The 223,617-nt window shown below is 62.9% G+C and carries 214 protein-coding genes, 3 tRNA genes, 1 pseudogene and 1 riboswitch (2 of these 219 only partly in view); of the genes and pseudogenes, 130 read left to right on the top strand and 88 right to left on the bottom strand.

Translation table 11 applies throughout. The features are described 5' to 3' along the window. From ugpA to NN662_RS17165, 6 genes are all read left to right on the top strand, one after another. Positions 1-737: the 3' portion of a sn-glycerol-3-phosphate ABC transporter permease UgpA gene (gene ugpA, locus NN662_RS17190; protein WP_261931441.1), read on the top strand. It extends 148 nt beyond the left edge of the window; the window shows 737 of its 885 coding nt (coding positions 149-885); the start codon falls outside the window, past its left edge; the stop codon is at positions 735-737. 11 nt (positions 738-748) lie between these two features. Continuing rightward, positions 749-1,597 (top strand): sn-glycerol-3-phosphate ABC transporter permease UgpE, encoded by an 849-nt coding sequence (ugpE, locus tag NN662_RS17185; protein WP_261931440.1) that lies wholly within the window; start codon positions 749-751, stop codon positions 1,595-1,597. A 2-nt stretch (positions 1,598-1,599) separates the two neighbouring features. Further along, positions 1,600-2,658, top strand: coding sequence for a sn-glycerol-3-phosphate import ATP-binding protein UgpC (locus NN662_RS17180; protein ID WP_261931439.1), 1,059 nt, complete (start codon positions 1,600-1,602; stop codon positions 2,656-2,658). Positions 2,659-2,786: 128 nt separating this feature from the next. Continuing rightward, positions 2,787-3,284 carry a cupin domain-containing protein gene (locus NN662_RS17175; RefSeq protein WP_261931438.1) on the top strand — a complete coding sequence of 166 codons (498 nt, stop codon included), beginning with the start codon at positions 2,787-2,789 and terminating at the stop codon, positions 3,282-3,284. Between the two features lie 97 nt (positions 3,285-3,381). Continuing rightward, positions 3,382-4,329, top strand: coding sequence for a glutathione synthase (gene gshB, locus NN662_RS17170; RefSeq protein ID WP_261931437.1), 948 nt, complete (start codon positions 3,382-3,384; stop codon positions 4,327-4,329). Between the two features lie 201 nt (positions 4,330-4,530). Further along, on the top strand, positions 4,531-6,063 hold the full coding sequence (locus NN662_RS17165) for a YifB family Mg chelatase-like AAA ATPase (protein WP_261932009.1): 1,533 nt from the start codon (positions 4,531-4,533) through the stop codon (positions 6,061-6,063). A gap of 82 nt (positions 6,064-6,145) precedes the next feature. Here the strand turns inward: NN662_RS17165 and cysK are convergent, their stop codons facing one another. Beyond that, on the bottom strand, positions 6,146-7,114 hold the full coding sequence (cysK, locus tag NN662_RS17160; RefSeq protein WP_261931436.1) for a cysteine synthase A: 969 nt from the start codon (positions 7,112-7,114) through the stop codon (positions 6,146-6,148). Positions 7,115-7,342: 228 nt separating this feature from the next. On the opposite strand from cysK, the gene NN662_RS17155 reads away from it, so the two are divergent. Then, positions 7,343-7,975: a LysE family translocator gene (locus NN662_RS17155; RefSeq protein ID WP_261931435.1), complete on the top strand. Its 633-nt coding sequence runs from the start codon at positions 7,343-7,345 to the stop codon at positions 7,973-7,975. Positions 7,976-7,979: 4 nt separating this feature from the next. Here the strand turns inward: NN662_RS17155 and NN662_RS17150 are convergent, their stop codons facing one another. The 5 genes from NN662_RS17150 to dut all read right to left on the bottom strand — a co-directional run bounded on the left by NN662_RS17150 (position 7,980) and on the right by dut (position 10,987). Continuing rightward, positions 7,980-8,597 carry a LysE family translocator gene (locus NN662_RS17150; RefSeq protein ID WP_261931434.1) on the bottom strand — a complete coding sequence of 206 codons (618 nt, stop codon included), beginning with the start codon at positions 8,595-8,597 and terminating at the stop codon, positions 7,980-7,982. An 84-nt stretch (positions 8,598-8,681) separates the two neighbouring features. After that, positions 8,682-9,182 carry an SRPBCC domain-containing protein gene (locus tag NN662_RS17145; RefSeq protein ID WP_261931433.1) on the bottom strand — a complete coding sequence of 167 codons (501 nt, stop codon included), beginning with the start codon at positions 9,180-9,182 and terminating at the stop codon, positions 8,682-8,684. Positions 9,183-9,196: 14 nt separating this feature from the next. Then, a complete protein-coding gene (locus NN662_RS17140) occupies positions 9,197-9,526 on the bottom strand; it encodes an ArsR/SmtB family transcription factor (RefSeq protein WP_261931432.1) in 330 nt (109 codons plus the stop codon). A 94-nt stretch (positions 9,527-9,620) separates the two neighbouring features. Further along, positions 9,621-10,367, bottom strand: coding sequence for a GNAT family N-acetyltransferase (locus NN662_RS17135; RefSeq protein WP_261931431.1), 747 nt, complete (start codon positions 10,365-10,367; stop codon positions 9,621-9,623). 146 nt (positions 10,368-10,513) lie between these two features. Beyond that, a complete protein-coding gene (dut, locus tag NN662_RS17130; protein WP_261931430.1) occupies positions 10,514-10,987 on the bottom strand; it encodes a dUTP diphosphatase in 474 nt (157 codons plus the stop codon). 125 nt (positions 10,988-11,112) lie between these two features. Between dut and NN662_RS17125 the strand changes: the two genes are divergently transcribed. Continuing rightward, positions 11,113-12,696 carry a peptide chain release factor 3 gene (locus tag NN662_RS17125; RefSeq protein ID WP_261931429.1) on the top strand — a complete coding sequence of 528 codons (1,584 nt, stop codon included), beginning with the start codon at positions 11,113-11,115 and terminating at the stop codon, positions 12,694-12,696. A gap of 15 nt (positions 12,697-12,711) precedes the next feature. Here NN662_RS17125 and NN662_RS17120 read toward each other — a convergent pair whose 3' ends face one another. Then, on the bottom strand, positions 12,712-14,070 hold the full coding sequence (locus tag NN662_RS17120) for an Nramp family divalent metal transporter (protein WP_261931428.1): 1,359 nt from the start codon (positions 14,068-14,070) through the stop codon (positions 12,712-12,714). Between the two features lie 231 nt (positions 14,071-14,301). Between NN662_RS17120 and mntR the strand changes: the two genes are divergently transcribed. The 3 genes from mntR to NN662_RS17105 all read left to right on the top strand — a co-directional run bounded on the left by mntR (position 14,302) and on the right by NN662_RS17105 (position 18,010). Then, positions 14,302-14,751 carry a manganese-binding transcriptional regulator MntR gene (mntR, locus tag NN662_RS17115; RefSeq protein WP_261931427.1) on the top strand — a complete coding sequence of 150 codons (450 nt, stop codon included), beginning with the start codon at positions 14,302-14,304 and terminating at the stop codon, positions 14,749-14,751. Positions 14,752-16,146: 1,395 nt separating this feature from the next. Then, complete coding sequence (locus NN662_RS17110) at positions 16,147-17,196, top strand: type I restriction endonuclease (protein WP_261931426.1); 1,050 nt, start codon at positions 16,147-16,149, stop codon at positions 17,194-17,196. Positions 17,197-17,527: 331 nt separating this feature from the next. Beyond that, the gene (locus NN662_RS17105; RefSeq protein WP_261931425.1) at positions 17,528-18,010 is read left to right on the top strand and encodes a VOC family protein; all 483 of its coding nucleotides are present in this window, start codon (positions 17,528-17,530) and stop codon (positions 18,008-18,010) included. A 28-nt stretch (positions 18,011-18,038) separates the two neighbouring features. On the opposite strand, the gene ubiB is transcribed toward NN662_RS17105, so the two are convergent. Both ubiB and ubiE read right to left on the bottom strand, forming a co-directional pair. Continuing rightward, entirely contained in the window at positions 18,039-19,613 is a 1,575-nt protein-coding gene (gene ubiB / locus NN662_RS17100) for a 2-polyprenylphenol 6-hydroxylase (protein ID WP_261931424.1), read from the bottom strand. A gap of 6 nt (positions 19,614-19,619) precedes the next feature. Then, complete coding sequence (gene ubiE / locus NN662_RS17095; protein ID WP_261931423.1) at positions 19,620-20,396, bottom strand: bifunctional demethylmenaquinone methyltransferase/2-methoxy-6-polyprenyl-1,4-benzoquinol methylase UbiE; 777 nt, start codon at positions 20,394-20,396, stop codon at positions 19,620-19,622. A gap of 162 nt (positions 20,397-20,558) precedes the next feature. Here ubiE and mutM point away from each other — a divergent pair, with 162 nt between their 5' ends. From mutM to dnaA, 4 genes are all read left to right on the top strand, one after another. Beyond that, a complete protein-coding gene (mutM, locus tag NN662_RS17090; RefSeq protein WP_261931422.1) occupies positions 20,559-21,437 on the top strand; it encodes a bifunctional DNA-formamidopyrimidine glycosylase/DNA-(apurinic or apyrimidinic site) lyase in 879 nt (292 codons plus the stop codon). A gap of 30 nt (positions 21,438-21,467) precedes the next feature. Then, a complete protein-coding gene (locus NN662_RS17085) occupies positions 21,468-22,241 on the top strand; it encodes an enoyl-CoA hydratase (RefSeq protein ID WP_261931421.1) in 774 nt (257 codons plus the stop codon). Between the two features lie 200 nt (positions 22,242-22,441). After that, a complete protein-coding gene (gene rpsT, locus NN662_RS17080) occupies positions 22,442-22,708 on the top strand; it encodes a 30S ribosomal protein S20 (protein WP_261931420.1) in 267 nt (88 codons plus the stop codon). 829 nt (positions 22,709-23,537) lie between these two features. After that, on the top strand, positions 23,538-24,977 hold the full coding sequence (dnaA, locus tag NN662_RS17075; protein WP_261931419.1) for a chromosomal replication initiator protein DnaA: 1,440 nt from the start codon (positions 23,538-23,540) through the stop codon (positions 24,975-24,977). 96 nt (positions 24,978-25,073) lie between these two features. On the opposite strand, the gene NN662_RS17070 is transcribed toward dnaA, so the two are convergent. Then, positions 25,074-25,409 carry a hypothetical protein gene (locus tag NN662_RS17070; RefSeq protein WP_261931418.1) on the bottom strand — a complete coding sequence of 112 codons (336 nt, stop codon included), beginning with the start codon at positions 25,407-25,409 and terminating at the stop codon, positions 25,074-25,076. Positions 25,410-25,553: 144 nt separating this feature from the next. Between NN662_RS17070 and NN662_RS17065 the strand changes: the two genes are divergently transcribed. Then, a complete protein-coding gene (locus NN662_RS17065) occupies positions 25,554-26,147 on the top strand; it encodes a class I SAM-dependent methyltransferase (RefSeq protein ID WP_261931417.1) in 594 nt (197 codons plus the stop codon). A 59-nt stretch (positions 26,148-26,206) separates the two neighbouring features. On the opposite strand, the gene NN662_RS17060 is transcribed toward NN662_RS17065, so the two are convergent. The 5 genes from NN662_RS17060 to rph are packed head-to-tail and all read right to left on the bottom strand — an operon-like array spanning position 26,207 to position 30,673. Continuing rightward, a complete protein-coding gene (locus NN662_RS17060; protein WP_261931416.1) occupies positions 26,207-27,658 on the bottom strand; it encodes a coniferyl aldehyde dehydrogenase in 1,452 nt (483 codons plus the stop codon). Between the two features lie 18 nt (positions 27,659-27,676). Continuing rightward, a complete protein-coding gene (hemW, locus tag NN662_RS17055; protein WP_261931415.1) occupies positions 27,677-28,864 on the bottom strand; it encodes a radical SAM family heme chaperone HemW in 1,188 nt (395 codons plus the stop codon). Continuing rightward, positions 28,864-29,508 (bottom strand): RdgB/HAM1 family non-canonical purine NTP pyrophosphatase, encoded by a 645-nt coding sequence (gene rdgB / locus NN662_RS17050; RefSeq protein WP_261931414.1) that lies wholly within the window; start codon positions 29,506-29,508, stop codon positions 28,864-28,866. Before rdgB ends, hemW begins: the two co-directional genes overlap by 1 nt. After that, entirely contained in the window at positions 29,508-29,930 is a 423-nt protein-coding gene (locus NN662_RS17045) for a VOC family protein (protein WP_261931413.1), read from the bottom strand. The genes rdgB and NN662_RS17045 overlap by 1 nt, the downstream gene beginning before the upstream one ends. A 20-nt stretch (positions 29,931-29,950) precedes the next feature. Continuing rightward, a complete protein-coding gene (gene rph / locus NN662_RS17040) occupies positions 29,951-30,673 on the bottom strand; it encodes a ribonuclease PH (protein WP_261931412.1) in 723 nt (240 codons plus the stop codon). Between the two features lie 175 nt (positions 30,674-30,848). Here rph and hrcA point away from each other — a divergent pair, with 175 nt between their 5' ends. Then, positions 30,849-31,937 (top strand): heat-inducible transcriptional repressor HrcA, encoded by a 1,089-nt coding sequence (gene hrcA / locus NN662_RS17035; protein ID WP_261931411.1) that lies wholly within the window; start codon positions 30,849-30,851, stop codon positions 31,935-31,937. A gap of 111 nt (positions 31,938-32,048) precedes the next feature. Next, the gene (gene grpE, locus NN662_RS17030) at positions 32,049-32,696 is read left to right on the top strand and encodes a nucleotide exchange factor GrpE (RefSeq protein ID WP_261931410.1); all 648 of its coding nucleotides are present in this window, start codon (positions 32,049-32,051) and stop codon (positions 32,694-32,696) included. 96 nt (positions 32,697-32,792) lie between these two features. Here the strand turns inward: grpE and ptsN are convergent, their stop codons facing one another. The 7 genes from ptsN to lptC all read right to left on the bottom strand — a co-directional run bounded on the left by ptsN (position 32,793) and on the right by lptC (position 38,158). Beyond that, positions 32,793-33,257 carry a PTS IIA-like nitrogen regulatory protein PtsN gene (gene ptsN / locus NN662_RS17025; RefSeq protein WP_261931409.1) on the bottom strand — a complete coding sequence of 155 codons (465 nt, stop codon included), beginning with the start codon at positions 33,255-33,257 and terminating at the stop codon, positions 32,793-32,795. Positions 33,258-33,342: 85 nt separating this feature from the next. Further along, positions 33,343-33,918, bottom strand: a complete 576-nt coding sequence (gene hpf, locus NN662_RS17020; protein WP_261931408.1) for a ribosome hibernation-promoting factor, HPF/YfiA family — start codon at positions 33,916-33,918, stop codon at positions 33,343-33,345. A 69-nt stretch (positions 33,919-33,987) separates the two neighbouring features. Beyond that, positions 33,988-34,143 carry a hypothetical protein gene (locus NN662_RS17015; protein ID WP_261931407.1) on the bottom strand — a complete coding sequence of 52 codons (156 nt, stop codon included), beginning with the start codon at positions 34,141-34,143 and terminating at the stop codon, positions 33,988-33,990. A 203-nt stretch (positions 34,144-34,346) separates the two neighbouring features. Next, positions 34,347-35,903, bottom strand: coding sequence for an RNA polymerase factor sigma-54 (gene rpoN, locus NN662_RS17010; RefSeq protein ID WP_261931406.1), 1,557 nt, complete (start codon positions 35,901-35,903; stop codon positions 34,347-34,349). Positions 35,904-36,094: 191 nt separating this feature from the next. Further along, on the bottom strand, positions 36,095-36,868 hold the full coding sequence (lptB, locus tag NN662_RS17005; protein WP_261932008.1) for an LPS export ABC transporter ATP-binding protein: 774 nt from the start codon (positions 36,866-36,868) through the stop codon (positions 36,095-36,097). 46 nt (positions 36,869-36,914) lie between these two features. Further along, entirely contained in the window at positions 36,915-37,478 is a 564-nt protein-coding gene (locus NN662_RS17000) for an LptA/OstA family protein (protein ID WP_261931405.1), read from the bottom strand. Positions 37,479-37,492: 14 nt separating this feature from the next. Further along, the gene (gene lptC / locus NN662_RS16995; RefSeq protein WP_261931404.1) at positions 37,493-38,158 is read right to left on the bottom strand and encodes an LPS export ABC transporter periplasmic protein LptC; all 666 of its coding nucleotides are present in this window, start codon (positions 38,156-38,158) and stop codon (positions 37,493-37,495) included. 285 nt (positions 38,159-38,443) lie between these two features. Here lptC and sppA point away from each other — a divergent pair, with 285 nt between their 5' ends. The 10 genes from sppA (at position 38,444) to NN662_RS16945 (ending at position 50,122) form a co-directional block, all read left to right on the top strand. Further along, entirely contained in the window at positions 38,444-39,388 is a 945-nt protein-coding gene (gene sppA, locus NN662_RS16990; RefSeq protein ID WP_261931403.1) for a signal peptide peptidase SppA, read from the top strand. Positions 39,389-39,422: 34 nt separating this feature from the next. Next, positions 39,423-39,743 carry an integration host factor subunit beta gene (locus NN662_RS16985; protein WP_261932007.1) on the top strand — a complete coding sequence of 107 codons (321 nt, stop codon included), beginning with the start codon at positions 39,423-39,425 and terminating at the stop codon, positions 39,741-39,743. A gap of 118 nt (positions 39,744-39,861) precedes the next feature. After that, positions 39,862-40,203, top strand: coding sequence for a lipopolysaccharide assembly protein LapA domain-containing protein (locus NN662_RS16980; protein ID WP_261931402.1), 342 nt, complete (start codon positions 39,862-39,864; stop codon positions 40,201-40,203). 96 nt (positions 40,204-40,299) lie between these two features. Beyond that, entirely contained in the window at positions 40,300-42,207 is a 1,908-nt protein-coding gene (locus NN662_RS16975; RefSeq protein WP_261931401.1) for a glycosyl transferase, read from the top strand. Positions 42,208-42,266: 59 nt separating this feature from the next. Further along, positions 42,267-44,195, top strand: a complete 1,929-nt coding sequence (locus tag NN662_RS16970) for a hypothetical protein (protein ID WP_261931400.1) — start codon at positions 42,267-42,269, stop codon at positions 44,193-44,195. 112 nt (positions 44,196-44,307) lie between these two features. Beyond that, positions 44,308-45,441, top strand: a complete 1,134-nt coding sequence (locus NN662_RS16965; protein WP_261931399.1) for a class I SAM-dependent rRNA methyltransferase — start codon at positions 44,308-44,310, stop codon at positions 45,439-45,441. Beyond that, positions 45,438-46,295, top strand: coding sequence for a TrmH family RNA methyltransferase (locus NN662_RS16960; protein ID WP_261931398.1), 858 nt, complete (start codon positions 45,438-45,440; stop codon positions 46,293-46,295). The genes NN662_RS16965 and NN662_RS16960 overlap by 4 nt, the downstream gene beginning before the upstream one ends. Next, entirely contained in the window at positions 46,292-46,783 is a 492-nt protein-coding gene (gene lspA / locus NN662_RS16955) for a signal peptidase II (RefSeq protein WP_261931397.1), read from the top strand. Before NN662_RS16960 ends, lspA begins: the two co-directional genes overlap by 4 nt. A gap of 54 nt (positions 46,784-46,837) precedes the next feature. Beyond that, positions 46,838-49,153 (top strand): ATP-binding protein, encoded by a 2,316-nt coding sequence (locus tag NN662_RS16950; RefSeq protein ID WP_261931396.1) that lies wholly within the window; start codon positions 46,838-46,840, stop codon positions 49,151-49,153. 90 nt (positions 49,154-49,243) lie between these two features. Further along, positions 49,244-50,122 carry a GNAT family N-acetyltransferase gene (locus NN662_RS16945; protein ID WP_261931395.1) on the top strand — a complete coding sequence of 293 codons (879 nt, stop codon included), beginning with the start codon at positions 49,244-49,246 and terminating at the stop codon, positions 50,120-50,122. Between the two features lie 9 nt (positions 50,123-50,131). On the opposite strand, the gene NN662_RS16940 is transcribed toward NN662_RS16945, so the two are convergent. Both NN662_RS16940 and NN662_RS16935 read right to left on the bottom strand, forming a co-directional pair. Further along, complete coding sequence (locus NN662_RS16940) at positions 50,132-51,145, bottom strand: glutathione S-transferase family protein (protein WP_261931394.1); 1,014 nt, start codon at positions 51,143-51,145, stop codon at positions 50,132-50,134. 184 nt (positions 51,146-51,329) lie between these two features. Then, a complete protein-coding gene (locus tag NN662_RS16935) occupies positions 51,330-53,615 on the bottom strand; it encodes an NADP-dependent malic enzyme (RefSeq protein WP_261931393.1) in 2,286 nt (761 codons plus the stop codon). 212 nt (positions 53,616-53,827) lie between these two features. Between NN662_RS16935 and mutS the strand changes: the two genes are divergently transcribed. The 18 genes from mutS (at position 53,828) to trmB (ending at position 74,699) form a co-directional block, all read left to right on the top strand. Beyond that, positions 53,828-56,479 (top strand): DNA mismatch repair protein MutS, encoded by a 2,652-nt coding sequence (gene mutS / locus NN662_RS16930; RefSeq protein WP_261932006.1) that lies wholly within the window; start codon positions 53,828-53,830, stop codon positions 56,477-56,479. A gap of 112 nt (positions 56,480-56,591) precedes the next feature. Further along, positions 56,592-59,429: a [protein-PII] uridylyltransferase gene (locus NN662_RS16925; RefSeq protein WP_261932005.1), complete on the top strand. Its 2,838-nt coding sequence runs from the start codon at positions 56,592-56,594 to the stop codon at positions 59,427-59,429. 13 nt (positions 59,430-59,442) lie between these two features. Next, positions 59,443-61,044, top strand: coding sequence for a murein biosynthesis integral membrane protein MurJ (gene murJ, locus NN662_RS16920; RefSeq protein ID WP_261931392.1), 1,602 nt, complete (start codon positions 59,443-59,445; stop codon positions 61,042-61,044). Further along, on the top strand, positions 61,041-61,433 hold the full coding sequence (locus NN662_RS16915) for a VOC family protein (RefSeq protein ID WP_261931391.1): 393 nt from the start codon (positions 61,041-61,043) through the stop codon (positions 61,431-61,433). Before murJ ends, NN662_RS16915 begins: the two co-directional genes overlap by 4 nt. Before the next feature lie 164 nt (positions 61,434-61,597). Beyond that, positions 61,598-62,659: a tryptophan--tRNA ligase gene (gene trpS / locus NN662_RS16910; protein WP_261931390.1), complete on the top strand. Its 1,062-nt coding sequence runs from the start codon at positions 61,598-61,600 to the stop codon at positions 62,657-62,659. A gap of 93 nt (positions 62,660-62,752) precedes the next feature. Continuing rightward, on the top strand, positions 62,753-63,244 hold the full coding sequence (locus tag NN662_RS16905; RefSeq protein ID WP_261931389.1) for a universal stress protein: 492 nt from the start codon (positions 62,753-62,755) through the stop codon (positions 63,242-63,244). A gap of 174 nt (positions 63,245-63,418) precedes the next feature. After that, the gene (locus tag NN662_RS16900) at positions 63,419-63,979 is read left to right on the top strand and encodes a NifU family protein (RefSeq protein ID WP_261931388.1); all 561 of its coding nucleotides are present in this window, start codon (positions 63,419-63,421) and stop codon (positions 63,977-63,979) included. A gap of 25 nt (positions 63,980-64,004) precedes the next feature. After that, positions 64,005-64,664, top strand: coding sequence for a tRNA (adenosine(37)-N6)-threonylcarbamoyltransferase complex dimerization subunit type 1 TsaB (gene tsaB / locus NN662_RS16895; RefSeq protein ID WP_261931387.1), 660 nt, complete (start codon positions 64,005-64,007; stop codon positions 64,662-64,664). Positions 64,665-64,669: 5 nt separating this feature from the next. Further along, positions 64,670-65,164 carry a ribosomal protein S18-alanine N-acetyltransferase gene (gene rimI / locus NN662_RS16890; protein WP_261931386.1) on the top strand — a complete coding sequence of 165 codons (495 nt, stop codon included), beginning with the start codon at positions 64,670-64,672 and terminating at the stop codon, positions 65,162-65,164. Positions 65,165-65,213: 49 nt separating this feature from the next. Beyond that, positions 65,214-66,008 carry a lysophospholipid acyltransferase family protein gene (locus tag NN662_RS16885; protein ID WP_261931385.1) on the top strand — a complete coding sequence of 265 codons (795 nt, stop codon included), beginning with the start codon at positions 65,214-65,216 and terminating at the stop codon, positions 66,006-66,008. 58 nt (positions 66,009-66,066) lie between these two features. Then, complete coding sequence (miaB, locus tag NN662_RS16880) at positions 66,067-67,470, top strand: tRNA (N6-isopentenyl adenosine(37)-C2)-methylthiotransferase MiaB (protein WP_261931384.1); 1,404 nt, start codon at positions 66,067-66,069, stop codon at positions 67,468-67,470. Between the two features lie 27 nt (positions 67,471-67,497). Continuing rightward, complete coding sequence (locus NN662_RS16875) at positions 67,498-68,553, top strand: PhoH family protein (RefSeq protein ID WP_261931383.1); 1,056 nt, start codon at positions 67,498-67,500, stop codon at positions 68,551-68,553. Then, the gene (gene ybeY, locus NN662_RS16870; RefSeq protein WP_261931382.1) at positions 68,553-69,077 is read left to right on the top strand and encodes an rRNA maturation RNase YbeY; all 525 of its coding nucleotides are present in this window, start codon (positions 68,553-68,555) and stop codon (positions 69,075-69,077) included. Before NN662_RS16875 ends, ybeY begins: the two co-directional genes overlap by 1 nt. Positions 69,078-69,089: 12 nt before the next feature. Beyond that, on the top strand, positions 69,090-70,259 hold the full coding sequence (locus NN662_RS16865; protein ID WP_261931381.1) for a transporter associated domain-containing protein: 1,170 nt from the start codon (positions 69,090-69,092) through the stop codon (positions 70,257-70,259). Between the two features lie 170 nt (positions 70,260-70,429). Beyond that, positions 70,430-72,019, top strand: coding sequence for an apolipoprotein N-acyltransferase (lnt, locus tag NN662_RS16860; protein ID WP_261931380.1), 1,590 nt, complete (start codon positions 70,430-70,432; stop codon positions 72,017-72,019). 139 nt (positions 72,020-72,158) lie between these two features. Then, on the top strand, positions 72,159-72,578 hold the full coding sequence (locus NN662_RS16855; RefSeq protein ID WP_261931379.1) for a helix-turn-helix domain-containing protein: 420 nt from the start codon (positions 72,159-72,161) through the stop codon (positions 72,576-72,578). A 172-nt stretch (positions 72,579-72,750) separates the two neighbouring features. Next, the gene (metK, locus tag NN662_RS16850; protein WP_261931378.1) at positions 72,751-73,992 is read left to right on the top strand and encodes a methionine adenosyltransferase; all 1,242 of its coding nucleotides are present in this window, start codon (positions 72,751-72,753) and stop codon (positions 73,990-73,992) included. 5 nt (positions 73,993-73,997) lie between these two features. Next, positions 73,998-74,699 (top strand): tRNA (guanosine(46)-N7)-methyltransferase TrmB, encoded by a 702-nt coding sequence (gene trmB / locus NN662_RS16845; RefSeq protein ID WP_261932004.1) that lies wholly within the window; start codon positions 73,998-74,000, stop codon positions 74,697-74,699. A gap of 45 nt (positions 74,700-74,744) precedes the next feature. On the opposite strand, the gene NN662_RS16840 is transcribed toward trmB, so the two are convergent. Both NN662_RS16840 and NN662_RS16835 read right to left on the bottom strand, forming a co-directional pair. Further along, on the bottom strand, positions 74,745-75,002 hold the full coding sequence (locus NN662_RS16840) for a DUF1150 family protein (protein WP_261931377.1): 258 nt from the start codon (positions 75,000-75,002) through the stop codon (positions 74,745-74,747). Positions 75,003-75,045: 43 nt separating this feature from the next. Beyond that, positions 75,046-75,477, bottom strand: a complete 432-nt coding sequence (locus tag NN662_RS16835) for an Hsp20 family protein (protein WP_261931376.1) — start codon at positions 75,475-75,477, stop codon at positions 75,046-75,048. Between the two features lie 260 nt (positions 75,478-75,737). Between NN662_RS16835 and NN662_RS16830 the strand changes: the two genes are divergently transcribed. After that, positions 75,738-76,682, top strand: a complete 945-nt coding sequence (locus NN662_RS16830) for a nucleoside hydrolase (protein ID WP_261931375.1) — start codon at positions 75,738-75,740, stop codon at positions 76,680-76,682. 90 nt (positions 76,683-76,772) lie between these two features. Here NN662_RS16830 and NN662_RS16825 read toward each other — a convergent pair whose 3' ends face one another. After that, the gene (locus tag NN662_RS16825; RefSeq protein WP_261931374.1) at positions 76,773-77,672 is read right to left on the bottom strand and encodes a ribokinase; all 900 of its coding nucleotides are present in this window, start codon (positions 77,670-77,672) and stop codon (positions 76,773-76,775) included. Positions 77,673-77,717: 45 nt separating this feature from the next. Then, positions 77,718-78,911, bottom strand: coding sequence for a DNA recombination protein RmuC (locus NN662_RS16820; protein WP_261932003.1), 1,194 nt, complete (start codon positions 78,909-78,911; stop codon positions 77,718-77,720). A gap of 292 nt (positions 78,912-79,203) precedes the next feature. Between NN662_RS16820 and NN662_RS16815 the strand changes: the two genes are divergently transcribed. The 5 genes from NN662_RS16815 (at position 79,204) to NN662_RS16795 (ending at position 83,660) form a co-directional block, all read left to right on the top strand. After that, a complete protein-coding gene (locus NN662_RS16815) occupies positions 79,204-80,718 on the top strand; it encodes a methyl-accepting chemotaxis protein (RefSeq protein WP_261931373.1) in 1,515 nt (504 codons plus the stop codon). A 90-nt stretch (positions 80,719-80,808) separates the two neighbouring features. Then, positions 80,809-81,327: a peptide deformylase gene (gene def / locus NN662_RS16810; protein ID WP_261931372.1), complete on the top strand. Its 519-nt coding sequence runs from the start codon at positions 80,809-80,811 to the stop codon at positions 81,325-81,327. Between the two features lie 66 nt (positions 81,328-81,393). Then, positions 81,394-82,329 (top strand): methionyl-tRNA formyltransferase, encoded by a 936-nt coding sequence (gene fmt, locus NN662_RS16805; RefSeq protein WP_261931371.1) that lies wholly within the window; start codon positions 81,394-81,396, stop codon positions 82,327-82,329. Further along, the gene (gene truA, locus NN662_RS16800; protein WP_261931370.1) at positions 82,329-83,078 is read left to right on the top strand and encodes a tRNA pseudouridine(38-40) synthase TruA; all 750 of its coding nucleotides are present in this window, start codon (positions 82,329-82,331) and stop codon (positions 83,076-83,078) included. The genes fmt and truA overlap by 1 nt, the downstream gene beginning before the upstream one ends. 390 nt (positions 83,079-83,468) lie before the next feature. Beyond that, positions 83,469-83,660 (top strand): CsbD family protein, encoded by a 192-nt coding sequence (locus NN662_RS16795; protein WP_261931369.1) that lies wholly within the window; start codon positions 83,469-83,471, stop codon positions 83,658-83,660. A 172-nt stretch (positions 83,661-83,832) separates the two neighbouring features. Here the strand turns inward: NN662_RS16795 and NN662_RS16790 are convergent, their stop codons facing one another. Both NN662_RS16790 and NN662_RS16785 read right to left on the bottom strand, forming a co-directional pair. Further along, a complete protein-coding gene (locus NN662_RS16790; protein WP_261931368.1) occupies positions 83,833-84,111 on the bottom strand; it encodes a DUF4242 domain-containing protein in 279 nt (92 codons plus the stop codon). Between the two features lie 98 nt (positions 84,112-84,209). Beyond that, positions 84,210-84,689 (bottom strand): hypothetical protein, encoded by a 480-nt coding sequence (locus NN662_RS16785; RefSeq protein WP_261931367.1) that lies wholly within the window; start codon positions 84,687-84,689, stop codon positions 84,210-84,212. A gap of 342 nt (positions 84,690-85,031) precedes the next feature. On the opposite strand from NN662_RS16785, the gene NN662_RS16780 reads away from it, so the two are divergent. Then, a complete protein-coding gene (locus NN662_RS16780) occupies positions 85,032-85,952 on the top strand; it encodes a LysR family transcriptional regulator (protein ID WP_261931366.1) in 921 nt (306 codons plus the stop codon). Between the two features lie 87 nt (positions 85,953-86,039). Here the strand turns inward: NN662_RS16780 and NN662_RS16775 are convergent, their stop codons facing one another. The 4 genes from NN662_RS16775 to dapD form a co-directional block, all read right to left on the bottom strand. Beyond that, complete coding sequence (locus NN662_RS16775) at positions 86,040-86,639, bottom strand: hypothetical protein (RefSeq protein WP_261931365.1); 600 nt, start codon at positions 86,637-86,639, stop codon at positions 86,040-86,042. A gap of 26 nt (positions 86,640-86,665) precedes the next feature. Further along, positions 86,666-87,856, bottom strand: coding sequence for a succinyl-diaminopimelate desuccinylase (dapE, locus tag NN662_RS16770; RefSeq protein ID WP_261931364.1), 1,191 nt, complete (start codon positions 87,854-87,856; stop codon positions 86,666-86,668). Between the two features lie 108 nt (positions 87,857-87,964). Then, complete coding sequence (gene mddA / locus NN662_RS16765; protein WP_261931363.1) at positions 87,965-88,696, bottom strand: methanethiol S-methyltransferase; 732 nt, start codon at positions 88,694-88,696, stop codon at positions 87,965-87,967. A gap of 200 nt (positions 88,697-88,896) precedes the next feature. Then, positions 88,897-89,751 (bottom strand): 2,3,4,5-tetrahydropyridine-2,6-dicarboxylate N-succinyltransferase, encoded by an 855-nt coding sequence (gene dapD, locus NN662_RS16760; RefSeq protein WP_261931362.1) that lies wholly within the window; start codon positions 89,749-89,751, stop codon positions 88,897-88,899. A gap of 159 nt (positions 89,752-89,910) precedes the next feature. On the opposite strand from dapD, the gene NN662_RS16755 reads away from it, so the two are divergent. Beyond that, positions 89,911-90,774, top strand: a complete 864-nt coding sequence (locus tag NN662_RS16755) for an LOG family protein (protein ID WP_261932002.1) — start codon at positions 89,911-89,913, stop codon at positions 90,772-90,774. 77 nt (positions 90,775-90,851) lie between these two features. On the opposite strand, the gene NN662_RS16750 is transcribed toward NN662_RS16755, so the two are convergent. Both NN662_RS16750 and NN662_RS16745 read right to left on the bottom strand, forming a co-directional pair. Beyond that, complete coding sequence (locus NN662_RS16750) at positions 90,852-91,613, bottom strand: calcium-binding protein (RefSeq protein ID WP_261931361.1); 762 nt, start codon at positions 91,611-91,613, stop codon at positions 90,852-90,854. A gap of 138 nt (positions 91,614-91,751) precedes the next feature. Further along, entirely contained in the window at positions 91,752-92,474 is a 723-nt protein-coding gene (locus NN662_RS16745; RefSeq protein WP_261931360.1) for a pyrimidine 5'-nucleotidase, read from the bottom strand. Positions 92,475-92,509: 35 nt separating this feature from the next. Here NN662_RS16745 and NN662_RS16740 point away from each other — a divergent pair, with 35 nt between their 5' ends. The 4 genes from NN662_RS16740 (at position 92,510) to NN662_RS16725 (ending at position 95,894) form a co-directional block, all read left to right on the top strand. Continuing rightward, on the top strand, positions 92,510-92,725 hold the full coding sequence (locus tag NN662_RS16740) for a hypothetical protein (protein WP_261931359.1): 216 nt from the start codon (positions 92,510-92,512) through the stop codon (positions 92,723-92,725). 86 nt (positions 92,726-92,811) lie between these two features. Beyond that, positions 92,812-93,726, top strand: a complete 915-nt coding sequence (locus NN662_RS16735; protein WP_261931358.1) for a DMT family transporter — start codon at positions 92,812-92,814, stop codon at positions 93,724-93,726. A 78-nt stretch (positions 93,727-93,804) separates the two neighbouring features. Next, positions 93,805-94,419, top strand: a complete 615-nt coding sequence (locus tag NN662_RS16730; protein ID WP_261931357.1) for a TetR/AcrR family transcriptional regulator — start codon at positions 93,805-93,807, stop codon at positions 94,417-94,419. Next, on the top strand, positions 94,395-95,894 hold the full coding sequence (locus NN662_RS16725; RefSeq protein ID WP_261931356.1) for an MFS transporter: 1,500 nt from the start codon (positions 94,395-94,397) through the stop codon (positions 95,892-95,894). The genes NN662_RS16730 and NN662_RS16725 overlap by 25 nt, the downstream gene beginning before the upstream one ends. Before the next feature lie 25 nt (positions 95,895-95,919). On the opposite strand, the gene argB is transcribed toward NN662_RS16725, so the two are convergent. Continuing rightward, positions 95,920-96,807, bottom strand: a complete 888-nt coding sequence (argB, locus tag NN662_RS16720; protein WP_261931355.1) for an acetylglutamate kinase — start codon at positions 96,805-96,807, stop codon at positions 95,920-95,922. A 143-nt stretch (positions 96,808-96,950) separates the two neighbouring features. On the opposite strand from argB, the gene NN662_RS16715 reads away from it, so the two are divergent. Both NN662_RS16715 and NN662_RS16710 read left to right on the top strand, forming a co-directional pair. Continuing rightward, positions 96,951-97,490 carry a sigma-70 family RNA polymerase sigma factor gene (locus NN662_RS16715; protein WP_261931354.1) on the top strand — a complete coding sequence of 180 codons (540 nt, stop codon included), beginning with the start codon at positions 96,951-96,953 and terminating at the stop codon, positions 97,488-97,490. After that, the gene (locus tag NN662_RS16710; RefSeq protein ID WP_261931353.1) at positions 97,487-98,209 is read left to right on the top strand and encodes an anti-sigma factor domain-containing protein; all 723 of its coding nucleotides are present in this window, start codon (positions 97,487-97,489) and stop codon (positions 98,207-98,209) included. The genes NN662_RS16715 and NN662_RS16710 overlap by 4 nt, the downstream gene beginning before the upstream one ends. 37 nt (positions 98,210-98,246) lie before the next feature. Here NN662_RS16710 and NN662_RS16705 read toward each other — a convergent pair whose 3' ends face one another. Beyond that, complete coding sequence (locus tag NN662_RS16705; protein WP_261931352.1) at positions 98,247-98,486, bottom strand: hypothetical protein; 240 nt, start codon at positions 98,484-98,486, stop codon at positions 98,247-98,249. A 289-nt stretch (positions 98,487-98,775) separates the two neighbouring features. Between NN662_RS16705 and NN662_RS16700 the strand changes: the two genes are divergently transcribed. Then, the gene (locus NN662_RS16700; protein WP_261931351.1) at positions 98,776-99,333 is read left to right on the top strand and encodes a fasciclin domain-containing protein; all 558 of its coding nucleotides are present in this window, start codon (positions 98,776-98,778) and stop codon (positions 99,331-99,333) included. A 67-nt stretch (positions 99,334-99,400) separates the two neighbouring features. Here NN662_RS16700 and yihA read toward each other — a convergent pair whose 3' ends face one another. From yihA to rpmH, 5 genes are all read right to left on the bottom strand, one after another. Next, entirely contained in the window at positions 99,401-100,054 is a 654-nt protein-coding gene (gene yihA / locus NN662_RS16695) for a ribosome biogenesis GTP-binding protein YihA/YsxC (RefSeq protein WP_261931350.1), read from the bottom strand. Between the two features lie 84 nt (positions 100,055-100,138). Then, the gene (locus NN662_RS16690; protein ID WP_261931349.1) at positions 100,139-101,089 is read right to left on the bottom strand and encodes a DMT family transporter; all 951 of its coding nucleotides are present in this window, start codon (positions 101,087-101,089) and stop codon (positions 100,139-100,141) included. 133 nt (positions 101,090-101,222) lie between these two features. After that, positions 101,223-103,037: a membrane protein insertase YidC gene (yidC, locus tag NN662_RS16685; protein WP_261931348.1), complete on the bottom strand. Its 1,815-nt coding sequence runs from the start codon at positions 103,035-103,037 to the stop codon at positions 101,223-101,225. Continuing rightward, the gene (rnpA, locus tag NN662_RS16680) at positions 103,037-103,423 is read right to left on the bottom strand and encodes a ribonuclease P protein component (protein ID WP_261931347.1); all 387 of its coding nucleotides are present in this window, start codon (positions 103,421-103,423) and stop codon (positions 103,037-103,039) included. Before rnpA ends, yidC begins: the two co-directional genes overlap by 1 nt. Positions 103,424-103,451: 28 nt before the next feature. After that, positions 103,452-103,586 (bottom strand): 50S ribosomal protein L34, encoded by a 135-nt coding sequence (gene rpmH / locus NN662_RS16675; RefSeq protein ID WP_261932001.1) that lies wholly within the window; start codon positions 103,584-103,586, stop codon positions 103,452-103,454. A 329-nt stretch (positions 103,587-103,915) separates the two neighbouring features. Between rpmH and NN662_RS16670 the strand changes: the two genes are divergently transcribed. The 4 genes from NN662_RS16670 to NN662_RS16655 all read left to right on the top strand — a co-directional run bounded on the left by NN662_RS16670 (position 103,916) and on the right by NN662_RS16655 (position 107,843). Then, complete coding sequence (locus NN662_RS16670) at positions 103,916-104,695, top strand: TVP38/TMEM64 family protein (RefSeq protein ID WP_261931346.1); 780 nt, start codon at positions 103,916-103,918, stop codon at positions 104,693-104,695. A 35-nt stretch (positions 104,696-104,730) separates the two neighbouring features. Next, a complete protein-coding gene (locus NN662_RS16665; protein WP_261931345.1) occupies positions 104,731-106,152 on the top strand; it encodes a dihydrolipoyl dehydrogenase family protein in 1,422 nt (473 codons plus the stop codon). Positions 106,153-106,159: 7 nt separating this feature from the next. Next, positions 106,160-107,680, top strand: coding sequence for a sensor histidine kinase (locus NN662_RS16660; RefSeq protein ID WP_261931344.1), 1,521 nt, complete (start codon positions 106,160-106,162; stop codon positions 107,678-107,680). An 86-nt stretch (positions 107,681-107,766) separates the two neighbouring features. After that, positions 107,767-107,843: transfer RNA gene (locus NN662_RS16655), tRNA-Arg, on the top strand. Positions 107,844-107,907: 64 nt separating this feature from the next. On the opposite strand, the gene phnN is transcribed toward NN662_RS16655, so the two are convergent. The 4 genes from phnN to efp all read right to left on the bottom strand — a co-directional run bounded on the left by phnN (position 107,908) and on the right by efp (position 111,082). Continuing rightward, complete coding sequence (gene phnN / locus NN662_RS16650) at positions 107,908-108,477, bottom strand: phosphonate metabolism protein/1,5-bisphosphokinase (PRPP-forming) PhnN (protein ID WP_261931343.1); 570 nt, start codon at positions 108,475-108,477, stop codon at positions 107,908-107,910. Beyond that, positions 108,477-109,616 carry an alpha-D-ribose 1-methylphosphonate 5-triphosphate diphosphatase gene (locus NN662_RS16645; protein WP_261931342.1) on the bottom strand — a complete coding sequence of 380 codons (1,140 nt, stop codon included), beginning with the start codon at positions 109,614-109,616 and terminating at the stop codon, positions 108,477-108,479. The genes phnN and NN662_RS16645 overlap by 1 nt, the downstream gene beginning before the upstream one ends. A gap of 1 nt (position 109,617) precedes the next feature. Next, the gene (locus tag NN662_RS16640) at positions 109,618-110,319 is read right to left on the bottom strand and encodes a DUF1045 domain-containing protein (RefSeq protein WP_261931341.1); all 702 of its coding nucleotides are present in this window, start codon (positions 110,317-110,319) and stop codon (positions 109,618-109,620) included. Positions 110,320-110,512: 193 nt separating this feature from the next. Continuing rightward, on the bottom strand, positions 110,513-111,082 hold the full coding sequence (gene efp / locus NN662_RS16635) for an elongation factor P (protein ID WP_261931340.1): 570 nt from the start codon (positions 111,080-111,082) through the stop codon (positions 110,513-110,515). Between the two features lie 154 nt (positions 111,083-111,236). Between efp and epmA the strand changes: the two are divergent. The 4 genes and pseudogenes from epmA to NN662_RS16615 all read left to right on the top strand — a co-directional run. Further along, a pseudogene (gene epmA, locus NN662_RS16630) lies at positions 111,237-112,286 on the top strand (EF-P lysine aminoacylase EpmA); the annotation flags it as partial. A gap of 751 nt (positions 112,287-113,037) precedes the next feature. Further along, positions 113,038-114,099 carry a lysine-2,3-aminomutase-like protein gene (locus NN662_RS16625; RefSeq protein WP_261931339.1) on the top strand — a complete coding sequence of 354 codons (1,062 nt, stop codon included), beginning with the start codon at positions 113,038-113,040 and terminating at the stop codon, positions 114,097-114,099. 495 nt (positions 114,100-114,594) lie between these two features. Beyond that, positions 114,595-114,792 carry a hypothetical protein gene (locus NN662_RS16620; RefSeq protein WP_261931338.1) on the top strand — a complete coding sequence of 66 codons (198 nt, stop codon included), beginning with the start codon at positions 114,595-114,597 and terminating at the stop codon, positions 114,790-114,792. A gap of 149 nt (positions 114,793-114,941) precedes the next feature. After that, on the top strand, positions 114,942-116,471 hold the full coding sequence (locus NN662_RS16615; protein WP_261931337.1) for an acetyl-CoA hydrolase/transferase family protein: 1,530 nt from the start codon (positions 114,942-114,944) through the stop codon (positions 116,469-116,471). Positions 116,472-116,475: 4 nt separating this feature from the next. Here the strand turns inward: NN662_RS16615 and NN662_RS16610 are convergent, their stop codons facing one another. Next, on the bottom strand, positions 116,476-116,907 hold the full coding sequence (locus NN662_RS16610) for an RbsD/FucU family protein (protein ID WP_261931336.1): 432 nt from the start codon (positions 116,905-116,907) through the stop codon (positions 116,476-116,478). Beyond that, positions 116,891-118,138 carry an ROK family transcriptional regulator gene (locus NN662_RS16605; RefSeq protein ID WP_261931335.1) on the bottom strand — a complete coding sequence of 416 codons (1,248 nt, stop codon included), beginning with the start codon at positions 118,136-118,138 and terminating at the stop codon, positions 116,891-116,893. The genes NN662_RS16610 and NN662_RS16605 overlap by 17 nt, the downstream gene beginning before the upstream one ends. A gap of 333 nt (positions 118,139-118,471) precedes the next feature. On the opposite strand from NN662_RS16605, the gene NN662_RS16600 reads away from it, so the two are divergent. The 9 genes from NN662_RS16600 to NN662_RS16560 all read left to right on the top strand — a co-directional run bounded on the left by NN662_RS16600 (position 118,472) and on the right by NN662_RS16560 (position 129,206). Continuing rightward, positions 118,472-119,497, top strand: a complete 1,026-nt coding sequence (locus tag NN662_RS16600) for a sugar ABC transporter substrate-binding protein (protein WP_261931334.1) — start codon at positions 118,472-118,474, stop codon at positions 119,495-119,497. 101 nt (positions 119,498-119,598) lie between these two features. Next, positions 119,599-120,657, top strand: a complete 1,059-nt coding sequence (locus NN662_RS16595; RefSeq protein ID WP_261931333.1) for an ABC transporter permease — start codon at positions 119,599-119,601, stop codon at positions 120,655-120,657. Further along, on the top strand, positions 120,657-121,439 hold the full coding sequence (locus tag NN662_RS16590) for an ATP-binding cassette domain-containing protein (protein WP_261931332.1): 783 nt from the start codon (positions 120,657-120,659) through the stop codon (positions 121,437-121,439). The genes NN662_RS16595 and NN662_RS16590 overlap by 1 nt, the downstream gene beginning before the upstream one ends. A gap of 391 nt (positions 121,440-121,830) precedes the next feature. Beyond that, positions 121,831-122,229 carry a response regulator gene (locus NN662_RS16585; protein ID WP_261931331.1) on the top strand — a complete coding sequence of 133 codons (399 nt, stop codon included), beginning with the start codon at positions 121,831-121,833 and terminating at the stop codon, positions 122,227-122,229. Between the two features lie 31 nt (positions 122,230-122,260). Continuing rightward, complete coding sequence (locus tag NN662_RS16580; RefSeq protein WP_261931330.1) at positions 122,261-122,755, top strand: molybdopterin-dependent oxidoreductase; 495 nt, start codon at positions 122,261-122,263, stop codon at positions 122,753-122,755. After that, a complete protein-coding gene (locus NN662_RS16575; RefSeq protein WP_261931329.1) occupies positions 122,752-125,013 on the top strand; it encodes an ATP-binding protein in 2,262 nt (753 codons plus the stop codon). The genes NN662_RS16580 and NN662_RS16575 overlap by 4 nt, the downstream gene beginning before the upstream one ends. Positions 125,014-125,044: 31 nt before the next feature. After that, positions 125,045-126,124 carry an HD-GYP domain-containing protein gene (locus tag NN662_RS16570; protein ID WP_261931328.1) on the top strand — a complete coding sequence of 360 codons (1,080 nt, stop codon included), beginning with the start codon at positions 125,045-125,047 and terminating at the stop codon, positions 126,122-126,124. An 80-nt stretch (positions 126,125-126,204) separates the two neighbouring features. Then, positions 126,205-127,245, top strand: coding sequence for a dihydroorotase (pyrC, locus tag NN662_RS16565; protein ID WP_261931327.1), 1,041 nt, complete (start codon positions 126,205-126,207; stop codon positions 127,243-127,245). 665 nt (positions 127,246-127,910) lie between these two features. Next, positions 127,911-129,206: a hypothetical protein gene (locus NN662_RS16560; RefSeq protein ID WP_261931326.1), complete on the top strand. Its 1,296-nt coding sequence runs from the start codon at positions 127,911-127,913 to the stop codon at positions 129,204-129,206. A gap of 78 nt (positions 129,207-129,284) precedes the next feature. Here NN662_RS16560 and NN662_RS16555 read toward each other — a convergent pair whose 3' ends face one another. Together NN662_RS16555 and NN662_RS16550 are read right to left on the bottom strand one after the other, a co-directional pair. Continuing rightward, entirely contained in the window at positions 129,285-129,431 is a 147-nt protein-coding gene (locus NN662_RS16555) for a DUF3096 domain-containing protein (RefSeq protein ID WP_410010986.1), read from the bottom strand. A 42-nt stretch (positions 129,432-129,473) separates the two neighbouring features. Continuing rightward, positions 129,474-129,989, bottom strand: a complete 516-nt coding sequence (locus NN662_RS16550; RefSeq protein WP_261931324.1) for a DUF1269 domain-containing protein — start codon at positions 129,987-129,989, stop codon at positions 129,474-129,476. A gap of 178 nt (positions 129,990-130,167) precedes the next feature. Between NN662_RS16550 and NN662_RS16545 the strand changes: the two genes are divergently transcribed. Further along, positions 130,168-130,866: an orotate phosphoribosyltransferase gene (locus NN662_RS16545; RefSeq protein ID WP_261931323.1), complete on the top strand. Its 699-nt coding sequence runs from the start codon at positions 130,168-130,170 to the stop codon at positions 130,864-130,866. Between the two features lie 86 nt (positions 130,867-130,952). Next, positions 130,953-131,879 (top strand): carbohydrate kinase family protein, encoded by a 927-nt coding sequence (locus NN662_RS16540; RefSeq protein WP_261931322.1) that lies wholly within the window; start codon positions 130,953-130,955, stop codon positions 131,877-131,879. A 9-nt stretch (positions 131,880-131,888) separates the two neighbouring features. Here the strand turns inward: NN662_RS16540 and NN662_RS16535 are convergent, their stop codons facing one another. Together NN662_RS16535 and NN662_RS16530 are read right to left on the bottom strand one after the other, a co-directional pair. Continuing rightward, positions 131,889-132,107: a helix-turn-helix domain-containing protein gene (locus tag NN662_RS16535; RefSeq protein ID WP_261931321.1), complete on the bottom strand. Its 219-nt coding sequence runs from the start codon at positions 132,105-132,107 to the stop codon at positions 131,889-131,891. A 2-nt stretch (positions 132,108-132,109) separates the two neighbouring features. Continuing rightward, the gene (locus NN662_RS16530; RefSeq protein WP_261931320.1) at positions 132,110-132,667 is read right to left on the bottom strand and encodes a DUF2975 domain-containing protein; all 558 of its coding nucleotides are present in this window, start codon (positions 132,665-132,667) and stop codon (positions 132,110-132,112) included. Between the two features lie 76 nt (positions 132,668-132,743). Between NN662_RS16530 and NN662_RS16525 the strand changes: the two genes are divergently transcribed. After that, positions 132,744-133,343, top strand: a complete 600-nt coding sequence (locus NN662_RS16525) for a hypothetical protein (RefSeq protein WP_261931319.1) — start codon at positions 132,744-132,746, stop codon at positions 133,341-133,343. 228 nt (positions 133,344-133,571) lie between these two features. Here NN662_RS16525 and NN662_RS16520 read toward each other — a convergent pair whose 3' ends face one another. Further along, entirely contained in the window at positions 133,572-134,225 is a 654-nt protein-coding gene (locus NN662_RS16520) for a glutathione S-transferase (RefSeq protein ID WP_261931318.1), read from the bottom strand. A 108-nt stretch (positions 134,226-134,333) separates the two neighbouring features. On the opposite strand from NN662_RS16520, the gene NN662_RS16515 reads away from it, so the two are divergent. Then, complete coding sequence (locus NN662_RS16515) at positions 134,334-135,548, top strand: polyhydroxyalkanoate depolymerase (protein ID WP_261931317.1); 1,215 nt, start codon at positions 134,334-134,336, stop codon at positions 135,546-135,548. Between the two features lie 177 nt (positions 135,549-135,725). Here NN662_RS16515 and pgi read toward each other — a convergent pair whose 3' ends face one another. The 8 genes from pgi to NN662_RS16475 form a co-directional block, all read right to left on the bottom strand. Next, complete coding sequence (gene pgi, locus NN662_RS16510; protein WP_261931316.1) at positions 135,726-137,351, bottom strand: glucose-6-phosphate isomerase; 1,626 nt, start codon at positions 137,349-137,351, stop codon at positions 135,726-135,728. Positions 137,352-137,457: 106 nt separating this feature from the next. Next, on the bottom strand, positions 137,458-139,599 hold the full coding sequence (gene scpA, locus NN662_RS16505; protein WP_261931315.1) for a methylmalonyl-CoA mutase: 2,142 nt from the start codon (positions 139,597-139,599) through the stop codon (positions 137,458-137,460). A 157-nt stretch (positions 139,600-139,756) separates the two neighbouring features. Further along, positions 139,757-141,760, bottom strand: coding sequence for an acetyl/propionyl/methylcrotonyl-CoA carboxylase subunit alpha (locus tag NN662_RS16500; RefSeq protein WP_261931314.1), 2,004 nt, complete (start codon positions 141,758-141,760; stop codon positions 139,757-139,759). 5 nt (positions 141,761-141,765) lie between these two features. Beyond that, the gene (locus tag NN662_RS16495) at positions 141,766-142,143 is read right to left on the bottom strand and encodes a hypothetical protein (protein ID WP_261931313.1); all 378 of its coding nucleotides are present in this window, start codon (positions 142,141-142,143) and stop codon (positions 141,766-141,768) included. Positions 142,144-142,154: 11 nt separating this feature from the next. After that, positions 142,155-143,051 (bottom strand): glutathione-dependent disulfide-bond oxidoreductase, encoded by an 897-nt coding sequence (gene yghU / locus NN662_RS16490; protein WP_261931312.1) that lies wholly within the window; start codon positions 143,049-143,051, stop codon positions 142,155-142,157. Between the two features lie 85 nt (positions 143,052-143,136). Further along, positions 143,137-143,415 carry a DUF2442 domain-containing protein gene (locus NN662_RS16485; RefSeq protein ID WP_261931311.1) on the bottom strand — a complete coding sequence of 93 codons (279 nt, stop codon included), beginning with the start codon at positions 143,413-143,415 and terminating at the stop codon, positions 143,137-143,139. Beyond that, a complete protein-coding gene (locus NN662_RS16480) occupies positions 143,393-143,632 on the bottom strand; it encodes a DUF4160 domain-containing protein (RefSeq protein ID WP_261931310.1) in 240 nt (79 codons plus the stop codon). The genes NN662_RS16485 and NN662_RS16480 overlap by 23 nt, the downstream gene beginning before the upstream one ends. Before the next feature lie 16 nt (positions 143,633-143,648). Continuing rightward, entirely contained in the window at positions 143,649-145,181 is a 1,533-nt protein-coding gene (locus tag NN662_RS16475) for an acyl-CoA carboxylase subunit beta (protein ID WP_261931309.1), read from the bottom strand. A 121-nt stretch (positions 145,182-145,302) separates the two neighbouring features. Here NN662_RS16475 and NN662_RS16470 point away from each other — a divergent pair, with 121 nt between their 5' ends. Then, positions 145,303-146,715 carry a short-chain fatty acyl-CoA regulator family protein gene (locus tag NN662_RS16470; RefSeq protein ID WP_261931308.1) on the top strand — a complete coding sequence of 471 codons (1,413 nt, stop codon included), beginning with the start codon at positions 145,303-145,305 and terminating at the stop codon, positions 146,713-146,715. Here the strand turns inward: NN662_RS16470 and NN662_RS16465 are convergent. After that, positions 146,712-148,427 carry a long-chain-fatty-acid--CoA ligase gene (locus NN662_RS16465; RefSeq protein WP_261931307.1) on the bottom strand — a complete coding sequence of 572 codons (1,716 nt, stop codon included), beginning with the start codon at positions 148,425-148,427 and terminating at the stop codon, positions 146,712-146,714. The genes NN662_RS16470 and NN662_RS16465 overlap by 4 nt on opposite strands. Positions 148,428-148,802: 375 nt before the next feature. Here NN662_RS16465 and NN662_RS16460 point away from each other — a divergent pair, with 375 nt between their 5' ends. The 3 genes from NN662_RS16460 to NN662_RS16450 all read left to right on the top strand — a co-directional run bounded on the left by NN662_RS16460 (position 148,803) and on the right by NN662_RS16450 (position 153,097). After that, positions 148,803-149,939 (top strand): aromatic ring-hydroxylating oxygenase subunit alpha, encoded by a 1,137-nt coding sequence (locus tag NN662_RS16460; RefSeq protein ID WP_261931306.1) that lies wholly within the window; start codon positions 148,803-148,805, stop codon positions 149,937-149,939. Positions 149,940-150,324: 385 nt separating this feature from the next. Then, a complete protein-coding gene (locus NN662_RS16455) occupies positions 150,325-151,536 on the top strand; it encodes a vWA domain-containing protein (RefSeq protein WP_261931305.1) in 1,212 nt (403 codons plus the stop codon). Positions 151,537-151,666: 130 nt separating this feature from the next. Then, positions 151,667-153,097, top strand: a complete 1,431-nt coding sequence (locus NN662_RS16450; RefSeq protein ID WP_261931304.1) for a M20 family metallopeptidase — start codon at positions 151,667-151,669, stop codon at positions 153,095-153,097. A gap of 47 nt (positions 153,098-153,144) precedes the next feature. Here NN662_RS16450 and NN662_RS16445 read toward each other — a convergent pair whose 3' ends face one another. Continuing rightward, on the bottom strand, positions 153,145-153,951 hold the full coding sequence (locus NN662_RS16445; protein WP_261931303.1) for a hypothetical protein: 807 nt from the start codon (positions 153,949-153,951) through the stop codon (positions 153,145-153,147). A gap of 562 nt (positions 153,952-154,513) precedes the next feature. Here NN662_RS16445 and NN662_RS16440 point away from each other — a divergent pair. Next, the gene (locus NN662_RS16440; protein ID WP_261931302.1) at positions 154,514-154,858 is read left to right on the top strand and encodes a hypothetical protein; all 345 of its coding nucleotides are present in this window, start codon (positions 154,514-154,516) and stop codon (positions 154,856-154,858) included. A 100-nt stretch (positions 154,859-154,958) separates the two neighbouring features. On the opposite strand, the gene NN662_RS16435 is transcribed toward NN662_RS16440, so the two are convergent. Both NN662_RS16435 and NN662_RS16430 read right to left on the bottom strand, forming a co-directional pair. Beyond that, a tRNA-Thr gene (locus NN662_RS16435) sits at positions 154,959-155,034 on the bottom strand. Positions 155,035-155,167: 133 nt separating this feature from the next. Continuing rightward, positions 155,168-156,127 (bottom strand): NAD(P)H-dependent flavin oxidoreductase, encoded by a 960-nt coding sequence (locus NN662_RS16430; protein WP_261931301.1) that lies wholly within the window; start codon positions 156,125-156,127, stop codon positions 155,168-155,170. Between the two features lie 247 nt (positions 156,128-156,374). Here NN662_RS16430 and NN662_RS16425 point away from each other — a divergent pair, with 247 nt between their 5' ends. Further along, positions 156,375-157,610 carry a hypothetical protein gene (locus tag NN662_RS16425; protein ID WP_261931300.1) on the top strand — a complete coding sequence of 412 codons (1,236 nt, stop codon included), beginning with the start codon at positions 156,375-156,377 and terminating at the stop codon, positions 157,608-157,610. Between the two features lie 6 nt (positions 157,611-157,616). Here NN662_RS16425 and ppk2 read toward each other — a convergent pair whose 3' ends face one another. After that, positions 157,617-158,498: a polyphosphate kinase 2 gene (gene ppk2 / locus NN662_RS16420; RefSeq protein WP_261931299.1), complete on the bottom strand. Its 882-nt coding sequence runs from the start codon at positions 158,496-158,498 to the stop codon at positions 157,617-157,619. 271 nt (positions 158,499-158,769) lie between these two features. Here ppk2 and phoR point away from each other — a divergent pair, with 271 nt between their 5' ends. The 7 genes from phoR to phoB all read left to right on the top strand — a co-directional run bounded on the left by phoR (position 158,770) and on the right by phoB (position 165,490). After that, the gene (phoR, locus tag NN662_RS16415) at positions 158,770-159,963 is read left to right on the top strand and encodes a phosphate regulon sensor histidine kinase PhoR (protein ID WP_410010985.1); all 1,194 of its coding nucleotides are present in this window, start codon (positions 158,770-158,772) and stop codon (positions 159,961-159,963) included. A 287-nt stretch (positions 159,964-160,250) separates the two neighbouring features. Then, the gene (pstS, locus tag NN662_RS16410; RefSeq protein WP_410010944.1) at positions 160,251-161,309 is read left to right on the top strand and encodes a phosphate ABC transporter substrate-binding protein PstS; all 1,059 of its coding nucleotides are present in this window, start codon (positions 160,251-160,253) and stop codon (positions 161,307-161,309) included. A gap of 80 nt (positions 161,310-161,389) precedes the next feature. After that, positions 161,390-162,367, top strand: coding sequence for a phosphate ABC transporter permease subunit PstC (pstC, locus tag NN662_RS16405; RefSeq protein WP_261931999.1), 978 nt, complete (start codon positions 161,390-161,392; stop codon positions 162,365-162,367). Positions 162,368-162,370: 3 nt separating this feature from the next. After that, complete coding sequence (gene pstA / locus NN662_RS16400; RefSeq protein ID WP_261931297.1) at positions 162,371-163,213, top strand: phosphate ABC transporter permease PstA; 843 nt, start codon at positions 162,371-162,373, stop codon at positions 163,211-163,213. Continuing rightward, positions 163,210-164,013, top strand: a complete 804-nt coding sequence (pstB, locus tag NN662_RS16395) for a phosphate ABC transporter ATP-binding protein PstB (RefSeq protein ID WP_261931296.1) — start codon at positions 163,210-163,212, stop codon at positions 164,011-164,013. The genes pstA and pstB overlap by 4 nt, the downstream gene beginning before the upstream one ends. Positions 164,014-164,060: 47 nt before the next feature. Further along, positions 164,061-164,780 (top strand): phosphate signaling complex protein PhoU, encoded by a 720-nt coding sequence (phoU, locus tag NN662_RS16390; protein WP_261931295.1) that lies wholly within the window; start codon positions 164,061-164,063, stop codon positions 164,778-164,780. Between the two features lie 26 nt (positions 164,781-164,806). After that, on the top strand, positions 164,807-165,490 hold the full coding sequence (gene phoB, locus NN662_RS16385) for a phosphate regulon transcriptional regulator PhoB (protein WP_261931294.1): 684 nt from the start codon (positions 164,807-164,809) through the stop codon (positions 165,488-165,490). A 139-nt stretch (positions 165,491-165,629) separates the two neighbouring features. Here phoB and NN662_RS16380 read toward each other — a convergent pair whose 3' ends face one another. After that, entirely contained in the window at positions 165,630-166,163 is a 534-nt protein-coding gene (locus NN662_RS16380; RefSeq protein ID WP_261931293.1) for a GcrA family cell cycle regulator, read from the bottom strand. A gap of 401 nt (positions 166,164-166,564) precedes the next feature. On the opposite strand from NN662_RS16380, the gene NN662_RS16375 reads away from it, so the two are divergent. The 5 genes from NN662_RS16375 to NN662_RS16355 all read left to right on the top strand — a co-directional run bounded on the left by NN662_RS16375 (position 166,565) and on the right by NN662_RS16355 (position 171,121). Beyond that, on the top strand, positions 166,565-167,764 hold the full coding sequence (locus NN662_RS16375) for an aspartate aminotransferase family protein (RefSeq protein ID WP_261931292.1): 1,200 nt from the start codon (positions 166,565-166,567) through the stop codon (positions 167,762-167,764). 31 nt (positions 167,765-167,795) lie between these two features. Then, positions 167,796-168,713: an ornithine carbamoyltransferase gene (gene argF, locus NN662_RS16370; protein ID WP_261931291.1), complete on the top strand. Its 918-nt coding sequence runs from the start codon at positions 167,796-167,798 to the stop codon at positions 168,711-168,713. A gap of 47 nt (positions 168,714-168,760) precedes the next feature. Further along, positions 168,761-169,747, top strand: coding sequence for an Hsp33 family molecular chaperone (locus NN662_RS16365; RefSeq protein WP_261931290.1), 987 nt, complete (start codon positions 168,761-168,763; stop codon positions 169,745-169,747). A gap of 174 nt (positions 169,748-169,921) precedes the next feature. Next, on the top strand, positions 169,922-170,266 hold the full coding sequence (locus tag NN662_RS16360; RefSeq protein WP_261931289.1) for a cupredoxin domain-containing protein: 345 nt from the start codon (positions 169,922-169,924) through the stop codon (positions 170,264-170,266). Positions 170,267-170,284: 18 nt separating this feature from the next. Next, complete coding sequence (locus NN662_RS16355; protein ID WP_261931288.1) at positions 170,285-171,121, top strand: FTR1 family protein; 837 nt, start codon at positions 170,285-170,287, stop codon at positions 171,119-171,121. A 33-nt stretch (positions 171,122-171,154) separates the two neighbouring features. On the opposite strand, the gene apaG is transcribed toward NN662_RS16355, so the two are convergent. Further along, positions 171,155-171,547 (bottom strand): Co2+/Mg2+ efflux protein ApaG, encoded by a 393-nt coding sequence (gene apaG / locus NN662_RS16350; RefSeq protein ID WP_261931287.1) that lies wholly within the window; start codon positions 171,545-171,547, stop codon positions 171,155-171,157. Between the two features lie 189 nt (positions 171,548-171,736). Between apaG and NN662_RS16345 the strand changes: the two genes are divergently transcribed. Beyond that, positions 171,737-172,363 carry a CDP-alcohol phosphatidyltransferase family protein gene (locus NN662_RS16345; RefSeq protein ID WP_261931286.1) on the top strand — a complete coding sequence of 209 codons (627 nt, stop codon included), beginning with the start codon at positions 171,737-171,739 and terminating at the stop codon, positions 172,361-172,363. 24 nt (positions 172,364-172,387) lie between these two features. Here the strand turns inward: NN662_RS16345 and NN662_RS16340 are convergent, their stop codons facing one another. Then, complete coding sequence (locus NN662_RS16340; RefSeq protein WP_261931285.1) at positions 172,388-173,572, bottom strand: O-succinylhomoserine sulfhydrylase; 1,185 nt, start codon at positions 173,570-173,572, stop codon at positions 172,388-172,390. Between the two features lie 44 nt (positions 173,573-173,616). Beyond that, a riboswitch (SAM riboswitch) is annotated at positions 173,617-173,695 on the bottom strand. Positions 173,696-173,771: 76 nt separating this feature from the next. Between NN662_RS16340 and NN662_RS16335 the strand changes: the two genes are divergently transcribed. The 3 genes from NN662_RS16335 to NN662_RS16325 all read left to right on the top strand — a co-directional run bounded on the left by NN662_RS16335 (position 173,772) and on the right by NN662_RS16325 (position 176,119). Next, entirely contained in the window at positions 173,772-174,866 is a 1,095-nt protein-coding gene (locus NN662_RS16335) for a 2'-deoxycytidine 5'-triphosphate deaminase (protein WP_261931284.1), read from the top strand. Between the two features lie 86 nt (positions 174,867-174,952). Continuing rightward, a tRNA-Gly gene (locus tag NN662_RS16330) sits at positions 174,953-175,026 on the top strand. Positions 175,027-175,153: 127 nt separating this feature from the next. Then, positions 175,154-176,119, top strand: coding sequence for a UDP-glucuronic acid decarboxylase family protein (locus NN662_RS16325; protein WP_261931283.1), 966 nt, complete (start codon positions 175,154-175,156; stop codon positions 176,117-176,119). On the opposite strand, the gene NN662_RS16320 is transcribed toward NN662_RS16325, so the two are convergent. Then, positions 176,068-177,894: a glycosyltransferase family 2 protein gene (locus NN662_RS16320; RefSeq protein ID WP_261931282.1), complete on the bottom strand. Its 1,827-nt coding sequence runs from the start codon at positions 177,892-177,894 to the stop codon at positions 176,068-176,070. The genes NN662_RS16325 and NN662_RS16320 overlap by 52 nt on opposite strands. A 276-nt stretch (positions 177,895-178,170) precedes the next feature. Between NN662_RS16320 and NN662_RS16315 the strand changes: the two genes are divergently transcribed. Further along, a complete protein-coding gene (locus NN662_RS16315) occupies positions 178,171-178,998 on the top strand; it encodes a transporter substrate-binding domain-containing protein (RefSeq protein WP_261931281.1) in 828 nt (275 codons plus the stop codon). A gap of 22 nt (positions 178,999-179,020) precedes the next feature. Here NN662_RS16315 and NN662_RS16310 read toward each other — a convergent pair whose 3' ends face one another. From NN662_RS16310 to NN662_RS16295, 4 genes are all read right to left on the bottom strand, one after another. Next, positions 179,021-179,434: a tellurite resistance TerB family protein gene (locus NN662_RS16310; protein WP_261931280.1), complete on the bottom strand. Its 414-nt coding sequence runs from the start codon at positions 179,432-179,434 to the stop codon at positions 179,021-179,023. Between the two features lie 87 nt (positions 179,435-179,521). Then, entirely contained in the window at positions 179,522-180,235 is a 714-nt protein-coding gene (locus NN662_RS16305) for a thermonuclease family protein (RefSeq protein ID WP_261931279.1), read from the bottom strand. Positions 180,236-180,237: 2 nt separating this feature from the next. Beyond that, positions 180,238-180,903: a helix-turn-helix transcriptional regulator gene (locus NN662_RS16300; RefSeq protein WP_261931278.1), complete on the bottom strand. Its 666-nt coding sequence runs from the start codon at positions 180,901-180,903 to the stop codon at positions 180,238-180,240. A gap of 176 nt (positions 180,904-181,079) precedes the next feature. Further along, positions 181,080-181,502 carry a hypothetical protein gene (locus tag NN662_RS16295; RefSeq protein WP_261931277.1) on the bottom strand — a complete coding sequence of 141 codons (423 nt, stop codon included), beginning with the start codon at positions 181,500-181,502 and terminating at the stop codon, positions 181,080-181,082. A gap of 85 nt (positions 181,503-181,587) precedes the next feature. Between NN662_RS16295 and NN662_RS16290 the strand changes: the two genes are divergently transcribed. Both NN662_RS16290 and NN662_RS16285 read left to right on the top strand, forming a co-directional pair. After that, a complete protein-coding gene (locus tag NN662_RS16290; protein WP_261931276.1) occupies positions 181,588-181,932 on the top strand; it encodes a DUF952 domain-containing protein in 345 nt (114 codons plus the stop codon). Beyond that, positions 181,929-183,017: a quinone-dependent dihydroorotate dehydrogenase gene (locus NN662_RS16285; protein WP_261931275.1), complete on the top strand. Its 1,089-nt coding sequence runs from the start codon at positions 181,929-181,931 to the stop codon at positions 183,015-183,017. Before NN662_RS16290 ends, NN662_RS16285 begins: the two co-directional genes overlap by 4 nt. Here NN662_RS16285 and NN662_RS16280 read toward each other — a convergent pair. The 3 genes from NN662_RS16280 to NN662_RS16270 are packed head-to-tail and all read right to left on the bottom strand — an operon-like array spanning position 182,993 to position 185,170. Further along, positions 182,993-184,369, bottom strand: a complete 1,377-nt coding sequence (locus NN662_RS16280) for an MATE family efflux transporter (protein WP_410010984.1) — start codon at positions 184,367-184,369, stop codon at positions 182,993-182,995. The two genes, NN662_RS16285 and NN662_RS16280, sit on opposite strands and share 25 nt — an antisense overlap. Before the next feature lie 23 nt (positions 184,370-184,392). Beyond that, on the bottom strand, positions 184,393-184,863 hold the full coding sequence (locus NN662_RS16275) for a CAP domain-containing protein (protein ID WP_261931274.1): 471 nt from the start codon (positions 184,861-184,863) through the stop codon (positions 184,393-184,395). Positions 184,864-184,903: 40 nt separating this feature from the next. Beyond that, a complete protein-coding gene (locus tag NN662_RS16270; protein WP_261931273.1) occupies positions 184,904-185,170 on the bottom strand; it encodes a DUF6460 domain-containing protein in 267 nt (88 codons plus the stop codon). A 153-nt stretch (positions 185,171-185,323) separates the two neighbouring features. On the opposite strand from NN662_RS16270, the gene NN662_RS16265 reads away from it, so the two are divergent. From NN662_RS16265 to pdeM, 5 genes are all read left to right on the top strand, one after another. Further along, positions 185,324-186,268, top strand: a complete 945-nt coding sequence (locus NN662_RS16265; protein ID WP_261931272.1) for a class I SAM-dependent DNA methyltransferase — start codon at positions 185,324-185,326, stop codon at positions 186,266-186,268. A gap of 109 nt (positions 186,269-186,377) precedes the next feature. Continuing rightward, on the top strand, positions 186,378-187,016 hold the full coding sequence (locus NN662_RS16260) for a YitT family protein (RefSeq protein WP_261931271.1): 639 nt from the start codon (positions 186,378-186,380) through the stop codon (positions 187,014-187,016). 49 nt (positions 187,017-187,065) lie between these two features. Then, positions 187,066-187,701, top strand: a complete 636-nt coding sequence (locus tag NN662_RS16255) for a YitT family protein (protein WP_261931270.1) — start codon at positions 187,066-187,068, stop codon at positions 187,699-187,701. A gap of 42 nt (positions 187,702-187,743) precedes the next feature. Further along, complete coding sequence (locus NN662_RS16250; RefSeq protein ID WP_410010943.1) at positions 187,744-190,263, top strand: ligase-associated DNA damage response DEXH box helicase; 2,520 nt, start codon at positions 187,744-187,746, stop codon at positions 190,261-190,263. A 19-nt stretch (positions 190,264-190,282) separates the two neighbouring features. Further along, a complete protein-coding gene (gene pdeM, locus NN662_RS16245; protein ID WP_261931269.1) occupies positions 190,283-191,008 on the top strand; it encodes a ligase-associated DNA damage response endonuclease PdeM in 726 nt (241 codons plus the stop codon). 6 nt (positions 191,009-191,014) lie between these two features. Here pdeM and NN662_RS16240 read toward each other — a convergent pair whose 3' ends face one another. The 3 genes from NN662_RS16240 to NN662_RS16230 form a co-directional block, all read right to left on the bottom strand. Beyond that, positions 191,015-191,785 carry a TIGR02186 family protein gene (locus NN662_RS16240; protein WP_261931996.1) on the bottom strand — a complete coding sequence of 257 codons (771 nt, stop codon included), beginning with the start codon at positions 191,783-191,785 and terminating at the stop codon, positions 191,015-191,017. A 29-nt stretch (positions 191,786-191,814) separates the two neighbouring features. After that, positions 191,815-192,735, bottom strand: coding sequence for a sulfite exporter TauE/SafE family protein (locus NN662_RS16235; protein ID WP_261931268.1), 921 nt, complete (start codon positions 192,733-192,735; stop codon positions 191,815-191,817). 238 nt (positions 192,736-192,973) lie between these two features. After that, entirely contained in the window at positions 192,974-196,696 is a 3,723-nt protein-coding gene (locus NN662_RS16230; RefSeq protein WP_315972601.1) for a peptidoglycan-binding protein, read from the bottom strand. Between the two features lie 420 nt (positions 196,697-197,116). On the opposite strand from NN662_RS16230, the gene NN662_RS16225 reads away from it, so the two are divergent. The 5 genes from NN662_RS16225 to coaBC all read left to right on the top strand — a co-directional run bounded on the left by NN662_RS16225 (position 197,117) and on the right by coaBC (position 204,092). Continuing rightward, entirely contained in the window at positions 197,117-198,913 is a 1,797-nt protein-coding gene (locus tag NN662_RS16225) for an acyl-CoA dehydrogenase C-terminal domain-containing protein (protein ID WP_261931266.1), read from the top strand. Positions 198,914-198,929: 16 nt separating this feature from the next. After that, positions 198,930-199,172, top strand: a complete 243-nt coding sequence (locus tag NN662_RS16220; protein WP_261931265.1) for a hypothetical protein — start codon at positions 198,930-198,932, stop codon at positions 199,170-199,172. A 52-nt stretch (positions 199,173-199,224) separates the two neighbouring features. Further along, a complete protein-coding gene (locus tag NN662_RS16215) occupies positions 199,225-200,433 on the top strand; it encodes an acetyl-CoA C-acetyltransferase (RefSeq protein WP_261931264.1) in 1,209 nt (402 codons plus the stop codon). 102 nt (positions 200,434-200,535) lie between these two features. Continuing rightward, complete coding sequence (locus tag NN662_RS16210) at positions 200,536-202,752, top strand: FAD-dependent oxidoreductase (protein ID WP_261931263.1); 2,217 nt, start codon at positions 200,536-200,538, stop codon at positions 202,750-202,752. A 134-nt stretch (positions 202,753-202,886) separates the two neighbouring features. After that, positions 202,887-204,092 (top strand): bifunctional phosphopantothenoylcysteine decarboxylase/phosphopantothenate--cysteine ligase CoaBC, encoded by a 1,206-nt coding sequence (gene coaBC / locus NN662_RS16205; protein ID WP_261931262.1) that lies wholly within the window; start codon positions 202,887-202,889, stop codon positions 204,090-204,092. 3 nt (positions 204,093-204,095) lie between these two features. On the opposite strand, the gene NN662_RS16200 is transcribed toward coaBC, so the two are convergent. Then, positions 204,096-204,914 carry a class II glutamine amidotransferase gene (locus NN662_RS16200; RefSeq protein ID WP_261931261.1) on the bottom strand — a complete coding sequence of 273 codons (819 nt, stop codon included), beginning with the start codon at positions 204,912-204,914 and terminating at the stop codon, positions 204,096-204,098. Positions 204,915-205,160: 246 nt separating this feature from the next. On the opposite strand from NN662_RS16200, the gene NN662_RS16195 reads away from it, so the two are divergent. Beyond that, the gene (locus NN662_RS16195; protein ID WP_261931260.1) at positions 205,161-206,072 is read left to right on the top strand and encodes a pirin family protein; all 912 of its coding nucleotides are present in this window, start codon (positions 205,161-205,163) and stop codon (positions 206,070-206,072) included. A gap of 62 nt (positions 206,073-206,134) precedes the next feature. Here NN662_RS16195 and NN662_RS16190 read toward each other — a convergent pair whose 3' ends face one another. Then, a complete protein-coding gene (locus NN662_RS16190; protein WP_261931259.1) occupies positions 206,135-207,112 on the bottom strand; it encodes a zinc-binding dehydrogenase in 978 nt (325 codons plus the stop codon). 254 nt (positions 207,113-207,366) lie between these two features. On the opposite strand from NN662_RS16190, the gene mscL reads away from it, so the two are divergent. The 6 genes from mscL to NN662_RS16160 all read left to right on the top strand — a co-directional run bounded on the left by mscL (position 207,367) and on the right by NN662_RS16160 (position 213,154). Then, the gene (gene mscL / locus NN662_RS16185) at positions 207,367-207,786 is read left to right on the top strand and encodes a large conductance mechanosensitive channel protein MscL (protein ID WP_261931258.1); all 420 of its coding nucleotides are present in this window, start codon (positions 207,367-207,369) and stop codon (positions 207,784-207,786) included. A 117-nt stretch (positions 207,787-207,903) separates the two neighbouring features. Next, positions 207,904-209,070: a pyridoxal phosphate-dependent aminotransferase gene (locus tag NN662_RS16180; protein ID WP_261931257.1), complete on the top strand. Its 1,167-nt coding sequence runs from the start codon at positions 207,904-207,906 to the stop codon at positions 209,068-209,070. Positions 209,071-209,231: 161 nt separating this feature from the next. Beyond that, the gene (rfbF, locus tag NN662_RS16175; RefSeq protein ID WP_261931256.1) at positions 209,232-210,002 is read left to right on the top strand and encodes a glucose-1-phosphate cytidylyltransferase; all 771 of its coding nucleotides are present in this window, start codon (positions 209,232-209,234) and stop codon (positions 210,000-210,002) included. A 3-nt stretch (positions 210,003-210,005) separates the two neighbouring features. After that, the gene (locus NN662_RS16170) at positions 210,006-210,569 is read left to right on the top strand and encodes a dTDP-4-dehydrorhamnose 3,5-epimerase family protein (RefSeq protein WP_261931255.1); all 564 of its coding nucleotides are present in this window, start codon (positions 210,006-210,008) and stop codon (positions 210,567-210,569) included. Further along, positions 210,566-211,795, top strand: coding sequence for a class I SAM-dependent methyltransferase (locus NN662_RS16165; RefSeq protein WP_261931254.1), 1,230 nt, complete (start codon positions 210,566-210,568; stop codon positions 211,793-211,795). Before NN662_RS16170 ends, NN662_RS16165 begins: the two co-directional genes overlap by 4 nt. A gap of 108 nt (positions 211,796-211,903) precedes the next feature. Further along, positions 211,904-213,154: a glycosyltransferase family A protein gene (locus NN662_RS16160; protein WP_261931253.1), complete on the top strand. Its 1,251-nt coding sequence runs from the start codon at positions 211,904-211,906 to the stop codon at positions 213,152-213,154. A 26-nt stretch (positions 213,155-213,180) separates the two neighbouring features. Here the strand turns inward: NN662_RS16160 and NN662_RS16155 are convergent, their stop codons facing one another. Further along, a complete protein-coding gene (locus NN662_RS16155) occupies positions 213,181-213,993 on the bottom strand; it encodes a cephalosporin hydroxylase family protein (RefSeq protein ID WP_261931252.1) in 813 nt (270 codons plus the stop codon). Between the two features lie 107 nt (positions 213,994-214,100). On the opposite strand from NN662_RS16155, the gene NN662_RS16150 reads away from it, so the two are divergent. Next, positions 214,101-214,937 (top strand): NAD-dependent epimerase/dehydratase family protein, encoded by an 837-nt coding sequence (locus NN662_RS16150; RefSeq protein ID WP_261931251.1) that lies wholly within the window; start codon positions 214,101-214,103, stop codon positions 214,935-214,937. 11 nt (positions 214,938-214,948) lie between these two features. Here NN662_RS16150 and NN662_RS16145 read toward each other — a convergent pair whose 3' ends face one another. The 4 genes from NN662_RS16145 to NN662_RS16130 all read right to left on the bottom strand — a co-directional run bounded on the left by NN662_RS16145 (position 214,949) and on the right by NN662_RS16130 (position 219,694). Then, on the bottom strand, positions 214,949-216,097 hold the full coding sequence (locus NN662_RS16145) for a hypothetical protein (protein ID WP_261931250.1): 1,149 nt from the start codon (positions 216,095-216,097) through the stop codon (positions 214,949-214,951). Between the two features lie 98 nt (positions 216,098-216,195). Further along, positions 216,196-216,534 (bottom strand): TIGR01244 family sulfur transferase, encoded by a 339-nt coding sequence (locus tag NN662_RS16140; protein WP_261931249.1) that lies wholly within the window; start codon positions 216,532-216,534, stop codon positions 216,196-216,198. A gap of 131 nt (positions 216,535-216,665) precedes the next feature. After that, positions 216,666-218,102, bottom strand: coding sequence for an NAD(P)(+) transhydrogenase (Re/Si-specific) subunit beta (locus tag NN662_RS16135; protein WP_261931248.1), 1,437 nt, complete (start codon positions 218,100-218,102; stop codon positions 216,666-216,668). A gap of 17 nt (positions 218,103-218,119) precedes the next feature. Next, a complete protein-coding gene (locus tag NN662_RS16130) occupies positions 218,120-219,694 on the bottom strand; it encodes a Re/Si-specific NAD(P)(+) transhydrogenase subunit alpha (protein WP_261931247.1) in 1,575 nt (524 codons plus the stop codon). Between the two features lie 626 nt (positions 219,695-220,320). Here NN662_RS16130 and NN662_RS16125 point away from each other — a divergent pair. The 5 genes in view from NN662_RS16125 to NN662_RS16105 are tightly spaced (at most 2 nt apart) and all read left to right on the top strand, a layout consistent with a single transcriptional unit that may run on beyond the window. Then, positions 220,321-220,755, top strand: a complete 435-nt coding sequence (locus NN662_RS16125; protein ID WP_261931246.1) for a PqqD family protein — start codon at positions 220,321-220,323, stop codon at positions 220,753-220,755. A gap of 2 nt (positions 220,756-220,757) precedes the next feature. After that, a complete protein-coding gene (locus NN662_RS16120; protein ID WP_261931245.1) occupies positions 220,758-221,834 on the top strand; it encodes a serine kinase in 1,077 nt (358 codons plus the stop codon). Further along, positions 221,835-222,587 (top strand): glycosyltransferase family 2 protein, encoded by a 753-nt coding sequence (locus NN662_RS16115; protein ID WP_261931244.1) that lies wholly within the window; start codon positions 221,835-221,837, stop codon positions 222,585-222,587. Next, complete coding sequence (locus NN662_RS16110; RefSeq protein ID WP_261931243.1) at positions 222,587-223,273, top strand: glycosyltransferase family 2 protein; 687 nt, start codon at positions 222,587-222,589, stop codon at positions 223,271-223,273. The genes NN662_RS16115 and NN662_RS16110 overlap by 1 nt, the downstream gene beginning before the upstream one ends. Beyond that, on the top strand, positions 223,270-223,617 hold the 5' portion of the coding sequence (locus NN662_RS16105; RefSeq protein ID WP_261931242.1) for a nucleotidyltransferase family protein. It continues 1,137 nt past the right edge of the window; 348 of the gene's 1,485 nt are visible here — the first part of the coding sequence; the start codon lies at positions 223,270-223,272; its stop codon lies beyond the right edge, outside the window. The genes NN662_RS16110 and NN662_RS16105 overlap by 4 nt, the downstream gene beginning before the upstream one ends.

The raw sequence follows: 223,617 nt of genomic DNA, 5'->3' as shown, positions 1-223,617 counted from the left end.
GCACGGCCTTTGTGGGCCTGCAGAACTACAAGGCCCTCTTTGCCGATCCGAATTACCTGAACTCGCTGAAGGTGACGCTCGTCTTTTCCGTCAGCGTGGCCGCCTCGTCGATCATCCTTGCGTTGATCCTGGCGCTGGCCGCCGACGGGCGGCTGCGCAGCCGCAACGCCTACACGACGCTGCTCGTCTGGCCGTACGCGGTCGCACCGGCGGTAGGCGGCATCCTGTGGTGGTTCATGTTCAACCCGACGATCGGCATCGCCCCCTATCTGCTGCAGGGCATCGGCTACAACTGGAACCATCGCCTCTCGGGCGTCGACGGCATGATCCTCGTGGTTCTGGCCGCGAGCTGGAAGCAGATTTCCTACAATTTCCTGTTCTTCCTGGCCGGCCTGCAATCCATTCCGCAATCGCTGAAGGAAGCCGCCGCCATCGACGGCGCCGGCCCGGTCAAGCGCTTCTTCACCGTGGTCTTTCCGCTGCTGTCGCCGACGACCTTCTTCCTGATCGTCGTCAACATCGTCTACACCATGTTCGATACCTTCGCCGTCATTCATGCCACCACCAAGGGCGGTCCGGCGCAGGCAACCAACATCCTCGTCTACAAGGTGTTCAATGACGGCTTCATCGGCCTCAACATGGGCTCTTCTGCTGCCCAGTCCGTGGTGCTGATGGGCATCGTCATCCTTCTGACCTTCATCCAGTTCCGCTTCGTCGAGCGGCGCGTGCAGTACTGAGGAGAGAACGGATGGTAGAAAACAGACCCGGTCTCAAGATCCTGTCGCACATCGTGCTTCTGATCGGCGTGGCGACCGTCGCCCTGCCGGTCTACATCGCCTTCATCGCATCGACCCACGGCCCGACCGACTTCCTGTCGGGGCTGATCCCGCTGACGCCGGGCGGCCATGGCTGGGAAAACTACAAGACCATGCTGACGCAGGGAATGGCCTCTTCCGGCGCGCCGCCGGTCGGGCCCATGATGGTCAACAGCCTGATCATGGCGCTGTCGATTGCCATCGGCAAGATCGCCATATCCATCCTGTCGGCCTTCGCGATCGTCTACTTCCGCTTTCCCTTCCGGCAGTTCTGCTTCTGGATCATCTTCGTGACGCTGATGCTGCCGGTCGAGGTTCGCATTGTGCCGACCTTCCAGGTCATCGCCAGCCTGCACATGCTCGACAGCTATGCCGGCCTGTCGATTCCGCTGATCGCCTCGGCGACCGCGACCTTCCTGTTCCGCCAGTTCTTCCTGACGGTGCCGGACGAACTGCTCGAGGCCGCCCGCATCGATGGCGCCGGCCCGATGAAGTTCTTCAGGGATATCCTCGTGCCGCTGTCGCGCACGAACATGGCGGCGCTTTTCGTCATCCTCTTCATTTACGGCTGGAACCAGTATCTCTGGCCGCTGATGGTGACGACCGACCCCGGCTATTACACCATCGTCATGGGCATCAAGCGAATGGCCGACGTGGCCGATGCGGAGCCGCAGTGGAACCTCGTGATGACAACGGCGATGCTGGCCATGCTGCCGCCGGTCCTCGTGGTCGTCTTTATGCAGAGGCTGTTCGTCAAGGGCCTCGTGGAAACGGAGAAATAACAATGGCGTCTATCGAAATCGACAAGGTCGGGAAGGTTTATACCGGCGGCGTTCAGGCCGTGGATAACGTTTCGATCTCGATCGCCGATGGCGAATTCATCGTGCTGGTCGGCCCGTCGGGCTGCGGCAAGTCCACGCTTCTGCGCATGGTCGCTGGGCTCGAAACGATTTCCAGCGGCACCGTCAGCATCGGCGGCAAGGTCGTCAACCGCATGGAGCCGGCCGAACGCGACATCGCCATGGTGTTCCAGAACTACGCGCTCTATCCGCATATGAGCGTCTACCAGAACCTGGCCTATGGCCTGAAGAACCGCGGCACGCCGAAGGCGGAGATCGATGCGCGCGTCGCCGAGGCTGCCCGCATGTTGCAGCTCGAGCAATATCTGGAACGCAAGCCAAGGGCGCTCTCCGGCGGCCAGCGTCAGCGCGTTGCCATGGGCCGCGCCATCGTCCGCAAGCCGGCTGCCTTCCTGTTCGACGAGCCGCTTTCGAACCTCGACGCCAAGCTGCGCGTCTCCATGCGCGGCGAGATCAAGCAGCTGCAGCGCCGGCTCGGCACGACCTCGATCTACGTCACCCACGACCAGCTGGAAGCCATGACGCTGGCCGATCGCCTGGTGGTGCTGAACGGCGGCCGGATCGAGCAGATCGGCACCCCGCTCGACGTCTACCACAATCCGGCGTCGACTTTCGTGGCAAGCTTCATCGGCTCGCCGGCGATGAACCTCGCCAAGGCATCGATCGACGGCCACCAGCTGACGATCGGCACGGCCGTGATCGGCCTTGAGGGCCGCACCCTTCCGTCCGGTCCGGTGACCGTCGGCATGCGCGCCGAGGACATGAAGGTCTCCGAAGACGGCGTGATCCGCATGAAGGTCTCCTATGTCGAGGAGCTCGGCTCGCAACGCCTCGTCCACGGCATGGTCGGCGACGAACTGCTGAGCGCCGCCGTGCCGGCCGAAACGCGGATCGGCGACGACGTCGCCTTCTCGATTGTCCCCGAGCGGCTGCACTTCTTCGAACCCTCTTCGGGCAGGCGGATCGTTGACGCGGGGGCCTGAGCGAATGCGTTGGGCTGCAGAATTCTGCAACACAACCGCTTCGCTCAAATTTTAACGAGCGGGTGAACCGGGCCGAAAGCCCCTGCATGCTACGCCTTTCCCGGCACAATCAGCATGTGGGGGATACCATGCCTTTGAAGTTCATCGCCGCCGCCGTGGTTCTGGCGCTGAAGGCGCGCAACCGTGATCAGGAGCAGGCGCCGAGCGCGTTCGTTGCCGGCCGGCTCGACGCGTTCGAATTGAAGCCGGCTCCGATCAACCCCGACTGGATCATCGAGGGCAATCCGCAAGCCCGTTGCGGCTTTCCGCCGGAGTCGGAAAACCGTGCCGTCGCCGCCGCCGTCTGGGATTGTACCGCCGGAACCTTCCGCTGGAGATTCGGCTGGGAGGAGACCGTCGTCATCCTCGAAGGCGAGGTCGAAGTGACCGCGGCAGACGGATCCGTCACCGTTCTGCGCAAGGGCGATATGGGCTACTTTGCTGCCGATAGCTGGGCGACATGGCGGGTGGAGACCTATGTCCGCAAGGTCGCTCTGCTCCCGAGGCCGCGCTCCATGATGCTGGCGATCGCCGGCCGGCTGGCCAACTACAAGAGGTCCGACGCCGCCGCAAAGTGGGCAGCCTGACGAAGCCATTCTCTCCGTCCGCAATCCGGACTGCGGCCCGTTGCCATTCGGGCCGCCTCACCCTAAATGAGGATGGCCTTTCAAACGGGGAGTTCTCATGGCGGCGATCAAGAATGTAGCGGTCCAGATGGACCATGTGTCCGGCATCAACATTGCCGGCGATTCCACCTTCGCCATGAGCCTCGAAGCGCAATCGCGCGGCTACCGGCTGTTCCATTACACGCCGAACAGGCTGAGTCTCCGCGACGGCAAGGTCTACGCCACCGTCGAGCCGATGGAACTGCGCGACGTCAAGGGCGACCATTTCACGCTCGGCGAGCCCGAGCGCATCGACCTGTCGACCATGGACGTCGTGCTTCTGCGTCAGGACCCGCCCTTCGACATGGCCTACATCACCTCGACGCACCTGCTCGAACGCATCCACCCGAAGACGCTGGTCGTCAACGATCCGGCCTGGGTGCGCAATTCGCCGGAAAAGATCTTCGTCACCGAATTCGCCGACCTGATGCCAAAGACGCTGATCACCCGCGATTTCGCCGAGATCGCCCGTTTCCGCGACGAGATGGGCGACATCATCCTGAAGCCGCTCTACGGTAATGGCGGCGCCGGCGTCTTCCATTCCTCGCGCGACGACCGCAACTTCACCTCGCTTCTCGAAATGTTCGACCAGATGTTCCGCGAGCCCTTCATCGCCCAGCAATACCTGCCGGCGGTGCGCAAGGGCGACAAGCGCATCATCCTCGTCGACGGCGAATTCGCCGGCGCCATCAATCGCGTTCCGGCCGAAACCGACAGCCGCTCCAACATGCATGTCGGCGGCCGCGCCGAAGCGACCGAACTGACGGCGCGCGAGAAGGAAATCTGCGAGCGCATCGGCCCATCGCTGAAGGAACGCGGCTTCCTGCTCGTCGGCATCGACGTCATCGGCGACTACATGACCGAGATCAACGTGACGTCCCCGACCGGCATCCGCGAGGTGAAGAAGTTCGGCGGAGCCGACATCGCCTCGCTTCTCTGGGATGCGATCGAGCGCAAGAGGGCCTGACCAAGGGCTTTTCAGAGGCTCGCAGCCCGCACCTGTTCCACGCTTGCAACCCGATGCAACCGAAGATCAATTATCGCGTGCATTTGTTCTATTAATGTTCTTGTCTTGTCCGGAGGGATGTGCAACACTCCCTCCGGTGGCTCATGAGGAGCCCGGCAGGCCATGGTTGTGCCTGCTGCTTCCATGATGGAGGGGACAGGCATGGTCGCTCGCGTCAGTACGGTTGCATTCCAGGGCATCGAGGGCGTGCCTGTCGATGTTCAGGTCATGGTCGCCCCCGGCAAGGTGGGCATCCAGATCGTCGGCCTGCCGGACAAGGCCGTGGCCGAAAGCCGGGAACGGGTGCAAGCCGCCCTGCATGCTTCCGGCCTGTCGCTGCCGGGAAAGCGCGTCACCGTCAATCTGGCGCCCGCCGACCTGCCGAAGGAAGGCTCCCATTTCGACCTGCCGATCGCGCTCGGACTGATGGCGGCGCTCGGCGCGATCCCGGCCGATGCGCTCGGCGGCTATGTGGTTCTCGGCGAACTCAATCTCGATGGCACGATCGCGGCGGTTGCCGGCGCCTTGCCGGCCGCGATCGGTGCCAATGCGCTCGGCAAGGGCCTCATTTGCCCGGCTGAAAGCGGCCCGGAAGCCGCATGGGCCGGCGCCGACATCGACATTCTCGCCCCCCGCAGCCTGATCGCGCTCGCCAATCACTTTCGCGGCACGCAGGTTCTGTCCAGGCCGAAGGCGGCGATCCGTGCCAATCCGGCCAACCTGCCCGATCTGGTCGAGATCAAGGGTCAGGAAAGCGCTAAGCGGGCGCTCGAAGTCGCCGCCGCCGGCGGGCACAATCTCTTGATGGTTGGGCCTCCAGGCTCCGGCAAGTCCATGCTGGCGTCGCGACTGCCGTCCATCCTGCCGCCCCTTTCGGCCGGCGAACTGCTCGACGTCTCCATGGTCCATTCGATTGCCGGACAGCTCTCCGGCGGCAAGCTCTCCGACCGCCGGCCGTATCGCACGCCACACCACTCGGCGACCATGGCCGCCCTCGTCGGCGGCGGATTGCGGGCGAAGCCGGGGGAGGCGTCGCTTGCCCATCACGGCGTTCTCTTTCTCGACGAACTGCCGGAATTTTCGCCCCAGGCGCTCGACGCGCTCCGCCAGCCGCTGGAAACCGGCGAATGCATCATCGCCCGCGCCAATCACCGGGTCTCCTATCCCGCCGAGTTTCAGCTCGTCGCCGCCATGAACCCCTGCCGCTGCGGCATGGCCGGCGAGCCGGGTCATTCCTGCGCGCGCGGCCCGCGCTGCGCCGCCGACTATCAGGCCCGCATTTCCGGCCCGCTCCTCGACCGCATCGATATCCGCATCGACGTGCCTGCCGTCTCCGCCATCGATCTCATCCAACCGGTCGCGGCGGAAGCCAGCGCCGATGTCGCCAGGCGCGTCGCCCGTGCCCGCGCTTTGCAGCGTGACCGGTTTGCAGAACTCGGGGAGGGCCGGTTGCGCATCAATGCCCGCGCCTCGACCGCGCTCGTCGAAAAGATTGCCAATCCCGATCCCGGTGGCCTGCAGCTCCTGCGCGACGCCGCCGAGAAGATGAAGTTTTCGGCGCGCGGTTACCATCGTGTGCTGAAGGTGGCGCGCACGCTTGCCGATCTCGACGGCGTGGAAACCGTCGGCCGCATTCATCTCGCCGAGGCGATCTCCTATCGCATAGCCGGAGAGAGGCTCACGGCGGCGGCTTGATGGTCTTGCGCATGCGGGAAAAGCAAACGCGGGAGGATTGCTCCTCCCGCGTCCTGAATGGCGAAGAACGTATCGTCTCGGCTCAGCCGCCGAGCCCGTCGAACAGAGCCGTCGACAGATAGCGTTCCGCAAAGGACGGGATGATCACGACGATGGTCTTGCCGGCGTTTTCCTCGCGGCTTCCGACCTTGATCGCCGCCGTCAGCGCAGCACCTGACGAAATGCCGACCGGCAGGCCTTCGAGGCGGGCCACTTCGCGGGCAAGCGAGAACGCTTCGTCATTGGTGACCGTGACGACTTCATCATAGACATGCGTGTCGAGGATCGGCGGCGCGAAGCCGGCGCCGATGCCCTGAATCTTGTGCGGGCCGGGATTGCCGCCGGAAAGCACCGGGCTGTCGGCCGGCTCGACGGCGACCACCTTGACGTCCGGCTTCTTCGACTTCAGCACCTGGCCGACGCCGGTGATCGTGCCGCCCGTGCCGATGCCGGCAACGAAGATGTCGACCGAGCCGTCGGTGTCGTTCCAGATTTCCTCGGCCGTCGTCTTGCGGTGGATTTCCGGGTTGGCCGGGTTCTCGAACTGCTGGGGGATCACGGCGCCCTCGATCGAGGCGGCCAGTTCCTCGGCCTTGGCGATCGCGCCCTTCATGCCCTTCGGGCCTTCGGTCAGCACCAGTTCGGCGCCGAGCAGCGCCAGCATCTTGCGGCGCTCCACCGACATGGTTTCCGGCATGGTGAGGATCAGCTTGTAGCCCTTGGCGGCGGCGGCAAAGGCAAGTGCAATGCCGGTGTTGCCGGAGGTCGGCTCGACCAGCGTCGTCGTGCCGGGGGCGATCTTGCCCTGCGCTTCCATGCTCTCGATCATGGCGACGCCGATGCGGTCCTTGACCGACGAGATCGGGTTGAAGAATTCGAGCTTGGCGAGAAGATTGGCCTTCACGCCCTTGGCCTTTGCCAGCTTGTCGAGGCGCACGATGGGCGTGTCGCCGATCGTGTCGATGATCGAATTGTAGATCCGGCCGCGGCCGGGCTTGCGTGCATCTGCCATGGTGCTCTCCCTTGATTGGTTGTGAGCCAAGATAGGGTGCCGCGCCGGGAAATGCCAGCGACCGCCAAGCCGCATCGTTGGCCGATAGAGAATGCAATTTCGATTTTCGATCCGCTACGGGAATGTCGTTTCACGTTTGGGCAAATGCCACGGTGACAAGAAAGTCCTTGCCGGCAAAACGGCAATTGCGCTTATTCGGCTCGTCAAAGCGCCGCAGGACCATAAGCCATGCCAGACCTCACCCATATCGCAGCCTTCGCCCTGGTTGCGCTCGGCATGGTGCTGACGCCGGGCCCGAACATGATCTACCTGATCTCGCGGTCGATCTGCCAGGGGCCGGTTGCCGGGCTCATTTCGCTTGGCGGCGTGGCGCTCGGCTTCGTCTTCTACATGCTTTCCGCCGCCTCCGGCATCACGGTCCTGGTCATGGCCGTGCCGCTCGCCTATGACGTCCTGCGTCTGGCGGGCGCCCTCTACCTTCTCTATCTCGCGTGGAATGCGGTCCGGCCCGGCGGGCATTCGCCCTTCGCCGTCCGGCAGCTTCCGAAGGACGGGCCGAAGAAGCTGTTTCTGATGGGGCTATTCACCAGTCTCCTGAACCCGAAGGTGGCTGTGCTTTACCTGTCGCTCCTGCCGCAGTTCATCGATCCGGCAAGGGGCGAGGTTCTGCTGCAGTCCCTGGTCTTCGGCGCCACGCAGATCGCCATCAGCGTCACGGGAAACGCCGTCATTGCGATGAGCGCCGGTGCGATCGCGCTTTTCCTCGCGCGTCGTCCCTTCTGGGCCACCGTGCAGCGCTGGCTGATGGGGACCGTCCTGGCGGGCCTTGCCGCCCGCATGGTGCTCGAGGGCCGGCGCTAGACGGTCAGTTCGCGCGAACGGCGATCATGGCAGCGGCGCCGGCAATGAAGCTCGCCGCCACCCGGTTCAAGATCTTCAGCTGCCGCGGCTTCTGCAGGAGGCCGCGGGCGCGGGCGGCCAAAAGCACATAGCCGCCGAGCACCAGCGTCAGCACCGTCGCGGTCGCGCCGACCAGCTCGATGAACCCCGTGGCATTGACGCTCGAAACATCGATCAGAGTCGGCACCAGCGCGACATAGAAGAGCATCGGCTTCGGATTGCCGAGCGTGGTGAAGAGACCGGAGAAAAGCGGTGTCCAGATACCCGTCTTCTTCTCGGCCTTCACGTCCTGTGGCAGGATTCCGGCGGTCCAGATCTTCCAGGCGACATAGGCCAAGTACACGGCACCGAGATACTTGATCACCATGAAGGCGGTCGAGAAGCTCTCGGCAATATAGGCGAGCCCGGCAATCACGGCGCTCAGGAACACCAGGTCGCCAAGCATCATGCCGATCGCCATAGGAAAGGTCGCACGAAAGCCCGAGCCGAGCGCGCGGGCGATCAGCGCGGTCACGCCGGGACCGGGAATGAGCGCGGCCACGAAAAGCGCGCCCGTATAGGTGAGCAAAGCTGCGAACGTCATCAAACACCTTCCATCTGCAGCGCGCTACATACGCCTCTGGAGCATGCGCGGCAAGCCGCAGCAGACCTTTGCAAGTTGTCGCCCTCAGTGGCAATCGTCGATCGTCCGAGTCACTGTCTCGCCGGAAAGATGCATGGCCAGCATGTCCATCTGGGCACCCGTTCCATGCAGCCGCGAGGCCGTCACCTCGCCAAGATCCTGATCCGAAAAATAGGAGGTCGTTTCCGCAAACCGCATCGCCGTCCCGCCATCGCGCCCCTCGAACACGATGTCGGCAAGCGAGACCGAATAGAGCGCGCCGTCGATGTAGAGGTCGTAGCTGTAGACGAGACGGCTCTCCGCTTCGACATGATGGTATTTCGCCTCGAAGCGGGTCACCGTGTCGCTCGGCCAGCGTACCTCCAGCACTTCGCGACCGCCGGTGCGGCAGTCGAGCACGCGTTCCACTTCCGATCCGTCGGTCGGGCCGGCAAACCATTGCGCCTTTTGCTCCTTTTTTGCGAAGGCGGCGAACACCGTCGCCGGCAGCTGGCTGAATGTCCTGTCGATGGTGATCGCGCTCATCCTGTCGGAAATCTTGGTCATGGTGTCGGGCCTCCTCAGTCCTGTTTCTTGTCCAGAAATGCTTCGAGATTGTCGAATTGTGCCTGCCAGAAGCGCTCGCGGTCGCTGATCCAGGTCTTCAGGAGTGCCATGCCGGCGGGGTCTATGGCGCAGCGCCGGGTGCGGCCCTCCTTGCTGGTCTTGATCGCGCCCGCCTTTTCCAGCACCTGCACATGCTGGACGATCGCCGCCAGCGACAGGCCGAACGGCTCCGCCAGTTCGCTGACGGAGCGCGGCGAAACGCTCAGCCGCTCCATCATCGCAAGCCGCGTCGGGTCCGCAAGGGCGGCCATCAGCGTCGCCAGTCTGGGGTCATAGTTAAGCATGGGCTTTACTATAGCGCCATCAGTCAGAAAGTAAAGTGATGACTTTAGTATTCTGCCGGAGCGAAATCCGTTCGGTCTGCCGTCAGCCCGGTACTCAGAATTCAGCCAAGGGCGAAAGCATGAAGAATTCGGGCAGTGTCGCTGCCGGCAGGCCGGATATCATCAGGTCGCAATAGCCCTTGTGCGGCACCGCAACCCCATCCCAGTCCAGCCGGTCGATCGGGAAGAACACCTCCAGCCGCGTGGCATCGGGATTGAGCGCGCCGACGATCCGCTCGACCGGCGGAATGTTTTGGCACACGAGATCCAGCAGTTGCAGCGCTCCATCGTCGGCCACCTTCCAGGCCGCGACGCAGTCCAGTTCCTCGATAAGGGTCAGCCGGATGCCGGCATCGAAGTGGCAGTTGAGGAGAAACATTTCCTTTTGCCGCGCCGGGGCGAATTGCTGGGAGACAGGCTGCCGATTGTCCAGCAGCTTTGAAAGCAGCGCGATGTCCTTGCCATTGTTGATGTCCAGTGGTCGCGCCGCCCGGCGCCCGAAGGCGGTCTCCGGCATCGGCCCGGAAAAGCGGTGCTGCGGGACGCTTTGAAAGCCATAGGGTTCATAAAGCGGCGGTTTGTCCGTCAGCAGGATACCGATTTCGTGACCGCTTTCCGCAGCCCAATCGAATGCCCTTCGCATCAAGTCCCGGTAAAGCCCTGCGCCACGAAACTCCGGCCGGACCGCGCCGGACTGATAGCCGGCGGCCTTCACCACCCGGCCATTGATCATCAGCGGAATCGTGAAGGCGGAAAAGTTCGCCACGCATCGGCCGGCTTCATCGAAATAGCCGAAGGGCATGGACGTCGGGTCAGGGCCGCCAAAGGCATTCTGCCGCGAGATGTCGATCCCGAACGTGTCCTGAAGCAGGTCGGTTAGCGCTGCAAAGGCCGCCGGGTCGGAGAAGTAGTCCTGGCGAAGGACGAGCCCCGTCGGACCGTTACCGCTCACGCGGTGCCCGTCGAGCCGAAACCGCCGGCTCCGCGGGTGGTTTCTTCCACCGCATGCGTCTCGACGACCGATACCTGCGTCACGGGTGCGATCACCATCTGGGCGATGCGCATGCCGCGCTCGATCAGGAATTCTTCGTCGCCGAGATTGACGAGCAGCACCTTCACCTCGCCGCGATAGTCGCTGTCGATCGTGCCGGGCGTGTTGAGGCAGGTGATGCCGTGCTTGAAGGCAAGGCCGGAGCGGGGGCGGATCTGGCCCTCGTAGCCCTCCGGGATTTCGAAGATGAAGCCGGTCGGGACCAGCGCCCGCTTGCCGGGCATCAGCATCATCGGCCGGTCGTCCGGCACGGCTGCGCGCAGATCCATTCCGGCGGCGCCGGCGGTCTCGTAGGACGGCAGGTCGAGCCCTTCGCCGTGCGGCAGGCGAAGGAGCGCGAGGCATGGTCTGGCATGCGGGCGAATGTTCATGGCAGAACCCATTTTCCATTGTGTGCAGGATCGGGGGACCTTCGGGCGAGTCCGCGACCCAGGTCAATTGCATCGCCGGCCATTAGCTTGTATGAGGGCCGCCAATTCACAGGATTCTCGAAGACATGGCCGAAAGTTTGAACGAGGCGGTTTCGCGCCGCCGCACCTTTGCGATCATCGCCCACCCGGACGCCGGCAAGACCACGCTCACCGAAAAGCTGCTGCTGTTCGGCGGCGCGATCCAGCTCGCCGGTGAAGTGAAGGCGAAGAAGGACCGCATCCAGACGCGCTCCGACTGGATGAAGATCGAACGCGAACGCGGCATCTCGGTCGTCACCTCGGTGATGACTTTCGAGTATAACGACCGCATCTTCAACATCCTCGATACGCCCGGCCACGAAGACTTCGCCGACGACACCTATCGTACGCTGACGGCGGTGGATGCGGCCATCATGGTCATCGATGCCGCCAAGGGTATCGAGCCGCGGACGCTGAAGCTCTTCGAAGTCTGCCGCATGCGCGACATTCCGATCATCACCTTCATCAACAAGATGGACCGCGAAAGCCGCGATCCGTTCGAGATCCTGGATGAGGTCGAGGAGAAGCTGGCGCTCGACACCGCCCCGATCACCTGGCCGGTCGGCCGCTCGAAGACCTTCTGCGGCGCCTATCACCTGGCCGATAATGCCTTCCGCGGTTCCGATACCCAGGTTGTCGCCATTCCGGTCAACGGCCCGCAGAGCGTTGCCGAGCGTCTGCCGGAAAACGAGCGCGAGACCTTCATCGAGGAGCTCGAACTCGCCCGCGAGGCCTGCCGCCCCTTCGACCGGGCGGCCTTTCTCGAAGGTCACATGACGCCGGTCTTCTTCGGCTCCGCGCTCCGCAACTTCGGTGTTCGTGACCTCATCAATGCGCTCGGCGATATCGCACCGCCACCGCGCGACCAGGTGGCCGATATCCGCACTGTACACGCGGCCGAGGACAAGATGACGGCCTTCGTCTTCAAGATCCAGGCGAACATGGACCCCAATCACCGCGACCGCATCGCCTTTGCCCGCATCTGCTCCGGCAAGCTGGAGCGCGGGATGAAGGCGCGCCTTTCGCGCACCGGCAAGCAGATGGGCCTGACGGCCCCGCAATTCTTCTTCGCCTCGCAGCGCCAGCTAGCCGACACCGCCTATGCCGGCGACGTCGTCGGCATCCCGAACCATGGCAGTTTGCGTATCGGCGACACGCTGACCGAAGGCGAGCCGCTGGTCTTCCAGGGCGTGCCGAACTTCGCGCCTGAAATCCTGCGCCGCGTGCGGCTGGAGGATGCGATGAAGGCGAAGAAGCTGAAGGAGGCGCTGCAGCAGATGGCGGAAGAGGGCGTCGTGCAGCTCTTCTCGCCGGAAGACGGCTCGCCCGCCATCGTCGGCGTCGTCGGCGCGCTGCAGCTCGACGTTCTGAAGGAACGCCTGTCGGCAGAGTATGGCCTGCCGGTCTCCTTCGAAATGCCGCGCTTTTCCGTCTGCCGCTGGATTTCGGCGGAGAAGACGCTGGAGCTCGAAAAGTTCATCTCCACCCATCGCGGCGATATCGCCCGCGACCTCGACGGCGATCCGGTGTTCCTCGCACAGGACGGTTTTTCGCTTCGGTACGAGAGCGAGCGCTATCCGGACATCCGCATGGTGGCCATCAAGGAATATCACGCCGCAAAGGCGGCGTGATCCAAGCCAGCGGCCTCAGCCGGCAAAGGTGTCGTAGAGCAGCTTGAAGTTCAGCACGAGGATGAGGCCGGCGACGAGCCATGCCAGCAGCGCGACGGGCCGCGGTATGGCGAAGACACCCATCTTCTTGCGGTCGGTGACGAAGCGCACCAGCGGGATCACCGCAAACGGTAGCTGCATCGACAGGATGACTTGCGACAGGATCAGCAGTTCGGCCGTGCCGCGCTCGCCGTAGATTGCGGTGACCGCGATGACCGGGATGATCGCCAGTCCGCGCGTGATCAGCCGCCGCATCCAGCCCGGCAACCGCAGCCTGAGGAACCCTTCCATGACGATCTGGCCGGCGAGTGTCGCGGTGACCGTCGAGTTGAGGCCGGAGGCAAGCAGGGCCACGGCAAACAGGGTCGAGGCGATGCCGAGCCCGAGGATCGGCGACAGCAGCTTGTAGGCGTCCTCGATTTCGGCGACTTCCGTGTGGCCGGTCGTGTGGAAGGCCGCCGCCGCGATGATCAGAATCGCCGCATTGATGAACAGCGCCATCATGAGGGCGACGGTACTGTCGATCGTCGCCCACTTGATCGCCTCGCGCTTTCCCTTCTCGGTGCGCTCATAGGCGCGGGTCTGCACGATCGAGGAGTGCAGGTAGAGATTGTGCGGCATGACGGTGGCGCCGATGATGCCGATGGCGATGTAGAGCATGGCCGGGTTGGTGACGATCTCGCCCTTCGGCATGAAGCCGCCAAGCACGGCAGCGACCGGCGGCGAGGCAGCGGCGATCTGCACGGCGAAACACACGAAGATCACGGTCAGCAGCGTGATGACGAAGGCCTCAAGGAAGCGGAAGCCCTTCTTCATCAGGAGCAGGAGCAGGAACACGTCGAGCGCCGTGATCAGCGCGCCGGCGATCAGCGGAATGCCGAACAAGAGGTTCAGCGCGATCGCCGTGCCGATGACCTCGGCGAGATCGCAGGCGATGATGGCGAGCTCGCAGGCAAACCACAGGGCATAATTGACCCGCGGCGAATAGTGATCGCGACAGGCCTGGGCGAGATCGCGTCCGGTGGCGATGCCGAGCCGCGCCGTCAGCGCCTGCAGGAGGATCGCCATCAGGTTCGACAGCATGATGACAGAGAGGAGTGTGTAGCCGAACTGCGATCCGCCAGCGAGATCCGTCGCCCAGTTGCCGGGGTCCATGTAGCCGACCGACACCATGTAGCCCGGCCCGGCAAAGGCCAGAAGCTTGCGGACCCACGACCCGGTCTGCGGGACCGCGACCGAGCTGTGGACTTCCGGCAGGCTGGGGCGCTCCTTGTCTTCGGGAAGCGAGAATTGCCAGCCGGTCCTCTGTTCGGCGGTCGTCGGGGCATCGGACATCAAGGGGCCTTTCGCGGATGCAGCATTACCAGTTTCGTACAATCTGCCCCACAGCTTATAATTATGCAATAGGCTATATTTCATATATGAGGGTTCTTGAAATGGCCGGGCGACTCCGGCAAAGGGCATCGGGCGAGATGCTTCGGGGATAACGGCAGGGCCTGCTGTTAAAAATCCAAGCATTTGCTATAACTCTTCAAGAGCAATTGAGGTTGGGGGCGAAAGCGGACCTTGGCGGCGACACGCAAACATATCGAGCGCAGCGAGCCGTTGCCCGACGCGGAAGTGCATTCCGAAGGCTTTCGCCAGACCCGCGAGGCGCGCCGCAACGCACTGATCGAGGATTACGTCGAGCTGATCGCCGACCTCATCGAGGACGGCAACGAGGCGCGCCAGGTGGATATCGCCGCCCGCCTCGGCGTCGCCCAGCCGACGGTCGCCAAGATGCTCGCCCGCCTGACGGCCGAAGGCCTCGTCACCCGCAAGCGCTATCGCGGCGTCTTCCTGACCGAGGCCGGCCTGAAGGTCGCCCAGGAAAGCCGCGAACGCCACCAGACCGTCGTCGCCTTCCTGATTTCGCTCGGCGTCTGCGAGGAAACCGCCCGCATCGACGCCGAGGGCATCGAGCACCATGTCAGCGTCGAAACGCTGGAGGCCTTCCGCAAGGCGATGCGGGGGTAGCGGGCGAGGCGCTCCATGTTTTCCCTCATCCTCGGGCTTGTCCCGGGGATCCAGCCGTCGCGCGTCGGCGCGGCGAGAAGACCGTCTGGAAGACTTTCTGGTGACGCGCAAAAGTAAGTCTCCCGCGCGATAGACATCGCGCTGCTGGATCCCGGATCAAGTCCGGGATGACGGGTGTGGTGGCCTGTTGCCGTCACGGTCGTCGTTCGCATCGTCATCACCTTTCCTAACTCCGGACACACCTTCCCCTTCACGCGCCGTTTCCGGCCGTGGCATGAAGGGGATGAAGGACGAAGCGCCCGGGGTGCCTCATCTTTTGTATAATACATGGCCCTTCCGGGCGCCTCGTTCGGCGGTTTATGCCCGCGGATCCCTCTGCGGCCTCACCTCGCGGTAGGGCCTTGCGTGCCTCGAAGGCACATCGTTCAAGGGCGCGCCGGCGGGGCGTTTTTGACGCCCGACCGGTCTGCCCACCCGCCAGCACGCAACGGCTTGCGTCCTGTATGGCCCCCGCATCGCGGGAACCGCACGGGCCGAGGGGGACCGTTCGCGAACCCTGACGGATATGAGCCCGCGATCGCCCGCACCCGTCAGCGCCGGTTTCGCTCGCCAGGTTCGCTCCCCCGGCCTATCCACACGGAACAGGACGAGTATGGCACGGGTTCTGGGGAGGGGGATGTGCGTGGAAGATTTGTGGCTTGTGGGGCGCCTCTCCCCTTGCGGGAGAGGATACAAAATCACGGTCTTGGCGCAGCCAAGTCGTAGATTTTGTTGGTGAGGGGGTTGGTTTGCTAGGCGTGGCCCTGATCCCCTCTCTTGGAATTTCTAACACTTAGCTAAAGCTAAGCTGTTGACCAGCCTTCGCGCGGCGTCGCGCTCAGGCCTCCGTTCGCTGAAATCGACTTCATCGATTTCCGGCCTTTGGCCGCCGCTCCGAAGTCTCCCCCGCCAAGGGGGAGATGACGCGCCGCCGGCGTCGCGCTCCATGTCTCCCCTCATCCTCGGGCTTGTCCCGGGGATCCAGCGGCGCGATGTCCATCGCGCGCGAAACTCCTTCCTTTGGGGTACGATACCCAAGGGCTGCATCTCTCACCGCGCCGACGCGCGGTAGCTGGATCCCCGGCACAAGGCCGAGGATGAGGGCGGAGGGGTGGCGGCCTCGGTGTCTGCCGTTGCCGGTGTCATTGCCGTGCTCCTCTTCGCCACCACCGCCGCTCGCCCACATTTCCGTCATGCCGGACCTGATCCGGCATCCAGCCACCGCGCGTCGGCGCGGCGAGGAGAGGAATTGCCACAAGGCAAATTTGAATACGGAACATTGCCGTGAATTTAAATAAACATTGACTGGCAGATGCAAGTCGGCAAGTTTTCTACTTTCGATGGTGGGAGGGGAACATGTCGATCGAAGATAATTTGCGTGCTCTATCCGAGAAAGTGAAAGTCCATTCTGCATCAATGCTTACGGAGGAAGCGGTCAAGACGGCGATTGTTCTGCCTTTCCTGCGTGCTCTTGGATATGACGTGTTTGATCCGTTTGAGGTCATCCCTGAGTTCACGGCAGATGCCGTCGGGAAAAAGGGGGAAAAGGTCGACTATGCCATCAAACTCGACGGCGAGATCAGAATACTCATTGAGTGCAAGCCGCTGACGACGGTGCTGGACAAGCGGCACCTCGATCAACTTTTCCGGTATTTCACCGTCACGAATGCCAAGTTTGCCATTCTGACAAATGGGAAGACCTTCAACTTCTACACGGACTTGGAGGAAACAAACAAACTCGACACGAGACCATTCCTTATCTTCGATATCGGCGACTTGCAGAGCGGCACCATTGCCGAGCTCAAGAAATTCGAGAAGGCAGCCTTTGATGTTTCCGCCATACTCGCGACCGCGGAGCGGCTGAAATACACGTCAGGCGTCAAGAGGGAGATTGCCAAGCTCGTCGATGAGCCGACGGAGGAATTTGTCAAACTGGTTGCCCGCAATGTCTATGAAGGCCAGATGCGTGCGCCGGTGAAAGAAATGCTGACCGGTGTTGTTAAGGCTGCCTTCAGGGAGGTCATCATGGATGCCGTGAAGAGCCGGCTATCCACCGCATTGGCAGACGCAGAAGATGTGAGCGACGTGGCGGAGGAGGCGCCGCAGGTCGAAGAGGAGATTGTCACGACCGATGAAGAACGAGAAGGCTTCATGATCGTCAAGGCCATCGCTAGGGAAGCCATTTCATCAAAGCGGGTCTTCATGCGGGACGCAAAGAGCTACTGCGCTGTGCTGATCGACAACAACAATCGCCGCCCACTTGCCCGACTGCATTTCAACAGGTCGACAAAATACCTCGGCCTTTTCGACAAGGATGACGAGGAGCGGGTCGCCTTGGACAGCCTGGATCAGATTTACGATCACGCGGAGCGAATCCGAGCGACGGCCAAGAAGTATCTCGATTAATCGCACGCCCTCACTTCCGTCATGCCGGACTTGATCCGGCATCCAGCCACCGCGCGTCGGCGCGGTGAGGGGACCGTCCTTGCGGCGAACCGGCAGGCCGCCCGAGAGAGTCTCCCGCGCGATGGACATCGCGCTGCTGGATCCCGGATCGGGTCCGGGATGACGGGGAGGGGGAGGCGCTGCGACTTCGGTTCGGCGCGAACGAGGAGGCGCGCAAGAAAGCTCTCCAGGAATTTGACAAGGATCATCTTTTGCACGCAACTTCGTGCCATGACGGAAGGGGCTTGCGGTCAGAGGTATCGGGATCGCGAGGCCTTGGGAGGAGGAGAGAATGGCAGATCTTGTCACATGTGTGTGGTTCGACCACGGTGAGGCCAGAAAGGCTGCGGAGTTCTACGCGGCCACATTTCCCGACAGCCATGTGGATCGGGTCAACAAGGCCCCTTCGGATTTTCCCGGCGGCAGCGGCGGCAGTGAACTGACGGTGGAGTTCGCCGTGCTCGGCCGGCGGTTTGTCGGTCTCAATGGAGGCCCGAATTTCAAGCCCAATGAAGCGGTGAGCTTCATGGTTGTCGTCGACAGTCAGGACGAAATCGATCGCTACTGGGATGCGATCGTCGGCAATGGCGGCGCGGAAAATGCCTGCGGCTGGTGCAGGGACCGCTGGGGCTTCTCCTGGCAGATCACGCCAAGGCGACTGCTGGAATTCGTCGGAAGCGACGACCCGGTCGTGGCGAAACGGGCCTTCGAGGAAATGATGACCATGATGAAGATCGACATCGCCCGGATCGAAGCCGCAGTCGCATCCGGCTGACGGCCGGGAGGGACGGGGCAAAGCCCTCCTACGCCAGCACCCAGCCGATCCAGATCAGTGCCGCGGCGATCACCCAGAGCGCCAGCCGGCCGGAGCGGTTGTGGCGGGCTTCGGCCTTGCCGATGGCGTCTGCCGTGGCCGGGTCGAACCTCAGGCCGTTTTCGCTCATCACCATCAGTTCGTGATGGAATTTTTCCGTGCGGGCGGCGATTTCCGGGACGGCTTCGGCGAGCTTCAGGGCGGCCGACAGGCCGTCCTTCAGGTCGGTGACGATGCGCTTCGGGCCGAGATTGTCGCGGATCCACCCCGACACGACCGGTTCCGAGGCCTTCCACATGTTGAACTTCGGGTCGAGCGTGCGCGCCACGCCCTCGACGACGACCATGGTCTTCTGCAGCATGACGAGCTCGGGCCGCGTCTCCATGTCGAAGAGTTCGGTCACTTCGAAGAGGAGCGTCAGGAGCTTGGCCATCGAGATGGTCTCGGCCGGCTGGCCGTGGATCGGCTCGCCGATCGCGCGGATCGCCTGGGCGAAGCTCGCATGGTCGTGGTGGCCGGGCACGTAGCCGGCCTCGAAATGGGTTTCGGCGACGCGCATGTAGTCGCGGGAGATGAAGCCGTAGAGGATTTCGGCGAGGAAGCGGCGCTCCTTCTTGCCGAGCCGGCCGACGATGCCCATGTCGACGGCCACCACGGTGCCGTCGGCTTCCACGAAGAGATTGCCCTGGTGCATGTCGGCATGGAAGAAGCCGTCGCGCAGCGTGTGGCGCAGGAAGGCCTGCATCATGGTGACGGCAAGCGCGTTGAGATCATGGCCGGCGGCTTTCAGCGCCTCGACATCCGACATCTTGATGCCGTCGATCCATTCCATGGTGACGACGTCGCGGCCGGTGCGCTCCCAGTCGACCTTCGGCACGCGGAAGCCCGGATCGTCCTTGGAATTCTCGCCGAGCTCGGAGAGCGCTGCAGCCTCGAGGCGCAGGTCCATCTCGACCTTGGTCGTCTGTTCGAGCGTCTTCGTCACCTCGACCGGACGCAGCCGCCGGGTCTTGGGGATGAAGCGTTCCTGCAGCCGGGCAAAGGCATATTGTGCCTCGATGTCATGGGCGAAACGCTCGCGCACGCCGGGGCGGATGACCTTGACGGCGACCTTGCGGGTGACACCGTTCGCCTCGACCTCGGCCGGATGCACCTGCGCGATCGATGCGGCGGCGACCGGTTCGCCGAACGAGGCGTAGAGCGCCTCGATGCTGCGGCCGAGCGAGGCCTCGATCTGCGCCCTGGCGGCGGCCGTCGGGAAGGTCTGCATGCGGTCCTGCAGCATGGAGAGGTCGGCGGCAAATTCGACGCCGACGACGTCCGGGCGGGTCGCCAGGAACTGACCGATCTTGACGTAGGACGGGCCGAGCCGTTCGACCGCGCGGGCGAGATTGTCGCGCCGGTCGCGGCGAAGCGCGCGGTTGCGGGCAAAGATCCCGGCAAGCGTCTGGCCGAAGCGGGCGAGCGGCGGCAGGTCTTCCGAAGGCAGCGCCGAGACGACGCCTTCGCGGACGAGAACCCAGCCGACCCGGGCGAGCCGGTAATATGCGCCGATCGTGCTCATCCGGGCTTAGAGCTTCCAGCCGGAATGGAGCGCCGCGATGCCGCCGGTGTAATTGGTGAAGGTGACGCGGGAGAAGCCGGCGGTCTCGATCATGGCCGCAAAATCCTTCTGGCTCGGGAACTTGCGGATCGATTCGACCAGATACTGGTAGGGCTCGTCGTCGCCGGTGATCGCCTTGCCGAATTTCGGGATCGCCTTGAACGACCATTCGTCATAGACGCGGTCGAGGAGCGGCAGCTCGACTTCGGAAAATTCGAGCACCAGCAGCCGGCCGCCGCGCTTCAGCACCCGGTAGGCTTCCGACAGCGCCACGTCGATGCGCGGCACGTTGCGGATGCCGAAGGCGATCGTGTAGGCGTCGAAGGAATTGGCTTCGAAGGGAAGCTCTTCGGCGTTCGCCTCGACGAAGGTGAGATTGTCGGAAAGACCCTTCTTGGCGGCGCGCTCCTCGCCGACGGCCAGCATCGAGCCGTTGATGTCGAGGACGGTCGCGTGCGCCTGGCGCTTCGAGGCCTCGATGATGCGGAACGCAATGTCGCCGGTGCCGCCGGCAACGTCGAGCACGCGGTAGGACGGATCGGGCCGCGGCGTGAGGGCGGCGACCATGGCGTTCTTCCACACCCGGTGGAGGCCCGCCGACATCACGTCGTTCATGATGTCGTAGCGCTTGGCGACCTTGTGGAAGACGTCGTTGACGAGGCCCTGCTTTTCGCCTTCCGCAACGTCGCGGAAACCGTAGGATGTCGCCATGCCGCCATCGGCGGACGTGCGGCCTTCAGCCATGAGCCTTACTCCATTTCAAACACGGGATGCGGAAATCTCTTTGCCGCACCTTATATAGGGCGTGTCGGCGAAGGCGAGAACACCCTTTGCCGCAGCCTGTCCGCGCTGCTATAGCCGGAAACGGAAAATCTTGAAACAGGAAGTTCGACGAAGGGTTACCGGATGCCGGAATTGCCGGAAGTGGAGACCGTCAGGCGCGGGCTCGCCCCCGTGATGGAGGGCACCGTGCTGGGCCGGCTGGAACTGCGCCGCAGCGACCTGCGCTTTCCCTTTCCCGAGGCCTTTGCCGAACAGGTGGCCGGAAAACGCATCGTCTCGCTGTCGCGCCGCGCCAAATACCTTCTGATCGATCTCGAGGACGACCTGACGGTGGTCGCCCATCTCGGCATGTCCGGCTCGTTTCGCGTCGCCGATGCAACACTCGGCGAGTTCCACCATCCGCGCGGCAAGGACGAAAAGCACGACCACGTCGTCTTCCATCTCGAAGGCGAGGGCGCAGGCCGGCATGTTATCTATAATGACCCGCGCCGCTTCGGCTTCATGGACCTGATGCGCCGATCCGATCAGGCGGCCTATCCCGCGTTTCGCGACCTCGGGCCGGAGCCGACCGGCAACGCGCTCGACCCCGACTATCTCGCCGCCCGCTTCCGCGGCAAGGCGCAGCCACTGAAATCGGCGCTCCTCGACCAGAAGGTGATCGCCGGGCTTGGCAATATCTATGTCTGCGAGGCGCTCTGGCGCGCCGGCCTGTCGCCGCTCAAGCCCGCCGGCAGCCTGGTGACGAAGACCGGTCGGCCGGGAGCGAAGCTCCTGGAGCTGGAAGCCGCAATCCGCGCCGTCATCGCCGACGCGATTGTCGCCGGCGGCTCGACCTTGCGCGACCATATCCGCACCGACGGCTCGCTCGGCTATTTCCAGCACTCCTTCTCCGTCTACGACCGGGAAGGCGAGCCCTGCCGCCGCGAGGGCTGTGGCGGCACCATACAGAGGCTCGTGCAGGCGGGCCGCTCGACATTCTATTGCCCGCGCTGCCAGAAATAGCGCGCAGACCAAGATGAAAGGGAGATGAGCATGGCCTATGAGACGCTGATCGTGGAGACGAAGGGCAGGGTGGGCGTCGTCACGCTCAACCGGCCGCAGGCGCTGAATGCGCTGAATTCGACGGTGCTTTCCGAGATGATCGAGGCGCTGGCCGCCTTCGACGCCGACGACGCGGTCGGCGCGATCGTGATCACCGGCTCGGAAAAGGCCTTTGCCGCCGGCGCCGACATCAAGGAAATGCTGCCGCTCGAATACCCCGACATCTACAAGTCCGGCTTCATCGCCGGCTGGGACAAGGTGGCGGCGACCCGCAAGCCGATGATCGCTGCTGTTTCCGGCTATGCGCTTGGCGGCGGCTGCGAGCTCGTGATGATGTGCGACATCGTCATGGCCTCCGAGACGGCGAAGTTCGGCCAGCCGGAGATCACGCTCGGCGTCATCCCCGGCATGGGCGGCACGCAGCGCCTGGTACGCTCGGTCGGCAAGGCGAAGGCGATGGATCTCGTGCTCACGGGGCGGATGATGGACGCGAAGGAGGCGGAAAGCTGCGGCCTCGTCGCCCGCGTCGTCGCGCCGGAAAAGCTGATCGAGGAGGCCATGGCCGCCGCCGAAAAGATCGCCTCCTTCTCGCTGCCCTCGGTGATGATGGCCAAGGAAGCGGTCGCTAATGCCTTCGAGCTGACGCTCGCCGAAGGCATGCGCTACGAGCGAAACCTGTTCTATGCGCTGTTTGCGACCGAGGACCAGAAGGAGGGCATGGGCGCCTTTGCCGAGAAGCGCAAGCCGGACTTCAAGAACCGGTGAACAGCGGTGGCGGCATGCAGATTCTTTTCCGCCGGACCCCGTTTGCGCGTTGACGTCCGGCGCGATTGCAGCTATATGCCCGCCACGGTTTGGGAAGCCCGTCAGGCTTTCCCTTAAATTTGCTCCCGCATTGTTGCACGGAATGGCCGCAGACTGGCCGCGGCGATGACGGGATTGTTTGATTTCGAAGAGAGGCATACATGGCCAATACCAAGTCGGCAAAGAAGGCGACCCGCAAGATCGCTGGCCGTACCGCAGTCAACAAGAACCGCGTTTCTCGCGTCCGCACCTTCATCCGCAAGGTTGAAGAAGCAATCGCTTCCGGCAACGCTGCCGACGCTCTCGCAGCCCTTCAGTCCGCCCAGCCGGAACTGCAGCGCGCCGCATCGAAGGGCGTCATGCACCGCAACACCGCATCCCGCAAGGTGTCGCGTCTTGCCCAGCGCGTGAAGGCCCTTTCGGCCTAATTTCGACGCTTCATTTCGTCTCTCGACAAAGCCTGGCCGTTTCGGCCGGGCTTTTCGTGTTTCTTCCGGCGTCGAAATCCGTATACGTCAATATGTCATTCTTGTGACGTGGCGGTGACATTAAAAAATCATTAAAATCAACGGCTTGCAGAAGGATATGACGGCCGGATCGATCTCACGCTACGGAAGATGACGTCCAAAGTGAGTCAAGCGAATTTTTATTTTTTTTCGATTTCGGGTGTTGCAGACCTGCACTGAAGCTGAATCTCCTTGATTCAAAAGCGATTCTCCAACGCTCCAAAACGGCCTTTTAAACCCCGCCCTCAGAGTCAATGGCCGCCCGTTAAGTTTGCGTAAATTTCACCGTTGATCTTGGCCATCGATCTTGCCTAAATGGCTTCCAGCAAAGGGGTGGGGCAACTCCAAAAGGTTAGGCATGAAAATTGCTGGCAACGGCAAGCGATTTTCTGCACCCACTTGCTGCGGGGCTTTTCTGTTCCGCCTTTCGCGAAAGGAGAAGGGGTTTTGCTCGGAGTCCGCATGGTCTCCGGACGCTCTGTCTTTGTCTCTTTTCGAGAGTGTGAAGCGTAGGCGGGTGGCTCCGCCAGAAAAGAAGGAGGCCGATTTTTTGGTGACCGGGCAAGCGCATGCGAGGGCGCGAACTTCAGGTCTTGACTGAGAACTGACTGGTGCGACGGAGACCTGCTCGGCGAAGCGGGACGTGGCGCCTGTATAAAAAAGGCGGAAAAAAGTGCTGACTACAATCAAATCATCCGGTTCCAACGATAATGCCGAGGAAGTGCTGTCTGCGGCGGGAGGCTGGTCCAACATGGATCAAAACGTGCTGTTCGACCGCTTCAGCAAACGTCTGAAGGCCCAGGTCGGCTCCGACGTCTACGCAAGCTGGTTTGGGCGTCTGAAGCTGCATTCGGTCTCGAAGAGCGTCGTAAGGCTTTCCGTTCCCACCACCTTCCTGAAATCCTGGATCAACAACCGCTATCTCGATCTCATCACCAGCCTGCTGCAGGAAGAGGAGCCGGCAATCCTGAAGGTCGAGATCATGGTGCGCAGCGCGACCCGTGCCGCCAAGCCGTCGACCGAGGAGACCGCCTCCGCCGGAGCCGATGCGCCGGTCCAGACAACGCTGTCCGGCCCGCAGTCGATCGCCCAGGCCGTGCCAGCCCTCAAGGCGCAGATGCAGCGCCCGGCCAATACGCAAGGTCCGCTGTTCGGTTCGCCGCTCGACAGCCGTTATACCTTCGACAGCTTCATCGAAGGCGCGTCGAACCGCGTCGCCCTTGCCGCCGCCCGCACGATTGCGGAAGCCGGCGCGAGTGCCGTCCGCTTCAACCCGCTGTTCATCCATTCGTCGGTCGGGCTCGGCAAGACGCATCTTCTGCAGGCGATCGCCAATGCGGCGATTTCCAGCCCGCGGCAGCTCCGCGTCGTCTATCTGACGGCGGAATACTTCATGTGGCGCTTCGCCTCGGCGATCCGTGACAATGACGCGCTGTCGCTCAAGGATTCGCTGCGCAACATCGACCTTCTCGTCATCGACGACATGCAGTTCCTGCAGGGCAAGTCGATCCAGCACGAATTCTGCCATCTCCTCAACATGCTGCTCGACAGCGCCAAGCAGGTCGTCGTCGCCGCCGACCGCGCGCCGTGGGAGCTGGAATCGCTCGACCCGCGCGTTCGCTCCCGCCTGCAGGGCGGCGTGGCGATCGAGATGGAAGCACCCGATTACGAGATGCGCCTGGAAATGCTGAAAGGCCGCCTGGAGCTCGCCCGCAAGGAAGATCCGTCGATCGACATTCCGGCCGACATCCTTTCGCATGTCGCCCGCAAGGTGACGGCGAGCGGCCGCGAACTGGAAGGCGCGTTCAACCAGCTCCTGTTCCGCCGTTCCTTCGAGCCGAACATCTCGGTCGAGCGCGTCGATGAGCTGCTCGCCCATCTGGTCGGCGCCGGCGAACCGCGCCGCGTGCGCATCGAGGACATCCAGCGGATCGTCGCCCGTCATTACAACGTGTCGCGCCAGGAGCTGGTCTCCAACCGCCGCACCCGCGTCATCGTCAAGCCGCGCCAGATCGCCATGTATCTGTCGAAGACGCTGACGCCGCGCTCCTTCCCGGAAATCGGCCGCCGGTTCGGCGGACGCGATCACACCACCGTGCTGCACGCGGTGCGCAAGATCGAGGAGCTGATTTCGGAAGACACGAAGCTGTCCCACGAGATCGAGCTTCTGAAGCGACTGATCAACGAATAGGCGGACCAGAAGGGCCGGCGGAAACGCCGGCCTTTTTCTTTGGTTGTGACCGCAAGAAGTGCTGGAATCTGGTAATTGGCTATGCGGGCCGGGGCGTCATTTTTTCGCGCTGAGCGCCTTGAGATAATCCGAAATCGCTTGAACACACTTCACTGACGCCTGGTGCCGCTCATCGGTCAGACGCCCGAGCCCCATGTGCTCCGTTACGACTCGGTCGAGATATGAAATTGCGTCCTTCGGTTGGCCTCCCTGACGCAGGAGATGAACGACATGGAGGAGGTAGGAATCGTATTCGTCGGCCGCGCAGGTCTTCCAGTCTGCCGATTCAACACTGCGGATACCGATTGGATCCCAATCATCCCACCCGATCTTTCGTAGTTCGCTGAGCTGGATGTTCAAAGGGCTATTCATCAGACCACCATCAACGCTCACCTGGACATTGATTATCCTATATCCGCGACATCATCTTGGGCAACCTTCGTGTCGTCTGAAGGACAGAGCGCTCGGCTTTCGCAAACATTGTCCTTGCCCTACAAGATTTGTGGACGCTACTGCTTCTATATGATTGAAGGCGTGATGACCGACGATCATTCAACCGACCGCTTCTACGCACAGAATGCCGCCCGGTACGCCGCGGATACGGAACGGCGCGACTTTGGGCGTCTGGATGCCTTCATCGACCGCCTGCCGGAAGGCGCCCGCGTGCTCGAACTCGGCTGCGGCGCAGGCCATGACAGCGCCCACATGCTGGCGCGCGGGATCGACGTAAGGCCAACCGACGGCACGGCAGAAATGGCCGCCGAAGCCGAGAGGCGGCTGGGTGTTGCGGTGGGCGTGTTGCCGTTCGACGCTCTTTCGGATGTCGCCTGTTTCGACGCGGTCTGGGCGAACGCTTGCCTACTGCACGTGCCGCGGACTGGACTGCCGGATGTCATCGGCCGCATCGCGCGGGCGCTGAAGGCCGGCGGCCTGTTCTACGCGAGCTACAAGACGGCGGCGGACGAGACGATCGACCGCTTCGGCCGATACTACAACAATCCGTCGGTGGAATATCTGCAAAGCACCTATGAGGCAGTCGGCCTCGGCGCCATCGAGGTCGATGCCAGAGCGGGCGGCGGCTATGACGGCCTGCCGACCGAGTGGCTGCATGTGACGGCGGTGAAGGCTTGAGGGCGGTCCCTCATGGCATTGGGAAGGCCGTACCGGTGTCCCCGTCAAGGCGTTAGGCGTCAGGCAAGGCGGTTGAGCAGGCGGATGATGAGGCGGGCGAGGCGGCCGTAGGGCGGATAGAGCAGCGGCATTGCCGACAAACGGGATTGCCGGAAGACGGGTTTTTCCTTCGACAGCGCCCTGAACCCGTACTCGCCGTGATAATGGCCGTTTCCAGATGCGCCGACCCCTCCGAAGGGCAGTCCGTCCTGCGCCAGATGCAGGATCGTGCCGTTGATGGTGACGCCGCCTGCAAGCGTGTGCTTGAGGATACGCTCCTCGACCGCCTTGTCCGTTCCAAACCAGTAGAGCGACAGGGGCCTGTCGCCGGCATTGACCAGAGCGATGGCATCGTCGGCGGTATCATAGGCAATGACGGGCAGGATCGGGCCGAAAATCTCCTCCTGCATGACAGCCATGCCGGGCTTCGCATTGGCGATTATCGCCGGCGGAAATATGCGTTGCTCCCGGGACGGTGCGTCTCCCAGGACTTCGACCTCTCCGCCGATGGCGCGGGCGTCCTCGAGAAGTCCGTTCAGCCGGTCGAAATGCCGATCGTTGATGATGCTGGTATAATCCGGATTGCCCTCGAATGTCCGATATTGCCTGGCGACTTCCGCCTTGAAGAGCTGCAGGAAATCGGCGAGCACGTCGCGTTGGACCAGCGCGTAGTCGGGTGCCACGCAGGTCTGCCCGGAATTGATCAGCTTGCCCCAGGCGATCCGCTCTGCTGCCAGTTCGAGGTTGGCGGAGCGGTCGACGATGGCCGGGGATTTGCCTCCGAGTTCGAGAGTAACCGGCGTCAGGTTGCGCGCGGCGGCTTCTGCCACCTTGCGTCCGACCGCCGTGGAGCCGGTAAAGACGAGATGATCGAACGGCAGCGCGGCAAAGGCCTGCGCGACCGACACGTCGCCGGTGATAACCGCGACCTCGCCTTCGCTGAACGTGGCCGCGACGGCAGCCTTCAGCACCTCGGCAAAGGCCGGAGTGAGCTCGGAGGGCTTCAGCATCGCCCTGTTGCCGGCAGCCAACGCGCCTGCAAGCGGGCCGAGGAGCAGCAGCAAAGGGTAGTTCCAGGGACCGATGATGCCGACGGCGCCGAGCGGTTGGGTCAGGATAAAGGCCCTGCTCGGCCGAGACGTCCAGCTGACGGATGCCTTGCGCGGCTTCATCCAGGCCTTCAGGTGGCGCTTCGCGTGGCGGATCGCAGCCCGGCTGGTGACGATTTCCGTCAACGAGCTGACAATTCCGGACCGCCCGCCAAAATCGGCGTCGATGGCACGGCTGAAGCGCTCGCCGTGCTCTGCCAGCATGCGGTCAAGTCTGTCCAGGCGATCACGCCGCGTTTGAAGCGCGGGATACATGTCTGCTTGATGCGCGCGCTTCTGGAGGGTGAGCACGGCGGTAAGCCTGTCCGTCGCAGGCGGGACGCTCTGGTGCGCGGCGCTATGCGAGGGATCCTGTTCCGGCATCGGCCTCTTCCTTTCGCGTCAGCAGGCGAGATCCGCCACCACCGCGTCGAGCACCAGCATGCCCGAAGGGGTGCATCTGAGGCGCGAATTGCCGATCCGCTCGATGAAGCCGTGCTCGAGGAGCGTGGCCTCGCGCTTCGGATCGGGATCGCGGCCCGACAGCATCTGCCAGCGGGCGAGATCGACACCTTCGCGCAGGCGCAGGCCCATCAGCAGCAATTCGTCGGCCTGCTCCTCGTATCCGAGAAGCTCCTGGTCGATCATGCCGTGGCCCTGCGTCTCGACGAGTTGCAGCCAGGCTTCCGGATTGCGCTCCGTGCTGGTCGCGGTCTTGCGGCTGCCGGTCTTGAGGCGGCCATGCGCCCCGGGGCCGATGCCGGCATAGTCGCCGTAGCGCCAGTAGGTGAGGTTGTGGCGGCTTTCGGCGCCCGGCCTTGCATGGTTGGAAACCTCGTAGGCCGGCAGCCCCTCGTCGGCGGTGATCGCCTGGGTCGCTTCATAGAGCAGGGCCGACTGGTCGCCGTCCGGCACGATCAGCTTGCCGGCCTTGTGCAGCCCGTAGAAGGGCGTGCCTTCCTCGATCGTCAGCTGGTAGAGCGACAGATGGTCGACGGCATAGGAAATCGCTTGCCTGAGCTCCTGCTCCCAGGCGTTGACCGTCTGGTTGGGGCGGGCATAGATGAGATCGAACGACATGCGCGGGAAGATTTCGCGCGCCAGCCGGATCGCCTTCAGCGCATCGGCGACATCGTGCAGCCGGCCGAGGAATTTCAGGTCGGTGTCGTTCAGCGCCTGGACGCCGAGCGAGACGCGATTGACGCCGGCGGCCCGGTAGCCCCGGAAGCGCTCGGCTTCGACGCTCGACGGATTGGCCTCCATGGTGATCTCGATGCCGCCCGGCACATGCCATTCGCGGGCAATGCCATCCAGGATGGTCTCGACCGTTTTCGGCTGCATCAGCGATGGCGTGCCGCCGCCAAGAAAGATGGAGGTGACGGTGCGCGGACCGCTCATCTGCCGCATGGTCGCCATTTCCTTCAGAAAGGCGGCGGCGAAACGTTCCTGGTCCACCGGCTGGTGGCGCACATGGCTGTTGAAGTCGCAATAGGGGCATTTGGCCGCGCAGAACGGCCAATGGAGATAGACGCCGAAACCCGGATCGCCGGTATCGGGCAGCAGTCCGGCATATGCATCTATCAATGCCATCAGGCCTCCAGGCAGGTTTCGACGAACAGCTTGAAGGCTCGGGCGCGGTGCGACAGGGCTTCAGCGTCGCCTGGCTTCCAACCGTGCTTTTCCTCGGCCTCCATCTCGCCGAAGGTGCGCTCATGGCCCTCGGGCTGGAAGATCGGGTCGTAGCCGAAGCCGCGGCTGCCGCGCGGCGGCCAGACGATCACGCCGTCCACTTCGCCGCGGAACATCTCCGTATGCCCGTCCGGCCAGGCAAGGCAGAGCACGGAGACGAAGCGGGCGGTGCGCTGATCGGCGGCGGCGCCCTTGTCCTCGAGCGCCTTTTCGACCTTCTCCATCGCCATCATGAAGTCGCGGCCGCTGCCGTCGGGCTTTTCGGCCCAGTCGGCGGTGTAGACGCCCGGCGCGCCGTCGAGCGCGTCGACGACGAGGCCGGAATCATCGGAGAGCGCCGGCAGGCCGGAGGCCTTCGCCGAGGCAAGCGCCTTGATCGCGGCATTTTCCTCAAAGGTCGTGCCGGTTTCGTCGGGGACCGGAAAGTCGAGCGCGGCGGCCGAGCTGGCATTGAAGCCGAACGGGCCGATCAGGTCCTCGATTTCGCGGATCTTGCCGGCATTGTGGCTGGCGACGACGATCGTCTTCTGGTCGAGTTTGCGCATCAGTCCTGCTCTAGTCCCCATAGTTTCGGTTCGGCGCATTCAAGGCTGTTGCCGGCCGGATCGCGAAAGTAGATCGACCGCGCGCCGTTCGGCCAGCAAAAATCGGCCTCGATTGTAACGCCGGCCTCTTCCAGATGCGCCCGCAATCCGTCCATCCGGTCGCCGGCAACGCGGAAGCAGGCATGCCCCGGACCGTTCGTGCCATGCGCCGGCACCGGCAGACGATCCGGCGCGGCGGGCTTGGCCGTCTCGTCCGGATTGAAGACCAGCAGGATGCCGTCGCCGCAGCGAAAGAAGACGTGCCGGTCCGCCACCCGTGTGATTGTCTCTAGGCCGAGGATGCCGCCATAAAACGCCTCCGCCGCGTCGAGATCACGGGCGTAGAGGGCTGTTTCCAGTATGGCGGCAATCGCGTTCGTCATGATCTCCGGGACGCTCAGCCTCAGGCTGCGCCGACCGCCTGCTTCTGCAGCGAGACGAGATCGGCAATGCCGGTCTTGGCGAGGCCCATCAGGGTCAGGAATTCCTCGTCCGAGAACGGCTTGCCTTCCGCCGTGCCCTGGATTTCGACGATGCCGCCCTTGCCGGTCATGACGAAGTTGGCGTCGGTTTCGGCGGCGGAGTCTTCCAGATAGTCGAGGTCGATGACCGGCTGATTGGCGAAGATGCCGCAGGAGATGGCGGCGACATGATCGATCAGCACGCGATCGGTCTTGATCATGTTGCGCGCTTCCATCCACTTCAGGCAGTCGTAAAGGGCGATCCAGCCGCCGGTGATCGACGCCGTGCGGGTGCCGCCATCGGCCTGGATGACGTCGCAGTCGACGGTGATCTGGCGCTCGCCGAGCGCTTCGAGATCGATGACGGCGCGCAAGGAGCGGCCGATCAGGCGCTGGATTTCCTGCGTGCGGCCGCCCTGCTTGCCGGCGGTCGCCTCGCGGCGCATGCGCTCGCCGGTGGAGCGCGGCAGCATGCCGTATTCGGCCGTGACCCAGCCCTTGCCGGAATTGCGCATCCAGCCCGGTACTTTTTCTTCAAGGCTGGCGGTGCACAGAACATGCGTATCGCCGAACCTCACCAGGCAGGAGCCTTCCGCGTGCTTGGTGAAATTGCGCTCGAAGCTGACGGCGCGCATTTGATCTGTTTTCCGGCCGGATGGACGCATGAGGTATCTCCCTGTTCTTTGGTCAGCCTTCTACGGCCCGCCCGGCCGTTTTGCAAAGAAAAAGCGAGAAAGAGGCGCGACTTCCGGGGCCGCGGGCGATTTTCCGGTTTGTCTTGCAAAACGGAACGACTATATTTTCGGTCAGAGTTGAACTGTGATGGATATCGCGCATCAGATGAGTTTTCCTGGCAAACCGGACAAGGACGCCGTCACCGCACTGGACGATCGTTCGAAGGAGATTTTCCGGCGGATCGTGGAGAGCTACCTGGAGAGCGGCGAGCCTCTGGGATCCCGCAATCTCTCGCGTCTCCTGCCGATGTCGCTGTCGCCGGCCTCCGTGCGCAACGTGATGAGCGATCTGGAGGAACTTGGTCTCGTCTACTCCCCGCATATCAGCGCCGGACGTCTGCCGACGCAGCTCGGCCTGCGCTTCTTCGTCGACGCCTTCATGCAGATCGGCGACCTGTCGGAGGACGACCGCGCCTCGATCGACCGCCACATGGGCACCGGCCATGCCGATCACTCGGTCGAAACCCTGCTCAACGATGCCAGCCAGATGCTGTCGGGCATGTCGCGCGGCGCCGGACTGGTGATCACCTCTAAGGCCGATCCGGTCTTGAAGCACGTCGAATTCATCAGGCTGGAACCGACCAAGGCGCTGGCCGTGCTGGTCGGCGAGCAGGGGCAGGTGGAAAACCGCATCATCGATCTGCCCTCCGGTATCACCACCTCGCAGCTGACCGAGGCGGCCAATTTCATGAATGCCCACATGACGGGCCGCACACTCGCCGAATTGCGCCGACAGCTGGAGGCGCTGAAGGACGAGGTGCGCCGCGAGCTCGATACGCTGTCGCAGGATCTCGTCAGCCGCGGCCTTGCGGTGTGGTCCGGATCGGGCGAGGAGGGCAAGCCGGCCCAGCTCGTGGTGCGCGGCCGCGCCAACCTGCTAGAGGGCGTGGGCGGCGTCGAGGACATCGACCGGCTGCGCATGCTCTTCGATGATCTGGAAAAGAAGGACAGCCTGATCGAGATCATGAGTCTCGCCGAAACCGGGTCGGGCGTGCGCATCTTCATCGGCTCGGAAAACAAGCTGTTCTCGCTGTCCGGTTCCTCGCTGATCGTCGCGCCCTTCCGCGATGCCGACGAGCGGATCGTCGGCGCGGTCGGCGTGATTGGCCCGACGCGGCTCAATTACGCGCGCGTCGTCCCCATGGTCGACTACACCGCGCAGCTGATGGCACGGCTCGCCCGCTCGGGGCGCTAGACAATCCCGAAAACGACGGATTTCCGGCCGGCCATCGCACGCAAGCCTTGATTTTTCGGCCGTGAACCTCGATATCGGGCACGACATGAAATGACCTATCCGGAGATCGTCATGACCGATGAAATGAAGAAGAACGGCCCTGACACCGCCGCAGAGGCCGCAGCTGAAACCGACGCTTCCAAGGAGCAGGACGCAGCCGGCGCAGCCGAAGCGGAAACGCGGGCGCCCGATCCGATCGAACAGCTGCAGGCCGAAAACCTCGACCTTCGCGACCGCATGCTGCGCCTCGCAGCCGAGATGGAAAACCTGCGCCGCCGTACCGAGCGCGACGTCAAGGATGCCCGTTCCTATTCGGTCGCTGGCTTTGCTCGCGACATGCTCGCCGTATCGGACAACTTGCGCCGCGCGCTCGATGCCGTTCCGGCCGAAGTTCTTGAAAGCGCCGATGCCGGCCTGAAGGCGCTGGTCGAAGGCGTCGACATGACCGAGCGCTCGATGCTTTCCGCGCTGGAGCGTCACGGCGTCAAGAAGATCGAATGCGAAGGCGAGAAGTTCGACCCGAACTTCCACCAGGCGATGTTCGAGGTTCCCAATCCGAACGTGCCGAACAACACCGTCATCCAGGTCGTCCAGGCCGGCTACACGATCGGCGAGCGCGTGCTGCGCCCGGCCATGGTCGGCGTCGCCAAAGGCGGCCCGAAGCCGGAAACCGTTACGGTCGAGCCGGGTACCGAGGCCGTCAACGAAAAGGACGCCTGAGGGCGCACCTTCCGGTCAGATCCGGGAATTCGATACAAGAAAGCCGCCGGCGTCCATGACGTCCGGCGGCTTTTTCATTGGTGCCTGCAAAAAGGATCAGGCGGCGTTGGAGGCTTCTTCCTCGTTGAGGAAGGTATAGATCGCCGAGGCGCTGTCGGTTGCGCGCAGCTTGGCGACGAGATCCTGGTCGCGCAGGATGCGGGCGATGCGCGACAGCGCCTTGAGGTGGTCCGCGCCGGCGCCTTCCGGGGCCAGAAGAAGGAAGACGAGGTCGACCGGCTGGTCGTCCAGCGCTTCGAAGTCGACCGGTGTTTCCAGACGCGCGAACACGCCGACGATCGACTTGATGCTGGTCAGCTTGCCGTGCGGAATGGCGATGCCATGGCCGACGCCGGTGGATCCCAGACGCTCGCGTTGCAGGATGACGTCAAAGATTTCCCGCTCCGGAATGCCGGTGATCTTGGAGGCCTTGGAAGCCAGTTCCTGAAGCAACTGCTTTTTCGAATGAGCCCTCATCGAGGGGATGACCGCATCTGTCTGCAGAAGGTCTGCCAATGCCATTTAATGTTCCTTCGTGCCGCATGAAGGGAGGAGAGCCCGGCGGGTGCCAGTTAACGGGTTCTTTGCCTGCCGGGCTGTCCTGATTTCAACTCTTGATGGTGGCTGCGTCAATCCAGCCGATATTGCCGTCCTGACGACGGTAGACGATGTTCAGGTCTTCCTTGCCCGGGCTGCGGAAAATGAAGACCGGCTCGTCGGTCATGTCCAGCGCCATGACGGCGGTCGCCACCGACATGGTTCTGATCTGCTTGCTGCTCTCGGCAACGATCGTCGGCGCGAAATCTTCCGGAAGCTCTTCGTGCTCTTCCGGAACAGCGTCCATCACCGTGTAGGAGATTTCAGCGGTGCCGTTCTGATTGTTGCCTGCGTGATGATCCTTGAGTTTCCGCTTGTAGCGGCGAAGGCGCTTTTCGATCCGTTCCGCGGCCGCGTCGAACGCTGCCTCGGGGCTGTTGGCCTGACCTGCCGCGTGCAGGACGACGCCACTGTCGAGATGAAGCCGGCAATCCGCTGCGAAGCGGGAGGACGACTTCTCAACCGTCACCTGGCCCGAAAAACCGCCGTCGAAATACTTCTCGATCGCCTCCCCGATCTGACCTGTAATCCGTTGACGGAAAGAATCGCCAATTTCCATATGTTTACCGGATACACGCATACTCATGGATTGTTTCCTTCTTATGCTGATTTGCGGGTATCAGTTTACGCCAAGCGGCGGTCTCATCCAAGCGTTTCAAGCGAACAGGTCATTGATCGATGCTTTACCGACGATGACCAGCCATTCGAATTCGAGGAGTTTTGCGGGTCTTGTCGAGACGATCGCATCAAACGTACCGGCTTTCCGCCCTGGCAGTCGCTTGACCGATGCTCCGGTTCGGCTTTCGCTCATCCCCTTTCAGGCAGACAAGCAGCGCCGGGAGCGCAAAAATCTTCGCATTCGAGCGTCGCGGACTTCCTTTTCAGCTGGATCCACAGCGGCTGCGGCGATATGCCGTCAGCGTCCCAAGTGCGGGCGGCTTCTAGCGCTGCACCCCTTGGAAGTCAACACTTTCCGTTAACTTTTTCCCCCGCAATCGCCGGGGGTGTGGATAGTCAGAAGCCCGAGACCTTGGCCATCGCCCGCTTTTCGCGGCGGCGCTGAACGGAGGAGGGGATGTTCATCGCCTCCCGGTATTTGGCGACCGTGCGGCGGGCGAGATCGATGCCGCTGCCCTTCAGCCGTTCGACGATATCGTCGTCGGAGAGGACCGCGTCCGGGGCTTCCTGCGCGATCATCACCTTGATGCGGTTTCTGACCGCTTCGGCCGAATGATTGTCGCCGCCCTCGGAGGAACCGATCGAGACGGTGAAGAAGTATTTGAGCTCGAACAGGCCTCGCGGCGTCAGCATGTACTTGTTGGACGTGACGCGGCTGACGGTCGATTCATGCATCTTGATGGCGTCGGCGACGGTCTTCAAATTCAGCGGCCGCAGGGCATCGACGCCGTGCGTCAGGAAACCGTCCTGCTGGCGGATGATTTCGCTCGCCACCTTCATGATGGTGCGGGCCCGCTGGTCGAGGCTGCGGGTCAGCCAGTTGGCGTTCTGCAGGCATTCCGACAGGAACGCCTGGTCCTCGCTCTTGCAGGCGCGGCCCTTCGACACCTCGGCATAATAGCCCTGATTGACGAGCACGCGCGGTAGCGTCTCGGGATTGAGTTCGATCGCCCAGCCGCCGGAGGCGGCTTCGCGGACGATGACGTCCGGCACGATCGCCTCGACCGGATTGCGGTCGAAATTGCTCGCCGGCTTCGGATTGAGCTTGCGGATCTCCGACAGCATGTCGATCAGGTCTTCCTCGTCGACGCCGCAGATCTTCTTTAGCGACGCGAAGTCGCGGCGCGCCAGAAGATCGAGGTTGACGACGAAGGCTTCCATGGCCGGATCGTAGCGGTCGAGCAGTTTCAGCTGGATCGCCAGGCATTCGCTGAGCGAGCGGGCGAAGATGCCGGGCGGATCGAGCGTCTGCAGTCCGGCCAGCACCTTTTCGATAAAGGACAGTTCCATGCCGAGCCGCTCGGCGATTGAGTCCGTGCTTTCCTGCAGGTAGCCGGCATCATCGAGCAAATCGACCATGTGGTCGGCGGCGATGCGCTCGCGCGGCGTGGTCAGCACGAAGGGGATCTGCTGGCTGAGGTGCTCGCGCAGCGAAACCTGACCGGCGACGAAATCCTCGAGGTCGTAGCCCTCCGAGCCTTCGGATGAGCCCGGCATCGATTTCCACTGGTCGATGAGGCCGGGCGCTTCGGCCTTGCGCGGCCCGCTGTCATCGGACATGGCCTCGTCGAAATTGCTGTCGAGCTGGTCGTTGAGCCGGCCCGTGCCGCCCGTGGCGCCATGCTCGAACCAGTCGCCCGAAGGCTCGGAATCGGCGGCTTGCGCGCGCGCATCCGCTTCGGCGGCCTCGGAGGCATCGCGCTCCCGGTCGGGCGTCCGGTCCGACGGGTCGTCATCGGCGATTTCGAGAAGGGGGTTCTTTTCGACTTCCTGGGCGATGAATTGCGTCAGCTCGAAATGGTTCATCTGCAAGAGCTGGATCGACTGCATCAATTGCGGCGTCATCACCAGGGACTGGCTTTGTCGCAGATGAAGGCTGGCCGATAGTGCCATGGCGGACGCTGAACTCCCTCGGATCAGATCGGGACACCGCCTGCCTCTTTTGCAGGCAATATCCATCTGGCCCAAAAATTGCTTTTTTGCAGGCCGAGGTCAAGCGTCATGATATCTTAAGATTAATTTCGCCCGGCCGCATCGCTGTTTGAGGGGTTTCGGCGATGCCAGATGGCCGGGGGAGGGGCAGGCTAGAGGCTGAACTTGTCGCCGAGGTAGAGGCGGCGGACTTCCGCATTGCCCACGACTTCATCGGCCCGGCCGTGCGTCAGCACCTCGCCGGCATGGATGATGTAGGCGCGGTCGATGAGCCCGAGCGTTTCACGCACATTGTGGTCGGTGATCAGGACGCCGATGCCGCGCGCCGTCAGGTGACGAACGAGGTTCTGGATGTCGGCGACCGAGATCGGATCGACGCCGGCAAAGGGTTCGTCCAGCAGCATGAAGGCCGGATCGGTGGCCAGTGCCCGGGCGATTTCAAGACGGCGCCGTTCGCCGCCCGAAAGCGCCACGGCCGGCGACTTGCGCAGATTGTCGATGTGGAACTCGGCGAGCAGCGAATTCAACTTTTCGGCCCGCTCGTGCTTGTTCTTCACATGCATTTCGAGAATGGCGTTGATGTTCTGCTCGACGGTCAGGCCGCGAAAGATCGAGGCTTCCTGCGGCAGGTAGCCGACGCCGAGACGGGCGCGGCGGTACATCGGCATCGAGGTCACGTCATTGCCGTCGAGCTCGATGCGCCCCTCGTCGACCGGCACGAGGCCGGTGATCATGTAGAAGCAGGTCGTCTTGCCGGCGCCGTTCGGGCCGAGCAGACCGACGGCCTCGCCGCGCCGCACCACCAGCGACACGCCATTGACGACGCGGCGGTTGCGGTAGGCCTTCGTCAGGCCGCGGGCAATCAGCGTTCCTTCATAGCGGGACTTGTCCGACTGCGTTGCGGCCTGCTTCATGGATGCGGCCATCTCTTTGTTGGGGTTGAAGGGCTTCGTCACGGGTGGGTGGGTCCTGTTACGGCTTCTGCTTGGATTTCGGGTCGAGCTGGATCTTCACCCGCCCGCCACAGGCATCCAGCTTGGCTTCCCCCGTCTGCATGTGAACGGTCAGCTTGCAGCCGACGAAGACATTCTGGCCCTGCGACAGGACGACCTGCTTGCCCTGCAGCACGAAGGTCTGCGCCTGCATGTCGAAGTGACCGGTGTCGGCGGTCGCCTGCTGCGTCTCGGAACTGAGGAAGACATTGTCGGAGACGTCGATCTTGTCGATGTCGGCATTGCCGGAGGCGACCGATGCGGCGTTGCCGGAAGACTGTCCCTGTTTGACGTAGTAGACGGTCATCTTGCCGGCTTTCAGCGTCGTCGTGCCCTGCACGACGTTGACATTGCCCGTGAACACGGCGGAACTGGACTGGTCGTGGACCTCGAGCTGGTCGCTCTCGATCTGGATCGGCTGATCGTTGGAAAGCTTCATGCCCTCCATCTGCGTCGATTGCGCCAGCGCTCCCGTCGACAGGCTCGCGGCGAGCGCGAAAGATGTCACCAGGCAACCAAATTTCTTCACTCGGCCTACATTCATCGGATTTCCATCTTTCACTTTTGGGTCTTTCGCAGAGCGTCCGGGCTTACATTCATACGGACATGGCCGGTAAATTTGATGACGCGGCCGTTATCCGACATATCAAGAGAATCGGCATCAATCGATGCGCCATTTGCCGTAATCGAAACCGGCTTGTCGGTCACCAGATGTCCGCCATTGACGTCTAGGAAGCCCGACTGGAAGCGCGCCGTCACACCGTTCGACAGGGTGATGGTGAACGGCTCCTCGACGGTCAGGTCATCCGCCTTGCGGTCATATGTGGCGGACTTGGCGACCACGTCGGCCATCGTGTCGGCATTCATCGGCATCGAGGCGTGGATGTCCTCAAGCTTGATGGTGTTGGAATCCTTGATCGGCTGCAACGCCCTTGCGGCGGTCATGGAATAAAGAATGCCCATCCGGTTGCGTCCGGAGATCGCCGGCTTTTCCATCACCACCATGCCGTTTTCGATGGTGGCGGCGGCGATCTTGATATTGTCCGGCAGGTAGCTGCGCACGACGGCGACGGCGACGAAGGCGCCCGAGACGATAAGGGCGGCCAGCGGCAGCAGGACCTTCAGCCAGCGCACACGGCGCGAATGACGAATGCCGCGATTGTACGCGGCCTGAGCCTTCGCCAGGCCGGCGCCGTATGCCGGCTTCTGCACGCTATCAAGCATGAATCCCAGACTTTCCCAACAATCGAATAGTCAGAACACCCGTCCTGACATTAAAGTAATAACACAATATAACGCAAATCAATTGCATTGCGCGCGGTGACCGGCTTGGTCAGATTTGATCAATACAGCGCAATTCACTGATTCCCGGCAGGCGCAGACCTTTCGGCACACATGCCATCAAGACAGCTGATTGCCAATATGGTTTCTTTCCTGCCATATGCAACCGCGTGGCGCCAGTGGTGCGGCACAAACCGACATATTCCGGCAGAAGGCATGTATTCTCCCATGGACCAATCCGCAATCGCCGACCGCCGGTCACTTCGCCGCAAGCTGGGCTTCTGGAGGCTCGTCGTCGCCGCGCTCATTCTCATCGGCGGCTTTTCGGCCTATTTTATGGCCAATGACGAGCGGATCGGCTCGGCGCCGCAGGTCGCCCGCGTCAGCGTCACCGGCCTCATTACCGATGACGAGGAGCTCCTGGCGCGGCTCGCGCGCATCGAGGAGAGCGACGCGGTCAAGGCGGTGGTCGTGTCTATTTCGTCGAACGGCGGCACCACCTATGGCGGCGAAAAGGTCTACAAGGCGCTTCGCCGCATCGCGGCGGTCAAGCCGGTCGTCTCCGATATCCGGACGACGGCGGCATCGGCCGCCTACATGATCGCGGTCGCCGGCGACCGCATCTTTGCCGGCGAGACGTCGATCACCGGCTCGATCGGCGTCATCTTCCAGTATCCGCAGGTCAAGGATCTGCTCGACAAGATCGGCGTGTCCCTCGAGGAGATCAAGTCGGCGCCGCTGAAGGCCGAGCCGTCCCCCTTCCATCCGCCGAGCGAAGATGCCAAGGGTGTGGTGCGCGACCTCATCCTCGACAGCTATGACTGGTTCGTCGACCTCGTGGCTGAACGGCGCGGCTTCTCGCATGACGAGGCGGTGAACATTGCCGACGGACGCATCTTTTCCGGCCGCCAGGCGCTGAAGCTGAAGCTGGTCGACGAACTCGGCGGCGACGAGGAAATCCGCGCCTATCTTGAAACCAGAGGTGTGTCTTCGGACCTGCCGATGATCGACTGGCAGGCGAGTGAGGGCATTTCCGGCTTCACACTGCCCAGAGCACTTTCCACATTGATTAATTTGCTTGGTTATGGTGACTTAGCCGGACGCGACAAATTGTCGGCTGGTGCCGGAGAACACTTGCTGGTTGACGGGTTGACGTCGTACTGGCGGCCCTGAGCGGCCGAAAAAAGAATTTTGAATGGGGGACGTTGTGATCAAATCCGAGCTGGTGCAGATCGTCGCTGCGCGCAATCCGCACCTATATCACCGCGATGTCGAAAATATCGTCAATGCCGTGCTGGACGAAATTACCGACGCGCTGGCGGCCGGCAACCGGGTCGAGCTGCGCGGCTTCGGTGCGTTTTCCGTCAAGAACCGCCCGTCCCGATCGGGCCGCAACCCGCGCACCGGCGAAAGCGTGTTCGTCGAGGAAAAGTGGGTTCCCTTCTTCAAGACCGGCAAGGAACTGCGCGAGCGCCTGAATGCCGACGGCATGATGGATGACGACGAGGACGATGAAGACGAGGATTGATCCGGCCGGGCGCAAGACGGCAAAATCCGCATGACGCACTTGCGGAACGCTCGCTTCGCCCCATATTTTGCCGGAAATGCATGCCAGTCTGTGCCGAAACTGGCGAGGAGAATGCCGAATGACGCGAAAGCTGATCAACATCATCGTCCTGGTGCCGCTCGGCATCGTCTTGATCCTGCTCTCCGTTGCCAACCGTGAAAGTGTCACGCTGGCGCTCAATCCTTTCCGCCCGTCCGATCAGGTGCTTTCTCTCAGCGCACCGCTGTTCGTTTTCCTGTTCTGCGCCCTGATACTCGGAATGATCGTCGGGTCTGCCGCCACATGGGTCAGCCAGGGCAAGCATCGCAAGCGTGCACGCCGCGAGGCGCGCGAGGCCGTCAAGTGGCAGGCGGAAGCCGGCCAGCACAAGGCGCGGGCGGAATCGCTGGCGGGCCAGTCGCTTTCCCTGCCGGGCAACTGATCGTTTCTACACTCTCAACATTTTCCGCCCGTCGAGCAGGTTCACGCAAGTGTCGGCCGCTAGACCTTGCCGCCATGGCAAGGGGCATGCGGTGATATGACGGACACTCCGCCGATGGCGGCAAAGGCGCTGGCTGACTACCGCGCGGGCGATTTTGCCGGCGCGGTGGACGCGGCGGGCATGGCCCTGGAAACGGCCGATGCCGGCGCCCGGCCGATGCTCTTCGTCATCCTCGCCAATGCCAGCCTGAAGCTCGGCCGCAGACAGGCCGCGGCAGAAGCCTTCGTGAAGGCCGCGGGCTGTTTTGCCGACAAGCGCGCCGAATTCCTGAAGTTCGCCGCCAATCTCTTCTTCGACGAGGGGCGCTACGATGACATGGCGGCAATCGCCGCCGAGGTTGGCGCGACGAACCGCGACGACAAGCCGCTTCTGGCCAAGCTCGCCACGGCGCTCAAGCAGGCCGGACGGCTCATCGAGGCCAGACCCTTCATCGCCGACCTGGATCTCGAAAGGCCGCAGCAGTTCGCGCTGCTCGGCGAATTCGAACATGCGCTCGCCGATCCGGCCGGCTTCTACGATTTCCTGAAAGAAGCCTGCCGGACGCGACCGGACAATATTCCGTTGAACAGCGTGCGTTACGCACGGGCGAGGGGGAACTGCGACTTTGCGGCGCTCGACGAATTCGATGCGGCGGTGGCGGGAGACAGCCCGCGCGCCCGCGCGCTGCGCGAATACGAGTTGGCGCTGATCCGCCTTACGCGGACCGATGACGAGCGCGAGCATGCGCAGCCGTCCTATGACACCTCCGTGATGCACCGGACCGATCCGGATGACATTCCGCGCCTTCGCCGCCAGCCGTCTGCCGCCGCGGAAAAGATCCGGATCGGCTATCTCTCGAATGACTTTTACGGCCACGCGACCATGCGCCTGTTAGAGGAGGTGCTGCTCGGCCATGACCGGGAGCGCTTCGAGATCCGGCTCTTCTGCTACACTTCCAGGGAGCTGGCGCGCTACCAGGAGCGCTGGCCCTCGACGCTGCGCGACGCGGTGGTCGTCGTCCGCGAGATGAGCGATGCCGATGCGGCGGCGGTCATCGACAATGAGCGCATCGACATTCTCGTCGATCTCAAGGGCTTCACGCTCGGCGCCCGTCTCGGCATTCTGAACCGCTCCAATGCGCCGGTGAAGGCGACGTATCTCGGCTATCCGGGACCGCTGACCGGCATGGACGTCGATTACGCCATCACCGATCCGATCGTCACGCCGGATCAAAGCAAGGCCGTCTATCGCGAGAAGCTGTGCCGGCTGCCGGACAGCTACCAGTCGAACGGCAGCCGCAACCGGCCGCGACCCGCTGCCGTCACCCGCGCCGAACTGGGGTTGCCGGAGGATCACTTCGTCTTCGGCTCGTTCAACGCGGTCCACAAGATCACCCATGCGACGCTGCGGCTCTGGGCCAAGATCCTGCGGCGGGTGCCGGATGCGGTTCTTTACCTGCTCTGCAACGATCCGCTGGCGCGCGGCAATATCGCCGATGCCTTCGGTCGCGAGGGAATTGACGACGGTCGGCTGATCTTCTTCTCCAACGTTGCCTACGAAGCCTATCTCGGCCGTATCGCCGCTGTCGATCTGGCCCTCGACACGCATCCCTATAACGGCCACACCACGACGTCCGATATCCTCTGGGCCGGAACGCCGCTGGTAACCTTCAAGGGAAGGAGCTTTGCGTCGCGGGTCTCGGAAAGCCTGCTTGAGGCGATCGGCCTGCCGGAGCTGGTGGCGGCGGATGCGGCGGGCTTCTGCGATCTTGCGGTGGCCCTCTCCGGCGATACGGCTCGCCGGGCAGAGCTGCGCGAAGGGATCGCAGCCAACCGCACGACCGCGTCGCTCTTCGACACGGATCGCTTCACCCGGCATCTGGAGCGCGGCTACGAGATGATGATGGAACGCGCCCGGGCCGGGCTGCCGCCAGACCACATCGACGTGCCGAAACTTGCGCGGTGACAGGCGCGGCCATTAACTAGGTGAAGGACAATGATGCGACGCCCGGATCGAAAGACGCGATGAAACAGGCTTCTCCCGCCCTGGCGAAGGCGCTGACCGCCTATCAGGCCGGCCGCTTTGCAGACGCGGTTGAGGCCGCTGATTCTGGCCTTGCGCGTGCCGACGGACCGACGCGGCAGAACTTGCTGGTGATACTCGCCAACAGCAATCTGAAGCTTGGGCGCAAGGTCGAGGCCGCCGAGGCCTTCGTCAGCGCCGCGGCCGCGATCGCCGACAAGCGGGCGCTCTTCCAAAAGTTCGCCGTCGACCTGTTCTGGGGCGAGGGGCTGCATGCCCGGATCGCCGCCATCGCGGCGGATGTCGCTCGCTCTCATCGTGGTGACCCGGCCTTCCTTTACCGGCTTGCCATGGCCTGCAAGCTTGCCGGCGCACTCTCCGAGGCCGAAAGCTTCATCGCCGATCTCGATCTTGCCAATCCCCAGCACTTCGCCCTGCTTGCCGAGTTCGAGACGGCGATCGGCGACGCCGACCGCTTCTATCTGTTCCTTGTCGAGGCCTGCCGGACGCGACCGCAGAGCCTGCCGTTGACCAGCCTCCGCTATGCGCGGGCGATCAATGTTGCGGACCTCGACGCGACTGCGGAATTCGATGTGCTTCAGGGCCGGGGCGGCCTGGCGGCGGAGGCGCTCTCTCGCAACGAACTGGCCTGGTCGCGGCTGTTGCGCAGCGACGACGAGGCCGTCCACGCGCTTCCCTCCTACGATACGCTGGGCCTGCACCGCGTCGATCCACAGGACATCCCTGTGCGGAGGCGTCCGCCTTCGAAGACCGACGAAAAGATCCGGATCGGCTATCTGTCGAACGACTTTCACTGGCATGCGACGATGATCCTGTTCGAGGAGGTCATGCAGGCGCATGACCGCGAGCGGTTCGAGATCACGCTGTTCTGCTACACCGACGAAGCCGCTGCGGATTACCAGAGGCGCTGGCCGGCCTCACTGCGCGATGCAGTGGTGCCGGTGCGGGCGATGACGGACGCGCAAGCCGCAGCCTGCATTGCCGCGCACGACATCGACATTCTCGTCGACCTGAAGGGCTTCACCACCGGCGCAAGGCTCGGCATCCTCAACCGCTCCGATGCGCCGGTGAAGGCGACCTATCTCGGCTATCCCGGATCATTGACCGGCATGGATGTCGATTACGCCGTCACCGATCCGATCGTCACGCCGGACACCAGCAAGCCGTTCTATACCGAGAAGCTGTGCCGTCTTCCCGAGACCTATCAGGCAAATGGCAGCCGCAACCGCCCGAAGCCGCTGGCTCTGACGCGCGACGATCTCGGACTGCCCGTCGACAGGCTCGTCTTCGGGTCGTTCAATTCGCCGGGCAAGATCACCATGACGACGCTGGAGCTTTGGGCCGACGTCCTGCGCCGCGTTCCCGGCTCCGTCTTCTGCCTTCTCTGCCGGGAGTGCCTGCCGCGCGACAACCTGACGGCGGCGTTTGCAAGCCGCGGCGTGGCGGCCGAACGCTTGTTCTTCTTCTCGGGCGAAGCCTATGATCGCTACCTGTCGCGGATCGCCGCCGTCGACATCGCGCTGGATACACACCCTTATAACGGCCATACCACGACGTCCGACATTTTGTGGGCCGGCACGCCGCTGGTGACGTTCAAGGGGAGGAGTTTTGCCTCGCGCGTCTCCGAAAGCCTGCTGAAGGCCATCGGCCTGCCGGATCTGGTGGCCGAAGACCCGGCCGGGTTTCCGGATCTGGCGGTTGCGCTTGCCGGCGACCCGGAGCGCCTGGCGGAAATCCGCGCACGGCTTGCGGCAAACCGGGTTCGCGCGCCTCTCTTCGATACCGAGCGCTTCACCCGTCATCTGGAGCGTGCCTATGAGATGATGATCGAGCGGGCCCGCGCCGGGCTGGCGCCGGAGCACATCGATATCGCCGCCCTGCCGCCGCGCGATGGTGTGTTTCTCGTCTGAAGGCGGTTGCTGGCGCTGGAAACCTCTTCCGCCTTCCCTTATGAACGGCTTCCCTATATTGACGGAACGAAAGCAATAGCCGCGGGCCGGGTGGCCCGGAGAGACAGGTGACGTGAAGAACAGGCAGCGCAGGACCGACGGTGGCAAGCCCTTCGCCAAGGGTGCCGGCACGAAGAACCCCGGCGGCAAACCGCCGAAACCGAAACGCGAACGCGCTGCGGACCGGCCGCAGACGGCCAGGTCGCAGGCCGCTAAGGCGCAAGCCACCGAGAGCGCCCGTCCCGAGCCAAAGGAACAGGCGACCGTCGAGCGTCTGCCGCTGCTGACGGGCGAGCGTCCTCCCGAGCGCGTGCCGGTTATCCTCGAGAGCGTGGCTTCCGGCGACTTTCATCTGATCGACAGCGGCTACGGGCTGAAGCTGGAACAGTATGGTCCGTATCGCATCGTGCGGCCGGAAGCGCAGGCGCTGTGGCCGCCGGCACTGCCCGCGCACGTCTGGGACAATGCCGACGCCATCTTCACCGGCGATACCGACGAGGATGGCATGGGGCGCTGGCGCTTTCCGCGGGAGGCGCTTGGCGAGACCTGGCCCTTGAAGGTGCTGGACGTCGATTTCCTCGGCCGCTTCACCTCATTCCGCCATGTCGGCGTCTTTCCCGAGCAGATCGCCCACTGGTCGTGGATGAAGGACGCGATCGAGGCCGCCAATCGTCCGGTCAAGGTCTTGAACCTGTTCGGCTATACCGGCGTGGCGTCGCTGGTCGCCGCGTCGGCCGGGGCAGAGGTCACCCATGTCGACGCCTCAAAGAAGGCGATCGGCTGGGCGCGCGAAAACCAGACGCTTTCGCGCATGGACCGCCTGCCGATCCGCTGGATCTGCGAGGACGCGATGAAATTCGTCGAGCGCGAGGGCCGGCGCGGCAATCGCTACGACATCATCCTGACCGATCCGCCGAAATTCGGCCGCGGCCCGTCGGGCGAGGTCTGGCACCTGTTCGACCATCTGCCGCACATGCTGGCCGGCTGCCGGGAAATCCTGGCGCCGAAGGCGATCGGGCTGGTGCTGACGGCCTATTCCATCCGGGCGAGCTTCTATTCCATGCACGAGCTGATGCGCGAAACCATGCGGGGCAGGGGCGGCGTGGTGGAATCGGGCGAGCTCGTCATCCGCGAGGCTGGCCTCGACGGCAAATCGCAGGGCCGCGCCCTTTCGACCTCACTCTTCAGCCGCTGGGTGCCGAAATGACCATGAACCACGATCAAGACCGCCGCCGCGTCGGCCAGGTCAAGGAAGTCACCAGCCTTTCCAATCCGATCGTCAAGGACATCAAGGCGCTCGCTCAGAAGAAGGAGCGCGACGCGACGAAGACCTTTCTCGCCGAAGGCCTGAAGCTCATCATCGACGCGATCGAACTCGGCTGGACCATCCGCACGCTCGCCTATGCCAAGGCCGCCAAGGGCAAGCCGGCGGTCGAGCAGGTGGCGGCAAAGACGGTGGCGACCGGCGGGCTGGTGCTCGAAGTCTCGGAAAAGGTCATGTCCTCGATCACCCGGCGCGACAATCCGCAGATGGTCGCCGGCGTGTTCGAACAGCGCTGGCTGCCGCTTGCCAAGGTCAAGCCGAAGGCCGACGAGACCTGGGTTGCGCTCGACCGGGTGCGCGATCCCGGCAATCTCGGCACCATCATCCGCACGGCCGACGCCTCCGGCGCCTCGGGCGTGATCCTCGTCGGGGAGACGACCGATCCCTTCTCGATGGAAACCGTCCGCGCCACCATGGGTTCGGTCTTCGCCATGCCGCTGATCCGCGCCACCGTGGACGAGTTCATCGCCTGGAAGAAGACGGCCGGCGTCAGCGTGGTCGCCACGCACCTTGCCGGTGCGGTCGACTACAGGACCATCGATTACCGCAAGAAGCCCGTCGTCCTCCTGATGGGCAACGAGCAGTCCGGCCTGCCGGACGATCTGGCGGGCGAGGCCGACGCGCTGGCCCGCATTCCGCAGCAGGGCAGGGCCGACAGCCTCAATCTGGCCGTCGCCACCGCCGTCATGCTGTTCGAGGCCCGCCGCCACCTTCTGACGCTGGATGGCGGCGCATGACGCAGGCATCCGGTTTCCTGCGCAATCCCGTCGCGATCCTCCTGTTCATCGTGCTGGCTGTCGCCGCAGATCAGGCGGTGAAGATCGCCGTCGACCATTATCTGCCGTTTCAGCAGGCTGTGCCGGTCATGCCGATGCTGGCGCTCTACCGCACCTACAATCTCGGCGTTGCCTTCTCCATGCTGTCCGGCATGGAAGGCTGGTTCATCGTCGGCATGCGGCTCGCCATCGTCGCCTTCGTCATATGGCTCTGGCGGCGCACCAGTGCGGACCGGCATTTCGCCCATGTCGGCTTTGCGATGATCATCGCCGGCGCGCTGGGCAATCTCCTCGACCGCTTTCTCTACGGCCATGTGATCGACTATGTGCTGTTCCACACGTCGACGTGGTCGTTTGCCGTTTTCAATCTCGCCGACAGTTTCATCACCATCGGCGCAGTGCTTGTCGTGATCGACGAGTTTCTCGGCTCAAAACCGAAAAGACCCTAAAAATTTAGTGTTTTGAAAAAACGATTCTGAACAAGTGTATGTTAGCAAGGTTGCATGAGTGAAATTGCGCGCAACCTGAAGACCGATATGAAACCTGCAACCGGCTCGCCATCATCCGAAGCGGAGAAGGCTTCGGCTGACGCGGGCGTGAGGCCTGCCGTGAAAAACGATCCGAAGCCGGTTTCGACGGAGACCGGCGGCAACATGGCGCGTCTGCTGCTGCGGATCTGGCTTGGCGGCGGCGGCCTGGCGGCGGTTGCGCTGCTGTTCAGCGCCGCGGGCGGTCCGGCAGCGTGGATGGTGCTCGGCATCATGACCGCCGGCATCGTCTTCATCATCATCCAGCTGGCGCTGGCACCCGCCGACTTTGGCAGGGCCAAGGCCGCGCCGTCGACGGACGAGCTCTCGCGGCTCGTCGAGGAGGCCGATCACGACCGTTCCTGGGCGGATGCCGAACGCAGCGTCCGTTTGGCCGCGATCCATGACGACCTCGGCGACATCGCGCTGAGCCGCGATTCCGACCGGCGCATCATCGACGCCAACCAGACCTTCCGCCGCCTGACCGATTGCGATGAGCCCGAGGGCAAGACCTGCCGCGAACTTGGCCTGATCTTCAATCCTTCGACGGTGCCGAACCGTTTCGAGGTCGAGATCAACGGTCCGGCCGGCAAGCGGATCTTCATCTGGCACGACATCACCGTGCGCGATCCAGCCAACGGCCAGCTGATCATCAGCAGCGTCGGCCGCGACGTCACCGACGAGCGCCGGCTGGTGCGCGCCCAGGAAGAGGCGCGGCAGAAGGCCGAACAGTCGAACGCCGCCAAGTCGCGGCTGCTGGCGACCGTCAGCCATGAAATCCGCACGCCCCTGTCCGGCATCATCGGCATGAGCCAGCTTCTCGAGGAGGCGCCGCTGACGCCGGCGCAGCGCAATTATCTCGAGGGCATCCGCCAGTCCGGCGATGCGCTGGTCAAGCTCGTCGAGGACCTCCTCGATTTCTCCGCCATGGAGGCCGGCCGTTTCGAACTCAGGCAGAAGCCGGTGGCGCTGCGCAAGCTGGTCGAAGGCGTTTCCGAAATGCTGTCGCACCGCGCCCATGACAAGGGCATCGAGATCGCCACCTCGATCGCGGCCGACGTTCCGGCCATCCTCGAATGCGACGAGGCCCGGCTGAAGCAGGTTCTCTTCAATGTCATCGGCAATGCGGTGAAGTTCACCGTCAAGGGCGGCGTCCAGATCCGCGCGACGCGCGAAGACGACATGGCGGTGATTTCGGTGATCGATACCGGTCCGGGCATGACCGATGACGAAGAACGACGCGTGTTCGGCGAATTCGAACAGGCCGGCAACAGTGAGGAAAAGAGCGCCGGATCCGGCCTCGGCCTGGCGATATCGCTGCGCATCATGAAAGCCTTCGGGGGCGATCTAAAGGTCGCCAGCATCAAGGGCAAGGGATCGACCTTCCGCATCCTGTTCCCGATCCGCTCCGAAGAACATGACGACGTGGTGGAGGCTCGCCGTCAGGCGCTGGCGGAGACCAGCGTTCTGATCATCGCGCCGAAGGGGCCTGCCGAAAGTGCGCTGGCCGCGACCATCACGACGCTCGGCGGAACCTGTTCCAACGTCGCCGGCATCGATGCCGCCATGGAGATCATCAGCGGCGGCCGCGCCTTCACCGACATCATCGTCGACAACCGGCTGGCAGACGCCTTCAACGAACGCATGCCGCAGCACCTACACGACAACAGTCAGTCGCCGCGCCGGATCCTGCTCGTCAATCCGGAAGAGCGCAATGCCGCCGGCTTCGGCGCCTTCGACGCCTGGCTGATCCGGCCGCTGCGCGAACAGTCGCTGATCGATGTTCTGCTCGGCCGCATGCGCGGCGTGGAGCGGCGCGAGGCGATCAACGACAATGCCCGCAAATACGAGTTCAACCTGCCGAAGCTGTCTGCGCCGGCGGGCAGCGGCCTGAAAGTGCTGCTCGGCGAGGACGATCCCGTCAATGTCATGCTGGTGCGTGCCGTGCTCGAGAAATCCGGTCATACGGTCGAGGTCTGCGGCGATTTCGAGGCCATGATGACCGTGCTCTGCGGTGAGCCTGCCGATCGCCCGGACATCATCGTCACCGATCTCCACATGCCCGGCGGACACGGGCTCGACATCCTGCCGAAGATCCGCGAGCGGGAGATGAGCCTCGGCTCCGAACTGATGCCGATCATCGTGCTCACCGGCGACAAGCGCGACGACATTCACCGCCAGGCGCTGATTGCCGGCGCCAACCGCGTGCTGACCAAGCCGCTCGACCCGGCGGGCCTGCTCGCCGAGATCACGGCGCTCTCCAAGGCCAAGCCTGCCGCCCGCAAAGCCTGAGCCGTCGCTTCACAGGGATGTCATGCTCCTGTAGTACATCCATGTTTTAAGCGCGCTCGAACTTTTCAGGCGAACACAAGGCGATTCGCAATGACCACAAATATTGCCGACCGACCTGGTCTTGATCTCGTTGCAGAACGGGCCTCCATCGTCCGTCCCGGCTCGGATGCAAAGCTGCTTGGACGGATCGGCAGTCTCGAAACGCGGCTCGCACGCACGGCGTCCGAAATCGATGCCGCCCAGGCCGTGCGTTACCGGGTCTTCGTCGAGGAGATGCGGGCGAAGCTCGATCCCGAGGCGGAACGCCGCAAGCGCGACTTCGATGCCTTCGACCTCATCTGCGACCATCTGCTGGTGCTCGACCGCTCGCTCGAAGGCGATACCGAAGACCAGATCGTCGGCACCTACCGGCTGATGCGACAGGAAGTCGCCGAAGCCCATGGCGGCTTCTACTCTGCGTCCGAATTCGATGTCGATTCCCTGATCGCCCGCCATCCGGGCAAGCGCTTCATGGAGCTCGGCCGCTCCTGTGTGCTGCCGGCCTACCGCACCAAGCGTACCGTCGAGCTTCTCTGGCAGGGCAACTGGGCCTATGCGCTGCGCTACGGCGTCGACGCCATGTTCGGCTGCGCCTCGTTCCCGGGCGTCTATCCGGAGGCCCACGCGCTGGCGCTGTCCTTCCTGCACAACAATGTCAGCGCCACGGGCGAATGGCATGTCGAGGCCCTGCCGCATCTCAAGCGCGACATGGACCTGATGCCGGCGGAAGCGATCAATGCCCGCCGCGCCATGATGGCTCTGCCGCCGCTGATCAAGGGTTATCTGCGCCTCGGCGCCATGACCGGCTCCGGCGCGGTCGTCGACAAGGCGTTCAACACCACCGACGTGCTGATCGTCCTGCCGATCTCCTCGATCTCGGATCGCTACATCAATTATTACGGTGCCGACGCCGGCCGTTTCGCCAGCTAAGGCAACACGTTACGCGGCCTTCGACGTCGGCCGCCAGATGCCGTTGCCGGATAGCGCGTGGCGTCCATGCGGACCGTCGAAGGACTGGTCCGGTCCGAGCGGCACGATGCCGGTCGGATTGATATGGCGGATGCCGTAATAGCCAGCCTTGATGTGATCGATGCGGACCGTCTCGGCGATGCCGGGCCATTGGAAGATTTCTCGCACATAGCCGGAAAGCGCCGGGTAGTCGGACAGCCGGCGGATGTTGCACTTGAAGGCGCCGTGATAGGCGGCGTCGAAACGGACCAGCGTGACGAAGAGCCGGATATCGGCCTCCGTCAGCCACTTGCCGGCGACATATCGGTTCTTGCCGAGATGCGCTTCCAGCGTGTCGAGCGTCGAGAAGACATCGGTGACCGCGGCTTCATAGGCGGCCTGCGTCTTCGCGAAGCCGGCGCGGTAGACGCCGTTGTTCAGCGTATCGTAGATCAGCGCGTTCCAGCGATCGATCTCTGCACGGAGCGGCTCGGGATAGAAGTCGTGGCTGTTACCGGTGATCCCGTTGAAGGCCGTGTTGAGGATGCGGATGATGTCGGCGGACTCGTTGTTGACGATGACACCGTTCTTGCGGTCCCAGAGGACGGGAACCGACACCTTGCCGGAATAGTGCATGTCGCTGGCCGTATAGAGCTCGTGGAGAAAGCGGATCGGCTTCAGCGTCGGCCCGGCGTCCTGCGGCTCGGTGAATTCCCAGCCATTGTCGCCGATGCGCGGCTCGGCGACGGAGAGACGGATGACGTCCTTCAGGCCTTTCAGGCTGCGCATCATCAGCGTGCGCGATGCCCAGGGGCAGAGATAGGAAACGAACAACTGGTAGCGGCCCGGCTCGGCGACGAGACCGAGCTGTCCATCCGGACCGGAGGCACCGTCGGCGGTGATCCAGTTGCGGAACTTCGTCGGCTCGCGGTGGAAGCTGCCGTTTTTCATTTCATTGGCGGCAACGTCGTCGTTTACCCACTTGCCATCGATCAGCTGCGGCATGGTCGCTTCATCCTTCGGTCTCGTATGATGATCCGAATATAGACCTTCGCAGGCGTGCTGACAGCCCGCTGATTGTTCGACAGAGCGTTTACCGTCTGCGCCGGGGAGGGCCGAGGCGGCATTTCCAAAAGGAAAGGGGAGGCGTTGGGCCTCCCCTTCGCATTCCGGATCAGCAGCGCGTGTCTTACGTTCCAGACGTATAGGCCGCGATCGCCGCCATGTTGACGATGTCGGAATCCTTGGCGCCCATCGAGGTGATCTGCACCGACTTGTCGAGACCGGTGAGGATCGGGCCGATGACGGTCGAGCCGCCGAGTTCCTGCAGCATCTTGGTCGAGATTGACGCCGAGTGGAACGCCGGCATGATCAAGACGTTGGCCGTGCCGGACAGGCGGCAGAACGGATACTGCTCCTGGATGCGCGGATTGAGCGCCACGTCGGCGGCCATTTCCCCGTCATACTCGAAATCGACGCGGCGCTTGTCGAGAAGCTTGACCGCCTCGCGCACCCGTTCGGCGCGTTCGCCGGTCGGATGGCCGAAGGTCGAATAGGCGAGGAAGGCGACACGCGGGGTGTAGCCCATGCGGCGCGCCATGTTGGCGGCCTCGATGGCGATGTCGGCAAGCTCTTCCGAAGTCGGCATGTCGTGCACCGCGGTGTCGGCGACGAACACGGTTCGGCCGCGGCAGACGGCGACGCTGACGCCGATCACCCGGTGGCCGGGCTTCGGATCGATGCAGCGGCGGACATCTTCGAACGCGGTGTAGTAGTTTCGCGTCGTACCGGTGACGACCGCGTCGGCATCGCCGAGCGCCACCATGCAGGAGGCGAAGTGGTTGCGGTCGGTATTGATCAGCCGCTGGCAGTCGCGGTGCAGGAAGCCCTGGCGCTGCAGGCGCTGGTATAGATATTCGGTATAGGCCTCGACCCGGTCAGAGAGCCGGGCATTGACGATCTCGATGCCAGACCGGTTGAGCTCGATGCCGGCCTTTTCCGCCGTCTCGCGCATCTGTTCCTCGCGGCCGAGCAGGATGGCGGTGCCGAGCTCCTGGTTGGCGTAGGAGACGGCGGCGCGCATGACCTGTTCTTCCTCGCCCTCGGCGAAGACGACCCGCTTCGGGCGACGCTTGACCCGCTCGTAGAGCGACTGCAGCGTCGAGGCGATCGGATTGCGCCGCGCCGACAGTTCCTGCGCATAGGCTTCGAGATCGGTGATCTCGCGGCCGGCGACGCCCGTTTCCATCGCCGCCTTGGCGACCGCGACCGGGATGGTCGAAATCAGGCGCGGGTCGAAGGGAACCGGGATGATGTATTGCGAGCCGAAACGCGGCCGGCTGCCCTGGTAGGCGGCGGCGACATCGTCCGGAACGTCCTCGCGGGCAAGCTCGGCGAGCGCCTGGGCGGCGGCGATCTTCATCTGGTCATTGATCGTCGAGGCCCTGACATCGAGCGCGCCGCGGAAGATATAGGGGAAGCCCAGCACGTTGTTGACCTGGTTGGGGTAGTCCGAGCGACCCGTCGCCATGATCGCGTCGTCGCGGATGCGGGCAACCTCTTCCGGCGTGATTTCCGGGTCCGGGTTGGCCATCGCGAAGATGATCGGCCGCGGCGCCATGGAGCGGATCATGTCCGCGGAGAACGCGCCCTTCTGCGACAGGCCGAACACCACGTCGGCCCCTTCCATGGCTTCCGCCAGCGTGCGCCGGTCGGTCTTGACGGCATGCGCCGACTTCCACTGGTTCATGCCTTCCTCGCGGCCTTGGTAGATCACGCCCTTGGTGTCGCAGAGGATGATGTTGGCCGGATTGAAGCCCATCGACTTGATGAGCTCGACGCAGGCGATCGCCGCGGCACCCGCGCCGTTGCAGACGAGCTTGGTGGTCTTGAAGTCGCGTCCGGTCAGCTCGATCGCGTTGATCAGGCCCGCGGCGGCGATGATGGCGGTGCCGTGCTGGTCGTCGTGGAAGACGGGGATGTCCATGACTTCTCGAAGGCGCTGCTCGATGATGAAGCATTCCGGCGCCTTGATGTCTTCCAGATTGATGCCGCCGAAGGACGGGCCGAGGAAGCGCACGCAGTTGATGAATTCATCCGGGTTTTCGGTATCGACCTCGAGGTCGATGGAATCGACGTCGGCGAAGCGCTTGAAGAGCACCGACTTGCCTTCCATCACCGGCTTGGAGGCGAGCGCGCCGAGATTGCCGAGGCCGAGGATGGCCGTGCCGTTGGTGATGACCGCCACCATGTTGCCGCGCGTCGTGTAGTCGTAGGCGGTTGCCGGATTCTCCGCGATCGCCTTCACCGGCACGGCGACGCCCGGCGAATAGGCGAGCGACAGGTCGCGCTGCGTGGCCATCGCCTTCGTCGGAGTGATCTCCAGCTTGCCGGGCCGGCCGTGCGAATGGAAATCGAGCGCCTCCTGCTCGGTGATCGAGGACATCGGACGATTGGCCTTGTCGGTTGCGGGCATGTTTCCTCCAGCTTGTTGTGGGCAGCCACCGGGTGAGGGCGGTTTGTTATTGTGTTCCCGTTTCCGGCAAAGCTAATGTCACTCCACTTTTCCCGCAAGAACGCAAATCCGGTTTTGAAGCGAACAACGTGACGGGCATCCGCATATCTGAAGTTGAGAAGTTGTCGGCCGAAGTTCTCGTCTCCGACGAAAGCCGCGCATCGGCGACGCCGATGATGGAACAGTATATCGAGATCAAGGCGAACAATCCGGACTCGCTGCTGTTCTATCGCATGGGCGATTTCTACGAGCTGTTCTTCCAGGATGCGGAAGAGGCCTCGCGCGCGCTCGGCATCACGCTGACCAAGCGCGGCCAGCACATGGGCGTCGATATCCCCATGTGCGGCGTGCCGGTCCATGCCGCCGACGACTATCTGCAGAAGCTGATCGCCAGGGGTTTTCGCGTCGCCGTCTGTGAGCAGGTTGAAGATCCGGCCGAGGCAAAGAAGCGCGGTTCGAAATCCGTCGTGCGCCGCGATGTCGTGCGCCTCGTCACGCCCGGCACGCTGACGGAAGAAAAATTGCTGTCGCCATCGGAATCGAACTATCTGATGGCGCTTACCCGCATTCGCGGTGCCGGCGGCGAGATGGCGCTCGCCTGGATCGACATTTCGACCGGCGTCTTCCGGCTGGCCGAAACCGATGCCGCGCGGCTGCTTGCCGACATCTTGCGCATCGATCCGCGCGAGTTGATCCTGCCCGACACGCTGTTTCACGATCCTGAACTCCGCTCGGTGTTCGATGTGCTCGGCAAGGTTGCGGTGCCGCAGCCGCCGGTGCTGTTCGACAGCGCCACGGCCGAGGGACGCATCGCCCGCTATTTCGGCGTCAGGACGCTGGACGGCTTCGGCGGTTTCTCGCGCGCCGAAATGGCCGCCGCTGCTGCCGCCATCGCCTATGTCGAGAAGACGCAGATCTCCGAACGGCCGGCGCTCGGCATTCCGGAACGGGAAGCCGCAGCCTCGACGCTGTTCATCGATCCGGCGACCCGCGCCAATCTGGAGCTTGCCAAGACGCTGTCGGGCGACCGCAACGGCTCGCTTTTGAAAGCCATCGATCGCACCGTCACCGGCGGTGGAGCTCGCATGATCGCCGAACGGCTGATGTCGCCGCTGACCGATCCGGACGCGATCAACCGCCGGCTCGATTCGATCTCATACCTGCTTGGCCGGCAGGCGCTGACGGACGATATCCGCATGGCGCTGAAGCATGTGCCGGACATGCCGCGTGCGCTCTCCCGGCTGGCGCTCGACCGCGGCGGTCCACGCGATCTCGGGGCGGTGCGCCAGGGGATCGAGGCCGCTCGTTCCATTGCGATGAGACTCACAGCCGATCTGCCGCTGACGGAAGAACTGTCGGCGGCGCTCGAGGGGTTGAAGGCGCTGCCGGAAGCGCTCGAGGCCATGCTCGGCGCGCGGCTTGCCGACGAATTGCCGCTCCTGAAGCGCGACGGCGGCTTCCTGCGGCCCGGCGCCAATGCCGAACTCGACGAGGTCCGGGCGCTCCGCGACGAGAGCCGTCGGGTGATCGCCGGCCTGCAGCTGCAATATGCCGAGGAGACCGGCATCAAGTCGCTGAAGATCAAGCACAATAACGTGCTTGGCTATTTCATCGAGGTCACCGCCGGCAATTCCGGCACGATGACCGGCACCGACGAGGCGAAGGGCCGCTTCATCCACCGCCAGACCATGGCGAGCGCCATGCGCTTCACGACGACGGAGCTGTCCGATCTCGAAAGCCGCATTGCGAACGCCGCCGGGCGGGCGCTGGAGATCGAGCTCGAAGCCTTCGAGGCGATGAAGGCCGCCGTCGTTTCCGAGGCAGAGGCGATCAAGGCCGGCGCCCGGGCGCTTTCGGTGCTCGACGTCGCCGCCGCGCTCGCCGTGCTCGCCGAGGAGCAGGGCTATTGCCGGCCGCATGTCGACGGCTCGAAGGAATTCGCCATCGTCGCCGGCCGCCATCCGGTCGTCGAGCAGGCGCTGCGCCGCCAGTCCGAGCATCCCTTCGTCGCCAACAATTGCGACCTGTCACCGGAGGGCGATGGCGAATTCGGCGCGATCTGGCTGCTGACCGGCCCCAACATGGGCGGTAAGTCGACCTTCCTGCGCCAGAACGCGCTGATCGCCATCATGGCGCAGATGGGCTCCTTCGTGCCGGCCGGTTCCGCCTCGATCGGCGTTGTCGACCGGCTGTTCTCGCGCGTCGGCGCTTCCGACGATCTGGCCCGCGGCCGCTCCACCTTCATGGTCGAGATGGTCGAGACGGCGGCGATCCTCAACCAGGCGACCGACCGCTCGCTGGTCATCCTCGACGAGATCGGCCGCGGCACGGCGACTTTCGATGGTCTCTCCATCGCCTGGGCGGCGGTCGAGCATCTGCACGAGGTCAATCGCTGCCGCGGCCTGTTCGCCACGCATTTCCACGAGCTGACGGTGCTCTCGGAAAAGCTCGGACGGCTGTCGAATGCGACGATGCGGGTCAAGGAATGGGACGGCGACGTGATCTTCCTGCACGAAGTGGGACCGGGGGCTGCCGACCGCTCCTACGGCATCCAGGTCGCCCGCCTGGCCGGCCTGCCGGCCGCCGTCGTCTCGCGGGCCCGCGAGGTTCTGACCATGCTGGAGGACGCCGACCGCAAGAACCCGGCGCACCAGCTGATCGATGATCTGCCGCTCTTCCAGGTGGCCGTGCGCCGCGATGAAACGGCGAAAGCGAAGACATCTGCGGTCGAGGAGGCCTTGAAGGCGATCAATCCGGACGATATGACACCGCGTGACGCGCTCGATGCGCTCTACGCCTTGAAGAAACGACTTGGAAATCCTTGATACCTATAGTCGCGCCGCGGATGCGCGACAGGGAGTTCGAGGGTCAATGCAGGCGAGACATTCCGGCGACGGGCTGGTCAGAAGCGAAACGAAGAACGAAGACCGGCAAACCATGGCCAGGAACGACAGCGAACTTTGCAATATTCTCGACGTGGACGCCCTGAGGGCGGCCTGCGACAAGATCGCCGCGACGCACAAGTCCGATGCCGGCGCGATGCGCATGGCGCTGCTCGCCGAACTGCGCAAGGCGAGCCAGGCCGGTCGTGAAAAGGCGCGCGAACTCCTGTTCGAGGATGGCGGCGGGCTTGCCTGCGCCAGGCGCATCTCCTGGCTGCAGGACAACCTGATCTCGATCCTCTACGATTTCGTGCTCACCCATGTGCATGACGAGAAGAAGGATGCGATGGCGGTCTGTGCGGTCGGCGGCTACGGTCGCGGCACGCTGGCGCCCGGCTCCGACATCGACCTCCTGTTCCTCTTCCCGTCCAGCCAGAAGCCGTGGATGAAGCAGGTCGTCGAATACATCCTCTACATCCTCTGGGACATGGGCTTCACCGTCGGCCACGCGACGCGCACGATCAACGAGTGCATCTCGCTGTCGAAGAGCGACATGACGATCCGCACGGCGGTGCTTGAAGTGCGCTATCTATGCGGCGCGCCGGTGCTGGTGAGCGAACTGGAAAGCCGCTTCGAAAACGAGGTCGCCCACGACACCGGTCCCGAATTCATCGCCGCCAAGCTTGCCGAGCGCGATGCCCGCCATTCCAAGAGCGGCGATACGCGCTATCTGGTCGAGCCGAACGTCAAGGAAGGCAAGGGCGGGCTTCGCGACCTGCACACGCTCTACTGGATCTCGAAATACTACTACCACGTCCGCGACACGCAGGACCTCGTCAAGCTCGGCGTGCTGTCGCGCGCCGAATTGAAGCTGTTCAACAAGTCGGAGGATTTCCTCTGGGCGGTGCGCTGCCACCTGCACTTCCTCACCGGCAAGGAAGAGGAACGCCTGTCCTTCGACCTGCAGCGTGAGATCGCCGAAAACCTCGACTACCAGCCGCGCCCCGGCCTTTCCGCCGTCGAGCGCTTCATGAAGCACTATTTCCTCGTCGCCAAGGATGTCGGCGACCTGACGCGGATCTTCTGCGCCGCGCTGGAGGACGAGCAGGCGAAGTCCATTCCCGGCCTGACGGGCGCCTTCACGCGGTTTACCAAGCGCGCCCGCAAGATCCCCGGCACGCTCGACTTCGTCCAGGAACGCGGCCGCATCGGTCTTGCCGACCCCGAGGTCTTGAAACGCGATCCGGTCAACATCATCCGCCTGTTCCACATGGCCGATGTCCAGGGCCTCGAGCTGCATCCGGACGCGCTGAAGGGCGTCACCCGTTCGCTGAAGCTGATCGACAACAAGCTGCGCGAGGACGAGGAGGCCAACCGCCTGTTCCTGTCGATCCTGACCTCCCGCAAGGATCCGGCGCTGATCCTGCGGCGCATGAACGAGGCCGGTGTGCTCGGCAAGTTCATTCCAGATTTCGGCAAGATCGTCTCGATGATGCAGTTCAACATGTATCATCACTATACCGTCGACGAGCACCTGCTGCGCACCGTCGACGCGCTGTCGCGCATCGAGCGCGGGCTGGAGAAGGATGCCCATCCGCTCGCCACCAAGGTGATCGGCAGCATCGAGGACCGCACCGTTCTCTATACCGCCGTCCTACTGCACGACATCGCCAAGGGCCGCAAGGAGGATCACTCGATCGCCGGCGCCAAGGTCGCGCGCAAGCTCTGCCCGAGGCTCGGGCTGACGCCGAAGCAGACCGAGCTCGTCGCCTGGCTGATCGACGAGCATCTGGTCATGTCGATGACCGCCCAGACCCGCGACCTCGGCGACCGCAAGACGATCGTCGACTTTGCCGACAAGGTGCAGTCGCTGGAGCGTCTCAAGCTGCTGATGATCCTGACCGTCTGCGACATCCGCGCCGTTGGGCCGGGCGTCTGGAACGGCTGGAAGGGCCAGCTCATCCGCACGCTCTATTACGAAACCGAACTGCTGATCGCCGGCGGTTTCTCGGAAGTCTCCCGCAAGGAGCGCGCCGCGCACGCCGCCAACAAGCTGCAGGGCGCGCTGGAAGGCTGGAGCGAGAAGGAGCGCAAGGCCTACGTCAAGCTCCACTACCAGCCCTATCTTCTGTCGGTGACGCTCGAAGACCAGATCCGCCACGCGAACTTCATCCGCGACGCCGGCAAGGCCAACAAGGTGCTCGCCACCATGGTGCGCACCCACTCCTTCCACGCGATCACGGAAATCACCGTCCTGGCGCCCGACCATCCGCGCCTGCTGACGATCATCGCCGGCGCCTGTGCGGCGGCCGGGGCCAACATCGCCGACGCGCACATCTTCACCACCTCCGACGGGCGCGCGCTCGACACCATCGTCATCAACCGCGAATTCACCAATGACGAGGACGAGCTTCGCCGCGCCGCCGCGATCAGCGCGCTGATCGAAAGCGTGCTTTCCGGCAAGAAGCATCTGCCGGAAGTGATCGCCAGCAAGGCCAAGAGCCGCAGGCGGCCGAAGGCCTTCACAATTCCGCCGCACGTCACTGTTTCAAACGGTCTGTCGAACAAGTTCACCGTCATCGAGGTGGAGTGCCTGGACCGCACCGGTCTTCTGGCCGATATCGCCGCCGTGCTGTCGGACCTGTCGCTCGATATCCACTCGGCCCGCATCACTACCTTCGGGGAAAAGATCATCGACAGCTTCTACGTGACCGATCTCGTCGGCGCCAAGATCACCAGCGACAACCGGCAGTCGAACATCGTCGCCCGGCTGAAGGCGGTCCTCGCCGGCCAGCAGGACGACCTGCGCGACAAGATGCCGAACGGCATCATCGCGCCGGCGCACCAGCCGACCGTCTCCGTCGCCCCCAAGGCGAAGGTGCGCGCCTCGTGAGCCCGGCCGCGCGATGAGCCTCGTCAAGAAATTCGTCACCGTCGGCGGCGGCACGCTCGGCAGCCGGCTGATGGGCTTCGGCCGCGAAATGCTGATGGCGGCAGCCCTCGGCACGGGGCCGATGGCGGAAGCCTTCATGGCCGCCTTCAAGTTCCCGAACCTGTTTCGACGGCTGTTTGCCGAAGGCGCGTTCAATGCCGCCTTCGTGCCGCTCTTCGCCAAGGAGATCGAGGCGGGCGGCATGGAGGGTGCCAAGCGCTTCTCCGAAGAGGTCTTCGGCGTGCTGTTCACGGTGCTGCTCGGGCTGACGATCGTCATGGAACTCGCCATGCCGCTGCTGATGCGCACGATCATCGCGCCCGGCTTTTCCGGCGACAAGTATGACGTGACGGTGCGGCTTGCCGTCATCATGTTCCCCTATCTCGCCTGCATGTCGCTGACGGCGATGCTGTCGGGCATGCTCAATTCCCTGCACCACTATTTTGCCGCCGCGATTGCGCCGATCTTCTTCAACATCGCCATGATCGGCGCGCTGGTCTATGGCCTGTGGATGGATTCCGACGCCATCACGATCGCCTACTATCTCGCCTGGGCGGTGCTGGTCGCTGGCCTGCTGCAGATCCTGGTCCTTTATGTCGGCGTCCGCTTTGCCGGCATGTCCATCGGCTTTCGCCGTCCGCACCTGACGCCGGGCGTGAAGCGGCTGCTGCTATTAGCCTTCCCGGCTGCCGTCACCGGTGGCATCCAGCAGATCAACCTGATCATCGGCCAGGCGATCGCCTCGCTGAAAGAGGGCGCGATCGCCTCGCTGCAATATGCCGACCGGATCTACCAGCTGCCGCTCGGCGTCGTCGGTGTCGCCGTTGGCGTCGTCTTGCTGCCGGAACTGGCGCGGGCGCTGAAGGGTGGCCACAGGGCGGAAGCGGACAACCTGCAGAACCGGTCGATCGAGTTCGCGCTGTTCCTGACCCTGCCGGCCGCGGCCGGCATCTTCGCGCTGGCGCCGGACATCATCCGCCTCGTCTACGAGCGCGGCGCCTTCCGGCCGGAGGCAACCGCGACGGTGGCGGCGGTCCTGACCCTCTTCGGTTTCGGCCTGCCGGGCTTCGTCCTCAACAAGGCCCTCACCCCGGGCTTCTTCGCCCGCGAGGATACGAAGACGCCGATGCGCTTCACGATGATGTCGATGGTCTTCAACACGGTGCTCTCCGTCAGCCTGTTCCCGATCCTGGCTGAGCGCGGCATCGCGCTGGCCGAGACGCTGGCCGGCTGGCTGACTGTCGTCTTGTTGTTCTACACCCTGCGCAAGCGTGGGCATCTGACGATCGAACGCTCGCTCGTCTCGCGGGTCATCCGCATGATGATCGCCTCGGTGATCATGGCCGCCGCCGCGCGCTATGGCGCCAACTATTTCTCCGCCAGCCTGTCGTCGAGCGCGACGTCGCTGGAACAGGCCGCCGTCCTGCTACCGCTGATCGCCGCAGCATTCTTCCTTTATCTCGTCATCGTCTTCGCCATCGGCGGCGCGGATATCGGCATGATCCGCCGCAGCCTGAAGCGCGGACGCGGCAAGCCGGCGGTGGCGGACAAGATGGATGGAGATATCCAGCCATGAAGCGCAAGCTCGGACTGATCACGCTGGTCGTGCGCAAGTATGACGAGGCGCTGGCTTATTACTGTAACGTCCTGGGCTTCGAACGGGTCGAGGATACCCGCCTACCGGACGGCAAGCGCTGGGTCGTCATCCGGCCCGGCGCCGACGGTGCGGCGATGCTTCTGGCCGAAGCCGTCGACGAGCGCCAGCGCATGGCGGTTGGCAACCAGGCCGGCGGCAGGGTCGGCTTTTTCCTGCAAACCGAAGACTTCGCCGCCGATCACCGGCGCATGTGCGAGCGCGGTGTGCGCTTCCTCGATGAGCCGCGTCACGAGGCCTATGGCAGCGTCGCGGTGTTCGAGGACATCTACGGCAACCGCTGGGATCTGATCGAGCCGAAGGAAAGTTAGGCGATCCCCTTGATTGCCGGCTTTCATCTGTGCATAAGCCCGCGCCAGCAGCATCAACCATGGGAACCTTTGTCCTACGGCATGTCGAGCCCATCGCAGGCGACATCTTGCGGTCACGGCATGACGATAATCGAGGCCCTCCACCAGCTCTTTCGAGGACGTACATGAACCAGTTCCAGCCGCTCGTCTTTTCCGGCGTCCAGCCCACCGGCAATCTCCATCTCGGCAATTATCTCGGCGCCATCCGCAAGTTCGTCGCCCTGCAGGCAACCAACGACTGCATCTATTGCGTCGTCGACATGCATGCGCTGACAGCGCAGCTCGTGCACGAGGATCTCAAGGAGCAGACCCGCTCGATCGCCGCAGCCTTCATCGCTTCGGGCATCGACCCGACGAAGCACATCGTCTTCAACCAGTCGGCCGTATCCGGTCATGCCGAGCTCGCCTGGATCTTCAATTGCGTCGCCCGCATCGGCTGGATGAACCGCATGACCCAGTTCAAGGACAAGGCCGGCAAGGACGCCGAGAAGGCCTCGCTCGGCCTTTATGCCTATCCGTCGCTGATGGCCGCCGACATCCTCCTTTACCGCGCCACCCATGTGCCGGTCGGCGACGACCAGAAGCAGCATCTGGAACTGACCCGCGACATCGCCCAGAAGTTCAACCTCGATTTTGCGGCAAAGATCCGCGCTATCGGCAAGGGCATCGACATCAAGGTCGGCGACGAGCCGGTGCATGCCTATTTCCCGATGGTCGAGCCGCTGATCGATGGCCCGGCGCCGCGCGTCATGAGCCTGCGCGACGGCACCAAGAAGATGTCGAAGTCGGACGCGTCCGATCTCTCGCGCATCAACCTGATGGACGATGCCGAGACGATCGCCAAGAAGGTCCGCAAGGCCAAGACCGATGCCGACGGCCTGCCGAGCGAGACGGCGGGTCTTGCCGGACGCCCGGAAGCCGACAACCTCGTCGGCATCTACGCTGCGCTCTCCGACAAGTCGAAGGCCGACGTTCTTGCCGACTTCGGCGGTCAGCAGTTCTCGGCCTTCAAGCCGGCGCTGGCCGACCTCGCCGTCGAGGTGCTGTCGCCGATCACCGGTGAAATGCGCCGCCTGATGGACGACACCGCGCATATCGACGCCATCCTCAAGGACGGCGGCGAACGCGCCAATGCCCGCGCCGAAGTCACCATGAAGGAAGTCCGCGACATCGTCGGCTTCCTGTGATCTGAGTGCCTCGCACCTGTCGCTTCGAGGCCTTCCCACCCGTGTCGGGGAGGGGGCTTGCGAAGCGGGGGGCGCGGTGGCAAAGTCCGCGCCATGGTATCAAAACGTCTTTCACGGCTTGAGGGTCACCGCCGCAAATTCATGGCGGTGATCGACAATACGCCCGAATGTGAACGCGCCGTGCATTATGCGGGGCGCCGGGCGAAGAACTCCACCGGCGGTCTCGTCCTGCTCTTCGTCATTCCGGAAGGCGACTTCCAGCAATGGCTGGGGGTCGAGGAGATCATGCGCGCCGAAGCGCGCGAGGAAGCGGAATCGATCGTCGCCAAGGCGGCGCAGAAGGTGCGCGAGTCGATCGGCATCGAACCGGAAATCGTCATCCGCGAAGGCAGCGCCACCGAGGAGATCAACAGGCTGATCGAGGACGACCGCGACATCGCCATCCTCGTTCTGGCTGCAAGCTCCGCCAAGGAAGGCCCGGGCCCGCTGGTCGCCTCGATCGCCGGCCGCAGCGCCACCTTCCCGATCCCGGTCACGGTCCTGCCGGACACGCTGACCGACGAGGAAATCGACGCGCTCTGCTGATCGTGGGGCGGCGTGGAAATCTGTTCCGGAAATCCTGCATGGTGCGATCATGTTTTCGTGCTATAAGCCGCGCGAGCGCCGACTCCGTCCTTGAACTGGCATGACATTCGGCCTATTTTCTTTTGAAAGATTCTAAAGAATGCCGGTGCGACTTCCGGCACGCGGAGAGATACGATGTTCATTCAGACCGAAGCCACGCCGAACCCGGCGACCCTGAAGTTCCTGCCTGGCAAGGTGGTGCTGGAAACCGGAACGGCGGAATTCCGCTCCGCGACGGAAGCGGAAGCCTCGCCGCTCGCCTCGCGCATCTTCGCGGTGCCGGGCGTGACCGGCGTCTTCTTCGGCTACGACTTCATCACGGTCACCAAGCAGGACCAGGAATGGCAGCACCTGAAGCCGGCGATCCTCGGCGCGATCATGGAGCATTTCATGACCGGCGCGCCGGTCATGGGCAGTGCCGCGCAGGATGATGCCGATCTGGACGGCGAATTCTTCGAGAAGGGCGACGAAACGATTGTCGCGACCATCAAGGAGTTGCTCGAGACCCGCGTGCGCCCGGCGGTTGCCCAGGATGGCGGCGACATCACCTTCCGCGGCTTCCGCGACGGCAAGGTCTATCTGAACATGAAGGGCGCCTGCTCGGGTTGCCCGTCCTCGACCGCGACGCTGAAGCACGGCGTCCAGAACCTGCTCCGTCACTTCGTGCCGGAAGTGCAGGAAGTCGAGGCCGTCTGACCGTGAAGACAAACGGCGGACGGCGATGATCGTCCTGGCACTGGATACGGCGGGGGTCGATTGCTCCGCCGCGCTTTACGACAGCGACACGGATGAAATTCTTGCCGAAGTGAGCGAGACGATCGGGCGCGGCCATGCCGAGCGCCTGATGTCGTTCGTCGACACATGCGTTGAAAAGGCCGGGTTGACGCTCGACGATGTCGGGCGGATTGCCGTGACCATCGGTCCCGGCTCGTTTACCGGCATTCGTGTCGGCGTCGCCGCGGCCCGCGGCTTCGCGCTGGCGCTCGGCGTTCCCGCCGTCGGCATCTCCACGCTGGCGGTTCTCGCCGCAGCGGATGTCGAGGCAAACGGCGGCAAGCCCGTAATGGCGGCGATCGACGCCAAGCGCGGCGAAATCTATTTGCAGGCTTTTAACTCTCGGGGCGTAGCATCAGATCAGGCAGTGGTCGTGAGCGTGGAGGACGCAAGATCGGCCGCAGCGGCGTTTGACGGCAGGATCGTCGGATCCGGTGCAGCGCTCATTGCCGGCGAGGGGAGGGAAGCGGACGTGGATCATTACCCGATCAGGACACTGGCAAGGCTGGCATCAGCCGAAGACGCCAGTATGGTGCGACCGAAGCCGCTCTATCTGAGAGGCCCGGATGCCAAGCCGCAAAGCGGATTTGCTCTCGCACGGAAATGAACGACATGCTGGCTTCCTTTCTTTCCTTCAAACCGGAATTCGAAATTCTGGCGATGGACGCCTCCGATTGCCGACGGGTGGCCGAGGTGCATGCCGAACGCTTTTCCCGGCCGTGGAATGACGGCGAGTTCGAAAGCCTGCTGACCCAGGAAAACGTCTTCGGTTACGTCGCCCGCCAGCGCAACACGGTTTTCGGCAAGCCGGTCGCCGGCTTCGTACTGGCTCGCGAGGTGGCCGGTGAGGCCGAAATCCTGACGATCGCGGTCGGCAGCAAGTATGGCCGCTTCGGCCTTGGCTGGCGGCTGATGCTGGCGGCCCTGCACGAGGCAAACCGTCGCGGCGGCGAAGCGATCTTCCTCGAAGTCGACGACACCAATGCCGCAGCCCTGGCGCTCTACCGCAAGATGGGCTTCCAGAAGGTGGGCGAACGCCCGGCCTATTACTCCGATCCCAAAATTGGCAAGACCTCCGCGCTCGTCATGCGGCGGGATCTCCGCTAGCCTTGGCGGATCTTTTTGCAGGACATGGCATGATGGAGAGCAGCCGCTGATGGTCTGGTTGCGTACCGCAATGGTGGCGGTCGTATTGCTGGTGACGACGCTCGTCCTCCTGCCGTTCCAGCTCGTCGGCCTGAAATTCGACCTGCCGATGGCAAGGCGCATTCCGCGCTGGTGGCATTGGGTCGCCTGCCGGGTGCTGAACATCCGCGTGCGGGTCCATGGCAGGCTGGAGACCCGGCGTCCGCTGATGCTGGCGTCGAGCCACGCCTCCTGGCTCGATATCCTCGTGCTCGGTTCGGTCGCCGACGTCGCCTTCATCGCCAAGTCGGAGGTCAAGGGCTGGCCGGTCTTCGGTCATCTCGCCCGCTGGCAGAACTCCGTCTTCATCGAGCGCGAACAGAAGCGCGCCACTGGCAAGCAGGTGAGCGAGATCGCGCTGCGCATGGCCAAGGGCGAGGTCATCGTCCTGTTCGCCGAGGGCACGACCGGCGACGGCAACCGCGTGCTGCCGTTCAAGACGTCGCTGTTCGGTGCCGCGACGTCCGCGCTCGTCTCGGCGCCCGACGGCATCGTCTACATCCAGCCGGTGGCGATCGCCTATACCGGCTATCACGGCGTGCCGATGGGTCGCTATCATCGACCGGTTGCCGTCTGGGTGGGCGACGCGGATCTGCTGCCGCATCTCGCCGGCATCCTGCGTGCGGGTGCCTTCGAGGTCGATATAGGTTTCGGCGAACCCCTTCCGTTTACCGCCGAGACGAAGCGCAAGGATGCGGCGGCGGTGCTTGAGGACCGCGTGCGGACCATGCTGCAGACGCATCTGCACGGCCGCGATATCGACTGAGGCGCCGCCGGCGCATTTTTTGATTTCATCGCGGACCGAAAAACACTAAATAGCGGCCATGACCCAGGATATCACTGTTCTCGACGCCCCGAAGGAACTCCTTCGCGATGGCTCGAACCGGCGCAAGGTTTTCATCAAGACCTATGGCTGCCAGATGAATGTCTACGATTCAGGCCGGATGAGCGACGCGCTCGACCGCGACGGATACGATCAGACGGAAGATCTCGGCGAGGCCGATCTGGTGCTGATCAACACCTGCCACATCCGCGAGAAGGCCGCCGAGAAGGTCTATTCGCAGCTCGGCCGGTTGCGCGACATGAAGAAGGCGCGCGAGGCGGAAGGCCGCGAATTCATGATCGGCGTCGCCGGTTGCGTCGCACAGGCGGAGGGCGAGGAAATCCTACGCCGGGCGCCGGCCGTCGATGTCGTCATCGGCCCGCAGACCTATCACCGCCTGCCGGAAGCGCTGAAGCGCGCCAAGTCCGGCGAGCGCGTCATCGACACCGAATATGCGATCGAGGACAAGTTCGAGCATCTGCCGGCAACCGGCAAGGCGACCATCCGCGCCCGCGGCGTCACGTCCTTCCTCACCGTGCAGGAAGGCTGCGACAAGTTCTGCACATTCTGCGTGGTGCCATATACGCGCGGTGCCGAAGTATCGCGTCCGCTCGCCCAGATCGTCGACGAGGCGCAGAAACTTGTGGATGGCGGGGTGCGCGAAATCACCCTTCTCGGCCAGAATGTCAACGCCTGGCACGGCGTCGACGGCGCCGGTCGGGAGATGACGCTCGGCGATCTTCTCTATCGGTTGGCAGAGATTCCGGGGCTCGCCCGGCTGCGCTACACGACCAGCCATCCGCGCGACATGGACGACCGGCTGATTGCCGCGCATCGAGACCTGCGGGCCCTTATGCCCTACCTGCACCTGCCGGTGCAGTCGGGGTCGGACCGCATATTGAAGGCCATGAACCGCCGCCATACGGCGGACGACTATGTGCGGCTGATCGGCAAGATCCGCGATGCCCGCCCTGATATCGCCATTTCCGGGGATTTTATTGTCGGTTTCCCGGGCGAAACGGACGCCGACTTCGAAGACACGATGAAGATCGTCGAGACGGTCAGATACGCGCAGGCTTACTCGTTCAAATATTCGACAAGGCCCGGAACGCCCGGCGCGGACCTGAAGGATCAGGTGCCGGAAGACGTGAAGGCCGAACGCCTGGAGCGGCTGCAGGCACTGTTGATCCGCCAGCAGCACGAGTTTGCGGAGGAGTGCGTCGGCCGCGAGGTGGACGTTCTTCTGGAGAAGCCGGGTCGCTACGACGGCCAGTTGATCGGTCGTTCGCCCTGGCTGCAGTCAGTAATAGTTGATGCAAAAGCTTTGCAAATCGGTGACATTGTTAAGGTACGAATCACCGGAACCGGCCCGAACAGTCTGATTGCCGAGGTGGCACAGAATTAGGGCTGACGTTACAGGAGCCAGACCCGCTTGAACGGACAGGAATTGGTAGCTACCTCTTCGCGTACCAGCAAAACTGCAGCGGCCGACGCCAACCACTTTGTCTTGACGTTCGAAAACAACCGGCTGGCCAGCGATCTCTTCGGACAATTCGACCAGAACCTGAAGCTGCTTGAGGAGCGCCTGCACATCGATGCCCGCGCCCGCGGCAATTCGGTGTCGATCAGCGGCGAGCTTCAGGCCACCAACCAGGCCCGCCGGGCACTCGATTATCTCTACGACAGGCTGCAGAGCGGCGCTTCGGTAGAAACCTCCGACGTCGAGGGTGCGATCCGCATGGCGGTGGCCGCCGACGACCAGCTGAGCCTGCCCACCATGGAGCGTAAGGCCAAGCTGACGATGGCGCAGATTTCCACCCGCAAGAAGACGATCGCCGCCCGCACGCCGACGCAGGACGCCTATATCCGGGCGCTCGACCGCACCGAGCTCGTCTTCGGCGTCGGCCCGGCCGGCACGGGCAAGACCTATCTCGCCGTCGCCCATGCGGCTCAATTGCTGGAGCGCGGCCAGGTCGACCGCATCATCCTGTCGCGTCCGGCCGTCGAAGCGGGCGAACGCCTGGGCTTCCTGCCCGGCGACATGAAGGAAAAGGTCGACCCCTATCTGCGTCCGCTCTATGACGCGCTCTACGACATGATGCCCGGCGACAAGGTGGAGCGGGCGATCACCGCCGGTGTCATCGAAATCGCGCCGCTCGCCTTCATGCGCGGCCGCACGCTGGCGAACGCCGCCGTCATCCTCGACGAGGCGCAGAATACCACCTCGATGCAGATGAAGATGTTCCTGACGCGTCTTGGCGAAAACGCCCGGATGATCATCACCGGCGACCCGAGCCAGGTCGACCTGCCGCGTGGCGTCAAGTCGGGCCTCGTCGAAGCCCTGCAGATCCTCAAGGGCGTGGAAGGCGTGTCGACCATCCGCTTCAAGGATGTCGACGTCGTGCGCCATCCGCTCGTCGCCCGCATCGTGCGGGCCTATGAGAGCCAGACGGCGGTGCCGGACGAAAGCGAGAGCGTGGAGCGCTGATGACGACGGCCGACATCGGCCCCGACCTCGATATCCAGATATCGGTGGAAGCGGGCGACTGGCCATCCGAGGATGCGCTTGAGACGCTCGCCGCGCGCGTGCTGATGACCGCGGCTGCGTTTCTCGAGCGCGAAGAGGAACAGCCGTTTCCCGAAATGCCGGTCGAGCTGTCGCTGGTCTTCGCCGACGACGAGATGATCCGCGGCATCAACGCCGAATGGCGCGACAAGGACAAACCGACCAACGTCCTCTCCTTCCCCGCCTTCCCCCTTGAACCGGGGGGTATGCCGGGACCGATGCTTGGTGATATCATTATCGCTAAGGAGATCGTCGAGCGCGAGGCGGCCGATCTGGACAAGACGTTCGACGAACATTTGACGCATTTGTTGGTTCATGGATTTTTGCATCTTTTCGGATACGATCACATCGAAATATCCGAAGCGGAAGAAATGGAAGAGCTGGAGACTCGCATTCTGGCGGTTCTAGGCCTATCTGACCCCTATCAGGGCCAGGACCCGGTTTGACAGTAAGGAACAATGAACGACTACCCGACAGACACCGGCACTAACGCCGGCGAAGGCACCGAGCCTTCTTCCTCGGAAGAGGGAAGCAGTCCGCACAGGACCGAAACCGGTGCGAAATCCGCCACCTCGTTCTGGACGCGCGCCGCGCGCTTCCTGAAGGGCCAGCAGAGTTCCGGCCTCAGAGAAAACCTTGCCGACGCGCTGATGACCTATGCCGAGGGAGATGACGACTTCTCCCCGGAAGAGCGCGCGATGCTGCACAATATCCTCCGCTTCCGCGAGGTGCGGGTCGAGGATGTGATGATCCCGCGCGCCGACATCGAGGCGGTGGAGCAGTCGATCACCATCGGCGAACTCATCGTTCTGTTCGAGGAAAGCGGTCGCTCGCGCATGCCGGTCTACTGCGACACGCTGGACGACCCGCGCGGCATGGTCCATATCCGCGATCTCCTGTCCTATCTGACCAAGCAGGCGCGCAACAAGCGGCGCAACGGTTCGCGCAATGGCACTACCGCAGCGGCACCCGCCGTCAACGGCGAAAAGCCGGCGGCCGAAAAGCCGCCGCGCGTCCCCAAGCCCAATTTCGATCTCGGCCGCGTCGATCTCGACAAGACGGTCGTCGAAGCCGGCATCATCCGCAAGATCCTGTTCGTTCCGCCGTCGATGCTGGCCTCGGATCTCCTGACCCGAATGCAGGCCAATCGCACGCAGATGGCGCTGGTGATCGACGAATATGGCGGCACCGATGGCCTCGTCTCGCATGAGGACATCGTCGAGGTCGTGGTCGGCGACATCGACGACGAGCATGACGACGAAGAGGCGATGTTCACCCGCGTCTCCGCCGACGTGATGATTGCCGATGCCCGTGTCGAACTCGAGGAACTCGCCGAGGAGCTGGGCCCCGATTTCGACGTCAAGCAGCACACCGAGGAAATCGATACTCTGGGCGGCCTGATCTTCTCGGCGCTCGGCCGCATTCCGGTCCGCGGCGAAGTGGTGCAGGCGCTGCCCGGTTTCGAGTTCCAGATCCTCGACGCCGACCCGCGGCGGGTCAAGCGCGTGCGCATCCTGCGCAAGCGCCAGGCCGTGCGCCGCCGCGCTGTCAAGGGCGAGCCGGAACCGGTCGCCGCCAAGCCCGAGGCCGCCAGCGACGACGCCCCGGCCGCCAAGGCAGACGTCTGAGCAATCTCTTGACGAATTGGTGGAGGCCGGCCGCGATCAAAGGTCGCGAACGGCCGGATTGCGCGACAAGCCCTGCTTTTTTTGGAAGACTGCCGGAGTGATTCGGCGGTGACTTTGCCGGGCTCTGCCGATGAATGCGGGGACCGGCATCAGGAAGATGGGGACCAGGCATGCAAGGGCTCGCAAACAGGATCATGCTCCTGTGGGGATTTCGGCGGGCGCTGGTCGCCATTCTCGCCGGTGCGGTCGGGGTGCTGGCGCTGCCGCCCTTGGGTTTCTTCGCCGCCCTGTTCGTCTCCTTCACGATCCTGACATGGCTGATGGACGGCAATGCCGGCGATGAATATGGCGGCGTGTGGGGACGCCTGCGCGCCGATTTCGCCACCGGCTGGCTGTTCGGCCTCGGCTATTTCGTGGCCGGCCTCTGGTGGCTCGGCAATGCGTTGCTGGTCGATGCGGAGGGCTTTGCCTGGGCGATCCCCTTCGCCGTGCTCGGCCTGCCGGCGGTGCTGGCGATATACTACGGACTGGCGACGGCGGCGGCCGGCCTGTTGTGGTCGGAAGGCTGGGGCAGGCTTGCAGCCCTGGCGGCGGCATTTGGCCTTGCCGAATGGCTGAGAAGCGTTCTCCTGACCGGCTTTCCCTGGAATGCGATCGGATACGGCGCCATGCCGATCCCGGTGATGATGCAGTCGGCGCACGTCATCGGCCTGTTCGGCGTGACGCTGCTTGCCGTCTTAGTATTCGCCGCACCCGCGCTCCTCGGATCGCCGGGGTCGCGCCGCACCGGCATCGTCATCGCCTGCCTGATCGGGCTGCTGCACATCGGTTACGGTGCCTACCGGCTTGAGGCCGCGCCGGACGTCAAGGGCGATGCCGTTGCCGTCCGTCTGGTGCAGCCGGACATCGACCAGTCGAAGAAGCTCGACGACAAGGAACGCGCCTCGATCTTCGAGGAGCATCTGGCGCTGTCGTCGGCGCCGCCGGCGGACGGCAAGCCGGAGCCGAAGATCATTGTCTGGCCGGAAACCTCCATTCCCTTCATCCTCACCCAGAATCCCGACGCACTGACGCGGATCGCCGACGTCCTGAAGCCGGGGCAGATCCTCATTGCCGGCGCGGTCCGCTCCGAGGACATGCTGCCGGGCACGCCGCCCCGCTACTACAATTCCATCTATGTCATCGACGACGACGGACAGATCGTGGCGGCGTCCGACAAGGTGCATCTCGTTCCCTTCGGTGAATATGTGCCGTTCGAGGATGTTCTCGACGATTACGGCATCGCCAATGTTTCGGAGATGCCCGGCGGCTATTCGTCCGGGAACACGCGGTCGCTCCTGAAACTGCCCGACGGCATGACCTTCTATCCGCTGATCTGCTACGAAATCATCTTCCCGGGCGAGATGCAGGACGCGGCAGGGGTCGCCGACGCGCTCCTGAACGTTACCAATGACGCTTGGTTCGGCGATACGCCCGGACCCTATCAGCATTTCCTCCAGGCCCGCGTCCGGGCGGTCGAACTCGGCATGCCGCTGATCCGGGCCGCCAATAATGGCATATCGGCGCTTGTCGACCCTTACGGCCGCGTCGTCGCCGGGCTCGGGTCCGGCAAAAGAGGATTTATAGATACAAGTTTTACTAGAAGTTCTGAAATAACGTCGGACGACTTAATACGCCGTTATGCATTTTGGACGCTTCTTGCAATTTCAATCACAATTGCGACGCTTTCGCGTGTAAGTTTTGTTTCTAACAAGAATTGACCAAAAACCCCTAAAATTGCATAGTGCGAAAATTGGCAGTCTTGATAAGGTCTGTGGTGACAATCGCGTCTGGTCGGTTGAACACCTTTCGAGCTTGACGGGCAGCGGGCTATAGCGATGAAGGCAACTGGAACAAACTATGGTAGAAAACAAGAAAAAGCCGAATCCGATCGATGTGCATGTCGGCAGCCGCATACGGCTGCGTCGCACGATGTTGGGAATGAGTCAGGAAAAGTTGGGCGAAGCGCTGGGCATCACGTTCCAGCAGATCCAGAAATACGAGAAGGGCACGAACCGGGTCGGCGCCAGCCGTCTGCAGAATATCTCCGGTATTCTGAACGTTCCGGTCTCCTTCTTCTTTGAGGACGCCCCCGGTGACCAGTCGGTTGGCCCGTCCGGCATGGCCGAAGCGTCCAGTTCCAATTATGTGGTGGATTTCCTGTCCTCGTCGGAAGGTCTGCAGCTCAACCGCGCCTTCGTGAAGATCAGCGACCCGAAGGTGCGCCGCAAGCTCGTCGACCTGGTCAAGGCGCTGGCCGCCGAGGCCGAGAGCGAGTAAGCGACGGAGATCGCTAACAGCACTTGCAGAAAAAGCGGCATTTGGCCGCTTTTTTTGTGCTTTGGCCCCGGAAATCGGTCATATAAAGATATATTTATGTCCTTCTGCGCTTGTCATCTCGCGCCGGAATGACTACACAGTTTGCGCCTAGATTCATTGAGGGAAATCCCGCATGCGCGCTAACTATCTGTTTACCAGCGAGTCCGTTTCCGAAGGCCATCCCGACAAGGTTTGCGACCGCATTTCGGACGAGATCGTCGACCTCGTCTACCGCGAAGCCGCCAAGACCGGCGTCGATCCCTGGGGCGTCCGCATTGCCTGCGAAACGCTGGCGACCACCAACCGCGTGATCATCGCCGGTGAGGTGCGTGTGCCGCCAAGCCTGATGAAGAAGGACAAGAACGGCAACGACGTCATCAACCCGTCGAAGTTCAAGTCCGCAGCGCGCAAGGCGATCCGCTCGATCGGCTACGAGCAGGATGGTTTCCACTGGAAGACGGTCAAGATCGACGTGCTGCTGCACTCGCAGTCTGCCGACATCGCGCAGGGCGTAGACAATGCGTCGGACCGCCAGGGCGACGAAGGTGCCGGCGACCAGGGCATCATGTTCGGTTACGCCTGCCGCGAAACGCCGGACCTGATGCCGGCGCCGATCTACTATTCGCACCGGATCCTGCAGCTGCTGGCCGATGCGCGCAAGAAGGGCGAGGGCGAGGCCGCCAAGCTCGGCCCCGACGCCAAGAGCCAGGTCACCGTTCGCTACATCGACGGCAAGGCCGCCGAAGCGGTGTCGATCGTGCTCTCCACCCAGCATCTCGATGCGTCCTGGGATTCCAAGAAGGTCCGTTCCGTCGTCGAACCCTATATCCGCGAAGCGCTGGGCGAACTCAAGATCGCCGACGATTGCGTCTGGTACATCAACCCGACCGGCAAGTTCGTCATCGGCGGCCCGGACGGCGACGCCGGCCTGACAGGCCGCAAGATCATCGTCGACACCTATGGCGGCGCGGCTCCCCATGGCGGCGGCGCCTTCTCCGGCAAGGACACGACCAAGGTCGACCGTTCGGCCGCCTATGTGGCGCGCTACCTCGCCAAGAACGTCGTGGCGGCAAACCTCGCCGAGCGCTGCACGATCCAGCTGTCCTACGCCATCGGCGTGGCGCAGCCGCTGTCGATCTATGTTGACCTGCACGGCACCGGCAAGAACGTCACGGAAGATCAGGTCGAGCAGGCGATCCGCAAGGTGATCGACCTGTCGCCGTCGGGCATCCGCCGGCACCTCGATCTCAACAAGCCGATCTACGCCCGCACCTCCGCCTATGGCCACTTCGGCCGCAAGGCCGGCCGTGACGGCTCGTTCTCCTGGGAGCGCCTCGACCTCGTCAAGCCGCTGAAGGAAGCCATCAAGGCCTGATGACCATGGACAATGACGGGCGCCGCTCGCGGGCAACGGAAGCCTTTTTCGGACGGCGCAAGGGCAAGCCCCTGCGCCGCCACCAGCAGGATGTGCTGGAAGGCGCGCTGCCGGACGCGAAGATCGATCTGACGGCGCAAGCGCCGTCGGATTTGCGCGCGCTGTTTTCGCGGCCGGTCGAGACGATCCGGCTGGAGATTGGTTTCGGCGGCGGCGAGCATCTGGCCCATCGCGCCGGCGAAAATCCCCAGATCGGCTTCATCGGCGTCGAGCCGTTCGTCAATTCCATGGCCAAGCTCCTGATCGTCCGCGAGGATGAGGGGCTCGACAATATCCGTGTCTATGACGACGACGCGACGCAGCTTCTCGACTGGATGCCGGACGCTTCGGTCGATCACATCGACCTGCTCTATCCCGATCCCTGGCCGAAGAAGAAGCATTGGAAGCGCCGTTTCGTCTCGCAGGTCAATCTTGCCCGCTTCCACCGGGTGCTGAAGCCCGGCGGACTGTTCTGCTTCGCCTCAGATATCGATACCTATGTCAACTGGACGCTGACCCATTGCCGCGACCACGGCGGCTTCGAGTGGACGGCGCGCAATGCGTCCGACTGGCTGACGCCGTATGCCGGCTGGCCGGGCACGCGCTACGAGGCCAAGGCCAAGCGCGAAGGTCGCTCTTCGGCCTATCTCACATTCCGGCGGGTTTGAGCGGCCGCGTCGGGCCGCCGGCGCTTTCGGTGATTTTCAGTTGTCTCAGTGCAGGCTGACGGGTGTCAGCTCGTCTTCGGCTGCCTTGAAGAAGGTGCTGGAGCGATTGTCGGTCAGCAGGATCGGCGTGCCGTCGGCGCCGAACAGCGCCCAGAGATCCAGCGTCGGATCGATTTCCGGCGCTTCCGGGAAGCAGCGCGAAATATCCTCGTGACGCATCTTGCGGATATAGCCCACTTCGCCTTCGCCCAGATGCGCGAACTCGGTGAGCGTCAGTTTAGAATGGGTCGCCTTCATCTGCATTTCAGTCCTCCACAGCCAGGAGACCGGACCTGTGTCCGTTGTCCTACTGTGAAACCGAAATGTTAATTTTCTTTACCATGCGCGCCGGCTCCGGACGAATAAGGTCGACGCAGAGCAGGCCGTTGCGCAGGCTCGCGCCGAGCACCTGCATGCCCTCGGCGAGCACGAACATGCGCTGGAACTGGCGGGCGGCAATACCGCGATAGAGGTAGTCGCGTTCCTCCTGCTCGATCTGCCGGCCTCGGATGATGAGCTGGTTTTCCTCGGTCGTCACGTCGAGGTCGTCTTCGGAAAAGCCGGCGACGGCAAGCGTGATGCGCAGCTTCTCCGGATCGCCGGATCGCCGGTCGGCGCCGATGCGTTCGATATTGTAGGGGGGATAACCGTCGCTCGCCTTGGAGATGCGCTCCAGCGTCTTTTCCATGGCGTCAAAGCCCAGGAGAAGCGGGCTGGCGAAAGGGGGCATGCGGCTCATCGTTCTTCAAGTCCTTGCGTTCAAGCGACCTTGACGGACCCGCCGGGCGGCATCCGCTGCCGGTCAATATGGGGATGCCGCGCCCGCCGTGCAACACGAGGCCGCACCTTTTGGCGAAGTTTTGCGAGGACCTGGTGGACGTCGGATCGGCTGCCGGTTTCGGTCGGCCATGCCGGCTTGACTTTCGCCCCGTCTGTCTTTTTCAATCCGGTCTTCCTCGGGCCGCAAGCGGCCGCCACTCTCCCAGACAGGACGACAAAATGGCCTCTCCCAGAAAGATCATCATCGACACGGACCCCGGACAGGATGACGCCGCCGCCATCATGCTGGCATTCGGCAGCCCGGAGGAGATCGAGGTTCTGGGCATCACAGCGGTGGCCGGCAACGTGCCGCTGGCGAAGACCAGCCGCAATGTCCGGCTGCTCTGCGAAGTCTGCGGCCGGACCGATACCAAGGTGTTCGCCGGCGCCGACAAGCCGATCGCAAGGCCGCTGGTGACGGCCGAGCACGTCCACGGCAAGACCGGTCTGGACGGCCCGGAATGGTGGGAGCCGACTATGCCGCTGCAGGACGGGCATGCCGTCGACTTCATCATCGACACGCTGCGCCGCGAGCCGGAAGGCACGGTGACGCTCTGCACGCTCGGCCCGCTGACCAACATCGCGCTGGCGCTGCAGAAGGCGCCGGACATCGCGCCGCGCGTGAAGGAGCTGGTGATGATGGGCGGCGCCTATTTCGAGGTCGGCAACATCACCCCGGCCGCCGAATTCAACATCTATGTCGATCCGGAAGCCGCAGCCGTGGTGTTCCGCGCCGGCATTCCGATCGTGATGATGCCGCTCGACGTCACCCACAAGCTGCTGACATTGAAGCGCCGGGTCGCCAGGATGGCGGAGATCGGCACCAAGGCGGCCAAGGTCATGGTCGAGATGCTGGAATTCTTCGAGCGCTTCGACATCGAGAAATACGGCTCCGACGGCGGCCCGCTGCACGACCCGTCCGTCATAGCCTATCTGATCCGGCCGGAGCTCTTCTCCGGACGAGACTGCAATGTCGAGATCGAGACGCAGTCGGAACTGACGCTCGGCATGACCGTCGTCGACTGGTGGAAGGTGACCGACCGCAAGGTGAACGCCAAGGTGATCGGCGACGCCGACGCGGAAGGCTTCTTCAATCTGCTGACCGAGCGGCTGGGCCGCCTGTAAGGCGAGCGGCAAAGGAAAGTCCCCTCTCCCTGCATGCGGGGAGAAGGGACGGTGCCGCTGGCGCATCGTCCGCAGTCCATATTGCTTCTGTTACAGGCGCGCCGCTACCTCGTCGGCCATCGGGATCGACGGCTGCGCGCCCGGCTTCAGGCAGGCAAGCGATCCGGCAGCCGCGGCCCGGCGAAGGGCCGCGGCAAAATCGAGCCCCTGGTCGAGGCCGGCGGCGAAGTAGCCGCAGAATGTGTCGCCGGCGCCGACCGTATCGACCGGCTCGATGACGAGACCCTTGGCGCTGTGAAACCCGCCGTCATGCATGGCGATCACGCCGTCCCCGCCAAGCGTGACGATCAGCGTCTGGCCGGTGGCCGCATGCAGTCTCTTCAATTCCGCGATGCGCTGGTCTGCCGTCTGGTTCTCGACGCCGGCGCGCTGGGCAAATTCCGTCTCGTTGGCAATGACGATGTCGGCGAGCTCGGCGAGCCGCGCCGCCTCGTCGCTCATCGGTGCCGTGTTGAACACGGTCTTGACGCCGCGCGCCTTGGCGGCGCGAAGGGCATGCTCGACGGTCGGGGCGGGGATTTCCATCTGCAGCAGGAGGAAGTCGCCCTTCGACATGGCCGCAAGTGCGGCGTCGGCATCCTGCGCGGTGACGGTGCCGTTGGCGCCCGGCACGACGGCGATCATGTTCTCTCCGTCTGCGCCCACCAGAATGAGGGCGGTCCCCGTCGGCTCGTCCGTTTCCTTGACCATGGAGAGACCGGTGCCGGCCTCCTTCAGCATGGCGATCGCCGAACCGGCAAACTCGTCCCGGCCGATCGCACCGGCCATCTCGACGGTCGAGCCGGCCCGCCGCGCCGCCAGCGCCTGATTGGAGCCCTTGCCGCCGGCGGCGGTGGAAAAGCCGTTGCCGGAGACGGTTTCGCCCGGCTTCGGCAGATGGCCGACGGTGGCGATGAGATCGAGATTGATGGAGCCGAGGATGGTGATCATGAAGGGGATCCTGTCTGAAATTCGGCGCGACACTGCCCGACGGTATTACTCCTCGTCAACCAGCCGCAGCGTCAAATGTCCGGTTCTGCTTTCGACCGTGCGGTCGGGACGGGGAGGCGTCGACGACGGACCGGGCGGGGAGGGAGGCTGCTGCAGCTCCAGTGCCGCGATCTTGTCGCCGCGCCGCGTGAGTTTCGCCGTCGAGGTCAGGATCTGCTCGACGTCCTTCTCCGCCATGTTGAAATGCGCCTGCAGCTTGCGCACGCGGTCGTCGAGCCGACCGAGATCATCCATCAGGATGGCGACTTCGGCCTGGATCAGATGCGCCTGCTCGCGCATGCGCTGGTCTTTCAGCATCGCCTGGATGACTTGGATCGACAGCATCAGGAGCGACGGCGAGACGATGATCACCCGGCTGCGCTGGGCCTTCTGCACGACGGCCTCGAACTCCTCGTGAATGCTGGCGAAGATCGATTCGGACGGCACGAACAGAAACGCCATGTCCTGCGTTTCGCCGGCGATCAGGTATTTCTCCGCAATGTCGCGGATGTGGGTCTCGAGATCGCGCCGGAACTGTGTGGCGCGCACCTTGCGGTCGTCCGGATGGCCCGCATCGCGCATGGCGTTCCAGCCTTCCAGCGGAAACTTCGCATCGATGACGAGCGCCGGCGCACCGTTCGGCATGGTGACCGTGCAGTCGGGGCGCGAGCCATTTGAAAGCGTCGCCTGAAACTGATAGCCGCCCATCGGCAGGCCGTCGGCGATGATCGCCTCCATGCGCGCCTGACCGAAGGCGCCGCGCGTCTGCTTGTTGGAGAGGATCGCCTGCAGCCCGACGACGTCCTTGGCGAGCGTCTGGATATTGTTCTGTGCCGCGTCGATGACGGCGAGCCGTTCCTGCAGCTTGCGCAGATTGTCGCCGGTCGCCCGCGTCTGCTCGTTGATCGACGTGCCGAGCCGGTGCGCCATGCCGTCGAGGCGGTGGCCGATGGCGTGGTTGAGCTCCTGCTGGCGCGTGCCGAAGACGTCCGCCATGGCGGCGAGCCGTCCCTGCATCTCCGTCTGGCTGCGCAAGAGTTCCACCATCTGCGCGCGAGCCGCCTGCTGCTCACGGATCGCCTTGCCGCGTGTCCTCACCATGATCATGAGCAGTAAAAGGGCGGCGAGCACCGCAGTGCCGGCGACCGCGATCATGACGGTGGTCGGATCCAGTCCGGTAAGCGCATTCAGGCGAGGCATGGTGGTCAAGGGCTCTCGTGAGTCTGGTCCGCACTATCGCATGCCTGACGATAGAGATCAAATAGTGAACAAATCTGCGGGCTATATCTCGCCCGGATGCTCAACCAATCGTTAAGGGAGAACGCATATTCGCAATGCAGCCTTGGGTTTTCAGGGAATCCCAAGATCTAGTGATGTTCTGTATAGCATTTATTTAATTTAGCAAAAATTAAAGAACCCGCCGCGATATTGAATGTTACGCAGACGCGGGTCCGGGCCGGATGGCCACGGCCTTCAATTCGGAGCATGGGACATGACAGGACAGGCAGGCAATTCCGATCTCGCAGACAGACTGCAATTTGTGGGCCTCGATCAGAATGCCAGGCAGAGCCTGCAGGACGTCAGCGAGGTCATCCGCGAATCGATCGGCCCTGCACTGGATACGTTCTACGCCAAGGTCAAGACGACGCCGCACACGGCCGCCTTCTTCCGCAACGACGCTCACGTCGCCGGTGCCAAGAAGCGCCAGATGGAGCACTGGTCGATCGTTGCCGACGCAAAGTATGACGAGAGCTATGTCGACGGTGTGACCGCCGTCGGTCGCGCCCATGCCCGCATCGGCCTGGAGCCGCGCTGGTACATCGGCGGCTATGCCGTCCTCATGGACCAGCTCGTGAAGGCGCTCGTCGACAAGCGCTGGCCGAGCCGCTTCGGCAAGGGCAAGTCTTCCCGGCTGGCCGAAGAGATCGGCGCTGTGGTCAAGGCAGCGCTTCTGGACATGGACTATTCCATTTCCGTCTATCTCGACATTCTGGCACGCGAACGCGCCGAGGCCGAAGAGGCCAAGCGGATTGCGGAAGCCGAGCAGGCCTCGGCGCTGGCCGAACTCACCAAGGCGCTCGACGCGCTCTCCGAAGGCGACCTCGAGGCACGGCTGCCGGAAGGCCTGCCCGGCAACTTCGCCAAGATGGTCGTCGACTACAACCAGGCCCTGGACGGGCTGCGCGAGACGATCGGCACGGTGAGAAGCGCCGCCGAGCGCATCCTGAGCGAGACGACCGGCATCTCCGAATCGGCCGACGATCTGGCACACCGCACCGAACAGCAGGCCGCAGGCCTCGAGGAAAGCACGGCCGCGCTGCATGAGCTGACGCAGAACGTGACGACGACCGCCGATGGCGCCGCCAAGGCATCCGGCGCGGTCAAGGCGGCGCTCACCGAGGCGGAAACCTCCGGCACCGTCGTGCGGCAGGCAGTGACCGCGATGGGCGAGATCGAGAAATCATCCGACGAGATCTCCAAGATCATCGGCGTCATCGACGAGATCGCCTTCCAGACCAACCTGCTGGCACTGAATGCCGGCGTCGAGGCCGCACGTGCCGGTGAAGCCGGCCGCGGCTTTGCCGTCGTCGCCCAGGAAGTCCGCGAACTGGCGCAGCGCTGCGCCGGAGCGGCCAAGGAAATCAAGGGCCTGATCTCACAGAGTTCCGGCCAGGTGCAGTCCGGCGTCGGGCTGGTCAACAATACGGGCAAGGCGCTGGAAAGCATCATCCGCCGGATCGGCGAGATCGACGCGACGGTGTCCGGCATCGCCGGGGCGGCCTCCGACCAGTCGGGCGGCCTGCGCGAGGTCAACCAGGCGATCGCCGCCATGGACCAGATCACCCAGCAGAACGCCGGCATGGTGGAACGCACCTCCGGCCAGACCCGCGCGCTGCGCGACGAGGTGGAGCGGCTGACGGTGGCGTTGCGCCGCTTCCAAACCCGCAGCGCCGAACGGCTGGCCGAAGACGCCACGCGTCGACAGCCCCTGCGCCGCAGCGCCTGACGATGAAGGCGCGATGCCGGCGAAAAAAGTTTCGCCGGCATTGTCTGTCTGCATTCACTCCGCTCGAAAGATGCGGTAAGTGACGACGCCATGACGATCAAACCTCTTATCATACTGCCGGATCCGGTTCTGCGTCAGCTCTCCGCCCCCATCGAACAGGTGGGCGACGACGTGCGCAGGCTGGCCGACGACATGCTGGAAACCATGTATGACGCGCCGGGCATCGGTCTCGCCGCAATCCAGATCGGCGTGCCGAAGCGGATGCTGGTGATCGACGTGTCGCGCGACGACGAGGACAAGGCGCCGCAGGTCTTCATCAATCCCGAGATCGTCGCCACGTCCGACGACCTGTCCGTCTATGAAGAGGGATGCCTTTCCATCCCGAACTACTATGCCGAGGTGGAACGCCCGGCATCGATCACGGTCAACTATGTCGATCGCGACGGCATCCAGCGGACGATCGCGGCGGACGGCCTGCTGGCGACCTGCCTGCAGCACGAAATCGATCACCTGAACGGCGTGCTGTTCATCGATCACATCTCCAAGCTCAAGCGCGATATGGTGATCCGCAAGTTCACCAAGGCGGCCAAGAGCGGCGGCAAGCTCTGAAAAGGGCTTGATTTGCGGCCGGTAAGCCCATTTTTAAGAGCCTGAACGACAACAGGCGGGTCCAACATGTCTCTTCGCATCATTTTCATGGGTACGCCCGAATTCTCGGTGCCGACGCTGCGGGCGCTGAAGGAGGCCGGCCACGAGATCGTTGCCGTCTATACCCAGCCGCCGCGCCCGGCCGGCCGCCGCGGGCTGGACCTGACCAAGTCGCCCGTGCACCAGGCCGCCGAGCTTCTGGGCCTGCCGGTCGCGACTCCGGTCAATTTCAGGGATGAAGACGAGCGCCGGCGCTTTCGCGAGCTCGACGCCGATGTGGCCGTCGTCGTCGCCTACGGCCTGCTGCTGCCCGAAGCGATCCTCGCCGGCACGCGGCTCGGCTGCTACAACGGCCATGCCTCGCTGCTGCCGCGCTGGCGGGGTGCCGCACCCATCCAGCGGGCGATCATGGCCGGCGATGCCGAGACCGGCATGATGGTCATGAAGATGGAGAAGGGGCTCGACACCGGCCCGGTCGCCTTGACCGCGAAGGTCGCGATCGGCCCGGTGACGACGGCCGGCGAACTGCACGACCGGCTGATGCATGCCGGCGCCAAGCTGATGGCCGAGGCGATGGAGAAACTCGAGGACGGCGATCTGCCGCTGACCCCGCAGGCCGAGAACGGCGTGCTCTACGCCGCCAAGATCGCCAAGGAAGAGACCCGGATCGATTTTACCCGCAGCGCAGCCGAGGTCGACTGCCATATCCGCGGTCTGGCACCCTTTCCCGGCGCCTGGTTCGAGGCGGATTTCGGCGGCAAACATGAACGCGTCAAGGTGCTCGACTCCATTCTCGGCGAGGGCGGTGGCGAACCCGGCACCGTGCTGGACGATGCGCTGAACATCGCCTGCGGCACGGGCGCCGTGCGTCTGACGCGGCTGCAGAAGGCCGGCGGCAAGCCGATGGATGCGGAGGATTTCCAGCGCGGCAACAGTCTCCCCGCCGGCGCGAGGATCGGCTGATGCCACGCTTCCGCATGACCGTCGAATATGACGGCGGACCCTATGTCGGCTGGCAGCGGCAGGAAAACGGCCAGTCGGTGCAGGGCGCGCTGGAAGACGCCGTGTTGTCGCTGACCGGCGAGACCGTCACCATCCGCGGCGCCGGACGCACGGATTCGGGTGTGCATGCTCTCGGGCAGGTGATCCACGTCGATCTTGCCCGCGACTGGAGCGAGCACCAGCTGATCAATGCGCTGAACGCCCATCTGGCGATGGCCGGCGAGCGCGTCGCCGTCATCGATGCGCGCCAGGTGCCCGACACGTTCGACGCCCGCTTCTCGGCGCTGCGCCGGCACTATCTCTACCGCATCGTCAACCGCAAGGCGCGCCTCGCGCTCGATGCCGGCCGTGCCTGGTGGGTCCCCAAACCGCTCGACCATATGGCGATGCATGAGGCGGCGCAGACGCTGGTCGGCAAGCATGATTTCACCACGTTTCGCGCCTCGCAGTGCCAGGCGGCGAGCCCGGTCCGTACGCTCGACCGGCTGGACGTGACCCGCGATTGCGATGTGATCGAGATCCGCGCCACCGCCCAAAGCTTCCTGCACAACCAGATCCGCTCGTTTGCCGGAACGCTGAAGCTTGCCGGCGAAGGCAAGATGACGGCCGAGGATGTGCGCGCTGCGCTGGAGGCGCGCGACCGGCGGGCCTGCGGCCAGGTGGCGCCGCCGGACGGCCTCTACTTCATGCAGGTCGACTATCCCGAATGATGCACCTGCGACAAATTTGACCACCCCTCGATAAATCGCTTGATTAAATCATGCGATTGAATAATGTGGGGATCGGCAGCAGCGTCCGTGAATAGCGTCAATGGACAATGAAGCCTCTACCGCCGGTGCCCGGGAGACCTGAGAGCGCCAAGCTTCGTGTTCCTTGGCTTGGCATCGATGCTCAGAGTTCCCCATCCCCCGCCCCCCTACGGGCACCGGCGGCTAAATTCTTCTCCCATCCCGTGGCTGATAAGGGTGTCCGCTCTCGGCGCATCGTGCCGCGCGACGCGCTTGTTTCCCTTCCAACAATATCATTCTGTCCGAAGGAACGTTTCTGACATTCCCGACGTTCTTGGCGAGCAACAATCATGTTGCACAAGGAGAAACCCAATGGGCAGCACTGCAGACAAGATCAAGGGCAAGGCAAACGAACTCGCCGGCAAGGCCAAGCAGGAGGCCGGAAAGGCAACCGGAAGCGACAAGCTGAAGGCAAAAGGCGCAGCCCAGGAAGTGAAGGGCCACGCCCAGCAGGCAAAGGGCGCAGCCAAGGACGCCGTCAAGAAGGTCGTCGACAAGGCCTGACGTCATCTTCATCGCCCCGCACCTTAAAGGCGTGCGGGGCGATGAACTTTGTGCTGAAATTGCAAGCGCTCTTTGTGCTTCAGGCGGCATGTTCAAATGCGTTCGGCACGATTTCGCTTCCATGAACACGCCAGGCAGCGCCGCCGCGAACCGCTGCGCACAGGGCAGGGCTTCAAGCCAGTTCGGCTGTCTGTGGGCCGATCCGGGCTGTGACTTCGGTCACCAGATCGGCCGGGAAACCGCCGTCGCGGGCATGTTCGTAAATCACGTCGGCGCTTTCCGCTTCATGCACGCAGTAGAGCTTGTCGCCAGCGACGTAACTCACGACCCAATTGTAGGGCTTCCCCAGGCCGGCGACCACGGCGCAGGATTTGGCTGAGATGTCGCGCAGCTGCTCCGCATTGAGCTGGCTTGCGCCTGGTACGTTCCGTTCGATGATAAATTGCTTCATGAGAGGCATCCTTTCGTATTGAACATTGAGCTGTGAGTTGGGGTGCCGGCTGGGCGCCGGCCAAAGGGCGTCATCGCAAGCCGGTTCGTTGCTGAAGACTAGTGTGCAGTCGGGTGATGGTGTTCGCAGGACACGTCGGGGTTCATGTCGGCGAACGGCCCCTTCGGATTTTTCTTCCATGCCCAGACATGGAGTTCATAGAAGGCCGGCAGCCCGTAACGGTTGGGACTGCTGGAATAGCTGAACAGCTGGTCCTCGAGATCAACAGGTCCTGTCGTGGTAATATATTCCGCTGCCACCAGGTGCAGCTTGCCGTCGGCGTCCGGCTCGTACATCACGGCCTCGGGTTTCGCGATGTCGATCACATGGTCGGCGATCAGCGCGGCATTGACATAGTGAACGCCCATCGCGCCGCCATCGACGCCGCTGGTGCATGGAATGGGCACATAGCCCTCCGATATGGCCACCTCCACATCATTGAACCGGTCATTGGCCTGTCGCACCTTCTCGGGAAGGGTCTGGTCGTCTGCATTGGCCGATATCGGAACGCTGATCGCGATCAGTGCCGTGAAAGCCATGAAGACAGTCGTTATTTTTCGCATTTCTGGAAACCTTGCTCTGTTGGAACGGTCAGGCGCAAGTTCACAGACCTGCCTCAGGTGTTTCAAAGCCTGGGAAGTCGGAGCGTGCAGCCTGTGCTGGTCGTGCTGTATCGATTTTGATCTTTGGCGAGGTGCTTCCTGGACATGCCGCCTGTCTTGAGCGGCCTCTAGGACGCTCACCGCATTGGCGTTTCCGTGACGAACCATCTCGTCCTCACCCACGCTTTGCTTGCGAGAAGCTCCCCGTGTTGTGCGATGAAGACATAGCTGAGGCATATTATTGTTGAAAAGTGCCGTATTCCATGATGACGTGTGAGTATGGTTCACAACTCAACGGTTTTGCCGCCGCTGGATACGCTGGAAGCTTTTGCCTGCGCTGCGCGTCTCGGCTCGTTTTCGGCCGCCGCGGAGGAACTTGGCATCACGCACGGAGCGGTGTCGCGCCAGATCGGCAGGCTGGAGCGCTGGATGGGCGTAAAGCTCTTCACGCGCGAAGCACGCGGCGTTGCCCTGACCCAGGAAGGCGTGCGGTTCCTCAGTCGGACCGAAGAGGCGCTGGCGCTGCTCGGCAACACCAGCGAGCGATGGACACCGCGTCGCAACAAGTCGGTCGTGCGCATATCCGTGACGCCGTCGGTCGCCTCGCTATGGCTGTTTCCCAACATTGCAAGGCTCGAAGGCGAGGATATGCATATCGAGCTCGTGCTGGATAACCGACTCGCGGATTTTGGCGAAGGCATCGATCTGGCGATACGCGGGGGCAACGCGCCATGGCCGGGCGTTTACGCGCAGCAGCTGTGGCACAACACACTCTATCCCATTGCCTCGCCACAGATCGCCAGGCAGTTGGGCGGCCGCTCGGACGCGGCTTCCCTGATGGAAATGCCGCTCATTCATGATTCCAACATCCAGGGCTGGAAGCGCTGGCTGGCTGCCGAGAATGTCGCCTATGTGCCACGCGGCAAAGATCGCCGGTTCGAGGACTACAATATCGTTCTGGAGGCCTGCGCCCAGGGGCTGGGTCTGGCGCTTGCCTGGGCGCCGCTGTCCGATGAAGCACTTTCGTCGGGGCGTCTGCTGCCTGTGTCCGAACGCATGATCGACCATCACATGGCGTTTCACCTCGTCAGACCGGAAAGCCCCTTGCGTCTCGCGGCGGCAACTGTCGCCAAACGTCTGCTCGGGCTGTGCGCTCGAAGCGAGGAGGAGATCGCCGCCTTTCTGGCTCCGCTGCAATGATCGGGCGGTCTGCCGCAGGTCATGCGATGCGGTGAGGCGCACGAGCACCTGCTGCCCGCATCCTCAAAAGCCAAGCCATCACCACCCTCAGAACGGCGCAACGCCCAGCAGCCGCTGCAGATAATCCTCCATGAACATGCCGGGCAGGATCTGTAGCGCCACGAAGACGGCGACGAGGGCCATGTTGGCGCCGTAGACCATGCGCATGAGCCGCGCCAGCACGAAGACGGCGATCAGCAGGAGTGCGAGCCAGGCGAGATAGGCGATCGACAGCATCTGCGGAAAGAAGATGATCGGCGCGATGATCAGCGCGTGCGCAAAGGAAAAGGGAACGCTGATCCAGTTGGTCACGACCACGAAGGCCGGGAACTGGCGTTCGAGTTTCAGCGGCAGGGAAATCATTGCCGCAATGAGCAGCGGCAGCATCCAGTCGACGGCATCGACGAGGGCGAGGCGCGCGAAGAAGGGCAGGCCGGTCTTGATGCCTTCCGGCATGATGGAGATGAACATCCAGTGCCACCAGCCCCAGGAGAGCAGGAGCGACGGCATGCACCAGAGGATTGCCCAGAAGGAGCGGGCGACGCCGCGGTCGGAGATGTCGAGATAGCCGAAGCCCTCGCGCTTGCCGCGGATCAGCAGCCGCAGCCCCGTCATGTAGTAACCGACCTCGGTAAACCCTGGCACCATCAAAAAAACTCGATCAAACGCTCATGTCAGGCCGGCTCGGAGAACCAGCGCTCGAGGAAGGTCTCGTAAATCTGGGTCAGCTTCTCCAGATCGGCAATAGCCACGCGCTCGTCGACCATGTGCATGGTCTGGCCGACGAGGCCGAATTCCACCACCGGACAGTAATCCTTGATGTAGCGCGCGTCGGAGGTGCCGCCGGTGGTCGAAAGCTTCGGCGTCAGCCCGGTCACCGTTTCGATCGCTTCCGAAAGAATGCCGGTGAGTCGGTTGTCGCGGGTGAGGAACACCTGCGCGGTATTGGCCTTCCAGGTGAGGTCGAAGCGGACCGGATCGCGGCCATGCCGCAGATTGCCGTCGGCGGCCGCGGCGTCCAGCCGGCGGATGATCTCGCCCTTGAGCGTGTTTTCCGTCCACAGATCGTTGAAGCGGATGTTGAATGCGGCGCGCGCCGTTTCCGGCACCACATTGACGGCGGTATTGCCGGTATCGACCGTGGTCACTTCGAGGTTCGACGGCTGGAAATCGTCGCTGCCGTGGTCGAAGGGCGGATACATCAGCGCCGTCGTCAGTTGCAGGATGCCGCGCACCGGATTGTCGGCGAGATGCGGATAGGCGGCGTGGCCCTGCACCCCATGGACGGTGATCTCGCCGGAGAGCGAACCGCGCCGGCCGTTCTTGATCATGTCGCCGAGCTGGTCGGGATTGGTCGGTTCGCCGAGGATGCAGGCGTCCCAGGTCTCGCCCTTGTCGGCCGCCCATTTCAGAAGCTTGACGGTGCCGTTGATAGCCGGGCCTTCCTCGTCGCCGGTGATCAGGAAGGAGAGCGAGCCGGCAATGTCGCCGTGCTTCTCGATATGACGGGCAATGGCGGCCACGAAGCAGGCAATGCCGCCCTTCATGTCGACCGCGCCGCGCCCGTAGAGAATGCCGTCCTCGATATCGGCGGCAAAGGGCGGATGCGTCCAGGAGGCCTCGTTGCCGACCGGCACGACATCGGTATGGCCGGCAAACATCAGATGCGGGCCGGATGTGCCGCGGCGGGCATAGAGGTTCTCAACATCCGGCGTGCCGTCGTCACGCGCGGTGATGCGCTCGACCGCAAAGCCGAGCGGCGACAGCATGGCGTCGAGGGCGGAAAGCGCACCGCCTTCCGCCGGGGTGACGGAGGGGCAGCGGATGAGTGTCTGGAGAACGGCGACGGGATCGGTAGAGGACATGGGTACTGGAATTCCGCGGCCATCAGGGCCGTTTTGTGTTTCTGAACGCGTCGTTGCTGTGTAGCCGATCCTTGGGAGCCTGTCACGAGCCGAGGCAACGGGGACGCGTCACCTGAACCGTGGAATGAGCTTGCCGACCCTCAGGCGGTATGCCTGGTATTCGGCACCGAAAAGCGACAGCAAATCCCGCTCCTCGAGGCGTATCGCAACGAGAACGTAAGCCGTCATGCCCGTCGAGAAGAGAAGGTGGCCGTAGCTCATGGCCGGCGTGGCCCAGAAGGCGACGAGGAAACCGCTGTAAAGGGGATGACGGACCAGCCGGTAGAGGAAGGGCTGGCGAAACCTTGGGGCGCCGGTCGACCGTTCACGCCAGGCGTCCCGCACCTGCGCCAGGCCGAAAAGCTCCAGGTGATCGATGAGGAAAGTACTGACGAGCGCGATCAGCCAGCCGGCGAGAAAGGCCGCCCAGAGGAGCGGCTCCGCAAGGCTTTCCCTGACGTCCCAGAGCAGGGCGGGGAGCGGTTGCCAGAAGGTGAAGAGCAGGAGGAATGCGAGGCAGGAGAAGACCAGATAGCCGCTTCGCTCGATTGCGCGCGGCATCAGCCGCGTCCAGGCCGCCTTGAAGGAGCGCCGCGCCATCAGGCTGTGTTGCAGGCCAAAGATCGCGATGAGCAGCAAGTCGACAAGGACGGCATGCGTCGATGACAGTCCGATTGCCGGATGGTCGATCGATCGGGGGATCACGGACAGGCCGGCGACGAAGGCGATCAGGTAGAGGATCGTCAGCAGCGAAAACAGATAGGCGACGAGCCCGAATGCCAGGAAACCGATACGCTTCATCGAGTGCCCTCCCAGACAACCTGCCGCAATCTGACTGGCCGACAGCGGCAGGTCGGGACGTTAGGCACTCACATCCGTCCGATCAATATGGCCGGGGGCAGGGGCCTGTCACGAATGCGTGCGTTCGCCGTGCGCAGCCCGGAGAGATTGTCTCCGGACTGGCGGGTTCAGACGTGTATCAGGGTGTCGGTCGGGATGCGTCAGTCGCGCAGCAGTTCGTTGATGCCGGTCTTGGAGCGGGTCTTCTCGTCGACGCGCTTGACGATGACGGCGCAGTAGAGGCTCGGGCCCGGCTCGCCGTTCGGCAGCGGCTTGCCCGGCATGGTGCCGGCGACGACGACGGAGTAGGGCGGTACTTCGCCATAGGTCACTTCGCCGGTCGCGCGGTCGACGATCTTGGTCGACTTGCCGATGAACACGCCCATGCCGAGGACCGAGCCCTCGCGAATGATGCAGCCTTCGACGACTTCCGAGCGGGCGCCGATGAAGCAGTTGTCCTCAATGATGGTCGGGCCGGCCTGCATGGGTTCCAGGACGCCGCCGATGCCGACGCCGCCGGAGAGATGCACGTGCTTGCCGATCTGTGCGCAGGAGCCGACGGTCGCCCAGGTGTCGACCATCGTGCCCTCGTCGACATAGGCGCCGAGATTGACGAAGGACGGCATCAGCACCACGTTCTTGCCGATGAAGGCCGAGCGGCGGACGACAGCGTTCGGCACGGCGCGGAAGCCGGCTTCGCGGAAGGCGTTCTCGCCCCAGTTCTCGAACTTCGACGGCACCTTGTCCCACCAGGTCGAGTTGCCCGGACCGCCCTTGACGACTTCCATGTCATTCAGGCGGAAGGACAGGAGAACGGCCTTCTTCAGCCATTGGTGAACGGTCCAGTTGCCGTCCTCGCCGCGGGTTGCGACGCGGGCCTTACCGCTGTCGAGCAGGTTCAGTGCGGTTTCCACGGCATCGCGAACCTCGCCGCGCGTGGAGGTGTTGACGCTGTCACGGTTGTCGAACGCCGTTTCAATGCTTGTCTCCAGGGACGCGAGATCGATACCTGTCATGGGAAATCCTTAAACTTCGATGTTTAGACTCTGGGCCGGTGATCTGATGGGCCTGCCGGACGTAAGTCCTTTGGCAGGGGTCAAATTTATCACGGATGCTGTAAGCGACGGGCTTGCGAGCGTCAATGTGATTCGGCTTTGCGCCGGAATAGAGGAATGATGACGAACATGAAGCATGTGGGCCGCCGACGCAGGGATGGGGCATGGGATCCGCTGAAAAACAGCTCCGCCGACAAGCAAAAGGCGGAAGGGATTCCGAAGACGCCACAGACGGTCTCGCCCTCCTACCGGCTGGCTTACGCCGACGAGGATTTCCTGTGCCGCGAGGAGCTGCGCCCCGTCCGCTTCCAGCTCGAGCTTTTGAAAGCCGAGATGATCCTTGAGGAAAAGGGCATCCGCTCGACGGTCGTCATGTTCGGTGGCGCGCGCATCCCGGCGCCCGGCGTCGAGCCCTGGGCGGCGCGAAACGAGACGCAGCGCCGCAACCTGTCGGAGGCGTCGGTCTATTACAGCGAGGCGCAGAAATTCGCGAGGCTTTGCTCGCAATATGCCCGCGACCACGAAAACCGCGAATACGTGGTGACGACGGGCGGCGGTCCGGGCGTCATGGAAGCCGGAAACCGCGGCGCGGCCGAGGTCGGCGCTCCGTCGATCGGCCTCAACATCGTGCTGCCTCACGAGCAGGCGCCGAACCCCTATGTGACGCCGGAGCTTTCCTTCAACTTCCACTATTTCGCCATCCGCAAGATGCACTTCCTGATGCGGGCGAAGGCCGTCACCGTCTTCCCGGGCGGTTTCGGCACGCTGGACGAATTCTTCGAATGCCTGACGCTGATCCAGACCGGCCGCATGAGCCGCGTGCCGCTGATCCTGTTCGGCTCGGAATTCTGGCACCGGATCGTCAATTTCGAGGCGCTTGCCGAGTTCGGCACCATCGCCCCGGAGGATCTCGACCTTATCAGTTTTGTCGACACCGCCGACGATGCCTGGCGGATCATTGGCGAATTCTACGGTCACGCCTGACGGATCAGGAAAAGGAAAGGCCGGCCCCGCATGCTGCGGGACCGGCCATGTGCCTGTCCGAGTAGGGAGAGAGGGGCTTACTCGGCGGGAGGCATGTCCTTGATATCGATGACGCCGTCGCCGTTCACATCCATGCGATCGAACATCTTGGTCATCGCGGCTTTCGCCTCTTCCTTGCTGACCTGACCGTTCTCGTCGGTGTCGGCCATGTGGATCAGCATCATGCCGCGCATCGGTCCGCCGAAGCGAGGGCCATGATCGTCGCGCGCCATTTTGCCGCGCGGGCCGTCGCCGTCACGGTCCATCCAGCGATGCCACCAGCCATGGCCCCGGTCGTCATCGCCGGGCGGTCCGCCCTGCGGGCCGTTGCCCATGGCGTCTTCCTGCGGCGGCGGTCCGCCTTCAGGCTTGCCCATGCCGGCCGGGTCGTTCTTGCCCTGCATCTGGTCCTTCATCATGCCGGGCTTCATTCCATCGGGACCGGGGCCTTTGCCCATTCCGTCAGGTCCGGGACCCTTGCCCATGCGGTCGGGGCGGTGATGATCCTTCATCCAGGCCTGGCGGTATTCGCGCAATTCGCCGGGCGTGATCGAGCCGTCCTTGTTCGTGTCGATCTCGGCGAATTTCTTCTCTTCGCCGGCAATGGCTTCGTCCTTGGTGATCTTGCCGTCGCCATTGGCGTCGAAAAGCTGCAGCATGCGGACATAGGTTTTTTCGGGCGAGGGGCCATGGCGGCCGCCGAAACCGTCGCCGAAGCCGCGGGCAGACACGGCTCCTGCTGATACGCCCGTGATCAGGATTGCGGAGGCAGCCGCAAGCGTGAGGGTCTTGGTGTTCATGGTTCTTCCTTTCCAGCGTCATTCACACTGGGAAAGGTAGGAACGGTCGCGTGCCTTCACCACTTAAACAACGGTAAGGTAGATGAAACTTTGGTAATATCGCTTGTAACCTAAGTTCCTGCAGCTATTTGCTTTTTGTTAAGATTTCGCCGGCCCTGAAACGATTGCGCGCAGGAAGCCGGCCAGATCGTCGGTCACGTAGTCGACATGGTCGCGGCCCTCTTCCGGCCGTTCCCAGCTTTCCAGGAACGCCTCTTCCAGATTGCGCGGTACCAGGAGCACGGTACGCATGCCGAGCGACTTCGGCACCGACAGGTTGCGCGGCAGATCCTCGAACATCGCGGCATGGGCGCCGTCGATCCGGTTGAGGCTGGCGAACTTGTCATACGTGCTGCCGGCCGGCTTCGGCACGTAGTCCGCGGCGACGATGTCGAAGATGTCGTCGAAATGGTCGAGGATGCCGAGCGCCCGGGACACGGCTTCGGCATGCGCCGTGCTGCCATTGGTGAAGATGAACTTGCGGCCGGGAAGCGCCTTGATGGCGGCGCCGAGATCGGGATCGGGCATCAGGATCGAATAGTCGATCGCATGCGCCCGCTGCAGGAAGTCGTTCGGATCGACCTCGTGGTGGATCATCAGGCCCTGCAGCGTCGTGCCGTGCTCGTGATAATAGCGCTTCTGGATCAAGCGAGCTTCCTCCGGCTCGAGCTGCAGGAGCTCGGAGACGAAGGCCGTCATGTTGCGGTCGATCTGCGCGAACAGATTGACGTGATGCGGATAGAGCGTGTTGTCGAGATCGAAGACCCAGTCTTTGACGGTATCGAAATCGGACTTTTCGGGCAGGGCTTTGCGTGTGTTCATGGCCGTTCTTATGGCAGAGGCGGCGGCGCAAGGAAATGCCCTCGGTCGACGAAGCGCAGGCTTTTCGCGACCCGTGGGCCGCGGCAATGACGATTGGCGGCGGCCGGGCGAACTGCTATAGAACGATCATGTCGATGACGAAGCGAAACACGGGCGCCCACTGCGCAGCCTTGATCCTGCAGGACCGCAAGCGCCTGCCGGTGCGCTTCCTCGCGAGCCTGTCGGGTACCGCGCTCAGCCGACTTCGCTGATCTCGGCGGGCCGCTGGTCGGTCCGAACTAATGCGTCAGCCGGGGTGGTTTCCCGGCCCCCCCCCCGACATCGACAAGAGATCATCATGCCAGCCTGGATCGTCATCACCATCGCAGCCGCCTTCCTGCAGAACATTCGCTCGGCGCTGCAGAAACACCTCAAGGGCCGGATCGGCACGACCGGAGCGACCTTCGTCCGCTTCGGCTTCGGCGTGCCGTTCGCGCTCATTTACCTCGCCGTTCTCGCAAGCCGGGAAGGCCATGTTCTGCCGGCGCTCACGCCCGCCTTTGCCGGCTGGGCGCTGGTCGGTGCCTTCACCCAGATCGCCGCCCAGTTCCTGCTCGTCCATCTGTTCGCCTTTCGAAACTTCGCCGTCGGCACGGCCTATTCGCGCACCGAGCCGGCGCAGGCAGCGCTGTTCGCGCTCGTCTTCCTCGGCGAGACCGTGACCGCCAGCACGCTGATCGCCATCGCCATTTCGGTTGCCGGCGTGATGCTGATCTCGGTCGCCCGCACGGCGCTTTCCGTCCGTTCGCTCCTGACCTCCGTCACCAGCCGGACGGCCCTGATTGGTCTCCTTTCCGGCACCTTCTTCGGCATTGCGGCGGTTTCTTACCGTTCCGCTTCGCTGGCCCTTGGCCGCACGCTGCCGGCGCCGGACTTTGCCATGCAGGCAAGCGTCACGCTCGCCGTCGTCATCGTGGTCCAGACCGTGGCAATGCTCGGCTGGATGCTCTGGCGCGAGCCGAAGGAACTGGTTCAGGTGATGAAGGCATGGCGGCCGGCGATCCTCGTCGGCTTCGTCGGGGCGACGGCATCCTTCGGCTGGTTCTCGGCCATGACCCTGCAGCAGGCGGCCGTGGTCAAGGCGCTGGCGCAGATCGAGATGCTGTTCACCTTCGCCTCGTCGGTCTTCATCTTCAAGGAAAAGATCAACGGCCTTGAAATTGCCGGCTGTCTCCTGATCGTCTTCGGCATCCTCGCACTGCTCCTGTTTTGAGCGGGAAGGCCGGGCGTCGTACCCTTTCCCAGACGCCCGGCCTTGACATCCAGCCGCCCCCCATCAATTGCTTGAATTATGAAAAAGCAGCCGCATCCCTATCTCCCTACGGAAGACCGCCGCCGTGCCATTGCCGAGGCCGCGCGCGCCCTGATCGTCGAGAAGGGATTCGAGGGTCTGCGCACCCGCGAAATCGCCGATCGGGTCGGCATCAACGTTGCCACGCTGCATTATCACGTACCGACCAAGGAAGCGCTGATCGAGCTTCTGGCCCAGTCGATGCTCGACGAATTCACGGCCCAGCACATGAGCAATCCTCGCGACGGCCTGTCGCCGCTCGAGCAGTTGAAGCTTGAATTCTCGGAGTTCAGGGATACCGCGATCAACAATCCGAACTTGCTTCATGCCATGATCGAGCTGAAGCGTCGCTCCGAATACGACGACAAGGTTGCCCGCTACATCAACCCGATGAGCGCCGGCTGGCGCTGTCACTTCGCCACCATTCTCGAAGCCGGCATTGCCGACGGAACCTTCCGCTCCGACATCGATGTCAACGCGGCGGCGCTGATCATCGTCGGGACGCTCGCCCTCCTGGCCGGACGGCGGCAGCCGCTGGACGAGACCGTTTACGGACAGGTGACCGGCGAACTCGTGCGATCGATCCAGGCATGTCCCTCAAACAATCCAGGCTGACGATGACGGACAGAACGTTTTCCACCGGCGAGCCCTATGCCTACCGCTGGATTGCCATGACGATCCTGCTGATTTCCTCTTTCATGAATTTCATCGACGTCACCATCGTCAACGTCGCTCTCCCCAGCATGCAGAAGAGCCTCGGAGCGACGAGCGCCGGTATCGAATGGGTGGTGGCCGGTTATATCATGACGTTTGCGCTGGGCCTGATGCCGTTCGGCCGGCTTGGCGACGTCATCGGGCGCAAGCGCATCTTCATGAGCGGCGTCGCCCTGTTCACGATCGCCTCCCTCCTGTGCGGGATTGCGCCGGGCATGGGCCTGCTGATCGCTGCCCGCGTGCTGCAGGGCGTCGGCGGCGCGATGATGGTGCCGCAGGTGATCGCCATCGGCCAGGTCATGTTCCCGCCGCACGAGCGGGCGAAGGCCTTTGCGCTGATCGGCCTTGCCGCCGGCCTCGCATCCGTCACCGGCCCGGTCCTGGGCGGCGCGCTGATTGCAGCCGACATCGCCGGCAGCGAATGGCGGCCGATCTTCCTCATCAACATCCCGATCGGCATCGCCGCGGTCTTCGCGGCGCAGAAATACATTCCCGCCATCCCCGCCCATCCCGGCATGAAGAACGATATCCCCGGCATCCTGATTGCCGCGGCCGCGATGTTCTGCGTGATCTTTCCGCTGATCGAGGGCAATGGCCTCGGCTGGCCATGGTGGACGCTCGCCATGGTGGTCGCCGGCGTGGCCTTGTTCCTGGTGTTTTATGCCTGGGTCAATCGCCAGGAACAGCGCGGCCGGCCGCAGCTTCTGCCGGCGCATCTGATCCGCAATCGCAACTTCGCCATCGGCGCGCTGATATCGCTGTTCTTCTTCTCCGCCGTGCCGGGCTTCTTTCTCGTCTTCGCCATCTATCTTCAGACGGGCCATGGGCTGACGCCATTGCAGTCGGGCGTCACCACCATGCCGTTTCCGATCGGCGTGCTGCTGGCGTCGGTGTTTTCCGGCAAGGTCGGCTTTCGCTGGCACCGCGAGCGCATCGCGGCAGGCGTTATCGCGCTTTTTGCCGGCATCGCCCTTGTCCGCATCGTTGCCGACAATGCCGCGGACGTTCTCAATCATTGGAATTTCGCGCCGGCGCTGGCGATTGCCGGTTTCGGCCTGGGACTGGCGATCACGCCGCTGTTCGAGACGATCCTCGCCGGCGTGCCGGACAAGGATGCCGGTTCCGGCTCCGGATCGCTGCAGGCGCTCCAGCAGGCCGGCGGCGCCTTCGGCGTCGCCGTCATCAGCAGCATCTTCTTTGCGGTGGTCGGCGCACGGTCCGCAGGCGGCGCCACGCCGCACGAGGCGTTCACCCGCGGCCTCGAACTGGCGACGCTCTACAATCTCGGCTGCTACGTGCTGGTGGTCGCGATGGTGTTTCTCTTGAAGAAACCCGAGCTTCCCGCCGCCCGTCAGCAGCCGGTGATGGTCGACTGACGCCAGAACTGAAGCCAGACTGGCGTCAGGGAACGATCAGCGTGCCCGCGCCGCCTTCGGTGAAGATTTCCAGAAGGACCGAATGCGACGTCTTGCCGTTCAGGATGACGACGCCCTGCACGCCGGCATTGATGGCGTCGATGCAGGTTTCGACCTTGGGGATCATGCCGCCGGAAATCGTGCCATCCTTGATCAGCGCGCGCGCTTCGGTGACCGACAATTCCTTGATCAGCTTGCCATCCTTGTCCAGCACGCCGGGTACGTCGGTCAGGAACAGGAGGCGGGTGGCGCGCAGCGCGCCGGCGATGGCGCCGGCAAAGGTATCGGCGTTGATGTTGTAGGTGTGACCGTCGCGGCCGGGTGCGACCGGGGCGATGACCGGGATCATCTCCGACTTGGCGAGCAGATCGAGCAACGTGCGGTCGACTTCCACCACGTCGCCGACGAAGCCGAGGTCGAGAATGCGCTCGATGTTGGAATCCGGATCGATGACCTTCTTCTGCGCCTTCTCGGCGAAGACCATGTTGCCGTCCTTGCCGCAGAGCCCGATCGCCCACTCGCCGGTCTGGTTGATGAGCGCGACGATCTCCTTGTTGATCGAGCCGGCGAGAACCATTTCAACGATCTCGACGGTCTTTTCGTCGGTGACGCGCAGGCCGCCCTCGAACTTCGATTCGATGCCCATCTTCGTCAGCATGGCGCCGATCTGCGGGCCGCCGCCATGGACGACGATCGGGTTGACGCCGGACTGCTTCAGAAGCGCGATATCGGCCGCGAAAGCCTTGCCGAGCTCGGCATCGCCCATGGCATGGCCGCCGTATTTCACGACGATCGTCTTGTTCTCGTAGCGCTGCATGAAGGGCAGCGCCTGCGCGAGAAGCCGGGCCTGGATTTCACTTTCCGATACGCTCATGGGGCTCTCCAGTAATCTGATGGCGGCCTTTTAACGTAAAGTCCGATAGGTGTGAACAGCCAAAGCGCCGGGTGGCAAGCATTTCACCCGGACGCATCGGGCCCACGGGGTCCGCTTGAGGCACAGTCCGAAAGCGAGGAGAAATGACGGAAGAGGAAACCGGGACGCTGATCAGCCGCACGGCGATTGGCGACAGGGCCGCATTTCGAAGACTTTACGACAAGACCGCTCCGAAACTTTTTGCGATCGCCTTGCGTATCTTGAAGGACAGGGCCGATGCGGAAGAGGCGCTGCAGGAGATTTACGTGAAGATATGGCAACGCGCGGGACAGTTTTCGGACGCCCAGGGCACACCGGACACCTGGCTTGCGGCGATTGCGCGCAACCAGGCGATCGATGGAATGCGCAAGCGCAAGCCGGTGGCGGACGAAATCGATACCGCGTATGATCTCCATGACGAGGGTTACAGCCCGGAGCAGTGCGCCGTCCTCGCCTCGGAAGGCAGGCGGATTGACACATGCATGCAGGCGTTGGAACCTCAAAGGGCGCAGGCGGTGAGGAAGGCTTATGTGGAGGGGCTTTCCTACGAGGAGCTTGCCGGGGAATTCGAAGTGCCTATTAATACGATGAGGACCTGGCTGAGGAGAGGCCTCATCAGTTTGAGAGAGTGTCTGGAAAGATGACGTCGTCTGGTCGAAGCATGGGCGATCGTTCGCGCGATGAGGTGTTGGCGGGCGAATACGTTCTCGGAGTGCTGTCCGCTTCGGACAGGCGCAAGGTGGAAGCGCGGATGATGTCCGACCGCGAGTTCGCGGCGATCGTGTTCCGCTGGACGCAGAACCTTGCCGGCATGAACGACGAATACGGCCTGCAGACGCCACCCGCCGATCTCTATGCCGGCGTCGAGAAGCGGCTATTTTCGCCAGACCTCGGCCGCAAGTCCGGCTTCTCGCTGCCGATTGCGGCGGTCTGGAACTCGCTCGTCTTCTGGCGGCTCGCTGCCGCGGTCTTCTTCATTGCCGCCGGTGCCTATGCGTTTGTCGATCTCGGACTGTTCCAGCCAACGCCGAAGGTCCTGGTCGCGGAGATGACCGGCGACAACAATCTGGCGCTGCTGGCGAACTATGATGCCGGCAATGGTCACCTCAAGATCACCCCTGTCGCGGCCGGAGCCGAGGACAAGAAATCGCTCGAGCTCTGGCTGATCAAGGGCGACGCGGCACCGGTCTCGCTCGGCGTCCTGCCGCAGAATGGCGGCGGCGAGGTGATCGTGCCTGAGAGCATCCGCTCGACGATCGCCCCGGACGCGATCTTCGCCGTCAGCCTGGAACCGTTCGGCGGCTCGCCGACGGGCACGGCGACCGGTCCGGTCCTGGCACTCGGCAAGCTCAAGAGCCTTTGACCCCCAAGACGAAAACCCATATTCAGGCTTGAGGCTGCTACTTTACACGCCACAGAGCATAAATATAGCCGCCCATTAAGCTGCAGAATGTGAACAGGAAGAGGCAACCAAAGAAGACGTCGATTCCCATTGAAATGCCAAAAAACGGCGCCACGGACCGCACGAAAATGGGCGGGTCTATAAGTATTAAAAATGCGGCGAAGCAGACGAGTATGGCAATGAAGAAGCTGACCGCTGCTGTGCAACACAAGCCAATTATTCTGTCCACCAGTGACATGATTGTCTCCATGATCCGTGTACTTCCATCCGTTAGTCTGCGCTGGACATTACAGCTCCACTGATGTGCGGGTCCGGCCGGGGTAACCGGCGATGGTACCTATCTATTCGCAGAGGATGGGCCCTGCAAATTCGCAACTCTAGATGTGATTGGTTGCATTGAAAACAATTTGGGTTCGCAGGCAAAAAAATTGGCGGCCCTGAAACTTTCCTGAAGCACCTCCCGTATCTCCCTTTGTAACCCAAGCCGGACGGCATGACCGTGCCGGCCACTCATAGAGGAGAATGAGATGCTCAAGGCCCTTCGTACCACCACCCTTTCCGCGCTTCTGATGGCCGCTGTTGCAGCGCCGGCATTTGCCGCGAACCCCGAAGTCGGCGGCGCGCCGATGTATGAAAACAAGAACATCGTCGAGAACGCCGTCAACTCGAAGGATCACACCACGCTGGTCGCCGCCGTGAAGGCCGCCGGCTTGGTCGACACGCTGTCCGGCAAGGGTCCGTTCACGGTCTTCGCCCCGACCAACGAAGCCTTCGATGCGCTGCCGGCCGGTACCGTCGACACACTGCTGAAGCCTGAAAACAAGGACCAGCTGGTCAAGGTCCTGACCTGCCACGTCGTTGCTGCAGATGCCATGTCCACAGCCATCGAGAAGATGATCAAGGACGATGGCGGCGAGCATGACGTCAAGACCGTTGGCGGCTGCGTGCTGAAGGCCAAGGAAGACATGGGCAAGCTGACGCTGACCGACGAGAACGGCAATGTCGCCCATGTGACGATCGCCGACGTCAAGCAGTCGAACGGCGTGATCCACGTGATCGACCACGTTCTCCTGCCGAAGATGTAAACCCTCGTTCGTCTTCGAGTTCACACCGGGAGACGGCGCCGCCTGCTGAACAAGCAGGCGGCGTTTTTCATGCGTTGATGGTGTCGAGGATCGCCGTGCGCAGGTCGTCGAGACCGCGGAACTTTTCCGAAGAGGTGGCGACGATGCCCGGGAAGGCGGCAGGGCGCTTCCGAATCTTGGCTTCCGCTTCCGCGATGACGCGCGGCACGCCGGCGTCCTTGATCTTGTCGGTCTTGGTCAGCACGATCTGATAGGAAACCGCTGCCTTGTCGAGAAGCGACAGGACCTCTTCGTCGTTCTTCTTGATGCCGTGGCGGGCATCGATCAGCACATAGACGCGCTTCAGCGTGGCGCGGCCGCGCAGATAGTCGAAGACGAGCTTCGTCCAGGCGTCCACCTGTTCCTTCGGCGCCTGCGCATAGCCGTAGCCCGGCATGTCGACGAGCGCCATCGGCGGCAGGTCGCCAGCTTCGCCCGAATAGCCGTCCGGCACGAAATAGTTGAGCTCCTGTGTGCGGCCCGGCGTGTTCGATGTGCGCGCCAGACCCTTCTGGTTGATCAGCGCATTGATCAGCGACGACTTTCCGACATTCGACCGTCCGGCAAACGCGATCTCCGGCGGGCCTTCCGGCGGCAGGAACTTCATGGACGGGACACCGCGGATGAAGATCCACGGGCGCGCGAAAAGAAGCGTGTCCGAAATGGGCGTTTCGCCGGTCATGCGGGTGTCCTGACTGCTGTTGTTGCCGCCTGCTTCCGGGTTTTGCCGCGCAAAGTCAAGTCTCGGCGCCCGCAGAGCCGTCATTCACGGCATTGGCGGCGGGATTGGTCCGGCCGGGATGCGCCGGCCCTTGCGCTGCTCGCGCCATTCGAGCGTCAGGTGAAAGGCGAGGGCAACGATGATCAGTCCGCCGCCGATGAAGGTGTTGCGGCTGGGGATCTCGCCGTGGACGAGCGCGACCCAGAGCGGCGCCAGAACGGTCTCGAGCGTGGCAAGCAGGGTTGTGAGGGCGGGCGCAAGGCGACGGGCGCCGGTGACGAAGAACGCCATGCCGAGCGCCAGGTTGAAGCAGCCGAAGATGGCGATCAGCCCGTATTCCCGTGCGGGGATGAGGAAATAGCTTGCCGGGAAGGCGGCAACCGCGGTCGCGGCGATGAGGCCGAAGACAACGGCCGGCATCATGCGGATATGTGGATAACGGCGGGTCATCAGCGCCGACGCGGCAAAGGCCACGGCGATGATGAAGGCGGCGGCAAGCCCGATCACCGATCCCGGTCCGGAAAGCGAATCCCAGACCATCAGCGTGACGCCGACAATGACGATGGCGATGGCGCCCCACGTGGTTGCGGAAATGCGCTGGCGGAATATCAGCCAGCTGAACAGCGCCGTCATCAGCGGCACGGTGGCGAGGAACAGCACGACCTTGGCGACCGTGGTGTAGTGCAGGGCGACGACGTAGCCGATTGCCGTGACCCCGAGGCAAAGCCCTGTCACTGCTCCGGGAATGCCCATGTTGCGGAACAGACGGACGGTGCCACGCGGCCCGTCGCGCAGGAGGAGGAAGGCCAGAAGGAAGAGCGCCGCGAACAGGGAGCGCCAGAAGACGATCGTCCAGACGTCCTCGACATGGATGAAGCGCGAGACGGTGCCGGCGAAGCTCCATGCGACGGCGGCGCTGATGATGAGGACGATGCCGGTCGCCTGTTCGTTATCCGGCGTCGCGCCGGCGCCGGTCTGGATGGATTCTGTTGTCATGTGGCCTCCCCGATGGCGCGACTATGCGCCAATTAGAGGGAAGTTTCGAGGCCGGCAAGCGACGTCCGCATGTCGCGGAACGCGACCACAAAAAAGAAGCCCCGGATCAGGTCCGGGGCTTCGTTTCGTTGTCTTATTCGGCGGGTTTCGGCTTGCGCCGGAACAGCGTCTTGAGATTGTCGAACAGTTCGACCTTCACGCCGTGGCGGCGCATGATGATCGACTGCTGGATGATCGAGAGCGTGTTGTTCCAGGCCCAGTAGATGACGAGACCGGCCGGGAAGCTGCCGAGCATGAAGGTGAACACGACCGGCATCCAGGTGAAGATCATCTTCTGCGCCGGATCCGGAGGCGTCGGGTTCATGCGCATCTGCAGGAACATGGTGATGCCCATGATGATCGGCCATATGCCGAGATGCAGCGCGGTCGGTGCCTCGAACGGCAGAAGGCCGAAGAGGTTGACGAAGGACGTCGGATCGGGAGCCGAAAGGTCGCGGATCCAGCCGAAGAACGGCGCATGACGCATCTCGATTGTGACGTAGATCACCTTGTAGAGGGAGAAGAAGACCGGGATCTGCAGGAGAACCGGCCAGCAGCCGGCCACCGGGTTGATCTTCTCTTCCTTGTAGAGCTGCATCGTCGCCTGCTGCAGGCCCATGCGGTCGTCGCCGAACTTCTTCTTCAGCTCTTCCATCTTCGGCTGCATGCGCTTCATGTTGGCCATGGAGGCGTACTGCTTGGAGGCGAGCGGGAAGAACAGCGCCTTGACGACGATGGTCGTCATCAGGATGGCGACGCCGAAATTGCCGAAGAACTTGTAGAAGAAGTCCATGACGGCGAACATCGGCTTGGTGATGAAGTAGAACCAGCCCCAGTCGATCAGCTTGTCGAACTTGGTGATGTGCATGTTGTCGGCGTAGGAGTTAACGACAGGCACTTCCTTGGCGCCGGCAAACACCATGTTGATGACTTGGGTCGACTGGCCGGGGGCGATGGTGACGCCGTCATCCTTGTAGTCGGCCTGGAAGCGCGGCTTGCCGTCGGTGAAATGCGAGAAGCGGGAATCGAACGCGATGGTCTGCGGCGGCACGATGGCGGTCGCCCAGTACTTGTCGGTGATGCCGATCCAGCCGCCGGTCGCCTTCGGATTGACGTAGTTTTCCTTCTCGATGGCGCTGTACTTTTCCTCGACAAGGCTGCCATCGGTGCCGATGACGCCGAGGAAGCCCTCGTGCAGGACGTAGGTGGAGCGGTCGTCGGGCTTGTTGTTGCGGGTGATGCGGCCGTAGCCGGCGATCGAGACAGGTGCCGAGCCGGCATTCTCGATCTTGTCCTTCACCGTGAACATGTAATGGTCGTCGACCGAAATGGTGCGGACGAACGTGATGCCGGCATCATTCGTGTAGGTGAGTTCGACGGGCGTGGTGGGGGTGAGCTTGTCGCCCTTGGAAAGCGTCCATTCGGTGGTCGGGCCGGGCATCTTGCCGGCGGCGCTGTCGGCGATGTAGCCGAGTTCGGCGAAATAGCCGTCCTTGGTGTTGGCGGGGCTGAGCAGCGTGATGATCGGGCTGCTCTTGTCGACCGTCTCGTGGTAGCCCTTCAGCTCCAGGTCGTCGAGGCGGGCGCCGACGAGATTGATGGAGCCTTTGAGGTCGGGCGTGTCGATCGCGACGCGGGGAGCCGCGGTTAGTGCCGCTTCGCGGCTGATCTTTTCCGTCCCGGCTGCGCCCGCGGGCAGGGCACCGGCGACCGGCTTGTCGGCGCCGGCAACAGCCGGGGCGGCATCGCTGGAGGCGGTGGTCTTCTGCTGTTCGGCAATCTTGGCCTGCTGGGCTTCCTGCGCGGCGCGCTGGGCTTCAAGCCGCGGGTTCATGTAGAAAATCTGCCAGACGGCGATGATCGCCACCGACAGCACGATTGCCAACAGATAGTTGCGGTTTTTTTCCATCAGTCTTTCCCGGAGCGTGGCCCCTTGGTCCGTTTTTCCCCCGGCTTGCCACCGATGCGCGTTCGCAGGTGGTCGGCCAGCTCAATAAAGGGCGCGGAAAGCGCTTCCCGCCGCGCGACAATCACATAGTCGTGCCCGGGCTCCATTGCAAACCGTGCAGAAAGTCGCACGGCTTCCTTCAGGCGCCGCCGCATGCGGTTTCGCTCCACGGCGTTGCCGTGCTTCTTGGTCACGGTGAAGCCGACGCGCGGCTCACCTTCATCCTTGCGGTCCAGCACCTCGAGCAGGACATATCTGCCCCTGCGCTTCTCTCCGTTGCGAACAGCAAGAAACTGCGGCCGGCTTTTCAGCCGCCCGACAGTCATATCTTTCGTCTCAGACGTCATCGCCCGCTTGTTTCCGGGCACATCGGCTTTATGCCGAAAGGCGCTTGCGGCCGCGGTTGCGACGTGCGCCGAGAACCAGACGACCACCCTTGGTGGCCATGCGGGCACGGAATCCGTGGCGGCGCTTGCGGACAAGCTTGGACGGTTGGTAGGTACGCTTCACCATGTTATTTAATTACCGCGGAGTGCGGCCCTTCTTTGTGCTTTGCAATGTGCAAGGAGCGTTTGGTTTTTATTCGTACGGCAAAGCCCCGCCAAAAAGCGGCAAAAGGCCTCCGAACGTGGGCGCCTTATATGGACAGGTTTTCCGGAAGTCAATCGCCAAGCCGGCCGGAAACGGCCCGAAAGCCTTCATTTCCGGCATTTGAGGCCCGGTTTTCCGATTCCGGCGACGGCCATTCCCGTCTCTTCAAAAGAGCGATCACACATATGTATGCGAAACGCGAGAAGAAGTCATTGGCCTCTCCTGGGCCTTGGGGTTAGCGTGCCGGCATGAACGAATCCGACATTCCCCCAGGCACGTCCAACGAAACGCTGCCGCCTCTGCCCGTGGCCAGACGCCGCTCGCCGGCCCGATTCGGCCCCCTGCTGGTCATCATCGTCTGCCTTGCCGCTTTCTATCTGAGCGGAGCCTATCGCTATGCAAGTTTCAGCGAGCTTGCGGCCTACCGCGGCGACCTGAAGGCGCAGGTCGCCGCGCATCCGATTGCCTTTGCCGGGCTTTATTTCCTGGTCTATGCGACGCTCGTGGCCGTCTCCTTCCCGTCGGCCGCGATCCTGACGGTGCTCGCCGGTTTCCTGTTCGGCCTCACCATCGCCGTGCCGCTCGCCGTGCTGGCGGCCACCACGGGCGCCAGTCTCCTGTTCCTCGCTGCCCGCTATGCCTTCGGGGACGTGCTGCGACAGAGGGCCGGCCCCGCCGTCCGCCAGATGGCCGACGGCATAAGGCGCGACGCCTTCGCCTATCTGCTGGTTTTGCGCCTTGCGCCGATCTTTCCGTTCTTCGCCGTCACCATAGCGCCGGCCTTTCTCGACATCAGCCTCAAGACCTTCGCACTGGCGACGCTGATCGGCATCATCCCCGGCACGGCCATCTATGCCTGGCTCGGCACGGGTCTCGACGACGTGCTAGCCAAGGCCGCGGCCAGCGGCCACGCGCCGTCCCTGTCCGACTTCCTGACCCCGCAGATCACCCTGGCGCTTGCCGGTCTGGCGATATTTGCCGCCATACCGATTGTATTGCATCGCATAAAAGGTGAGAAAACGGCCTGAGCGATGGTGCTGATGGATTGGAGAGAGTGCGAGGCATGGCGGCACACATGAAGACGGATGTCTGCGTGATCGGGGCAGGGGCTGGCGGGTTGTCGGTGGCCGTGGCCGCAGCCGCATTCGGCGTGTCGGTGGTGCTCGTCGAGAAGGGCAAGATGGGCGGCGATTGCCTCAATTACGGCTGCGTTCCCTCCAAGGCGCTGCTTGCCGCGGCCCGCAAGGCGGCAACCGTGCGCGACGGCGGCTTCGGTATTGCCGGAGCCGAGCCCGTCGTCGATTACGGCAAGGTCCGCGAGCATGTCCGCGAGACGATCGCGGCCATTGCGCCGAACGATTCCATCGAGCGGATGACCGCGCTCGGCATTACCGTCATCCGCGGCGAGGCGAAGTTCGTCGACCGCCGGACATTGCAGGTGGGTACCCAGACATTGCGCGCCCGCCGCTTCGTCATCGCCACCGGATCGACGCCCTTCGTGCCGTCGATTTCGGGCATCTTTTCGGTTAATTTCCTCACCAACGAGACACTTCTCAATCTCTCCTATCTGCCGGCGCATCTGCTGGTGATCGGCGGCGGACCGGTCGGGGTCGAAATGGCCCAGGCCTACCGTCGTTTGGGCTCCGCCGTCACGCTCGTCGACAGCGGCAGCATTCTTGGCCGGGAGGATCCGGAGCTTTCGGCCGTCGTCCGCGACCGCCTCAAGGCCGAAGGCATCGTCCTTCACGAGGCGACCTCGGCGACCGGCGTCGAGAAGGTGCCGGGTGGCGTCAGGCTCTCCTGCATGGCAGCGGCGGGCGCATTCACAGTCGAGGGCAGCAACCTGCTGGTGGCCGCCGGCCGCACGCCGTCGCTGCAATCGCTAGACCTTCGGGCGGCCGGTGTCAGAACCGAGCGCGGCAAGGTCCGCAAATCCGCCGGATATCGCACGTCCAACCGGCGCATCTATGTCGTCGGCGATGCCGCGGGCGGCCAGCAGTTTACCCACGCCGCCGGCCATCATGCCGAAATGGTCGTCCGCCAGATCCTTTTCCGGCTGCCCGCCAGGGTGCGCGATACCATCATCCCGCGCGTCACCTTCACCGATCCGGAACTGGCGCATGTCGGCCTTGGTGAGGAAGAGGCGGCGAAGCGCTACGGCCAGATCCGTGTGCTGAGATGGCCCTTCAGCGACAATGACAGGGCGCAGGCGGAAGGGAGGACGGAGGGGCTGATCAAGGTTGTCGCCAGGCGCGACGGCACGATTCTCGGCGCCTCGATTGTCGGCGCGGAAGCCGGCGAGATGATCAACATGTGGTCGCTGGCGCTGGCCAGGGGATTGAAGCTCCGGGACATGGCCTCCTTCGTCTCTCCCTACCCGACATTCTCCGAGATTGGAAAACGGGCCGCCATGACCTATTATCAGCCGCTGACGCGCCAGCCGTTGATCCGGCGCATTGTGCGCCTGCTGGCGCGGTTCGGCTGAGAGCGAGATGAGCGAAACCACACCCCAGACGCCCGTGCCGCGCATGCCGGGCCTGATGACGGGACTGTCCGGCAAGCTTCTGTTGCTGACGGTCGTCTTCGTCATGCTGGCCGAAATCCTGATCTTCGTTCCATCGGTCGCCAACATGCGGCTGAACTGGCTGCGCGACCGGCTGAACACGGCGGCCGCCGCCGGCGTGGTGATCGACAGCCTGCAGCCGGTGACATTGCCACGCTCCGTTCAGGACGAGGCGCTGATGGCCACCGGCACCAAGGCGATCGTGCTGCGCAAGGACGGCGTCTCGAACCTGCTGGCGATCTCCGACATGCCGCCGAATGTCGACAAGCAGTACGACCTCTCCGATGTGTCGGCCTTTACCGCGATTCGCGACGCGCTCGACACGCTGGTCTTCGGGGGCGGGCGGATCATCCGCGCGTCCGGCCCGATCGGCGACAGTTCGATGATCATCGAGCTCATCCTCGAGGAGGACACGCTGCGCTCGGCGATGTTCGTCTATGCGCGCAACGTCCTGTTCCTGTCGGTGCTGATCTCGCTGATCACCGCCACGCTGATCTTCTTCGCCATCAATCGCATCATGATCCGGCCGATCCGCCGGCTGACGCGCAGCATGCAGATCTTCTCCGAGAACCCGGAGGATCCCAATCGCATCCTGCCGGCCGACCGCGGCCATGACGAGCTGGCGCTCGCCGCCCACCACCTTTCGCAGATGGAAGCGCAGCTGCAGCGCACGCTCAAGCAGCAGCGCAATCTCGCCGACCTCGGCCTTGCCGTCTCCAAGATCAATCATGACATGCGCAACATTCTCGCCTCCGCCCAGCTGATGTCGGACCGCCTGGCCGATGTCGACGATCCGATGGTCAGAAGCTTCGCCCAGAAGCTCCTGCGCAGCCTCGACCGGGCGGTCGGCTATTCCAATTCGGTGCTCTCCTTCGGCAAGGCGTCGGAAGCGGCCCCCAACCGCAAGCGCTTTCATCTGGCGGGACTGGTTCAGGAAATCCGCGAGACGCTGGCGATCGACCCGGCGAGCGGTATCGAGTTCGTCGAGCAGATCGATCCCGGGCTGGAGGTCGACGCCGACAGCGACCAGCTCTACCGCGTCCTCTCCAATCTCAGCCGCAATGCCTATCAGGCGCTTGCCGGCTACCGGGGCGAAGACGACGGCATGCTGGTCAAGGTCATCACCGTTTCGGCCAAGCGGATGGGCAGCGTCGTGACGATCTCGGTGGACGACACCGGCCCCGGCCTGCCGCAGAAGGCGCGCGAGAACCTGTTCATGGCCTTCCGCGGCTCGGCCCGCTCCGGCGGCACGGGGCTCGGGCTGACGATCGCGCGCGAGCTGGTGCTTGCCCATGGCGGCACCATCGCGCTTGTGGAAAAGCCGGGCGCCGGCACGCTGTTTCGGATCGAAATTCCCGACCGCCCCGTTTCCATCGAGGATTACCGGGCCCGCACGGCGGGCGACGCGGCGATCTCGCGTACTGGCGGCGAGCCTTCCACGACCCCCTGACCAACTTTTTCTCAAAATTGCTCTTGCATTCCCAAACCGGACGTTTTAGAGGATCGCCACGCAGCCGGTCACCGGCACTGCAACACGCACCCGTAGCTCAGCTGGATAGAGCACCAGACTACGAATCTGGGGGTCAGGAGTTCGAATCTCTTCGGGTGCGCCATTTCCCTCTTCATTGAAATGTCTGAAGTATTGGCGTTTTGACGACTGATTGTCGTTGTCTTGCGTCAACCACCAGCGCTGGCGATCTCCTCCAGCCGCTGAACCAGTCTCTCCCCCGCTTCTCCCACATCCCCGCTGTTGTCGATGACGAAGGTCGGGAAGTCGGCGAGCGTTGTGACGGGCTGGCGGGCGAGGCGTTGGCGGATGTCTTCGCCCGATTCGCGGCCGCGGGCGGCGAGGCGGGTGGCGAGCACGTCGACGGAGGCGGTGATCATGATGACGTCCAGCGCCTGATAGACCTCGCGGAAGAGCGGCAGGGCGGAGCGCGAGCCGTTGGCGATCAGAATACGGCCGGCGGCCATGTCGGCGAGCGTGTCGGCGGGAAGCCCGTAGGACAGTCCGTGGGCGTTCCAGGCAAGCGCGAAGCCGCCGTCCTGCTTCTGCCGTTCGAAGGCCTGCTCCGAGAGCTCTATGTGGTCCTCGCCGCCGGCCTCGGTCGGGCGGGTGATGAAACGACGAACGAATCGGAAGCGTTCGTTGCCGGCAAGGCGCGTGCGGGCGTATGAGATCAGCGTGTCCTTGCCGGCGCCGCTCGGGCCGACGATGGCGACCATTTTGCCGGCCGAGGCGCGCATCAGGCGATCCGCTCGCCGCTTCGCCACACGCCGCGCACGATCGGCACGCCGTCGGCAACGCGCACGCGCACGAGATCGGCGCGCAGGCCCTCGGCAATGCGGCCGCGATCGGCAAGCCCCACCGCGCGCGCCGGCGTGGCGGTGACCATGGCGATCGCCTCAGGCAGTCTGACGCCGGCGACCTGTTCGGCCAGCACGAAGGGGGCATGGATCAGGCTGTAGGGGACGTAATCAGACGAGATGACGTCGAGCGTTCCCCGCGCCGCGAGATCGCGGGCGGCAATGTTGCCGGAATGGGACTTGCCGCGCACGATGTTCGGCGCGCCCATGAGAACGCTCAGGCCCGCCTTGTGCGAGGCATCGGCGGCAGCGAGGCTGGTCGGGAATTCGGCAAGCCGCACCCCGAGCGCGATGGCTTCGTCGACATGAGCCTGCGTCGCGTCGTCATGCGAGGCGAGCGTGATGCCGCGCCCGCGGGCGGCCTCTGCGATCGTGGTGCGGTGCCGGTCGGAATAGGTGGCGGATGCGGCCTGCCGGCGCGCGACATAGGCATCGAACTCCTCGTCCGAGAGGCCACGCATCGTCTTATAATAGAGTGTGAACTGTTCCATCGTCTGGAACTGGCGCTGGCCCGGGGCATGGTCCATCAGCGAGGCCAGCCGCACGATGTCGACATCGCCGAAGGTCTCGAACTGGTCGATGACGTCGTGCGAGGAGACCTCGCAGCGCAGGTGGATGAAATGGTCGGCCTTCAGCCGTCCGTCGGCGCGTGCGCTCATCAGGGCGCCGGCCATGTCGCGCATGGCATTGTCGGCAAAGCGGCCGTCCTCGTCCGAGCCGAGGCGGAGACAGTCGAAGACGGTGGTGATGCCGCAACTGGCGATCTGCCCGTCATAGGACTGGATGGCGGCGAGCTTCGGCCAGTGGACGGCGGGGCGGGGCGTGTGGTGCGTTTCCAGATGATCGGTATGCAGCTCGACGAGACCGGGAATGAGATAGTCGCCGTCAAGGTTCTCGCCGGCGGCCGAGCGACCCTCGTCGATCGCGACGATGTGTCCGTCGCGGATGACGACGGTGCCGGAGAGGATACGGTCCTCCAGCACGATACGGCCATTGGTAAATACGCTTTCCGCCGTCATCTCAGGCAGTCCTCCCATTGTCTGCAGTGTGGAGTTCGGCCAGCCGCAGCACCTTGAAGGGCGCGCCGCGCTGGGGCTCGGCAAAAAGGGCGAGATGCCCGACCTGCATCGGCTGGCCGGCAAAGGGCGCGAAGGTGGCGTCGAGCATCTGCCGCACGGCCGGCCGCTCGGCTTCCGGCACCGCACCGGTCAGCGTCATGTGAAAGCGGAACGCGTCGAAGACGTAGGGATAGCCCCAGTCGGCGAGATAGGTCCGCTGGAGCTCGTTCAGCCGTTCCGGGCGGCGTCGGGCGATATCGGCCTCGGAGAGCGGCGCGCGCAGCGGCTCGAAGGCCTTGACGCAGGCGTCCGCCAATCCGGAAATGCCGTCTTCGGCCCCATCGGCGGGGACGAGTGCGAAGAACGGCCCGAGCGCGCCGACGACCATCTTCGGAATGGTGAAGGCCGGATAATCGCGCGCGAACGCATCGAAGGCTGAGACGAGGTCGGCCTCGCTGCTGCCGGCCTTCAGATGAAAGGGCGCCTTCAGCGTGCCGTGAAAGCCGTAGCGGCGAGGCTCGGCGGTCAGGGCGGCAAGATCGAGGTTCGGGGCCCGCGGCTGGTCGAGGGGGGCGCCGGTGAAGGCGTCGCGGCCGAGCCAGGCGGCGGCAGCCTTCGTCAGCGGATCGTCTGCCGGCGGCGTGAAGAACACGGCATAGCGCAAGGGTCCGCTCCTCTTCTGTCAGGGGAATGCAATCAGGGCTGGCGAATCTGTCTCCAGCATATAGCCGTGCATCGGGCATTCAATATGACGGCGGCTCAAAATGCGGCCTGAAGAGCGGGGCCGGAAAAGGAAAGGCCCGCGAACCTTGTCAGGTCGCGGGCCATCGTATCGGTATCGGGGATGATCGGTTCGATCAGTCCTTGGCGCGCTCCACGTAGGAGCCGTCTTCCGTCAGCACGACGATGCGCGTGCCGGCGGTGATGTGCGGCGGAACGCTGGAGCGAACGCCGTTCGACAGCATGGCGGGCTTGTAGGACGAAGACGCCGTCTGGCCCTTGACGACCGGCTCGGTTTCCACGACTTCGAGCGTGACATGGCGCGGCAGGTCGATGGCAATCGCGTTGCCTTCATGGATCGAGAGCATGACTTCCATGCTTTCCTGCAGGTAGGCCTGGGCATCGCCAATCGTTTCCGGATCCATGACGACCTGGTCATAGGTTTCCGGGTTCATGAAGTGAACGCCTTCGCCGTCGGCATAGAGATAGGTGAACTTTGCGTCCTCGACATGGGCGCGCTCGACCTGTTCGGTCGTCTTCCAGCGCTCGGAAACCTTGGTGCCGTCGGAGATGCGGCGCATGTCCACCTGGGTCACCGGCGTGCCCTTGCCGGGGTGAAAATTCTGTGCAGTGAGAACGACATAGAGCCTGCCGTCGACGTCCACCACATTGCCCTTGCGGAGCGAAGAGGCGATAACCTTTGCCATGAGTCTTCCTTGTTTCTGCTGCAAATGAGTCGTAGAGGGGAGCTAATTGCCAACCCGTTTACGCCCTGTTCGAGTTATTTTTCTGGGGCGCACCTAAACCAAAACAGGGAAAATAGCCAGCCTCTGGCGGCTGTATGAAGAAGAAACATCGCGAATGACACTTGTAAATACGAAGACCTCCGCCTGGTGGACGGCCGACGTCCACGCGGATCGACGTCCTTTCCTGATGGCTCGCAACGCAATTCAGACCGCGCTGCGCGGTTATTTCGCCACAAGGGACTTCCTGGAGGTGGATACCTCGATCCTGCAGGTGTCGCCGGGTAACGAGGCGCATCTGCACGCATTCTCGACCGAGGCCGTTTCCATCGACGGCCAGAGCCGGCCGTTCTACCTGCACACCTCGCCCGAATTTGCGATGAAGAAGCTGCTCGCCGCCGGCGAGACGCGCATCTTCACCTTTGCGCACGCCTTCCGCAACCGCGAGCACGGGCCGATGCACCATCCCGAGTTCACCATGCTCGAATGGTATCGCACGGGCGAGAGCTACGAGCGGCTGATGGAGGATTGCGCCGCGATCCTCGCGCGCGCCTCGGAAAAGGCGAAGGCGAACCAGTTCAACTGGCGCGGCGTCGGCTGCGATCCGTTCCTGTCGCCGGAACGTTTGAGCGTTGCCGAGGCCTTTGACCGGTATGTCGGCATCGACCTCCTCGCCACGCTCTCGCCGGAAGGTCTGACGGACCGCGAAGGCTTTGCCGACGAGGCACGCGCCGCCGGCATCAGGGTGGCCGAAGACGACAGCTGGTCGGACATTTTCAGCCGCGTGCTGGTCGAGCGCATCGAGCCCAATCTCGGCCATGGCCGTCCGACCATTCTCGACCAGTATCCGGTCTCGGAGGCCGCACTGGCACGGCGCTCGCCGCAGGACCATCGCGTTGCCGAACGCTTCGAGCTCTACGTCTGCGGAGTCGAGCTGGCGAACGGCTTCGGCGAGCTGACGGACGCAAGCGAGCAGCGCGCCCGGTTTGAGGAAGAGATGCGCATCAAGCGCCGGGTCTATGGCGAGAGCTATCCGATCGACGAGGACTTCCTCAATGCGGTATCGGCGATGCCGGAATCGGCGGGCATTGCGCTCGGTTTCGAGCGTCTCGTCATGCTGGCCGCCGGCGCATCGCGCATCGATCAGGTGATCTGGGCTCCGGTCGCCATGCCGCAGGTCGAGGCGCAGCAGACGGACCGCATCGAACCCCAGCCGATCCTGCCGAGGCCCGCTGCACCTGCCGTTGCCCCGGCAGCTCCGTCCCCCGCGATAGCTCCGGTCGAAGCGGAGGCGCAACCCGCAGCGACAGCCGATTTCGTCGCGCTGATCTCGGCGGCTGTCGCCGGCGTCTCGATGAGCGGTGATCTCGCGCAGCAGCCGGATGAAACCGCTCAACAAGACGAGGCGGCCTCCGGCGAGGATGAGGCGGTCGCCGAGCCTCTTCTGGCGGAAGCGGCCGAAGACACGGATGCGCCTGCGTCGGAAGACGCCGAAGCCTTCGTCTTCGATGCATTGTCCGATATGACCGCGCTCTCTGAAGCCGAGGTCGATGAGACGGATGAACATCGTGGCACGATGATGGATCTTTCCGATCTCGAGCCCGAAGACGTCATCCAGCCCGACATGGATCCGCCAGTGGCGGATGAGGCCGAGATGCTGGACGCGGCAGATCAGGCCGAGGACGAGCCGAGCGAGGAGGAGATCGACGCGGATGTCGACCTCTCCGATGCCATGGAGGCCGAAATTCTGGCCGCGCTCGTTCTCGAGCCGGAATTCGCCGAGGAAAAATCCGAGGAAGCCGAAAAGGCCGAATCGACCAGGGTGGAAGAAACGGCGGAGGATCACGACAAGGATCCGTTCGAGGACTGGGATGGCCTGGATCTGCTGGAACTGAAGGAAGCCAAGGGCTGAGGATCGCGTGGGGGCACCATTGAAGACGGCCGGCGCACTGGTTGCCGCCGGCCTTCTGCCGCTTGACAGGCAGCAGGAGGCCGAGGCGGTTGCCGCGCGCTATGCGGTTGCGGTCTCCCCCGATATTGCGGCGCTCATCGATCCGACGGACCCGAACGATCCGATCGCCCGGCAATTCCTCCCCGATGCCTCGGAACTCCTGAGTGCACCTGAGGAACGGGCCGATCCGATCGGCGATGGCCCCCATTCGCCCGTCGAGGGCATCGTCCACCGCTATCCCGATCGCGTGCTTCTGAAGGCCGTGCATGTCTGCCCGGTCTACTGCCGCTTCTGCTTTCGCCGCGAAGTGGTCGGCCCGGAAGGCGCCGGCATGCTCGATCAGCCGGCGCTTGCCGCGGCCATCGACTATATCCGGTCCCGACCGGAAATCTGGGAGGTTATCCTGACCGGCGGCGATCCGCTCGTCATGTCGCCGCGCAGGCTGGCCGATATCATGGCCATGCTCGCCGGGATCGAGCACGTGAAGATCGTCCGTTTTCACACCCGCGTCCCCGCGGTGGACCCGGAGCGGATCGATGCCGACCTGATCGACGCGCTGAAGGCTGGCGGCAAGACCGTCGTCGTCGCCCTCCACGCAAACCACGTCCGCGAACTGACGCCAAAGGCGCGCGCCGCCTGCAGGCGGCTGATCGATGCCGGCATCTCGATGGTGAGCCAGACGGTGCTGCTTGAGGGCGTCAATGCCGATGCGGCGGTGCTTGCGGATCTGATGCGCGGTTTCGTCGAGACCGGCATCAAGCCCTACTACCTGCATCATCCGGACCTGGCGCCGGGCACGGCGCATTTCCGCGTCCGCATCGAGGAGGGCCGGGCGATTGTCGAGGCCTTGCGGGCAAGGGTGTCCGGGCTCTGCATGCCGGCCTATGTGCTCGACATTCCGGGCGGTTTCGGCAAGGTTCCGCTGACCAATTCGCCGGTTCGCCGGACCGGAGCGAACACGTTCGATGTGCAGGATCGCCTCGGCGGTCAGCATGCCTATCCGCCGGCAGGTGACGGCAGCCCGGACTGATCCGACCTGCCGAGCGGGTCGATAGACGCCGCCAAACGGCGCTTCCAAAATTTTGAGAAACGGCGTCGCCTTGTCATCAATTTGCCGGTATCGCGGCCGGGTCGTTAACGAAGCACCGCCTCATGCCGCGCCGGTAGTCACATTACAAAAATTTAACTCACATTGAATCGGCCCGAGATCCTTTGGAAATCAACGCCTTTGGAGAAAGCGTGCCGGCGCGCATTCCGATTTCGGCATGTCATTTTGAATGACGGCCCAATCGCGTCATGCTCCCGCCATCGATGCATGGTGAATTCTGTCCCGTAAGCGGGAAACATCCAATGAGGGTATGACATGTTGAAGAAGGACAGCATCGCCTCAGTAAAAGTCTCAGTCAGGGGAGAGTTTTATCCCCGTTCCTCCGCCTGTCACTCAGGCCGAATGCGATACCGGCTCGTATAAAACGCCGGACAAAATTGCCCTTGAATGGGCCGCAGACGCATAGAGGAAATCATTATGCAAAAAGCTGTTATCGAATACGGCGGCGAGCCCGTCGGAATTGTCGTGCCGGAAGGCAACAGACTGAAATTCATTGCCGTCAAGTTTCATGTGCATCCGCTGGATGAGCAGCGGTTCGATTCGCCGGAGGCCGTTACCTCGGCCATTCGCGACCTGATGGTCCGCGGCTGGCCAAAGGAAGCCATGCACGCGTGAGGCTGACAAGGCCACGCTTCGGACAGGCCGGATGGTACGGCCTGTCCGCGCTGAACGGGACTTTCACTCGGCAGGTTTGACATATGTCAGATCGGCGCTGGAAGCGTTCCGCTAGTCTGGGCAGGATTTCAACCAATGGAATATTGCCCATGTATTCGAGCCACATTCGTTGCCCCGAACTTTTCGACAGAATCGTCAGTCCCGAACAGGCCGCCGGTTTGATCCGCGACGGCATGACCGTCGGCATGAGCGGCTTTACCCGCGCCGGCGAGGCGATGGCGGTGCCGCTGGCGCTTGCCGAACGCGCCGGCCGCGAGGAAATCCGCATCACGCTGATGACCGGCGCCTCGCTGGGCCATGATCTCGACAGCACGCTTGCCAGCCGCCATGTGCTGGCGCGCCGCCTGCCGTTCCAGTCGGATGCCGGCCTGCGCAAGGCGATTAATGCCGGCGAGGTGATGTTCATCGACCAGCATCTGTCGGAAACCGTCGAACAGCTGCGCACCCGCCAGATCCCGCCGGTCGATATCGCCATCGTCGAGGCGGTCGCCATCACCCGCGAGGGCGGCATCGTGCCGACGACATCGGTCGGCAATTCCGCAAGCTTCGCGATCCTGGCCGACAAGGTCATCGTCGAGGTCAACCTTGACGCCAATCCGGCACTGGAAGGCCTGCACGACATCTACATTCCCACCCATCGGCCACGCCGCCTGCCGATCCCGTTGATCGAGCCCGGCGACCGCATCGGCACGCCCTACATTCCCATTCCGCCGGAAAAGATCGCGGCCATCGTCGTCACCCACAAGCACGACAGTTTCTCGCCCGTCCTGCCGCCGGATGACGACACGAAGGCGATCGCGGCCCATTTGATGCGCTTCCTCGAAGGCGAGGTCGCTGTCGGAAGGTTGACCGAACGGCTGCAGCCGCTGCAGGCCGGCATCGGCACCATCGCCAATGCGGTGCTGCACGGTTTCATCGATTCGCCGTTTCGCGATCTCACCATGTATTCGGAGGTGCTGCAGGATTCGACCTTCGAGCTCTTCGATTGCGGCAAGCTCTTGTTTGCCTCGGGCTCGTCGATGACGCTGTCGGAAGAGATGAACGCGCGCGTGATGCCCAATCTCGATGCCTACAAGGACCGGCTGGTGCTGAGGCCCCAGGAGATCAGCAACCATCCGGAGGTCGTCCGCCGTCTCGGCATTATCGCCATCAACACGGCGCTGGAGTTCGACATCTACGGCAACGTCAATTCGACCCATGTCGGCGGCACGCACATGATGAACGGGATCGGCGGTTCGGGTGATTTTGCCCGCAACAGCTACATGTCGATCTTCGTCACCAAGTCGATCGCCAGGAAGGGCGCCATTTCCTCGGTCGTGCCGATGGTGAGCCACGTCGACCATACCGAGCATGACGTCGATGTGCTGATCACCGAATGCGGGCTGGCCGACCTGCGCGGTCTTGCGCCTCGTGAGCGGGCGGAGAAGATCATCGCCAACTGCGTGCACCCGTCCTATCGCGACCTCTTGTCGGACTATTACCAGCGGGCGCTTGCGCGCGGCGGCCAGACGCCGCATCTGATCGAGGAAGCGCTCTCCTGGCATGCGGCGCTGCGCGAACGCGGCACGATGCGGCCGGAGGAAGACGTGACGGACGCGCTGCGGATGAAGTCGGCCTGATTGCTCAGGCCGGGTAGATCACGCCCTTGCGCAGGATGATGTTGCCGTAGAGGCGCGGCTCGGAGGTCTGCACGATCGTGTGGGCCGCGCGCACGCGGTTGTAGAACTCGTCTCCGGCGAGCGGCACCACCTTGCGGTCCGGCTCGTGGCGGGCGCAGCAGGCGATCATCTCCTCATGTACCGGGTCCACGAGGTTAAGGTCGCCTTTGACTGTGGCACGGAAGAGGGCGGCCGGGACGAAATCGTCGATCGGCAGCACGCTGAGGATCGCGTCGAGCACCGGCACGATGCCGTGTCCGTCCATGCGGATCAGGCGTCTGGCATGTTCCTGGCCGGGATAATTGCCGTCGACAAGGGCAATCTCGTCGCCGTGGCCCATGGCCCTCAGCGTGTAGAGAAGGTCCGGGCTGAGCAGGGGGTCAAGCGACTTGAGCACTGTCGATATCCTTGAAGAGAACCGATTGGTCGATGAGGTAGCGTGAAAAGATCGGCAGGCTGGCGCCGCCGATGGCGCGCGCCTGCGCGCCGACGGAGCCTTCGACGATGTCCGGGATGAGCACGCCCTGCAGGTCGAGCTTGCCGACCTCGTGGCGGGTGGCGTCGGTCAGCCTGGCGCGAATCCAGGCCGGGAAACCGCCGTCGATGATCGCCGCCGAAAAGTCGATGACGGATGCGGATGCGACGATCGCCTGGGCAAGTGCCTTTGCGCTGTCCTGGATCCAGAGTTCCGTCGGTTCGCCGAAATCTATCCAGTCGTCGGCCGAATACCAGAGCGGCTGCGGATCGACATTGCGTTTGCGCAGCATGTTTTCGAGCACAAAGATCGAGGCGATTTCGAGCAGCTGCCGCGTTTCGCCGGCGGCGTTTCGCACCGGCATGGAGCCGAGCGCACCGGCGGTGCCGGACCTGCCGGTAAAGATCGACGAGTTCAGCACCACGCCGCCGCCGATGAACGAGCCGACATAGAAATAGACGAAATCCGGATAGCCGGCGCCGGCGCCGAACACCAGTTCCGCGCCGCAGGCGCTGGTCGCATCGTTCTGCAGGAAGACGGGATGGCGGGTTCTGGCGGCAATCTCGGCGCGAAGGTCGAAGTCGCGCCAGACATCCATCGCGTTGGGTGGTGCCCCGACCTGCTCGGCCCAGTTCCAGAGTTCGAAGGGGGCGGCGATGCCGAGACCGGCGATGCGCCGCCGCTGCAGCGGCTCGAGACCGGTTTCGAGCGCGGTAATCCCCTCGACGACGAAGTCGATGATCTGCTCGGGCGTCGGGAAGGCATAGGTGTGATGCAGTCTCGTGCGGATCCTGCCGACGAAATCCATCAGGATCAGGTCGGCGCTGCGTCGCCCGATCTTTACGCCGAAGGAGAAGACGGCGTCCGGATTGAGGAACATCGGCACCGAAGGTTGTCCGATGCGGCCGCGCACGGGCTCGCCGCGGCCGAGCAGGCCGTCCTTTTCCAGAGCGCGGATGATGACGGATACGGTTTGCGCCGACAGGCCGGTGCGACGCGTGATGTCGGCCTTCGACAGGCTGCCATGCCGCCGGATCAGCGACAGCACCAGCCGTTCGTTGTAGGCGCGGACGCGCTCCTGGTTCGATCCTCCACCCGGATCGAGCACCGCCTGCGGTGGTGGCGTGGCGCCAGAGCCGCTGTGCGTCGACATAACCTCGTATCCTCCCGCGCTGGCCGCGAACAACGGTTCTCTCGTTACGGTTGTCTCGGTGGGTTTCAAAGAAGCTGTAGCCTCCAATTCCTTCAGCTTCAATTCCCCAAACCGCCCGTTGTGGCCAGTTCTGTTATTTGACGAGCACCATGCCACAAAAAAATACTAAATCAACTGGAATTAATTATTGACAGATGCGAATGGCGAGGTGATTAATGGCGCCGTTGTGAAGGCAGTCCCGAGGAGCTGGATGCTTTCGCAAAGTGAGGTTTCCGGGTCCGCATCAACAAGCAAGCGCGGGCACCGGCATAATTTGAACTCTGGGAGGATAGAATGAAAAAGTCTCTCGTGGCATCCGCGCTCGGCGCGCTGGCACTCGGTGTCGTATTCGCAGCGCCGGCAAGCGCTGCCGGTGTATCGGCATGCCTGATCACCAAGACGGACACCAACCCCTTCTTCGTCAAGATGAAGGAAGGCGCGACCGAAAAGGCCAAGGAACTCGGCGTTGACCTGAAGACCTACGCAGGCAAGATCGACGGCGATTCCGAAAGCCAGGTTGCCGCAATCGAGTCCTGCATCGCCGACGGCGCCAAGGGTATCCTGATCACCGCATCCGACACCAAGGGCATCGTTCCCTCGGTCAAGAAGGCCCGCGACGCCGGCCTTCTGGTCATCGCACTCGACACGCCGCTCGACCCGATCGACGCTGCCGACATGACCTTTGCCACCGACAACCTGGAAGCCGGCAAGCTGATCGGCGCATGGGCCAAGGCAACGATGGGCGACAAGGCAAAGGACGCCAAGGTTGGCTTCCTCGACCTGACCCCGTCGCAGCCGACGGTTGACGTCCTGCGCGACCAGGGCTTCATGATGGGCTTCGGTATCGATCCCAAGGACCCGAACAAGATCGGCGACGAAGACGATCCGCGCATCGTCGGCCATGACGTGACCAACGGCAACGAAGAAGGCGGCCGCACGGCCATGGAAAACCTTCTCCAGAAGGATCCGGACATCAACGTCATCCACACCATCAACGAGCCGGCTGCCGTCGGCGCCTACCAGGCCCTCAAGGCTGTCGGCAAGGAAAACGACGTCCTGATCGTCTCGGTCGACGGCGGTTGCCCGGGCGTCAAGGCTGTCGAGGAAGGCCAGATCGGCGCGACCTCGCAGCAGTATCCGCTGCTGATGGCATCCAAGGGTATCGAGGCGATCGCCGCCTTCGCCAAGGACGGCACCAAGCCGCAGGCAACCGAAGGCAAGAACTTCTTCGACACGGGCGTGAACCTGGTGACCGACAAGCCGGCTGACGGCGTTCAGTCGATCAGCGTCAAGGACGGCCTGGAGAAGTGCTGGGGTTGATGAAGGACTGATTTAGGATCAGTCTGGACAGGGAAGGGCGGTTCCGGCCGCCCTTTTCAATAACCGGAAACAAATCCGGACGGCTCGGGAGGATTGACGCCATGGCCACGATGCAGGAGTTCGAACGGGAACTCGAGAAAAGCGACAAGAACGTCGCCTCATTCAAGCACCATACCCCGCTGCAGAAACTGCAGCATTTCCTTCATTCGACACCGGCCGCCGTGCCGGGGATCGTGCTGATCGCAGCGATCATCATTTTCGGCGTGCTGAAGGGCGACCGCTTCTTCTCCGCCTATACGCTGACGCTGATCCTGCAGCAGATCGCGATCGTCGGCGTTCTGGCCGCCGGTCAGACGCTGGTCATCCTGGTCGCCGGCATCGACCTGTCGATCGGCGTCGTCATGGTCATCTCGACGGTGATCATGGGCAATTGCGCCGTCACATACGGTCTGCCGCCCGTCCTTGCCATCGGCATCGGCATTCTGGCCGGCGGGCTTTGCGGCCTTCTGAACGGGATTCTTGTCGCGGTGATGAAACTGCCGCCGTTCATCGTCACGCTCGGCACCTGGTATATCGTCATGGCGACGAACTTCATCTATTCGGCCAACGAGACCATTCGCGACGCCGACATCACCGCCAATGCCGAGTTCCTGCATTTCTTCGGCACCAGCTTCAAGGTCGGCGGCGCTGTCCTGACGCTCGGCGTGGTCATGATGGTCGGTCTCGTACTGCTCCTCTGGTACGCGCTGAATCACACCGCCTGGGGCCGGCATCTCTATGCCGTGGGCGATGATCCGGATGCGGCGGAACTGGCCGGTATCCGCGTGCGCCGCGTGCTCATCTCGACCTACATTCTCGCCGGTGTCATCGCCGGGCTGGCGGCCTGGGTATCGATCGGCCGCAACGGTTCGATCTCGCCTTCGGCAGCCGTCACAGAATACAATCTGCAGTCCATCACCGCGGCGGTGATCGGTGGCATCTCGCTGTTCGGCGGACGCGGCTCGATTCTCGGCACGCTGATCGGCGCCATGATCGTCGGCGTCGTCTCGATGGGCCTCAACATGCTCGGCGCCGACCCGCAGTGGAAGGTCTTCCTGACCGGCGTTCTCATCATCACGGCAGTCGCCGTCGACCAGTGGATCAGAAAGGTAGCAGCGTGATGGCAAACGAACCCCTTCTCAAGGCTCGCGGTCTGGTCAAGCGTTACGGGCGCGTCACGGCTCTCGACCAGGCGGATTTCGATCTCTATCCCGGCGAAATCCTCGCCGTGATCGGCGACAACGGCGCCGGCAAGTCCTCTCTCATCAAGGCGCTCTCGGGCGCCGTAACGCCGGACGAGGGCGAAATCCACCTCAACGGCAAGAAAGTCCGTTTCACGTCTCCGATGGAAGCGCGTGAGGCGGGCATCGAAACCGTCTACCAGAACCTTGCCCTGTCGCCGGCGCTGTCGATCGCCGACAACATGTTCCTCGGCCGCGAAATCCGCAAATCGGGACCGATGGGCTCGATGTTTCGCATGCTCGACCACAAGAAGATGCAGCAGCTGGCACGCGACAAGCTGTCCGAACTGGGTCTGATGACCATCCAGAACATCAACCAGGCGGTGGAAACGCTGTCCGGCGGCCAGCGTCAGGGCGTCGCCGTTGCGCGTGCGGCGGCCTTCGGCTCGAAGGTCGTCATCATGGACGAGCCGACCGCGGCACTGGGGGTGAAGGAATCCCGCCGCGTTCTGGAGCTGATCCTCGACGTCAAGTCGCGCGGCCTGCCGATCGTGCTGATCTCGCACAACATGCCGCATGTCTTCGAGGTCGCGGACCGCATTCACGTGCATCGTCTCGGCAAGCGCCTCTGCGTCATCAATCCGAAGGATTACACGATGTCGGATGCGGTGGCCTTCATGACCGGGGCCAAGGAGCCGCCGGGGGAAAGCCTCGCAGCCTGACAAGACTTCCATCCGGCATCGGCAGCCCCGATGCCGGATTTTTTTCTGCGCCGGGCACAGTCTCTTCCGTCTACTGGGAATGTCAAAAAAAGCGCGCAGATATGGCCGTGACATGCAGTATTACAGGACAATTTTCTTGTTTCGCTAAAATTTGAATGATCGGCTTCACCGTTCCTCATTCTATCTCCATTAGAAAGAGCGTATAAGCCAGAGCGAAGCCCATTTTGGGTCGGCATGAAGCCCCCGCACTGAGCCGGAAAGCCCGGCGTTGTCTCTCTGAAAATCAATGCATCGAGCATAGTCGCCGGCCGGTTCGCCCCAGCCCGCCGCGTCGGACGTTCGTGCAGCTCTTGTCCCGGCGCCGGTCGCCGCGGACCACATGGGGAATGACATGGCAATTCTGATCGTTGAAGACAACGCCACCAATGCGCTGATCATCAAGCATCTCGCAAAGAAGATCGATGCGGAGGAGATCCGCGTCGAGGCTGATCCGGTCAAGGCCCTGGCTCTGTGCCATCAGACCTTGTTCGACCTGCTCATCGTCGACCAGATGTTGCCGACGATGACGGGCGTCCAGTTCGTCAAGGCGATCCGGATGATCGACCGGTACAGAGAGACGCCGGTGGTCATGGTGACGGCCGATCACGGGCCGGACCTGAAGGCAAAGGCTATCGAGGCCGGCGTCAATGATTTCCTCATGAAACCGGTGGAAGCCGTCGCATTCCGCGAACTGCTGTTCAACCATCTCCATCTTCCCTTGCTTGGGCCCGGCGTGCGCGCGGCGTCCTGACGGCAATCTGTCGAAATCCAAGAGGTCAAACATGAAGAAGTTCATCACGGCAATTCTCGCTGCAGCCTGCCTGACGGCTCCCGCCTGGGCGCTCGATGCCCCCAAGGGCGACGTGATCCTTGTCGTCAAGGGTTCGATCGCCAACGCCAATGTCGACGGCACGGCTGCTTTCGATCGCGACATGCTGGCAGCACTACCCGGCCGCAAGGCATACATGGAAACGCCCTGGACGAAGGGCAAGGTCGAGTTCTCGGGCCCGCTGCTGCGCGAGGTTCTGAAGGCTGCCGGCGCGAAAGGGCACATGCTCAAGGTCCGCGCTCTGAACGACTACGCGGCAGAGGTTCCGGCCGAGGATGCGAAACTCGACACCATTCTCGCCGATCATCAGGATGGCGAGGTCATGTCCGTTCGCGACAAGGGACCGCTGATGCTGGTCTATCCCTTTGACGAGAACAAGGACCTCTACAACGAACTCTATTTCAGCCGCTCGGTCTGGCAGATCAAGGAAATCGAGGTCGTCGAGTGAAACACCGGGACAAGACCAGCAGCGAGGCTATTCGCCGGGCGGGAAAGTCCACTGCGGTCCTGCAGATCTTTTCCGTCATGCTTCTGGCCGTCCTGGCGTTTCTCTATTCCGATATTTCATCCCGCTATACGTCGCTCCAGGACGGCATTCGCGAAAACACCCAGTGGTCGATCTATCAACTGGATCGGGAAGCCAGGACGCTCGGGTTTGCCGTCGACGGCATGCTACACTCGCCGGAGCTGCAGACGGCCGAAAACTACAAGAACATGTCCCTGCGCTATGATATCCTCTATTCCCGGATAAAGCTGATCACAGAGACCCGCTTCGAGAAGTTCTTCACGGATGATCGGAATTTTGCCGATAGAGTCGGTCAGGCTGAAGATATCATATTCTCCAGTGAGCCGTTCTTCGACAAGATCAATCAGAAGATATATCCGACAGTCGAGGAACTCGCTGAGCTATCCGGTTCCATTGCGACTTTGACCCAATCTACCGAAAAGCTGCTGCTTTATGTCAACTCACGCCTCAGCGAGGTGCGGGCGGAGAGCCGCGATGAGGTCTTCAGGCTCGAGCGCACTTCTGCGATCATGCTCGGGCTGCTGTTCCTGTCGGTCGGCCTGCTGATCGTCATGCTGCGTCGCCAGCTCAAGTCCGTTCGCGCCGCCGGTCTGAAGCTCGAGCATATGGCAGACGAGCTGGGCACCGCCTATGAGGCGGCCGATGCCGGCAACCGGGCCAAATCGCAGTTCATGGCGACGATGAGCCATGAGATCCGCACGCCGCTGAACGCGATCCTCGGGATGGCCGAACTGCTGGAAATGTCCGACCTGCCGAAGCCGGCGGCCGCCAATGTCGGCGTCATCCGCTCGTCCGGTGAAGCTCTGCTCGAAATCATCAACGAGATCCTCGACTTTTCCAAGATCGAGCACGGCAACCTGGATGTGGAGGAGCGCCCCGTCGACGTGCGTGAACTCTCGGAAACCGTTGTCAAGATCGTGGCGGGCCGGGCTACGCAGCGGCACAATCGGCTGATCCTGGACATCCCCGACGCCCTGGAGGTGCCGTGCGTCGCCAGCGATCCCACCCGGTTGCGCCAGGTACTGCTCAACCTGATGAGCAACGCCGCCAAGTTCACTGAGAACGGGCAAATTACCTTGAAGGTGCGGGAATCCGGCAAGGACAAGGATCTGCGCTTGCGGTTCGAGATCACCGATACCGGCATTGGCATCAACGAGGAAGGCAAGAAGAAGCTCTTCAAGCCGTTCTCTCAGGTCGATGCCTCGATCAGCCGTCGCTATGGCGGAACCGGGCTGGGCCTGACCATCTGCAAGCAGATCGTCGAGCGGATGGGCGGCGAACTCGGTGTCGAAAGCCGGATCGGCGAGGGATCGACGTTCTGGTTCGAATTGCCGGTAACTCGCGTCGAGGCGGCCGAATCCTGCTGCGGCAAGCGCGCCGAACGGCCACAGGGTCCGCTTGCCCGACACCGCGTCCTGCTCGTCGAGGACAATCGCGTCAACCAGCAGGTCGCCATGCGCTTCCTCGACCGCCTTGGGCAGGACGTCGTCATTGCGGCGAATGGCGCCGAGGCGGTCAGCATGGCGACCTCGTCAAGCTTCGATATCATCCTCATGGATATGCAGATGCCCGTGATGGATGGCATTCAGGCGACGATCGAGATCCGCAAGGGCAGCGGATTGAACGCAGAAACGCCGATCGTCGCCATGACTGCGAATGCCTCGGACGATGACAGGCAACAGTGTCGCCAGGCCGGGATGCAGGGCTTCGAGTCGAAGCCGATTTCCCTCGATCGCCTGCGTGCCGTTCTCGCCGCCCATGCCTCGGTCCCAGTCACGTCCGAAGGGACGGCGACATCCGCGGCGGATCATGCCCAGGATCTGGACCAGTCGGCCTCGTCGGATACCGCCTTGCGCGAACCGATCTCGTCAGAGGAGTTCGATCGCGCCCGCCGCCAGGAACTGACGGAGGCGCTTGGCGAGGAAATCTTCGAAGAGCTTCTGGACTCCTATTTCACCGATGCCGCCGCGCTTCTCGACGAACTCCACGTGGCACTGGCCACAGGCGATCCGAGCGGCATCGACAAGGCGCTGCACACCTTGAAGGGCATGGCCGCCAATCTGGGCTTCAACGGCGTCGCCGGCATGGCCGAGCAGCTTCGCGGCAAGACGCCGGCGATCGCCGACATCGAATATCTGGCGGAAAAGATCGAGGCCCATCGGCCGGATCAGGCCGCCTGAACAAAGACATCACAAGGGAGGCAACAAACCCATGCGCATTCTCATCGTCGACGACAACAAGACCAGCCTCAAGCTTCTCGTCCATCTTGCCGGCAAGATCGAAGGGTGTGAGATCGTGGCATTCTCGACGCCGGACGAAGCCCTCGGTGCGCTTCCCGACATCGACCTCGATCTGGCGATCCTCGACTACCAGATGCCGACCTATAACGGCGTCGAACTCTATACCGAAATCATCCGGTTCGAAAAATACGCTCAGATGCCGGTGGTCTTCGTGACCGCCGATACCGACCAGGCGACGCGCATGGAGGCACTGAACGCCGGCGCGATCGACTTCCTGATGAAGCCGGTCAATCCGCTCGAATTTAACGCCCGTGTCCACAACATCGTCAATCTCGCCCGCGCCCGCAGCGAGCTTCAGAAGCGCGCCGAATGGCTGCGCACCGAGGTCGAGAAGACCGTAAAGGAGCTGCGCGAGCGCGAGGAGGAAATCATCCATCGGCTGACGCTGGCCGCCGGATACAAGGACCCGGATACGGCCCACCACACGCTGCGTGTCGCCTCGTATGCCGAAGCGATCGCCAGGGAGCTCGGCCTGCCGGACGAGCTTTGCCGCGACATCAGGCTCGCTGCACCCATGCACGATATCGGCAAGGTCGCCATTCCCGATACGGTTCTGTTGAAACAGGGCAAGCTGACCGAGGCCGAATATCGGCAGATGCAATGCCACGCCCTGGTCGGAAGCGACATCCTCGGCCGCTCCCATTCCTCGCTGCTGCAACTGGCCGCCGAAATCGCCGCGAGCCACCACGAACGCTGGGACGGGCAGGGTTATCCCAACCGTGTCGCGGGAGAAGACATTCCGCTTGCCGGTCGAATCGTCTGTATTGCCGACAATTTCGACGCCCTGACGTCCGAACGGCCGTACAAGTCGGCCTGGCCCTTCGATCGAACCGTCGCTCATATTCTGGCGCGTGCCGGCTCGCAGTTCGATCCCGCATGCGTCGCCGCCTTCGAGCGTGCGCTGCCGAAGATCCGGGCGATCAGGGACGAGGACAAGGCGCTGCAGGAAAAGGAGCTGACGCTGGCCGAGAAATACCGCGAAGCCATCTGACGATCAGTTCCGGATTGTTTTCCGGCGCCTGAAAATGGTATGGCCCGACTGACAGTGACATCAGCCGGAGATTGCCGATCATGCGAAGCCTCACCATCCGCCGCCCCGACGACTGGCACCTGCACCTGCGCGACGGCGAGATGTTGAAAGGCGTTGTCGGCGACACCAGCCGCGATTTTGCCCGCGCCATCATCATGCCCAATCTCGTGCCGCCGGTCGTCACCACCGCCGATGCGATCGCCTACAAGAAGCGGATCGTCGACGCCATCCCGGCCGGTGACCGCTTCTCGCCGCTGATGACCCTCTACCTGACGGAAGGAACGGATGCGGACGACGTGGAAGAAGGCAAGAAGAGCGGGCTGATCAACGCCGTCAAGCTCTACCCGGCCGGTGCCACGACCAACTCCCATGGCGGCGTGCGCGATTTCGACAAGGTCATGCCGGTGCTGGAGCGCATGGCGAAGATCGGTCTGCCGCTCTGCGTTCACGGCGAAGTCACGACGCCGGAGGTCGACATCTTCGATCGCGAGGCCGTCTTCATCGAGACCGTCCTCGAGCCGCTGCGCCGCCGCGTGCCGGAGCTCAAGGTGACGATGGAGCATGTGACCACCAAGGACGGGATCGACTACATCAAGTCGTCGGCCGGCAATCTCGCCGGTACACTTACCACCCATCACCTGATCATCAACCGCAACGCCATCCTGGTTGGCGGTATCAAGCCGCACTATTATTGCCTGCCGGTTGCCAAGCGCGAGAGCCACCGTTTGGCTCTGCGGGCGGCTGCCGTTTCCGGCGACCCGCGCTTCTTCCTCGGCACCGACTCCGCCCCGCATGTCGATCCGCTGAAGGAATGCGCCTGCGGCTGCGCCGGCATCTACACCTCCATCAACACGATGAGCTGCCTTGCCCATGTCTTCGAACAGGAGAACGCGCTCGACAAGCTCGAGGCCTTCGCCTCGCTGAACGGTCCCGCCTGGTATGGCCTTGAGCCGAATACGGAGACGATGACGTTGGTCAAGCGCGACGCTCCCGTGACATTTCCGCAAAAGATCGAGACCGGCGCCGGGCCTGTGACCGTCTTCGATCCGATGTTCCCGCTGCATTGGGATGTCGAACGGTAATCCCGGTCCGTCAGGCGATGGCAGACGATTTCGATTGTCTGCCTTCCATGGTGTCGGACATGGCCGCTGGCGGCGAAGTTTGCCGTCGTTGGCCACTCCACTTGAATTGACCGCCTGAGCGGACAATTCCGACGCGTTGCGCTTTTAAGAAGCTTCGTAGCACGCCCCCAGGCGAAGTTCGTCTATCGGTTCCAAGGCGAAAACCTCAACAATCCAAAAAGTTAGAGTTCTGGGCGGTGCCGCCGTTCATCGCCGCGCCGCAGACGCCGACGATATGCACTCAGGGCAAGTTTTCCCCCTGAAGCAGCAGACGTCTGCTCAAGCCGTGCTGCCGTCTCCCACCTGAAATCCGAGAATTCCCACAACCGCCAGGCGCTGCCGTTTTAGATCGGCACAGTCGCGCCAGGCTTTTTCTTGTCAAGTATTAATTGGAAAAATTTCGTTAAAATTATATTAAAATTATGTATATATGGCGAGACTCCCGCATTTTCAGGGTTAACCATGTGTTAAACTTTAGATTGCGCTTAAAAATAACTGTGGATAACACTTCGCTGCCGGAATAACTCCGGACTTTGTCTCGCGTAGGAGTGAAATTCATGGGTACGATTGTCTCTGGGGCTGTCAATTCCCCAAGTAAAGAATGTACTTCAGGCAGGAAAATAAATGTGGCAGCCTTTGTGGCTGCTTTCGTCTTTGCCACCGCCAGTACTATCCCGGCGTTCTATTCGTCGGCCGCGTATGCTGCCGGACGCAGCGGCCAGCAGCAGAACAACGGTCAGCAGCAGTCGGGTGGCGGACGGAACGGTCAGCAGGACGGCGGCCAGCAGCAGAGCGGCGGTCAGCAGCCGTCTGGCGGTCAGTCGAACAACGGCCAGACGCCGTCGGGTGGCGGTCGGAATGGTCAGCAGGACGGCGGCCAGCAGCAGAGCGGCGGTCAGCAGCAGCCGTCTGGCGGTCAGCCGAACAACGGCCAGACTCCGTCGGGTGGCGGTCGGAATGGTCAGCAGGACGGCGGCCAGCAGCAGAATAACGGCCAGCCGCCGTCCGGTGGTCAGCCGAACAACGGCCAGTCGCCGTCGGGCGGCGGACGGAACGGCCAGCAGAGCAACGGTCAGACCCCGTCCGGTGGCGGGCGGAACGGTCAGCAGAACAACGGCGAACAGCCGCAGTCCGGTCCGTCCCCGATGTTTGGTGGCAAGGACGACAACAAACCGGGCAACGGCAAGGGCTTCGGCGCTCCGAACGGTCCGCAGCCGATGTTCGGCGGTCGTGACGACAACAAGTCGGACGACAACAAGGGCTTTGGCGGCCCGCGTGGTCAGAAGCCGATGATGAGTGGCCGTGACGACAACAAGTCGAACGGCAGGCGCGGCGGGTTCGACGGCAAGTCTGGTCCGCAGCCGATGTTCGGTCATCGCGAAGACGACAAGCGTGGTGACAAGGACTTCCGTGGCCCCTCAGGCCCGAAGCCGATGTTCACCAGCAATGAACCTCGTCATCGCGGCGGCGATTGGGGCGGGCGCAAGGATGGCCCGAAGCCGATGATCGGCCATCGCGACGGAAAGAAGGGCAACGACTTCAAGAAGCCCGGCAATCGCCCGGTCAAGTGGTCCGGACCGCGCAAGTGGGACGACATCAAGCCGATGTTCCCCGGCAAGGACTGGAACAAGAAGCCGGAGATGAAGGAACGTCCTCACCACAAGCGGTTCCACAAGGTCGAAGGCAAGCGGAATCATCATGAGAAGGCCCATCACGGCCACAAGAAGCATCACATGATGAAGTCGCCTCACGAGCACCGCCACCACAAGAAGCACCACCGCCACCACTGGAAGCATCACCCCAAGCCGACGCCGGTGGTGACCATCAACACCGGTGCCGCCAGCGGCGACTCCTGCTTCGAATACGTCAGAAAGCTTCCGCTGCGGCCTCTGGCGGAATGTAACTACCAGCTGCTAAAGTAGTCTGTCTGAACTGTGACATGGAAAGGCCCGCATCGTGCGGGCCTTTCTCATTCGGACGATCGCGTCATGGGTGGCGGATCAGCCGCCCATCATGTGCGGGAAAAGGCCGGTCAGGCCGATCAGGATCAGATAGATCGCCACCACGTAATTGAGGATGCGCGGCGCGACGAGAATGAGGATGCCGGCGATGAGCGCGATGATCGGCTGGATGTAGACGGCGGACATCATGTCAGTGCTCCTTTATGCATAAGGTTGCTTCAAACGGTATCAGACGGGATCCGCCGGGGTCGCTGCGCCGCGCGCATGCTCGAACGCTTCCCTGAGCTTGCCCTCGTGCGAGGTGTCGAGGTTGGTGCGCAGGATGCGACCGCCATGCAGGCTGAGCTTGTCGATCACCTTGTCGGAAGAGGCGCGCTCGGCGAGAATGAAGAGCGCCGCCTGGCCGGGCCGGAGAACGCCGGCGACATCCTTCATGAACGTGTCGGAAATGCCGTAGTCGGTCAGCGCGCCGGCAAGGGCTCCGCTTGCGGTGCCGGCGGCAAGGCCGATCAGCGGGTTGAAGAAGATGAGGCCGGCGAGGATGCCCCAGAAGGCGCCGCCGCTGGCGCCGATCGCCCACATGTGGACCATCTGGTTGAGCCTGATCTTGCCGTCATCACCGGCGGAGGCGACGACCGCATCCTTGATCTCGACCAGATATTCCTTGGACAGGCCGTAGAGCGTTTCCCGGGCCTGCTCGGCCTGAGCTTCGGTATTGTAACCAATGACAATCAACTCGGACATCGCGGTTCCTTTCCCTCGTCGTCGGATCGACAACTCATACAACTGACATGGCGACGTTTTGTTGCATTTGAAGAGGCCGTATGCGTTAAACTTTGTTCATGAAGATGGCTGCGCTTCTGGAATACCGCTGCGCATCCTGCTATGCGCTGTCAAATCCATGGCTTTGCAAGGAGCGCCGATGTTTCAGAACTCGTTTCCCGACCGCGCCGAAATGGCGTCCCTCGTGGCCCGTATGCTCTGGGAGATCAAGGCGGTTCACTTCAGCCCGGACAAGCCCTACAAGCTCGCATCCGGGATGATGAGCCCTGTCTATATCGACTGCCGCAAGTTGATCTCATATCCGCGCATCCGCTCTGCGGTGATGGATTTTGCCGCCTCTACCGTGCTGCGCGAAGCGGGCTTCGAACAGTTCGATTGCGTCGCCGGCGGCGAAACGGCCGGCATCCCCTTCGCGGCATTCCTGGCCGACCGCCTGGGCCTGCCGATGATCTATGTCCGCAAGCAGCCGAAGGGTCACGGCCGCAACGCCCAGATCGAAGGCCATATGCCGGACGGCGCCCGGGTTCTGGTGATCGAGGATCTGACGACGGCCGGCGGTTCGATGTTCAAGTTCATCGATGCCATCCGCGCGGCCGGCGGCATTGTCGACCATGGCATGGCGCTCTTCTATTACGGCATCTTTCCGGAGGCGGCGGAGCGCTTCGTCAACGGCAAGGTCAAGCTGCACCATATCTCCACATGGCGCGAAGTGCTGGCTGCCGCGCGCCAGGACAAGCTGTTCGACGAGGCGACGCTCACCTCGGTCGCCGCCTTTCTCGATGCGCCGCTGAAATGGTCCGCCGAACATGGCGGCGTGTCGGAACTGCCGACCCAGTGAGCCGTTGACCCTCGGCGTATAAAGTGCTGGCCTTTGCCGGGACATTGAATTAAATCGATTGAAATTCATCCTTTGGGAGAGAGACTATGATCATCTGCTGTGGCGAAGCCCTGATCGACATGTTGCCGCGCGAAACCACCAAGGGCGAGAACGGTTTTGCGCCCTATGCCGGCGGCGCCGTCTTCAACACGGCCATCGCGCTCGGCCGGCTCGGCGTGCCGACGGCCTTCTTCACCGGTCTTTCCGACGATATGATGGGCGACATCCTGCAGAAGGCGCTGAAGGCGTCGAACGTCGATGCGTCGCCCTGCGCCATCTCCTCGCGTCCGACGACGATCGCCTTCGTCAAGCTGACGAACGGCAGCGCCTCCTATGCCTTCTACGACGAGAACACCGCCGGCCGGATGATCACCGAAGATGACCTCCCGGACCTTGGCGACGACTGTGAGGCGCTGCATTTCGGCGCAATCAGCCTGATCTCGGAGCCCTGCGGCTCGACATATGAGGCGCTGATGGCACGCGAACACGACCGCCGCGTCATCTCGCTCGATCCGAACATCCGCCCCGGCTTCATCAAGGACAAGGTCGCGCACATGCAGCGCATCAACCGCATGGCGGCCATGTCGGACATCGTCAAGTTCTCGGATGAAGACCTGGAATGGTTCGGCATGACCGGCAGTCAGGAAGAGCTTGCCCGCCACTGGCTCGACCACGGCGCCAGGCTGGTGATCATCACCAAGGGCGCCGACGGCGCCGATGGCTACACGAAGGATTTCAAGGTGTCGGTCCCCGGCGTCAAGGCCGAGGTGGTCGACACGGTCGGCGCCGGCGACACCTTCGATGCCGGCGTGCTTGCATCGCTGAAGCGCAACGATCTCCTGACCAAGGAGAAGGTGGCGTCGCTCAGCGAAGAGGCGGTGCGCGATGCGCTGTCACTGGCCGCCAAGGCCGCCGCAGTCACCGTATCGCGCGCCGGTGCAAACCCGCCCTGGGCGAACGAAATCGCCCTCTGAGGGCGGCCATCACGGAGTTGGCAGATCCTTCCGAAACTCCAGCAGGTCGCCAGGCTGACAGTCGAGCGCGCGGCAGATGGCGTCCAGTGTGTCGAAGCGCACGCCCTTGACCTTGCCCGATTTCAGCAGCGAAATATTCTGCTCTGTGATGCCGACCTGCTCGGCCAGTTCCTTGGAACGCATCTTGCGCTTCGCCAGCATCACGTCGAGGTTGACGACAATCGGCATGGCTACACAAAACTCCGGTTTTCGGCTGCGATCTCGCCGGCCACCATCATGATATGACCCAGCACAAAGAGTAGACCCGCGAGCAGAAGCAGGAAGAGTTCGGTGCTGCCGATGCCCAGTGTGAGCAGGCGCTGTCCCGGCGGGTATGCGAAGGTCAGGAGCAGGGTTGCCAGTGCTTTCGAGAGGATCGACGACACCGCACCGGTCAGTGAAAACAGGCCTGCCCGACGCAGCAACCTGCCGCAGCGAGGCGAAAACAGGTCTCCGGCTTCATAGCGCCCGGACAGCGACCAGATCGCCTGCAAGGCGCCGAGCGCGATTATGGCATTCAAGGCCGCCAGTATAATCAGCCCGGTTGCAGTCCCCGGCGTGAGCGTAACGGCGGTCGCCGATCCCCCCAAGAGAAAGCCGGACGCATCGCCGACAAAGCCTTCAAGGTCGAATGATAGTCGCCACGCGACATAGAGAAAGGCGACTGTCAGCAGCATGCCCATCAACACGACGAAGAGACGTAGTTTCTGACTGAGGCGGCGTATCTGTTCGAGAGAATCATGATGCATGGCGAAATACTCTTGATTTGCGAGATGTAATTATCGTAAAACAATAATAATTAATCGTCAAAGGGGATTTTTCGGCATGAGTAGAATTTGGGCATTGTGGTTTCCGCTGGGTGTGGTTCTGCTCGGGTTTCTGGCCGCCTGCGTCTCGACGGATCCGGTCACGACGGCGCGAATTGCCACCCTGTCTCCGATCGAGGCGGATCCCGCAAGCTTTCGCGTCCTCCTCAATGTTCCGGAGCCTCTGGAGATCGCTCGCGGCGGCGCGAACCTGACCCTGACGTGGAATTCCAGCAGAACCCCCACAAAGGCACAGAAAGCTGCCCGTCTGACGATCGCCGAAGCGGCAACCGCGACGGGCGGGCTGTCGCAGACACCGGGTCCTGGCGAGAAACTGGTGCTGATGACGGTCGCGTCCGATGACGTCCCGGCGCTGCGCGGCATGCAGCAGGAGATCCGAAACGCGAAAGCGCGCGGCGATGAAGGGCATGGCAGTCTGTCCGTCAGTCTGTCCGGCGGGTGCTGGCGAGGTGCGCTGTCATCCGCCGCTCTTCCCCTGTCCTTGAGGATCTGGCTGCAAACGGCGCCGAACCAGTCCTTCCTGCCCGTCGTCAGGCAGGCAGACCTAAGATCGCTCCTCGGCGATGACGGCATGCAGGCCTTGGGACAATGCCCTTGATCAGTGCATGAACGTCAAAACTTCGGTTTCGGAAACGAGGAAACGCCTCTCCTTGATTCTTTGATGGAATGGCTGTTTTCGAAACTCCAGACGTGGAGCCCACAGTTTCGGCAGCCTCGAGAGAGCGCGATGCGTTGCCTTCCTCTCGTCCTTCCCGAGCACACCGCCTCATCTCTTCGGATACAAAGCTGTCGCAGTGCGCAATAAGTTCTCCGAGACGCCGCTTGGTCAGAACTCGACCTCGAGCTCGATCATCTCGTCTTCCTCGGCAGCTGCCCCTTCGGCCCATTCCTGCATGAGGTCCCAGTCGAGGATAAGGTTGCAGTAGTCCGACAGGCGGTCGTCCAGATCGACGGCATAGGTGCGGAAGCGCGAGCAGACGGGTGCGAACATCGCATCGGCCATGTTGGGCGCCGTGCCGAAGAGATAAGGCCCGCCATACTTGTCCAGGCACTCGTTCCAGATTTCCTTGATGCGCTCGATATCCGGCCGCGCGCCGGAAAAGATCTTGAAGCGCTCGTGCCGCGCCTTGATGTTCATCGGCAGGGCCGAGCGCAGATTGTGGAACCCGGAATGCATCTCGCCGCAGATCGCCCGGCAATGCGCCCTGACCGCCTGGTCGTAGGGCAGGAGCCCCGCCGACGGTGCGTATTCGGCGACATACTCGGCAATCGCCAGCGTATCCCACACCGTCACGTAGCCATGCGTCAGCCGCGGCACGAGAACGGAGGGCGACAGCAGCAGCAGTTCCTGCCGGTTCTTCTCGTCGGGCTTCGCCATCACCTCGGTGAAGGAAAGGCCCGCCATCCGGCAGAGGAGCCAGCCGCGCAGCGACCAGGAGGAATAGTTCTTCGAGGAGATGGTCAGCGTGCCGTGCAACATGATCCGCCCTTTTCGCGCCGTTTTCGATAGTGTCACTATTCTCTGGCAAGTTGGTCAAAGATGCACTAGTTTTTGTGCATTGCACAAGACGAAAAAGGATGGCCCCGCATGCTTTATCAGGTCTACCAGTTCCAGGACGACTTGGTGGGGCCCTTCCGCGAGCTGGCGCGCTTCTGGATGTCCTTCGGAAATTGGGGCGCCGGCAGTGTCGGGCAGGGGGCGGCGCAGCATTTCCTCGCTGCCATGGAACTTATCTCCCGCTTCAAGCTCAGCCACGAGCGGCCCGATTTCGGTATAAGCGAGGTGATGAGCGGCAACACGCTGACGCCGGTGCGCGAAGAGGTGGCGCTGTCGCTGCCCTTCGGCAACCTCCTGCATTTCGCCAAGGAAACCGAAGCCGAACAGCCGAAGGTCCTGGTGGTCGCGCCGCTCTCGGGACACTTTTCCACGCTTCTGGCCGGAACGGTGAAGACGCTGCTGCGTGACCACGACGTCTACATCACCGATTGGGCGAATGCCCGGGACGTGCCGCTGAGCGCCGGCGCCTTCGGCGTCGAGGATTATGTCGAATATATCATCCGTTTTCTTGAAGAGATGGGCCCGGGCGCGCATGTGCTGTCCGTCTGTCAGCCCTGCGTGCAGACGCTCGCCGCCGTCGCGGTGATGTCGCAGGACGATCATCCGGCCACGCCGCGCACGATGACGCTGATGGCAGGCCCGGTCGATCCGCGCGAAAGCCCGACGGAGGTCAACGAATTCGCCGTCAAAAAGTCGCTCGCCTGGTTCGAGCATTCGGTGATCACCACCGTGCCGTGGCGGTTCAAGGGCGGTGGCCGCAAGGTCTATCCGGGCTTTCTGCAGCTGGTCGCCTTCATGGCGATGAACATCGACCGCCACCGCACCGCCCACCAGAACCTCTACGACTATCTGGCCAAGGGCGAGACCGAGAAGGCCGAGAAGATCAAGACCTTCTACGACGAGTATTTCGCCGTCCTCGACCTGACCGAGGAATTCTATATTGAGACGATCGACCGCGTGTTCCATAAGGCCGAACTGGCGAACGGCACCTTCATGTATCGCGGCCGGCTGGTCGATCCGGGCGCGATCCGCAAGACGGCGCTGTTGACGGTGGAAGGCGGCCGCGATGACATCTGTGGCATGGGCCAGACGGCCGCCGCCCACGATCTCTGCAATTCGCTGCGCCCGCACCTGCGCCGCCACCACCTGCAGGCCAATGTCGGCCATTACGGCGTGTTCAACGGCCGCAAATGGGACGGCGAGATCTATCCAGTGGTCCGCAACCATATTCTCGCGATGGAGTAGGGTCGGAAATGCCCCTCCCCAACCCCTCCCCAGAAGGGGGAGGGGCTACCTCCACGTCTTCCGCATCATTCAAAAGAAAGCATTTCTGCGGGTGGTATCCGCCGACTGATGGCAAAGCGCCGCCGCGAGTTTTCTCCCCCCTTGTGGGGGAGATGCCCGGCAGGGCAGAGGGGGTCTTTACCCCTTCCGCGATATCAGCGTCTTGACCAGCCCGGCTGTCGAGCTGTCGAGGTCGCCGCCGTCGGTCTTGCCTTCGACGGCCGGCAGCAGGCCGGTCGCCAGTTCCTTGCCGAGCTCGACGCCCCACTGGTCGAAGGAGTTGATGCCGAAGAGCACCCCTTCGACGAAGACGCGGTGCTCGTAGAGCGCGATCAGGCGGCCGAGCGCGAACGGCGTCAGCTGGTCGTAGACGAAGGTGATCGACGGGCGGTTGCCGGAAAAGACACGGTGCGGGGCGATGAAGTCGGCTTGCTTGTCGTCCATGCCCTTGGTGGTCAGCTGCGCCTTGGCTTCGGCGAGCGTGCGGCCCTTCAGCAGGGCCTGGCTCTGCGCCAGGCAGTTGGCGATCAACAGCTCGTGCTGATGGCGAAGGTTGGGTTCGAAGCCGTTGGCCGCGATCATGAATTCGATCGGGATGATCGAGGTGCCCTGGTGCAGGAGCTGGAAGAAGGCGTGCTGGCCGTTGGTGCCGGGCTCGCCCCAGACGACCGGGCCGCTCTCGCCCTCGACCGGCGTGCCGTCGACGGTGACGCCCTTGCCGTTCGATTCCATGTCGAGCTGCTGCAGATAGGCCGGGAAACGCGACAGGCGCTGGTCATAGGGGATGATCGCCCGCGAGCCGTAGCCGAGCACGTTACGGTGATAATAGCCGATCAGGCCGAGCAGCATCGGCAGGTTCTTCTCCGTCGGCGCCTCGCGGAAGTGCCGGTCCATGGCATGCGCGCCGTCGAGGAACTTGCCGAAATTCTCCGGGCCGATGGCGATCATCAAGGGCAGGCCGATCGCCGACCAGATGGAGTAGCGACCGCCGACCCAGTCCCAGAAGCCGAAGACGCGGTCTGCGTCGATGCCGAAGGCTGCAACCTTGTCGAGCGCGGTGGAAACAGCGGCGAAGTGATGCTTGACGGCTGCTTCGCCGAGCGCCTTGGCGACGAAGTCGCGGGCGGTCTTCGCATTGGTCATCGTTTCGATCGTCGTGAAGGTCTTCGAGGCGATGATGAACAGCGTGGTTTCGGCCGACAGCGTCTTCAGCGTATCGGCGATATGGGCGCCGTCGACATTGGAGACGAAATGCAGGCGCGGGCCTTCATGGAAGGGAGCGAGCGCCAGCGTCGCCATGACCGGGCCGAGATCGGAGCCGCCGATGCCGATGTTGACGACGTCGGTGATCTTGCGGCCGGTAGCCCCGGCAAGCTTGCCTGAACGGATGCCGTCGGAAAATGCGCCCATGGCGTCGAGCACGGCGTTGACGTCAGGCATGACATCCTTGCCATCGACCATTACCGGCGTGTTGGAGCGGTTGCGCAGCGCCGTATGCAGCACGGCCCGGTCCTCGGTGAAGTTGATCGCCTCGCCGGCAAACATCCTGTCGCGCTTGGCGGCAACGGCGCCCTTGTCGGCGAGCTCGATGAGCCCGGCCATGATGTCGGCATTCACGGCGCATTTGGAATAGTCCATCAACAGGTCGTCGAAGGCGGCGCTGAAATGGGCGAACCGGTCCGGATCGGCTGCGAAGGCGGCGCGGATGTCGGTGGCGGCGGTCGACGCGACGGTCTTCTTCAGCGCTGCAACGATGGACTGCATGGGGCATCTCCTTGATAGTCTTGTTGCCGCGAAACTAGCCGCTTTGCCAGGTAAATCAAGGGACGGGGAGTGGCGGGCAGGGATTTCGTCACCTGCCCGCGAAACGTCAGGTGTTGCGCAACCGGCCCTCGACCAGATCGAGAACGGAGCGTGCGGCATAAAGCACGTTCGTGCCGGGCCCGAAGACGGCCGAGACGCCGTGATCGAGCAGGAACTGGTAGTCCTGCCGCGGGATGACGCCGCCGGCGACCACGATAATGTCCTCGGCACCTTTCGCCTTCAGGGCATCGACAAGCTGCGGCACCAGCGTCTTGTGGCCGGCCGCGAGTGAGGAGACGCCGACGACGGCAACCTTGCTTTCGATCGCCGTGTCGGCGGCCTCTTCCGGCGTCTGGAAGAGGGGGCCGGAGAGTACGTCGAAGCCGATGTCGCCGAAGGCGGATGCGATTACCTTGGCGCCGCGGTCGTGGCCGTCCTGGCCGAGCTTGGCGACCATGACCTTCGGCCTGTGGCCCGAAGCCTTGGTGTAATCGGCCAGTCGACCGGCGAGGACCTGCATTTCCGGATCGTCGTCATAGGCCTCGCCATAGACGCCGTGCACCACTTCGGGCACTGCCGAATGGTCGCCGAAGGCGGACCGCATGGCATCGGAAATCTCGCCGACGGTCGCCCGCGTCCGGGCTGCGTCCACGGCAGCACCGAGCAGGTTGCCCTTGCCGGTCTTAGCCACGTCGGCGAGCGCCGCGAGTGTCTTTTCGACGGCCTTCGGATCGCGCCGGCGTTTCGTCTCGGCGAGGCGCTTGATCTGCGAGGCGCGAACGGCGGTGTTGTCGATGTCGAGAATGTCGATCTCGTCCTCGTTTTCCAGCCGGTACTTGTTGACGCCGACGATGACCTCCTCGCCACGGTCGACCGCCGCCTGCCGCTTCGTCGCCGCCGCTTCGATCAGGCGCTTGGGCAGGCCCTCGTTGACCGCCTTGGTCATGCCGCCAAGCGCCTCGACCTCCTCGATCAGCGCCCAGGCCTTTTCGGCAAGCTCGTTGGTCAGGCTTTCGACATAGTAGGAGCCGGCCAGCGGGTCGACGACCTTGGTCACGCCGGTCTCGTGCTGCAGGATCAGCTGCGTGTTGCGGGCGATGCGGGCGGAAAATTCGGTCGGCAGGGCGATCGCCTCGTCGAAGGAGTTGGTGTGCAGCGACTGCGTGCCGCCAAGCACCGCCGACATCGCTTCAAACGCCGTGCGGATGATGTTGTTGTAGGGATCCTGCTCGGCCAGCGACACGCCCGATGTTTGGCAATGGGTGCGCAGCATCTTCGAAGACGCCTTTTTTGGCTCGAACTCCGTCATGATGCGCGACCAGAGAAGGCGGGCGGCCCTGAGCTTCGCCGCTTCCATGAAGAAGTTCATGCCGATGGCGAAGAAGAACGAGAGGCGGCCGGCGAACTCGTCGACGTCGAGGCCCTTCTTCAGCGCCGCGCGCACATATTCGCGCCCGTCAGCGAGCGTGAAGGCAAGTTCCTGCACCAGCGTCGCGCCCGCCTCCTGCATGTGGTAGCCGGAAATCGAGATCGAATTGAATTTCGGCATCTCGCGCGCGGTATATTCGATGATGTCGGCAACGATCCGCATCGAGGGTTCCGGCGGATAGATGTAGGTGTTGCGGACCATGAACTCCTTGAGGATGTCGTTCTGGATGGTGCCCGACAGCTTGTCGCGTGAAACGCCCTGTTCCTCGCCGGCGACGATGAAGTTCGCGAGAATCGGGATTACGGCGCCGTTCATGGTCATCGACACGGAGATCTTTTCGAGCGGAATCCCGTCGAACAGGATCTTCATGTCCTCGACCGAGTCGATCGCCACACCCGCCTTGCCGACATCGCCCTCGACGCGCGGATGATCGCTGTCGTAGCCGCGATGGGTGGCGAGGTCGAACGCGACGGAGACACCCTGCTGGCCGGCGGCAAGCGCCTTGCGGTAGAAGGCATTGGAGGCTTCCGCCGTCGAGAAGCCGGCATATTGCCGGATCGTCCACGGCCGGCCGGCATACATGGTGGCCCGCGGTCCGCGAACGAAGGGCTCGAAACCCGGCAGCGTCCCCAGATGCGCCATGCCCTCGAGATCGTCGCCGGTATAGAGCGGCTTGACGGCAATGCCTTCCGGCGTTTCCCAGGTCAGCTTGTCGGGCGATGCCTTCAGTTCCTTTTCGGCGAGGGTCTGCCAGTCTGAAATCGTCTTCTTGCCGGTCATTGTTGGAACTCCCCGATTACATTGCCCCTCACCCTAACCCTCTCCCCGCAAGCGGGGCGAGGGGACGATACCGTCGCCGCGCGTCCCTTCTCCCCGTCTAGACGGGGAGAAGGTTCCGGCAGGGGGATGAGGGGCGATCTCATCCCCCGCGGTTCCATCACTCGAACTCCAAAATCAGCTCGTCCACCGCCAGGCTGGCGCCGGCGGCGGCGGCGAGGCGTTTGACCACACCGCGCTTTTCGGCGCGCAGCACGTTTTCCATCTTCATGGCTTCGACGGTCGCCAGCGGCTGGCCGGCTTCCACGGTCTGGCCTTCCGCAACGCTGAGCGCAGTCAGCACGCCCGGCATCGGGCAGAGCAGCATCTTGGAGGTGTCGCGCGGCGGCTTTTCCGGAATGAGGCGGGCAAGCTCGGCAATGCGCGGCGAGCGGACATGTGCGGTCAGATCGATACCCCGCCAGCGCAGCCGGATGCCGGTGCCAACGGTTTCGACCTTCACATGGGCCGCCTCGCCGCCGGCGCTGAAGAGCGCGGTGGTACGGCCGGGCGTCCAGTCGCTGACGATGGTGAGAGACTGGCCGTCCTCGAATTCGACAAGCCGCCCTTTCTCCGTCGCAGCACTCAAGACGGCAATGCCTTCCCCGTTGAAGCGGACGACCCAGTCCTTGCCCGGAACGCGGCGGTGATTGCCGATCGTGCCGGAAATCTGCACGGCGCGCTCCTGCAGAGTCAGATGGACATGGGTGGCGATCGCTGCCAGGAAACGGGTCTCGGAAGCATCCGGCTTGACGCCGGAAAAGCCGTCGGGGAATTCTTCGGCGATATAGGCGGTCGTCAGCGCGCCCTTGCGGAACCGATCCTGGCCCATGACCGCCGACAGGAAGGGCAGGTTGTGGCCGATGCCTTCGACCTCAAACCGGTCGAGTGCATCCGCCATGGCGTCGATCGCTTCCGCCCGGTTGAGGCCATGCGTGCAGAGCTTGGCGATCATCGGATCGTAATACATCGAGATTTCCGCGCCTTCATAGACGCCGGTATCGTTGCGCACGGTCGTGCCGTCCGCAGCCGTGCCTTCTTCCGGCGGACGGTAGCGCGTCAGCCGTCCGATCGACGGCAGGAAGTTGCGATAGGGGTCTTCGGCATAGAGACGGCTCTCGATCGCCCAGCCGTTGAGGCGGATATCGTCCTGCCCGAAGGAGAGTTCCTCGCCGGAGGCGACGCGGATCATTTGTTCGACGAGGTCGATGCCGGTGATCAGTTCGGTGACCGGATGCTCGACCTGCAGGCGGGTATTCATTTCCAGGAAGTAGAAATTGCGGTCGCCATCGACGATGAACTCGACCGTGCCGGCGGAGTGATAGCCGACCGCCTTAGAGAGCGCCACGGCCTGCTCGCCCATCGCCTTGCGGGTCGCCTCGTCCAGGAACGGCGAGGGGGCTTCCTCGATCACCTTCTGGTTCCGGCGCTGGATCGAGCATTCGCGCTCGCCGAGATAGAGCGTGTTGCCGTGCTTGTCGCCCAGCACCTGGATTTCGATATGGCGCGGCTGGGTGACGAACTTCTCGATGAAGATGCGGTCGTCGCCGAACGAGGATTTCGCTTCGTTCTTGGACGACTGGAAACCCTCGCGCGCCTCGGCGTCGTTCCAGGCAATCCGCATGCCCTTGCCACCACCGCCGGCCGAGGCCTTGATCATCACCGGATAGCCGATGGAGGAGGCGATCTTCACCGCCTCGTCGGCATCCTCGATCAGACCCATATGGCCGGGCACGGTGGAAACGCCGGCTTCGGCTGCCAGCTTCTTCGAGGTGATCTTGTCGCCCATCGCCTCGATGGCGCCGACGGGCGGGCCGATGAAGGTCACGCCCTCCTTCTCCAGCGCCTTGGCAAACAGCGGGTTCTCCGACAGGAAGCCATAGCCCGGATGCACTGCATCGGCACCTGTCTTGCGTATGGCGTCGAGGATCTTGTCGATGACGATGTAGGACTGGTTCGAAGGCGCCGGGCCGATGTGAACGGCTTCGTCGGCCATCTTCACATGCATGGCCTCGCGGTCGGCGTCGGAATAGACGGCGACGGTGGCAATGCCCATCTTCTTCGCGGTCTTGATGATCCGGCAGGCGATTTCACCGCGATTGGCGATCAGGATTTTCTTGATCATCGGCATCACACTTCCAGCACGTCATCAAAGGATTCGGGGAAATTCGAGCGGGCGAGCGGCTCGTTGAGTTGCAGCATGGCCTGGTAGGAGGCCTTATCGAACGGCTTTTCGGCCGGCACGATCTCGCGCTCGAACAGCCGCGACAGGCGGCGGGCGTCGAGATTGCCGCGCTCGAAGGGCTCCGCGCCGAAACAGTGCCAGATCGCATGGATGAAGGCGGCATCGGCGCGGTGTTCGGTGTCGTCGCGGCTGAAGCGCCGCGGCAGCACCACCAGCGGGGAAATCCCCTTGGGATTCGCCCGCCTTATGGTGAACTGAAGGCCGGTTCCCGGCATGCCGGACGGAAATCCGCGGTGTTTCGTCATGTCGGGAAGCTTGGCCATTCAGTATATCCTCAGTTCTTGCCGATCTTGTCCTGCGTCTTCGTCTCGAAGTCGGAGGCGTCGTGGCGTTCATGCAGTTGTTCGGACGGATCGCCGGAGGCCTTGTTGACCATCACGCCGCGCTTGACCGCCGGCCGCGCGCCGATCTCGTCCGTCCAGCGCTTGACGTTCTTGTAGCCCTCGACTTCGAGGAACGTACCGGCGTCGTTGTAGGCCTCGCTGCGGGCAAGGCGGCCGTACCAGGGCCAGATGGCCATGTCGGCGATCGAATATTCGGAGCCGGCCATGAACTGATGGTCGGCGAGATGCCGGTCGAGCACGTCCATCTGCCGCTTCACTTCCATCGCATAGCGGTCGATGGCGTATTTGATCTTGATCGGCGCATAGGCATAGAAATGCCCGAAGCCGCCGCCGAGGAAGGGGGCCGAGCCCATCTGCCAGAACAGCCAGTTCATCGTCTCGGTGCGGGCCTTCAGATCCTTCGGCAGGAAAGCGCCGAACTTTTCGGCGAGATAGAGAAGGATCGAGCCGGATTCGAAGACGCGGGTCGGCTCGGCCGTCGAGTGGTCCATCAGCGCCGGGATCTTGGAGTTCGGGTTGACCTCGACGAAGCCGGAGCCGAACTGGTCGCCATCGCCGATCTTGATCAGCCATGCGTCATATTCGGCATCCTTGTGGCCCGCTTCCAGAAGCTCCTCCAGCATGATGGTGACCTTCTGGCCGTTCGGCGTCGCCAGCGAATAAAGCTGCAGCGGATGCTTGCCGACCGGCAGCGGCTTGTCGTGGGTCGCGCCGGCGATCGGGCGGTTGATGGAGGCAAACGCGCCGCCATTGCCCTTGTCCCAGGTCCAAACCTTGTCCGGCTCGTATCCGGCGGGAAAATTGTCTTGCGGGTTCTTATCGGTCATGAAATCCATCCTGAAATGTTGCCTTAGGCATCCGAGGGGCCGGACGCCGGCACTTTAATATAGGAGACGCACGAAATATTTCCGCCTACTCCGCTGCTTCTGCCGGTGGCTTCGCGCCGGGTGCCTTAGAGCCCGTCAGCATTCCTTCGATGCTGAGGTCTTCGTCGATGTCTGGCCAATGAAGGCCGAACGGCGAAAGCTCCACCTTCTTCCGTTGTTCCGGAGACGCCGCCAAAAGGCGCGGATACCACCACAGCGGGGTGACGATCTGAACACCATCCGCAAGCGTCACGACAAGGTCCGTGGTCGTGCATTCGGCCTTCATCGGCTCCAGCAGATCCTCATCGATTTCCAAAGTGCTCATACCATTTCTCCAGAAATTCGTTCCTGTTGGCTTTGACCACGGCCAGGATCGCATTGATCTCCTGGTCCGTACAGCGCCTGTTCCGCGCTACCTTGAGGCCTTCAAGCCAGATCTTGACTTCGCTGCGATCCTTGCGGACGTGAATATGCGGTGGTTCGCCCCGGTCCTGACTGTAGAACAGAAATTTCCACCCTTTCCATTCAAACACTGTCGGCATCGCGGTCCGCCTCTCCTCACAGCGGGATCGTATCGTGCTTCTTCCAGTGCGTCGTCTGGTTCTTGTTGCGGAGCGACGCGAAGGCGCGGGCGATGCGGCGGCGCGAGGAATGCGGGCGGATCACCTCGTCGATGAAGCCGCGTTCGGCGGCGACGAAGGGATTGGCGAAGCGCTCCTCGTATTCCTTCGTGCGCGCCGCGATCTTCTCCGGATCGGAGAGCTCCGAGCGGTAGAGGATCTCGGTCGCGCCCTTGGCGCCCATCACCGCGATTTCCGCAGTCGGCCAGGCATAGTTGACGTCGGCGCCGATGTGCTTGGAGGCCATCACGTCATAGGCGCCGCCATAGGCCTTGCGGGTGATCAGCGTCACCATCGGCACGGTCGCTTCCGAATAGGCGAACAGGAGTTTCGCGCCGTGCTTGATGACGCCGCCATATTCCTGCGCGGTACCGGGCAGGAAGCCGGGCACGTCGACCAGCGTCAGGATCGGGATCGAGAAGGCGTCGCAGAAGCGCACAAAACGGGCCGCCTTGCGCGAACTGTCGATGTCGAGGCAGCCGGCGAGCACCATCGGCTGGTTGGCGACGACGCCGACCGTCTGGCCTTCGATGCGGATGAAGCCGGTGATGATGTTCTTGGCATATTCCGCCTGCAGCTCGAAGAAGTCGCCCTCGTCGGCGATCGCGTGGATAAGCTCCTTCATGTCGTAGGGCTTGTTGGCGCTGTCGGGGATCAGAGTGTCGAGACGGTTCTCGATGCGGGCCGGGTCGTCATGGAAGGGGCGAACCGGCGGCTTTTCGCGATTGTTCAAGGGAAGGAAATCGAACAGCAGGCGGACCTGCTCCAGCGTCTCGATGTCGTCTTCATAGGCGCCATCGGCAACCGAGGATTTCTTCGTGTGGGTGGAGGCGCCGCCGAGCTCTTCCGCCGTGACGATCTCGTTGGTCACCGTCTTGACGACGTCGGGACCGGTCACGAACATGTAGGAGCTGTCGCGCACCATGAAGATGAAGTCGGTCATCGCCGGCGAGTAGACCGCGCCGCCCGCACATGGGCCCATGATGACGGAAATCTGCGGGATGACGCCGGAGGCTTCGGCATTGCGGCGAAACACTTCGGCGTAGCCGGCAAGCGACGCCACGCCTTCCTGGATGCGGGCGCCGCCGGAATCGTTGAGGCCTATCACCGGCGCGCCGTTCCGGACCGCCATGTCCATGATCTTGCAGATCTTTTGGGCATGCGTTTCCGACAGCGAGCCGCCGAGTACGGTGAAGTCCTGGCTGAACACGTAGACCTGGCGGCCGTTGATCGTGCCCCAGCCGGTCACCACGCCGTCGCCCGGCACCTTGGTCTCCGCCATGCCGAAGTCGACGCAGCGGTGGGTGACATACATGTCGTATTCCTCGAACGAACCCTCGTCGAGCAGGACCTCGATACGCTCGCGCGCCGTCAGCTTGCCCTTGGCGTGCTGGGCCTCGATGCGCCGCGTGCCGCCGCCCAGATGCGCCTCGGCGCGGCGGGCTTCCAGTTGCTCGAGAATTTCGGACATGGATCCTCCTCATTCGGATTGTTGCCGTTACATAATCCGCTTTGCGCGCACATAAAATGCTTGAAAATGTGAATGTGCACAATTTACAGATTAAGAAGATGAATTTTGCAAAGTTGCGAACATGGCGATCGGCAAGCTCTATATCGGCCGCAAGGTGCGGGAACTGCGGCAGCAAAACAAGGCCACCCAGGCCCGCTTTGCCGAAAGTATCGGCATTTCGGTCTCCTACCTGAACCAGATCGAGAACAACCAGCGGCCCGTCTCCGCCGCCGTGCTGCTGGCGCTCGCCGAGCGCTACCGGATCGATCTGGCGGATCTGTCGGGCGGCGAGGACGACCGTCTCTTGTCAGCGCTGTCCGAGGCGCTGGCCGATCCGATGTTCCAGGCGTGGACGCCGACGCTCAAAGACATGAAGATGGTGGTGCAGAACGCGCCGGGAATCGCGCACGCGCTGATTGCCTGCCATCAGGCCTACCGCCACAATTCCGAACAGATCGCCAGCCTTGACCAATCGCTCGGCCAGGGCACGGCGCTTGCCGAGAACACGCCCTACGAAGAGGTGCGCGACTACTTCCATTTCGTCGACAACTATGTCCACGAACTCGACCTGCAGGCGGAAAAGCTGGCGACGCGGCTGGGCATCGGCGAGGTGGACCTCAACGCGGCACTGACCGGCTTTCTCGAAGAGGCGCATGATATCCGCGTCATCCGCGCCGCCCGCGGCGACGACATGATCCGCCATTATGATGCCGATGCGCGGGTTCTGTCGCTGAATCCCTATTTGCCGGCGCAGACGCGCGCCTTCCAGATCGCCATGAAGATCGCGCAGGTGGAGGCGGGCGCGGCGATCGACGCCATTGCCGGCGCCGTCGGTTTCCGCACTGCCGAGGCGCGGGAGATCTGCACGATCGGTCTGCAGAACTATTTTGCCGGCGCGCTGGTCCTGCCCTATCGCCGGTTCATGGATGCCGCGCGCGAGCTGCGACACGATCTCGACCTGTTGACGGCGCGCTTCGGCGCCAGCCTCGAGCAGGTCTGTCATCGCCTGTCGACTCTGCAACGCCCGGGCATGAAGGGCGTTCCGGTGTTCTTTGCCAAGATCGACCGGGCCGGCAACATCATCAAGCGCCACAGCGCCGCCAAGCTGCAATTCGCCCGCTTCGGCTCCGCCTGTCCGCTGTGGAAGGTGCATCAGGCGTTCGAAATGCCGGGCCGCATCGTCCGCCAGCTGGCCGAGACGCCGGATGGCGTGCGCTATCTCAGCGTCGCGCTACAGGTTTCCAAGGGTGGGCGCGGCTTCCGCCAGAGCCAGCAACAATATGCGCTGGCGCTCGGCTGCGAGGTCTCCTACGCGGAAAATTTCGTGTACGCCGACGACATGGATCTCGGCAATCGTGCGGCCTTCGATCCGATCGGCATTTCCTGCCGCATTTGCGAGCGGCAGAACTGTCCGAGCCGCGCCATGCCGCCGGTCAAGAGCCGCATCGTCGTCGATCACGAAAACCGCGATATCCTGCCTTACCGGCTGGTCTAGTTCCGCAGTTCCTTGCGCAGGATCTTGCCGACGTTCGACTTCGGCAGTTCGTCGCGGAATTCGATGAACTTCGGGCGCTTGTAATTGGTGAGGTTTGCCGCGCAATGCGCCTTCACGTCGGCTTCCGTGAGGTTGGGGTCCTTGCGCACCACGAAGAGTTTCACCGCCTCGCCCGAGTGCTGGTCCGGCACGCCGACGGCCGCCGCCTCGAGGATGCCGTCATGCATGACGGCCACTTCCTCGATCTCGTTCGGATAGACGTTGAAGCCCGAAACCAGGATCATGTCCTTCTTTCGGTCGACGATCGTCGTGTAGCCGGACGCATTCATGAAACCCATGTCGCCGGAGCGGAAGAAGCCGTCCGCCGTCATCACCTGTGCGGTCTCTTCCGGCCGGTTCCAGTAGCCGGCCATCACCTGCGGTCCGCGAATGCAGATTTCGCCGACCTCGCCGATCGGCAGCGACTTGCCGTCCTCGTCGCGGATGTCGATGTCGGTCGAGGGCAGGGGCAGGCCCACCGTGCCGGAAAACTCCATCGCATCCAGCCGGTTGACCGTTGCCACCGGCGAGGTCTCGGACAGGCCGTAGCCTTCGGTGATCGCGATCCCCGTCACCTCTTTCCAGCGTTCCGCGACCGGACGCTGCACGGCCATGCCGCCGCCCAGAACCAGCAGGCCGTTGGAAAAGTCGAGATTGCGGAAATCCGGATTGTTGAGGAGCGCGTTGAACAGCGTGTTGAGGCCGGGGAAGATGTGGAAGGGGTGCTTTTTCAGCTCTTCCACAAAGGCCGGGATGTCGCGTGGATTGGTGATCATAAGATTGTGGCCGCCGAGCGCCATGCCGACCAGCGAGTTCACGGTGAGCGCGAAGATATGGTAAAGCGGCAGCGCGCAGACCATCAGGATGTCTTCCGGCATCGGCTTGGCGTTGGCGCGCGTCGTCAGCCAGGTCATGACCTGCGAGGTGTTGGCGAGAAGATTGGCATGCGTCAGCGTCGTTCCCTTGGACACGCCGGTCGTGCCGCCGGTATATTGCAGGAAGGCGACATCGCTGAGGCCGAGCGTCGGCTTGTTGAACGGCAGGCGGCCACCGTCTGCGAGCACGGCCTTGAAGCGGGTATGGCCCGGGATTGACCAGTGCGGAACGAGCTTCTTCACCCGCCGCACGACGAGGTTGACGATCAGACCCTTCAGTCCGAGCATATCGCCGAGAGAGGCGACGACGACATGCTTGACGTCTGTCCTTTCCAGCACCTTTTCGGCGGTGACGCAGAAGTTCTCCAGGATGAAGAGCGCCTTGGCGCCGGAATCCTTCAGCTGGTGTTCGAGTTCGCGCGGCGTGTAGAGCGGATTGACGTTGACGACGGTCAGTCCGGCGCGCAGCACGGCGTAGGTGGCGACGGGATTCTGCAGGATGTTGGGCATCATCACCGCAACGCGGTCGCCCTTCTTCAGCCCCTTGCTCTGCAGCCAGGCGGCCACCCGGCGAGAGGCGGCGTCGAGATCGCGGAAGGTCAGGTCCTTGCCCATGTTGGTGAAGGCCTTGCGGGCGGCGAACTTTGCCACATTCGCGTCGAAGAAGTCACCGAGAGACTGATGAGCCAACGGCGGGATTTCGGCCGGCACGCCTTCCGGATAGGAGGCAAGCCACGGCTTGCCGGATGCGGTGGCGGTGGTGTCTTCTCCGGTGGAGGTCGACATCGTGCTGCTCATAGGGGCCCTCCCGTGGCCTGATGGGCCGAACGGCTCTCCCGTTGCCGGGACTTCCTCCTCCGTTCGGCGACGGCAGCCTTTCGGCAGCCGGTCTTGAATTCTGATTATTATAACCTTGACGTAAACGTCAATATTTTTGTTTCAGGCAGTTTGGGTGAAGGCATCATCGTCGCAAATGTCGGGAGGCGCAAATGCAATCTTTCGATCCGTCCATCCTCGTGTTTGCAGGGGCTGGAACATGGCAGGCTGGCCGGAAATCCGATTTTGGAAACAAAAATGCGGTTCGCCGAAAATTCGGCTTAACAAAACCGAAAATCGTGTCACCATCCTGAAAATTCGTTTGTGTACCAACCTCTTTTCCAAGGGCGATGTAAAATGACGATCCACAGTCCCGAGCGTTCTCTCGCCGCCGAGCTCAAGGCCAATGTCTCCGTGCCTTTCGAAAAGGCGGCGGCCATGCCGAAGAGTGTCTACACATCCGAGTCCTTTCTGGCCCAGGAACTCGAGCACATCTTTGCCAAGGAATGGCTCTGCGCGGGCCGGACCGACGGGCTGAAGAACCCCGGCGATTACCTGACCATGGAAATCGCCGGTGAGCCGGTCATCGTGCTCCGCGACCGGGACGGTCAGCTCCGGGCGCTTTCCAATGTCTGTCGCCACCGCATGTCGACCCTCCTGGAGGGCAGCGGCCATGTGCGCTCGATCGTCTGTCCGTATCATGCCTGGACCTACAATCTCGACGGCACGCTGCGCGGCGCGCCGGCGATGACGCTCAACGAAGGCTTCTGCAAGGAGAACGTGGCGCTGCCGGCGATCCGCTGTGTCGACTGGAAGGGCTGGATCCTGGTCAGCCTTAACCCGGATGCGCCGGATCCGGAGGAAAGCCTGAAGGATGTCGACGCGCTCGTCGGCTATCTGGACATGGGAAGCTACGTCGAAACCTTCCGCGAGGAGCACCGCTGGAACACCAACTGGAAGGTGCTCGGCGAAAACTTCATGGAAAGCTACCATCTGCCGGTCTGTCACTCCGGCACCATCGGCGGCTTCGTGTCGCTGGAAAAGATGACCTGCCCTGAGGGTTATCCGGCCTTCAACTATCACTGGATCCTGAAGAAGGGCGACGCGCCGCTGACGGTTGCCCACCCGTCCAATACGGTGCTGACCGGCGAGGAACGGGTCAAGACCTGGCTGCTGTCGATCTATCCGGCACTCTTCATCACGCTGACGCCGGGATATTTCTGGTATCTGTCCCTGCATCCGGACGGCCCGGACCACGTGAAGATCCTCTATGGTGGCGGCATGCATCCCGACTATGCCGGCGACCCGGAGGCACAGAAGCATTTCGCAACGTTGAAGGCGCTCCTCGACGACGTCAACGACGAGGATCGCGGCTGCACGGAAAAGGTCTACAAGGGCATCACCGGAAAGCTGTCGGCCCCCGGGGCGCTGTCACATCTGGAGCGCCCCAACTTCGAGTTTGCCCAGTATATTTCGTCGAAGATATCAGGCTGATCCAAGGCGCGGCCGCCGCCGCGTCGGGGCCTTGATTGTGGATTGGCGGCCGAAGTGCAACTGTTGGCCGCCGAGCCTTAGCGTTCTGTTAGGCATGTTGGCAAAGTCCGCAATCGTATCGAAACGGGTCAGATCCCGTCGCACAATCGGCCGTTTACAACCTCCAATATTGATATAACCCTGAGTTTTGTTGGACTTCTGGACAGCCGCAGCCATTCCGCGAGTGCCAAAACGGGACGACACCGCCAGATGGAAAGCCCGGTTCTCGGCGGTCCGACGGAATTTAACGAAAATTTTCCCTAATCCATTAAGTCGATCAACACATAACCCCGGTCTAATCCTGCCAAACCACAGACGTTTAGGCCCTGTTAACGGTGTTGTTATGATGACAAACCTTTCCGCTTCACATGCAGTGAAACAGTTCTTCAGATCCCGCGACGGCAACTTTGCCATTCTGACGGCGTTGTCGCTGCCGGTCGTCATCGCCTTTGTCGGTGTTGCCATCGACATGAGCCGCCTCCTCAATACGCGCACACAGCTTCAGTCCGCGGCCGACTCTGCCGCGCTGGTCGCCTCCAAGGCCATGGCCGATCAGGGCATGACCGAGGCGCAGGCCAAGGTCCTGGCGCTGAACTTCGTCAACTCGCAACTGGCGCTGGACAACGATCTGGGCGGCACGCTCGACAAGGATAACATCGACATTGTGCCGACCAAGGTCACCAATGCTGACGGGTCGGGCACCTACGATGTACAGGTGAAGCTGAACCTCGACGTCAAGATGACCGCGATGACGGGTCTCCTCGGCATCGACAGCCGACCGGTTTCCGTCAACTCGGCTGCACGAACCTCCACCGAATCCACCAAGTCGCCGCTCAGCATGTACCTGGTCCTCGACCGGTCCGGTTCGATGGCTTGGGATACGGACCAGTATGGGACCTACGAAGTGTCGTATGACTGCAGCTATTGGACTTCGGAAGGCAGAGGCAGAAATAAGGTATGGGAATATCACCCCAAGACATGCACTTATTCAGCAATCGGATATATACCCAAAATTTATGCTCTCAAGCAGGCCGTCTCGAACCTTATGGCCCAATTGGCTGCGGCTGATCCGGAGCAGAAATACGTCCGTACGGCTGCAGTGTCCTACAACAGCGATATGGACACTCCGCTCGATCTTGATTGGGGAACCGCCAAGACGCTGGCATATGTCGACACCCTGATAGCAGACGGTGGAACGGATTCCAGCCAGGCGGTGACGACCGCACGCAATGCATTGCATGCCAACTCCGAGGATCAGGCGCACAAGAAGAAGAATGGCGGAGTCCCGGTCAAATACATGGTTTTCATGACGGATGGCGAGAATAACGACCCCAAATCCGATACAAAGACCAAGAAAGAGTGCGACGACGCGAAAAGGGAGGGCACCATCATCTACACGGTCGCCTTCATGGCTCCGGCGGCGGGCAAGGCCCTGCTCAGCTACTGTGCAACTGACGCTGCCCACTACTTCGACGCCAGCAACGCAAGCGACCTGATCGCCGCCTTCAACAGCATCGGCGCCCAGGCGACTTCCAAGGTCTCGCGCCTGACGCAGTGACATGATGCGGTCATCTGAAGACCCGAGCGCCTTGAAAAGCGGGCCATCGCCGTGATGGTCCGCCTTTTCCGTTGAAAGGCTGCCACCGGCAGGGCAATGTCGCAGCGATTGAATGCTTGGAGCCTGCCGCATGCGCAATTCGGAAATCATCTGGGACAAGGTCGAGAACCATCGCGACGATCTGATCGGCCTGTCCGACCGGGTCTGGGGCATGCCGGAGACGCTCTACGCGGAATACCGCTCCTGCGCCGAGCACACCGAGATGCTCCGCCAGAAAGGTTTCCGCGTGACGGAGGCGGTTGCCGGCATTCCGACCGCCGTTATGGGTGAGGCCGGCGAGGGCGGACCGGTGATCGCCGTCCTCGGCGAATATGACGCCCTTCCGGGATTGAGCCAGGAGGCCAACATCGCCGAGCCGCGCCCGGTGGAAGCCGGCGGCAACGGCCATGGCTGCGGGCACAACCTGCTCGGCTCCGCCTCTCTTCTCGCCGCCTGCGCGTTGAAGGACTGGCTGGCCGAAACCGGAACGCCCGGCCGGGTACGCTATTACGGCTGCCCGGCGGAAGAGGGCGGCGCTGCGAAAGCCTTCATGGTGCGCGATGGCGCCTTCGACGACGTGGATGCCGCCATCACCTGGCATCCGGCGACGATGACGCGCGTCGATACCGAGGACAGTCTCGCCAATACCCGCATGGACTTCGTCTTCACCGGCCGCGCGAGCCACGCCGCCGCAACGCCGCATCTCGGGCGATCCGCGCTCGATGCCGCGGAGATCATGTCCGTCGGCGTCAACTATCTGCGTGAGCATGTGCCCTCCGACAGCCGTATCCATTACGCCTATCTCGATGTCGGCGGCACGGCGCCGAATGTGGTGCAGGCCCGTGCCAAGGTGCGTTATTCGATCCGCTCGCTTACGCTGTCCGGCATGCTGGCGCTCAATGAGCGGGTGAAGAAGGTCGCGCGCGGTGCGGCGATGATGACCGAGACCGAGGTCGATATCTCCATCATGTCCGCCGTCTCCAACATGCTGCCCAACGCGACGATGGAAGCGACCATGCAGAGCGTGCTGGACCAGCTCGGTGGCGTGCCCTTCGACGAGGCCGACAGGGAATACGCGCGCCGCATCCAGGCGACGCTGTCGGAGGAGGATATCCGGGCGAGCTATGCGAGCGTCGGCCTCAAGCCGGTCAAGGACGAGCCGCTCTGCGGCTATGTCGTGCCGTTGCGCAATGGCGGCGAGAAGATGCTCGGCTCCACCGACGTCGCCGACGTCACCTGGAAGGTGCCGACGGTGCAGTGCTGGGTGGCGACCCATGCGATCGGCACGCCCGGCCACAGCTGGCAGATCACCGCGCAGGGCAAGGCGCCCGCCGCGCACAAGGGCATGGTGCATGCAGCCAAGATCATGGCGCAGACCGCGCAGACGCTGATGGCCGACGAGACCCTGCTTGCGCGCGCGAAGAGGGAGCACCGCGAGACCCTCGCCGAGACCCCTTATGTCTGCCCGATACCGGATGACGTGATGCCGCCGCTCCAGCCGAGGCCGATGGCGGCGGAATGACCGGCCGCAAGGGTGGTGCACTATGCAGTCGGTCGGAGGAGCGGACGTCAGGCCGCCGGTTGCGCCCTGCTGTGCGGCAGCAGCGCCGCCATCGTCTCATCGAGAACGATCATCTTGGCAGCCTGCGCCTCGTAATATTCGCGCCGGAATTCCGGCGATATCCAGATCGGGGAACGGCCGGGACGACCGCTCCAGCCGATGGCGCCGATCGCCTCGGCGGCAGCGAACTTGCGGCCCACATGCGAGCGCGACAGGCCGAAGCTGCGTGCGAGGTAGCCGAGCGACGTGACATCGGTCAGCAGCCGTTCTCCATCTTCCATCGTCTGCCCGGCTGCGCTGCCGGCAATCAGCCGGTCCATCAGCAGTCCGCCATCGTCCATCCAGGTGAAAAGCGAATAGATCTTGCCGTGTGAACGGATCGCCGGGCATTCGAGCAGCGCGTGCGCCAGCGCCGGCTGCAGGGCGGCGATGTGGCCGTCGACATCACGCGCGAACTGTCCGCAGCGTCCGCCGCCGTCCAGCCTGTCGAGCGCGGCAAGGTGGAACATGTACCAGCGGCCGAGCAGTTCCAGCGTCTGTGCCGATGGCCGGTAGGGCTGCAAGGTGCGCAGGTTCACCCCGTCCACCGGCACGACGACACCGTATTTGATGGCTTCGAGGAAGAAGCTGACGGCCGTGTTGCGGCTCGAGATCCGATAGTGCAGGGCGGCCTTGACGAGGTCGCGCCGGTTCAGCGTATGACGCCCCTCGGCCAGTCCCTCGAAATAGAGGCCGAGCGCCACATGCGAGAGAAACCATCGCTGCTGGGTGGCAAACAGCCCGGCCAGCCGCGGAGCCGCGTCATGCACGCTCATGAAATTGCGCGCCAGCTCATCTGCAATCCGCGCGAACCCGGGACTGGCGGCAACTTGCTCGATACTTCCCAATGACAACGCCACTTCTGCCCGCCGCGACCAATTAAATATCTGGACCCAATAGTTCTAAAATAAGCTGGACTTGATCTCGACAATGCATCGAAAGGTGACATTTGTCACCTGACGCCACTCATCTTGGCTAACGCCGGTGGCACAGGCGGCGGCGCCCGGCAAGCCGGAGACTGTGATTTGTCAAAAATGGGCGGATGGGCCTGATGAGAATGCGGATCAGGCCGGGGCAGAGATCGCCCCTGCGTCGCTAATTCCCGGGTCGATCTTCTCCCGGTGCTTTCAGCGGCAAGATATTGATCTTCGGTTGTTTCAGAATGATGCGCGAAGTTGGGATCTCGCCAGTTTTATAACCAAATTTGATCTGTTCCGAAGTCTGGACGGAGCATTGGGCAGTCGATATATGAAGTCTGTTAAGTGTTATTTATTATCATCACAACTTTTGCGGCTGGAAAAATGATCACGATAGCAATTATCGTGTGGGGTACGACGGATGCGCAATGATAAACTGTATGCCGCGATTGTAGATGTTCTGCGCGAATTCGGAGAGGTTCGCCATATATCAAGTATAGCTCATGAACTTGAGATCGCCATTGTCTCGGCGCAGAGCTTAGCCAGCCCTAAAATTGCAGAAAACGATCCCGATCGAGCAATCGATTGCGAGCGGGCAGTATACGCGGATGTCATGGAGTTGATTTCGCGGGCTGTGGCGGTGGGCTGGAGCGAAAAAGAGGCAACATCGACAATCATCGAGATCGGCAGAAGCCACCTGATCAGCCTCGACGGTTACCGCGAGGCGGAGATCGAGGGTTCGCTGAAGCTTGACGGAGCCGATTGAAGGCCGTCACCATGCCTTGGTGCGAACAGGACGCCAAGACACAGACCCCGTACAGACTATCCGAAAGGACCACATATTTCGCTATGGGCTTACAGGGAAGTGGTGCCGCTTACGTGACTCGAACACGTGACCCCATCATTACGAATGATGTGCTCTACCGACTGAGCTAAAGCGGCCCTTGAAATGCCGTCGGCGCGGGGCCGGCGGCTGGCGTGAGGGGCTGATAACCGCAAAGCGGGCGGATTTCAAGTCATGAGTTCCGCTGCGTCCAAAAAAATCGCGCAGTGGAAATGCGGAACGGAAATCGTCTCAGCTGCAAAGCCTCGCCTTTGCGTCCCGGTATTCGCGCTCGAGCCGTGTCACGAGGCCCTCGACGCTGGCGATTTCCTTGACGGCACCGATCCCCTGGCCGCAGCCCCAGATATCCTTCCAGGCCTTGGCGCCGGTCACCGCGCTGTCGAAATCCATCGTTTTCAGGTCGCCTTCCGGCAGGTGGTCAGGGTCCATGCCGGCGGCGATGACGGAGGGTTTCAGGTAATTGCCGTGCACACCGGTGAAGTAGTTGGAATAGACGATGTCGTCGGCCTTGCTGTCGACGATCATCTGCTTGTAGGCGTCGCTGGCGCGGGCCTCGTTGGTGGCGATGAAGGGCGAGCCGATATAGGCCATGTCGGCGCCGGCGGCCCGGGCGGCGAGGATCGCGCCGCCATTGGCGATCGCGCCCGCGAGCAGCAGCGGTCCGTCGAACCATTCGCGGATTTCCTGCACGAGGGCAAAGGGCGAAAGGCGACCGGCATGGCCGCCCGCGCCGGCCGCAACCGCGATCAGCCCGTCCGCGCCCTTGCGGATCGCCGAATTGGCGTGGCGGTTGTTGATGACGTCATGCAGCACGATGCCGCCATAGGAATGGACCGCCTGGTTGACCTCCGGCACGGCGCCGAGCGAGGATATGACGATCGGCACCTTGTACTTCACGCACATCATCAGGTCGTGCTCGAGGCGCTTGTTGGAGGTGTGGACGATCTGGTTGACCGCGAACGGTGCTGCCGGCCGCTCCGGATGGGCGGCATTGTGCGCGGCGAGCCCCTCGGTGATTTCGGCAAGCCATTCGTCGAGCTGGGATTCAGGCCGCGCATTGAGCGCCGGAAAGGCGCCGATCACGCCGGCCTTGCACTGCGCCAGCGTCAGGGCCGGATGGGAAATGATGAAAAGCGGCGAGGCGACGACCGGCAGACGCAGGTTTTCGCTCAGTACCTTGGGAAGCGTCATGTCTCCTCCGACACAATTGACGTTTACGCGAACGTCAAAATCTCTAGCAGAGGCGACGGCGGAGGGAAAGCCCCATTCGCGCCGCATCCCGACAGGCAGGAACGTCGCGGGCGTTGTGAGCCTATCCGAATCGAGGGCATTTCAAAGGGGACAAGAGCGCATCGGCGGGCGTGAGAACTTGAACCGGCCGGACTTTGCGTCTACCGATTCCAGCGAGTGCTATGTTCGGCAAGGCAAGGGTTTATTCGTGACGGGATTGGATGCGGCGATCAGGAATGCGCTGGAGCGGGCGAACCGCTCCGATCCGCGCGTTCGCGCCAAGATTTATCAGTCGGCGCGCCGGGCGCTCGAATCGGGCCTGGAAAAGCAGGGCATCGACGATCCGGTCACGATAGCAGCGCAGCGCGGACGCCTTGAACGGGTGATCGCCGCAATCGAGCAGGAAGAAGAGCTGCGTCTGCCGCCCGAGCCGGAAGAGTTCGACGAACCTGAGCCCGAAGAGACCTATCCGGAGGCTGCACCGGAGCCAGAGCCGCGCCATCATGCGCCGCTGCCGCAGCAGCAGAAGCCGGCACCGGCTTCGGTCTATCCCGAGCCGGACCTTACCCATGACGCGCCGCCCGCCGCCGATGCCGGCTGGTTCGACGCACCTGCCGTCAGCACATCGGCTTCCGGACCCTCGTCCGCCAACGGGCGGAGGCGCGCCCCGCCGCCTGCGGCCAACGATCTTTCAGCGCTCGGTGCCGCAGATGCCCGCCCGGCAGGAAGTGACCGGCCTCAGCTCGCGGACATGCTAGACCTGCCAGCCACGCCCTCTGCCAAGCCGCGCCGCAGGCGGGGCCTGTTTTCGCGCATCTTCATGGTGTCGGTTGTCATCGCCTTCATCGGCATTGGTCTCGGTTGGGCACTGGAGGCCGGGCTTCTCGGCGGTGGAGCCGGGGATGAAGCGCCGCAAAGCCCGACGCCGCAGGTTGCCGCGGAAGATTCCGACGCGACCGACAAGCCGCAGACGGTCGGCATTCAGACCGGCTTCTCGTCCGAATGGATCGAACTCTTCACGCCGCAGAACATCTCCGTTCTGAACGCCCGACAGAACGCCACCATCGATCCCGTGGACACCAGCACCGGGCCGGCGATCCAGATGACCTCGACCAGCGCCGACGACGACGGCTCGGTGACGGTGACGATCCCGCCCGCGATATTGAGGGCCATGGCCGGCAAGCGCTCCACGATTGCGCTGACCTTCCAGTCGTCTTCGGAGACCAATGTGCAGGTCTCCGTCCAGTGCGATTTTTCCACGCTCGGCGGCTGCGGCAGACACCGGTTCACCGTGTCTCAGGAGAAGACCGACACGCTGTTCCAAGTCACATTTGCCCGCTCGCTGACCCCCAACTCGCCTGGCAAGCTGATCATCAACCCGGACCTTCAGGCCAAGGGCAACGGCATCAATCTCTATGCGGTGCGGCTGCTGCCGGGACGATGAGCGCCGCTACTTGAGGAAGTTCGGCCCCTGGCCGAGGATCTTGCCGTCGATGTCGCCGATCACCTTCAGGTCGCGGCCGTCGTAATCCAGCGATAGCAGGATGTGGCGGATCAGGTTGATGCGCGCGCGGCGCTTGTCGTTCGCCTTGATGATGGTCCAGGGCGCATCCTTGGTGTGCGTTTCCTTCAGCATGCGGTCGCGCTTTTCGGTGTAGTCGTCCCATTTCGTCAGCGCGGCAATGTCCATCGGCGACAGCTTCCAGACCTTGAGCGGATCATGGCGGCGGTCGTGGAAGCGCTTGATCTGCATTTCCTGGCCGATGTTCAGCCAGAACTTGAAGAGAAAGATGCCGTCGTCGACCAGCATTTCCTCGAAGCGCGGTACCTGCTTGAGAAAATGCTCGTACTGGTCCGGCGTGCAGAAGCCCATCACCGGTTCGACGCCGGCGCGGTTATACCAGGAGCGGTCGAACATCACGAATTCGCCGGTCGTCGGGAAATGCTCGACATAGCGCTGGAAGTACCACTGCCCGCGTTCGATGTCGCTGGGCTTCGGGAGCGCCACCACTCGGGCATAGCGGGGGTTGAGATAGGCGCGGGTGGCGAAGATGGAGCCGCCCTTGCCGGCCGCATCGCGCCCCTCGAACACGGCCATGACGCGCTTGCCCTTGTCCTGCATCCAGAACTGCATCTTCACGAGTTCGATCTGCAGCGCCTCGATCGTCTTCTCGTATTCGCCCTTGTCCATCTTCTCCTTGTAAGGGAAGTCGCCCGATTCGATTTCGTCCTTGTCGGCCCAGTCCGGCAGCTTCGGATCGTCGATGTCGAAGATGCGTTTCTTGCCGCTGACGGTCAGTTCCACAGCGCGGCTCTCCATGACGTCGCTCATCGGGGCTCCTCTCCAAGATGTTGATCGATGTGAGAAAATCGACCGCCGCATGTGGCCATATCCTGAAGGCGAGTTCAAGATGCGTTGCAGGCGGGGCAATCTATCGCCTATGGCGCCGACAAAAAACTTCTGTCATGAAAAAGAGATAACAAGGGCCTTCCTCACCAGAAATCAGAAGTGGCGGATGTTGCAGCGACCGGACCAACCAGAGACCCGAGAAGAGACCGCAGGCGTGGTGAGCCAGCTTGTCGGCCGCCTGCGTCTCGCCGCCTTGCCGCTCCTGGTCCTGTCCTGCTTCGCTCTCCTTGTGGCGCTGATCAGCCCCGGATGGCCGATCGTTGTCATTTTGTGGTTCGCCGCGACTGTGGCGCTTGTTGCCACGCCTGTCGGCCGCCGGATCGATGAGGCGAAGGGCAATTCGGCCGAGGAACGGCGCGCCCATGCGGGCGATGTCCGTGGCGTTCGCGCCGCCTTGTCGGCAATCGACATGCCGCTCTTCCTGCTCGATCGCGACCTGGCGGTCGTCTTCCAGAACGAAGCGGCGCTCAAGGCTTTCGGCGAACTGACCGAAGGCGCGCACCTTTCCGCCCGCATCCGCTCGCCCGGCATTCTCGACATGGCGCGCGACACGGTGACGAGCGGCAAGGTCAACCAGACCGAACACTTCGAACGCCTGCCGTCGGAGCGCAGCTTCATCGTCTGCGTCAAGCCGCTGCCCGTTCCGGGAGAGGCGCGAGCCGGCCTGTTCCTTCTGTCCTTCCGCGACGTGTCCGAATTGCGCCGGCTCGATCGCATGCGGTCCGATTTCGTCGCCAATGCGAGCCACGAACTGAGGACGCCGCTTGCCTCTCTGCGCGGCTTCATCGAGACGATCCAGGGGCCGGCGAAGGACGATCCCAAGGCGCAGCAGCGCTTTCTCGGCATCATGCTCGAGCAGGCGACCCGCATGAGCCGTCTGATCGACGACCTGCTCTCCCTCTCGCGGCTCGAGCTGAAATCGCACATCGCACCCGACGCCAAGGTCGATCTCGTGCCGCTCCTCGGTCACGTCACCGACGGGCTGAAGCCGCTATCGGAGGAACTGGGCATCGATATCGTCCTGCATATGCCCGACAAGCCGGTCGAGGTGATCGGCGATCGCGATGAACTCGTGCAGGTTTTCGAGAACCTGATCGAGAACGCCTGCAAGTACGGCCAGGAAGGCAAGCGCATCGACGTTTACCTCAGCGAAGGCGGCGGCAAGCCGATCGAGGTCAATGTTGTCGACTACGGGCCGGGCATTCCCGCCGAGCACGTGCCACGCCTGACCGAGCGCTTCTACCGCGTCAGCGTGGAAGACAGCCGCTCGAAAAAGGGCACCGGTCTCGGCTTGGCAATCGTCAAGCACATCCTCACCCGCCATCGCGCCAGGCTGCTCGTCTCCTCCGAAGTCGGCAAGGGCGCCAAGTTTACCGTCCGTTTTTGACATATTGGCGGGAAGGCGATTTTGCGCCGCCAATAACACCGTTTATTTTCAACGACATGACCTGTCACAAAACTTTCACTGAACTGACATAAAAGGGTGTTGCTGGAGCGGATATGACAAGCGGGCCGGGCGCCGGAAAGGTCAAAAATCCAGCGCCGCAGATTGAGGGAAAAAGAAGCATCCCACGGTCTGCAGCCACGGAGAAGACGCCGCCGTCTACTTTGTCCGGCCCCGAAAGGCACCGTTCGCGGTGTTCCCAAGATCGAATTCCAAGAGGAGCGACCTCAATGAAAAACTTCTTCCGTCCGATGGCCTACGCTGTGGCAGTGGCTGCCTCGGCAGGCTTCATGCTTTCCGCCGCCCAGGCTGCCGACATCTCCGGCGCTGGCGCGACCTTCCCTTATCCGATCTACGCAAAGTGGGCTGACGCCTACAAGAAGGAAACCGGTATCGGCCTCAACTACCAGTCGATCGGTTCCGGCGGCGGCATCAAGCAGATCAAGGCAAAGACCGTGACCTTCGGCGCTTCCGACGCTCCGCTTTCCGGCGATGAGCTCAAGGAAGTCGGTCTCGCACAGTTCCCGATGGTCATGGGCGGCATCGTTCCGGTCGTGAACATCGAAGGCGTAGAGCCGGGCAAGCTGGTTCTCGACGGCGAAACGCTGGCCAAGATCTTCATGGGCGAAATCACCTCGTGGGATGACGCAGCCATCAAGAAGCTGAACCCGGACCTTTCCCTGCCGTCGCAGGCAATCGCCGTCGTTCACCGTTCGGACGGTTCGGGCACCACCTACAACTTCACCTACTACCTCGCTGACGTTTCCGCCGACTGGAAGGAAAAGATCGGCGTAGACAAGGCCGTCGAATGGCCGGTCGGCATCGGCGCCAAGGGTAACGAAGGCGTTGCCAACAACGTTGCGCAGACCTCGGGCTCCATCGGTTACGTCGAGTATGCTTATGCCAAGCAGAACAAGATGACCTATGCCGACATGCTCAACAAGGACGGCAAGACGGTTGCTCCGACGGCTGAAGCCTTCGCTGCAGCTGCTGCCAACGCTGACTGGAACTCCCAGCCGGGCTACGGCGTCATCCTCGCCAACCAGCCGGGCGCTGAATCCTGGCCGATGACGGCTGCTACCTGGATCCTCGTCTACAAGCAGCCGGAAGATGCCGCTGCTACCGGCGAAGCTCTGAAGTTCTTCGACTGGTCGTACAAGAACGGCGGCAAGATGGCCGACGAACTCGACTACGTCGCCATGCCGGAGAACGTCGTCAAGAGCGTTGAGGAAATGTGGGCAAAGGACGTCGTCGGTTCTGACGGCAAGCCGGTCTACTCCGCAATGTAATTGCCTTTGGAAGAGGGGCGGTCTCCGCCCCTCTTTCTCTTTTCCTTTCCGGACCTGCGAGGGAGAACAGCCGCATGTCGATGGCAGCAGTCACAGATCAACAGATGGCAAGTCGCCGTGAAAAGGTCGTCCGGCGCTTCGCCCTGACCGACGCGGTCTTCCACGCCGTTTCCCGCGCATCCGCTGTCCTTGTCCTGGTTCTTCTCGGTGGCGTTGCCGTCTCGCTGTTCGTCGGCTCCTGGGACGCGCTGTCCAAGTTCGGCTTTTCCTTCCTGGTCACCGAAAGCTGGAACCCGGTGAAGGAAAACTTCGGCGCCGCGGCTCCGATCTACGGCACCATCGTAACGTCCGCCATCGCCATCCTGATCGCCGTGCCGATCGGCATCGGCATCGCCATCTTCCTGACCGAACTCTGCCCGCGTCCGTTGCGTCGCCCGATCGGCATCGCCATCGAGCTGCTCGCCGGCATTCCGTCGATCATCTATGGTATCTGGGGCCTGTTCGTCTTCGCACCGTTCATCCAGACGAAAGTTCAGCCCTTCGTCATCGATTTCTTCCACGGCGTCCCGATCCTCTCCAGCCTGTTTGCCGGTCCGCCCTACGGCATCGGCCTGCTGACCTCCTCGCTGATCCTGGCGATCATGGTCCTGCCGTTCATTTCGTCGATCACCAAGGATGTGTTCGACACCGTACCGTCGGTTCTGAAGGAATCCGCCTACGGCATCGGCTGCACCACCTGGGAAGTGATGAAGAACGTCGTGGTCCCCTATACTCGCGTCGGCATCATGGGCGGCGTCATGCTCGGCCTCGGCCGTGCACTGGGCGAGACCATGGCCGTCACCTTCGTCATCGGTAACGCGCACCGCATCAGTGCCTCGCTCTTTGCGCCGAGCACGACGATCTCCGCGACGATCGCCAACGAATTCACCGAAGCGGACGGCGAAATGTACACGTCCTCGCTGATCGCTCTCGGTCTGATCCTCTTCATCATTACCTTCATCATCCTTGCCATCGCGCGCTACATGCTGATGCGCATCGAGAGCAAGAAGGGAGCCTGACCGATGTCCTCGATCTATCCCCGTCGCAAGATCAAGAATACCGTGATGATGTCGCTGTGCGTCGTCGCCGCCGGCATCGGCATCGCCTGGCTCGCGCTCATTCTCGGCGCACTGGTCTACAAGGGCGCCGCCGGCCTGAACATTCAGGTCTTCACCGAAATGACCCCGCCTCCGGGCGAGGAGGGCGGCCTTCTGAATGCCATCTTCGGCAGCCTGATCGTGACCATCATCGCCATGTTCGTCGGCACGCCTATCGGCATCCTGGCCGGCACCTACATGGCCGAATACGGCCGCTTCAGCAAGCTGACCATGGTCGTGCGCTTCATCAACGACATCCTGCTGTCGGCGCCCTCGATTGTCGTCGGCCTGTTCATCTACGAAATCGTGGTGCGGCCCATGGGCCACTTCTCGGCGCTGGCCGGCTCTTTCGCACTCGCCGTGCTCGTCATCCCCGTGGTGCTGCGCACGACCGAAGACATGCTGAGCCTCGTGCCGAATGCACTGCGTGAAGCCGGCACGGCCATCGGCGCCCCACGCTGGATCGTCATCCGCTCGGTCGCCTACCGCGCCGCCCGCTCGGGCATCGTCACCGGTGTCCTGCTGGCCGTCGCCCGCATTTCCGGCGAAACCGCGCCGCTTCTGTTTACCGCGCTCAACAACCAGTTCTGGAGTTCTAACCTCAATGCTCCGATGGCGAGCCTGCCGGTGACGATCTTCCAGTTTGCCCTCAGCCCCTATGAAGAATGGCAGCAATTGGCCTGGACCGGCGCATTGATCATAACCATGACCGTCTTGGGTTTGAGCGTAATTTCCCGTAGCCTGACCGGACGCAGAGAGGACAGATGAGCCAGATGCTTTCCCTAGACAAAGTCGCGCCGCAGAAGACTGCCGAAAAGGCAAAGATCGAGATCAAGAATCTCAACTTCTACTACGGCAACAGCAAAGCCCTCAAGGACATCAGCCTGTCCCTGCCGGAGCGCAGCGTCACCGCCTTCATCGGTCCGTCGGGCTGTGGCAAGTCGACCCTGCTGCGTGTCCTCAACCGGATCTATGAGCTTTATCCAAAGCAGCGCGCCGAGGGTGAGGTGCTGATCGACGGCGAGAACATTCTCGACAAGTCGAAGGACCTCAACCTGCTGCGCACCAAGGTCGGCATGGTCTTCCAGAAGCCGACCCCGTTCCCGATGTCGATCTACGAGAACATCTCCTTCGGCATCCGCCTCTACGAAAATCTCAACAAGAGCGAGATGGACGAGCGCGTGGAAGCGGCCCTGACCCGCGCGGCCCTCTGGAACGAGGTGAAGGACAAGCTGCATGCCAGCGGTCTCAGCCTGTCCGGCGGTCAGCAGCAGCGCCTCTGCATCGCCCGCACCGTTGCCGTCAAGCCGGAGATCATTCTGCTCGACGAACCGGCCTCCGCTCTCGACCCGCTCTCGACCGCCAAGATCGAGGAGCTGATCGACGAGCTGCGCGCCGACTACACGATCGTCATCGTCACGCACAACATGCAGCAGGCTGCCCGCGTCTCGCGCCAGACCGCCTTCATGTATCTCGGTGAACTGGTCGAATTCGACGAGACGGCGAAGATCTTCACCTCTCCGAAGGAAAGCCGCACGCAGGACTACGTCACCGGTCGCTTCGGCTGATCCGCAGCCGCGCTGAAGCCTGCCTCAAGATATCAGGGAACACCACCATGCCCTCGACACAACAGCATCTCATGTCGGCTTACGACGACGAATTGAAGTTCCTGCAGCGCCGGATCTCCGAAATGGGTGGTCTTGCCGAGCAGATGGTCAGCGAGTCCGTTCAGGCTCTCGTGACCGGCGATCTGGCGCTTGCCCAGAAGCTGATCTCCGACGACGTCATTCTCGACACCGGCGAGCGCGAAATCGGCGACGCGGCCGTCGTCACCATCGCACGCCGCCAGCCGGTTGCCGCCGACCTGCGCGAAATCATGGGCTCGATCCGCATCGCGGCCGACCTTGAACGCGTCGGCGACCTTGCCAAGAACATCGGCAAGCGCGTCATCGCGGTGCAGGGCACCGGCGTCCCGCGCAAGCTCGCCCGCGGCCTGGAACACCTGTCCGAACTGGCCTCGGTGCAGCTCAAGGAAGTGCTCGACGTCTACTCCAGCCGCTCGGCGGAAAAGGCCAAGTCGATCCGCGACCGCGACGAGGAAATCGACGCGATCCATACGTCGCTGTTCCGCGAACTCCTGACCTACATGATGGAAGATCCGCGCAACATCACCACCTGCACGCATCTTCTCTTCTGCGCCAAGAACATCGAGCGTATCGGCGATCATGCCACGAACATCGCCGAGACGATCTACTACATGACCACCGGCAGCCAGCCGGAAGGTGAGCGTCCGAAGGACGACAACACGTCGACCATGGGCGTGACGTCCGAGTGACGGCTCGATAAGTTGGAGAACCGTGAATGGTCCCGAAAATAGCGGTTGTTGAAGACGAGGAAGCTCTGAGCGAGCTTCTTCGCTACAATCTGGAATCCGAGGGCTACGAAGTCGAGGCGATCATGCGCGGCGACGAGGCGGAAATCCGCCTCAAGGAGCGCGTGCCCGACCTTCTCCTGCTCGACTGGATGCTGCCGGGCGTTCCCGGCATCGAGCTCTGCCGTCGCCTGCGCATGCGCCCTGAGACCGAACGGCTGCCGATCATCATGCTGACGGCGCGCGGTGAGGAAAGCGAACGCGTTCGCGGACTGTCGACCGGTGCCGATGATTATGTCGTCAAGCCGTTCTCGATGCCCGAACTGATGGCCCGCGTTCGGGCCATGCTCCGTCGTGCCCATCCGGAAGTTCTCTCCGCCGTGCTTCGCTGCGGCGATATCGAGCTCGACCGCGAAACGCATCGTGTCCACCGCAAGAGCCGTGAAGTCCGCCTCGGCCCGACCGAGTTCCGGCTTCTGGAATTCCTGATGGCGTCCCCGGGCCGCGTCTTCTCGCGTTCCCAGCTGCTCGACGGCGTCTGGGGCCATGACATCTATGTCGACGAACGCACGGTCGACGTTCACGTCGGCCGTCTGCGCAAGGCGCTGAACTTCTCCAACATGCAGGACGTCATCCGCACCGTGCGTGGTGCCGGCTATTCCATGGAAGTCTGACCTCCTGGAATTTTCATCCGAATGCTTCTGAACCCCGCTGTTCACAGCGGGGTTTTCTTTTGACTTCTCGCAGCCGGAAACGAAAAACGGGCCCGCAGGCCCGTTCGTCATGATGGTCTGTTCGGTCGCTCCGCCGCGATCAGCTGGCCGCTGCGGCGCGACGGCGGTCGCTGCTGGTCGGCTGATAGGCGAGGCGGGCGTGATAATTGCAGTACGGCGAATTGTCCGGGGACTCGCAGCCGCAGAAATGGAAGTCGTCCTGCAGCGGATCGCCGACCGGCCACTTGCAGGTGCGTTCGGTCAGTTCCGTCAGGGCCAGGCGGCGGGATATCGGCACGACGACGTTCGAGGCGGGAACGTAGCGATGCTCCTGGATCGCGTTGATTTCGACCTCTTCCTTCAGTGCCGTGGCGCCTGCCGTACGGGTGACGGTGCGGGTCGTAACGCGGGCTGCATAGTTCGGAGCCTTCGGTGCGGTCACGGGGCGCTTGACCGTGCGTGCCGCCGAGGACGCGCCGCCGGACTTTGCGCGTCCGGGAAGGTTGAGACGGTGAACCTTGCCGATGACGGCATTGCGGCTGACGCCACCGAGCTGTGCGGCGATCTGGCTGGCGCTCAGCCCATCCGCCCACAATTTCTTAAGCTTTTCAACGCGTTCGTCTGTCCAGTTCATTGGGTCTTCTCCGCCTGCAGTCCAATGCATGGCAGAATCCTTCACCGTGTCCCGAATTCCTTCGGAACGGAGTACGCCTCTTGTACTGCCGGGTGACTTTTTTCCGCCAAGCGCAAATTCTTAATGCATGTTTAACCTAGTGCCAGCCTGACTCCGTGACAAGAGTCGCCGGAATCATCGCGATTCGATTTCTCGGTTTTCCCCAACTTGCTGTTTGAAATTTTTTCGGCCGCCGGTCTGTTGCGAGGTCGTTCCCGCTTTTTCACGAAGCCCTGCGATGGCCTGATTTTGCGGGTGATTTGTTGACATCGGCACCCTATATGATGATAGTGCGGCAACCGCCCAAAAGGCGGTCTTTTTTATTTGTGCCCAGCCAACATAGCCCAGGAAAGGTCAGCGCCATGGCTCAGAACGGTCCGCTCTACGATACCTATGCAAGAGCACCTCTGCGCTTCGAGCGAGGCGAGGGTGTTTGGCTCGTGACGGAAGACGGCCAGCGTTATATGGACTTCGCCGCCGGCGTTGCCGTCAATTCTCTCGGCCATGCGCACCCGCATCTCGTCGAGGCATTGACCACGCAGGCCGGCAAGGTCTGGCACCTGTCCAACGTCTACGAGAACCCCGGCCAGGAAAAGATGGCTGCGCGTCTGTCGGCTGCGACCTTTGCCGAAAAGGTGTTCTTCACCAATTCGGGCGCGGAAGCCCTGGAATGCGCCATCAAGACGGCACGGCGCTACCAGTATGCCAAGGGGCATCCGGACAAGTTCCATATCATCACCTTCGAGGGCGCCTTCCATGGCCGGACCCTCGGCACCATCGCGGCCGGCGGCAATCCGAAATACCTCGAGGGCTTCGGCCCCAAGGCGCCGGGCTTCGATCCGGTGCCGTTCGGCGATCTCGCTGCCGTCAAGGCGGCGATCACGGAAGCGACCGGCGCCATTCTCGTCGAACCCGTCCAGGGCGAGGGCGGTGTCCGGCCCGCATCGAAGGAGTTCCTGCAGGCTCTGCGCGCACTCTGCGACGAACATGGCCTGCTGCTGATCTTCGACGAGGTGCAGACCGGCGTCGGCCGTACCGGCAAGTTCTTCGCCTATGAATGGGCCGGCATCACGCCGGACATCATGGCAATCGCCAAGGGCATCGGCGGCGGCTTTCCGTTCGGCGCCTGCCTTGCGACGGCGGAAGCCGCATCCGGCATGGTCGCAGGCACGCACGGCTCCACCTATGGCGGCAATCCGCTGGCCATGGCCGTCGGCAATGCCGTCCTGGATGTCGTCCTGGCCGACGGCTTCCTCGAGCATGTGCGCGATGTCGCACTGGTCTTCCGTCAGGGTCTCGCATCCCTGAAGGACCGGTATCCGGATATCATCGAGGATTTCCGCGGCGAAGGCCTGATGCTCGGCATCAAGGCGCGGATCCCGTCCGGAGAATTGCTTGCGGCAATGCGCGAGCAGCATGTTCTCGGCGTGCTTGCGGGCGACAATGTCGTGCGCCTCCTGCCGCCGCTTATCGTCAGTGCGGATGAAGCCCGCGAGGGACTGGCGCGCATCGAGCGTGCCGCCGAGGCGCTTCATTCCGCTCTCATCAAGAAGTCCGCCTGAGGCGGCCAAAGCGAAATTCTGACAGGTTATCATGGCAGCTACCAAGCATTTTCTCGATCTTTCCGCGGTCTCCTCGCAGGACCTCAGAGGCATTCTGAACGACGCCCGCACCCGCAAGGTGGCGACGAAGGACGGAACGGCTGACAAGCCGCTCGCCGGCAAGATGCTGGCGATGATCTTCGAAAAGCCGTCCACCCGCACGCGCGTCTCCTTCGACGTCGGCATGCGCCAGCTCGGCGGCGAGACGCTGTTCCTGTCGGGAACCGAAATGCAGCTCGGCCGCGCCGAGACGATCGGTGACACGGCCAAGGTGCTGTCGCGCTACGTCGACGCCATCATGATCCGCACCACCGACCACAAGCGCCTTCTGGAGCTTGCCGAACATGCGACCGTGCCGGTCATCAACGGCCTGACGGACGACACGCATCCCTGCCAGATCATGGCTGATCTCCTCACTTTCGAGGAGCACAAGGGACCGGTCGCCGGCAAGACGATCGCCTGGACCGGTGACGGCAACAACGTGCTGCATTCCTTCGTCGAAGGCGCGGCCCGCTTCGGCTACCGCATGAACATGGCGGTGCCGATGGGCTCCGAGCCGCACGACAAGTTCCTGAACTGGGCGCGCAACGAGGGCGCCGAGATCATGCTCTGCCACGATGCGGAGAAGGCGGTCTCGGGCGCCGACTGCGTCGTCACCGATACCTGGGTGTCGATGAACCAGGAGCACAAGGCCCGCGGCCACAACATCTTCCAGCCCTTCCAGGTCAACAAGCAGTTGATGGGCCGGGCGAAGGACGACGCGTTGTTCATGCACTGCCTGCCGGCGCACCGCGGCGAAGAAGTGACCGACGACGTGATCGACGGACCGCAGTCTGTAGTCTTTGACGAGGCGGAAAACCGCCTGCATGCACAGAAGTCCATCCTGGCCTGGTGCCTCGGGGCCATCTGATACGGCGCCGCCCCGTTTCGCGCGCCGAAACTTAAGGAGTATCCGCCATGGCGGAAGAAACCACCAAACTCGGCGAATTCGGTTTCGCCGGAGATGATAAGGTCGTGCCTTTCCAGGTGGAGGGGCTGGATGTGCGCGGCCGCGCGGTTCAGCTCGGCCCGATGCTCGACGCCATACTGGGGCGTCACGATTATCCCGTGCCGGTCGCCCGCCTTCTGGCGGAAGTCATCACGCTGACCGTGCTCATCGGCACGTCGCTGAAATTTGAAGGCAAGTTCACAGTCCAGACGAAGAGCGACGGACCGGTCGACCTGCTCGTCGCCGATTTCTCGACGCCCGACAGCATGCGCGCCTATGCCCGTTTCGACGAGGAGGCCCTCGAACTGGCGATCAGTGAAGGCATGGCCGAACCCGAGCAGTTGCTGGGAACGGGCGTTCTCGCCTTCACCATCGACCAGGGCCGCTTCAGCCAGCCCTATCAGGGCATCGTCGCTCTCGACGGCGCGTCGCTCGAAGAGATTGCCGGCACCTACTTTCGCCAGTCGGAACAGATCCCGACGCATATGCGGCTGGCCGCGGCCGAACTCTACGACCGCGACGAGGACGGCAAGGCCCGCCACACGTGGCGCGCGGGTGGCGTGATCGTCCAGTTTCTCCCGGAAGCGCCGGAGCGCATGCGCCAGCCGGATCTGCCGGGCGGCGACGGCGACGACAACGCCCTGCCGATGTTCGAGGACGATGCCTGGATGGAGGCACGCACGCTCGCCGAGACGATCGATGCCGACGAATTGACCGATCCGCAGGTCGGCGCGGAACGCCTCCTGTTCCGGCTCTTCCACGAGCGCGGTGTGCGTGTGTTCGATCCGCAGCCGGTCTACGACCGTTGCTCCTGTTCGCGCGAGAAGATCGGCGGCGTTCTCAAGGGCTTTTCGGCAGAGGAAATCATGGCGAGCGAAGAGGACGGCAAGATCGCCGTTACCTGCGAATTCTGCTCGACGACCTATGTCTTCGACGCCAATGAGGTGATCGAATAAGCTCGGACTGTTGCCGCTGATGGCCAGATCGGGCGGAAATGCGTGACGCATCGATAAAAACGATGCGTCACCTGCGACATAATATTTCTTGATAAATGATCTCATGATATTAAGGCTGCAGAAAACTGTTGGCCGGGCGCGTCCTGGCCGTGGCCACTATCCGGAGTAGACCCGATGAACGGACACAAGATCATTGTCACGGCCGCCATTGCCATGATGGTGGGCGCCGCCTTTACCGCCGCGACGGCAGCGGACGTGAAGACTTACGAGATCACCTTGAATGCCGACACCTTCAGCCCGCAGCAGATCAAGGCCAAGGCCGGCGAGCCCTTCCGCATCAAACTTCATAACAAGACGGAATTGCCGGTCGAGCTGGAGTCCGCCGCTCTCGGTTTCGAGAAGATCGTCGAAAGCGGCCACGACATCGTCGTGAACGTGCGTGCGAAGGAGCCGGGGACTTATGACTTCTTCGACGACTTCCATCCCAAGCAGTATGTCGGCCACGTCGTCGTCGAGTGATGTGACGGGAGAAGAGGCATGCTGGGCGCACTGGTCATCGTTTTCCGCGAGATATTCGAAGCCGGCCTGATCGTTGGCATCGTGCTGGCCGCAACGCGGCTGGTCGCCGGCAGCCGCTGGTGGATCGCCGCAGGTGTCGCCGGTGGCATTGCCGGAAGCCTGGTGCTGGCAGCCTTTGCCGGCGTTGTCTCGGAATGGGCGGACGGCTTCGGTCAGGAACTCTTCAATGCCGGCATCCTGGCGATCGCTGCCGTCATGCTGATCTGGCACAATCTCTGGATGGCGCATCACGGCCGCGAACTCGCCGCCGATCTCGCTGCCACCGGCAAGGCGGTGAGTGACGGTCAGCGGTCTCTGGCAGCGCTTGCGCTTGTCGTCGGCATTGCCGTCCTGCGCGAGGGCGCCGAAATAGCGCTCTTCATGTACGGCATCATTCTCGCCGGAGGCGACAGCTGGTCGTCGCTGGCGCTCGGATCGGCCCTCGGTCTGCTGCTTGGCGGCGGCGTTTCGGCGCTGACCTATTTCGGCCTTGTGAAAATTCCGATGCGCCATCTGTTCTCGGTCACGAGCGTCCTCATCACCTTCCTTGCCGCCAGCATGGCATCTCAGTCGGCTGCTTACCTGGAACGTGCCGGCAAGATCGACTGGCTTTCGGCGACTGCCTGGGACACATCCTGGCTTCTGCAGGAAGGCAGCATTCCCGGCCGCCTGATGCACACCATGTTCGGCTATTCCCAGCAGCCCAGCGAATTCCAGGTGCTGGTCTACGTGGTCACCCTGATCGCCGTCGTTGTCGCGACCCGCACGCTATCGGCCCGTGGCCACCATGCGGCCCGCCACGCAAGCGCCGGCTAGCAGCAGGTCGCGAGGGCCTGGTGAACCGTCGCTTCAGTTGAGGGTGCGGGTCATGTCCGGCGTGTCGAGCGAAAAGGCCGGAATATCGACATCGAACAGTTCGCCCTCGTCGGTCGCCATCTGGTAGTGGCCGAACATGACGCCGGATGGTGTATCGAGCGGGCAGCCTGACGAGTATTCATAGGAATCGCCCGGCGTCAGACGCGGCTGTTCGCCGACGACGCCCGGACCACGCACTTCGTCGACCTGGCCGTTCTGATCCGTGATGTGCCAGTAGCGATTGATCAGGCGGACGGATATGTCGGAATTGTTGGAAATGACGATGCGGTAACCCCAGACATAGCGGCTGTCTTCCGGATCGGACTGCTCCTCCAGATAGTAGGGCTCCACCACAACTTCTATGTCCCGTGTCAGCGCGCGATACATACCGGACACCTTCCTTAAGATTTCATAAACGATATCGTATAGCCTGCCGGTTGCGTCAAGCGCGATGGCCCTTGCGAAACATTAAAAACCAGAAATGAACGCGGTTTTTGCCGTTAATCATAATAGGTTAGGTTAACGCTTGGGGGCTCGGCGAGGCGCCGGTTCTCTGACCGGAAAGGGGCGGTAAGGATGCTTGACGGCACAATCAGGAAGAGAATTGACCCACATCTGCAGCAGGCCGGCGACTGGCTGGCGATCCGGGGCGTCGGTGCCGACCAGATGACGCTGATCGCCTGCGGGCTGGGCCTTCTCTCCGCCGCATTCATCGCCCTCGGCCACGGCTGGCTGGCGCTGCCCCTTCTCCTCTCCAGCCGGCTTGGCGACGGCCTTGACGGTGCCATCGCCCGAGCCACCCGGAAGACCGATTTCGGCGGCTTCCTCGACATCGTCCTCGACTTTGTCTTCTACGGTGCGGTCCCGCTCGCCTTCGTCATCGCCGATCCGGGGCGCAACGGCATAGCTGGAGCGGTGCTGCTGTTTGCCTTCTACGTCAACGGATCGAGCTTCCTCGCCTTCGCGGTGATGGCGGAAAAGCGCCGGCTGACGACGGATGCGCGCGGTGAAAAGTCGTTCTACTTCACGACCGGGCTCGCCGAAGCGACGGAGACGATCGCCGTCTTCGCGGTCGCCTGTGTCTTTGCCGCTTGGTTCTGGTGGCTGGCCTATCTCTTCGCGGCGCTCACGCTCTACACCGCTGCCGCCCGCATCCTGTTCGCCAGACGCATGATGCGCGAGGAACCGCCGGGGCGTGACTGACGCCCCGGCCGTCCGCTGTGTTGATCAGAACTTGACCTTGTCGAGCGCCTGTTCGAGATCGGCGACCAGATCGCCGCCGTCCTCGATGCCGAGCGACAGGCGCACGGTGCCGGGCAAAATGCCGAGTTCGGCCCGCGCTTCGTCGGTGAGGTTCTTGTGCGTCGTCGTTGCCGGATGAGTGATCAGGCTTCTGGTGTCGCCGAGATTGTTGGAGATCTTGATGACCTGCAGGGCGTCCTGCATCGCGAACGCCGCTTCCTTGCCGCCCTTCAGTTCCAGGCAGACCAGCGTAGAGCCGGCCTTCATCTGCTTGGCGATGATATCGGCCTGCGGATGGTCCTTGCGGCCGGGATAGATGACCTTGGCGACGGCCTTGTGCTCGGCGAGGAAGTCGGCGGCCTTCGCGGCATTCTCGGTCTGCTGCTTGACGCGCAGCGGCAGGGTCTCGAGGCCCTTCAGCAGCACCCAGGCATTGAACGGCGACATGGCCGGTCCCGTGTGACGGAAGTAGTCGTGCAGGTTCTCGTCGATCCACTTCTTGGACGACAGCACGATGCCGCCGAGGCAGCGGCCCTGGCCGTCGATATGCTTGGTGGCCGAATAGACGACGACATCGGCGCCGAGTTCGAACGGCTTCTGGAAGAGCGGTGTGGCGAACACGTTGTCGACGATCAGGGTAGCGCCGACCTGCTTGGCGAGTTTGGAGACGCCGGCAATGTCGACGACTTCCAGCGTCGGGTTCGTCGGGCTTTCGAGGAAGAAGACCTTGGTATTCGGCCGAACGGCGGCTTCCCAATTGGCGAGGTCACGACCGTCGACCAGCGTACAAGTGACGCCGTATTTCGGTGCGAGTGTCTCTATGATCCAGCGGTTGGAGCCGAACAGAGCGCGGGCCGCGACGATGTGGTCGCCGGCCTTGACCTGGCAGAGGATGGAGGACGAAATGGCGGCCATCCCCGAGGCGGTGGCACGCGCGTCTTCCGCACCTTCCATCATGCACATGCGCTTTTCGAACATGTCATTGGTCGGGCTGCCGTAGCGGGCATAGATGTAGCCATCGGTCTCGCCCTTGAAACGGGCTTCGGCCGATGCCGAGTTTTCATAAAGGAAGCCCTGCGTCAGGAAGATCGATTCCGACATCTCGCCGAACTGCGACCGGATGGAGCCGCCGTGTACGAGTTGGGTTGCCGGTTGCCAATTCTTGCTCATGCCATGATCACTTTCCAAAACAAAAAAACCGGCCGCAAATGCAGACCGGTTTCAACCCGGTCTTTTTAGCCACTTGTTTAACGTGGCTGCAAGCCGACCGGCCAAATCACCACGGGATAAGGAGCCAAATACTCCCCATCACCGCTTGCGTCAATTCCTCGAGTTTGGTTTTGTGCCTCACACTTCAAGGACGGAACATATGGCAAGACAGACGGGCATTCTGGCGGATGGCGCCATTCGCGAACTTTTCGAGGCTGGCAGGCTGACGAGCCAGGCGGAACTCGACATCGACCAGGTGCAGCCGGCAAGCCTCGACCTGCGTCTCGGCGCCAAGGCGTTTCGCGTCCGGGCTAGCTTCCTGCCGGGACCCAACCACCTGGTTTCCGACAAGCTCGACCGGCTGAAACTGCATGTCATCGACCTGTCCGAAGGTGCGGTGCTGGAAACGGGCTGCGTCTACATCGTGCCGCTGATGGAAAGCCTCGATCTCCCCTCCGGCATGTCGGCTTCCGCCAATCCGAAGAGCTCAACCGGCCGGCTCGATATATTCACCCGTGTCATCACCGACTATGCGCAGGAATTCGACAAGATACCGGCCGGCTATTCCGGTCCGCTGTACCTGGAAATTTCGCCGCGCACCTTTCCGATCGTTGTGCGCAAGGGCTCGCGGCTGTCGCAGATCCGCTTCCGCATCGGCCAGCCGCTGTTGAGCGAGGCCGAATTGCTGGCGCTCCACAGGAGCGAGACGCTGGTCGCCAGCGACACGCCGAATGTCTCCGGTGGCGGGATCGCGCTCTCCATCGATCTCAAGGGCGGCGGCGAAGACGGCCTGATCGGCTATCGCGGCAAGCACCACACAGCTGTCGTCGATGTCGACGAGAAGGCGGCCAATGAGGTGTTCGACTTCTGGGAGCCGCTCTACAGCCGCGGCCGCGAGGAACTAATCCTCGATCCGGACGAGTTCTATATCCTGGTCTCGCGGGAAGCCGTGCATGTGCCCCCGCTCTATGCCGCCGAGATGACGCCCTACGATCCGCTGGTCGGCGAGTTCCGCGTTCACTATGCCGGCTTCTTCGATCCCGGCTTCGGCCATGCCGGCGCCGGCGGCACCGGGTCGCGCGCCGTCCTCGAGGTGCGCAGCCATGAGGTGCCGTTCATCCTCGAGCACGGCCAGATTGTCGGGCGTCTTGTCTACGAGCACATGCTGGAAAAGCCGCATTCGCTCTACGGCTCCGGCCTCGGCTCCAACTACCAGGCGCAGGGGCTGAAGCTGTCGAAGCATTTCCGCACCTGACGTCAATCGCCTTGGGCAACCCTGCCCACGGCTTTGAAGGATGGTCTTGACTTCCGGCGCAACCTCATGAATGTGTCACGTCGATTGCGGGTGTAGCTCAATGGTAGAGCAGCAGCTTCCCAAGCTGAATACGAGGGTTCGATTCCCTTCACCCGCTCCACTTTTCCGGTCTCATCGCCTTGTAAAATTGTGTCTCGCGCTTCTCTCCTGTTGGGAAAGCACGTCCCGCTTTGACAGTCCACCGGGACTCCCCTAGACCGGTATCAGCAGGCGAGAAGGGGCGGCACATGAACACGAGAGTTTTGGTCACCGGAGGCGCCGGCTTTCTCGGCTCGCATCTCGTCGAAAGGCTCCTGGAACGCGGCGACGAGGTACTCTGCGTCGATAATTTCTTCACCGGCACCCGCCGCAATGTCGAGCACCTGATCGGCCATCAGCGCTTTGAACTGTTGCGCCACGACGTCTGCTTCCCGCTCTACGTCGAGGTCGACGAGATCTACAATCTCGCCTGCCCGGCCTCGCCGGTTCACTACCAGCACGATCCGGTGCAGACGACGAAGACCTCGGTGCATGGCGCGATCAACATGCTGGGGCTTGCCAAGCGCGTGCGGGCGAAGATTCTGCAGGCCTCGACGTCGGAAGTCTACGGCGATCCGAGCGTTCATCCGCAGGTGGAAGGTTACTGGGGCAACGTCAATCCGATCGGTATCCGCTCCTGCTACGACGAGGGCAAGCGCTGCGCCGAGACGCTGTTCTTCGATTACTGGCGCCAGCACCAGCTCGCCATCAAGGTCGTGCGCATCTTCAACACCTACGGCCCGCGCATGCACCCGAACGACGGCCGCGTCGTGTCCAACTTCATCGTCCAGGCGCTGAAGGGCGAGGACATCACCATTTTCGGCGAAGGCCAGCAGACGCGTTCCTTCTGCTACCGCGATGATCTCGTTGAGGCGATGATCCGGATGATGGGGACGGGAGACGACGTGGTCGGGCCGGTCAACATCGGCAATCCCAACGAGTTCACCATCCGGGCGCTGGCCGAGCTTGTGCTCGAACTGACCGGCTCGCCCTCGAAGCTGGTCTTCAAGCCCTTACCGCAGGACGATCCGATCCAGCGCCAGCCGGATATCTCGAAGGCGAAAGAGCTGCTGGGCTGGCAGCCGACGGTGGAGTTGCGCGAAGGGCTTGAGAAGACGATCGGCTATTTCGACGAGTTGCTGAAATCGGATGCAGGCGTGGCGTCTGCGGGCTGATTGACCGCGCTGCGCATCACGCGCGTCGCTTCATGCGGGGTCTTGTTCCAGAAATGCGGTTTCAGCCAGAGTTCGATGACGGCGCGCCATGCCGCATAGGAAATCAGCATCCAGTAGAGCGGAAAGGCCATCCATCGCCGGCCGACCAGACGCTTCTCGTGCTTTATCAGCGATAACGAGCCAAGGGCGAGGAACAGCCCGTAATTGCCGACGATGCTGATGGAATCCAGCGCGAGAAGCGCGTTGTGGATGATCGGGCTTTCCGGTGGCGGCACGCCGATATAGGGCAGGAGCGGCGTCAGGAAAAAGACGAAGATCAATGGATGGGCGAGCGCCGAAATTAGCATGCCGCCGATCATCAGGTGAAAGACGACGAAAGCTTTCGGGCCGAAATCTCCAAGCAGCGTCATCGGCTTGCGCATCAGGACCAGCCATGTCTGCATCCAGCCCTTGAACCAGCGCGTCCGCTGTTTTCGCCACACGCCTATGCGCGTCGGCGCGTCTTCCAGCGTATGGCGCTTGATGACCTCGGCGCGGTAGCCGAGCCTATAGAGCCGCATGCCGAGATCCGCATCCTCCGTCACATTGTAGGGATCCCACGCGCCGCACCGCTTCAGGATGTCGGTCTTGAAATGGTTCGATGTCCCGCCGAGCGGCATCGGCATGCGCATCATCGAGAGAAGCGGCAGGATTGCCCGGAAGAATGCGCCGTATTCCATCGCGAAAAGTGAAGGGAGCCATCCTCTGTCTGCGTTCGTGATGATCAGCGGCGCCTGCAGGCAGGCGACATCGGGCTTCGCCGATTGAAAATGATAATAGGCTTCGCGCAACTGATCGGGGTGAGGCTGGTCTTCGGCGTCAAAGATCGCCGTATAGGTGCCTCTTGCCCCGGCAAGCGCATAGTCGAGCGCCTTCGGCTTCGTCTGCGGACCGACCTTCGGCACGACAACGATTTCCACCTCCGGCCCGGGCCCGGCATTGCGGATGGCCTCTATCGTCTCGTCATCGCCTTCCTCGCAGACGATTTTCACGTCCAGTCGCGACTTCGGCCAGTTCAGCCGCTTCAGTGAGGCGATCAATTGACCGGCGACACCGGTTTCCCGGTAAAGCGCGACCATGACGGTATAGACCGGCAGGTGGCCGTCTTCGTCCGGGAGCGGTTTTGGACGCCTTGCGGTGACGCGCCAGAGAACGGCGAGACCGCGCAGGCCGAGAGAGAAGAAATAGAGAAAAGACACCAGTGCGTGCAGGCAAAGGAGGGTGCGTCCGGGGGCCATGAGAAGCGCACTGAACAGTCCGGACGCGAAGGCTCCGATGAGGAGCCCTTGAGCGCCGGTGAGGACGAACCTTGCCGAATAATCGGTTCTGCCTTCGAAAAGAAGCCTCACGGCCTCTTCCGTGCGGCGCTTGGCACCCGCCTGCCAGACGGCTTTTCGAATGGCGGTGGGCGAGGCGATCGCAAAGCGTGGACGCATGTGCGGGCGCTCCGCCAGCATCATCAGGAGCCTTTCGCACTGATCGGCTCGCGGTGCGATTATGGTGAGCGGCTCGGATGCCGCCAATACCAGCCGGACCGTGGATGGCTCGATGAGCTGGGTATCCAGGTGCGGGCTGTCGCTGATGAGTTTCGCGTCGATGCTTTGGACAAAGGGGAGGCCAAGCAGACGGGACATGGCCTCGAAATAGAATGTCTCCTCCACGAAGCCGGAGGCAATCAGTTCGTCGTCGGCGCCTGTGCCGTTTCTGGCCGCAAGATGCAGGCAGCGTGCGACCATCGGTTTGGAAAATCCAAGCGCCAGCAGGGTCCGGCCTGCCGCATAAGAGCGGAGTTTGGCGGACGTCGCCGCAGCTCGATCGGCAGCGGAAACGGAGACGTGGCTGCGGAAAGCGATGTTTTCCGCATCAGGACTGCCGGAAAAATCCCCAGGATGTTCCCCGAACCCCACCACCGTGATATAGCCGCTTTCGTGCCAGCGTAAAATTTCCCCGTTAGGAATTTAGCAATGATCTTTAAAGTTGCACCTCTCAAAACTATGGGGAAATTGCTGGGTATGTTCACCGCATTGCATCTTTCTGGTGCAGTGGCGGTGTTTGCCGATGAAGTCGGGGTGCCGCAACTGCCGCTGCTCTTCAACGCGCATGAGCGTCTGGAAAAGCCGGATTTGAGCCTCGTGCCGCGGATCCGCTTTTTGACCTCCACCGATTTCCCGCCCTTCAATTTCATCGATCCGGCTGGCAGGCTGTCCGGCTTCAACATCGATCTTGCCCGGGCAATCTGCAGTGAACTGGGGATCGAGGCGAAATGCCAGGTTGAGGCCATTCCGTTCGGTGATCTTTCCGGCGCACTCGCGGCAGGCGAGGGGGAGGCGGTGATCGCCGGCATCGCAGTGACGGAAGAGACCCGCCGGGAGGCGTCGTTTACCCGGCCCTACATGCTCTTGCCGGCGCGCTTTGCTATTCGCACCGCAGCTGCGCTTGAAGGTGACGATGCGACGGCGGCGTTGAATGGCAAGGCCGTCGGCGTGCTTTCGGGAAGCGCCCATGAGGCAATGCTGAAGGCCTTCTTTCCGGACCTCCAGCCGCGCGCCTACGGCACCAGGGGCGACATGCTGCGAGGCCTGGAAAAAGGAGAGGTTCCGGCGGTGTTTTCCGACGGAATCCAGTTGCCGTTCTGGGTCAATGGAACCGCCTCGAAGGGATGCTGCAAGCTTTTCGACGGTCCCTATTATTCGACGCGCTTCCTTGGCGAGGGCCTCTCGATCATGACGCGCCGCAAGGATCAGGGGCTTGCAGCGGCCTTCGACTACGCGCTCGCCTCACTGTCGCGCGACGGCAAATTGCAGGATATCTTCATCCGGTACTTCCCGTACGGCCTCTAGGTCGCGCTCGCTGGGCCCCTCGTCAGAGCCAGCGGTAACGGGCGATGGCGCTGCGTTCGATGGCGGCGCAGGTCAGCTTGTCCAGCTTCAGGCGGTCGCGCAAAAGCTGGAGGAAGCGGATTTCCTCGGCATTGACGATATGGTCGGCACCGGAAAGCTCCACGGCCAGCGCATAGGCCGTGTCATAGAGCCGGGGCGGCAGCACGTCGCGGATCGTCTCGAGCGCAATGTCGAGACCTTCGGCGCCGGAGAGGATTTCGGCGCATTTGCGGGCCACCTCGATCAGCCGATCGTCATCGAAATCGCGAAACACAGGCATGGTCTGCACCAGGTGGCCGATGCGGCCGAGCTCTTCGTCTGACATGGCGCTGTCGACTGCCGATGCCATCACCATCACATAGATGAGCGCGTCATGAGGTGTCAGCAGAATTTTCATGTGGTGGGCGTCCCTTGCTTGGCTTCCTTCGGGATTTAAGTTGCAGGCAGGTGATTTGCAAGCCTGCACCTGGCGGACGCTCGGGCCTTACTGGCGGGCGTCGCCGCCATAGAGTCCGATGCCGGCGGCGCGGGCTTCCTCGGCCGCCTTCGCGTATGGCGAGCCGGTGCTTGGCTCGGCCCAACCATGCCCGGCAAGCCATGCGGCGATATCCTGCCCGCCGAGCGTGCAGCGCTTGACCGGCATGCCGTCGGCGGCGGTTTCCAGCGGATCTTCGCATTCGATCGTACGGTTGCGCATAAACATCCGCATCGCGGTGCGGGCCATCATGCCGCAGGGCCAGTCATCCGGCCCGGTCTGGCAGCGCCGTTCGGGATCCGTCGGAGTGATGCCCCACAGGCGGATCGGCCCCTCGGGCGTGCCGATGATGCCTGCGGCCAGGGCGTTTGGACGGGGAATTCCGTCGCCGGCCATCTTCTCCGCTCTCTTCTGGGGAGGCGTGAGCGGTGCGCGCGCGCTTATCCGCTCCAATGTTTCCCCGGGGCTGACGCCGGCGTAACCGAATTGGTCCGGAGCGATCCGGCGGGCTTTCAGGGTTTCCCTGCCGATCACCGTCTGGTCGTCGGTAGCAGCATCTGACATGGCGGATGCTGCACTTGCGGTCGTGGTGAGCTGGGCTGATGGTCGTGACACCGCGCCCGCCTCGATCCGTGCCGCGCCGGCACCGAGCATCAGCACCCAGATTTCGACGGCCGCGACCATGGCCAGCGGCACGGTCAGTTTTCGCAGAAGAGAAAACATTCCTACTGGCTGGCCCATATGATGCGGGCGATCCATTCCACGTCCTCCGTGGAGAAGGATCGATTGGGGTGATCCGGGTTGAGCGACATCAGCTCGACGGCCTTCGATGTCTGGCGCATCAGGATCTTCGCCATGACTTCGCCCTCGCGTGTCTTGACGACGACGCGGTCGCCGCGCCGGACCTGCGCGCCGGGCTCGACGATCAGCACATCTCCGTCCCGATAGAGAGGCATCATGCTGTCGCCCTGCACTTCGAGCGCGTAGACGCCGGGCTTTTGCGCGGGCGATGCGGGAAAGTCCACCTCGTCCCAGCCCTGGCCTGCCGGAAATCCGCCATCGTCGAAGAAGCCGCCCGCGCCGGCCTGCGCAAATCCCAGCAGGGGAATGGGCGATTGCTGCGGCGGAAAGGCGCCGCCGGGCATTTTTGATGCACCGTTTGCCGGTTCGATACGGCTTATGAATTCGTCGAAGCGGGAGCCGGTGGCATCGAGAATCTTGGCGATCGATTCCGTCGATGGCCAGCGCATACGTCCGTCCGGCGACAGGCGCTTCGACTTGTTGAATGCGGTTGGGTCGAGGCCGGCGCGGCGCGCGAGCCCTGACGGCGTCAGCTTGTTGGCCTCGGCCAAAGCGTCTATCGCGCCCCAAATGGTCTGGTGAGAAAGCATTACCCTGGCCCTGATCCGCAAATACGTTGTCGGGTTTGTTTCAAAGGCAGGAACGCCGCAATGAAGTCTGCCTTTCGGGAGCGACCACCCGGCTCCCGAGACGGCCCCACCATAGTGAAGCCCGCCTTTGGAGTAAAGAGAAAAGGAATAAAATCCTCAGCGCTCATTGTCGCACGTCAGGTTTTCGGCGCAGCGTCTGCCTCATCGTCGGCTCTGAACTCGTCCGTCAGCGCCTTGAAACGGCGGAAGAACTTTTCCATGAAGGACAGGGTCCGATCCAGCTCCTCGTCGCTCGGCAGCCCTTCCTGGCTGGTTGCTCCGGATTTTTGCGCCTGTTCCAGTGCGAGCACGCGCCGCGACAGGTCGTCGATTTCCTCCTGATAGGCAGCCCGCTCGTTGGCCGAGGGACGGCAGGTCAGGTCGCCGCCCGCCTCGTTGCAGTAGGTCATTTCGCCGGTTACCGTGTCGAGCCGCACAAAGCCCGCTTCCGAGTGTTGAAGCTGGTAGCGTCCGCTGGGCGCGTCCTGTGCCACCGCCGCAAGCGGAAAAAGCCCCGCCGTCAGCCCGATGATCAGCCATTTCCACATTGTACCCTCCATTTTTCGCGTCCGCCCCGGTTTGTGATGTGGACATCGCCCGCCGTTTCCGGCAAATCCGGGCGAAAGATGCTATGCGAGACTAGTGATGATACGCGTCATTTATAAGATTGTTCCGAAAAGCCTTTGGGATGAAGCAAAAACCAGGGGCGTCTTTGAGGGCGCGGCGATCGATCTGACTGACGGCTACATTCATTTCTCGACGGCAAGCCAAGCCAGGGAGACCGCCGCACGGCATTTTGCCGGTCAGACGGACCTGCTTCTTGTCGCCGTTGACGTGGAGCGCCTGGGCGAGGCTCTCAAGTTTGAACCGTCGCGCGGCGGCGATCTCTTCCCGCATCTCTATGCCAATCTCGACCTGGGCGCGGTGCTCTGGGAAAAGCCCCTGCCGCTCGCACCGGACGGCCATCAGTTCCCGGAGCTAGACGCATGATCGACCCGTTCAAGATGTTCGGCCGCAAGGCGCTTTTCCTGATGGATCCGGAACAGGCCCACGGGGTCTCGATTGCCGCCCTGAAATCCGGTCTCGTTCCGGCCTGCGGGATCAGGACGGATCCGAAGCTCGAGCAGAAGATCGCGGGCCTCACCTTTACAAATCCGCTGGGCATGGCCGCCGGCTACGACAAGAATGCCGAGGTGCCGGAAGCGCTCTTGCGGCTGGGCTTCGGCTTCACAGAAGTCGGCACGCTGACGCCGAAGCCGCAGGCCGGCAATCCCAAGCCTCGCATCTTCAGGCTTGTGAAGGATGAGGCGATCATCAATCGCCTCGGCTTCAACAATGACGGGCATGACGCGGCCTTCGGGCGATTGTCCGGGCGCAATTTCAGCGGCATCGTCGGCGTCAATATCGGCGCCAACAAGGACAGTGCCGACCGGATCGCCGACTACGTGGCCGGCATCCGCCGCTTCCATGCGGTTGCCGATTATTTCACCGCCAACATTTCCTCGCCGAACACGCCGGGCCTGCGCGATCTGCAGGCGCGCGAAAGCCTCGCGGCTCTCCTCTCGGCCGTGCTTTCGACCCGTGACGATCTGTCGGCCGGTACGGGATCGCGCGTGCCGGTTTTCCTCAAGATCGCACCGGACCTGACCGAGGAGGGGATGGACGACATCGCGGCCGAAGTCCTGGCCCATGATCTCGACGGTCTGATCGTCTCGAACACGACACTGCGTCGCGATGGTCTGAAGGACCATGCACAGGCAGGCGAGGCGGGCGGGCTCTCCGGCAAGCCGCTCTTCGACCTGTCTACCACGGTGCTTGCCAAGATGCGCCGTCGCGTCGGCCCGCACCTGCCGATCATTGGCGTCGGCGGCATTCACTCCGGCGAGACGGCGCTGGAAAAGATCAGGGCCGGTGCCAACCTCGTGCAGCTCTATTCGTCCATGGTCTATGAAGGTCCGGGCCTCGCCGGTCGCATCGTCCGCGGTCTATCGCAACTGGTCGCGACCGAGGGCGTCGGCAACATCGCCGATCTCGTCGGCAGCCGCGTCGATCAGTGGGCCGATCGGAAACTCTGACGGATCTGCCGCGGCGTCGCTGCTGCCAGCGTCACGCCGCGCAGGAACAGGAAGAGGTTGAGCGACAGCCAGACGCCGTGATTGCCGAGCAGCGGCGTCAGGGCTTCGAGCGCAATGACGTATCCGACGAAGGACAGGATCATCATGTTGCGCATTTCCTTCGACCATGTCGCGCCGATGTAGATCCCGTCCATCTGGAAGGCGAGCGCCCCGGTAATGCCGGTCAGCGCCATCCATGGCAGATACTCGACTGCCGCCGCGCGCACCGTCTCTGCCGTCGTCAGGAAGGCGATGACCGACGAGCCGGAGAGCAGGAAGGCTGCTGCCAGAAAGCCGGACAGGGCGAACGACCAGAGCGCCGTCAGGCGGATGGATCTCCTGAATGCCATCAGGTTTTGCGCGCCGATCGAGCGGCCGGCCAGCTGTTCGGCCGCCGCCGCCATACCGTCGAGGAAGAAGGCCGAGATCATGAAGAAGTTCATGAGCACGGCATTGGCCGCGAGCACGACGGTGGAAATCGCGGCGCCGGCCCGGGTCAGAAGCACGAAAGAGGCGACCAGCAAAAGCGAGCGGATGGTGATGTCGCGGTTGAGTGCAAACAGCGCGATGAGCTTGTCGCGTTCAAAGAGGCGTATCATCGAGGGATGCTGCTGCCCCTTGAAAGCCGGCAGGACGATCAGGAATCCGGCCGCGGCAGCGACGATTTCAGAGATCACCGTCGCCCAGGCAACCCCGCTGACGCCGTAGCCGAGGACAAGGCCGAGAAAGACCGACAGCGCGATGTTGGTGCCGTTGAGGACCGTCTGCAGCAGAAGACCGATCGTGCCCCGCCCCTTGCCGAGCACATAGCCGAGCAGCGCATCGTTGATGAGCCGCACCGGGCTCGACAGGATGCGGATGTAGAAATAGGTGGTCGCAACGGCGGCCGCCGCCGGTTCCGGTCCGATGACGGCAAGTCCGGCATAGAGGATCAGCGGCGACAGGATCACCAGCGACACGCCACCGGCAATGCCGGAGATCACGGCGCGCCAGAAGACGGCCTCTTCCTCGCCGCGGTCGTCGCGGCCGAAGGCCTGGGCCACCAGACCGGTGGTCGAGGTGCGGATGAAGCTGATCAGCGAAAAGACAAGATCGAAGATGACCGCGGCGACGCCGAGGCCGGCAAGATCCGCCGCGCGTCCGAACTGGCCGAGAACGGCCGTATCCGTCAGGCCCAGCAGCGGCGTCGACACATAGGCGAACGTCATCGGCACGGCGATCGCCAGCACGATGCGATGCGTGACGTCGAACGGCTGCTGCCGGCCCTCTGGTGTGGCGGTGCTCGTATCCAAGCAGGTGGTCCCCGGATGCATGATCAAGGCGGGCGGGAATCGCCTCAGCCGGACAGCACCATGGACCAATAGGGCCGGTTTCCGGAAGCGCTATTTCTGGCCACCGCGACACCCAGCCCCTTATAGCTGCCGAGCATGTTCTTCAGGTGCTTGGGGGAGTTGATCCAGGCGGTCACCGCGTCTTGCGTGCTTCTCTGCCCGGCGGCGATGTTTTCGGCAGCCGGCAACTGCACGTCCTGCCCCTTCATGCGCTTGGCGAAATCAGCGCCGAAGCCGATATTGTGCTGCATCTCGCCGGCCCGCGCCATGCGCCTGGCCTGGTCGAGTGCTGCCGACTGGGCATTGCGATCGATCGTCAGCGGCGGCAGGCCGTTCTTGGCCCTGAGGTCGTTGACGAGCGGCAGGGCATCGGCGGTCATGTCGGCCGAGTTGCCGTCGTCCGTGTTCAGCACATTCGATGTCGTGCAGGCGGACAGAAGGGACGCCGCGGCGGCGGCCGAGACGGCGAAGAACATACGCCGCGTGGGCGCTATGCGTGTCGACTGGCCCTGCATGTCAGCGGCGATAGTTCAAGAGCCGCAGGATGATGAAGGCCGGGATGACGATCGTCGCGCCGAGCACCAAATAGCGGCCGACCGATCCGAGTGCGGCAAAGCCGGTGCGCCACAATTCGCGGAAGAAATCCTGGATCGCGTAGAAGACGTCGATCGGATACCAGTGGAAGGCGCTCATGACGAAGCCGACGATGAGCGACACGACGAGCAGCTTGACGATGGTGCGGCCGATCGTATCGCCCAAGAATCTGTTTGCCTGATCCGACATCGGATGGTCTCCTGTTTGGCGCTTCAAATAAGGCCTCTTGCGCGCGGCTGCAAGGTTTTCGCGACCCGCAACCACCGTCGGATAAAATTCCACTTGTATTTTTTTGTGACTTCGGTCATTGCCGCGCATCCCTTACTCCTCGGAACCCATTGCATGCAGGCGCACCAGCTTTCCTCGGGCGATATCATTGCCGACCGCCGGGCGGATTACGCTCGCATGCTGGACGAGGGCGGCGAGCCCGCAAGCGCGGCCGAACTGATGGAGCAGGCGCTGGAGATCGCGCCGGTCTGGGCTGCCGGATGGTTTCGTCTTGCCGAATATCGCGAAAAGGCCGGCAATGGCGAAGGCGCCATAGCCGCGCTCGACCGGGTGCGCGGGCTCGACCCCGACGACATGTTTGGCGCGGCGCTGAAACTGGCGCTGCTTGGCGGCATTGCCGTTCCCGAACAGCCACCGACTGCTTATGTCGAGCGCCTGTTCGACGACTATGCCGGCCATTTCGACGAGGCGCTGGTCGAGCGGCTGGACTATAGCGTGCCGAAGAAGCTGAGCGAGGTCATCCGCCGCACGCTCGGCAAGAACTGCCGCTTCGCGCTCGCCGTCGATCTCGGCTGCGGCACCGGCCTGTTCGGCGAGGAAATCCGCGATTGCGTCGAGCGGCTGGAGGGCTTCGACCTTTCCGCCAACATGCTGGCCAAAGCGGAGGAAAAGCGGGTCTATGACCTGCTGGGTCAGGCGGATCTGTCGGTCGGTCCGGAGGAATGCGGCCTGTTCTCCGAAGACTTGTCGCGCCATCGCGCCGGTCTCGTCAGCGCTGCAGACGTGCTGATGTATCTCGGCAATCTGGAAAACTTCTTCTCGCTCGCCGCCGAGATTTCTGCGCCGGGCGCAATCGTCGCCTTCTCGGTCGAGGATGCCGGGGCCGGCGAGGGCTTCCGGCTGCTGGAATCCCTGCGCTATGCCCACAGCGAGACCTACCTGAAGTCGCTCTGCGCCGCCAACGGCCTGCAGATCCTGGCGCTGGAGAAGACCGTGATCCGCATGGATGCCGGCCAGCCGGTACACGGAATTCTGATCGTTTCGGAAAAGCCGGCCTGACAAATTGTGTGCAATGCACAATAGGTCAATATTCCTTACATATTTCGCTTGATTTCACCCTGCTTTGTAGGGACAATCGGCGCAATTTCACTCCCTGGGAATTGGTGGCGTGGCGCAGATGAAACGCGTGCTTGGTATTTTCAATACGGAACCCTCGAAGCACTCGGTCGCCGAAGACGCCCAGGGCATCTTCTTCGGCTGCATGATGGCAGCCCTTGGCCTGTATTTACTCAACAAGGTCGGCATCCTGATCGGCGGAACCGCCGGCGTCGCCTTTCTCATTCACTATGCCACCGGCATGAACTTCGGCCTGTTGTTCTTCCTGGTGAACCTGCCGTTCTATTACCTCTCCTTCCGCCGCATCGGGCTTGCCTTCTCCGTCAAGACCTTCATCGCCATCGCGGTGACCTCGGGCCTCACCGAAATCGAATCCCGCTTCCTCGACATCAACTATCTCGATCCGATCTGGGGTGCGGTGCTCGGCGGCCTATTGGTTGGCTTCGGCCTTCTGGCGCTCTATCGCCACCGTGCCAGCCTCGGCGGCATCGGCATTCTCGCCGTCTACCTGCAGGATCATTTCGGTTGGCGCGCCGGCCTCGTGCAGATGGCGTTCGACGCCATCATCCTCGTCCTGTCCTTCCTCGTCCTCACGCCCTTCATCGTCTTCTGCTCGGTGGTCAGCGCCGTGGTGCTGAACTTCTTCGTCGCCATCAATCACCGCTCGGACCGGTACGTCGTGTTGCGATAGGCGCAAAGGGCGGATAAGCCGGAAGAATGAAACTGCGAGGATCAGCGGCATGGGCGTGAAGCCGAATTTCAAGACCTACATGCAATCGACGTCCGACCGGCATTCGTTGCTGGAGGACGCGCAGGGCATTGTCGCCGGCGGCATGCTGGCGACCCTCGGCGTGTTGCTGCTCGGCAAGGCGGGTCTTTTGACCGGCGGCGCCGCCGGCCTCGCCTTCCTGGCGCATTACGTGACCGGCGTCAGCTTCGGCGTTGCCTTCTTCGCCATCAACCTGCCGTTCTACTATCTGGCGTTCCGGCGGCTGGGTCTGGCCTTCACCGTCAAGACCTTCACTGCCATCGCGCTCACCTCCGCGCTGACGGAAGTGGTGCCGCGCTTCATCGTCTTCTCTGACGTCAATCCGCTTGTCGGCGCGCTGTTCGGCGGTCTGGTGATCGGCTCCGGCATGCTGGCCCTGTTCCGCCACCGCGCCAGCCTCGGCGGCGTCGGCATCCTGGCGCTCTACCTGCAGGACCGTTTCGGCTGGCGCGCCGGTTTCGTGCAGCTGGGGATCGACCTCTGCATTCTCAGCGCCTCTTTCTTCATCGCCTCGCCCTTCATCATCGTCTGCTCGGTCGCCGGCGCGGTGACCCTCAACATGGTTCTCGCCATCAATCACCGTTCCGATCGCTACATTGCGATGTAGACCCGGCTTCCCGAAAGCCGCCCGGCGTCCTAGTTTCGCCTTGTGAGCGTCGCTGATTCCGAAACTGGCCCGAAGGCCACCGTCCTGCCACAGCGTTTCCGCGACTGGTTCGCCGGACGCGGCTGGTCGCCGCGCGCCCATCAGCTGGAACTGGTTGAGCGAGCCGAAGCGGGCGAAAGCACGCTGCTGATCGCCCCGACTGGTGCCGGCAAGACGCTTGCCGGCTTCCTGCCGTCGCTGGTCGAACTGGCGGCGCGCGGGAAAGCAAAGCCGGGCGAAGCCTTTCGCGGCGTCCACACGCTCTACATTTCACCGCTGAAGGCGCTCGCCGTCGATATCGAGCGCAACCTGGCCCGTCCCGTCGCCGAGATGGGGCTGCCGGTGACGATCGAGAACCGCACCGGCGATACGCCGCAGGCCAAGCGCCAACGCCAGAAGCTCAATCCGCCGGACATCCTGCTGACGACGCCCGAGCAGCTGGCGCTGCTGATCGCCGCAAAGGATGCGGCGCGCTTCTTCAAGGACCTGAAGTTCATCGTGCTGGACGAGTTGCATTCGCTGGTCACCTCCAAGCGCGGCCATCTGCTCTCGCTCGGCCTGGCGCGTGTCCGCTCGCTGGCGCCCGGCGTCCGGTCCATCGGACTGTCGGCGACCGTCGCCGATCCGATGGATCTGCAGACATGGCTCGTCGGGCAGGAGGGGGATGATCACCGTCACGCCGGCCTCGTGACGGTTGCCGGCGGCGCCAAGCCGATCATCAGCATCCTGAAGACCGAAGAACGCATTCCGTGGTCCGGCCATTCCGCCCGCTACGCCATTCCCGATGTCTACGAGGCGATCAAGCAACACGGCACGACGCTGCTCTTCGTCAACACAAGGTCGCAGGCGGAGATGTTGTTCCAGGAGCTCTGGACGATCAACGAGGATAACCTGCCGATCGCGCTGCATCACGGCTCGCTCGACGTCGGCCAGCGCCGAAAGGTCGAGGCGGCGATGGCGGAGAACCGTTTGCGCGCCGTGGTCGCCACATCGACGCTGGATCTCGGCATCGACTGGGGCGACGTCGACCTCGTCGTTCATGTCGGCGCGCCGAAGGGCGCCAGCCGACTGGCCCAGCGCATCGGTCGCGCCAATCACCGCATGGACGAGCCGAGCCGCGCGATCCTGGTTCCGGCCAACCGCTTCGAGGTGATGGAATGCCAGGCCGCCCTCGATGCAAACTATCTCGGCGCCCAGGATACGCCGCCGGTCGGCGAGGGCGCACTCGACGTGTTGGCCCAGCACGTACTCGGCATGGCCTGCGCCGAGCCTTTCGAGGCCGACGCCCTGTTCGCGGAGGTCCGCAGCGCCTCGCCCTATCGCCACCTCGATCGTGACACCTTCGATCGCATCGTCGAGTTCGTGGCGACCGGCGGCTATGCGCTGAAGACCTATGAGCGCTACGCCCGCATCCGCAAGACCGCCGACGGGCCCTGGCGAGTCTCCAATCCGCAGGTGGCCCAGCAATACCGGTTGAACCTCGGCACCATCGTCGAGATGCCGATGCTCAACGTCCGCCTCATCAAGCGCAACGCGCTCGGCAGCCTCGGGCGCGGTGGCATGACGCTCGGCAAGGTCGAGGAGTATTTCCTGGAATCGATGACGCAGGGCGACACCTTCCTGTTCTCCGGCAAGGTGTTGCGCTTCGAAGGCATCCGCGAGAACGAGTGCCTGGTCTCCAACGCCTTCTCGCTGGACCCCAAGATCCCCGCCTATGCCGGCGGCAAGTTCCCGCTTTCCACCTATCTGGCCGAACAGGTCCGCGCCATGCTCGCCGATCCGGACCGCTGGAAGGACTTGCCCGATCAGGTGCGCGACTGGCTGTCGATCCAGAAGGACAAGTCGATCCTGCCGAAGCGTGACGAGCTGTTGATCGAGACCTTCCCGCGGTCGAGCCGCTTCTACATGGTCGTCTACGCCTTCGAGGGCCGGCTGGCGCACCAGACCCTCGGCATGCTGCTGACGCGGCGCCTCGAGCGCGCCGGCGCCAAGCCGCTCGGCTTCGTCGCCACGGATTACGCCCTGGCAGTCTGGGGTCTCGAGGACATGGGCACCATGATCCGCAGCGGCCGCCTCAGTCTTGCCGCGCTCTTCGACGAGGACATGCTCGGCGACGATCTGGAGGCATGGCTTTCCGAATCCTGGATGCTGAAGCGCACCTTCCGCACCTGTGCGGTCATCGCCGGCCTGATCGAGAAGCGCCATCCGGGCAAGGAGAAGACCGGGCGGCAGGTGACCGTCTCGGCGGATCTGATCTATGACGTGCTGCGCAGTCACGAGCCGGACCATATTCTCCTGGAAGCGACCCGGCGGGATGCGGCAACGGGCCTTTTGGATATCGCCCGGCTTGGCGATATGCTGAAGCGAATCAAGGGTCACATCACCCACCGGGCGCTGGAGCACATCTCGCCGCTCGCCGTGCCGGTGATGCTGGAAATCGGCAAGGAGCCGGTCGCGGGTGAAGCGCAGGACGCCGTGCTGGCGGAAGCGGCCGACGACCTGATCCGCGAGGCCATGGAATAGACGAAGGTTTGAAACGGGAATGAACCGCCTCGCTTTGGCACAACAGGCGCACACGCTGCCGGCTCCGCTCTGCGCGGAAATCGCCGTGAACGGCGTCGCCGTGGTCTGCGATCCGCTCGGCGCGCTGTTCATGCCTGATCTTTCGCTGCTGGTGGTCTCCGACCTGCATCTGGAAAAGGGAGCGGCCTATGCCCGCCGCGGCTCGCTGCTGCCGCCCTACGACACGCTGGCGACGCTGAAGATCCTGTCCGCCGTCATCGCGCGTTACGATCCGTCGATCGTCGTCAGCCTCGGCGACAATTTCCATGACCGCGTCGGATCTGCCGAAATGCCGCCGGTGTTCCGCGAGCTGATCGGCGCGATGGCGCGAGGGCGCGAATGGATATGGATCAACGGCAACCACGACCCGGACGGCACGGTCGAACTGCCGGGCCGTTCCGCCGACGAAATCCTCTATGGCGGGCTAGTCTTCCGCCACGAGCCTTCGGGTACGGAGGCTTTGGGCGAGATCGCCGGCCACCTGCATCCGGCGGCGACGGTGCGGCGGCGTGAAAAATCGGTCCGCAGGCCCTGCTTTGCCAGCGACGGCAAGCGGCTGCTGATGCCGGCCTTCGGCGTCATGTCCGGCGGGCTCGATCTGAGGCACAAGGCATTTCGTGGCATCTTCGACAAGCCGGCGCTGACCGCCCATCTGCTCGGCCGCGACCGCATCTACTCGGTGCGCTACGACAAGCTGTCGGGCTGAGGACCATCAATCCTTGCGGAAGATCAGGCTGGCGAGCCATCCGGTGATCGCTGCGATGAGCACGGCGAACATGCCGTAAAGATACGGCCGCTCGTGGGCCGCATCCGTCAGCATCTGTTCGAGACCGGTCTTGACCACCCGCAGCGGCACGGTCTTGTCAGCGATGAGTTCTCCGCTCTTGTAGAGATAGGCGTGCACGGTATGAACGCCATTCGGGACGTTCGCCGGTATCCTGAGCGTGGCCTTGAAGAGGCTGGAACTGATGAAGCTGACGCCGCTTGCGTCACGCTGGTAGAGGCCGTGCTGTTCCTTCAGCCGTCTCAGCGCCTGGCGGAATTCGGCAAGCCGCGCACCGTCGCCGATATAGCCGACCGGGACGAGGGGGATATGGTTGATGCCGACCGGATTGTCCGGCTGGAGCGGCGTGATCGATTCCGCATCGAGCGCCCGCGAGCTGGAGAGCGAATAGGATTCCGGCACCTTCTCGAAGGTCATCGAGTAGCGGTTCACCCAGATGCCGAACATCCGCTCCTTTTCGCGCACGGTCGCCTCGGTCTTCGGGCCTTCCAGCGCGACGATGATGTCGTATTGGCCGATCGCCAGCAGAAGATTGTCGGCATTGGCAATGGCGCCGAAGATCGTCAGGTCGGCGCCGTTGAAATCGGAGGTGATCGCGATTTCATTGGTGGAGGTGCCGATATCGAGCATCTCCTTGACGTCCAGCGTCTGGCCCGGCAGCACCTGTCCGTTGGCGCCGGTGGCGAACGCGAAGAGCATGCAGAGGCAGGCGAGGGGAGCAAGACGGGTCAACCGAAACCTCCCTGGACCACCGAGAACAGGTCTTCCGGCTTTACCACCAGCGAAATCGCCAGGCGCATGCCGACGGCCAGCACCAGCAGCGCCAAGAGGGCGCGCAGCTGTTCGCCGCGCAGCTTCTGGCCGACGCGCACGCCGTATTGCGCACCGATGACGCTTGCGACCATCAGGATCGCCGCCAGCACGATGTCGACGGAATAGTTGGTCGCGGCCTGGATGAAGGTCGTGTAGGCGGAGACGAAGATGATCTGGAACAGCGACGTGCCGACGACCACGTTTGTCGGAATGCGCAGCAGATAGATCATCGCCGGCACGAGGATGAAGCCGCCGCCGATGCCCATCGGCGTCAGGATGCCGATCATGAAGCCGAGCGTGATCACCGGAATGACACTGAGATAGATCTTCGACTTCTTGAACCGCATCTTCAGCGGCAGGCCGTGGATCCAGTTGTGGTGGCCGGGACGGCGCAGCGGCGCATTCTCGCTGTTGCGCGCACGACGGAGCGCCCTCACGCTCTCCCACAGCATCAGTGATCCGATGGTGCTGAGCAGGACGACGTAGAGCAGGGAGATGATCAGGTCGATCTGCCCGAGCTTGCGCAGGATGACGAATATCCACACGCCGACCGTGGCGCCGGCGAGACCGCCGACCAGCAATAGACTGCCGAGCTTGAGATCGAGGGTCCCTCGTCGGAAATGGGTCATCGCACCGGATATGGACGAGGCGACGACCTGGTTTGCGCCCGTGGCGACCGCAACGACGGGCGGAATGTTGTAGAAGATCAGCAGAGGTGTGATCAGGAACCCGCCGCCCACGCCAAACATCCCGGACAGGAAGCCAACAGCGGCTCCCATGCCGAGGATCACGAATATATTGACCGACAATTCCGCGATAGGCAGGTAAACTGTCACGGTCGGATCCCTAGGAACGAATGGTACCTGCTGATACAGGCTTTGGAGGCTGGTGGCGCGACCGGCACCGGCAACTATATTTCTCAATACGGCACAAATGTTGCCATGACGTTGACGAAACCGGATTTTGTCATGCGCCCGGTGCCGATCCGTGTCAATTGCCGAAGAACGGCGTTCCTGTGTTTGGGAAGGATATGGAAAAGAAAAAGCCGGACTTTGGAGCCCGGCTTTTTGACAGTTACTTGTTGAGCGCCAGAAGATCCCTGACGAAATCGTCGGTAATCTTTCCGGTAGGCTCCTGTCCGTGCTTGCTCTGGAAGGCCTTGATGGCGGCGACGGTCTTGCCGCCCATCTGCCCGTCGACCGGACCGGCGTCGAAGCCGTTCTTGTTGAGGAGCGCCTGAATGTTGCGGATCGCCTTGCCCATGTCGACGGTCGCGGTCTTCAGGCCCTTGCCGGCCCACTCGTCCGGAACCTCGATGGAATTGGCGTTGTCGTCGAGCGGTTCAGGCTTCCAAAGTTCGACCGCGGCCTTGGCGGCGTCGATCTGGTCCGGGCGCATGGCGTTCGCCACTTCGTCGCGCTTCTGGGCGGCGTCCTTGTCGCCGTCCTTCGCCGCGATCGCGAACCACTTGTAGGAATCCTCGAGGCTCTGCTTCACGCCGCTGCCGCGGGCATAGAGGATGGCGAGGTTGAACTGGCTGTCGGCGACGCCGAAATTGGCGGCCTTTTCGAACCAGGTCGCGGCCGCGCCGAAGTCCGGTGCGCCGAATGCGCCGGATGCGAGCAGAACGGCGAGATTGTGCATCGAGCTGGCATTGCCGGCTTCGGCGGCCTTTTCGTAATATTCGCGTGCCTTGGCCATGTCGGTGGCGACGCCGGTGCCCTTCTCGTAGAGATTGGCGAGACGGTATTCCGCCGGAGCGAAGCCACGGTCGGCGGACAACTTGTACCAGACGGCTGCCTGTTCCATGCTGGTCTTCACGCCGCGGCCTTCCGAGTAGCGCGAGCCGATCTCGAAGAGGGCCAGCGGATCGCCGCCCTTTGCGGCTTCGACGAGCGACGGCGGCGAGATTTCGGCAGGCACGACGATTTCCGGCTGTGTATCGGTAGCGGCCGGTGCGGCGGAAGCGGTGGCCGCTGCTGCGTCCGGCTTCATCTCGGCCATGGCCGGCTGCGGGGCATCGTCCAACGCTCCCGCAGTGGCGTCATCCTGCCCGCCATCCTGCGGCAGCGGCGCGAGTTCCGACTTGTCGCCGATCGGCGCTGCGTCGGCCGGAGCCGTTTCCTGCATCTGGTCAGCCTGCGGTGCTGCCGCTTCCGGTGCTGCCGGTGCTGCCGTCTCCTGAGCGTCCATGGTTGCCGTCGCCGGTGCCTCTGCCGGGGCTATGGCCTGTTCCTCGACCTGCGGTGCCTTGGCGCCATGCAGAAGCGTGTTGACGAGCGGCATGGCCATGACGACGAGGAGGACTGCGCCGGCTGCGAGCAGGACCGGTCGGCGGTATTTCGCCATGATCGAGGTGCCGTCGGTGGACGCCACGACCTTCGCCTTCTTCTCCGCCTTCACCTTTTCCGGCGCAGCGGCCTTCGTCTTGCCCTTCTTCACCTTCGGGGCGCGGGGCTTGTCCTGATCGTCCCTGGCCGCTTCCACTTCCATGGCGGCGGCCTGGGCGGCGCGACGCGCCGCTGCAATGTAGTCCGGCGTGCCGGGCTCTATGTCCTGGCCGGCCGGCCGTTCCTTCTTCTGGCTGGCGCGGACGCGGGCCATGATCTTCTTGACATCCGGAGCGCCGGAGCCGGGCTCCAGCAGCAGGTTTCCTTCATCGCTGTCGATGACGTCGTCACCCGGATCGATGGACGGCGTCGGCTCGATCGGTGTGCGCTCTTCCTTCCTCGACGGCATGAAGCGCTTGCCGATGCCGGAAAGGAGGCTTGCCTTCTGCGCCGGCTCGTCCAGCGTTGCGACATCGCCAACCACGTTACGGTCGAAGGCGACGTCCTCCTCGCGGCGGCGGCCGAAATCCCTGGGCTCTTCTGCCGCATCGTCGAAGGCAATTTCGCTCTCGGCGGCAAACTGCGGCGCGGCTTCCCTCTCGAACTCACGGGAAGCCGGTGCGCGCGACTGTCCGCCCTGGCGGATGCCGGCGTCGAGATGATCGAGCCGTTCGGCGATCTGGATCAGCGTCTCGTGAAGGGCGCCGAAGGTCTGCTGCGTGCGCTCTTCCGAATTGCGGCTGATCGCCTCGAGGTTCTTCAGGTCCTGCGTCAGGCCGACGAGTGCCGACATGTCGGCTCCGCCCGGCTGTCCACCGCTGCGCGCATAGGCGTCGAGCACGGATTCGGCGGCCTGGCGGGCGGCCTCGATGATGTATTCGTCGTTGGTGGTGATGTAGTCCTCGATCGCCGCCATGCGCTGGTCGAAGTCGCTCGGGAGGCCGATGCCGCCGGCAGGCTGCAGGTCCTGCATGAGGGCTGAAAGATTTGCGATCTGCTCTTCGAGCGTCTCCAGTCCGGCGGCGGCCGCCGCCGGTCGCGAGGATTGCTCGTCAAGGCGCTTTGCAATGCCGGCGAGGCGGTCTTCAAGCCTCTGGATGGCGGCGCCGTCGAAGGCGGTCTCGGCTGCGGGCGGCATCTGCAGTTCGTCGATCTGTCGGGCAAGGGCGTCGAGCCTGGACGTGATCGCCTCGCTCAGCTGACCGTTCTCGATGGCGTCGATCTTGGACGAAATCTCGGTCAGATAATCCCCGATGCCGTCGGCGATCCCGAATGCCTGCGACTGCTCGATGAGCTGCGCCAGATGGTCGAGCCGCTCCTCGAGCCGTGCGGCGGCTTCGATGTTGGCGAGATCCTCGATGCGCTCGGCCATCGCCTCGATGCGGGCGGCAAGCAGATCGGTTTCGCCGGGACGGGTGTCGAGCGAGCGGCTGATGCCGTCGAGCTGCGAGGCGAGGCCGGCAATCCGGTCATCGAGCCGCTCGATCATCCGACTGTCTTCCGCATGACGGGTCTGATGCGAACCTTCGACCAGTGCGGCAGCAATGTCTTCCATGCGGTTGTTGAGCGCGGCGAACTGCTCGTCGATCGAGTGATCCGGGCGCATGTGATTGCCGAGCTGCTCGACCGCGCCGGCGATGATCATCAGCTTGTCTTCGAGCGCGTGGACGGCCGGCGAGGCGTTCAGGCTGGAGATCTGCATCTTGATGTCGTCGATGCGGTAGGCGAGCGCCATGATGTCGTCTTTGACATTGATGCCGTCCAGCGCCTTCATCCGGTTCTCGAACAAAGCGAGATGGTCCTGCATGCGATTGACGTCGTCCTGGCGGGCCATGCTGTCGAGAGCGGCGCGAAGTCCCTGGAATTCGGCCCTCAGCTCTTCCGCCTGGCGCGGTGCGGCCTGCGCGGAAAGACGGTCGACGCGGTCGGCGAGATGGGCAAGCTCGTTGCGGATTTCGGATGCATGGCGCGGATCGGAGGCATCCGCCTTCAGCGCCCGGATGTCGTTGCGCATCGCCGTCATTTCGCGGGCGACGCCGTCGGCGATGTCGCGCTTCAACTCGTGGCGCAGTGCCTGCAGCGTGTCGGTGATGTCCGGCTGAGGCGCATGGGCGGCGGCAGGCGTCTGAGCGGGTGCCCGGGTCTGCTCGCCAGCGGGACGCCGGTTGCCGAGCGGCGGACGCGGCGTAGGGGCGGCAACCGGTGCGCGGCCAGCCTCCAGCGAACGCTGGCGTTCGAGAATTTCGTCGACCGGGTTGAAGCGGCGGGATGATTGCGATGGCTGGCGGACCTCGGCTGCGTCGCGCGGCCAGTCGGCTGCCTCAGACCTTGAAGCAGGAGCGCCGCTTCTGGCCGGATCCTTGCGTCCGGCCGCTCCCATGAGCCCCTCGATGCGCGCTTCCAGCCCTTCGATTGTCTTGCTGAGCGCGTCGAGCGGCGACTGGTCGCCGTGGCGGGTGGAAGTCAATCGCGATCCGGTCATATGTCTGCTCGCTTCGAGTTCTGGCGGTTGCCCCAGCCACCATGCCGCATTCGGGCACGGAGGCTTGTTTGATGATGCGGCCGATCCTCGCCGGAACAATCATGCTCCTTCGCGGCTTCCCGAAAACGCAAAACAGGGAACAGGCGCGGTACGCCACATCGTTTCGCTTAACATTCGCCAAACGTGGTAAATAAGCCGTTAACCGAGGTCGAAATTTTTTAACCTTTGACGACCCATGCGTGCCGTGGCGGGATGTGAGACACTGTTGGAACGAAGGCTTGCGTCGCGCGTCGCAAACAAATTTTGATGCAGGCGATTATTTGACGTTTACGCAAACGTCAAAATTTTGTAAGAGCCTATCTGAGGAAACGAGTCCGGGTCATGCCCGGTGGAGGACTATAGGCGATGCCGATCTACAAAGCTCCCGTCGAGGATACGCTTTTCATTCTTAACAACGTGCTCGGTCTGGAGCGCTATAACAACCTGCCGGGCTTCGCGGACGCAACGCCCGACATGCTGGAAGCCATTACCGGCGAGGCGGCGAAGCTTGCCGAGGAAGAGCTGTTTCCGCTGAACCTCTCCGGCGACCAGGAAGGCTGCACCCGTCACGACGATGCGACGGTGTCGACGCCGAAGGGCTTCAAGCAGGCCTATGACCTTTACTGTCAGGGCGGCTGGATGGGGCTCGCTTCGCCGGAAGAATTCGGCGGGCAGGGGCTTCCCTATACGCTGCACGTCGCCGTCGGCGAATATCTCTCCTCTGCCAACCTGTCGCTGATGATGTATCCGGGGCTGACCCAGGGCGCCGTCGCCGCGATTCTCGTTCACGGCTCGGACGAGCAGAAGCAGACCTATGTTCCGAAGATGCTGGAAGGCACCTGGACCGGTACGATGAACCTGACGGAGCCGCATTGCGGCACCGATCTCGGCCTGCTGCGCACCAAGGCCGTGCCGCAGGGCGACGGCAGCTACAAGATCTCCGGCCAGAAGATCTTCATCTCGGCCGGCGAACACGACATGTCGGACAATATCGTCCATCTGGTGCTGGCCCGCATCGAGGGCGCACCGGAGGGCACCAAGGGCATTTCGCTCTTCATCGTGCCGAAATTCATGGTCAAGGAAGACGGTTCGCTCGGCGACCGCAACGGCGTCACCTGCGGTGCGATCGAGCACAAGATGGGCATTCACGGCAATGCCACCTGCGTCATGAACTACGACGAGGCGACCGGCTACCTGATCGGTGCGGAGAACAAGGGCCTTGCGGCCATGTTCGTGATGATGAACGAGGCCCGCCTCGGCGTTGCCCTGCAGGGCCTCTGCGTCTCCGAGATCGCCTATCAGAATGCCGCCAATTACGCCCGCGAACGCATTCAGGGCCGGGCGCTCACGGGCCCGAAGGATCCGGACAAGAAGGCCGATCCGATCATCGTCCACCCGGATATCCGTCGCACGCTTCTGACCATCCGGGCCTTCAACGAAGCCGAACGCGCCTTCGTGCTCTGGAGCGCGCTGAAGTCCGACATCGCCCATCGCTCGGGTGATGCCGCCGAACGCCAGGCAGCGGAAGACGTCCTCGGCCTGATGACGCCGATCCTCAAGGGCATGATGACGGACAAGGGCTTTGACCATGCCGTTCAGGCCCAGCAGGTCTTCGGCGGACACGGCTACATCGAGGAACACGGCATGAGCCAGTATGTCCGCGATGCCCGCATCACCATGATCTACGAAGGCGCCAACGGCATCCAGGCGCTCGACCTCGTCGGCCGCAAGCTCGGCCTCAACGGCGGCCGCGCGGTCATGGCGATGTTCAAGGAAATCGGCGATTTCTGCGAGGAGAACCGCAATGACGAGGCGCTGGGCTTCTTCACCAAGCACCTGAAGAAGGGCCTGAACGACCTGCAGGCATCGACCATGTGGTTCATGCAGAACGCCATGGCCAAGCCGGACAACGCCGGCGCCGGCTCGACCGATTACATGCATCTCTTTGGTCTGGTCATGCTCGGCTACATGTGGGCCCAGATGGCGAAGGCAGCGAACGAAGGCCTTGCTTCCGGCGATGCCGGCAAGGCGGACTTCTACAACAACAAGCTTTTGACCGCCCGCTTCTACATGGAGCGCATCATGCCGGAAACCGCGCTGCGCAAGACCCGCATCGAAACCGGTGCCGACACGATGATGGCGATGGCGGCTGACGCGTTTTGAAAAGGTGGAGGAATTAATGGCAAGCCGAGCTGACATGGTCGATTGGGTTGTTGAAGCCCTCAAGGCAAGTAATGGTTCGGCTTCTATCCTCTATGTAGCCCAACATATCTGGAAGAATCATGAGAATGATTTGAAGGGAAGCGGCGACCTATTTTTCACGTGGCAATACGACATGCGTTGGGCTGCTACGACATTGCGGCGGCAGGGCAAAATGGTTGCCGCTGAGGATGATCGACGAGGTAAATGGACCTTGAAGTAGGTCAGAACTAGATTTGCGCTCCTCCACTGGAGGTCGCTCAGGGAGATGAAACATGACCGACGTATTTATCTACGACCACGTGCGCACGCCGCGCGGACGCGGCAAGAAGGACGGCTCGCTGCACGAAGTGCCGACGCCGCGCCTGGCCGCCAAGACGCTGGAAGCGCTGCGTGACCGCAACGGCCTCGACACCGAAACCGTGGACGACATCATTTTCGGCTGTGTCGATCCGGTCTTCGAAGCCGGCGCCGTGATCCCGAAGGCAGCCGCCTTCGAGGCCGGCTATTCCAACAAGGCGCCCGGCATGCAGATCTCGCGCTTCTGCGCCTCCGGTCTCGATGCCATCAACTTCGGCGCCGGCAAGATCGCGCAGGGCGCGGACGACATCGTCATTGCCGGTGGCGTGGAAAGCATGTCGCGCATCGGTCTCGGCATGTCCGGCGGCGCCTGGTACATGGACCCCTCGGTCAACTTCCCGGCCTATTTCATGCCGCAGGGTGTCTCCGCCGACCTGATCGCCACCAAATACGGCTTCTCCCGCGATGACGTCGACGCTTACGCGGTCGAGAGCCAGAAGCGCGCCGCGCATGCCTGGGAGGCCGGCTATTTCAAGAATTCGGTGATCCCGGTCAACGACCAGAACGGTCTCACCATTCTCGCCCATGACGAGCACATGCGTCCAGGCACGGACATGCAGGGTCTGGCGAGCCTTAACCCCTCCTTCCAGATGCCGGGCGAAATGGGCGGCTTCGAAGCCGTCGCAATCCAGGCCCACCCGGAAATCGAGAAGATCAACTACGTCCACCATGCCGGCAATTCGTCGGGCATCGTCGATGGCGCCGCCGCCGTGCTGATCGGCTCGAAGGCCGGCGGCGAGAGCATGGGGATCAAGCCCCGCGCCCGCATCCGCGCCTTCGCCAATATCGGTTCCGATCCGGCCCTCATGCTGACCGGCCCGGTCGACGTCACCGAAAAGCTCTTGAAGCGTTCGGGCATGACGCTGGCCGACATCGACCTGTTCGAGCTCAACGAGGCGTTCGCCGCCGTCGTGCTGCGCTTCATGCAGCACTTCGACGTCTCGCACGACAAGATGAATGTCAACGGCGGCGCGATCGCCATGGGCCATCCGCTCGGCGCCACCGGCGCGATGATCCTCGGCACCGTCCTCGACGAACTGGAACGCCGCGATCTCAACACCGCGCTCGTCACCCTTTGCATCGGCGCCGGCATGGGCACCGCGACCGTCATCGAGAGGGTCTGAGGCGTCTAACCCTCCCCACAAGGGGGAGGGTCTTAACCCCGCCGGATCGCACCGAAATTGGAGCGGTGGCGGAACCAGAATTTGGGAAGAGGAATCCCGTAAATGAGCACCTACACGAATTTCAAAGTCGAAACCGACGCCGACGGCATTGCTCTTGTCACCTGGGACATGCCGGACAAGTCCATGAACGTCTTTACCGTCGAGGTGATGGACGAGATCGAGGCGATCATCGATCAGGTGGTTGCCGACAGCGCCGTCAAGGGCGTGGTCTTCACCTCCGGCAAGTCGACCTTCTCCGGCGGCGCGGATCTCACCATGCTCAAGGGCATGTTCTCCATGATCGAGGAAGAGCGCGTCAAGGATCCGGCCAACGCCACGAAGAAGTTGTTCGACGCCGCCGGCCGCATGACCTGGCTGTGGCGCAAGCTCGAGACCTGCGGCAAGCCGTGGGTGTCGGCGATCAACGGCACCTGCATGGGCGGCGCACTGGAATTGTCGCTCGCCTGCCATGGTCGCGTTGCCGCCAATTCCAACGCCGTCAAGATTGCGCTTCCCGAAGTCAAGGTCGGCATTTTCCCCGGTGCCGGAGGCACGCAGCGCGTCTCCCGTCTGACAGACGCCCAGTCGGCGCTGCAGATGATGACCACCGGCCAGACGCTGACCGCCTCGCGCGCCAAGGCCATGGGCCTCGTCCATCAGGTGGCCGAGCCCGGCGAGCTGATCAACGCCGCCAAGCAGATGATCAAGGATGGCCTGAAGCCGGTCGCTCCCTGGGACGAGAAGGGTTTCAAGGTTCCGGGCGGCGGTATCTGGACCCCGGCCGCCGCGCAGCTTTGGCCGGCCGCGACCGCGATCCTGCGCCGCGAGACGCAGGGCAATTATCCGGGCGCGCTCGCCATCCTGAAATGCGTCTATGAAGGCCTTCAGGTTCCCTTCGACACGGCCCTGAGGATCGAGCAGCGCTATTTCACCGAAGTGCTGCAGACGACGGAAGCCTTCTCGATGATCCGCTCGCTGTTCGTCTCCATGCAGGAACTCGGGAAGGGCGCTCGCCGCCCGGCGGGTATCCCGAAGACCGAGTTCAAGAAGGTCGGCGTCGTCGGCGCGGGCTTCATGGGCGCGGGCATCGCCTATGTCACCGCCAAGGCAGGCATTCCCGTGGTCCTGATCGACCGCGACCAGGAAGCCGCCGACAAGGGCAAGGCACATTCGGAAGGTCTGGTGAAGGCTGCCGTCTCCAAGGGCCGGATGACCAAGGAGGACGCCGAGGCGCTTCTCGCTCTCATCACCCCGACGCCGGATTATAACCAGCTTGCCGACGCCGATCTCGTCGTCGAGGCTGTGTTCGAGGACCGTAACGTCAAGAAGGCCGTCACCGAAGCCGTCGAGGCCGTGTTGCCGGAAGGCTCGATCTTCGCGTCCAACACCTCGACGTTGCCGATCACCGGTCTCGCCGAGAACTCGAAGCGTCCGGAACAGTTCATCGGCGTGCATTTCTTCTCGCCGGTCGACAAGATGATGCTGACGGAAGTCATCCTCGGCGAAATGACCGGCGACAAGGCGATCGCCGTGGCGCTCGATTATGTCGCTGCGATCAAGAAGACGCCGATCGTCGTCAACGACACGCGCGGCTTCTACGTCAACCGTTGCGTCTTCCGCTACATCAACGAAGCCTACGACATGCTGATCGAAGGCGTGCCGGCGACGATGATCGAGAACGCCGCCAAGATGGCCGGCATGCCGGTCGGCCCGCTGTCCCTGAACGACGAAGTTGCGGTCGATCTGTCCTACAAGATCATGAAGGCCTCGATCGCCGACCTCGGTCCGGCCTCGGTCAAGCCGGAGCACATGGCGCTCGTGGAAAAGATGGTCGACGTGCTCGGCCGCCTCGGTCGCAAGAGCAAGGCAGGCTTCTACGAGTATCCGGACAAGCCGGCCAAGAAGTTCCTCTGGCCGGGCCTGAAGGAGCTTTATCCGCAGAAGGCTGCAAGTGACGTTGATGTCAACGTATTGAAGCAGCGCCTGCTGGCGACCATCGCTCTGGAAGCCGCCCGTACCATGGAAGAGGACATCGTCACCGACCCGCGCGAAGCCGATGTCGGCTCCATCCTCGGCTTCGGTTTCGCGCCCTACACCGGCGGCACGCTCTCCTACATCGACGGCATGGGCGTGAAGAATTTCGTCGCGCTCTGCGAGAAGCTCGCCGCCGAATATGGCGACCATTTCAAGCCGACGCCGCTGCTTCTCGACATGGCCGAAAAGGGCGAGACCTTCTACGGCCGCTTCAATCCTTATGGCGACGAGGCGAAGGCGGCCTGAGGGGCGCCAATCGGGACACAGCTTTGAAAGGGCCGCCTTGCGCGGCCCTTTCCGCGTCGCGAGGCCAATTGCATCTTTCCCGTCAAACCCCTAGTTTGCGCGGGATGAGTAACGGCGAGTTTCAAGGGCCGGGCATGACATTGAAAGACAAGCGCATTCTCCTGATCATTTCCGGCGGCATTGCGGCTTACAAGAGCCTCGACCTGATCCGCCGGCTGCGCGAGCGCGGCGCGTCCGTGCGGCCGGTCATGACCAAGGGGGCGGAGGAATTCGTGACGCCGCTTGCGGTCGGCGCGCTTTCCGGCGGCAAGGTGTTCACCGAACTCTTTTCGCGCGAGGAAGAACAGGACGTCGGCCATATCCGGCTGGCACGCGAGTGCGACCTGATCCTCGTCGCCCCCGCAACCGCCGACCTGATGGCGAAGATGGCGAACGGGCTCGCCAATGACTTGGCTTCCGCCGTGCTGCTGGCCGCCGATCGCCCGGTTCTCGTGGCGCCCGCCATGAATCCGAAGATGTGGGCGAACAGGGCGACGGAGCGCAATGTCGAAACGCTGAAGGGCGACGGCATCCGCTTCATTGGTCCGATGAAGGGCGAGATGGCCGAAAGCGGCGAGGCGGGTCTTGGCCGCATGGCCGAGCCGCTGGAGATCGTCGCCGCCGTCGAGGCCTTGCTCGACGGTTTGCCGAAGCCGCTTGCCGGCAGGACCGCCATCGTCACCTCCGGCCCGACCCATGAGCCGATCGATCCGGTGCGCTACATCGCCAACCGGTCGTCCGGCCGCCAGGGTCATGCAATTGCCGCCGCCCTTGCGGCGCTTGGGGCAGAAGTGACGCTCGTGTCCGGGCCGGTGACCATACCCGATCCGGCCGGCGTGACGACGCAGCATGTGGAAACGGCGCGTGAAATGCTTGAGGCCGTCGAGGCAGCATTGCCTGCCGACATCGCCGTCATGGTCGCCGCCGTCGCCGACTGGCGGGTTGCCGCCTCGGCGGACGAGAAGATCAAGAAGAAGCCGGGTGACGCCCCGCCCGCGCTGCAACTCACCGAAAACCCGGATATCCTGAAGACCGTTGGCCATCACGCCAGAAGGCCGGCGGTCGTCATCGGCTTTGCCGCGGAAACGCAGGACGTCGAGACGAACGGCCGGGCGAAACTCGAACGCAAGGGGGCGGATTTCATCGTCGCCAACGACGTCTCGCCGGAAACCGGCATCATGGGCGGCACGCGCAACAGCGTGAAGATCATTTCGGCGGGCGGTGTGGATGCCTGGCCGGACCTCTCGAAGGAAGATGTGGCGGCACGGCTTGCCGCCATGATTGCCGACCGTCTTAGCTAAAGCCTACTGCTTCATCGCCACGGCCGGCATGACGGCCTGCGGAATGCCCGCCGGTTCGAAGACGGCGACGTCGATGCCGTGTTCGTTGACGATGACCGCGCTGCCGCCGGGAATTTCCATCCAGGTGTCGGCCTCATCGTTCAGCGGTTCCGACACGAGGCAGTAGCCCCTGCCGCCGGCCATCGGGGCGGCATAGAGCGTCGGCGCCTTCTGGTCGGTCGCATAGCGGACCGCATAGAGGCTCTTGCCATCCGAAAACGCTGCGGTGAAGCGGACGAGCGCCTCGCCGATCAGCGCCATCGACTGCTGCTCCACAAGCGTGATCGCATCGCTCATGGCCGCCAGCGGATCGTTCTGCAGCCCAGACTGCATCGCCAGCAGGAACAGAAGCTCGGAATCGGTGGACCCGGCGCGCGCACCGTAAAGTTCATCGTCCAGCGCCGTTTCGAGCTTGCGTCGCAGGCGGTCGAACCCGCCGATCTGGCCATTGTGCATGAACGACCAGCGTCCGTTGACGAAGGGATGGCAGTTGTCGCGCTGCGTGCCGCCGGTCGTCGAAGCGCGCACATGGGCAAGAAACAGCGGCGAGCGGATCTGGCGGGCGATGCTTTTCAGGTTGCAGTCGGACCAGGCGGGAAGGATGTCGCGGAACCGGCCGGGCTCCGGATGGTCGCCGTACCAGGCGACCCCGAAACCGTCGCCATTGGTCGCCGTCTTCGCCTGCGTCGCATGGTGGGACTGCTCGATCAGCGAATGCGCGGGCGAGGAGACGATCTCTTCCAGATAAAGGGGTTCTCCACGATAGGCTGCCCAGCGACACATGAACCGATGTCTCCAAAATTAGATGGCGAATATGGCCTGTTCTGAAACGATAGCGCGAAAAGGATTAAGAGCCGATCAATGCCCCAAGCTTGCGTAGGCGCGCATTGTGGCGCGATTGCGGGTGAAGACGGCAAGCAATTCTCTCCCGCATGAATTGTGAACAGTCCGTCCTCGCCGTCCATCCTGCGCTGAAGGCCAATCCTCGCTATATTGGCGTCAACTTCGAAAACAGCGAGGAGATCAGATATGTCTATCCGCCCCGTAAAGCATGAAAGCGTCGCCGTGCCCGCCATGGAAGGCGCCGGCGTCAAGCTGCACCGTGTCTTCGGTTTCGGCGATCCGTCGATGACCGACCCATTCCTGATGATGGATGACTTCCGTAACGACCGTCCGGAGGATTTCATCCGAGGCTTCCCATGGCATCCGCATCGCGGCATCGAGACGATCACCTATGTGCTGGCCGGCACGGTCGAGCATGGCGACAGCCTCGGCAATACCGGCACGCTCGGCGCCGGCGACGTCCAGTGGATGACGGCGGGCTCGGGCATCATGCACCAGGAAATGCCGAAGGGTGATTTCGCCGGCAAGATGCACGGCTTCCAGCTCTGGGCCAACCTGCCGTCGTCCCTGAAGATGACGGCACCGCGCTATCAGGACATCAAGGGCGCCGACATTCCCGTCGTCGTCGATGACGACGGCACGGCTGTGCGGGTGATCACGGGCGATTTCTGGGGCAAGAAGGGTCCGGTTGACGGCATTGCCGCCGAACCCGTCTACCTCGATATCTCGGTTCCGCCGGGCAAGCGCAAGACCTTCCTGATCGATACCTACCGCTCGGCCTTTGCCTATATCTTCGCGGGGTCCGGCACGTTCCGCGATGCCTCGAAGCCGTTCGGCGTCAAGGTGGAGAAGGAATTCCAGGGCGAGGAGCTGAACATCCGCGACATGTCCGGAAACCGCACGCTCGTCGTGTTCGATACCGGTGACGAAGTCACGGTCCAGGCCGGCGAAAAGGGCATCCGCTTCCTGCTGGTCTCCGGCAAGCCAATCCAGGAGCCGGTCGCCTGGCACGGGCCGATCGTCATGAACACCCGCGAGGAACTGATGCAGGCCATGCGCGAACTGCAGAACGGCACGTTCATCAAGCCCGCGCACTGACGGCGGTTCCGACACAGAAAAGAATGGCTCCGGCTTCATCGCCGGAGCCATCGCATTTCCAGTCAGCCTTTGAATACGACCTTGCCCTTGCGGCCGGGCACCATGCTCGCCTTGGCGGCAGCGGCACCCTCGGTCAGGTCGAAGGTCTCTTCGACGGGCAGCTTCAGCTCGCCCTTGGCTGCCAGCGTCAGAAGCTCGCCGACCATTTTGGCGAACTCTTCCGGCTTGGTGCGGGCGCTGCGCTTGGCGGCCCAGAAGCCGGTGACGGTCGCCTGCTTAAAGATGACGTCGCCCGAGCCGATTTCCATCGCACCGCCGCTCATGGTCCCGAAGGTCATCAGCGTACCGCCTTCGCCGAGAAGCGTCATCAACTGACCGCTCTCCTTGCCGCCGACGGAATCGATCGCCGCCTTGATCGAGGCGCTTCCGACGATCGCGCGCACCTGGTCCATCCAGTCGGCGCCGCTGGTCGAGACGGTCTTGTCGATGCCGAGATCGGCGAGTTCCGCGATCCCGTCCTTGCGCCGCACGACATTGATGACGTTGATGCCGCGTGACTGGCAGATCATCGCCACCGTCTTGCCGACGGCACCGGTGGCCGCGTTCTGGATCAGCCAGTCGCCTTTCTCGAGGTGAAGATCCTCGATGGCCATGACCGAGCTGATCGGCATGGCGATCAGCTGGCAGCCGATCTCGTCGCTGACCGTGTCCGGCAACGGCACCGCACGGGCGGCGGACATGACGAAATACTCAGCCCAGCTTTCGGTGAGCCCGGCCCCCATCACTCTCTGGCCGACCTTCAGGTGGGTCACGCCTTCGCCGAGTGCATCGACCACGCCCATGGCTTCGGTGCCGCCGACCGCGGGGAGTTCCGGTTTCACACCATACTCGCCGCGAACCGTCCACAGGTCGTGATTGTGAATGGGCGACAGCCGCATCTTGACCCGGATTTCGCCGGCCGCCGGTTCGGGCATCGGGCGTTCACCGGCCGTCAGAACCTCGGAAGGGTTGCCATAGGATTTGTATTCGACGACACGCATTTCATCATCCTCGTCTGGTTATTCTCTGATGGGATCAACTTAGGCGGCTTCCCGCGAAAGGAAAGCCACCCGTGGTGTTTGTTCAATCACTCGGCAAATGCTTGGAATTGAAGAATTTCCTTGCTGCCACATTGACGTTCCCGGTTCTTACAATATCTTCGACGAGGCAAAGGGCGCATGGCGCTGATCCCGCAGGCCGGACAATCCGCTGTCCCGCCTTGCGCGACGGGTGGGGATAGCGGACAGGAGGCAGCATGCTCGACGAATTCAAATCATTCATTGCCCGCGGCAATGTCATGGATCTCGCGGTCGGTGTCATCATCGGCGGCGCGTTCGGCAAGATCGTGTCCTCGCTGGTCGATGACATCATCATGCCGGTCATCGGCGCGATCACCGGCGGTATCGACTTCTCGAACTATTTCGTGCCGCTGAGCGCCAGCGTCACCGCGCCGACGCTCGCTGCCGCAAGGGAGCAGGGCGCCGTGTTCGCCTACGGCAATTTCATCACGGTCGTGATCAACTTCCTGATCCTCGCCTGGATCATCTTCCTGATGGTCAAGTTCGTGAACCGCATCCGCATCAAGGAAGAGCAGAAGCCGGCTCCGGCCGCCCCGCCGCCGGCGGACGTTCTGCTGCTGACGGAGATCCGCGACTTGCTGAAAAAGAATGGCTGAGTGGTCGATCACCGGAATCGATTGATCCCTCAAACAATGGAATGGGATTTCCCCTTCCTGCTCGGATAAAAGGGCGTTCAAACAGATCTGGACGCCCTTTGCTATTGTGGTGATTGCATGACCTTTCTTGAAAGCCTGAGCCCCCGCGCGCTGGCCGCTCCGCAAAGCGGCATCGTCGAAGTGGTCAATTATGCCCGTGGCCGCGATGGCCTCATTCCCCTCTGGGTGGGCGAGGGCGATCTGCCGACGCCGGACTTCATTTCGGATGCGGCGGTTGCGGCCTTGAAGGCCGGCGAGACCTTCTACACCTGGCAGCGCGGCATTCCCGAACTGCGCCAGGCGCTCGCCGACTATTATGGCCGTCATTTCGGCACGAGCTTCGGCCCTCAGCATTTCTTCGCCACCGGCTCCGGCATGCAGGCCATCAAGCTCTCCGTCGAGGCATTGACCTCGCCGGGCGATGAAATGCTCTATTTCACGCCCGCCTGGCCAAATATCGCCGCCGCACTCACGGTCTCCGGGGCAAAGGCGGTCGGCGTGCCGCTGCATTTCGGCGACGGCCGCTGGTCCGTCGATCTCGCTCAGGTTGAGGCGGCAATCACGCCGCGCACCCGCGCGATTTTCGTCAATACCCCGTCCAATCCGACCGGCTGGGTGGCGAGCGAGGAAGACCTGCGCAACATTCTGGCGCTGGCCCGCAAGCATGGCCTGTGGATCATGGCGGACGAAATCTATGCCTTGTTCTTCTATGCCGGCGGCAGGGCGCCATCCTTCCTCGACGTCATGGATCCGGAAGACCGGATCGTCTTCGTCAATTCCTTCTCCAAGAATTGGTGCATGACCGGCTGGCGTGTCGGCTGGATTGTCGCTCCGCCGGAAATCGGCCAGGTGCTGGAAAACCTCATCCAGTACTCCACCTCGGGCGTCGCACCCTTCATGCAGCGCGGTGCAGTCGCGGCCCTGAATGACGGCGACGACTTCATCCGCTCCAATATCGAGCGGGCGACGGTCTGTCGCGATCTTCTCTGTGACACGCTGATCGCCACCAACCGGGTCCAGACGCTGAAGCCGGAGGGCGCCTTCTATGCCTTCCTCAAGTTCGACGGCATCAAGGACGTGCGCGCCGCCGCCATCGACATCGTCGACAAGACGGGCGTCGGCCTTGCGCCCGGCACTGCCTTCGGCGCAGGTGGCGAAAGCTTCCTGCGGGCCTGCTTCCTGCGCAATCCGGATCATATCCGCGAAGCTGGCGCACGACTGGCGGACTACATCTCGAAGCTCTGATTCCGATGCCGGACCGGCATCCAGTTTGACAACAGCTTCATTGCTTAAGGTCGATACCGGAAAACTGTATCGACCGGGCGATGGGGCATGTCTGCGTTGGAAATTGCAAGACGAATTGACGGGCTGATGCCGGCATGCGGCGTCCGGTCCGGGAGCAGGGCATGAAGGCGGTCATCCTGGCCGGCGGGCTCGGCACGCGCATTTCCGAAGAAACGCATCTGCGTCCGAAGCCGATGGTCGAGATCGGCGGCCGGCCGATCCTCTGGCACATCATGAAGCTCTACCATGGCTATGGCATCAGCGATTTCATCATCTGCTGTGGCTTCCGCGGCTATGTGATCAAGGAATACTTCGCCAATTACGGCCTGCACATGTCGGACATCACCTTCGACCTGGAGCGCAACCAGCTGCAGTTTCACCGCAAATATGCGGAGAACTGGCGGGTGACGCTGGTCAATACCGGCGAGGAGACGATGACCGGTGGCCGCCTGAAGCGCGTCGCCTCCTATCTCGAGGGTGAGGAGGCCTTCTGCTTCACCTATGGCGACGGCGTCAGCGACGTCGATATTGCCGAGACGATCCGCTTCCACAAGAACCACGGTCGGCTGGCGACGGTGACCGCCGTGCGCCCGCCCGCCCGCTACGGCGCCCTGAAGCTCGACGGTGACAGCGTCGGCGGCTTTGTAGAGAAGCCGGAAGGCGAGGGTGGCTTCATCAATGGCGGCTTCTTCGTTCTCTCGCCGAAGGTCATCGACCGCATTGAGGGCGATCACCAGCCCTGGGAATCCGAGCCGCTGATGAGCCTCGCCAGCGACGGCGAGTTGAAGGCCTTCTTCCATCACGGCTTCTGGCAGCCGATGGACACGCTGCGCGACAAGAACCAGTTGGAAGCCATGTGGGCAAGCGGCAAAGCGCCCTGGAAGAACTGGTAGGCGATGGCAGGCCGGTTCGCAGTCACCAAGACGCCGCTGGAGGGACTGCTTGTGCTGGAGCGCAAGCGGCTCGGCGACGAGCGTGGCTATCTGACCCGGCTCTTCTGCGCCGATGAACTGGCCGAGTGCAGCTGGGACGGTCCGGTTGCCCAGGTCAACGAGACAGGCACCACGGAGGCCGGCACGGTGCGCGGCATGCACTATCAGAACCCGCCGCATGCGGAGATCAAGCTGGTCACCTGCACGCGCGGCGTGGTCCTGGACGTCGTCGTCGACATCCGTCGCGGTTCGCCGACGTTTCTGAAACACCATGCCGTCGAACTGTCAGAGGAAAATGCCCGATCGCTCATGATCCCGCGCGGCTTTGCTCATGGGTTCCAGACGCTGAGCGATGACGTGCGCATGGTCTACCTGCATTCGGCCGCCTACAACGCGGAAGCCGAAGGCGGTCTCGACTGCCGGGATCTGGCCCTTGCCATCGCCTGGCCGATGCCGATCCGCAATCTGTCGCCGCGCGATGCGGGCCATCCGCCGCTTGGACCCGAGTTTCAGGGAGTGATCGTATGAAGTGCCGCCATTGCGGGTCTGAAAGCCTGTCGCCATTCCTGGATCTTGGCACGGCCCCGCCGTCGAACTCCTATGTGACCGCGAAAGCGCTCGGCGAACCTGAGCCCTGGTATCCGCTGGTCATCCGCGTCTGCGAGGCATGCCTCCTCGTCCAGACTGAGGATTTCGCCGGCCGCGAGGTCTTCTTCTCGGAAAACTACGCCTATTTCTCCTCCTTCTCCACCTCCTGGCTGGCGCATGCCAAGTCCTATGTCGAGGCCATGGCGGAGCGTTTCGAACTGGGCCCGCAGTCGAAGGTCGTCGAGGTTGCCGCCAATGACGGCTACCTTCTGCAGTATGTGAAGGAAAAGGGCATTGCTTGCCTCGGCGTCGAGCCGACGTCGAGCACGGCTGCCGCCGCCCGCAAAAAGGGCATCGAGATCGTCGAGGAGTTCTTCGGCGTCCCTCTGGCCGAAAGGCTGGTAGCCGACGGCTGGCAGGCTGACCTGACAGCCGCCAACAATGTGCTGGCGCATGTCCCGGACATCAACGACTTCGTCTCCGGCTTCGCCCGCATCCTGAAGCCGACAGGCGTCTCCACCTTCGAATTCCCGCATCTCCTCAACATGGTTGCCGAGAGCCAGTTCGATACGGCCTATCACGAGCATTATTCCTACCTCTCGCTGACGGCGGTCGCCGGCATCTTCGAAAAGAACGGCCTGACCGTCTTCGACGTCGAGACCACGCCCTGGCACGGCGGTAGCCTGCGGGTCTTCGCCTGCCGGTCCGACGGTATTGCCCGATCGGTCTCTCCGAATGTCGCGGCCATGCTGGCGGCGGAAGACAAGGCCGGCATGCGCGACATGGGCTACTATGCCGGCTTCCAGGAGCAGGCCCAGCGCGTGCGCAACGATTTCCTGTCCTTCCTCATTGACTGCCAGCGTCAGGGGCTGACGGTCGCCGCCTACGGCGCCGCGGCCAAGGGCAACACGCTGATGAATTTCGCAGGCATCAAGCCGGACTTGCTGCCGTTCGTCGTCGATCGCAATCCCGCCAAGCAGGACATGTTCATGCCCGGCAGCCGGATTCCGATCGTCTCCGAAGATGTGCTGAAGGCACGCAAACCTGAAAGGGTGGTCATCCTGCCATGGAATCTCAAGACCGAAATCGAGAACCAGCTTTTGTATATCAAAGACTGGGGTGGGAAGTTTGTGACGGCGGTGCCGGAACTGACGGTGCATGGGTAAAGCGGCCGGAACTGGAGACCGCCAAGGCGGAGACCGATGGTCGCGCAAAGGCGCCGGCCAAGGCCCGTTCGCGCAACAAGACATAAGAAAGATAGAGGAAAACAGACGATGACGCCGCCGAGATATTCGATCTGTGTTCCCTCGCGGAACCGCCAGTTCTATTTCCAGAACCTGATTGCCGCGCTGGCGAAGAGCACGCGCAGCGACGTGCAGTTCGTGCTTGCCGACAATTCCGACGAGCCCGAGATCATGAACACGTTCATGCAGGCCTACGCCGGCGACCCGCGCATCGTCTATCTGCCGTCGGAAGACCGGACGCTCGCCATGGTCGACAACTGGGAGCGGACCATGGAGGCGGCCACCGGCGACTGGATCACCTTCATCGGCGACGACGACTATGCCGATCCGGACTTTGCCGAGCTGGCCGCAAAGCTTGCAGAGAACGACCCGACCATTGACGCTATTTGCTGGAGTTCCACCGCCTATATGTGGCCGTCGGAAAGCCGTGGGAAGATCGGCGTCTTCGTGCCGGCGGAGGCCTATGTCGTCAAATATCCGCGCGACGAGCTGCAGCGGCGCATGTTCGGCTGGAACGGCGCAACGCATACGCCGTCCGCCGGCTTTTCCGTCTACCATTCGGCGATTTCGCGCAAGCTCATGGACAGGATCAAGGACACCTTCGGCGGCCGCTATTTCGAGCATCCGGTGGTCGACTACGACAATGCCTTCAAGGTCATCGCGATTGCCGACAACTTCGCCTTCAGCCGGCGTCCGTTCTCGGTCATGGGCAGCTGCCCGAAGAGCAACTCCAACGGTTGCGTCGATTTCTCGGATTTCCGCAAAAAGACGGAGGTCTTCATCGCGGAGGCCGGACGGGACTATCTGACGACCGATGGGCTCGGCGGCTTCCCGTTCAAGAGCATGCTTGGCACTTCGGCGACCATTCTCGAGACGCAGCATTGGTTCAAGGAAACCTACAAGCGCCCGCATGACGGCTGGGAAATCAACTTCGCCAAGGCGGCTGCGAAGGATGTCGAGAAGTACCAGGACCGCGAGATGTTCGATCTGGCGACGAGCGCCTACGCTGCCGCGTTCAAGGCCTGGAAGGGCGGCAAATACGCCGCCCACTTCGCGCCGGAATTCAAACCGCAGGTCAGCTCGGAATTCGTCGTGACGTCGGGCTTCACCGAGAACGGCTTCTACATCGACCAGGACATCGCCGGCACGGATTCCGCTGCCGGAATATTCGACGTCATCCGCGCTCTGGTGCGCCCGGTTGAACAGATGGAAGTGCCGCAGGGCGGTCTGAAGTTCTTCTGGGAAGCACTCACGCAGGAGCAGCGCGCCCGGCGCGCCTGACATGCATTGCCGTGAGGGCGGGTCGCTCAGACCCGCTTCAGGAAACCGTCCGGCCCGGCGGAGAAGACGATCTTGTGCTCGATCGTCTTGTCGATCTCGAAGGTGAGCGGGCTGCCGTCGGCGGCTGTCCGGCCTTCGCTCGCAACGCGCTTCATGTATTCCCAGACGGCGGTCTTCGGATTGTCGCCCTTGCCCCAGGGCCGGTCCGGCGAAAGCTCGTCGGGATAGTCCTCGACGACCGTATCCCAGACAACGCAGTAGGAGCCCTTTGAGGTCAGCGGCGCGTAGTGTTCGAGCTCCTCCAGCACGTGCTCATGAGTGTGGTTGGAATCGAGGAAGACCATGATGCGATCGTAGCCTTCCGCCGCCGCCTTCACCTGATCGACAGTCTCCTTGGCGATGGACGAGCCCTGGAACATTTCGATCTTGTGGCTCAGTGGATGCGCCTCGATCGCCTTGCGGTTATGGGCGCGGATGTCGATGTCGACGCCGATGACCTTGCGCTTCGAGGCTTTCGGATCGAGCGCTGTGCCCTGTTCGACGGCGTCGCAGTAATCCAGCATGGCGAGCATGGACGCGCTCATGATCAGCGAGCCGCCATGGGCGATCCCGGTCTCGATGATGAGATCCGGCCGGCAGGCCCAGACGAGTTCCTGGGTGGCATAGAGATCCTGCGGGATCTGGATGACCGGACGCCCGAGCCAGGAGAAGTTATAGGGATAATGGTGACGAACGGATTCGCGCATCCAGATATTGGACAGACCCAGGAAGTCGCGGTCGTTCCCGATTTCCTCGATGTTTCTGGCAACCGACTGGCGGAATTCTTCGATCGGATCCATGTTTCCCTCGGCGTCCTGATTCCCTTGCCGCCACTCTAAGCGAAGCGGGTTTCCTTTGGCGAGCGCTGCGGCTAGTTTTCCCACGAACTAATCCATCGGGAGCATACATGGCGCGCATTCTGTTGACGGGCGGATCGGGTTTTGTCGGACGGCAGATCGCCGCCGCCTTGCAGGCTCAGGGTCACGATCTGGTCCTCGTCCTTCGGCCCGGCAGCAGCGACCGCATCGCCGGGATTGCGGCCTCAGCGCGCGTAATCGAGACGGCCGACCTCTTCGCCGAAAGTCTTGAGTGGTGGCAGGATGCCTGCGTCGACGTCGACGTCGTCGTTCACGCTGCCTGGCATGTGGTGCCCGGCCAGTTCTATTCCTCGCCGATCAATTTCAATTGCGTTATCGGAAGCCTGAGGCTGGCGCAGGGCGCGGTGGCCGCCGGCGTCCGGCATTTCGTCGGGATCGGCACCTGCATGGAATATCGGCTGCCCTCCGAGCATCTGGAGGTGACCGCGCCGCTGGAGCCCTCGACTGTCTATTCCGCATCCAAGCTCGGTCTCTTCCACATGCTGCAGCACTACTTTGCCGCTACCGGGACGGCCTTCTCGTGGTGCCGCCTGTTTCATCTCTATGGTGAGCACGAAAGTTCGGGGCGGCTGGTGCCTTACCTGCGAAAGCAGCTAGGGACCGGCGAGGTCGCCAAGCTTTCGGCCGGAACGCAGATCCGGGACTTCCTCGATGTGACGGAGGCGGGCCGCATGATTGCAAGAGTGGTCGAGAGCGGTCAGCAGGGCGCAATCAACATCTGCTCGGGCCAGCCGGTGACGATCCGGCAGATGGCCGAACGCATCGCCGACGAGTACGGCAGGCGCGATCTCCTCGAATTCGGCACGGCGCCGCCCCATCCGGCCGATCCGCCGGCCATCGTCGGCGTGCCCAATCTGAAGACTTGAAGGAGGCGGGATCAGCTCGCGTCGAGAAACGCCTGTTCCTCGCGCGGCGCCAGCGCCTTCCCGGTGACGACCTTGATCGCCGAGAGGATGCCGCTGGCGGCTGCATAGAAGTCCTGTGCGGTGACGGCATTGCCGAGGAAGCGGTCGGCGTGAAGAACCTGGCCGTAGATGCCCCGCCGGCGGTCCGGCGATGGCGCGGGGCAGTACTCCGGCGCGAAGCCCGGCGCATACCGCCCGTCACCGCAACGGGCCAGCGCCTCACGGTAAGCGGCCACCTTGGCGTCGAATGCTGCCCGGTCGTGTGTCTTCATACAGTCGATCAGGCAGGCGCGGATGAAATTGTCGCCGAACCCGTTCCACGGGCTGCCGAGATCGGTCAGGAGCCGCGCCTGGATGTCGGCGATCGCCGCCGTCACGCCGATGCCGGCGTTGAAGGGAAAACCTTCGAGCGGTGAGGGGATGGCGAGCGGCCGATAGGGCCTGAAGTCGACGGCCGAAAGCGGCCGATAGCTGAGCGCCATCTGTTCGCAGAACATCAGCACGCGCGCCGACCATTCGTATTGCGGCAGCGGGGTAAGCCAGCTCAAAGGTCCTGAATTGGCAAGGATGGTCTCGAGCAGCGTCCGCCTTATCGCGCCGTGAAACAGGCCGAACGGCATGCTGGGCGTGTCGAGCGCACCGGCCCACAGGAAGAAGGCCTGCAGCATCGGCGTCTTATCCATCGCCGTGATGTGGTGTTGGCGCGGAATGGCGATGCTGGCCGGAATGTCGCGGGGATGGCTGGCGTCGATCTGGAAGCTGTTCCAGCCCAGCGCGTCCGTGCCCGGAAGTTCGCGGTCGACATAGGCGAGCACGTCGGCAAGGTCCGGTTCGATCATGTCCCCGGGCCTGACGAGTGTCAGCCATTCGCCGGTCACCGCCGCCACGATGCCGATCCACAGATTGGCGGCGGAGATGTTTTCCGGTGCGTCGGGAAGGATCACGAGCCGCCGGTCGCGGTCGGCGCGCTCATACAGGTCTGTTGCTGCGCGGCAGCTGTCCAAGTAGGGCGCGACGATGATTTCGATGTCTGCGTCCGGCTTTGCCAGCAGTCGTTCAACCAGATGGATCGGCGGTGCGTAACCCGGTTCGACGGGTATGCAGATCGAAAGCTTCGGCATGGCTCATCATCGCCGTCCGGACACGGCGCCCCAGTTCATCATGTCCTGTCTAGTGAGACAAACTTGACCGAAACTGTGCTGCGTGGCTGTCGGCCGTATCAGCCGCCTGCCTGCTGGGCCATTTGGTAGACCATGGTGCAGCGGTTGCCGGAGGCACAATAGGCAAGGATCGGCCCTTCGGTCTCGCGCAGGATCTGCTTGAGTTGCTTCGCCGCATCGACCGGCATGGAGCCCGGCACGACCGGCAGATAATGGGCGGCCAGATTGCGGGCTTCGGCCGCTGCGCGGATATCGTCGAAGGCCGGCTGGAAGAAGCCTTCCTTGTCCGGACGCATGCAGACGATGGCGACGTAGCCTGCGTCGGCGATGGCGGGAATGTCGGCCTGCTTGATCTGGCCCGTGACGGAAAAATTGTTGTCGATCGAGCGGATGCTCATGGGTCTATCCTTTGGGTTGGGGCGGAAACTCAATATACATATTAATTTTAATATGTAAAAATCAAGGCGCAAAACGAAAACACCCCGGCCGCCAGGGCCGGGGTGTCGCAAATCGCGTTGAGGTGACGGGCTTAGCCGTCGATCAGGTTGACCAGCTTGCTGATCGAATCGCGGGCGTCGCCGTAGAACATCCGCGTGTTCTCCTTGTAGAACAGCGGGTTCTCGATGCCGGAGTAACCGGTGCCCTGGCCACGCTTCGACACGAACACCTGCTTGGCCTTCCACACTTCCAGAACCGGCATGCCGGCGATCGGGGAGTTCGGGTCTTCCTGAGCGGCCGGATTGACGATGTCGTTGGAGCCGATGACGATGACGACGTCGGTTTCCGGGAAGTCCTCGTTGATCTCGTCCATTTCCAGAACGATGTCGTACGGCACCTTGGCTTCGGCGAGCAGCACGTTCATGTGGCCCGGCAGACGACCGGCGACCGGGTGGATCGCGAAGCGAACCTCCTTGCCGGCCGCACGCAGCTTGCGGGTGAGGTCGGAGACCGCACCCTGGGCCTGGGCAACGGCCATGCCGTAGCCGGGAACGATGATGATGCTGTCGGCATCGTTGAGCGCCGCTGCGACACCTTCGGCGTCGATGGCGATCTGTTCGCCCTCGACAGCCATTGCCGGCCCCTTGGAGCCGCCGAAGCCGCCGAGAATGACCGAGACGAAGGAGCGGTTCATCGCCTTGCACATGATGTATGAGAGAATCGCACCCGAAGAGCCGACCAGCGCGCCGACGACGATCAGCAGGTCGTTCGACAGCGAGAAGCCGATGGCCGCCGCAGCCCAGCCCGAATACGAGTTCAGCATCGAGACGACGACCGGCATGTCGGCGCCGCCGATGCCCATGATCAGGTGGTAGCCGATGAACAGGGCGGCAAGCGTCATGATGATGATCGCCAGCGTCGAGCCCGACGAGAGATAGACGAACAGGAAGACGAGCGAGATGATCGCCGCCGCCGCGTTCAGGGCATGGCCGCCGGGCAGCTTCTTCGCCTTGCCGTCAACCTTGCCGGCAAGCTTGCCGAAGGCGATGATCGAACCGGTGAACGTCACGGCGCCGATGAAGATGCCGAGGAAGGTCTCGACGCGCAGGATGTTGATTTCGACCGGGCTCTTGTGCGCGATGACGGCGGCAAAGCCGTTGAGCGCGTGACGGGCCGTCTCATCCATCCCGGCCAGGCGGATGAGTTCGATATGCGTGTTGAAGCCGATCAGCACTGCTGCAAGGCCGACAAGCGAATGCATGGCGGCGACGAGCTGCGGCATCTCCGTCATCTGCACGCGCTGGGCGACCACCCAGCCGATCGCGCCGCCGATGACGATCATGATCAGCGACAGCAGCCAGTTGCCGGCGCCCGGGCCGTAAAGCGTCGCGAAGATCGCGAGCGCCATGCCGACAATGCCGTACCAGACCGCGCGCTTGGCGCTTTCCTGGCCTGAAAGTCCGCCCAGCGACTGAATGAAGAGGACGGCTGCGACCACATAGGCCGCCGTGGTAAATCCGTATTCCATGGCTCAACCCCTCCCCATTACGACTTCTGGAACATGGCGAGCATGCGCCGGGTGACCATGAAGCCACCGAAAATATTGACCCCCGCCATCAGGACGGAGAGAGCGGCGAGCACCGCCACCAGCACGCTTCCCGAGCCGATCTGCATCAGTGCGCCGAGGATGATGATGGAGGAGATGGCGTTCGTGACCGCCATCAGCGGCGTGTGCAGCGAATGCGACACGTTCCAGATCACCTGGAAGCCGACAAAGCAGGAGAGAACGAAGACGATGAAGTGCGACATGAAGCTTGCCGGCGCGAAATAGCCCGCGAGAAGGATCAGCGCGCCACCGACGACCAGCAGACCGACCTGCTGGCGCGTTGCCTTCTTGAAGGCGGCGGTTTCCGCCGCGCGCTTTTCCTCAGGCGTCAGCTCCTTGGCCTTTTCCTTCGGCTTCTGCGCGGCGATCGCCTGGATCTTCGGCGGCGGCGGGGGATAAGTGATCTCGCCCTGATAGGCCACCGTCGCCCCGCGGATGACGTCGTCTTCCATGTTGTGGACGAGCTTGCCGTCCTTGCCGGGCGTCAGGTCCGTCATCATGTGACGGATATTGGTGGAATAGAGGGTCGAGGATTGTGCGGCCATGCGGCTCGGGAAATCCGTATAGCCGATGACGGTGACGCCGTTCTCGGACACCACCTTCTGGTCGGCGACGGTCAGGTCGCAGTTGCCGCCGCGCTCGGCGGCGAGGTCGACGACGACCGAGCCGGGCTTCATCGCCGCGACCATGTCGGCAAGCCAGAGCTTCGGCGCGTCACGGCCGGGGATCAGCGCCGTGGTGATGACGATGTCGATCTCGGGCGCAATCTCGCGGAATTTTTTAAGCTGCGCTTCGCGGAACTCCGGAGAGGAGGGGGCTGCATAGCCGCCCGTCGCCGCGCCGTCCTGGGCCGGGCCTTCGAAATCGAGGAAGACGAATTCGGCGCCCATGCTTTCGATCTGCTCGGCCACTTCCGGGCGAACGTCGAAGGCGTAGGTGATGGCACCGAGCGATACCGAGGTCCCGACGGCGGCAAGACCGGCGACGCCGGCGCCGATGACCAGCACCTTGGCCGGCGGGATCTTGCCGGCGGCGGTCACCTGGCCGGTGAAGAAGCGGCCGAAATTGTTGCCGGCCTCGATCACGGCGCGGTAGCCGGCGATGTTGGCCATTGAGGAGAGCGCGTCCATCTTCTGGGCGCGCGAGATGCGCGGCACCATGTCCATGGCGATGACGTTCGCGCCCGTTGCCTTCGAGGCTTCCAGAAGATCCTTGTTCTGCGCCGGGTAGAAGAAGGAAATCAATGTCTTGCCAGCAGACAGCCGGGCGACTTCATCCGTTTCCGGAGGACGGACCTTGGCGATGACGTCCGCTTTCGCATAAAGCGCTTCGGCAGTGTCGACCACTGTTACGCCGGCGTCCGTGTAGCTTGCGTCGGAGAAGCCGGCAGCTTTGCCCGCGCCCGTCTCGATCACGCACTCATAGCCGAGCTTCTGCAGCTGTCTGGCACTGTCGGGTGTCATCGCGACGCGCGACTCCCCGGCAAAGGTCTCCTTGGGTGAGCCTATGTACATTGATAGTTGTCCTCCAATCCCTCTCGAAAAAGCGGCCGAGCGCTCCTCACGTCACCGCAGCCGGGCCGCGGATATCGTTGCCATGTCTTAGGGGCGAACCGCGCGGTACGCAAGCTGTCACATTCCAAGAATTGGCCTGATTTCGATGAAGTTTTGCCCAAAAGCGACAGATTTTGGTTTGCGGGCGCAATGCTCCGATCACCGGATAGGGCATTCGCTCCCTCGCCGGTCAAATTCTCGTCTTTTCGACCACGCCGACGCGTTTCGTTAATCGGTTATTAATGAAACAGTGCGAGAACTGGCTATCGAATAAGCAAAGGCATGGGGCCGCCAATGCTTGTTCCGGGCCGCTACGGAGTTATCCGGGCGGCCCTTTTCGTTTGCGGGTGTTGCAGCAGCCTTTTCCCGCCCTCGAGCACAACACGAAACCATCCCCAAGCAATGGGTGCGCAACCCAAATAGGCATATTGAACTTGCAGGATCTTCTGATAGATCTTGATGATATTGTAAAAATCGAGCTTGCAACTCCTAAATGCAGCGTCTTCATTACGACTTGAATTGACGAGCCACGGGCAGGTCATTTGCATTTTTTGGGAGCCGTGCCTGACTTGGCGGGGAAGAAAATATTGACCCACGACATTGCAGACGAAGTCCTGGTGACGGTCAACGAAGATATTGTTTTCGAAGAGTTCGACGGGGACCTCGTCGTGCTCAATCTGATGACAGGCCGCTACTTCGGCTTGAACGAGCCGGCGAGGATCATCTGGTCGGCCATCAGCAGCGGCTACGGAACGGCAGCCATTGCGCAGGCGTCAGGCGGCAACGGCATCGTCGTGGACGAATTTCTCCGGCGCCTGCGCGATCTCGAGCTGCTGACGGCAGACGCATCGCTGGTACCCCGGCCATCTGACGACATTCTTGTTGGAATGTTGGTCAATGTGACGGCCGCCCCGACTGTCGATGCCTACGATGATCTCGCTGACCTGATCGCTGCCGATCCGATTCACGATACAGAAGAAGAGGCTGGCTGGCCGCACATCAAGCCGGCTGCGAGAGACTGACATTGACGACCGTCGAAGACGAGCTTGACGTTCAGGTCTTAAAGGTCGGCGAGCGCAGCGTGCTGCGTTTCGCCGAATATGCATTCTCGTTTTTCGACAGCGCCTTCGCTCGGTCTCCTGAAGGCTTTTCATTCCGGCTTGCCGACGACACATTCGAGGTCAGGGGACACAATCCGGATTTCATTAACGTCATTCGCAACGGTCTCGCCTGGGAGCCGGCCGGCCATGCCGCTTCGCCATGCCGCATTCTTTTGACGGACCGGACCAATCCCCTGCTGCCGATCGCCCCGGAACTTCTGTCTCCCTACTTTCGCGAGCGGCACGTGGAACGCAGCCTCTCCGGGACGCGCTACAGGATGCATCTTTTTCCGGATATCGGCTTCTGGCAGTTCCATGACCTGGAGGAGGATCGGGCGATTCAGTTCTCCGAAACGCCAGCGGGCTTCCCCGCCTGGGAGCCGGGATCGCCGTTGCGGAACTTTTTATCCTGGCATTTCTCTCGTTCGGGCCGGCGTTTGATACATGCAGGCACGCTGGGCGAAAACGGGGTAGGCATACTGCTTGCCGGCAGTGGAGGCTCGGGAAAGTCGGGCACCGTGCTTTCCGGCCTCTGTGGCGGACTTGAGAGCGTCGGCGATGACTATGTGCTCGCGTCCTCGGACGACGTGATCCGCGCCTACCCGCTCTTCTCGGCGATCAAGCAGGACCCGGCAGGCCTGAAGCGCGTCGGGTTGGAAGAGACCCCGGCGGCATCGGGACCGCTCAACTGGCAGGGAAAGCACCTCATCCCCCTGGCCGGACTGCATCAACCGCAAATGCGCAAATCGATCGAGATCCGGGCAATGTGCCTGCCGAAGATTACCGGTGGTGAGCGCACCGTCATCCGGCCGACCGACGCGAAGCAGGCATTCCTGGCGCTGACCCCGTCGGTCGTAACCCAGGTGCCCGGTGACCGAGACCAGAATTTTGCCTTTTGCGGCACGGTGAGCCGACGGCTGCCGGCTTTCGCAATTGACCTTGGTCGCGATCCGGAAGAGGTTTGCGCTGCGATCACGACATTCATCCGGAGCCTGGCCTGAATGAAGCTCACCGTCATCGTTCCCACCTACAACCGAGCGGCGTTTCTGCCTTACGCATTGAAATCGATCGTCCTGCAGAAGAACGCCGCGGACCTCGACGTGCTGGTGGTCGATGACGGCTCAACGGACGGGACAAGCGATGTCCTTGCCGAAATGTGTGCGGCCGAGCCGTGCATTCGCGTGATCGCGACGGAAAACCGGGGTGTGGCGGCGGCCCGCAATGTCGGGCTGACCAATCTGCTTGACGAAACGGAATTGGTGACATTTCTCGATTCAGACGACCTCATGCCGCAGGGCCGCATCGCCGCTGACATCGTGCATTTTCGCGAGGAACCTGCCATCGACATGACGTACGGACGCATGCTCATCGTCGAAAGTGTAGATTACGATACTATGGCGCCGACCGCAGGATGCCGCAGGGCCGACGTCAGGAGCATTCATCTTGCAAGTGGGCTCTACCGTCGCTCCTTCCTCGATAAGGTCGGACTGGTCGACGAGCGGTTCATACAGGCGGAGGACACCGATTACATATTGCGGCTCTTCGATGCCTTGCCGAACTACAGGCTTACGGAGACATGCTGTCTTTACTACCTTCGTCACGACGGCAACATGACCCGGCGTCACGCGGAATCCCGCAAATATTTCATGCTGGCCTTGCACAAGTCGGTGCAACGCCGCCGCGCCAATCCCCTGCTCGGCGCCAGGAAATTGGAGTTTGACGTCAAGGCTCTCGGAGAGGTGGATATCTACTGATGTGGTCTTACGGCGTAGCCATACCCGCCTTCAATGCAGCGGAGACGATCGGCGAAACGCTGGCCTCGGTGTTGGCGCAGAGCGTGCCGCCGGCCGCGATCGTGGTCGTTGACGATGGCTCGACGGACGAGACGGCGCAGATCGCGCACGGGTTTGGTCCTGCCGTGGAGGTCATCCGTCAGGCCAATAGCGGACCGGGCGCGGCAGCCTCCCTCGCAATGGCCTCGCTTCGCACCGATCTGATTGCGACGGTGGACGCGGACGATCTCTGGCTGGAAGACAAGATGGAGAAGCAGATCGCCGCCATGCAGGCCGATCGCGGAATAGATGCGCTGTTCTGCAGGCAGCGGCAATTCCGCCACGGCGCGACCGACAGGACGGCGGGAGAAGAGCGCGACGGCCTCAATCGGAGCAGCATGCTCATCCATCGCCGGGTCTTCGAGACGGTGGGACGGTTGATTGACCCGCCGGGCAACCGCGGCGATATGGTCGACTGGCTCGCGCGCGCCAGGGAGGCGGGCTTCCGGCTGGAAATGCTTCCCGAAGTTCTTGTCCTGCGGCGGATCATCCCCGGCAGTCTCTCTCATGGCCGGGATATCACGAAGGACAGGGGATATCTGTTGGTTGCGCGGCGGGCGATGGAACGCCGCAAGGCCATGCAGAAGGCGTCGGAAGAGCCGCAATGAGTGACACTGGCAACCGGCCGATGCCGCGCTTTCCGAATGCCGACTGGGCATGGCCGCGTGGAAGCCTCGACCAGCTTCTCCAGGCGGTCCTGCTTCCGGATGGCGGCGTGGCCCTTTCCGTTTTCAGGCTCTGGCTGCAACAGAACGATATCGATCATGTCAGTTTCCGGGAGCATCGCCTGCTTGCCGCGATCGCTGCGCGCTTCGGCAAGGCCTTGAGCGATTGTCCGGAATATCCGCGTCTGGTCGGGCTGCAGCGTATGCTGTGGACGCGCTCGCGCATGGCGCTCAAGGAAACATTGCCGACGCTGGCACGGATGGCCGACAGCGGTCTGCCGGTGATG

Source organism: Rhizobium sp. NRK18 (assembly GCF_024385575.1).
Taxonomy (GTDB): Bacteria; Pseudomonadota; Alphaproteobacteria; order Rhizobiales; family Rhizobiaceae; genus JANFMV01.
The sequence above is the reverse complement of the archived record's forward strand: the minus strand, read 5'-3'. Positions and strand labels throughout refer to the sequence as shown.

What these genes read in the sequence shown, in the direction of transcription:
- ugpE (WP_261931440.1), top strand. Translation starts at nt 749, where the DNA reads ATGGTAGAAAACAGACCCGGTCTCAAGATCCTGTCGCACATCGTGCTT.
- NN662_RS17180 (WP_261931439.1), top strand. Translation starts at nt 1,600, where the DNA reads ATGGCGTCTATCGAAATCGACAAGGTCGGGAAGGTTTATACCGGCGGC.
- NN662_RS17175 (WP_261931438.1), top strand. Translation starts at nt 2,787, where the DNA reads ATGCCTTTGAAGTTCATCGCCGCCGCCGTGGTTCTGGCGCTGAAGGCG.
- gshB (WP_261931437.1), top strand. Translation starts at nt 3,382, where the DNA reads ATGGCGGCGATCAAGAATGTAGCGGTCCAGATGGACCATGTGTCCGGC.
- NN662_RS17165 (WP_261932009.1), top strand. Translation starts at nt 4,531, where the DNA reads ATGGTCGCTCGCGTCAGTACGGTTGCATTCCAGGGCATCGAGGGCGTG.
- cysK (WP_261931436.1), bottom strand. Translation starts at nt 7,114, where the DNA reads ATGGCAGATGCACGCAAGCCCGGCCGCGGCCGGATCTACAATTCGATC.
- NN662_RS17155 (WP_261931435.1), top strand. Translation starts at nt 7,343, where the DNA reads ATGCCAGACCTCACCCATATCGCAGCCTTCGCCCTGGTTGCGCTCGGC.
- NN662_RS17150 (WP_261931434.1), bottom strand. Translation starts at nt 8,597, where the DNA reads ATGACGTTCGCAGCTTTGCTCACCTATACGGGCGCGCTTTTCGTGGCC.
- NN662_RS17145 (WP_261931433.1), bottom strand. Translation starts at nt 9,182, where the DNA reads ATGACCAAGATTTCCGACAGGATGAGCGCGATCACCATCGACAGGACA.
- NN662_RS17140 (WP_261931432.1), bottom strand. Translation starts at nt 9,526, where the DNA reads ATGCTTAACTATGACCCCAGACTGGCGACGCTGATGGCCGCCCTTGCG.
- NN662_RS17135 (WP_261931431.1), bottom strand. Translation starts at nt 10,367, where the DNA reads ATGCCCTTCGGCTATTTCGATGAAGCCGGCCGATGCGTGGCGAACTTT.
- dut (WP_261931430.1), bottom strand. Translation starts at nt 10,987, where the DNA reads ATGAACATTCGCCCGCATGCCAGACCATGCCTCGCGCTCCTTCGCCTG.
- NN662_RS17125 (WP_261931429.1), top strand. Translation starts at nt 11,113, where the DNA reads ATGGCCGAAAGTTTGAACGAGGCGGTTTCGCGCCGCCGCACCTTTGCG.
- NN662_RS17120 (WP_261931428.1), bottom strand. Translation starts at nt 14,070, where the DNA reads ATGTCCGATGCCCCGACGACCGCCGAACAGAGGACCGGCTGGCAATTC.
- NN662_RS17110 (WP_261931426.1), top strand. Translation starts at nt 16,147, where the DNA reads ATGTCGATCGAAGATAATTTGCGTGCTCTATCCGAGAAAGTGAAAGTC.
- NN662_RS17105 (WP_261931425.1), top strand. Translation starts at nt 17,528, where the DNA reads ATGGCAGATCTTGTCACATGTGTGTGGTTCGACCACGGTGAGGCCAGA.
- ubiB (WP_261931424.1), bottom strand. Translation starts at nt 19,613, where the DNA reads ATGAGCACGATCGGCGCATATTACCGGCTCGCCCGGGTCGGCTGGGTT.
- ubiE (WP_261931423.1), bottom strand. Translation starts at nt 20,396, where the DNA reads ATGGCTGAAGGCCGCACGTCCGCCGATGGCGGCATGGCGACATCCTAC.
- mutM (WP_261931422.1), top strand. Translation starts at nt 20,559, where the DNA reads ATGCCGGAATTGCCGGAAGTGGAGACCGTCAGGCGCGGGCTCGCCCCC.
- NN662_RS17085 (WP_261931421.1), top strand. Translation starts at nt 21,468, where the DNA reads ATGGCCTATGAGACGCTGATCGTGGAGACGAAGGGCAGGGTGGGCGTC.
- rpsT (WP_261931420.1), top strand. Translation starts at nt 22,442, where the DNA reads ATGGCCAATACCAAGTCGGCAAAGAAGGCGACCCGCAAGATCGCTGGC.
- dnaA (WP_261931419.1), top strand. Translation starts at nt 23,538, where the DNA reads ATGGATCAAAACGTGCTGTTCGACCGCTTCAGCAAACGTCTGAAGGCC.
- NN662_RS17065 (WP_261931417.1), top strand. Translation starts at nt 25,554, where the DNA reads ATGACCGACGATCATTCAACCGACCGCTTCTACGCACAGAATGCCGCC.
- NN662_RS17060 (WP_261931416.1), bottom strand. Translation starts at nt 27,658, where the DNA reads ATGCCGGAACAGGATCCCTCGCATAGCGCCGCGCACCAGAGCGTCCCG.
- hemW (WP_261931415.1), bottom strand. Translation starts at nt 28,864, where the DNA reads ATGGCATTGATAGATGCATATGCCGGACTGCTGCCCGATACCGGCGAT.
- rdgB (WP_261931414.1), bottom strand. Translation starts at nt 29,508, where the DNA reads ATGCGCAAACTCGACCAGAAGACGATCGTCGTCGCCAGCCACAATGCC.
- NN662_RS17045 (WP_261931413.1), bottom strand. Translation starts at nt 29,930, where the DNA reads ATGACGAACGCGATTGCCGCCATACTGGAAACAGCCCTCTACGCCCGT.
- rph (WP_261931412.1), bottom strand. Translation starts at nt 30,673, where the DNA reads ATGCGTCCATCCGGCCGGAAAACAGATCAAATGCGCGCCGTCAGCTTC.
- hrcA (WP_261931411.1), top strand. Translation starts at nt 30,849, where the DNA reads ATGAGTTTTCCTGGCAAACCGGACAAGGACGCCGTCACCGCACTGGAC.
- grpE (WP_261931410.1), top strand. Translation starts at nt 32,049, where the DNA reads ATGACCGATGAAATGAAGAAGAACGGCCCTGACACCGCCGCAGAGGCC.
- ptsN (WP_261931409.1), bottom strand. Translation starts at nt 33,257, where the DNA reads ATGGCATTGGCAGACCTTCTGCAGACAGATGCGGTCATCCCCTCGATG.
- hpf (WP_261931408.1), bottom strand. Translation starts at nt 33,918, where the DNA reads ATGAGTATGCGTGTATCCGGTAAACATATGGAAATTGGCGATTCTTTC.
- NN662_RS17015 (WP_261931407.1), bottom strand. Translation starts at nt 34,143, where the DNA reads ATGAGCGAAAGCCGAACCGGAGCATCGGTCAAGCGACTGCCAGGGCGG.
- rpoN (WP_261931406.1), bottom strand. Translation starts at nt 35,903, where the DNA reads ATGGCACTATCGGCCAGCCTTCATCTGCGACAAAGCCAGTCCCTGGTG.
- lptB (WP_261932008.1), bottom strand. Translation starts at nt 36,868, where the DNA reads ATGGCCGCATCCATGAAGCAGGCCGCAACGCAGTCGGACAAGTCCCGC.
- NN662_RS17000 (WP_261931405.1), bottom strand. Translation starts at nt 37,478, where the DNA reads ATGAATGTAGGCCGAGTGAAGAAATTTGGTTGCCTGGTGACATCTTTC.
- lptC (WP_261931404.1), bottom strand. Translation starts at nt 38,158, where the DNA reads ATGCTTGATAGCGTGCAGAAGCCGGCATACGGCGCCGGCCTGGCGAAG.
- sppA (WP_261931403.1), top strand. Translation starts at nt 38,444, where the DNA reads ATGGACCAATCCGCAATCGCCGACCGCCGGTCACTTCGCCGCAAGCTG.
- NN662_RS16980 (WP_261931402.1), top strand. Translation starts at nt 39,862, where the DNA reads ATGACGCGAAAGCTGATCAACATCATCGTCCTGGTGCCGCTCGGCATC.
- NN662_RS16975 (WP_261931401.1), top strand. Translation starts at nt 40,300, where the DNA reads ATGACGGACACTCCGCCGATGGCGGCAAAGGCGCTGGCTGACTACCGC.
- NN662_RS16970 (WP_261931400.1), top strand. Translation starts at nt 42,267, where the DNA reads ATGAAACAGGCTTCTCCCGCCCTGGCGAAGGCGCTGACCGCCTATCAG.
- NN662_RS16960 (WP_261931398.1), top strand. Translation starts at nt 45,438, where the DNA reads ATGACCATGAACCACGATCAAGACCGCCGCCGCGTCGGCCAGGTCAAG.
- lspA (WP_261931397.1), top strand. Translation starts at nt 46,292, where the DNA reads ATGACGCAGGCATCCGGTTTCCTGCGCAATCCCGTCGCGATCCTCCTG.
- NN662_RS16950 (WP_261931396.1), top strand. Translation starts at nt 46,838, where the DNA reads ATGAGTGAAATTGCGCGCAACCTGAAGACCGATATGAAACCTGCAACC.
- NN662_RS16945 (WP_261931395.1), top strand. Translation starts at nt 49,244, where the DNA reads ATGACCACAAATATTGCCGACCGACCTGGTCTTGATCTCGTTGCAGAA.
- NN662_RS16940 (WP_261931394.1), bottom strand. Translation starts at nt 51,145, where the DNA reads ATGCCGCAGCTGATCGATGGCAAGTGGGTAAACGACGACGTTGCCGCC.
- NN662_RS16935 (WP_261931393.1), bottom strand. Translation starts at nt 53,615, where the DNA reads ATGCCCGCAACCGACAAGGCCAATCGTCCGATGTCCTCGATCACCGAG.
- mutS (WP_261932006.1), top strand. Translation starts at nt 53,828, where the DNA reads ATGATGGAACAGTATATCGAGATCAAGGCGAACAATCCGGACTCGCTG.
- NN662_RS16925 (WP_261932005.1), top strand. Translation starts at nt 56,592, where the DNA reads ATGGCCAGGAACGACAGCGAACTTTGCAATATTCTCGACGTGGACGCC.
- murJ (WP_261931392.1), top strand. Translation starts at nt 59,443, where the DNA reads ATGAGCCTCGTCAAGAAATTCGTCACCGTCGGCGGCGGCACGCTCGGC.
- NN662_RS16915 (WP_261931391.1), top strand. Translation starts at nt 61,041, where the DNA reads ATGAAGCGCAAGCTCGGACTGATCACGCTGGTCGTGCGCAAGTATGAC.
- trpS (WP_261931390.1), top strand. Translation starts at nt 61,598, where the DNA reads ATGAACCAGTTCCAGCCGCTCGTCTTTTCCGGCGTCCAGCCCACCGGC.
- NN662_RS16905 (WP_261931389.1), top strand. Translation starts at nt 62,753, where the DNA reads ATGGTATCAAAACGTCTTTCACGGCTTGAGGGTCACCGCCGCAAATTC.
- NN662_RS16900 (WP_261931388.1), top strand. Translation starts at nt 63,419, where the DNA reads ATGTTCATTCAGACCGAAGCCACGCCGAACCCGGCGACCCTGAAGTTC.
- tsaB (WP_261931387.1), top strand. Translation starts at nt 64,005, where the DNA reads ATGATCGTCCTGGCACTGGATACGGCGGGGGTCGATTGCTCCGCCGCG.
- rimI (WP_261931386.1), top strand. Translation starts at nt 64,670, where the DNA reads ATGCTGGCTTCCTTTCTTTCCTTCAAACCGGAATTCGAAATTCTGGCG.
- NN662_RS16885 (WP_261931385.1), top strand. Translation starts at nt 65,214, where the DNA reads ATGGTCTGGTTGCGTACCGCAATGGTGGCGGTCGTATTGCTGGTGACG.
- miaB (WP_261931384.1), top strand. Translation starts at nt 66,067, where the DNA reads ATGACCCAGGATATCACTGTTCTCGACGCCCCGAAGGAACTCCTTCGC.
- ybeY (WP_261931382.1), top strand. Translation starts at nt 68,553, where the DNA reads ATGACGACGGCCGACATCGGCCCCGACCTCGATATCCAGATATCGGTG.
- NN662_RS16865 (WP_261931381.1), top strand. Translation starts at nt 69,090, where the DNA reads ATGAACGACTACCCGACAGACACCGGCACTAACGCCGGCGAAGGCACC.
- lnt (WP_261931380.1), top strand. Translation starts at nt 70,430, where the DNA reads ATGCAAGGGCTCGCAAACAGGATCATGCTCCTGTGGGGATTTCGGCGG.
- NN662_RS16855 (WP_261931379.1), top strand. Translation starts at nt 72,159, where the DNA reads ATGGTAGAAAACAAGAAAAAGCCGAATCCGATCGATGTGCATGTCGGC.
- metK (WP_261931378.1), top strand. Translation starts at nt 72,751, where the DNA reads ATGCGCGCTAACTATCTGTTTACCAGCGAGTCCGTTTCCGAAGGCCAT.
- trmB (WP_261932004.1), top strand. Translation starts at nt 73,998, where the DNA reads ATGGACAATGACGGGCGCCGCTCGCGGGCAACGGAAGCCTTTTTCGGA.
- NN662_RS16840 (WP_261931377.1), bottom strand. Translation starts at nt 75,002, where the DNA reads ATGCAGATGAAGGCGACCCATTCTAAACTGACGCTCACCGAGTTCGCG.
- NN662_RS16835 (WP_261931376.1), bottom strand. Translation starts at nt 75,477, where the DNA reads ATGAGCCGCATGCCCCCTTTCGCCAGCCCGCTTCTCCTGGGCTTTGAC.
- NN662_RS16830 (WP_261931375.1), top strand. Translation starts at nt 75,738, where the DNA reads ATGGCCTCTCCCAGAAAGATCATCATCGACACGGACCCCGGACAGGAT.
- NN662_RS16825 (WP_261931374.1), bottom strand. Translation starts at nt 77,672, where the DNA reads ATGATCACCATCCTCGGCTCCATCAATCTCGATCTCATCGCCACCGTC.
- NN662_RS16820 (WP_261932003.1), bottom strand. Translation starts at nt 78,911, where the DNA reads ATGCCTCGCCTGAATGCGCTTACCGGACTGGATCCGACCACCGTCATG.
- NN662_RS16815 (WP_261931373.1), top strand. Translation starts at nt 79,204, where the DNA reads ATGACAGGACAGGCAGGCAATTCCGATCTCGCAGACAGACTGCAATTT.
- def (WP_261931372.1), top strand. Translation starts at nt 80,809, where the DNA reads ATGACGATCAAACCTCTTATCATACTGCCGGATCCGGTTCTGCGTCAG.
- fmt (WP_261931371.1), top strand. Translation starts at nt 81,394, where the DNA reads ATGTCTCTTCGCATCATTTTCATGGGTACGCCCGAATTCTCGGTGCCG.
- truA (WP_261931370.1), top strand. Translation starts at nt 82,329, where the DNA reads ATGCCACGCTTCCGCATGACCGTCGAATATGACGGCGGACCCTATGTC.
- NN662_RS16795 (WP_261931369.1), top strand. Translation starts at nt 83,469, where the DNA reads ATGGGCAGCACTGCAGACAAGATCAAGGGCAAGGCAAACGAACTCGCC.
- NN662_RS16790 (WP_261931368.1), bottom strand. Translation starts at nt 84,111, where the DNA reads ATGAAGCAATTTATCATCGAACGGAACGTACCAGGCGCAAGCCAGCTC.
- NN662_RS16785 (WP_261931367.1), bottom strand. Translation starts at nt 84,689, where the DNA reads ATGGCTTTCACGGCACTGATCGCGATCAGCGTTCCGATATCGGCCAAT.
- NN662_RS16780 (WP_261931366.1), top strand. Translation starts at nt 85,032, where the DNA reads ATGGTTCACAACTCAACGGTTTTGCCGCCGCTGGATACGCTGGAAGCT.
- NN662_RS16775 (WP_261931365.1), bottom strand. Translation starts at nt 86,639, where the DNA reads ATGGTGCCAGGGTTTACCGAGGTCGGTTACTACATGACGGGGCTGCGG.
- dapE (WP_261931364.1), bottom strand. Translation starts at nt 87,856, where the DNA reads ATGTCCTCTACCGATCCCGTCGCCGTTCTCCAGACACTCATCCGCTGC.
- mddA (WP_261931363.1), bottom strand. Translation starts at nt 88,696, where the DNA reads ATGAAGCGTATCGGTTTCCTGGCATTCGGGCTCGTCGCCTATCTGTTT.
- dapD (WP_261931362.1), bottom strand. Translation starts at nt 89,751, where the DNA reads ATGACAGGTATCGATCTCGCGTCCCTGGAGACAAGCATTGAAACGGCG.
- NN662_RS16755 (WP_261932002.1), top strand. Translation starts at nt 89,911, where the DNA reads ATGACGAACATGAAGCATGTGGGCCGCCGACGCAGGGATGGGGCATGG.
- NN662_RS16750 (WP_261931361.1), bottom strand. Translation starts at nt 91,613, where the DNA reads ATGAACACCAAGACCCTCACGCTTGCGGCTGCCTCCGCAATCCTGATC.
- NN662_RS16745 (WP_261931360.1), bottom strand. Translation starts at nt 92,474, where the DNA reads ATGAACACACGCAAAGCCCTGCCCGAAAAGTCCGATTTCGATACCGTC.
- NN662_RS16740 (WP_261931359.1), top strand. Translation starts at nt 92,510, where the DNA reads ATGCCCTCGGTCGACGAAGCGCAGGCTTTTCGCGACCCGTGGGCCGCG.
- NN662_RS16735 (WP_261931358.1), top strand. Translation starts at nt 92,812, where the DNA reads ATGCCAGCCTGGATCGTCATCACCATCGCAGCCGCCTTCCTGCAGAAC.
- NN662_RS16730 (WP_261931357.1), top strand. Translation starts at nt 93,805, where the DNA reads ATGAAAAAGCAGCCGCATCCCTATCTCCCTACGGAAGACCGCCGCCGT.
- NN662_RS16725 (WP_261931356.1), top strand. Translation starts at nt 94,395, where the DNA reads ATGTCCCTCAAACAATCCAGGCTGACGATGACGGACAGAACGTTTTCC.
- argB (WP_261931355.1), bottom strand. Translation starts at nt 96,807, where the DNA reads ATGAGCGTATCGGAAAGTGAAATCCAGGCCCGGCTTCTCGCGCAGGCG.
- NN662_RS16715 (WP_261931354.1), top strand. Translation starts at nt 96,951, where the DNA reads ATGACGGAAGAGGAAACCGGGACGCTGATCAGCCGCACGGCGATTGGC.
- NN662_RS16710 (WP_261931353.1), top strand. Translation starts at nt 97,487, where the DNA reads ATGACGTCGTCTGGTCGAAGCATGGGCGATCGTTCGCGCGATGAGGTG.
- NN662_RS16705 (WP_261931352.1), bottom strand. Translation starts at nt 98,486, where the DNA reads ATGTCACTGGTGGACAGAATAATTGGCTTGTGTTGCACAGCAGCGGTC.
- NN662_RS16700 (WP_261931351.1), top strand. Translation starts at nt 98,776, where the DNA reads ATGCTCAAGGCCCTTCGTACCACCACCCTTTCCGCGCTTCTGATGGCC.
- yihA (WP_261931350.1), bottom strand. Translation starts at nt 100,054, where the DNA reads ATGACCGGCGAAACGCCCATTTCGGACACGCTTCTTTTCGCGCGCCCG.
- NN662_RS16690 (WP_261931349.1), bottom strand. Translation starts at nt 101,089, where the DNA reads ATGACAACAGAATCCATCCAGACCGGCGCCGGCGCGACGCCGGATAAC.
- yidC (WP_261931348.1), bottom strand. Translation starts at nt 103,037, where the DNA reads ATGGAAAAAAACCGCAACTATCTGTTGGCAATCGTGCTGTCGGTGGCG.
- rnpA (WP_261931347.1), bottom strand. Translation starts at nt 103,423, where the DNA reads ATGACGTCTGAGACGAAAGATATGACTGTCGGGCGGCTGAAAAGCCGG.
- NN662_RS16670 (WP_261931346.1), top strand. Translation starts at nt 103,916, where the DNA reads ATGAACGAATCCGACATTCCCCCAGGCACGTCCAACGAAACGCTGCCG.
- NN662_RS16665 (WP_261931345.1), top strand. Translation starts at nt 104,731, where the DNA reads ATGGCGGCACACATGAAGACGGATGTCTGCGTGATCGGGGCAGGGGCT.
- NN662_RS16660 (WP_261931344.1), top strand. Translation starts at nt 106,160, where the DNA reads ATGAGCGAAACCACACCCCAGACGCCCGTGCCGCGCATGCCGGGCCTG.
- phnN (WP_261931343.1), bottom strand. Translation starts at nt 108,477, where the DNA reads ATGCGCGCCTCGGCCGGCAAAATGGTCGCCATCGTCGGCCCGAGCGGC.
- NN662_RS16645 (WP_261931342.1), bottom strand. Translation starts at nt 109,616, where the DNA reads ATGACGGCGGAAAGCGTATTTACCAATGGCCGTATCGTGCTGGAGGAC.
- efp (WP_261931340.1), bottom strand. Translation starts at nt 111,082, where the DNA reads ATGGCAAAGGTTATCGCCTCTTCGCTCCGCAAGGGCAATGTGGTGGAC.
- NN662_RS16620 (WP_261931338.1), top strand. Translation starts at nt 114,595, where the DNA reads ATGCAAAAAGCTGTTATCGAATACGGCGGCGAGCCCGTCGGAATTGTC.
- NN662_RS16615 (WP_261931337.1), top strand. Translation starts at nt 114,942, where the DNA reads ATGTATTCGAGCCACATTCGTTGCCCCGAACTTTTCGACAGAATCGTC.
- NN662_RS16605 (WP_261931335.1), bottom strand. Translation starts at nt 118,138, where the DNA reads ATGTCGACGCACAGCGGCTCTGGCGCCACGCCACCACCGCAGGCGGTG.
- NN662_RS16600 (WP_261931334.1), top strand. Translation starts at nt 118,472, where the DNA reads ATGAAAAAGTCTCTCGTGGCATCCGCGCTCGGCGCGCTGGCACTCGGT.
- NN662_RS16595 (WP_261931333.1), top strand. Translation starts at nt 119,599, where the DNA reads ATGGCCACGATGCAGGAGTTCGAACGGGAACTCGAGAAAAGCGACAAG.
- NN662_RS16590 (WP_261931332.1), top strand. Translation starts at nt 120,657, where the DNA reads ATGGCAAACGAACCCCTTCTCAAGGCTCGCGGTCTGGTCAAGCGTTAC.
- NN662_RS16585 (WP_261931331.1), top strand. Translation starts at nt 121,831, where the DNA reads ATGGCAATTCTGATCGTTGAAGACAACGCCACCAATGCGCTGATCATC.
- NN662_RS16580 (WP_261931330.1), top strand. Translation starts at nt 122,261, where the DNA reads ATGAAGAAGTTCATCACGGCAATTCTCGCTGCAGCCTGCCTGACGGCT.
- NN662_RS16570 (WP_261931328.1), top strand. Translation starts at nt 125,045, where the DNA reads ATGCGCATTCTCATCGTCGACGACAACAAGACCAGCCTCAAGCTTCTC.
- pyrC (WP_261931327.1), top strand. Translation starts at nt 126,205, where the DNA reads ATGCGAAGCCTCACCATCCGCCGCCCCGACGACTGGCACCTGCACCTG.
- NN662_RS16555 (WP_410010986.1), bottom strand. Translation starts at nt 129,431, where the DNA reads ATGTCCGCCGTCTACATCCAGCCGATCATCGCGCTCATCGCCGGCATC.
- NN662_RS16550 (WP_261931324.1), bottom strand. Translation starts at nt 129,989, where the DNA reads ATGTCCGAGTTGATTGTCATTGGTTACAATACCGAAGCTCAGGCCGAG.
- NN662_RS16545 (WP_261931323.1), top strand. Translation starts at nt 130,168, where the DNA reads ATGTTTCAGAACTCGTTTCCCGACCGCGCCGAAATGGCGTCCCTCGTG.
- NN662_RS16540 (WP_261931322.1), top strand. Translation starts at nt 130,953, where the DNA reads ATGATCATCTGCTGTGGCGAAGCCCTGATCGACATGTTGCCGCGCGAA.
- NN662_RS16535 (WP_261931321.1), bottom strand. Translation starts at nt 132,107, where the DNA reads ATGCCGATTGTCGTCAACCTCGACGTGATGCTGGCGAAGCGCAAGATG.
- NN662_RS16530 (WP_261931320.1), bottom strand. Translation starts at nt 132,667, where the DNA reads ATGCATCATGATTCTCTCGAACAGATACGCCGCCTCAGTCAGAAACTA.
- NN662_RS16525 (WP_261931319.1), top strand. Translation starts at nt 132,744, where the DNA reads ATGAGTAGAATTTGGGCATTGTGGTTTCCGCTGGGTGTGGTTCTGCTC.
- NN662_RS16520 (WP_261931318.1), bottom strand. Translation starts at nt 134,225, where the DNA reads ATGTTGCACGGCACGCTGACCATCTCCTCGAAGAACTATTCCTCCTGG.
- NN662_RS16515 (WP_261931317.1), top strand. Translation starts at nt 134,334, where the DNA reads ATGCTTTATCAGGTCTACCAGTTCCAGGACGACTTGGTGGGGCCCTTC.
- pgi (WP_261931316.1), bottom strand. Translation starts at nt 137,351, where the DNA reads ATGCAGTCCATCGTTGCAGCGCTGAAGAAGACCGTCGCGTCGACCGCC.
- scpA (WP_261931315.1), bottom strand. Translation starts at nt 139,599, where the DNA reads ATGACCGGCAAGAAGACGATTTCAGACTGGCAGACCCTCGCCGAAAAG.
- NN662_RS16500 (WP_261931314.1), bottom strand. Translation starts at nt 141,760, where the DNA reads ATGATCAAGAAAATCCTGATCGCCAATCGCGGTGAAATCGCCTGCCGG.
- NN662_RS16495 (WP_261931313.1), bottom strand. Translation starts at nt 142,143, where the DNA reads ATGGCCAAGCTTCCCGACATGACGAAACACCGCGGATTTCCGTCCGGC.
- yghU (WP_261931312.1), bottom strand. Translation starts at nt 143,051, where the DNA reads ATGACCGATAAGAACCCGCAAGACAATTTTCCCGCCGGATACGAGCCG.
- NN662_RS16485 (WP_261931311.1), bottom strand. Translation starts at nt 143,415, where the DNA reads ATGAGCACTTTGGAAATCGATGAGGATCTGCTGGAGCCGATGAAGGCC.
- NN662_RS16480 (WP_261931310.1), bottom strand. Translation starts at nt 143,632, where the DNA reads ATGCCGACAGTGTTTGAATGGAAAGGGTGGAAATTTCTGTTCTACAGT.
- NN662_RS16475 (WP_261931309.1), bottom strand. Translation starts at nt 145,181, where the DNA reads ATGTCCGAAATTCTCGAGCAACTGGAAGCCCGCCGCGCCGAGGCGCAT.
- NN662_RS16470 (WP_261931308.1), top strand. Translation starts at nt 145,303, where the DNA reads ATGGCGATCGGCAAGCTCTATATCGGCCGCAAGGTGCGGGAACTGCGG.
- NN662_RS16465 (WP_261931307.1), bottom strand. Translation starts at nt 148,427, where the DNA reads ATGAGCAGCACGATGTCGACCTCCACCGGAGAAGACACCACCGCCACC.
- NN662_RS16460 (WP_261931306.1), top strand. Translation starts at nt 148,803, where the DNA reads ATGACGATCCACAGTCCCGAGCGTTCTCTCGCCGCCGAGCTCAAGGCC.
- NN662_RS16455 (WP_261931305.1), top strand. Translation starts at nt 150,325, where the DNA reads ATGACAAACCTTTCCGCTTCACATGCAGTGAAACAGTTCTTCAGATCC.
- NN662_RS16450 (WP_261931304.1), top strand. Translation starts at nt 151,667, where the DNA reads ATGCGCAATTCGGAAATCATCTGGGACAAGGTCGAGAACCATCGCGAC.
- NN662_RS16445 (WP_261931303.1), bottom strand. Translation starts at nt 153,951, where the DNA reads ATGAGCGTGCATGACGCGGCTCCGCGGCTGGCCGGGCTGTTTGCCACC.
- NN662_RS16440 (WP_261931302.1), top strand. Translation starts at nt 154,514, where the DNA reads ATGCGCAATGATAAACTGTATGCCGCGATTGTAGATGTTCTGCGCGAA.
- NN662_RS16430 (WP_261931301.1), bottom strand. Translation starts at nt 156,127, where the DNA reads ATGACGCTTCCCAAGGTACTGAGCGAAAACCTGCGTCTGCCGGTCGTC.
- ppk2 (WP_261931299.1), bottom strand. Translation starts at nt 158,498, where the DNA reads ATGAGCGACGTCATGGAGAGCCGCGCTGTGGAACTGACCGTCAGCGGC.
- pstS (WP_410010944.1), top strand. Translation starts at nt 160,251, where the DNA reads ATGAAAAACTTCTTCCGTCCGATGGCCTACGCTGTGGCAGTGGCTGCC.
- pstC (WP_261931999.1), top strand. Translation starts at nt 161,390, where the DNA reads ATGGCAGCAGTCACAGATCAACAGATGGCAAGTCGCCGTGAAAAGGTC.
- pstA (WP_261931297.1), top strand. Translation starts at nt 162,371, where the DNA reads ATGTCCTCGATCTATCCCCGTCGCAAGATCAAGAATACCGTGATGATG.
- pstB (WP_261931296.1), top strand. Translation starts at nt 163,210, where the DNA reads ATGAGCCAGATGCTTTCCCTAGACAAAGTCGCGCCGCAGAAGACTGCC.
- phoU (WP_261931295.1), top strand. Translation starts at nt 164,061, where the DNA reads ATGCCCTCGACACAACAGCATCTCATGTCGGCTTACGACGACGAATTG.
- phoB (WP_261931294.1), top strand. Translation starts at nt 164,807, where the DNA reads ATGGTCCCGAAAATAGCGGTTGTTGAAGACGAGGAAGCTCTGAGCGAG.
- NN662_RS16380 (WP_261931293.1), bottom strand. Translation starts at nt 166,163, where the DNA reads ATGAACTGGACAGACGAACGCGTTGAAAAGCTTAAGAAATTGTGGGCG.
- NN662_RS16375 (WP_261931292.1), top strand. Translation starts at nt 166,565, where the DNA reads ATGGCTCAGAACGGTCCGCTCTACGATACCTATGCAAGAGCACCTCTG.
- argF (WP_261931291.1), top strand. Translation starts at nt 167,796, where the DNA reads ATGGCAGCTACCAAGCATTTTCTCGATCTTTCCGCGGTCTCCTCGCAG.
- NN662_RS16365 (WP_261931290.1), top strand. Translation starts at nt 168,761, where the DNA reads ATGGCGGAAGAAACCACCAAACTCGGCGAATTCGGTTTCGCCGGAGAT.
- NN662_RS16360 (WP_261931289.1), top strand. Translation starts at nt 169,922, where the DNA reads ATGAACGGACACAAGATCATTGTCACGGCCGCCATTGCCATGATGGTG.
- NN662_RS16355 (WP_261931288.1), top strand. Translation starts at nt 170,285, where the DNA reads ATGCTGGGCGCACTGGTCATCGTTTTCCGCGAGATATTCGAAGCCGGC.
- apaG (WP_261931287.1), bottom strand. Translation starts at nt 171,547, where the DNA reads ATGTATCGCGCGCTGACACGGGACATAGAAGTTGTGGTGGAGCCCTAC.
- NN662_RS16345 (WP_261931286.1), top strand. Translation starts at nt 171,737, where the DNA reads ATGCTTGACGGCACAATCAGGAAGAGAATTGACCCACATCTGCAGCAG.
- NN662_RS16340 (WP_261931285.1), bottom strand. Translation starts at nt 173,572, where the DNA reads ATGAGCAAGAATTGGCAACCGGCAACCCAACTCGTACACGGCGGCTCC.
- NN662_RS16335 (WP_261931284.1), top strand. Translation starts at nt 173,772, where the DNA reads ATGGCAAGACAGACGGGCATTCTGGCGGATGGCGCCATTCGCGAACTT.
- NN662_RS16325 (WP_261931283.1), top strand. Translation starts at nt 175,154, where the DNA reads ATGAACACGAGAGTTTTGGTCACCGGAGGCGCCGGCTTTCTCGGCTCG.
- NN662_RS16320 (WP_261931282.1), bottom strand. Translation starts at nt 177,894, where the DNA reads ATGGTCGCACGCTGCCTGCATCTTGCGGCCAGAAACGGCACAGGCGCC.
- NN662_RS16315 (WP_261931281.1), top strand. Translation starts at nt 178,171, where the DNA reads ATGTTCACCGCATTGCATCTTTCTGGTGCAGTGGCGGTGTTTGCCGAT.
- NN662_RS16310 (WP_261931280.1), bottom strand. Translation starts at nt 179,434, where the DNA reads ATGAAAATTCTGCTGACACCTCATGACGCGCTCATCTATGTGATGGTG.
- NN662_RS16305 (WP_261931279.1), bottom strand. Translation starts at nt 180,235, where the DNA reads ATGTTTTCTCTTCTGCGAAAACTGACCGTGCCGCTGGCCATGGTCGCG.
- NN662_RS16300 (WP_261931278.1), bottom strand. Translation starts at nt 180,903, where the DNA reads ATGCTTTCTCACCAGACCATTTGGGGCGCGATAGACGCTTTGGCCGAG.
- NN662_RS16295 (WP_261931277.1), bottom strand. Translation starts at nt 181,502, where the DNA reads ATGGAGGGTACAATGTGGAAATGGCTGATCATCGGGCTGACGGCGGGG.
- NN662_RS16290 (WP_261931276.1), top strand. Translation starts at nt 181,588, where the DNA reads ATGATACGCGTCATTTATAAGATTGTTCCGAAAAGCCTTTGGGATGAA.
- NN662_RS16285 (WP_261931275.1), top strand. Translation starts at nt 181,929, where the DNA reads ATGATCGACCCGTTCAAGATGTTCGGCCGCAAGGCGCTTTTCCTGATG.
- NN662_RS16280 (WP_410010984.1), bottom strand. Translation starts at nt 184,369, where the DNA reads ATGCATCCGGGGACCACCTGCTTGGATACGAGCACCGCCACACCAGAG.
- NN662_RS16275 (WP_261931274.1), bottom strand. Translation starts at nt 184,863, where the DNA reads ATGTTCTTCGCCGTCTCGGCCGCCGCCGCGGCGTCCCTTCTGTCCGCC.
- NN662_RS16270 (WP_261931273.1), bottom strand. Translation starts at nt 185,170, where the DNA reads ATGTCGGATCAGGCAAACAGATTCTTGGGCGATACGATCGGCCGCACC.
- NN662_RS16265 (WP_261931272.1), top strand. Translation starts at nt 185,324, where the DNA reads ATGCAGGCGCACCAGCTTTCCTCGGGCGATATCATTGCCGACCGCCGG.
- NN662_RS16255 (WP_261931270.1), top strand. Translation starts at nt 187,066, where the DNA reads ATGGGCGTGAAGCCGAATTTCAAGACCTACATGCAATCGACGTCCGAC.
- pdeM (WP_261931269.1), top strand. Translation starts at nt 190,283, where the DNA reads ATGAACCGCCTCGCTTTGGCACAACAGGCGCACACGCTGCCGGCTCCG.
- NN662_RS16240 (WP_261931996.1), bottom strand. Translation starts at nt 191,785, where the DNA reads ATGCTCTTCGCGTTCGCCACCGGCGCCAACGGACAGGTGCTGCCGGGC.
- NN662_RS16225 (WP_261931266.1), top strand. Translation starts at nt 197,117, where the DNA reads ATGCCGATCTACAAAGCTCCCGTCGAGGATACGCTTTTCATTCTTAAC.
- NN662_RS16220 (WP_261931265.1), top strand. Translation starts at nt 198,930, where the DNA reads ATGGCAAGCCGAGCTGACATGGTCGATTGGGTTGTTGAAGCCCTCAAG.
- NN662_RS16215 (WP_261931264.1), top strand. Translation starts at nt 199,225, where the DNA reads ATGACCGACGTATTTATCTACGACCACGTGCGCACGCCGCGCGGACGC.
- NN662_RS16210 (WP_261931263.1), top strand. Translation starts at nt 200,536, where the DNA reads ATGAGCACCTACACGAATTTCAAAGTCGAAACCGACGCCGACGGCATT.
- coaBC (WP_261931262.1), top strand. Translation starts at nt 202,887, where the DNA reads ATGACATTGAAAGACAAGCGCATTCTCCTGATCATTTCCGGCGGCATT.
- NN662_RS16200 (WP_261931261.1), bottom strand. Translation starts at nt 204,914, where the DNA reads ATGTGTCGCTGGGCAGCCTATCGTGGAGAACCCCTTTATCTGGAAGAG.
- NN662_RS16195 (WP_261931260.1), top strand. Translation starts at nt 205,161, where the DNA reads ATGTCTATCCGCCCCGTAAAGCATGAAAGCGTCGCCGTGCCCGCCATG.
- NN662_RS16190 (WP_261931259.1), bottom strand. Translation starts at nt 207,112, where the DNA reads ATGCGTGTCGTCGAATACAAATCCTATGGCAACCCTTCCGAGGTTCTG.
- mscL (WP_261931258.1), top strand. Translation starts at nt 207,367, where the DNA reads ATGCTCGACGAATTCAAATCATTCATTGCCCGCGGCAATGTCATGGAT.
- NN662_RS16180 (WP_261931257.1), top strand. Translation starts at nt 207,904, where the DNA reads ATGACCTTTCTTGAAAGCCTGAGCCCCCGCGCGCTGGCCGCTCCGCAA.
- rfbF (WP_261931256.1), top strand. Translation starts at nt 209,232, where the DNA reads ATGAAGGCGGTCATCCTGGCCGGCGGGCTCGGCACGCGCATTTCCGAA.
- NN662_RS16170 (WP_261931255.1), top strand. Translation starts at nt 210,006, where the DNA reads ATGGCAGGCCGGTTCGCAGTCACCAAGACGCCGCTGGAGGGACTGCTT.
- NN662_RS16165 (WP_261931254.1), top strand. Translation starts at nt 210,566, where the DNA reads ATGAAGTGCCGCCATTGCGGGTCTGAAAGCCTGTCGCCATTCCTGGAT.
- NN662_RS16160 (WP_261931253.1), top strand. Translation starts at nt 211,904, where the DNA reads ATGACGCCGCCGAGATATTCGATCTGTGTTCCCTCGCGGAACCGCCAG.
- NN662_RS16155 (WP_261931252.1), bottom strand. Translation starts at nt 213,993, where the DNA reads ATGGATCCGATCGAAGAATTCCGCCAGTCGGTTGCCAGAAACATCGAG.
- NN662_RS16150 (WP_261931251.1), top strand. Translation starts at nt 214,101, where the DNA reads ATGGCGCGCATTCTGTTGACGGGCGGATCGGGTTTTGTCGGACGGCAG.
- NN662_RS16145 (WP_261931250.1), bottom strand. Translation starts at nt 216,097, where the DNA reads ATGCCGAAGCTTTCGATCTGCATACCCGTCGAACCGGGTTACGCACCG.
- NN662_RS16140 (WP_261931249.1), bottom strand. Translation starts at nt 216,534, where the DNA reads ATGAGCATCCGCTCGATCGACAACAATTTTTCCGTCACGGGCCAGATC.
- NN662_RS16135 (WP_261931248.1), bottom strand. Translation starts at nt 218,102, where the DNA reads ATGGAATACGGATTTACCACGGCGGCCTATGTGGTCGCAGCCGTCCTC.
- NN662_RS16130 (WP_261931247.1), bottom strand. Translation starts at nt 219,694, where the DNA reads ATGTACATAGGCTCACCCAAGGAGACCTTTGCCGGGGAGTCGCGCGTC.
- NN662_RS16115 (WP_261931244.1), top strand. Translation starts at nt 221,835, where the DNA reads ATGAAGCTCACCGTCATCGTTCCCACCTACAACCGAGCGGCGTTTCTG.
- NN662_RS16110 (WP_261931243.1), top strand. Translation starts at nt 222,587, where the DNA reads ATGTGGTCTTACGGCGTAGCCATACCCGCCTTCAATGCAGCGGAGACG.